Source organism: Motiliproteus sediminis (assembly GCF_017912535.1).
In the GTDB taxonomy this organism is placed as follows: Bacteria; Pseudomonadota; Gammaproteobacteria; order Pseudomonadales; family Balneatricaceae; genus Motiliproteus; species Motiliproteus sediminis.
This window is the reverse complement of sequence record NZ_JAERQK010000002.1, coordinates 1-221942: the sequence shown is the minus strand read 5'-3', so window position 1 is coordinate 221942 and position 221942 is coordinate 1. Positions and strand designations below refer to the sequence as shown.

The following is a 221942-nucleotide window of genomic DNA, read 5'->3' as shown; positions in this document are numbered from 1 at the left end:
AGCACCTCCAGTGTTTGCCCGCCAATACTCAGTTGGACGCGTTGCGGGGCGGAAACGGTGGCTGTTGACGGCGTTGCGGTGGTCCCGTTGGCGGGACTTGGTGCTGGAGACGGCTGGGATGCAGCGTTTGGGCGAATCGGTGCGGCTGTTGCGGGCGCAGTTGGTTGTGGTCGCAGCGGGGGTTGCGCGGGCTGGGCCGGTGCTGATGCAACGGCTGGCGATGTCGGCGCTGCAGGTGTCGAAGCCGCGGATGATGGCGGCTGGGGCATGTTGCCGGACGTCGTGAGCGGTAAATTCTGAATCACCCGAGCGGTTACAGCCTGATCGATCTTGGGTAACAGGGCAGCCAGCTGCTGTAGTTGCGCCGCCTGCAGGCTGCTGGTTTGCACCCGGCTGGCTTGGCCACTGTCGCCGGCAACGGGCCGGGCGGCGCCGGTGTCGGTTGCAGCTTGGCGCTGCGGGCCGGGGTCCGTGCGAGTGGGCGCCGCTGCTGTGTTGCTTACCGTGCTGTTTGAGGGGCTGGTTGCCGGCGCGCGCGCGCCCGGCGGGGGAGTGCTCGGTGCAGCTGGCGGCGCGGTTCCTGCCGGAGTGGATGGCGCAGGGGCAGGATTGGCGGCATTCTGGGGGCTTTGAGCCGGTTGTGATTGCGCTTGGATCACCAGATTCTGGGCCCCGGTACGGGTCAGCTGTACCTGGGTTCCTGCGGGCAACGGCTTGGCCGACACCAGATCCAGTATTTGCCCTTGCAGCTGTACCCGAATGCGGTAAGCGGTGGCGGCTGCCTGACTCTGAGGGCTGGCCGCGGCACGATTCTCGGCGACGCCCGTACGGGTGTTTTCGCTGCTGGCGCTGGCCGCATTGGGCGTCTGGGCAGCCTGGTTTGAGTTGGCTGCCGGAGTCTGCGCGCGCACCGGCTGCGAAACCACACTCACGACCTGTGCGCTGCGGCTTTCGCCGATCTGCATCAACGCTTGCAGCCGATCGAAGCCGGTGGTCAGCTCGGCGCTCAGTTTTTGTACATTGGTGACGTTCAGTTGCTCGATCAAGAGGCCACTCCGGTGACCTGAAAGGCGGCGCGACCTGCCGGTTTCAGGGTTCTGTCACGGTCCAATTCCCCGTATAATGCGCTGATTTGCGGCACGAAGAAAGCGTAGCCATCTCCATTTGCGAATGCGAACAAGGGCCCCCGGTTTTGTCGACACCCCTGTTAGAGGCGAACAACCTGTTCTGCGAGCGAGACGAACGGGTGTTGTTCGAGCAGCTCAGCTTTACCTTGAATGCCGGTGAAATACTGCAGGTCGAAGGACCTAACGGCAGCGGCAAGACCACTTTGCTTCGGATTCTGGCGGGGCTCTCCACCGCATTTGAAGGGGAGTTGAGCTGGAAGGGCGAGCCGATGAGTGATGTGCGCGACGACTTCCGTGCGTCCATGCTCTACTTCGGTCACTTGCCGGGGGTCAAGGCAACGCTCACCGCCGAAGAGAACCTGCGCTGGTACTGCGCGGTGCATCCATTGACCCGGATCGAAGGTGTTCACGAAGCCCTCGCCAAGGTGGGGCTGCGTGGTTATGAGGATGTTCCCTGCCACTCGTTGTCTGCGGGCCAGAATCGCCGGGTCAGCTTGGCACGGTTGTACTTCAGTGAAGCGCCCCTGTGGGTGCTGGATGAACCCTTTACTGCCATTGACAAGCGCGGCGTCGCTGAAAAAGAAGCGTTGATCGCGGCGCATGCCGCCAAGGGCGGCAGTGTGATTCTCACCACTCACCACGAGCTCGCTATTCGGGATAACGTGCGCCAGCTCGCTCTGGGCGGGGAGATACCTAGATGAGCGAACCCAGCGTGGATATCTCCCTTACCCGAGTGTTCTGGATTACCCTCAGGCGCGACCTGCTGCTGGCTTACCGGCGCCGCAACGATCTGATCAGTCCGTTGATGTTTTTCCTGATGGTGGCGACGCTGTTCCCGTTGGGGGTCAGTCCCGAGCCTGAATTTCTGTCGCAAGTGGCAGCCGGAGTGGTCTGGGTGGCGGCCCTGTTGGCGACGTTGCTGTCGATGGATAGCCTGTTTCGTTCCGATTTTGATGATGGTTCGCTGGAGCAGATGTTACTCAGCCCACAGCCACTGGCGTTGCTGGTGCTGGCCAAGGTTGTCGCTCACTGGACTGTCAGCGGGTTGCCGTTGACGATTTTGGCGCCGCTGTTGGGAGTAATGTTGTATCTGCCGGGCGAAGGGATGTCGGCGCTGATTTTCAGTCTGCTGCTGGGAACTCCGACTCTCAGCCTCATCGGAGCCATTGGCGCCGCACTGACGGTCGGGTTGCGTAAGGGCGGGGTGTTGATCACCTTGCTGGTGCTGCCGCTCTATATCCCGGTGCTTATTTTTGGAACCGGGGCGGTACAGGCGGCGTCTACAGGTTTGCCCATCGGCGGCTATCTGGCGATACTCGGCGCTATACTGGCCTTGGGTGTGGTGTTAACCCCGTTGGCGGTGGCTGCGGGTCTTCGAATCAGTGTGAGCAATTAAGAGCGAATTCATGGCGAAATCTTGGAAAATGCCCAAGTGGTTCTATCAGCTGGGATCTCCCCGCTGGTGCTACGAGATAACCGGTAAACTGCTACCCGGTTTTGCGATTGTGGCCGCGCTGCTGCTGGTTGTCGGTGCCGTCTGGGGACTGGCGTTTGCGCCTGAAGACTATCAGCAAGGTAATAGTTTCCGCATCATCTACGTCCATGTGCCGTCGGCGGTACTGGCCCAGTCCTGCTACATGCTGATGGCGGTAGCGGGAGCGATCAGCCTGATCTGGAAGATGAAGGTGGCGGATATGGTGGCCAAAAGCTGCGCTCCGCTGGGCGCAACGCTGGCGGTTCTGGCACTGGCCACCGGCGCTATCTGGGGCAAGCCGACCTGGGGGACCTGGTGGGTATGGGATGCGCGCCTGACGTCGATGTTGATCCTGTTGTTCCTGTTTATTGGCGTCTATTCGCTGCATCATGCCATCGACAACGAGATCAACGCCGGTAAAGCCGGGGCGGTGCTATCGCTGGTCGGGGTGGTTAATATTCCCATCATCAAGTACTCGGTGGAGTGGTGGAACACCCTGCACCAGACGTCGACCTTCAAGGTTACTGAAAAGCCGGCGATGCCAGCGGATATGTGGATACCGCTGCTGATAATGGTGATCGGGTTCTACTGTTTCTTTGCGGTCAGTTTGATGTTGCGCACTCGGGCGGAGATTTTGGAGCGCGAAAAGCGCAGTGGTTGGGTCCGTGATCTGGTGGAGGCGCGCTGATGTATTTCGACAGTTTCTCTGACTTTATCGCCATGGGCGGCCATGGGCTCTATGTCTGGCTCTGCTACGGTATTGCCATCACAATTTTAAGTTTCAACATTATCAGCCCACTGCTGAAATCCCGGAACTTCTTCAATCAACAAGGTCGGCGCCTGCGTCGTGAACGGCAGATGGCCGAACAGGAGGGATCTCGCCCATGAAACAGCGTGTCAACCTGGTGCTGCAGACGCTGCTTCTGCTGACCCTCGGGCTGGGGTCAACGGTGGCGTCAGCGGCGATTGAAGCGTATGAGTTTCGTGACGAGGCGATGCGCGAACAGTTCAAGGTGCTGACAGCGGAGCTGCGCTGCCCCAAGTGTCAGAACCAGAATCTGGCTGATTCCAATGCGCCCATTGCCAAAGATATGCGGGAAAAGATCTACGAAATGGTCCAGCAGGGCGAATCGACTGAAAGCGTGGTCGAATTCATGGTGGCCCGCTATGGCGATTTTGTTAACTACCGTCCGCGCAATGACAGCAGCACCGCGTTGTTGTGGTACGGTCCGGTGGCGCTGCTGGTGATTGGTGGTCTGGTGGTGGTAGCGGTTAGCCGTAGCCGTAGTCGATCCAAATCCGGCGCGGTCAACAAAAGCGCCGTAGACCGCGAGCGGCTGCAAAAACTGTTGCACGACAACGACAAAGCTTAACCGCGCCGGCGAGCGGGCGCTGACTGATGGACGAAACGTGGCGGGTTAATTATGGAATGGCGTGATTGGCTGATCGTAGTCGGGATTTTGGTACTGATCGGTGTCGGCGCCGACGCTTTCCGTCGCATTCGTAACCGTAATCGTCTGCAACTCAAGATCGACGATAAGTTCAAGGATCTGCCCGAATACGGTAGCGACGATATCGGTGAGGTGCGGGTGGTGAAGGCCGACAGCGGTCTCGCACCGAAGGAGCACCGTGAGCCATCATTCAATGACGATGACCTGCTGGGCGCAGTCAATGCGTCTGCCGACCGCGCAGAGCCATCGCTCCATGAACCCCGGAGCGCCGCCACCGCGGAGGACGATGTCGATATTCTGCTGTCGGGAAGCCTGCAAGGCGTGGGTGAAGGCGCCGGCGCCTATCTGGGTGACGCGCGCAGTCGTGCCGCCGCAAGTGATGCGACCGGGCCCACTGCGCCGCGGGATGAGCCCGAGTCTGACCCTGTCAGTCCGGGGACGGCTACCGCTGCGGATCAGGCTCGCCCTCTGTCGGAAATCGCCCATGAAGCTGACGATTTCGGTGATGATGACGGCGTTCTGGGGCCTGCCCGCGTCATCAGCGCTGATGACGACTCCCGGCATCAGCCGTGCGCTGACGATGCCGTTGCTGACCTTGAGCTCGCCCCGGAGGCGTTAGCCTCGTCGGTCCCAACCTCTGCCGATGCCGAGACCTGCGCCGAGGCTTCTTCTGCTGGCGCTGATCGTTCGGTTATAGCTGCCGATTCCGCTCTCGACGAATCGCAGTCGACCCTGGCTGATGATTCGTGCCGCAACCCTGACGGGTCTGCGACAGCGGAGCGTGAACCGGGCAGTGACGAGAGTACCAGCACCGCTGACGCGCCGGCTGTGCGGGCCGTGGTTCCGGCCGCGGACGGGGGGTTGGACCTGAACCGTCCTATCCCTGAACTACTGGCCGAGCAGGCGCGAAAGTTGGCCGCTGATGCTTCGGCTGAGGATACTGGGGCGGATGCGACGGACACTCTGTCTGTCGATACGGAGCTGGCGGCTGCCGAAATGCTGCCGGATGGCGATCTGGGGCCGGCGGTGGAGGTGGTTACGCCAGCGCCCTCCATACCGGGTGCCGAGGCAGACGCTGAGGCCGGAGCCAAGGCCGATCCTGGCGCTACCCCGCCAGTCAGCAAGCAATCCAAGCGCGAGCGCCGCCGTCGTCCGCGCCCTGAGGTGCAGACCAACTTCTTCGAACAGTTCCCGGATCTGGCTCCGGAGCCCCCGGCTGCCAGCGCTTCGACGCGCAAGAGCGGGGCGACGCGCACCGACAAGAGCAAGCCTAAGCGTGAGCCGGCGCCAGCACCGGATGAGGTATTGGTGATCACGGTAATGGCACGCTATGAGCCGTTCAGTGGCGCCATGTTGTTCAAGCTGGTGGAGGCCTGCGGGCTGACCTTCGGCAAGATGAGCATTTTCCACCGTCACGAGCAGGACAACGGCGAGGGCCCGGTCCAGTTCAGCATGGTAAATGCAGTCCACCCCGGCACTTTTGAACCTGACGTGGCGAAGGACTTTACCACCCCCGGCGTGACCTTCTTCCTGACCATGTCAGAGCCCAGCAAGCTGATGGAAGCGTTTGATTGCATGCTCGCCACCGCCCAGTGCGTGGCGGATAATCTGGAGGGTGATCTGCGCGACGAACACCGCAGTAGTCTGCGTACCCAGACGATCGAGCATTATCGTCACAAAATCCGCGATTTCGAACGACGTCGTCTGGCCCGCCGGGCCTGAATCGACCCCATCCTAAGGACGCTTTCATGACCGAGCCGGCCCTTCGCCAGCAGATCGTGACCCTGCGCGAGCAGATAGACGAGCATAACTACCGCTACTACGTGCTGGATGAGCCCAGCGTACCGGATGCCGAATATGATCGCCTGATGGCGCAATTACGCCGGTTGGAACAGGCCCACCCGGAGCTGGTCAGTGCCGATTCTCCTACCCAGCGGGTGGGTGCGACCCCGTTGGCCGCGTTCGATTCGGTGGCGCACGAAGTGCCGATGCTGTCGCTGGACAACGCTTTCGATGCCGCTGATCTGCGTGATTTTGATCGCCGGGTGCATGAGCGTCTGGGGCTGGCTGCGGAGCAGCCCGTGATTTACGCCTGTGAACCCAAACTGGATGGCTCGGCGGTCAGTTTGCTTTACGAACAGGGTGTACTGGTGCGCGGTGCCACCCGCGGGGATGGCAGCACCGGTGAGGATATCACCCAAAACGTGCGCACCATCGACTCGATACCGCTCAAGCTGCGTGGCGGCGGTTGGCCGCAACGTCTGGAGGTCCGCGGCGAAATCTACATGCCCAAGGCCAGCTTCGAGGCGCTTAACGAGCGTGCTCGCGCCGAGGGCAGCAAAACCTTCGTCAACCCCCGTAATGCGGCGGCCGGCAGCTTGCGGCAATTGGATGCCCGGATTACCGCGTCGCGCAAGCTGGAGATGTGCGCCTACAGCGTGGGTCTGGCTGAGGGAGGAGGATTACCGCCAACCCATAGCGAAATTCTCTATCAACTGCAGCAGTGGGGCCTGCGGATCAACGCCGAAATGGCGGTGGTTGAGGGGGTTGAAGCCTGCCTTGATTACTACCAACGGCTCGGTGCAAAGCGCAATGAGTTGCCTTACGAGATTGACGGTATCGTGTTCAAGGTGGATGAGCTGGCGTTGCAGCAACGGCTGGGGTTTGTCTCCCGTGCGCCGCGCTGGGCGATTGCGCACAAGTTCCCGGCACAGGAGGAGATGACTGAACTGCTGGGAGTGGAGTTTCAGGTGGGCCGCACCGGTGCGGTGACCCCGGTTGCGCGGCTGAAGCCGGTGTTTGTCGGCGGCGTTACCGTCAGTAATGCCACCCTGCACAACATGGATGAGGTCGAACGCCTGGGCGTGATGATCGGCGACACCGTGATTATTCGCCGCGCCGGAGACGTTATCCCCCAGGTGGTCAGCGTGGTCGAGGCACGCCGTCCGGCGGATGCCTGTCCGGTTGAGCTGCCGCGCTCCTGCCCGGTGTGCGGCGCGGCGGTTGAACGGGCCGAAGGGGAAGCCGCAGCGCGCTGCAGTGGCGGGGTCAGCTGTGGCGCGCAGCGCAAGGAGGCTATCAAGCATTTCGCCTCGCGCAAGGCGCTGGATATTGACGGTCTGGGTGACCGGCTGGTAGAGCTGCTGGTGGATAAGGGGCTGGTGCAGAACCTGCCTGACCTGTTCTCGCTGCAGCACCCGCAGGTGGCGGGGCTGGAGCGGATGGGCGACAAGTCCGCAGACAATTTGCTGGCGGCGATCGAGGCCAGCAAAGCGACCACCTTGCCGCGCTTCCTCTACGCTTTGGGGATTCGCGAAGTCGGCGAGGCAACGGCACGCACGCTGGCGCAGCACTTCGGCGAGCTGGAGGCGATTCAGACGGCCGATGAGGGCGCGTTATTGGCGGTGCCCGATGTGGGGCCGGTGGTGGCACAGCACATCGCCGTGTTTTTCCAGCAGCCTCATAATCTGGAAGTGATCGCCGCGCTGAGAGCCGCTGGGGTACATTGGCCCGCCATCGAGGCGCCTGGCGCCGACACCCAGCCGCTGGCCGGCAAAACCTATGTGCTGACCGGAACGCTGGAGGTGATGAGCCGCAACGACGCCAAAGCGCGGTTACAGGAGTTGGGTGCCAAGGTAGCCGGCAGTGTCTCGGCCAAGACGGATTGCGTGGTGGCTGGTCCGGGCGCCGGCTCCAAGTTGAAAAAAGCCGAAGAGCTAGGCATTCCGGTGCTCGACGAGGCCGGGTTGTTGGCGCTGCTGGAGGGCTGATCATGGAGATTCCCTGGCGTGAGCTCAGTCCCGAGGCGCTCGATGGGCTGATTGAGGAGTTCGTTACCCGCGAAGGTACCGACTACGGCCACCAGGACTACAGCCTTGACGACAAGGTGGCCCAGGTGCGGCGGCAGCTGGAATGCGGTGAGGCGGTAATCCTGTTCGACAGTTATCTGCAGAGCTGCACCCTGGAGCGTCGCTCCGGATAGCCTCTGGGCACTTTCCCGACCCTCCGGGTTCGAAGTCTATAATCCCTTCATCATTGGCCTGCGGTCGCGCTGCGCTCCAGTCGCCCGTTATCGCTCCCCTGCAGGAGTCGCACCATGGAACATCTTGATCAGATTATCGCCACCATTGCGCTGACCATGGGGGTCGGTTGGGCTAGTGGCATCAACCTCTATGCCTGTCTGCTCACTCTGGGAGTGCTCTCCAACATGGGGCATATCCAGTTGCCACCGGGGCTGGAGGTGGTGGGCGACCCGCTGGTGATCATGGCGGCGGGGCTGATGTACGCGGTGGAGTTTTTTGCCGACAAGGTACCGGGAGTGGATACCGGTTGGGACACCTTGCACACTTTTGTGCGGATACCCGCCGGCGCAGCGCTGGCTGCGGGTGCGGTTGGCGACGTCAATATGGCGGTAGAGGTGGCCGCGGCACTGGTGGGTGGTAGCTTGGCAGCGGGTTCACATGCGCTCAAGGCGGGGGGGCGGGTGATGATCAACACCTCGCCGGAACCGGTTACTAACTGGACCGCATCAGTGAGTGAAGATGTGGCGGTATTTGCCGGTGTCTGGGCTGCGCTGAATCACCCCTACTGGTTTCTGGCGGCGTTGGTGCTCTTCCTGATACTGCTGGCGTGGCTGTTGCCCAAGGTGCTGCGTGGTATCAAGCGGGTGTTTGGCTTTCTGTGGCGCTTGTTTGGTGGTGATAAAGAGGCTGCGCAGTCAGCGCCCCGGCAGCTTCCTCCCGGCAGTTAGGCCCAGTTTTCGAAGTCTGGATCGTTGCCGATCAGGTGGAGCAGGTCGCTGCGGGTGACGATGCCGACCAGCTCTCCGGCATCCGATAGAACCGGCACCGCGTTGGTGTGTTTTTCCAGCAGCACCAGAGCCACCAGCCGTGCTTCGGTGTCCGGTGTGGCCACGATCAGCTGGGTCTGGTAACAGCCCTCAATGTCGGCTGCGTTGGAGACCGGCCCGGTTTGCGCCAGTGGGCTGGTGCGGGTCAGCAGGTCCCGGTCTGACAGTAACCCGAACAGCATGCCGTCGTCGTTGACCACCGCCAGTTGGTGTACCCGGTGCTCCTGCATCTGTGCCCAGGCCTCGTCGAGGCTCACCCCTTGCTTGATGGTGTAAACCGGGGCGGTCATCACCTTGGCGACGGTAATTCGCCGGCGGGTCTGGCCTGGTTCGGTCAGTTTGGCGGTCTGGTTGTAGGCCTGGCGAGCCTGGCGAGCGACGGGAGTCTCATGGCCGCTGGGGCGGTTGTCGTAATCCGGCGCGTTTACCCGGCGGTCATTGGGTGGCAGGGTGCGTGCGCGCTGCAGCTGCGTCATACCCTCGACACCGCGGCGAGAAAATTTCACCGGCGTCTGAATCCGATAACCGTGGTCGACTATGACGAGCGCCATGCTGTATGTCCCGATAACCTGTTGCTTAAGTGGTTATCCCCTATATCGCCCGTCTTTTCAAATCCTTGATCAGAAAACGGGCCGGGTGCAGGTAGGGGATGAGCTCCTGTTCCAGGGGTAGAGGTGTTGCGGTGATCTGTGCGGCGACCAGCTCGCCGCACAGCGGGGCGGTCACCAGCCCTTTAGATCCATGGCCCAGGTTGACATAGAGCCCCTCCAGTAGCGGAGGGGCTTGCTCCGGTTCAGATTTGGCGTCGTGCCGCAGGGCAGCGTAAGCGGCGGTAAAAGCGTCGGTGGCAGCGACCGGACCGGCCAGCGGCAAGTAGTCGGGGGTGGCGCAGCGAAAGCCGGTACGCCCCTCCAGGCGGGTTTGTTGGCGCAGTGCCATGCCCAGCGCAGGACTGAGTTCACTCAAGTGATCGAGGTTGTGCTGGTGGTCGGCTTCCAGCAGCTCGGGAGTCTGCTGGTGCAGGGTGAAGGTGGCACCAAAACAGTAGCGACCTTGGTGGGGCGGGCTGACGTAGCCCTTGCCGCACAGCACCGTGTTCAGCGGGGGGGCGTTGGTGCTGTCACCAAAACTGACCTGACCGCGTATCGACTTCAAGGGCAGGCCTGACAGCGGGGTGAAGGCGCGGCTGCTGGCCGCGCAGGCGACTACTACGGCGGTTGCGCTGGTCAGCAACCCATGGTTGCGGTCGTACAGCTGCCACGTCGCATCGGCGCGCTCAAGGTGGGTTACTTCGGCGTTGAAGCAGGAGCTGATTCGTGGGTGTTCCAGCAGTCTGGCGCAGAGCTTGGCTGGCGCGATCCAGCCGCCGCTCGGAAACCATAACCCGCCGTGGTTCAGCTCGACGCCGGCCAACGCCGAGGCTTCCGCCTGGCCGACCCCGCGAACCAGCTGCTCGGGATAGTGACCGCTGTTAAGCAGCGTCTGCTGACGCTGCTGTTCGCGTTGCTCGGGCGGCAGCTGCAGTACCCCGCAAGGTTGCCAAATCTCCGGGTCAAGATGAAGAGATTGCAGGATCGACAGGGTAGCGGCATAGCCGGTGAGGTGAATGCGGCTCTGTGGTGTGGGCGCCGCCGGGAGTTTGACGTAGAGCACACCTTGCGGATTCCCAGAGCCCTCACTGCCGGGTGCGGGGCCGCGGTCAATCACCTCCACCGCGATGCCGCGCTCGGCCAGCGCTCGTGCGGTGCTGGCACCGGCGATACCAGCACCGATCACCACCACGCGTTGCGGCGGGATAACCGCAGGGGGCTGATACCAGCGGGCTTTGCGCGGTTGCGGCGGGGCGATGAATTCACCGTGAAGCATGTGGCGCTTGGGGCCAAACCCGGCCGCAATACGGGTTTCAAAGCCTGTGTTCTGTAGCTGCTTGCGGATACTGGATGCGGCGGTGAAGGTAGCCACCGTGGTGCCAGGCCGGCTGAGCCGACCCACCGCTGCGAACAGCTCCGGGGTCCAGATGTCAGGATTTCTGGTCGGTGTGAAACCATCCAGAAACCAGGCGTCGACCTGGCTGTCCTGCTGTTGGAAGTGGTGTTCGGCGTCACCAATCATCAGGGTAAGGACGACCCGGCCCTGATCAAAACTGAGACGATGATAGCCTGCGGTCGGCAGCGGGTAGGCGGTCAGTAGCTGTTGGCTTAGCTCATTCAGCGGCGGCCACAGGGCGAGGGCGCGTGCCAGGTCTCGCGGCGCCAGCGGGTACTTTTCCACCGACAGGTAGTCGAGTCGGGCGGCGGGTGGCGCGTGTTGGCGCCATTGCTGCCAGGTCGCGAGAAAGTTGAGCCCGGTACCGAAACCGGTTTCGGCAACGGTGAAGTGGCGCAGTCCGGGGTCGTGCCAGCGTTGTGGCAGGTTATTGTGTTGCAGGTAAACGTAGCGGGTTTCTTCCAGGCCGTCGCCGGGGGAGAAATATACATCGTCAAAGGTGCGCGAGCGCGGCAGTCCATCCGCGCTCCAGTCCAGTTCAGCGACGCGAGGAGGAGAATAGTGCGGTGTCATTCAGGCGATAACCACCCGGTCGCGACCACCTCCCTTGGCGGCGTACAGCGCGTCATCGACCCGTTTTAGCATCTGTTCGATGCTTTCGTCCTGGTTCAGTTCGGCCACGCCAATACTGGTAGTGAACTGCAGTGCTTCGCCGGCCGGTATTATCACCCGTTGTTGATGGCAGGCGCTGCGCAGGCGTTCGGCAATCTGGTGCGCCCCGCTCTTGGGGGTGCCGCTGAGGATCATCAGAAACTCTTCACCACCATAACGCCCGACCAGGTCCTCTTCACGGGACTGTGATACCAGCAGGCTGGCGAAGGTTTTGAGAACCTCGTCGCCAGCGGCATGGCCGTGGGTATCATTGATGCGTTTGAACTTGTCCAGATCCAGCAGCATCAGGCTAAGCGCAACGTCATGCTCCCTGCTATGCAGTACCTCCCGCTCCAGATAGGCGACAATCGAACGGCGGTTGGCAAGCCCGGTGAGAGGGTCGCGATGGGCCTGGCGGTAAAGACGCATCATCATGGTGAGCTGGGTCAGCGCGGCCCAGCCGGTGATCAGGGCCAGCAGCACCAGCAGCCAGATATCGTTGAGAGTCTGCAGTGTGGTCAGCTCTCCCTCGTAGGCTGCGGTGCCCAGATGGGTGGCGGTGATGAACAGTGCCAGCCACCCACCCTCCATGATCGTCAGCGGGAAGATAGCCCCCAGAGTTATGATCATGAAGGGGAAGAAGTGGTAACCCGGAGGGATGCCCGTGCCGCTGGCATTGAGATAAAGGTGGGCAACGGTGTGGAACAGCGAAGAGATCAGCACCAGCGCCGCCAGTTTAACCCGTGACAGGTGCAAGCTGTGACTCTCGCTTCGCCAGAAGGCCAGTCCCAGCAGGGCACCACCGGTGGCCAGGCGCAGCAGGGAGATAAAGAATAGCTCGCTGCCGCTCAGGTATAGGGTATCGATGGTTATCCAGGCGGGGATCAGCACGCCTAGCAGGAAGGCCAGGGTGCGCACGCGGTTGCTGATGGTCTGCGCCCGGGTGTGGCGAAAATGGCGAGAGTGGGAACGAGCCCGCAGGATGTCGTAGAAATACTCCTGCTTCAGCTGCTGCAGAAAGGCAGTTTTGTTACTGCTGGCGCGGTGTTGGCGTCGTCGCTCTCCGGTGTTGTCGACAGCAGTCACGACCACAGCGTCACCGCCGGGTGCTGGGCTCTGTGCTTCGCCGCTGTGGGCCTCACTCTGAATGTTCAAACTATGCGCTCGCCAATGGGGCGTTGCCTGTAGCAACAGCTGGAATTGTTATTGATCTTGTTTGGCGGGTAATTTTGCAGCAACTGGCGGCGATAAGCCAGCGCCATGAAGCGAACGTCTTGGAAAAATAAACCGAAGCGCGCGTGGCGCTTCGGTTTAGTGGCTTAAGTGCGGAACTGGGCAACCAGCTGTTGCAACCGTGACGATGCATGGTTGAGTTCGCTGGACGCCCCGGACATCTGGATGCAGCCGGCAGCCAGCTCGATCGCCGCATCCTTGACCGAGTCAATGCTGCGGTTGATCTCCTCGGCCACGGCGCTTTGCTCCTCCGCGGCGCTGGCGATCTGGGTGTTGGCCAGCGAAATTTCGTCGGTCGAGCCTTTGATGGCATGCAGGGCATCACCGGCACGATGGATCTGATCCACGCTGGCCTGGGCTTGCTCGGAGCTGCTGTTCATCACCGTTACCGCGGCACGTGTTCCCTGCTGCAAGCGCTCGATCATGGCCTGGATCTCCTGGGTCGAAGCTTGGGTGCGGGCTGCAAGATTGCGCACCTCGTCTGCGACCACGGCAAATCCGCGCCCTTGTTCGCCGGCACGGGCGGCTTCAATCGCCGCGTTCAGTGCCAGTAGGTTGGTCTGTTCGGCAATGCCGCGAATGACATCCAGAATGGAGCTGATATTCTCTACGTCACCGGCCAGTTCGCCGATGGAGGACGAAGCCCGGGATACCTCGTCGGCCAAGGCGCTGACCATTTGCATCGAGGCTTCGACCACGGCCACGCCTTCGTCAGCCACCTGTTGCGTGCGGTGCGCGGCGCTGTCGGCGCTCTGCGCGCTCTGGGCTACGTCGGCCGAAGCTGTTGTCATCTCGTTGATGGCGGTCGCAGACTGCTCCATCTCCTGTTTTTGCAGGTCGGAATGGTTGCGGGTCTGTTCCGATACCGTGGAGATATGCTGGCTCGACAGGGCTACCTCCTTGGCGCTGGCGTCGATCTGCAGAACCTGTTCGCGCAGTTTTATCACCAGGTTTTGCAGTGCCGTAGCCATGGCGCGGGTGTCACGCAGGCCTTCGGCGGCGACGTCGCGGGTCAGGTCACCGTTGGCGCAGTGCTGCATCTCCGCTTCGATGTGGGCCATCGGGCGGAATACCTGTCGCTGCAGCAGCAGTATCGCCAGAGAGACCGAAACGATGATAATGGCGAGCATGATGCCGATACCCATCAGCTCGTTACTGCGAGCTGTGGCCATAAACGCGGCGTTATTTTCCAGCGCGGCCAGATGAATGCCATTGGCGCCGTTGTCGCCCACCAGTTCGTAGGTCACTTCAAAGGATTCACCCGCTGCCAGAATGCTGTCCCAGGCTTCGCTGCGGAAGCGTTCCTCGCCGGACTGGGTGGTCAGGCGGATCGGCGCATGCATCAGCTCTTCAACCTTGGCGAGGTTGTGATCAGGCTTGAGGACAACCTCGACATAGCCAGCCAGGCGCAGTCCGCCGGTGGGGACCAGGGCGCTGTAGTAGCTGTCGCCGTTCTGTGCCCAGTGGTGCAGAATCAGTTTCATCCGATCACCGCCTTCGCGGCTACTGAGTTCGCTGGCCATCTGCGGCGGCAGTGCTTTTGCCAGCCCCTGCTCCCCTTCGCTGGACTGGCCAATAAAACGGCCCTGTTTGTCGTAAGCGCGGACTTTGGCCAGCTCGACCACGCTGCCAGTGACGTAATGCTGGGCGTAGTAGTTGTCCAGCAGGGCAGGCAGTGCGCTGGAGTCGCCTTTTTTAACCGCGTTGCGAACATCTTTGTTCTTGGCGATAACAGCGCCCATCTCTTGGGCCAGTTCGCTCACCTGCAGCATCACCTCTTCGGCGGCAACTTTCAGCACGCGCGACAGGGTGTTTTGTTGTGATTCCACCGCGGCATCGAAGGAGCGTTGGCCGAGGTATACCGAGGTCGCCATCGACAGCAGGCCGACAACGCACAAAAGTCCGATGGTGACGGACTTGATGGAGAAGTTCTTTAATTGCATATCAACCACCCGGCGTTATACGCGTTGAGGGTGTGCCTCCCTGCAGCCATCCGTGAAGAAGGGGCCGTGCCTGGCCCCTGTGAAGCATGAGAACGATGGGTCTGAGTTACATCTCGACCGGGTAGCCTTTCTCCTGCCACTCGGCGATGCCGCCACGGAACCAGAACAGGTTAGTGTAGCCGGCGGCTTTGGCTTTGCTCGCTGCGTCGGCACTGCGGCCGCACTTGACGCCGTTGCAGTAGAATACGACCGGGGTGTTCTTGCTGGGTACGGCGGCTGCCAGGGAGTCAGCGGTCACGTCGTCATTCTTGATTCGAACAACGTCCGGGATGTGGCCCTTGTCGTAATCACCCTGGCCGCGGGCATCGATGATTACCAGATCGTCCAGCTGGTCTACCAGATCCAGCAGCTCTTCTGCACTGATGGTTTTGGCCGCGTCGATAGTTTCCGGTTGCAGTTCGGCCGCTTGGGCGGTTGCGAAGGTGAACAGGGCTACAAGGGCAAAGAGGGGGGAGAACAGCTTCTTCATGATACATCGCTCCTGATGTTTATTTGATCAATAGCGATGCATTCTATGCGGAATAGCGAAATAAGAATTTGACCTAAGACAATAGTTGTCCTTTTTGTCCGGTCTTTAAATAAGTGGGCGGTGGTGGCGTGGGTGTCGGCAATGGCTTACCGGCAGAGGCAAGAAGATGGCCGAGGGGGCGGAGCCCCCGGCGGGAGTTAGCGCTGCATCAGTGCGCGTGGCGAAAGAGGTCGCTGTGATCGAAGCGGATGATGCGAAGCTTGAACAGGCGCTTGGTCGCACGCCCCAATTGGGCAACAAGTTCACGCATCGCTTCGGCGCGGGCCAGTTCGCCTTGGCGCTGGTAGAAGGCCAGATCGATAGTGCCGGCTTCGGTCAGTTTCAGTTGTTCGATAGACATGATTTGCTCCTAATTTTTCTCAACGGTTAGTCGGCAGTTGGCTCAGGCTTTAATACTGTTGCTCAAACTGTCGATTGCTGTTGCGCCCTTGTTGGCGCTGTTTCGTTGTTGTTGGAGGGCATGTTAGGATCTGCAATGGATTCAAGCAAACGATGCTTTTTCAGTCGAATGATTAGAAAAACTCAACAAAGAGGGTTTTATGCGCCGCCTACCTCCGCTGAACGCCCTGCGCGCATTTGAAGTGGCTGCCCGTCACGGTAGTTTTAATGCGGCGGCGGAAGAACTGTTCGTTACGCCATCGGCGATCAGTCACCAGATCAAATCGCTGGAGCAGTTTCTGGATCTCAAGCTGTTTCGGCGCAACAAGCGCCGGGTGGAACTGACTCCCAGTGGGGAAAAGTATCTCGCGCCGATTCAGCATGCGCTGGACGAGATCGATGCGGCCACCCGTCGCCTGCTTGCCAACCCCAACGCCGGTGCGGTCACCTTGAGTGTGGCGCCGGCGTTCCTGACCCGCTGGCTGATGCCGCGTCTGGGGCAGTTTCAGGAGCAGTTTCCCGACGTCGAACTGCGTCTGAGCGCGTCGATGGGGAACGTTGACTTCAACAGCAGCGATATCGACCTGGCGGTACGCTTCGGTCGCGGTGACTGGCCTGGTCTGGAGGCCCATTTTCTTCTCGGGATGTCGGTGGTGCCGGTGTGCAGTCCGCGGCTGCAGAACGGCAAGAACCCGCTGCGCAAGCCCGCCGATATGCGCAGCCATACCCTGATTCATGTCAGCACCCGCATGGATGAGTGGCGTGCCTGGCTGCGGTCTGCCGGCATCGATGAGGCCGGCTTTGGCAAGGATCTGCGCTTTTCCAGCACCTCGCTGGCCACCGGTGCCGCGGTCGAGGGGCTGGGGATCGCGCTGGCTGACCGCCACTTGGTCACTAAAGAGTTGAAGCAGGGCGAGTTGGTGGTGCCCTTTGATATATCCCTTGATACCCATTCCGCCTTCTATCTGGTATGGCCTGAAGATCAACCGCTTAGCTACAGTGCTACGGTTTTTCGGGACTGGATCATTGACGCTCTGCAGCAGGCTGACGAACGGGTATAGCGCCTTGCCAGATGTCGTTGACCGCTGATTGATGGTTGCCAGCGGGAACTGACGCGCCATAATGAACTCTATTGTGCGTTGCACAAATGCGAGGTCTGTGGCGATGAGAAAGACTCCGATTTCCCTTGCGCTGCAAGGCGGTGGTGCCCATGGGGCCTTTACCTGGGGGGTGCTGGATCGTCTGCTGGACGAGCCCGGTTTTGATCCGTGTGCGATCAGCGGCTGCAGTGCCGGGGCGATGAACGCGGTGGTGCTGGCGCATGGCTGGCAACAGGGAGGCGCCAGTGCGGCGCAGCTGGCTCTGCGGCAGTTCTGGGAGGCGGTGTCGCAGGAGTCGCCGCTGGCCTGGCTTGCCGTGCCCGGCTCTTCAGCCTTGGCCGACAAAGTCAGTTTCTCCTGGCATCAGATGCTGGCGCAAACGCTGTCGCGGACCGCGGTAGCCGATCTCAGCCCACTGGACGTCAACCCCCTGCGTCAACTATTACAGCAGCAGATCGATTTTGACCGCCTTCGGGCTCCGGACGCGTTGCGGCTTTTTATCTCCGCGACTGACGTTGCCAGTGGCCAATTGCGAGTGTTCCGGAACGCGGATCTCAGTCTCGACGCACTGCTCGCCTCGGCCTGTTTGCCGACCTTGCATCGCACCGTTGAGGTTGATGGACGCGCGTACTGGGACGGTGGCTTCTCCGCCAATCCAGCCATCCACCCGCTGGTCTACGAGGCCGCGCCGGCCGATATCCTGCTGGTGTTGCTGCAGCCGTCGGAACGTCATCCGTTGCCCCGCAGCGCCAGCGAGATTGCCGACCGAACCGCGGAGCTGGGTTTTGGCAGTAACCTGTTGCGCGAACTGCGTGCCATTACGCTGGCGCGTCAGTATGCCGGCCGCTGGCGCTGGTGGGGTGGTCGGCTGGAGCGGCGGTTAAAGCGGTTGCGCTTCCACCTGCTCGAACCCGATGAGTTGCTGGCCGAGTTGCCACGTGCGAGCAAGTACGACACCCGCTCCGCGTTCTTGCAGCGCCTGTTTCAGGCGGGGCGGGAGCAAGCCGGGCAGTGGCTGGAGGCCAACGGCAACGCCGTGGGGCGGCGGGCCAGTGTCGATCTGGAGCGCCTCTATGGTGAGCCGTTAGAGCTGGTCGAAGGTTGACGCGGCCAGTTGTACCCGGGCGTCGATATCGGGGTTGGGTTGCAGCGCTTCGACGTGACGCAGACGTGGTAGCAGGCCGCGTTGGTTGGCGATCTGGATCGCCAGCCCCGGGCGGGCGTTAAGCTCCAGAATTAGCGGTCCCAGCTGGCTGTCGAGCACCACGTCACAACCGATATAGCCCAACCCGGTCAGCTCGTAGCAGCGTGCCGTCAGTTGCAAGATGGTTTCCCAATGGGGGATCTGCAGATCACCAAATGGTTCGTTGGTGTCGGGGTGTAGTGATACCAGATCGCCATTTTGCACCGCGCTACGGGCTTTGCCGTCGCGGACCGCCAGGCCGACGCCGACCGCGCCTTGGTGCAGGTTGGCCTTGCCGTCGGATTCGGCGGTAGAACAGCGCAGCATCGCCATCACTGGGTAACCCTGGAATACGATCACGCGGATGTCCGGTACCCCCTGATAGCTGTAGCGCGCCAGTCCCGGATCGAACTGAATCAACGACTCGATCAGGGCTACGTCCGGCTTGCCCCCCAGGCTGTAAAGCCCACTGAGGATGTTGCTGATGTCGCGCTTGAGGTCCTGCAGGCTCAGCTTGCTGCCGCTGGCCTTGTAAAAATCGTTACCCTCGCGCCGGGTGATCACCAGAATCCCTTTGCCTGCGCTGCCGCGTGCCGGCTTGATCACGAACTTTGTCCGCTCGCCCAGTATCTGCTCCAGCTGGTTTACTTCGAACGGTGTTTTGACTGATCCGATCAGCTCCGGCACTGCGATGTCGGCGGCCAGGGCTGCCTGCTTGGTCAGGAGCTTGTTGTCCACCAGTGGATAGAGGCGACGTTTGTTGTAGCGGCTGATGAACTCTAGGTTGCGACAGTTCATGCTCAGCAAGCCAAAGTTATCGAGCTGGACTTTGCTTGCGAATCCAATCATCCGCTGCGCCCCATAAAGCGGAACCGATAGAACTCACTAAGGCGGTAGCCGCTGTACTGACCGAGCAGCAGAATCAGGCCGGCTTCAATCAGCAGGATCTCGGGGAAGTTAAACGTCAGATGGGTCACGTAGCTGTTGGTCATCGCCAGATAGGCCACCATCGCTACCAGCAGGCTGCCGCCCCCCTGTATAAGCACCTCTTTGGCGCCGTCTTCCTCCCACAGGATCGACATCCGCTCGATGGTCCAGGCAATGATGATCATCGGGAAGAACGTGATCGCCAACACCTCGTCGAGACCCAGTTTGTAACTGATCACGCTGAAGCTGGCCATCAGAATGATCACCATGATCACTACCACCGAGATCCGCGCCACCAGCAGCAGGTTGATGCGGCTGAGATAAGAGCGCAGCCATAGGCCGACGCCGACGATGGTCAGAAAGGTGATCAGCCCGGTGGCGAGGTTGGTTTCGATGAACGCCAGCGCGATCAGCACCGGCATAAAGGTGCCGGAGGTGCGCAGCCCCACCAGAATACGAAAGATCGCTACCAGCAGAATGCCGATCGGCACCAGCAGGATCGATTTGAACGCGTTCTGTTTTTCCACCGGCAGGGTGAAAATGCTGAAATCCAGTAGCGGCGCGTGCAGGCGGTTGGGGCTCTGCATCGCCACCGCTTTGGCAGAGAGGCGATTACTATTCATGGAGAAGCGGACCAGCGAGTTGCTACCGCCGCTGACCTCGAACAGTGAACTATCGCCGCGTTGCCACACCAGAAAGTTGCGCGGGTAGCCTTGGTTGGCGGTGGTGGGATCAAACGCGACCCAGCGGTCCTCGCTCCAGACCTCAAGCATGGTGTCGGGTGACAGGTTGCGACGGTCATCTTCGAGCATGATGCCACGGGTCAGGCGTGCGTGCTGTCCGGCGTGCGCCAGCAGCTGCTGCGCCAGTTGTGCGTTGCTGCTGTGTTGATAAGCGCGCCGGAGAAAGTCGGCATCGACATCATCGGAGTTGAGTAGCAGCAGTATTTGCCGGGCCAGACTGGCGGGGTCGGCGGAGAGTTCGGTGGCACGACGGACCAGATTGCTGGCCACATCACGCTCGGCGTGCAGCCATTCCGGCAGATAGATGTCGTCCCCCTGTGGCGGCAGGTGGGGCAGCTCCAGCGGCTGGATCGCCGCGATCTGCAAGCGGTAATAGAGCTGCTGCTCACCGTTGCCCTGACGCTTGGTCCACAACGCGCGGCGCTGATCGGTGGCCGTGCCGACGATATCGAAGCCGAAGCCGGAGGAGCTGAATGACTCCGACAGCAGTTCATAACCGGCGGCGATGTCGGGCAGCCCCAGGCTGGCCTTGATGCTGCGATCGCCGTCGGCGTCGAAGCTTACTTCTGCTTCAATGGTCCAGACGGTATCGAGCTGCCCCGGGGTCAGGGGAAAACCCAGCACCTGCTGCTTGTAAACAGTCAGGCTCGCTCCCAGCAGAATAAAGATGAATGCAAACAGATAAACCTGGGCGCGGGAGTTCATCGCTCAGACTCGTCTGACTGGTGGTAGCGGTAACTGACATCAACCGCGTAGGTGTCACGCAACAGGTTGCGCCCTATCAGCAGGTTGTATTCGAACTCGGAACGATCTGTCAGGCTGACCTCTACCGCCCGGGTAATGCCGGCCAGCGATAGCTGCAGCTTGACCACAAAGCGCTGCTGGCTTTCATCGCCGTGGCGTTTGATCAAGACGGTGCGCTCCAGACGGCGCTCCAGGGCATGGCTCCGCTGCTGATCATCCAGCAGTTCAAAGCGTACCCATTTGCGGCCGTCACGTTCAAACGGCTCGATGTTGACGGCGTTGATGCTGGTGGTGGTGGCGCCGGTATCGATGCGGGCGTTGAGGGTGATGCCGGGGGGTGAAACCTCAACCCGTTCGATCTCGCCGATCACCGGTTTGTTGTGCTGCCCGGCAGGCGGTGGCGGGCAGGTGGGGGGATCGATCGCCGGGCACGCGGCAGAGCTGGTTGTATCGGGCAAAGAGTGGGCCCGGGGTGATTGCGCGCCGTCGTCCGTCGCTGTCGAGCCAGTGTTTGGTTGGGTGGCGAAGCTACTGCAGCCGTTCAGGGAGGCGACAATAATCAGCCCGAGCAGCTGCCGTGTGATGGGGAGCATGGCAAAGAGGTCCTAGATGATGTGAGCAGGAGCGTATTGGCTGGGTAATTGAAACGTATCGTCGCGGATAGTTCCCTTTGTCCTGAACCGAATTGTCCGGACCCTCGTCATCGCTGCACAAACGCGCTATTCTTTCCGGCCCGCTGGCGCGTGCAGCGGCGCGCTTTACCGCGATAACGACAGCTCTGACAAGCAGGACCGTAGCCCATGCTACTGATGATCGATAACTACGATTCCTTCACCTATAACGTGGTGCAGTATTTCGGTGAACTGGGCGCCGAGGTTAAGGTGGTGCGCAACGACGAGATCACTATCGACCAGATCGAAACGCTCAAACCGGACCATCTGGTGATCTCCCCCGGTCCCTGTACCCCCAACGAAGCCGGCGTGTCGGTGGCAGCGATCGAACATTTTGCCGGCAAACTGCCGATTCTGGGTATCTGTCTGGGCCATCAGAGCATCGGCCAGGCCTTTGGTGGCAAGATCGTGCGCGCCGGCCAGGTGATGCACGGCAAGGTCTCCAAGGTGTACCACCATAATCGTGGCGTCTTCGCCGGGCTGGCCAATCCGCTCGAAGCGACCCGCTATCATTCGCTGGTGATCGAGCAGGCCAGCCTGCCGGATTGTCTCGAAGTGACTGCCTGGACCGAGACCGCCGATGGTACGATCGAAGAGATCATGGGTGTCCGCCATAAAACGCTGGAGATCGAGGGGGTGCAGTTTCACCCCGAGTCGATCCTGACCCAGCAGGGCCACGAGTTGCTGGCCAATTTCCTTAAGCGCTAGGGAGCAGACGATGACGATTCAGCAAGCGATTGCCAAAGTGGTTGAGCGACTGGACCTCAGCCGTGACGAGATGGCCGATGTGATGCGGCAGATCATGACCGGGCAGTGCACCGACGCCCAGATCGCCGCGATGCTGATTGCGCTGCGGATGAAGAGCGAATCGGTGGACGAGATTGCCGGTGCCGCTGAAGTGATGCGCGAACTGGCCACTCCGGTCAGCGTCAACTGCGCACCGCTGGTGGATATCGTTGGTACCGGCGGCGACGGTGCCAACCTGTTCAACGTCTCCAGCGCCGCGACCTTTGTTACCGCCGCCGCCGGTGCCCATGTGGCCAAGCACGGTAATCGTGCGGTCTCTTCCAGCAGCGGCAGCGCCGACCTGTTGGAAAAGGCCGGCATCAATCTGATGCTGACTGCCGAGCAGGTGGCGCGCTGTATCGAGGAGGTCGGCGTCGGCTTTATGTTTGCCCCCTCCCATCACAGCGCCATGAAACACGCTATCGGTCCACGCAAGGAGTTGGGGCTGCGCACGATCTTTAACATCCTCGGGCCGATGACTAATCCGGCCGGGGTCAAGCGTCAGGTGATCGGGGTGTTCAATCAAGCGCTTTGCCGCCCGATCGCCGAGGTGCTCAACAAGCTCGGCTCCGAACACATTATGGTGGTGCACGCTGCCGATGGCCTGGACGAGATAAGTCTGGCGTCACCGACCCACGTAGCTGAGCTGAAAAACGGTGAAGTCAGTGAATACCAACTGACCCCGGAGCAGGTTGGTATCGAAAGCCAGAGCCTGAGTGGGCTGACGGTCGAGGGTTCGGAGCAGTCGCTGGCGCTGATCAAGGCCGCCTTTGCCGGCAGCGATGAACCGGCGGCGCGCAAGGCTGCGGATATGATCGCCCTTAACGCCGGTGCGGCGATCTATGTGGCCGGTGTTACCGATACGTTGGAAGCCGGTGTCGCCAAAGCCCAAGCGGCGCTGGCCGATGGTTCTGCCGCGGCCAAACTGGACGCGCTGGCCAGCTTCTCCCAAACCTTCAGCGCCTGAATCGAGTTAGGAAGTTTGTCATGAGTACACCGACGGTACTGAACACCATTGTCGAGCGGAAACGCGAAGAGGTGGCCGAACGCCGCGGTCGCGTATCGATCCATAGTCTCAAGGAGCAGATCGATGCCAACCGCTACAACGAGATGGCCCCGCGCGGTTTCACCGCGGCGATCCAGCGCAGCATCGCCGAAGGGCGCGCCGCGGTCATCGCCGAGGCCAAGAAGGCCTCACCCAGCAAGGGGGTGATTCGGGAGGACTTTGATCCCGCCGCGATTGCTGCCAGCTACGAACAGGGCGGTGCCAGTTGCTTGTCGGTGCTTACTGATATCGACTTTTTCCAGGGCAGTGACGCTTATCTGCAGCAGGCGCGCGCCGCTTGTTCGCTGCCGGTGATCCGCAAGGATTTCATCATCGATCCTTACCAGATCTACGAAGCACGGGCGCTGGGTGCGGACTGCGTGCTGCTGATCGCGGCGGTGCTCAAGGATGAAATGATGCATGAGCTGCACGATCTGGCGCGCAACCTGCGGATGGACGTGCTGGTGGAGGTCCACGACCGGGCCGAGCTGGAGCGGGCGTTGACCCTGACCACACCGCTGATCGGTATCAATAACCGTAATCTGCACACCTTTGAGGTCAGCCTCGATCACACCTATCAGCTACTGGAACTGATTCCCGCTGACCGGATCGTGGTTACCGAAAGTGGCATTCAGACCCGTGACGACGTGGCCGCCATGCGCGCTCGTAACGTCAACACCTTCCTGGTGGGTGAGGCCTTCATGCGCGCCGAGGAGCCGGGCCAGCAACTCCGGGCGCTGTTCGAATAGCACCGCGGGAACGGCCCCGCGTTATCCTTACTGATTGAATCGTAGCGAGAAGCAGCATCATGGAAGTCAAAGTACAGTGGGGCGGAAACGCCAAGTTTGTCGGTACCAGTGGCAGCGGTCATGAGGTGGTAATGGACGGCCCGCCCGATCACGGCGGTGAAAACCTGGGGCCGCGGCCGATGGAGATGCTGTTGCTGGGCTTGGGCGGCTGCACCAGCTTTGACGTCATGAGTATTCTCAAGAAAACCCGTCAGGATGTGACCGACTGCGAGGCCCGCATCAGTGCCGAGCGCGCCGATGCGGTACCCGCGGTGTTTACCAAGATCCATGTTCACTTCGTGGTCAGCGGTCGTAACCTCAAGGAAGCCCATGTGAAACGGGCTGTGGCTTTATCGGCGGAGCAGTACTGTTCGGCGTCGATCATGCTGGAAAAAGGGGGCGTCGAAGTCACCCACGATTATGAGATCGTCGAGGTCGCGTAAGCTCTTCCCCAAGGCAGGCGCTGCAAGTGGGCTGTATCCTGCCGCCGCAGCGCAGCAACCAGCCGCTGCTGTTGCGCCGCGCGTGCCCTGTCTGCATCCTGCTGCTGTTCAATGGCTGCCAGTCGCTGCTGGTAATCGGTGTCGAAGCCGAGCGCTTCCCCTCCCGCCCGCATCAGTGCCAGATACCAGTCAAAGGGCCTCAGGTCGGCATCGATGAGATGCGTCTCTGCGCGATAGGTGATGGCATCCATCGGGGGCTGGCGGGCGAGTTCGACCCGCAGAAACGCACGTCGATAACCCCCTTCGAATTGGTCCAACTGCTGTAACTGTTCGCTGCTGAGCTGATACAGCGCGGCGTAGGCGTGGATGGTCGGGTCGGCCTCGATCAGATCGCACTTGGCGGAATTGTCGCGGCCACGCTTGTGAAAGCAGATGGTAAAACCCTCCAGGCGCAGCCGCGCCAGAGGGATAACCGCTCCCAGGCGGTGTTGCAGACGCAGGGGGTGCAGATTGGAACCGTAGGCAATGTAGTAGGGCATGCCTCAGCGTGACTGATCATGGTAGTGACGGTAGTAACCGCGCATCAACCAACCGCCAAGACCCGCGCCAAAGAACATGATCGCCGCGGCCAGTGTCAGCGGCAGTGCCTGTTCGCCGTCATAGCGCAGATAGAGCATCAGGCAGGCTAAACCGGCAAACAGATAGAGAAACGGGGCTGCTTCGTAGAGCGGGCGCGGCAGTCGCCGGCGAGCCTTGGGGCGACGCTGCAGACGGGCGCGGTATTGGGCGCGCAGAATCCAGACATGGGCGCCGGCGATGAACAGCAGGATACCGGGAATCCACGCCAGCTTTGACTCGAGCAAAACGATCACCGCGCAGCCCGCGATGATGTAGGCGTAGGGCAAGCTTTCGTAGATCGGCCGGCTTAACATGGTGTGTGCTCCCTGAGCGTCGGGCGGCACTCCATGTGCCGCTCTTCACTAACCTGAATAGTAGCACTGCCGTTGGCGGGATATAAAAAAGGCCGCGAATCGCGGCCTTGTCGGTCAGACTGAATGTGGGGTTCAGCAGGCGACCAAACGGGGAGTCAGACGGTGAAAATCGCGGCGGATGATGCGCATCATCCAACTGCTCAGACCGGCGAACAGGAACATGGCGCTGGCAGCCAGGGTCATGGGCTGCAGCTGGGCTACCTCTACGTGGCTGTAGATCTGGCCGCAAACCAGACCTGCCAGCAGGTAAACAAAGGGGGCTGCTTCATACCAGGCGGACGGCAGACTAACGCGCTTGCGGGTAGTGGCGCGAGCGCAACGGGCGTTGGAGCGCATCAGCCATACCCGGGCCCCCCAGTAGTAGAGTGCGATACCGATCATCCAGGCAGGGGCGGCGTCTTGAGTAACCAACAGCAGACTGGCCAGAACAATGTAGGCGTAGGGCAGGGCTTCGTAAACGGTGCGATTCAGCATGATGGCTCCTTGCTCAACTCAGTATTGTTTCGTCTGGGTTAACTGAATGTTTGATGAAGCCTACAAGTAAAAGTGACAAAACGCACTAAGAAAAATGCGTATGTTTTGCTCGCTCGTCCAAAGATTGATCAAAGTCATTATTTGCGAGTCGGCTCGCTGTGCTACAGAGGGCTGTCTATCGGAGCGGCTGACTCTGGCGAGGCTGGCATTGGCCGGGCGGCCGATATGCGACGCATCCGGGCGTCGATCTGCCCGCCCGCCGCATTAGCAGCTCAACGCTGGAAGGGGTAGACGCTGCCCAGTTGCAAGATGCGGGTCAGCTCGTCGAGGGCGGTGCGGGACTCCATCAACAGCTGCGGATCGGCCAGCTCGTCCTCGTGCAGGCTGTCGCGGTAGTGGCGTTCGATCCACTGCTCGAGAGTGGCGTAAAGAGTGTCGTCCATCAGCGTGGCCTGATTGGTTGCCGCCAGCTCTTGCGGGTTCAGGACCACGCGCAGGCGCAGGCAAGCGGGGCCGCCGCCGTTGCTCATGCTCTGTTTGAGATCCAACACTTTGAGTTCACTGATCGGCGTGTCTGCCGCCAGCAGCTCGTTGAGGTAGCTCCACACCCGCTGATTTTGGCGGCACTCCTCCGGAAGCAGCAACATCATCCGCTGCTCATCAAGACTGATTAGCTGGCTGTTGAACAGATAACTGCTGACGGCGTCATCCACGCTGACCAAGCTGTCCGGTACCTCAATAAAATGAAAGTCACCGTCAAAGGCGTGTCGCAGGCGCCGTTCGACCCCGGCCTGATCAAGGAAGGCAAGCTGGTGGCAGAACTGGACGTTGCGGTTTCCGACCGCGATGACATCGTTGTGGAATACGCCCTGATCGATCACCGCCGGATTCTGCTGGGCGTAAATCACCTGCTCGCTGTTGAGTTTGTGGTTGCGTGCGATCGCCTGCGAGGCTTCCAGCGTTTGGCGAGCGGGGTAACGCTGTGGGCACGGTTTGCGATCATCGAAGGCGTGGCGCCCGTAGACGAACAGTTCCACGCCGGACTCTCCGTAATCGCGGCAGAAGCGGGTATGGTTGGCGGCACCTTCGTCACCGAAGTGTTCCACCCCCGGCAGCGCGCCGTGGTGAACAAAGTGGCGCGGATCCCTGAATACCGCTTGTAGTATTCGCCCGGTGGTTTCGTGCTCAATGGCGCGATGGAACTTGTTGGTCAGATTGGCCGGAGTGAAATGGACCCTGCGATCCAGCGTGTCGGCGCTGGGGGATACGGTAGCCGCGTTAGCGGTCCACATGCTGGAGGCGGAACAGCAGGCTGCCAACACCCGCGGTGCTTGCTGTCTGGCTTGTGCCAGTACCTGGGCGTCAGTGCCGGAGAATCCCAGTCGGCGCAGGGTATGAATATCCGGCCGCTCCTGTGGCGCGAGCACGCCCTGCACCAGTCCCATCTCATGCAGCGCCTTCATCTTCTGCAGCCCCTGTTTGGCCGCAAGGCGCGGATTGGAAGGCGCCGCCTGGTTGCGCTGGGAGGCAACGTTGCCGAATGAAAGCCCCGCATAGTTATGGGTTGGGCCGACCAGTCCGTCAAAGTTGGCTTCAAAGGCTTGCATGAAGGTTCTGCCTCGTGGAGCCGGATGCTGCCTTAGGGGCTGGCCTCCGGTTAGTGTTTTGCTGTCAGGTTAGTTGCAATTAAACCAGAACCTGCGCGCAGCAACTGTCGCCGATGCGACCCGGATTTTTGTGGCAGAGAGCGAGGACAAGCGGGGAGAGCGGTTTTAGCCGCGTTGCTGCGCCAGCGGCAGTGCGACGGGGGGGCAGAGCTGCCCCCCCGTCGCCGCGGGGATCAATCGAGCAGCTCTTTGGCCAGATCGGCGGGCTCTACCTCCAGGCCAGCCAGCTCTTCATTCCAGTTCGGCCCGGCGAGCACGTCATCTTTCACCATGCCGGTCAGCCAGCGGTCGGCAAAGACATCCAGTGTAATGCTCTGGGGTTCAAACTCGGCCCATTCGCCACTGCAGTGGGCACGCGCGTCGGCTTCGCTGGACCAGAACGGAATCACGTCGGTCTCTTCATACTCTTCCGAATCGCAAACCACCCAGCCTTCGCTGGTGGAGATGCCCCAGACCAGGCCTGAGGCCTTGATCTCGTCAATAAACAGGCGGTAGTTCGCTTGCGGGTCGTCAGTCAGATGACTCATGGGAATACTCTCATAAAGGGGGGAGGGGGGGCACAGGAAGCGGATGCCAGAGCCGGGTTACATTGCCGGCTACAGTAACAGATTCGCCTCCCAGTGATAAGCGGTAGCCCCTCACGGATGTTCGACTAAAGGCGAGTGCTTTGGGGCGGGCAAATCAGCGAACTTTTGATGCGGCGCAACATTTGGTGAGGCGGCCGGCGCCAGTGTGTTTGCGTTTGGGCAGAAGGGGGTTATATTGGCGCGCAAGTAAGGGTAAACCCTTATTTTTCTCTTATGTAATAGACCTCCAGCGAGGGTAGGCTGATGTATATCGAATGCAAACAGAATGATGGCTTTGAAGACCAACTGACGGAACAAGCGGTATATCGTATCAAGGAGCTGGGAGAAAACTCCTATCTGGTTGAAAATGATAGGCAGCAGGAGTGCTGGTACGGCCGTCAGCACTTTTCGCTCAGGCTCGACCAGGTTTGAGTTGGCGCCTGCCGGATCCGCGTCGGGGGAACGGACCTTTTCTGTTCCCCTCATCCATGCCCCCTTCATCTAGCCAACTTCGGCCTGTCTCTATCTACTGCCATAGCCAAGCGCGGTGATCGTCTCTTTGCTCCGCGGCCCCGGGCTGTCTGGGTTTTCTGTATATTAGAATATTTGTATTTAAAGGTTGATGCAGGTCAATTGACCGGCGCGCAGATCTGCTTGAATATCATTTTCTGATTTCCTCCTACCCGAAAGCGGCTTGCCGGGCGGGAAGAGGGGGAATGGTTACGCGGGGTTGTCATGTAGTAGGGACGCAGCCAGCGTGTTGTTTAACGTTGACGCAAGGAAGTTAACCATGTTGCAGAATATCAAGCTTAGAACTCTGCTGAGCCTTGGCTTTGGCGTTGTGGTGCTGATGCTACTGATCGTTTCGGGGTCGGCATTGAACGGCTTGAATACCGCCGATGAAGGCTTTACCGACTATCGGGGGTTGGCCCGTGACACCAACCTGGCAGGCGGCCTGCAAGCCAACCTGTTGATGGTGCGAATGAACGTAAAGGATTACTTGATCACCAAGAGTGAAAAAGATATCCAGCAGTATCAGGAGTACATGGACAGCACGAAAACCCTGATGGCGAACGCCAAAGAGGAGATCAGAAGTCCGGAGCGCGCAGCAAAGGTAGCTGAAGCTGATCGCCTGCTGCAGGAATATGACGCAGCGTTTCCCAAGGTGGTCGACCTGGTCAACAAGCGCAATGCCCAGGTCGAGACCGTTCTGAACGTTAAGGGTGTTGATGCGCGCAAGGCGCTGAGCCGTATTATCGACAGTGCGTACCAGGCCAAAGATCCGGAGGCCGTTTACTATGCCGGTAAAGCGCAGCAGCAGCTGCTGCTGGGCCGCCTCTACGTGGTCAAATACCTGCAAAGCAATGACCCGGCGGACTACGAGCGCGCGATGACCGAGCTTACCGCCAACCTGCAGCGTGATGTCGACGCGCTGGATGCCAATCTGCAAAATCCCCAGCGTCGCGCTTTTCTCGCGGATATGAAGCAGGCACGGGATCAGTACGTGCAGTCGCTCAGCCGGGTGTTCGAACTGATCAGCCAGCGCAACGAAGTGATTGACAATGTACTGGATGCCAAAGGCCCGCTGATCGCCGAGGCGCTTGAAGAGGTAAAACTGTCGGTCAAGGCCGAGCAGGATCTGCTGGGTCCCCGGGTTCAGCAAAGTAACGACAATACCCTTGCCGTGGTGATCTGGATATCCGTGGCGGCGGTGCTGGTGGCCATCGCTATCGTCGTGGTTATCGTTCGTGATGTGTTGCGAAAAGTTGGCGGTGAGCCCACCGAAATAGAAGCGATCGCCAAGTCCGTGGCGGCCGGCAATCTGGAAATCAACACCGACGGTCGCGACAAAACCGGCATTCTGGCCGCGTTGATTACCATGGTCGACCAACTGCGCAGTATCGTGGCCGACGTGCGTACCAACGCCGATGCCCTCGCCAGTGCCAGCGAAGAGGTCAGCGCAACCGCACAAAGCCTGAGCCAATCATCCAGCGAGCAGGCCGCCAGCGTAGAGGAAACCAGCGCCTCGGTTGAGCAGATCTCCAGTTCCATCAGCCAGAACGCGGAGAATGCGCGTCTGACGGACGATATGGCGACAAAATCAGCGGTTCAGGGCAAGGATGGCGGTGCAGCGGTGTCTGAAACGGTGCTGGCGATGCGCAACATCGCCGAGAAAATCGGCATCATTGAAGACATCGCTTACCAGACCAATCTGCTGGCGCTTAATGCCGCGATCGAGGCGGCGCGCGCCGGTGAACACGGTAAGGGCTTTGCGGTGGTTGCCGCAGAGGTGCGCAAGCTCGCAGAGCGCAGCCAGAAGTCGTCGCAAGAGATCAGTGAGCTGGCCAGCAGCAGCGTTCAGGTTGCCGAGCGCGCCGGTGCGCTGCTGGAAGAGATCGTACCCAGCATTACCAAAACGGCCGATCTGGTACAGGAGATCGCTGCCGCGTCTAACGAGCAAGCCGGTGGTGCGGGCCAGATCAGCAGTGCGATGACACAGATGGACCAGGTGACCCAGCAAACCGCTTCGGCTTCGGAGGAGCTCGCCGCCACCGCCGAAGAGATGAGTGGGCAGGCGCAACAGCTGCAGCAATTGATGGAGTACTTCAAGCTGAACAGCGGCCAGGCTGCCGCCGGCTCCAAGCCGAAAGCGGCGACGCTGAAAAAGCCCGTAGTCACCGCCGTGTCCAGCGGCAGTGATCTTGATCTCAAAGAGTTCGAGCGCTTCTAGGGAGTCGGTTATGGGAGAGTTAGCCAGTAGCCGTGCCCTTAGCGTCGAGCCGTCGCAGGGGGAGTGCGGGCAGTACCTGACCTTCTATCTTCAGGATGAGATGTTCGGTCTTAACATCACGCCGATTCGTGAAATATCGGAGTACGGCAAGGTCACCCCCGTTCCAATGGTGCCCAACTATGTGCGTGGGGTGGTTAATCTGCGCGGCAACGTAGTGCCGGTGATCGATCTGCCGGCCCGATTTGGCTGGCCGTCATCACCGCTCAACAAGCGCAGCTGCATCGTGATCGTTGAGCTCAGCACCGCGGATCGTGGGGCGATTGAACTCGGCATCGTCATCGATAGCGTGAGTGAAGTGCTCGACATTCCGGCGGAAAATATCGGCTCAGCACCCAGCTTCGGCGCCAAGGTCCGTACCGACTTTATTAGCGGTATGGGCAAGGTTGGAGACGACTTTATCGTGCTGTTGAACGCCGAAAAAGTGCTGTCTCTGGATGAGCTGTCGCAGCTGGAGCAAGTCGCCAAAACGGCCCCTTAGCCAGCGCTATCCCTGGGGCCGCTGTGTTCAGCGGCGCCCCGGGTTCCTTCTGTACCCCAGCGTCTATTGCCCGGATGCAACGGAGTAATCGCATATGGAATGCACGCTTCACGCCCAAACGACAGGCAACCTGCAACGGTTTGCCCTTAAAGGTGGCCTCACCATTTATGGTGCCGCCGATATTAAACAGGCTTTTATGAGGCAGTATGACCACCGTTGTCAGGTTCAGGTGTCACTGCGTGAGATCGATGAGATCGATAGTGCCGGATTGCAACTGCTGTACGCGTTTAAAGCCTTTGCCGCGACTAAAAACACCGACTTTTCCCTGACGGATCATAGCAGCGCCGTACTGGAGGCGATGGAATTGCTGGGCATGACCGCCTTGTTTGGTGATCCGGTGCTGATGCCGGCGCGGGCCGATCTGGCAGAAGGAGGGGAGGCATGAGCGACATTCTGGATCAGGCACATGACACCTTTATCAGCGAGTGCTTTGACCTGCTGGCGGAGATGGAGACAAACCTGCAGCAGCTGCAGGTCGAACCGGAAAACCCGGAACTGGTTCATGCCGTGTTTCGGGTTGCCCATACCATCAAAGGCTCAGCCGGACTCTTTGGCCAGGATGAGATCGTCAGCTTTACCCATGGAGTTGAGAACGCACTGGATCGGGTGCGCGACGGCCTGCTGACGATCAACGGCCGCATGATTGATCTGTTACTGGAGTGCCGGGATCACCTCGAACGCCTGATCGAGGGGATAAACCAGCCGCCGGATAGAGCGCTCGTAGACGATTCCCGGCGGCTGCTGGATCAGCTCAAACAGCTGTGCAGCAATGTGGATAAAGCGCAGCAGTCGCCCGCGGACGACCCAACGGCAGCCATCAGTGCTAAGCCGCCGGCGGAGTATACCGCCGACGTAGACCGTGAACAGGACCTCCGTGTGTCCAATTGCAACTGGCACATATCGCTGCATTTCGGTGTTGACGTCTTTCGCAATGGTATGGAACCGCTGTCGTTTATCCGCTATCTGGGCCAGTTGGGGCGGATAACCAGCATTCAGCCGGTCGTTGACCGGATCCCCTGTCTCGAACAGCTTGATCCGGAAAGCTGCTTCATCGGCTTTGAGATCGATTTTGATAGCGATACCGACAAACAGACGATCATGGACGTGTTCGAGTTTGTTGCCGATGACTCGCGCATCAGCATCCTACCCCCGCACAGCAAGCTGGCTGACTATGCCGAGTTGATCACACAGCTCAAACTGGAAAATGCCAACTACCGTATCGGCGAGCTGCTAACCAAGTCCGGCGCGCTCACCGAACGTGAATTGAATCAGGCGTTGGCGCAGCAGCAGTCTAAGGTCGCCAGCGAGGCACACCTTCCCCTGGGGCAAATTCTGGTGGAACAGGGCTCGATTGATCGCAGTACCCTGGGTGTGGCTCTCGCCAAACAGAAACGGGAAAAAGAGCGCCATCACCACGAAAGCAAATCGATTCGTGTTGATGCCGAGCGCCTGGATCAGTTGATCAATCTGGTCGGCGAACTGGTAATTGCCGGTGCGGGTACCCAACTGAAAGCTGAGCAGTTGGGCGATGAGGGCCTGCAGGAATCGGTATCGGTGGTGTCGCGTCTGGTTGAAGAGATCAGAGATCGTTCCCTCCGCCTGCGCATGGTGCATATTGGTGAAACCTTCAACCGGTTTAACCGGGTGGTGCGTGATGTGTCCCGTGAACTTGGCAAGACCATTCGCCTGGAGATCCAGGGCGGTGACACCGAACTGGACAAGAGCGTGGTGGAGAAAATCGGCGATCCGCTGACCCATCTGGTCCGCAACGCCATCGACCACGGCATCGAAAGCAGTGAGGAGCGCACCCGGGCGGGTAAGCCCGCGCAAGGCACCGTAACCCTGAAGTCCTATCACGACTCCGGCAATATCGTGATCGAAGTAGCCGATGACGGCGGCGGGATCGATGCCGACAAGGTCTATCGTAAAGCCGTCGAGCGGGGCCTGGTAAGTGAAGCGCAGCCCCTCAGCGAGGCGGAGAAGCTGCGCCTGATCCTCGAAGCCGGCCTCAGCACCAAAGACGCGGTCAGTGATCTTTCCGGGCGCGGTGTCGGCATGGATGTGGTGAAGAAAAACGTCGAGGCGCTGCGCGGAACCATCGAGGTCGAGAGTCAACTGGGGCAGGGCAGCACCCTGCGCATTCGACTGCCCCTGACCCTGTCGATCATTGATGGTTTTCTGGTCGGTGTTGGCGACTCGTCCTACGTCATTCAACTCGACAGCGTGGTGGAGTGCATCGAGTTCGCCAAGCTGGAAACCGTGCGCCAGCATGGCGGCCACTACATCAACCTGCGTGGTGAAGTTCTGCCCTATCTCAATCTGCGCGCCCTGTTCGGGGATCAGGACGGCCACGCCGAACGGGAGAATATTGTTGTAGTCCGCAGCGGTGGTCAGAAGGCGGGGCTGATCGTCGACCAGCTCTTGGGTGAGTATCAGACGGTGATCAAACCCCTCAGCCAGATCTTCGCCCGTCTCAGTGGGATCAGCGGATCTACGATCCTGGGATCCGGCGATGTGGCCATGATTCTCGATATCGAAGCATTGGTGAAAGAAGCGGAACGGGGCGGTCACGCCAGCGCCTAGATCGCCGCGCTTTTTTGCGGTTACCGCGACCGGGGATGTCAAATGAACGGCGGCCCCGGTCGGGCAGGATGCTGGCGAGCGCCGGATAAGCGAACGCGCCTTGCCCGGGATCAGGCGGTGGGGCACTAAGTCCGCCATATCAGACGGTGTTTATATCGTGCTATAACACCCATTCCACAGGCGCTACGGAGAGCCGCATTCTATGTTCCATGAAGAGCTTCCACCTGAGCACGCGGATCCGTTAATCGGCTTTCTTCACCGCGCCATCAGAAGTGCGGTCAAAGTACTGGCAGTGCTGATGGTACTGGTTATTTTCTGGAGCATCGCCGATGTGGTCTATGTGCTTTATGACCGGCTGAGCTCGCCTCCTTTTTTGCTCTTGGATCTGGATGACATTCTCCAGACGTTCGGTGCTTTTATGGCGGTTCTCATCGCCATTGAGATTTTCATCAACATCAGGCTGTATCTGGGCAGTAACGTCATACCGGTACAGTTGGTCCTGGCGACGGCGCTAATGGCGGTCGCCCGAAAGGTGATCGTTCTGGATTTGAAGTTGGTGTCAGCGGAACAGATCATTGGCCTTGCGCTGGTTACCATCGCGCTTGGTGTGTCGTATTGGCTAACGTTCAAGCAAGGCGGCAAGCTGCGCTCGGATCCCAAAAAGCCACTGTCAGCGGATCCCTAGTCCCACACCCAACCGCGGTAAACCCCTTGCCGGAATAGTCCATACCCTAACCGAAGAACGGCATCTGGCTTGGCTGCTCATGCTCTGGGAGTAGTTCGCCTGCGGGGTGAGTGCCCATAGCGTAAGTAGCATCTGTCTGTTATTGGCGGCTCGATGTGGTAGCCGGTATGTGGCTACCAGAACGGATTTTGCTAGATTCGGAATGGACCGGAAATCGGGGAGCAGGTCATAGTGAATCATACTTGCCTGCGTTTCGGTATAGACCCGGAAAGCCACGCTTGTCGGTACCCTGTATTCTAGCTGCGAAGGCCTGAACTCGAACAAGCTAATAGCATGCTTAGTCCCCATGTTGCCTAACAGTATTTATTCTTCGGCATGTTCGTTCTGATGTATTGATATTCTGCGAATCGGCCAACGTTTTGCACTGAGGCAAATTGCCGCTTCTTCAGTTTGAGAAAAAGGCGAATGGCATTGAACGTGAACTGAAGAACGTCCACCTTCTGGATGTTGCGGCCAGGCTATAGGTGTCACGGCGAGCGAAAGGTCATGTCGGGTAAGTCGCAACTGCCTCCGTCCCACTGAATTCATACTGTGACTCCATTCATCAGAAAAGGAGTCACGTCATGAACCGTTCAATCAACCATCAGAACCACACCGAGCCTTGGAATAAGGGCAAATTGGTTGGCCAAAAACGTCCTCTGAAACTCAACGAGATTTGGGCGATCAGAATCAGATTACAAATCAATAATGACCTTAGAGAACTGGCGCTCTTCAACCTAGCGATTGATAGCAAGCTACGGGGATGCGACTTGGTCAGCCTGCGGGTCCGAGATATAGCCAGAGGTGGTGACGTTGCCACTAGAGCAATCATCACTCAGCATAAAACGGGCAATCCGGTGCAATTTGAAATCACGGAACAAACCAGGGAATCCTTGACGGAGTGGATCGCTGCGCGGCAGCTTAGCCCAACCGACTATATATTCCCGAGTAGAAAAGTTGCCGGAGCACACCTATCTACAAGGCAATACGCACGAATCGTCAATGGCTGGGTAAAAGACATTGGCCTCGATTCCTGTTTGTACGGCACTCATTCGATGAGAAGGACTAAGGCCTCGCTCATTTACAAGCGGACAAAAAACATCAGGGCTGTTCAACTTCTCTTGGGACACTCGAAACTTGAAAGCACCGTGCGTTATCTTGGTATAGACGTAGACGATGCTTTAGAGTTGGCCGAACATACAGAGGTATGATTGCTAAGCGCCCGCTAATGACGGGCGCTCTTAAGATCCATCGAAGAAATAACTTCGTTATCAGACAGTTGGGGCAATGTGGCCAAACTATGGTTACAATCGATGGCCACACTATGGTTACAACAACACAATCCACCCCAAGAAGCCCCCGCAATCAGACTTCCGCTACACATTACGCTACACAAATTTTATTTCCGAGCAGCTTTCCCGGCACACTCCCCTCTTCGACGGCTGATGCCCGTATAGGGCCTTCCGTCGTCACGATCAACTGGCTCGAAACTAGGTTCCCTTTTCTAGGCATTTCCAGGTTGAGATTATTCGGAAAAGCAAACCGCGCTCGCTATATAGCACGGGGGCATCAGGGATGATGACGACCATCGAACCGGTCAAAGCATTAAAAGAGGCTAGAGTAAAAAGACTCGGATACCGACGACTACTGCTAGCCGGAAGATTTGCGTCTAGCAATAGCTACCCGATGACGGCAGCTTCTGCGACTAAGCAGTCATTTGTTCGCAGCGCTAAAGCTCGCTGATAACCGATACCACCAAGTTATCGGCTTACCAGACGCCCCCTCTTAAAAAAACTCGGTGGTGTCCTAGGGAATGTCCTCGGCCAATTGTTGCGGTCTATTTGAACCCACGGTGAAACGCTTGATGCAGGTAGGCCAGCACCTCCCAGCGTTGCTGCTCGCTGAGGCTGTGTTTAAACGCCGGCATGGCAGAGTCCTGTGAGATAAAAGGTTCCACCGTACCGCCCTCGGTCACCCGCCAGAACAGGTATTGATCACCCTTGCCCGGCGCTTCATGAAAGTGGTTGGTGAGGTCGGCCGGCGGATGTTTTAACTTGGATGCCAGCGGTCCGCTGCCACGACCATCAAGGCCATGACAACTGGCGCAGTTATCGCGGTAAACCGCCATGCCGGCCTTGGCGCGTTCAAAGTTGTCCCACTGATCGTACACCGCATCGGCAAACTCGGCCGGTGGCTCAACCCAGGAGTCATGGGCGTGACCGCCGTGCATGCTATGACCACCATGCATACTGTGAGCATCCAGCATGCCAGGGCCTGTTGGCGCATCGCCCGGCTTGACCGGCAGTTTTTTCATCTGGCTCATATCCATGTTGTCCATGCTCATGGAACCCATATCCATGTTGCTATCGGACATACCATGGCCGCCGCTGTGCTGCCCAGCGCCACTGGCCAGCAGCGAAGCGCTTGCCAGCAAGGTGCCGGCGATCAGTGTCAGCTGTTTCTTCATCGCTCGCTTCTCCTTGTTATTGTTCTGTGGGCAGGAGTCGCCCCCTGCCCTAACTGCTTATTCGCCGTAATAGACACCACCAAAGTGCTTCTTGCCGTCCGGGGTCATAAACAACACCATCAGCTGGTGCTTACCGCCCGGCTTGAGGTCGTATCCGGCCATAAACCAGTCACCCATCTTCATCAGCGGCTTGCTCTCGTCGGCGCCATCAGGGTAGATCACCTTGGAGTTGGCTTTAAGATCACCGATAACGTTGGCGCCCTGCTCCACTTTAACCATCAGGTTATGGGAGCCACCGTGTTGCATCCCTGCGTTAGCCTCCATCACGTGAAAGCTAACGGTGTAGCCGTCGATATCTCGCTTTTCGAGAAACATCTTGCTGGCGCCGTGGCCCATGCTGTCGTGGTTCATCGTGTCATGATTCATCTCTGCGGCTTTAGCTTGGCCGTGATTGGCGTGACCATGGCTGTGGCCGTCATCTTTCCCCGGAGCCGCTTGCAATGAGGTGCTGGCCATCAGCGCGGAAACAGAAGAAGCGATCAACAGTTGCTTGAGTTTCATGGTTTTGATTCCTTTGTTGTTTGCTTAATCAAAATGTTAATTGAGTTGCGGCTGTTCTTGCGCCGCTTCCTTGACCGGGTGATGCTGTTTGCGCAAGCGTTCTTTCACTTGCAGCACCAGACCGTAGATCACCGGCAGGACCACCAGGCAGAGCAGGGTGACGCTGACCATACCGCCCACCATCGGCGCGGCGATCCGCTGCATTACCTCGGAGCCGGTACCGTCGCTCCACATGATCGGCAGCAGACCAGCGATAATCGTCACCGCGGTCATGGCGATAGGGCGCACCCGCTCAGACGTACCTTTCAATACGGCCTGGTAGATCTCTTCGCGCGTCAGCTTGCGTGGTATCACCAGCGCCTGACGCTTGGCCGCTACCGCCTGGTCGATAAAGGTCAGTACCAGCACCCCGATCTCGGCAGCAACTCCAGCCAGAGCGATAAAGCCCACCGCTACCGCCACCGACAGGTTGAAACCCAGTCCGTGGATCAGCCAGATGCCGCCCACTAGGCCGAACGGGATCGACAGCATCACCACCAGTGGCGCGCTGATATTGCGAAAGTTGAAGTAGAGCAGCAGGAAGATGATCAGCAGCGTCGCCGGAATGACGATCTTGAGCCTCTCAGCGGCACGCTCCATGTACTCAAACTGACCCGACCAACTGATGGTGTAGCCCGCCGGCACATCGATCTTTTCAGCCACCGCCTGCTGCGCGGCACGCACATAGCCGCCGATATCAGAGACATAGATATCAACATAGATCCAGGAGGTCAGCCGGGCATCCTCGCTCTTAATTCCAGGAGGCCCCCGGCGCAGCTCCAGATCGGCCAACTGCGCCAGCGGAATCTGGGCACCGCCGGGCGTCGGCACCAGCACCCGCCGTAACGACTCCAGGTCGTCGCGAAGTTCTCGCGGATAGCGGATATTGACCGGATAACGCTCCAGCCCTTCGACCGTTCGGGTGACGTTCATGCCGCCGATGGCGGTCTGGATCACATCCTGCACATCGCCGGTGGTCAGGCCGTAACGGGCGGCCTGCTCGCGGTCGATCTCAAAGTCGAGGTAATAACCACCCACGGCGCGATCACCGAACGCGGTCAGCGTGCCCGACACCTCCCGAACCACGCCCTCTATCTCCAACACCAGTTCTTCCAGTTTGGCCAGGCTGGGGCCGCTGACCTTGATCCCCACCGGGGTCTTGATCCCGGTAGAAAGCATGTCGATGCGGGTCTTGATCGGCATGGTCCAGGCATTGGCAAGACCGGGGAACTTGATCGCCTGATCCATCTCGTTCATCAGCTCTTGAGTGGTCTTAGTCGGGTCAGGCCACTGATCCTTGGGCTTCAACTTGACCGTGGTTTCCAGCATCCCCAGCGGCGCCGGATCGGTGGCGGTGTCGGCACGGCCGGCCTTGCCAAATACCCGTTCCACCTCGGGGAAGCTGGCAAGGATTTTGTCGGTCTGCTGCAGCAGCTCCTTCGCCTTGGTGATCGATACCCCCGGGTAGGTGGTGGGCATATAGAGGATGTCGCCCTCGTCCAGCGGCGGCATAAACTCGCTGCCCAGTTTTGACACCGGGTACCAGGTGGCGGCCACCGCGACCAGAGCCAACAACAAAGTCAGCCAACGCACTTTTAGCGCCAGCCCCAGCACCGGCGCATGCAGCCAGTGCAGCAGGCGATTCACCGGATTCTTAGCCTCGGGCAGGATCTTGCCGCGAATAAAGTAGCCCATCAGCACCGGCACCAGGGTGATCGCTAGCAGCGCCGCTGCCGCCATGGCGTAGGTCTTGGTAAAGGCCAGCGGGCTGAACAGCCGCCCCTCTTGCGCCTGCAGGGTAAACACCGGCAGGAACGAGACGGTAATAATCAGCAGTGAGAAGAACAGCGCCGGCCCCACCTCGCGTGCGGCATCGGCGACCGCCCGCCAGCGTTCACCACTGGTCAGCTCCCGTTTAAGCCGATCGTGGGCCAGCTCCAGGTGTTTGTGGGCGTTTTCTATCATCACGATGGCGCCATCCACCATCGCCCCGATAGCGATGGCGATCCCGCCGAGGGACATGATATTGGCGTTGATCCCCTGCCACTGCATCACAATAAACGCCATCAGAATGCCGATCGGCAGGGTAACAATCGCTACCAGCGCCGAGCGTGCGTGCAGCAGGAACAGTACGCACACCACCGCCACCACGATCGACTCTTCCACCAGCTTGACCACCAGGTTGTCGACCGCCCGTTCGATCAGATCGCTACGGTCATAAACCGGAATGATCTCGACGCCATCGGGCAGGCCGGGCTTGAGCTGCTCCAGCCGCTCCTTGACCGCCTCGATAGTAGCCTGGGCGTTTTCGCCGTAACGCATCACCACAATACCGCCCACGGTTTCGCCCTCGCCGTCCAGTTCGGCGATGCCGCGGCGCAGTTCCGGCCCCAGTTGCACGTGGGCGATATCCTTGAGCCGCAGCGGGGTACCGTCAACCGCGGCACCGACCGGAATGTTCTCCAGGTCGCTCGGGGTGCGGATATACCCCAGCCCGCGCACCATGTACTCGGTCTCGGCCATCTCTACCAGTCGGCCACCGACATCGTTATTGGAGCGTTTGATCGCCTGTTTGACCCGAGACAGCGGCACGTTGTAGCGCGCCATCAGGTTGGGATCTACCTCGACCTGATACTGCTTGACGTGGCCGCCCACGCTGGCGACCTCAGACACCCCGGGCACGGTTTGCAGTTGGTAACGCAGGTACCAGTCCTGAATAGAGCGCAGCTGGGCCAGGTCGTGGCGACCGCTGCGATCCACCAGCGCGTACTCATACACCCAACCCACCCCGGTGGCGTCGGGCCCCAGCACCGGCTGCACTCCGTCGGGCAGCCGGCTGGCGGCGTAGTTGAGCTGCTCCAGCACCCGCGAGCGGGCCCAGTACATATCGGTGCCATCTTCGAAGATGATGTAGACGAAGGAGTAACCAAAGAACGAGAACCCGCGCACCACTTTAGCGTAGGGCACCCCGAGCATGGCGGTGGTCAGCGGATAGGTCACCTGATCCTCGACCACCTGCGGTGCCTGCCCCGGAAACTCGGTAAACACGATTACCTGCACATCAGACAGATCCGGAATCGCATCGAGCGGGGTCTTCTTGACCGCCCAGATACCGGCCGCCACCAGCAGCGCGGTGGCGATCAGCACCAGAAAGCGGTTGCGCAGCGAGCTGTTGATGGTGGCGTTAATCATCCGCTTTGGCCTCCCCCTGGCTGAGGCTCATGGACTCCATGGAAAGCTGATCCGACGCCGCCTGATCCATCGACATGCCGTCCATGCTCATGCTGTCCATTTGCATGCCGTCCATCGACAGCCCGCCCATATCCATGCCACTCATATCCATATCGCCCATATCGAGGGACGCATCGCCAGCCGGAGCCTGGCTGGCTTCCATCATCTTGGCGGTGGCCTCGCGCAGCTTGGATTCAGAGTCGATCAGGAACAGCGCCGAATTCACTACCCGATCACCCAATTTAAGCCCGGAGCGCACCTCAACCAGGCCATCGCTGCTGTAACCCAGCTCCACTTCACGCGGCTCGTATTTGCCTTCGCCACGCACCACAAACACCTGCTCACGGGACCCAGAGCGCACCACCGCCTCGCTCGGTATCACCAGCGCCTGCTGGCGCTCGGCGGCGCCGATGCGGACCTGGGCAAACATGTCGGGTTTCAGTTCGCCGTCAGGGTTATCGAACTCCAGCCGCACTTTGACCGTGCGGGTTCTGGCTTCAGCGTAGGGGTAGATGTAGGACACCGTGCCGGTAAACCGACGGTCACCAAGACCGGTAATCCGGGCCGTGGCTTGATCGCCGACCCGAACCCAGGGCAGTTCATACTCGTACACATCTGCCAGCAACCACACTTTGGAAAGGTCGGCGAGCATGTAGAGTTCGGTGTTAGGCATAATAAACTGCCCTTCACGGGCGCCAATGCTGAGCACCACCCCATCCACCGGTGATTCGATGCTGACCTGCCGGCTCACTTTGCCGCGGCGGCGCAATTCAGCAATCTCATGTTCGGGCATATCCAGCAACCGCAGCCGTTGGTAGGCACTGTCCACCAACTCTCGAGCGCCATTACGGATATCCGCGTAATCACTGCCCTCAAGGGCCTTGAGGTTCTCCAGCGCCAGCAGGTACTCCTGCTGCGAGTTCACCAGCTGCGGCGAATAAACCTGCAGCAGCTCATCGCCGCGCATAACGCTGTCACCGATGCGCGCCACCCGCTGCTGCTCAACCCAGCCTTCGGTGCGCGGATGCAAGCGCGCCATCCGGCTTTCATCAACGGTGATCCGACCGCTGGCGCGGACGGTTTTGGCCATATCGCGCTGTTCAACCGCTACGGTGCGCACGCCGATATTCTGCACCACCACCGGATCGATCTTGACCGTGCCGGCCGGTTCGTCACTGCCACCGTCGTCGTCGGCATAAACCGGAATGTAATCCATCCCCATCTCATCCTGCGCCGGCACCGGCGAGGTGATCGCCGGGTTCATGGGGTTGCGGTAGAACAGCGGTTTCTTCTCGGCCTTGGGTTTATCGGCATAGACCGGAATGTAGTCCATTCCCATCTCATCTTTGGCCGGTACCGGTGAGGTGATCGCCGGGTTCATCGGATTGCGGTAGAACAGCGGTTTATTGCCAGCCTCATCGCTCGAAGAAGACGCGGTCGCTGCAGCGTCGCCAGCACCATTCATCATGGGCAAGTAGTAGCTCAGCCCCAAGCCGCCGCCGATACCCAACAGCAGCGTCACTGCCATACCGAATACTGATTTATTCATCTATCTCGCCCCCCACCGCGGCGACCAGTCGGGCGCGCGCCTGCTGCGCATCGCGCAGAGCGGCCCAGTACTGCAACTGAACTCGATTGACTTGAAGTTGCGCTCGCACCAGCGCGGTGAAATCCACCTTGCCCACCTGATAGCCGGACAACATGGAGGCGACGGTCTGCCGCGCCTGAGGAATAATCCCTTGCTGCAGCAGCTCGGTCTGCTCCCGCGCGCGCTGGTAATCTGCGATGGACTGCTCCACCTCAGCGCGCATCGCCAATTGCGACTCCCGCAGTGCCTGCTGCTCGGCAATCAGCTCTGCTCCGCGCTGGTCGATCGCTCGATGCTGCTTGCGGTCGGCGTACAGGGGCAATTTGATCCCCAGCGTCACCGAAAGCAGGTCGGCCCGGGAGCTACCGTTGGGCGCATCCTGGCGATAGCCGTAGGCTGCGCCAAGGCTCAGGTCCGGGTAGCGATCGCGTTCCGCCAGCGCGCGCCGCTCACCAGCCGCATCGACCAGTCGCTGCTGGCGTCGGATGGCTGGGCGCTGCGTAAGCCCGCGCTCCACCAATTGCCCGGAATCGGGCAGCGGCTGCAAGGTCACCGATGGCGGCTCCTGCAGCGTGATCGGGATATCACCGGCACGCCCCAGCAGTGCATTGAGTTGCGCCACCACCTGGCGCCGCTCACCACCCAGGCGGATCTGCTGCTCCAACTGGGTCGAGAGCTCCAGCTGCGCCTGCAGCGCATCCTGCTGCAGCCCCTTGCCTACTCGATAGCGGCTTTGGGCGATACGGTTAAATTCGCGCAGCCGGTCAAGGTTGGCGTCGACCACCGCCAGCGCGTGGTCGAGGTAAAACAACGCCCACCAGCCACGGGCCACGTCCCGCGCCAACAATACTCGCGCTTCGGCCAACTCTTCGGCGGCAGCGTCGGCATCCCGCTGGGCAGCGGCCTCGGCCAGTTCCAACTTGCCGAACCAGGGGATCGGCTGATTGATCCCAACCTGCAACTGGGTCATCGGCTCCTGGTCGAGGTTAAAGGTATCGGTGGGGAGACTAATAATCCCCAGATTGAGGGTCGGGTCCGGTAACGCACCGACCTGTGACGGCCGGGTCAAAGCTGCCTCGTAGCGAGCTTCGATCTGTGCCAGACGAGGATTATCCGCTAACGCCTGTTGTTGGGCCGCGGCGAGGCTCAGTCGTTCCTCGGCCCAACCATGCGGGGCCACGCTCAGCCCCAGAATCAGACCTGCCACCAAGGCAGGTGCTGCCAAAATACGCATCCAGTTGACTCCTGTCGCAGCGATCGGGCCATGCGCCGCAAAAAGGGCATACCGATCACCAGATCACATCAAAACTTGTGGAGATTCAGCGCCATCAACGGCGCGATGCGCAGGGCTTATAGCCGCAGAACACAGAGCGTGGTGAAGAGAGGGGGGGAGAGAAACTCAGCAGAATGAAGTTCAGTCGCGGAACCACAAGGGCCGGCGCGCGCAAGCGGCAATGTCACTGACGGGGCTAATAGCAGATCCGGAGTATCCAGGCCCTGCTTGCTCAGTTTGTGGGACTGCGTCTGCAAGGGGGTCAAAGAATCGGGGCAATGATCGTCCAGACAGAGCCCATCGCCATTATCGGCATCAAGGCTGAGCGTCTCGCCGCAATGGTGCTCCATCGCAGCATGAGAGGATACGTCGGGCCGCTCCAGCTCGGACATGCTCACCTGCGCCATCGCCACCGAACAGTGACTGCCGACCACAAACAGGGTCAGTACCAGCACCAAAATGTTCATGCGGCTGGTGTGGCGGAGTTTCTGCTGTCCAAAAATCAGGCTCACGGGCGTTCCTGCCAGTTTCGCGGTGGTACAAGCTGCTCAGAGCCTGTTGGAGGCAGATAGTTCCATTGTCGGCGCTGATGCGCAAGTGATTTAGTCACAAAGGAGGATCAGTAATTGGTTTGGTTGGAGTTTAAGTGCTAGGTCCATACCGAATACGGCAACTATGTGCCCTTTTCGGTCACTTTCTGCGGCAGTGCTTATGACCGCTCTTAGGTGCTTGAGAGTTGGTTCTGGCTATCCAATGTAGGACTGTAATCGGAGTAGGTGATATGCCTGATGTTCTGTGGTTTGTTGCTGGTTGGTGCGCCATTGGTGCGCCATAGGGGAGTGGTGGTGGGCCCAGCAGGACTTGAACCTGCGACCAATGGATTATGAGTCCACTGCTCTAACCAACTGAGCTATAGGCCCTGGAAAGGAGCGGCGATTATAGCGACTTGGGGTCGGTGCGCCAAGGGACGTGGCGGCATGGGGGCGGTTTTTTCGCCGCACGCTGATGCGCGGTTGAAAAACCGGTGAGTTACCAAGAAAACGGCGGAGCCAGGCTCCGCCGTTTTGCGTTGCTCCGCCTAGATATGCTTGAAGATGGCGTCAACGCTTTCGCGCGCGTCGCCAAACAGCATGCGGGTGTTGTCCTTGTAGAACAACGGGTTTTCAACCCCGGAGTAGCCGGTGGCCATGGAGCGTTTGAACACCACTACGGTGTTGGCCTTCCACACCTCGATCACCGGCATCCCGGCGATGGGGCTGCCCGGATCTTCGGCGGCGGCGGGGTTGACGGTGTCGTTGGCGCCGATCACCAGTACCACATCGGTTTCGCCCAGGTCGTCGTTGATCTCGTCCATCTCCAGTACCAGGTCATAGGGGACCTTGGCTTCTGCCAGCAGCACGTTCATGTGGCCGGGCATACGACCGGCGACGGGGTGGATGGCAAAGCGTACTTCAACCCCCTTGGCGCGCAGGGTCTTGGTGATCTCGGAGATCGGGTGCTGGGCATGGGCCACCGCCATACCGTAGCCGGGTACGATCACCACGCTGTTGGCGTTGGTGAGCATTTCGGCCACCTCTTCGGCGCTGGTGGGGGATACTTCACCCTGCTCCTCATCGCTGCCGGCGCTGCTGCTGGTGGCGCTGCCGAAGCCGCCCAGAATCACGCTGACAAACTTGCGGTTCATCGCCCGGCACATGATGTAGCTGAGGATGGCGCCGCTGGAGCCGACCAGCGCACCGACTACGATCAGCAGGTCGTTGGAAAGCATAAAGCCCGCCGCTGCTGCGGCCCAGCCGGAGTAGCTGTTGAGCATCGACACCACTACCGGCATATCAGCGCCGCCGATCGCCATTACCATGTGGACGCCGAACGCCAGCGCGATCAGGGTCATCAGCATCAGCGGCAGCAGGGCGCTGTCATGGCTGCCGATGAAGCTGTTGCCGAGCAGGATGGCCAGCACCAGTGCCGCCAGATTAAGGTAATGGCGACCGGGCAGGTGCAGCGGTTTGCTCATCACGATGCCGCGCAGCTTGCCAAAGGCGACCAGTGAGCCGGAAAAGGTGGCGGCACCGATCAGAATGCCGAGGTAGATCTCGGTGTCGTGGATGGTCTTTTCCACCCCGATGACATGGTTGGCGGGATCCAGGTAGCTGGCAAAACCGACCATGACCGCCGCCAGTCCGACAAAGCTGTGCATCATGGCGACCAGCTCAGGCATCTGGGTCATCTGCACCTTGATGGCAAAGTAGATGCCGATGGCACCGCCGATCAGCATGGCGATGATGATCCAGCCAAGGCCGGACACCTGGTCGCTGATCAGGGTGGCGATGATCGCCAGCGCCATGCCGACGATGCCGTAGAGGTTGCCGCGACGGGCGCTCTCCTGGTGGCTGAGACCTCCAAGGCTGAGAATAAAGAGTACGCTGGCGCCGATGTACGCCGCTGTGGTTAAACCGCCCATGATCAATCCTCTCGTACGAACATTTTCAGCATGCGCTGGGTGACGTAGAAACCACCGGCGATGTTGATGCTGGCAATCAGGATGGCGAGGAACGCCAGCACCGAAACCACGTTACTGCCGGAGCCTGCCTGCAGCAGGGCGCCGACGATGATGATGCCGCTGATGGCGTTGGTCACACTCATCAAGGGTGTATGCAGCGAGGGCGACACCGCCCACACCACCTGCCAGCCGACGAAGCAGGCCAGCACGAAGACGATAAAGTGCGACATGAATGCGGCAGGCGCCACGCTGCCAAGCATCAGTAGCAGAACCAGTGCGGCGCCCATGGCTCCGAGGGTGATGGCGCTGCGTTTGCCTGCCGATATCGGCTCCGGTTCCGGTGCCGGTTCTGCCTTGGGTTTGGGCGGGGCCACGGAGAGCTGGGGCGGCGGTGCCGGCCAGATGATTTCGCCATCGTGAATGACGGTGGTACCGCGGACGATGGTGTCGTCCATGTTGAAGTGCAGCGCGCCGTCCTTTTGCGGGCAAAGCTCGGACAGCACGTTGCGGACGTTGGTGGCGTACAGCTGGCTGGCCTGGGTGGGCAGGCGGCTGGGCAGGTCGGTGTAGCCGACGATAGAGACGCCGTGGCGGACCACTACCTCGCCCGGGACGGTCAGCTCGCAGTTGCCACCCTGTTCCGCGGCCAGATCAACGATTACGCTGCCGTCGGCCATCAGTTCGACCATATCCTCAAGGATCAGCTTGGGGGCCGGTTTGCCGGGGATCAGCGCGGTGGTGATGATGATATCCACCTCTTTGGCCTGTTCGCGGAACAGTGCCATTTCGGCGTCGATGAACTCCTGCGACATCTGCTTGGCATAGCCGCCGCTGCCGCTGCCGTCCTCGTCGATCTCGACGGTGAGGAACTCGGCGTCCATGCTTTCGACCTGCTCCTTGACCTCGGGGCGGGTGTCGAAGGCGCGGATGATGGCGCCCATGCGGCCGGCAGTGCCGAGGGCAGCCAGGCCGGCGACGCCGGCACCGATCACCAGCACTTTGGCGGGTTTGACCCGGCCGGCCGCGGTGATCTGACCGTTAAGGAAGCGGCCAAACAGGTTGGAGGCTTCGATCACCGCCTTGTAGCCGGAGATGTTGGCCATGGAACTCAAGGCATCGCAGCGTTGCGAGCGGCTGATGCGCGGGACCGAATCCATCGCCAGCACGTTGACGCGGCGCGAGGAGAGGCGCTCCATCAGTTCCGGGTTCTGGGCTGGCCACAGAAAACAGACCAGCGTTGCGCCTTCCTTGAGCAGGTCGGCTTCATGTCGACCCAGCTGCGGGTGCTCCTCCGGCGGTCGGACTTTGAGCACGATATCGCTGTTGGCCCAAAGTGCGTCGGCCCCCTCGATAATCTCGGCGCCCGCGTCACGGTAGGCTTCGTCGGCGAATTCAGCACCGGTACCGGCGCCGGATTCAATCGCGACCTCAAACCCCATCTTCTGCAGCTGGGTTACCAGCGCTGGTGTGGTGGCCACCCGTTTCTCGTTGGCGTGGACTTCCTTGGGAACCCCTATTTTCATCACTCTATCTCCCGGAGGCGCTACGCCCCTGCGCCCTGTGGTGAGGGCGGCTGTGTAGGTCAAAGTTGATTCAGGCTGGTTGTTATATGTCAATTATGGTCGAGTGACTAATTCTTTTGTCTAATGCTGGCCATTAATTAAACATATGGCTCAGGAATGGCGCGGGCTGGCGGCGGGTTTTCGGCCCCGGACAGGGATGAAAAAAGTAAATAAAGCGCAGAAATCGGGGAGTCACCCCTATGCACGGCGGGAGATCAGCTTCGGCCGGGCGGATGCGACTCAGGGGACGGGTCGGCGGTTTCCTTGGTGGGGGCGGGCGGCAGATCGTCGCTGCTGCCGGCGACAATGTAGAGCGGCCTGCCCTGCACCTGGGTGTAAATTTTGCCGATATATTCGCCGATGACGCCGAGGAAGATCAGTTGAATCCCCCCCAGCAGGAAGATCCCGGAGGTGGCCAGGGCGTAGCCGGGAACGGCGAGGTCGAAAAACAGCCGCTGGAAAATTATGGTGCCGGCGATCAGGAAGCTGAACAGGGTGATGGCCAGGCCAAAGGCCATGCAGGCCCGCAGCGGCGCCGCGCTGAACGAGGTCAGTGCATCCAGTGACAGCCATAACAGTTTGCTGTAGTTGTACTTGGTAACCCCGCGCTGGCGGCGTTGGCGATCGAACTCCACCACGGTCTGGCGAAAGCCCAGCCAGGAAAACATGCCGCGAACGAAGCGGTTGCGTTCGGGCAGGGCGTTGAAGTGATCCACCACTCGCCGGTCTACCAGGCGAAAGTCACCGACATCAGCCGGTATGGCGCGCTCCACCATGCGATTGAAGCCGCGATAGAACAGGTAGGCGCTGGCGCGTTTGAGCCAGGTTTCGCCGTGGCGTTGGCGGCGACGGGCGTGAACCACCTCGTAACCCTCGCGCCAGCGCTGGTGCAGTTCAAGGATCACCTCGGGAGGGTCCTGCAGGTCGGCGTCGATCAGCACCACCGCCTGCCCCCGGGCCAGCCGAAACCCACAGCTGGAGGCGGCTTCATGACCGAAGTTGCGACTGAAGCGGGCGTAGCGGACTCGCGGGTCAGCGGCGACCAGCAGGGCGATCTCGGCGTCGGTGCCGTCACGGGAGCCATCATCGATAAACAGCAGCTCGAAACTGATCCCGGCCGGCTCCAGCACCTTGAGCACGGCCTCATAGAGCGGACGGATATTGGGCGCTTCATTGTACGCGGGTGCAATCAGGGTCAGTTCCGGGCCGGCCATGGGCTTCTCCGTGGGTGCCGTATCAGTGTCGTCGGTAAAGATAGCCTTCCGCGTTGCGGGCGGCTATCTGCCAGCGCGGCTGACGCGCCAAGTGTTGATGCAGGGCATAGCTTTCACCGCCGGGGCTGCGGGCCGGCAGTATGATCCAGTCAAACTGGCCCTGTTCCAGCCACTGCACGCCTTGCGGAGTAGCCCAGAGGATGTGGGTGTACGGCACCAGGCGGTCGTCGTTGAGCATGCGGCCGTCGATAAAAGGGGTCAGCTGCGGGGTGTGCCACAGCAGGTAGCCACCCCAGCGCATCCAGTTGAAAGTGCGCCCACCGTTGCGGGCGGGCTGCAAAGTCGCCGCTGCGGTGAGAGCTGTAGTCAGTTGTCGGGGGTAGCGGTCGGGGTTGATGCCGCTGCGCGGCCCCGGTTGGTAGAGCGTCAGGGCCAGAATCAGGGTGAGTGCCAGCGGCAGCAGGCTCCAGCCCGGCTGTTGGCAACGCTGGAAACCGGCTGCGGCGCGCTGCTGCCAGTACCCGCCGAGTGCACCGCTCAGGTAAGGCAATGCCACTACCAGCAGGAACACAAAGTAACGGAAGGACTCCAGGCTGAGCAAGATGAGTCCGGCGGTGAGCGCTGCCTTGCGCGCATCCTGACGGACCAGTAGCGGCAATGCCAATAGCGCGCAGAACAGGATCAGTAAGGCCCACAGCTGCAAGCCGTAGTGGCCCTGCTGGAACAGCAGCAAAGAGCTGACGTACTCGGAGGTGCGAGCCTGCAGCTCGCTGCCCTGCAGGTTAAGCAGGTAGCGGTAGGTGTCAACGCCGTTGGGTGTACACAGGGTCGTTGCCGCGAACGCGGCGGATGCCAGTGTGTAGTGCCAGCGCAGCCGCGGGGCGGTGCAGGGGAGCGGCAGCCGCGGCAGCCACCAGATCAGACCATAACCGCTGACAATGACAACGCCAAGAATGACCCCGCCATGGCTGTTGGCCCAGGTCAGGCCGATCAATGGCAGCAGCAGGTAATAGCGGGCGTCGGCGCGTGTTTCGGCGCGTTCAATACTCCAGGCCAATAACGCTGCGTAAAGAATCGAATAGAGTTGCGGCCGGTCACCGGTGTAGGCCAGCAGACAGAATCCGGCGGCGCTGATCAGCAGCAGATTCAGCAGGGATGAGCCCCGCTGGCGCATGCGCTGCCACAGCAGCCACAGAGTGAGCAGCAGCAGCGCGACCCGTGCGCCCACCACGGCATCGGCGCCGCCGCTCTGGAACAGGCCGTAGAGTATCAGTTGCCCCAGCCACTGACCCTGGAGCACGGTGGACAGGCGGATCGGATTGCCGTCGCCGAAAACCTTGAACGGATCGCTTCCGGGTAGCGCCTGCTGTTCCCAGATCCAGCGGCCCGAGGCGATGTGCCACCAGAAGTCGGCATCCCAGATGGGTTCCGCCAGCAGCACGGCGAAGATTGCCAGCAGCAGGCCCGGAACCCAGCCGGAGGCGCGGGAGAGCAGGAGGTGGTTCAACGGCTGCCTCGTGAATAAACGAATTGGGTTGCGGCCGTTGGAAAACGTGCGGGACGCTGCAACAATGGCCGTAAGTGGATTATTCCACAGCGGTTTCTTGGCCACCACCGATAGAGGGGCGGATAGCAGCGAATGGATGAGTCGGTATATCGGCGGATGGCGGCGCTGGAGCGTCGCCACTGGTGGTTCGTTGCCCGGCGGCAGATCGTACAAGCCCTGCTGCGTCACTTTGGTCTGGGGGACGGTAGCGCCGGGCGTCGGGTGCTGGAGGTGGGCAGCGGCACCGGGGGTAATCTGCCCTGGCTGAGTCGCTTTGGCCTGGTCAGTGCGCTGGAACCGGAGCCGCTGGCGCGCGCGCTCTGCGCCGAGGCGACCGCTGTTGTGCCGCTGGAGGGGCGTTTGCCGGGGCCGTTGCCCTTTGCCCGCGAGCAGTTTGGGCTGATCTGTGCGCTAGATGTGATCGAGCATGTGGAAGATGACGCTGCTGCGGTCGCGGCACTGGCTGAACTGCTGACGCCGGAAGGCTGGTTGCTGCTGACGGTGCCGGCGTTGCCGGGGCTTTGGAGTCATCACGACCACAGTCACCACCACCATCGTCGTTATCAGCGCGGCCGCCTGCTCGATCTGCTGCAACAGGCGGGACTCGAGGTGCGGTACTGTAGCTACTATAACTGTTGGCTGCTGCCGTTAATCGCTGCGGCGCGGGCGCTGGGACGCTGGCGCGGTGGTGAAACGACCGACGAACGCTTGCCCCCTGGCTGGCTGAATGGCTGTTTGCGCGCCGTGTTTGCCAGCGAACGCTGGGTTCTGGGGTGGGGGCGGTTGCCGTTGGGGGTAAGCCTGGTGGCGCTGGCAAAGCGGCGCCATCAACCACAAGGGGGCAAGAATGGGATTTGATATCGACGGACGCCTGGTGATCGGTCTGGCATCCAGTGCGCTGTTTGATCTGGACGAGTCCGACAAGGTGTTCCGTGTTAAAGGTGAGCGTGCCTATCGGGTTTACCAGCGTGAGCACCAGCATCAGCCGTTACGCCCCGGGGTCGCCTACCCCTTTGTGCGCCGGTTGCTGGCGCTTAATGCACTGGCGCCGGACAACCCGCCGGTGGAGGTGGTGTTGCTGTCGCACAACGACCCCGACACCGGCTTGCGGGTGTTCAAGTCGATCGAACATTACGGGCTTGGGATGACGCGGGCGGTGTTTCTGCAGGGGCGCTCGCCCCACGACTATATTCCGGCGTTCAATATCAGCCTGTTTCTCAGCGCCAATGAGGCAGATGTTCGCGAGGCGGTAGCCAAGGGGTTCCCGGCCGGGCTGGTGCTGCGCTCCTATGCGGCTGACGATGCCGAGGATGACGAGCTGCGCCTGGCGTTCGACTTTGATGGGGTGCTGGCGGACGATGAGGCTGAAGCCGTTTATCAGAGCGGCGACCTGGACCAGTTTAAACAGTATGAGCGTGAGCGGGTTGACCAACCCCACAGTCCGGGGCCGTTGCAGGGATTTCTGAGCAAGATCGCACAGATCCAGCAGCTGGAACAGGCGCGCGCCGAGTCTGATCCCGGTTATCAGCCACGGCTACGGGTAGCGATAGTGACCGCCCGCAACGCGCCGGCCCACGAACGGGTGATCAATACCATGCGTAGCTGGGAAATCATGGTCAACGACGCCTTTTTTCTCGGAGGGGTGGAGAAACGGCGGGTGCTGGAGGTGTTAAAACCACACATCTTCTTCGACGATCAGCGCTTGCATCTGGATGCCGCGGCGGAGATCTCGCCGGCGGTTCACATCCCGTTCGGGATCGCCAATCGCCAGCCCTGATTCGGGCGTTTTAACGCGTTCATAAACCACCCGTAATCCGCTAACATGGGGCGGTTTGAGTTCTGTTGCTGGCCCGGAGGCGGCCTTCGATCATGGATAACATCATTACTCTGGTTCTGATCTGCGCCGGCGTGTCGCTGCTGCTGAACGTGTTGCTGAAGAAGTTTCACGTCGAGTCGGTGATCGGGTACATCCTCACCGGCATGGCGGTGGGGTTCGCTTTCGACCTGCAGCATAGTGACAGTCTTGAGGTGATCGCCGAGTTTGGGATCGTGTTTCTGATGTTTACCATCGGGCTGGAGTTTTCGCCGGAAAAGCTGCGGCTGATGAAAAAAGAGGTGTTCGTTTACGGTCCGCTGCAGATGGCGATCACCGCGTCGATCTTCTTTGCCATCGGGCATTGGGTCTTGGGTATAGCGCCCACGGTCAATCTTATCGTCAGCCTGGCGCTGTCGCTGTCGTCCACGGCTATAGTCCTTAACCTGCTGACCAAAAGCCGCAAGATCAGTCGCCGCTATGGGCGCAATTCCGTCGGCGTGCTGCTGTTCCAGGATATCGCGGTGATCCCGATTCTGTTGATGGTTTCGATCTTCTCCAGCAGTCAGGACAGCATCTCGCAGCTGATGCTGGATGTGGTGATGGATGGCGGTATCGTATTTCTGCTGCTGTTCCTCGGTGGGCGGATCATGACTCCGCACGTGATGGAGCACGTCATCGGTACCCGCTCCAACGAGCTGTTTGTGGGCGCGATTCTGTTGTTTGTGGTTGGTGCCGCGCAGCTCGCCCATGGGCTTGGTTTCTCCTACTCGTTGGGTGCTTTTCTGGCCGGTATGGTGTTGTCTGAAACCCAGTACAAGCATCAGGTTGAAGCCGACCTGACCCCGTTCCGCGATCTGCTGCTGGGGGTGTTCTTTATTACCGTGGGGATGCAGGTCAACCCGCTATTCGTGGTTGCCAACCTGCCGATGATTCTGCTGGTGATGGTGACCTTGCTGGCGGTCAAGAGTCTGGTGCTGTTCGCCTTTTTGCGCTTCTTCAATGGTACCCACACCTCCTTGAAAACTGCGCTCTTGTTGGCACAGAGCGGTGAATTTTCATTCGTGGTGTTTGAAACCGCGCAAGCCAACAACCTGTTTATGGATCCGGAGCTGGGGCAGGTGCTGGTGATGGCTATCGTGTTGACCATGATGCTGACGCCGTTCGTGTTTCAGTATCTGGACCGGATTACCCAGATGCTGGCACGAGAGCCGGAGCAGAAGGCCGGCCACAGCGTCGACGAGATTGAAGAGGAAGTGGACGAGCAGCATGTGGTGATCTGCGGCTATGGTGTGTTGGGGCAGCGGATCGGTGCGCAGCTGGATGAGGCGGGAGTGCCTTTCGTCGGGGTTGAGCACGATGGTACTTCGTTCCGGGCGTCGAAAGAGAAGGGGGCACCGGTCTATTTCGGTAATGCCGGTAACCGCCAGTTTCTTGAGAAGATCAAGATCGACCACGCCCGCGCGGTGGTGATCGCGATGAGCAACGAACCGCGTATCCTGTTGGTGGCCCAGTCGGTACGCAGCGTAGCACCCGATGTGCCGATCATGGTGTGTGCAACCAACCGGCAGCTGAAAGAGGAGCTCGACGCGGTGGGTGTGAGCGAGCCGATCGATAGTCTGGATCAGACCGCCGATGCCTTGGCGCGGCAGGTGATTGAGCTGGAACTGGTGCAGGAGAGTGGCGGTTGAGCTGGCCTGCTTGGCGGTCAACCCTCCCGCTTCCACGGGATCACAACCCCAAGTTTGGCGGCAAGGGAATAATCGCCCGGGGTACGCTTATCACTTGATTGCATAACACCTCCCGATTCATTCATCGAAAAGTGGTAACGCTATTCAGGACGGGACAGACAGCATAAAAAAGCCGCTCAATGAGCGGCTTTTTTGCTTGCGGCGGCGTTTACTCGTCGATAAAGCCGCGCAGGTGTTCGGAGCGTGAGGGGTGGCGCAGTTTGCGCAACGCCTTGGCTTCGATCTGACGGATCCGCTCGCGGGTGACGTCGAACTGCTTGCCCACCTCTTCCAGGGTGTGGTCGGTGTTCATGTCGATACCGAAGCGCATCCGCAGCACCTTGGCTTCACGGGCGGTCAGTCCGGCCAACACGCCGCGGGTGGCTTCGCGCAGGCCTTCGCTGGTGGCGGAATCGATCGGCGAGTTGGCCGCGGTATCTTCGATAAAGTCACCGAGGCTGGAGTCTTCGTCGTCACCGATGGGGGTTTCCATCGAGATCGGTTCCTTGGCGATCTTGAGCACCTTGCGAACCTTGTCTTCCGGCATCTCCATCCGCTCGGCCAGCTCCTCGGGGGTGGCTTCGCGTCCCATCTCCTGCAGCATCTGGCGGGAGATGCGGTTGAGCTTATTGATGGTTTCGATCATATGCACCGGAATACGGATGGTGCGCGCCTGGTCGGCGATGGAGCGGGTGATCGCCTGACGAATCCACCAGGTGGCGTAGGTGGAGAACTTGTAGCCGCGGCGGTACTCGAACTTGTCGACCGCTTTCATCAGACCGATGTTGCCTTCCTGAATCAGGTCGAGGAACTGCAGGCCGCGGTTGGTGTATTTCTTGGCGATAGAGATAACCAGGCGCAGGTTGGCCTCGACCATCTCTTTTTTGGCGCGGCGGGCGCGGGCTTCGCCGATGGACATCCGGCGGTTGACCTCTTTGACCTCGACCAGCGTCAGGCCGGTGGTGTTCTCCACTTCCTGCAACTTGCGCTGGGCGCGAACCAGTTCAACCTTGAACGGTGCCAGTTTGGCGGCAAAGGGGCTGCCCTTGGCGCACAGTTTTTCCACCCACTCGGGATTGAGTTCGTTGCCCGGGAACTCCTTCACGAACTGTTTGCGGGTCATGCCGCCACGGCGCGTGCACAGCTGCATCATGATCCGCTCCTGCGCGCGGACCTGTTCCACGGCGTCACGCACGGTCTGGACCAGTGCGTCGTACAGGCGGGGTACCAGTTTGATCGGGGCGAAGGTGGCGGCCATTTCAGCCAGCGCTTTTTCCGCCTGCTTGCTGGCGCGGCCGTGCTTTTCGATTGCGGTCATCACCTGCTTGTAGTTCTCGATCAGCTCACCGAAGCGGCGCTTGACCTCCTCCGGGTCCGGGCCGCCTTCGTTGGCGTCGTCATCATCGTCATTCTCGTCATCATCGTCGCTGCTCTTCTGGGCCGCCGGCGGTGTGATCTCGTCATCGGGGTCGATAAAGCCGTTGAGCAGGTCGGTCAGACGGCCCTCTTCGCTGAGTGCCTGGTCGTAGGCTTCGAGCACCAGCGGAATGGAACCGGGGTAGTAGGCGATGGCGGACATGACGTCGCGCAGGCCCTCTTCGATCCGCTTCGCCAGCAGAATCTCGCCTTCGCGGGTCAGCAGCTCAACCGTACCCATCTCGCGCATGTACATGCGAACCGGGTCGGTGGTGCGGCCTGCTTCGGATTCGACTGCCGCCAATGCGGCCGCGGCCTCTTCTACTGCGCTTTCGTCGGTGGAATCGCCGCCTTCGATGATCAGGTTGTCCTGGTCCGGTGCTTCTTCCGAGACCTGGATGCCCATGTCATTGATCATGCGGATGATATCTTCGACCTGATCGGGGTCGGAGATATCCTCGGGCAAGTGGTCGTTAACTTCAGCAAAGGTCAGGTAGCCCTGCTCCTTTCCCCGTGCGATCAGTTCTTTGAGACGAGACTGCTGCTGAGAAGTATTCGACATAGATGCCCTTTGCCCTGCGTCCAAGGATGATGAAAAAATAGCCGCATATTGTACATGCGTTCGCTTAATTTATAAATAGGATAGACCCCATTGGCCGTTGCGGGTTCGGGCGCTCGGGGGATTCGTCAGCGCCGTCTGGCGCGGCTGACCAACAGTTTAGTCAGTAATTGGCGTTCCTGGTCACTCAATTGGGACGGTTTGCGGGTTTTCAACTCATCCAGGCGCGCTTCTTCGCGTTTTTTTACCAGCTGTTGCAGGCAGTCAAGAAACTCCTGACGCAGTTGCTCGGGGTCAGGAATCAGCTGTTCGCGTTCCGCCAGTTGCTTGAGCAGGTCGAAGTGAGGGGTGTCACGCCATTTGGCGACCAGTAGAGCGGCTGGCATGTTGGGTTGGCGTCGCGCCTGGTCGATCAGTGCGGCGAGCAGTGACAGTTCCGGTTCGTTTAGTTGCTCCAGCGCTTCGCTGGTTTCAAAGTCGACGTTGGCCGCCAGTTTTGGGTGGCGCAGCAGTCGGGTCAGGGCGCGGGCGGCGAGCGACGACGGACGCAGCAGTGGCGTGCGGGGGAGGTCGTTACCGTACGGGTTGCGTTTGTCCTGGCGCCACTTGTGGTTCGGGCGACGTTCTTTCTGGGGGTAGGCCGGTGCGCCGAAACTGTCGTGAAGCTCCGCAGTTGGCGGGTAGTCGCCGTAGTCATAATCGTCGTAGTTGGCCAGCGGGGGCTCGCTGGGGTGGTGGTCGGGGCTGGTTGCAGCGGGGGTGCCTGTGCTGCTGAAAAAACTGGCGTCAAGGCCGGTCAGCTCGCCCAGGCGCTGACGCATCAATTGCTGCAGGGTTTTGCCGGGAATACGGTCGATCAGTGGCATGGCCAATGAGCTGAGGCGGGCGCGCCCTTCGCCGCTGGAGAGGTCAATGTCGGTGGCGAGGGTGTCGAACATGAACGCCGATAGTGGTTGGGCATCACCGACACGGCGATTGAAGGCTTCGCTGCCTTCGGCGCGGACCATGCTGTCCGGATCTTCGCCGTCGGGCAGAAACAGGAAGCGGGCCTGGCGGCCGTCCTGCATCTGCGGCAGGGCGGTCTCCAGTGCACGGCGTGCAGCCTGGCGGCCAGCCTGGTCGCCGTCGAAGCAGAACACAACCTCGGGCACCAGCTTGAAGATCCGGGTCAGGTGGTGCTCGCTGGTAGCCGTGCCAAGAGTGGCTACGGCGTTGCTGATGCCGAACTGGGCCAGCGCGACCACGTCCATGTAGCCTTCGACGATCACCAGTCGTTCCAGTGAACGATTGGCTTTGCGTGCCTGATAGAGGCCGTAGAGTTCGCGGTTCTTGTGAAAAACGTCGGTTTCCGGCGAGTTGAGGTACTTGGGTTTGTTGTCACCCAGCACCCGGCCGCCAAAGGCGATTACGCGGCCGCGCATGTCGATAATCGGGAACATGATCCGATCGCGGAAGCGGTCATAGCACTTCTGCTCGTCCGGCTTGAGGATCACCAGACCGGCGGCGTCCAGTTGTTGTCGCTGTTTGTTGTCGTCGCCCATGTGCTGGAGCAGGTTGTCCCAGCCCGGCGGGGCGTAGCCGATACCGAACTGCTGGGCGATCTGGCCACTGAGTCCGCGATTTTTGAGGTAGTCCACCGCGCGCGCGCGTTCGGGATGTTGGCGCAGCTGCTGGCGATAAAACTGGTCGGCCCGTTCGAGCAGGGCGTAGGTGCCCTTGAGTGCGCTCTCGCGTTCGCGCTGCTGGTGTTCGTTGGCGGCTTGCGGAATGTCGAGGCCCTGGCGGCGGGCGAGCATTTCAACCGCCTGAGGAAAGTCGATCCGTTCGTACTCCATCACGAAGCCGAGGGCGTTGCCGCCGGCGCCGCAGCCGAAGCAATAGTAGAACTGTTTGTCCGGGTCGACGCTGAACGAAGGGGTTTTCTCTTTGTGGAACGGGCAGAGGCCGGAGTAGTTGCGACCAGTGCGTTTCAGCTGCACGCGCTCGTCCACCACATCGACAATGTCGGTGCGGTTGAGCAGGTCGTCGATAAAATCCTGAGGAATGCGTCCGGCCATGAACGGTCTGTTGCTCCAGCTGAGGGGGCTAGCTTAACAGGATCTGGCGATCAGGAAAGTGCGCGTAGCGGGGTTTATCCCAGGCGGGCTTTGATCCGTTTGCTGACGGCGGCTATGTCGGCCCGGCCCTGCAGCTGCGGCTTGAGTTGTGCCATCAACGGGCCCATATCCTTCATCGTGCTGGCGCCGGTGGCGGCGATCGCAGCATCGATCAGTTGGTCGATCTCTTCGTCGGTTAACTGGGCAGGAAGAAAGGTTTTGATCACCTCCAGTTCGTTCTTCTCCACCTCAGCGAGATCATCACGTCCGGCGGCTTCGAACTGGCTGATGGAATCGCGGCGCTGTTTCTGCATCTTGTCCAGAATAACCAGCACGCGTTCATCGTCCAGTTCGATCCGCTCGTCCACCTCGACCCGTTTGAGTTCTGCAAGCATACCCCGCAGCGTAGTCAGGCGCGGTTTGTCTTTGGCGCGCATCGCTGCTTTCTGCGCATCTTTCAGCGCTTGCTTGATGGGGCAGTCACTCATGATCTGTCTCTGGCCAAGGCTCGAGGCTCGTGATACCGGATTAGTACAGGCGAACCTGACGACGGGTCTCGCGCGCAACCTTCTTGGCGTGGCGCTTGACGGCAGCAGCGGCCTGACGCTTGCGCACGGAAGTCGGCTTCTCGTAGTGCTCGCGGCGACGAACTTCGGCCAGAATGCCGGCTTTTTCGCATGAGCGCTTGAAGCGACGCAGTGCTACGTCAAAAGGCTCGGTGTCACGTACTTTAACGCTTGGCATCGTATTACCTTAATTAAGCTTTTGGTTACTCCCGTGGGCCTTTCCAGCGGGAACGCATCAAAATCCTGCAGTTGCAGGGCCGCATATTCTAGTCCCGGCGGCGTGCGAAAGCAAACCCCTGTACGCATATTCTGTTCCTGCCGTAGCGGCGCTGCTAGAATGCGCCGGTCCGGTGTGTCCGGTACCCTTGTTTAGCCACGATGAAACGGAGTCCGCATGCGCGTTCTGGGGATCGAAACCTCCTGTGATGAAACCGGCGTTGCCCTGTATGACAGCGATCAGGGGTTGTTGGCCGATGCGCTCTACAGCCAGATCGATATGCATGCCGAGTACGGTGGTGTGGTGCCGGAGCTGGCGTCCCGTGATCATATTCGCAAGCTGGTGCCGCTGATTCGCGAGGTGATGAGCGCGGCGGGTGTCGAGCGTGCCGATGCCATCGCCTATACCGCTGGTCCCGGTTTGATCGGTGCCCTGATGGTGGGGGCGTCGCTGGCGCGTGCGCTGGGCTTTGCCTGGCAGGTGCCGGTCCTCGGCGTTCATCATATGGAAGGCCACCTGCTGGCACCGATGCTGGAGGATAATCCGCCGGAGTTTCCGTTCGTGGCGCTGCTGGTGAGCGGCGGCCACACCCAACTGGTGCGGGTTGACGGTATCGGTCGCTACGAGCTGCTGGGTGAATCTCTGGACGATGCCGCCGGCGAAGCGTTCGACAAGGCCGCCAAGATGCTGGGGCTGGATTACCCCGGCGGGCCGATGATCGCCAAACTCGCCGCCGATGGCGAGGCGGGGCGGTTTCGTTTTCCGCGGCCGATGACCGATCGGCCCGGGCTGGAGTTCAGCTTCAGCGGCCTTAAGACCTTTACCCTCAATACCGCTGAGAAGCTTAAGGTTGACGGTGAATTGGCGGACCAGGATAAAGCCGACATCGCCCGCGCCTTTGAAGAGGCGGTGGTGGATACCCTGGCCATTAAATGCAAGCGCGCGCTGGAGCAGACCGGGCTCAAACGGCTGGTGATCGCCGGCGGGGTCAGCGCCAACCGCAAACTGCGCGCGGGGCTGGAGGCGATGGTGGCCAAGCGTGGTGCCGCGCTGTTTTATGCCCGGCCCGAATTCTGTACCGACAACGGCGCCATGATCGCCTACGCCGGTTGCCAGCGATTGCTGGCTGGCCAACAGGATGAGCTGGTGATTCAGGCCCGCCCGCGCTGGCCGATGAGTGAACTGCCGCCGATCGGCTGAGGCGGAGGTTAAAAGCGGCTTTCCAGCCCCTGGCGCAGCTTCAGGATGTTACTGCGGTGGCGCAGGATCATCAGCGCACAGAGAATGCCGACCAGGGTGAGGTAGTCGGGCGCCAGCATCAGACAGAGCGGCGGCGACAGAATCGCCATCAACAGCGCGGCCAGCGATGAGATGCGGAACCACTTGGCCAGTACCAGCCAGATCGCAATCTGCGCCAGTCCCAGTAGCGGATGGATCGCCAGGCAGACCCCCAGGGTGGTCGCCACGCCCTTGCCACCGCGAAAGCCGAAATATACCGGCCACAAGTGACCGAGCACCGCGGCCAGAGCGGTCAGGCTGACTACCTCGCTGGGTTGTTCCAGAGCGCGGGCGATAGCCACCGGCAGCACTCCTTTGAGCAGATCGCCACAAAGGGTGAGGGTTCCTGCCGCACGATGGCCGTTGCGGAAAACGTTGGTAGCGCCGGGGTTGCCGGAGCCGCTGTTGCGGGGATCGGGCAGGCCGTAGAGTCGGCACGCCAGCACCGCGCAAGATACCGAGCCCAGCAGATAGGCCAGCAGGATCAGGGCGACGGCGGTTGACGTGACGGTGGCGCTCATGGGAGGCTGCCCGGCGTTGAGGAAACGCCTCTTTTTTAGCAGATGCAGCAAAACGAGTAAACCAAGGAGCCGGACCATGGATATCGTTTACATTCACGGCCTGGAAGTAGATACCGTCATCGGGATCTACGACTGGGAGCGCAAGATCCGGCAGACCGTCAATCTGGATCTGGAGATGGGTACCGATATCCGCCAGGCGGCTGCCAGCGAAGATATCGATAAAACCCTCAACTACAAGAGCGTTTCCAAGCGGCTGATCGAGTTTATCGGCGCCAGCGAATTTCTGTTGGTGGAAACTATGGCAGAAGAGATCGCTACGCTGGTGATGCAGGAGTTTCCGGTACCCTGGTTGAAACTGCGTCTGGGTAAGCCCGGCGCGGTGCGCGGCGCGCGTGATGTGGGGGTGATTATCGAGCGCGGCGAGCGGTTCTGATGGCTCGCGTCTATCTTAGTCTCGGCAGTAATATTCGCCGCGAGCACTACATCAGCAGTTGTCTCGATGGCCTGGCCCACCGCTTTGGCGAGCTTGATATCTCCAGTGTCTACGAAAGTGAGGCGGTAGGGTTCGACGGCGATCCTTTTTTCAATCTGGTGGTGGGGCTTGAGACCGAGCTGGCTCTGGATCCGCTGTTCGAATTTCTGCGAGAGACCGAGCACGCGCATGACCGCTGCCGTAAGGCGGCTAAATTCAGCGCCCGCACGCTGGATATCGACATTCTTACCTATGACGATTACGTGGGCCCGTTTGCCGGCGGCGAATTGCCGCGTGAAGAGATCACCCGCAATGCGTTCGTGCTCTGGCCGCTGGCTGAGATCGCCGCGGATCTCCGCCACCCGGGGCTGGGGATCCGCTACGGTCAGTTGTGGGCGAATTACGATAAAAGCCGGCAGGCGCTGTGGCCGGTCAGCTTTGTTTGGCAGGGGCGGGAGCTTCTGCGCTACACTGCCTGAACGCCCCGGATTGCAGCTCGTGAGTTGGCATGATTGACTACCTGATTCTTCCTGAGCATCGTCTGATCGTTGTGACCAACCGGGATCTGGTTTCCATCGACGACATCACCCGAATGCGCCAGCGTTTGCACGCCGACTCCAATTACTCGCCAAGTTATGACGTGCTGAATGACTCCAGTCGCCTGAACAGCCAGTACTCTGCAGATGAAATTTTCGAATTTGATGCCAGTGAGCTGCCACCGATCAAGGTGGCCATTGTGGCACCCTCAGACCTGAACTTTGGCGTGGCAAGAATGTGGCAGCAGCTGACGGAGGATCACCGCAAGGCGCAGGTTGGCGTATTTCGCAGTTCGGGTGAGGCGTTGGTCTGGCTGGGTCGCCCCGTAAGTCTCGCCGTGATGCTCAACAAGCAATACGGGTGTCAAGACTAGCGGGGCGTCCGGCTAGATTTTGAACTGCTCCACTACGGCACGCAGTTGGCGCGAGGCTTGGCGCATCTCCTGCGACGCACCGCTCATCTGTTCACAGCCGGCAGCCAGTTCGGTCGCGGTTTGGTTCACCGCGATGATACTGCGATTGATCTCGTTGGCCACCGCGCTTTGTTCTTCGGCAGCGCTGGCAATCTGGGTGTTGGATAGTGATATACGGTCCGATGCAGCCCTGATCTCGGTAAGTGCCTGACCCGTTTCCTCAATCTGGGCTTTGCAGGTTTCCGTTTGCGCCAGGCTCTGATTCATAACCGCGGCCGACTGCTGCGCCCCCTGTTGCAGCTGCTCGATCATCCCCTGGATCTCTTCGGTCGCGCTTTGGGTTCTGCCGGCCAGGCTACGCACCTCATCGGCAACCACGGCGAAGCCCCGACCCTGTTCACCAGCGCGCGCCGCTTCGATGGCGGCATTCAGGGCCAATAGGTTGGTCTGTTCGGCGATGCCGCGGATGGTGTTGGTGATGGTGCCGATCTGATCGACATTGTTAACCAGCTGCGTCATTGAGTCGGCGGCGTTGGTGACCCCGGTCGCCAGCTCCGTCACCCGCTGAATGGACTGGTTGGCCAAGTGATCACCCTGGCGCGCGGCCTGCTGGGTCTGGGTCGCGTCGTTCTCCGCTTTTTGGGCGCTGGCGGCAACATCGTCGGCGGTGGAGGTCATTTCGTCTACCGAGCGTGCCGACTGTTCCATTTCGCTTTTCTGCAGTTCGGAGTGGTGGCGGGTGAGCTCGGCAACTTCAGTGATGTGGGAGCTGGCTGTTTCCACCTGTTGGGCGCAATTATCAATCTGTTGCACCTGTTGGCGCAGGTTGGCGACCAAGTGCATCAAGGTTGCTGCCATCTGCTGCGAGTCGATCAAGCCAAGCGGTTCTATCTGACGGCTGAGGTCACCTTTGGCGCAGTACTCCATCTCACGGCGAATGTAGGCCATGGGGCGGAACACTTTGGTGGTTAACAGTGCCACTGCGACGATGGTGATAAGCATCACGGCCACCAGCATGGAACTAATGCCGATTAGCTTTTGCCGGTCCATGTCGGACATGAACGCGCTGCTGTCTTCTAACGCGGTGATGATGATGCCCGCGTTGCCGGCATCATCGATCAGGGGGTGGCTAATGGCGAAAAAGCCACCATGCCCCATGGTTTCTTGCCAGCGTTCGCTTTGAAACACGGTGTGGCCATCGGCGCGTGTAACTTGAATGGGCGCTTTGATCTGGTCAACAACCTGGCGCAGGTTGTGTGCCGTTTTCAGCACCACTTCAACGTAACCCCGCAGGCGCAGTCCACCCGCGGGTACAACCACGGAGATGTAGCTGTCGCCGTTGCTGTTCCATGCCTGTTGAACAATTTTCAGCCGTTCGGCGCCGCTGCGGTTCTTCAACACTGGTGCCAGTACGCTGGGCAGGACCTGCTCCAGCGATTCGCCTTTGCGGCTGGCCGCAAGGAAATTGAGGTCGCTATCGTAGGCGCGCAGTTTGGCCAGCTCCACGTAGCCTTCACTGACCAGTAGTTGGTTAAAGGCATCATCCATTACCCGCACCAGGTCGCCGCGCTCAGCCCCTTTCAGCGCGCTCTTGAACGCTTTGCCTGCGGTCAGATCCAAGCCGATCTTCTGCCCCAGCTCGCCGGTATCCTGCAGCGTTTGATTAACCGCGACGCCGAGAATGCGCGTGAGGGTGTTTTTTTGGTGGTATATGGCTGTCTGCTCGGCGCGTTCGCTGAGGGCGTAGCTGATACCCACACACACCACCGCGACCAGACAGAAAAGCCCGATAGCCAGTTGCTTGATTGAGAACCGGTTGATAAACGACATCATGGTGAAACCTGGGTTGCGGGGAGGCCGGCAGGGTGCCGGCCTGAGGAGAAAGCGGTGTTACTGTTCGATGGGGTAGCCTTTCTCGGTCCATTCGGCGATGCCGCCGCGGAGCCAGTAAACGCGGCTGTATCCTGCCTCAACGGCGATCTGTGCTGCTTCACCGCTGCGTGCACACTTGGGACCGTTGCAATAGAAGCATACCGGTGTGTCCTTGCTGGCAAGAATCTTGGCCAGCGAATCGGCATTGGTCTCGGTATTGATCAGGTAAGCCACGTCCGGGATATGGCCTTTGTCGTAATCGCCGCGGGTACGGGAGTCAACGATTACCAGATTGTCTTCACTATCAACCAGGTCCAGCAGCTCCTCGGCCGTGACGGTGGTCACGTTGGGGAAGCTCATGGGCTGAATATCGCCGGCGGCGGCGGTGACAGCGAACAGGGCGGCGGTGAGAAAAGTCAGGATTGAGCGGATGTACTTCATGGAAACCTCCAGATATTAGAATTACTTAATAGTAATGTGGCTAATACAAGGGGCGTGCTGATCTGGATCATGAATCGTAAAATATGACCATATCTCATTTTTGTGGACTTGGGCTGACGCGGGCTGATCGTCTTTGTGATCTATAAGTTATTGTATTTTTTAGATATATTCTTGGTTTTGATGTGGTCTTTTATGAGGGCGGTCTGACATCCTGTGTGGGCGTAAATGAAAAATGGTTCATGCAAGGTTGCCAAGGCGGGACGGCTGGAGGCCGAATCGGTGTCGGGGTAGCGGCGAATATGGCAACAGGCTGTGATAAGGCGGGGTAGCTATCACAGCCCGTTGGAAGCGTCTTCTAGCGCAGCTGGCGCGGATCGGTGAACGCTTTGATCGTTCCCAGCGAGCCTTCCAGTTCCAGCGCACCGTTAGGGGTGATGTCGAAACGCTGCATGTTCTCCAGCAGTCCGAACAGCAGTTGTTCCTGGTTGGCCAGTCGTGGCCGGCATGCCATCTTCGATGCCTGGATCTTGCCGATCAGCAGCTGGCCATTTTCCAGCTTCCACTGGGATGAGAAGCGATTGCAGGCGCTGTAGCCGGTGAGTCGGCCATCGGCTTCAAAACGGAAGTTGATCGGTGCCCGGCTCACCGGTGGTACATCACCGAGTCTATTGACTTGCCAGTAGCGTTCGGTCAGCAGGGCATGCGGTTCACCACCGCAGCCCTCGAAGTGGTCGTCGGTGGTGATGACATCGACTGCATAGGGGTAGGGCAACGGGCTGTCTGAGCCCCGACATAGTTGCGCCTGGAACCGGGCCACGATCGGGGCGAAGTTCTCTGCGCCCAGGTAGCGCAGGGCTTCACCGCCGCCGTGGTCGCCGAGATTAGCGGCACTCAGGCGCTGGTTGCTGCCCAGTTGCTCGAACTGCAGCAGTTGAGATGAGAGATGCAGATACCAGTCCGGGCCCTGCCCGCGTGCGCTTTGCGGGAGTGACAACCCCTGGCGGGGCAAGCATTCCGGCAGGCGTTGATCGGCCAGGGCGACCAGCAACCGCTCGCCATTGTCCACCAGTTGGGTGGTGTCCTGATCCAGTGACCAGTAGCGCTGGCCGGCGTCACTGCTGCCGCGGGCCTGCAGTCGGTGGAGCATGCCGCGGGCCAGCAACTGCGGGTGTCCGCCCAGATTGCCGTACACGATCTGCTGGTCGCCGCACTGGTAGGTTTGGCCGAAACGGACCTCGTCGGCGGTTTTCAGCAGCAACTGACCGGCGGGAACCGGGTCGAGGGTGACTTTCAGCGGGATGGGGTCTGAGGCAAGTTCCAGCCGCTGGCCGCGGGTTACCACCACCCGCATCTCGTCGAGCGAGGCCGGATCTCTGGGCGCCGGAACCGAAATGGCAAATTCGAGCGATGAGGAAACGTGGGTTGGCCGGATCGGAATATCGGCGACCAGTTCGTTGCCGTCGCGGCTGTAGCGACGTACCTGCATGTGCATTTCATGACCGGGGTCCAGGGCGCTGTAGCCCTGGGTGTAGACCTCCCCTACCACGGTCAGGGTGCTGAGGGTGCGCGGGTCCACCACGCGGGAAGCGGGGCCGGCACAGCCGTAAAGGGTCAGCGCGATCAGCAGGGGGGGTAACAATCCTTTCAGCATGATGTTCGTCCTTGGGGTTAAAGCGGTGTACGAGTTGGTGTGTCGCCTCACCAACCGCTTAAGGATACAGATTTTTGCCGCCGTCTACCGCAATGATTTGACCGGTGACGTAGCTCTGGCGAGCCAGAAACAGCGCGGTGGCGGCGATATCCGCGGGCGCTCCGAAACGCCCCAGCAGGGTGCTGTCGAGCACCAGCTGCTGCGACTCCGGATCCCGTGCGGCCGGGCCCTCCGGCGGTAGAATCGGTCCGGGGGAGATGCCGTTGACCCGCACCTTGGGTGCCAGCTCCTTGGCCAGCACTTTGGTCATCATCGCGGTGCCTGCCTTGGCGATACTGTAGGCGGCGTAGCCCTTGAGACCGCGCTCGCTGTGAACATCAACCAGATTGATGATCGCTCCCTGGCGGCGCGTCAGTTCATCGGCCAGCGCCTGACAGAGAAAGAAGGGGCCGCTGAGGTTGGAGCCGATCAGTGCCTGCCACTGGCTGCGATCGGTGCTGCCAAAGGGGGTAGGAAAGAAACTGGAGGCATTGTTGATCAGCAGGTCCAGGCGTTGCCAGACCGCTACCGCCTCCTTGGCAAGCCGCTCCGGCTCACCCTCATTGGCCAGGTCTGCCTGCAGGATATTAGCGCTGCCCGGGAGCTCTTGGTTCAGTGCCCCGGCTAGTGCGGCGGCTTCGGTAGCAGAGCCGCGATAATGCAGCAGCACCCGGTAACCGGCGGCGTGAAAGTGACGCGCCAGGGAGGCGCCAATACGTCGTGCGGCACCGGTGATGAGCACCACGGGTGGCTCATTGCTGGAAATCAGGTCGGGCTCAGACATGGGCGGATTCCGCGATTTTGGCCAGGCGGCGCCGGCGCAGCTCCTGGCCGAGAGCCGGGCCCTTGAACCCCTCCTTGACCAACGTGGCGGGGGCAATGGACTCCACCTGCTGACAGAGGCGAGCCAGTGCATCGGTATCGGTGGCCGGATCGAGTGCCTGGCTGCCGGCGACAAAGGAAGTCAGTCGTTCCGGCCGGCGGGCGAGGTCGAGGCACTCGTACAGCGCCAGCTGCTGCTCCGGCGTTAGGCGTTGCAGCGCCGCCATATCGGCGCTGTGTTGCGTCAGCAGGCGTGTTTGTTCGCGCACCGCCTTGGGGGCCTTCAGGCGCTCCAGCAGGGCTTCACCGGAGCCGCTTCCCGCCAGCGAGGCCAGCAGCACCGCCAGCCGCGTCGCTGGCGAACCGGTCTGGGCGCCGATGCGTTCGAGCGCCGCCGGTGCAGGGGCACCGGGGGGGCACAGCGGGCGCAGTTCGGGCAGCCAGTGATCGAGCCCGCCGCAGGCTGACAGGGTGGTGAAGAACGTCCAGGGGCTGCGCTCGCCAAGGGCGCGTTCCAGCTCTTTCCATACCCGCTCGGCACTGAGATCAGCCAGTTCGCCGTTGGCGGTGAGACGGTTCATCAACTGCAGCGTCTCCGGCGCGACGCGAAATCCGAGGTGATCGAAGCGGGCGGCGAATCGCGCTACCCGCAGCACCCGCAGCGGGTCCTCGGCGAACGCTGGTGATACATGGCGGAGTAGTCGCCCTTGCAGGTCGGCCTGGCCGCCGTAGGGGTCGATCACGCGCCCCTGCTCATCCTCCGCCATGGCGTTGATGGTCAGGTCGCGCCGCTGCAGGTCCTGTTCCAGCGTCACCTCGGGGGAGGTGTGAAACTCGAATCCCTGATAGCCGCGCCCCGCTTTACGTTCGGTGCGCGCCAGTGCGTACTCTTCGTGGGTTTCAGGGTGGAGAAAGACCGGAAAGTCCTTGCCCACCGGCTGGTAGCCCAGCGCTTGCATCGCTTCGGGGGTGGCTCCGACCACCACCCAGTCGCGGTCATAGACTGGCAGGCCGAGCAGTCGGTCCCGCACCGCGCCGCCGACCAGATAGATCTGCATGGTCACGGGCGCTCGCAACGATCTGGAAACTGCGCCTGCCAGGCTTCGTAACCACCGTCGATGCTGTAGACCTGCTCAAAGCCGCGCTCGGCCAGAAAGGCCGCCGCCGACTGGCTGGAGTTGCCGTGGTAGCAACATACCAGCAGTGGCGTGTCGAGGTCGTTCTCTTCGATAAACTGCTGCAGGTTGTGGTTGCTGAGGTAGCGGGCATCGGTAATATGGCCGCGTTCGAAGCTGGCTTCGTCACGAATATCGGCGACGACGGCGCCCTCTTCGATCAGCGTCAGAGCCTGGTGGCAATCGATCCGTTTGAAGGGCAGGTCGGTCATCGGGAATCTCCTGTGAACGGGTGCTGACGGCGATTAAGCATAGCCGCTGCTGGGAACCGCAAAGCGGGTGCCGTCTTGCAGCCGCAGCGCGGTCAAGCTGCCGCCCCAGACGCAGCCGGTATCCAGCGCGAAGCAGTTGGGGGTGGCGCAGTGTCCCTCGAGCGAGGCCCAGTGGCCGAAGATCAGTCGCTTGTTGGGGCTTTTGCGCCCGGGATGCTCAAACCAGGCGCGGTAGCCGACGGGAGGCTGATCGGCATTGGTCTTGGTTTTCAGTTCCAGGGTGCCGTCGGCGCGGCAGAAGCGCATGCGGGTGAGGTAGTTGGTGATCAGACGCAGACGGTCGAAACCGGCAAGGTCGTCACTCCAGCAGGCGGGCGTATTGCCGTACATGGCGGTATAAAATGCCGGCGCCTGTTCGGAGCGGATCACGGTCTCTACCTCGCGGGCATGGCGCTCGGCATGCTTGAGCTTCCAGGTGGGCGGAATGCCGGCATGGACCATGGCGTACCCCAGCTCCCGATCGCGGTGCAGCAGCGGCTGCTGCGCCAGCCAGTGAAGCAGTTCGTCACGGTCGGGCGCATGGAGTATTTCGTCGAGGGTGTCCTTGCTGCCGGCACGTTGGCCGTGGGCCACGGCCAGCAGGTGCAGGTCATGGTTGCCGAGTACGGTGACCGCACGTGCCCCCAGCTCGCGCACGAAACGCAGGGTATAGAGCGAGTCGGGACCGCGATTAACCAGATCGCCGGTCAGCCAGAGTTGGTCCTGATCGCCGAAACCGATCTGGTCCAGCAACTGGCACAGTTCGCGATAGCACCCCTGGATATCGCCGATTGCGTAAGTAGCCATCAGTGCAGGGCGCGGGGGACAGCCAGGGTGAAGGCGGGAATCGGCGCCTTGAAGTGTTCGCCGTCGTCGGTGCGCATGTCGTAGTGGCCCTCCATGCTGCCCACCTCAGTGCCGATTACGGTGCCGCTGGCATAACTGTAACTGCCGCCGGGGGCGATACGGGGCTTCTCACCCACCACGCCTTCGCCCTGAACCTCTTGCAGGCTGCCGTCGCCGTCGGTAATCCGCCAGTAGCGACTGAGCAGCTGCACCGGTTCCATCAGGCCGTTGGTGATGGTGATGTGGTAGGAAAACACGTAGCGCTGGTTATCCGGGTCGGATTGTTCATCGATGTACTGGGTTTCCACATCCACGCGAATGGGCGGATAGAGCGGGTCGTCGCTGATCATGAGGGGTCGGTCTCCTCCGCCTTGACGGCGGTATAGCGATCGGCGAGAGCGATAAATTCGGCCAGCGTCAGGCGTTCGGGGCGAATGCCCGGGTCGATGCCGGCCGCTTCGATCTGCTCGGCGTCGATCAGCGGCTTGAGGTTGTTGCGCAAGGTCTTGCGACGCTGGCCAAAGGCGGTGCGGACCAGCGTCGCCAGGTCGTCGTCGTCGGCTGCCCTGAGCGGCAGCTCGGCGTAGGGCTGCAGGCGGACGATGGCGGAATCGACCTTGGGGCGCGGGTCGAAGGCTTCCGGCGGCACCAGAAACAGGTTGTCCACCCGGCAGCGGTACTGGGCCATGATGCCGAGGCGGCCGTAGGCGCTTTCGCCCGGTTGCGCCGCCAGCCGCTCAACCACTTCTTTTTGCAGCATAAAATGCATGTCGCTGATCAGATTGGAATAGCTCAGCAGGTGGAAGATCAGCGGGGTGGAGATGTTGTAGGGCAGGTTGCCCACCACTCGCAGCGGGCGTTGGTCATGCTTGAGGCTGCCAAAGTCAAACTGCAGGGCGTCGGCATGGTGAATGCGCAGGTTGTCCTCGTAGCGAAAGAACTGGGTGCGCAGAATCGGAATCAGGTCACGGTCGAGCTCCACCACGTCCAGCTCGCCCGCACCCTCCAGCAGCGGTTCGGTGAGCGCGCCGAGGCCGGGGCCGATCTCGACCAGACGCTCGCCGGGCTTGGGGGCGATGCTGCGCACGATCCGAGCGATGACGCCCGGGTCCTGCAGAAAATTCTGGCCGAAGCGCTTGCGCGCCTGATGGCCGGCGGGTTTTTTAGCCATGAGTTACCTGATTGTGGTGTCCGCACCGGCCATTTCGGCGGCGCAGGCGATAGCGGTTTGCAGGCTGCCCAGCTCACCTCGGCCGCTGCCGGCAAGGTCGAGGGCGGTGCCGTGATCGACTGAGGTGCGGATGATCGGCATCCCCAGGGTGATATTGACGGCGGCACCGAAGCCTTTGTGTTTGAGCACCGGCAGCCCCTGATCATGATACATCGCCAGCACCGCATCAGCACCCTGCAGACTGTGGGGAGTAAACAGGGTGTCGGCGGGCAGCGGGCCTACCAGATCGAGGCCTTCGCTGCGCAGTTGTGCCAGTGTCGGCTCGATCACGTCGATCTCTTCGCGTCCCAGGTGTCCACCCTCGCCGGCGTGGGGGTTGAGGCCGCAGACCAGAATGCGCGGCGCTGCCAGCCCAAAGCGCTGGCGCAGGTCGCGGGCGAGGATACGGGTGACGCGGCTGATCCGCTCCGGGGTGATGGCCGCCGGCACCGCAGACAGCGGCAGGTGAGTGGTGACCAACGCTACCCGGAGTCCCTCGGTGGCCAGCATCATCACCACCTCGTCGACCCCGGTGAGCTGCTGCAAAAACTCGGTATGGCCGCTGAAGGGGATGCCGGCGTCGTTGATCACCCCCTTGTGCACCGGGGCGGTGACCAGCGCATCATAGCGGCCGTCGAGGCAGCCGTTGGCGGCCAGAGTCAGGGTGTCGAGCACGTAGCGGGCGTTGGCCGGGTCGAGTTGGCCGCAGATGACCTCTGCGCGCAGCGGAATCGGGTCGATCCACAGCTCGCCAGCAGCGCTGGGGTGAGCCGGTTGGGAGGGATCGTAAGGTCGCAGTTCAAGCGGCAGCCCGAGTTGCTTGGCGCGCTCCAGCAGCAGCGCCGGATCAGCGACGGCGATCAGCTGGTGCGGTTGCGGCTGCTGTGCCAGACGCACGCAGAGATCGGGGCCGATTCCGGCCGGTTCCCCTGGCGTCAGTGCCAGGCGGGTGACGGCGGGCATCAGAGTTTGGACTCGATGTAGGCCTGTGACCGTAGCTCTCGCATCCAGTTGGAGGTTTCTTCTGCGAATTTGCGCTTACGGATGGTTTCGCGGGCCTGGTTGGCCAGAATCCGGTCGCCGAAGTCCTGCGAGCGGCGCTCCAGTACCTCAAGAATATGCCAGCCAAAGCGGCTCTGGAACGGGGCGCTGAGTTCGCCTACCGCGGTCTGGTTCATTGCGCCTTCGAAAGCCGGCACCATCTGCCCCGGTGAGGCCCAGCCCAGCATGCCGCCCTCGCTGCCGCTGCCGGGATCATCGCTGTAGCGGCGCGCCAGCTCGTCAAAGGGTTCGCCGTTGCTGATCCGCTGGTGAATCTCATTGATCAGCGATTCGGCCTGCTGTTCGTTGCGGATCTCGCTGGTCTTGATCAGGATATGGCGCACTCGGGTCTGGTCGATCATCTGCACGCTGCCGCCACGTTGCTCGATGATCTTGAGCAGGTGAAAGCCGCCGCCAAGCCGAAAGGGGCGGGTGATGTCGCCGGGGGATTTGTCAGCCAACTGCTCACCGAGTTTCTCCGGCAACTCGCTGAGGTTGCGCCAACCGATGTCACCGCCTTCCAGCGCACTCTGACCCTTGGAGTGAGCCACAGCGAGACGGGCAAAGTCGGCTCCCTGCTGCAGTTCGCGGTAGAGTTTATCGGCCTTGTCGCTGGCAGCCGTGAGCTCAGCCGCGGTGCCCGGTTCAGCAATGGGGATCATGATGTGCTGCAGGTGCAGGTCGGGTTCGGCGCTGCGCTGCCCCTGCTCCGAGGCGAGAAAGTTCTCCACCTCCTGGTCACTGATCTGGATCCGTTGGTTCACCAGTCGCTCGCGCACCTGAGTAATCAGCATCTCACTGCGGATCTGCTCGCGGACTTCGCGATAATCCTGACCTTCCGCCTCCAGCTGGTTCTTGAACTGCTCCAGGCTGAGGTTGTTGCTGGCGGCGATGCGTTCTACGGTGCGGTTGAGGTCGGGGTCGGTAACCTTGAAACCGTTCTGCTCCGCCTGCTGCATCTGCAGTTCGTCGGAGATCATCTTCTCCAGTACCTGCTGTAAAAATTCCTTGCGCGCAGGGATCGGGGTGTTGCGTTCCTGCAGCTGTTGTTCGATCACCGCGGCGCGGCGTTCGAGTTCGGTTTGCATGATCACGTTGCTGTTGACGATAGCGACCACCTGGTCGAGCAACTGCTCCTGTGCCTGGGCGGCGCCACCGGTCAATAACGTAGTCAGCAGCAGGGTGCGGCTGAGGGCGGAGAAACGGCTTGTCATAAATCCTCTCGTTCTTCGAATCCGGTAATGTCTTTGAGGAAGCTCTTGGCACTGCCGCCGCTGTCACCGGCAGCTTGCGCACCCAGGCTGCCAAGGCCTTTGAGCACAATCTGGAAAAAGATACCTTCGTTTTCCCGCTGCACGCTATTGTCGTTGATCCAGTAGCGGTACAGGGTGCGGACCTGCCAGCAGCAGTTCTCATATTCCAGACCTGCGATCTGGTCCAGAGGTTCACTGTTTTCCAGATCCTGCAGCCAGCGGCCGACCACGCTCCAGCGGCTGTTGAGCGGCCAGATCAGTGACAGGTCGAGCTGTTCCAGTTCGTCGTCAGTGAAGCGGTAGTTGGTGTGGAACTGATGGTCAAGATCGCTGCGGTAACCGAGCTTGAAGTTGCGGACCCTGTTGTGGCTGAAGTCCTCGGTCCACAGCGCGTCGGCACTCAGGGTCAGGGCGTCGCTGGCGCGCCAGGAGGCTTCGGCGGCGAACTCCGAACGCTCCTCTTCCAGTGCCGGCGCGCCGCCGTCCAGGCGCACCTCGCGATCTTCAAAATAGAAAATCTGGCCACCGCTTAGGGCGAAACGTTCGCGGCCGCTGCTTTCGAGAAAGCGGCTGGTTACGCCGATCGTGGCCTGTCGGGTGTCGCCGGTACGATCGCGGCCGCTGAAGCGGTCCTTGCGGAACAGTTGGCCGAAGCCGAAGGTGAGTTCACCGCTATCGAAGTTGGGCAGCTCGCTCTGATCCCTGAAGGGTGCCTCCACCAGAAACAGCCGCGGTTCCAGCGTTTGAATGTAAGCATCTTCGCCCAGACTCACCGGGCGTTCAAAGAACAAGCCGGTATCGAGGCTGAAGCGCGGCTGGGTACGCGAGGGCGCATCGTCTGTGCCCGCAGGCTGGTTTTCCAGCGCGTAGCGGGTATGGCTCAACTCAATGCTGGGGCGAATGAAAGCCCAGGGCCAGTTAAAGGGGGTGCCGATGCTTGCCTCGACATAGGCGCGATCACCCGTGGTACGGGCGCTGCCGGTGAAGTCCTCGGGGTTGCGGTCGAAACGGGTGACCTCCGCCAGGTATTTGAGCTGCAGCCGGTCGCTGTTCCAGGCTGCGGGCGAACCCCAGAAGGTGGCTTGCGGTAGTTTGGCGTAGGGGTCGGTGGTGGCCAGGTCGATCACCTGATAATCCTGCGCCACCAGTGAAAAATTGTGGCTGCTGCCGCTGTAGTTGACGCTGCCCAGTTGCTGCAGATGGGTGTCCCGGTTGATATCCAGATGGGTGCCCAGATCGTCAAAGTAGGTTTCATCGCTGACCCGGGTAAAGTCGATCTGGGAGCGCCAGCCGCGGGCGGGACTGCCGCTGTGGTCGAAGCCGAACAGCCAGCGGTCGTCGCCCTGAATCTTGTCGCTGCCGAGCCAGGAGGTACTGAGCGCAAACAGCCCCACCGGGTGCAGATAGCGGAACTCGTTCTCCAGCTGGGTGCCGCGTTTTTCTATCTGCCGGATGGTCAGGGTGTCATCGTAGTGGGGAGCGAGATTAAAGTAATAGGGAACGGTGATATCAACGCCGTTGGTTTTATCCACCGACAGGCGCGGCGGCAGGAATCCCGACATGCGACGGTCATCGATGGGGAAGTACATATAGGGGACGTAGAGTACCGGCACATCTCCCAGCCTCAGGGTAGCGTGGGAGACCGATCCCAGTCCGGTGTCGGGGCGGAGTACGATCTCACTGCCGTTGATGGTCCAGGAGTCGTTGCCGGGCTGGCAACGGGTGTAGCGGCCGTCGTGAATCACCACATGGCCGTTTTCAAGCCGCTCAATGGAGTCGGCGTCGCCGCGTAATTCGCTGGCATGGATCACGAATTCGGCGTCGCGCACCGTAGCGCCCCCTTTGCCAAAGTCGATCTCCGCGCGCTCGCCCAGCAGCAGCAGGTTGGGCTCTCGTATCTGTACCAGCCCGTCCAGTTGGGCCTGTTCGGCCTGGTGTTCGATGGAGGCTTGCTGGCTGCGGATCTGGCGATCGCCCTTGCGCAGGTAAACATTCCCCTCGAGTCGGGTCAGGCGGTTGCCTTCAGTATTGCTGCTGTCGGCGCTGGCGAAAATGGGCTGCTGGTCATCCGGGAGCCTGCCGTCGTCGAAGCGCAGTCGAGGGGTCAGGTAGCCGCCTTCGCAGTGGGTTTGCGGCGAGACTCCGTCAGGGTGCGGGTACCAGTCCAGGTAGGCGAACGGGTTGCCACTGAAGGGGTCGGCATAGGCGTCGGGGTAGGCAACCAGGAACCCGCTAGCCCTGGCCGTGGTCAACCGAGCGCTCTGTTCGGGGACGGCGCTGGCGGTGGCTGCTGTTGCCGGGGTGGCCGGGCCGTTGCAGTTCCAGCCATCGTCAGTGGCACTGCAGTCCCAACCGCCGCCGGCTGCTGCGGTCGCCGTTGCCGGGAGCTGGCTGAGAACCAGAGCGAGCGACAGGGCAGCAAGGCGTGAACAGGGTTGCAGGGACATGAGGGGGTGCTGGCTCCCGGGGCAGCGTGCCGGACGGGAATGCCCTGTCCGATCATGATGGTTTTCTTGTTACTATGCGCGTTTCCACAGCAACCGCGAATGATAAAGCATCGGGGAGAAGGGGGAAATCCCTGTGCACCCCCTGGAGTCGGAGAATTAGATGGATAAGCGGCGTGAACAGTTGCGTACCTGGATTGCAGCGACCTTTGAACGTCTGGGTATAGACCTGACACCGGACTGGTCGCTGGACACTGTCTCTGGCGACGCCAGTTTTCGGCGCTATTTTCGCGTGCGCAGCCACAACCTGAGCTGGATCGCCGTTGATGCGCCGCCTGATAAAGAGGACAGCGCGCCTTTTGTCGCGATCGCCCGCGCCTGGGAACCGCTGGAGATCCATGCACCAAAGGTGCATGAGGCCGACCTGACGCAGGGGTTCATGTTGCTGTCAGATCTGGGAGATGAGCTGTATCTGCCCCATCTCAACGCGCACAATGCTGATCAGCTCTACCACAAGGCGATGCTGACCCTGACCCACATCCAACAGTGCCGCTCAATCCTCGGCAAGCCGCTACCGCCTTACGATGAGGCGCTGCTCAAACGTGAGATGGCGCTGTTTGGCGACTGGTTTGTCACCCAGCTGCTGGGCCAGCAGCTGGGCAATAAAGAGCAAAATATGCTGGCGGCGGTAGAGCAGCGTCTGGTGGATTCGGCGCTGGATCAACCGCAGGTCTGCGTCCACCGCGACTATCACAGCCGCAATCTGATGGTCACCGCGGAGGCGACGCCGGGTGTGATCGACTTTCAGGACGCCGTACTGGGGCCGGTGACCTACGATCTGGTATCGCTGTTGCGTGATTGCTATATCCAGTGGCCCGAGGAACAGGTGGAAAGCTGGGCTCTGAGGTATCAGCGGATGGCAGAAGAGGCCACCATCATGGCGGTAGTACCGGCAGCGCAATTCTTGCGTTGGTTCGACCTGATGGGGATGCAGCGTCATCTTAAAGTGTTGGGCATCTTTGCCCGCCTGATGCTACGAGATGGCAAAGTCGGCTATCTAAAGGATATTCCGCTGACCTTTCATTACCTGCTCAGCGTTGGGGAGCGCTACCCGGAGTTTGCCGGCCTTTCCCTGTTGCTACGCGAGCGGTTGCTGCCGGCGATGGCGCAGAGTGGTTACTTTGACGCCAAGGCGCTGGAGGCGATCGGGTGAAAGCGATGATTCTTGCCGCCGGGCTTGGAACCCGGATGCGGCCGCTGACCGACCACTGCCCTAAACCGTTGTTACAGGCGGGTGGGAAAGCGCTGATCGTGCACCATATCGAGCAGCTGGCCGCGGCCGGTTTCCGCCAACTGGTGATCAATACCGCTTATTGCGGCGAGCAGATCGAAGCGGCACTGGGCGACGGTGAACCCTGGGGTGTGCAGATCGCTTATTCGCGCGAGGGCGAACCTCTGGAAACTGGCGGCGGTATTTACCGTGCGCTGGCGCTGCTGGGTGATCAGCCGTTTCTGTTGGTTAACGGCGATATCAGTTGCGACCTCAATTTTGGCACGTTGCCGACGCTGGGTGATGATCTTGCCCATCTGGTACTGGTCGATAATCCGACGCACAACCCCGGCGGGGATTTTGTCCTCGATGATGCCGGTCGGGTGAGCAGTGACGGTGCCGGACAGCGCCTGACCTTCAGCGGTGTCAGTCTGCTCTCGCCGGCACTGTTTAACGGCCAGAGCGATGGTGCGTTTCCCTTGGCGCCGCTGTTGCGCCGGGCGATGGCGGCGGGGCGTGTTGGCGGACAGTATCATTCGGGGTTCTGGCTCGACGTGGGAACACCGGCGCGGCTGCAACAGCTGGATCAGCATTTTCGGAGCAAGGAGCAGGAGTTATGAAAGCGGAGCAGTTCGGCAGTCTGGTGTACAACAATCGCACCGGCATTCTGATTGGCGCGCTGCTGGGGCTGTTCAGCGGTGGCTTCATCGGTCTGCTGTTTGGTGCAGCTGTAGGCTACGGTCTGCAAAACGCTTTCAACGGCTTCAAGCTCAGTACGCTCAATCCGCAGCAGGCGTTCTTCGAGGCTACCTTTGCGGTAATGGGTAAGCTGGCCAAGGCCGACGGTCGGGTATCCGAGAACGAGATCCAGTTTGCCCGCGATGTGATGGCGCGGATGAATCTGTCCGTAGATAAACGCCAGCAGGCGATCGAGCTGTTTACCCGCGGCAAACAGTCCGACTTTGATATCAATGAGGTGATGGTGCCGCTGGCGCGCCTGATACGTCACCGCCGCTCGGTCAAGCAGATGTTTGTCGAAATCCAGCTGCAGGCGGCGTTTGCTGATGGTGACGTCAGCCCGCAAGAACTCAGCGTGATACAGGCGATCTGCACCCAGCTGCAGATCAGCTACGCCGACCTGGAGCAGATCCTGTTTCGCTGCCGCGCCGAGCAGGCTTTTCACGGGCAGGCCTATCGCTCGCACCAGCAGGGTGAGGCCAGCGGCGAGCGACTGGCCGATGCCTACGGAGTGCTTGGAGTAAGCGAAAGCGCCACTGATGCCGAGGTTAAGCGCGCCTATCGCAAGCTGATGAGCCAGCATCACCCCGATAAGCTGATCGCCAAGGGGTTGCCGGAAGAGATGATGCAGCTGGCTAAAGAGAAAACTCAGGAGATTCAGGCCGCCTACGACCGGGTGCGCAAGGCACGTGGACAGCGCTAGACAAGCGCCATGCTGTGCCGGACTTCAGGCCGTGGGTGTGGGGCACAGGATCTAGCCTCGACGCCCCGGGCGCTGCTGGCCACGGGCCGGCTCCGGTTCCGGCTGGGGCTGGGGTTGCGAAGCGGCCTCGAGTCGCTTGTCGATCATACCGCTGATCAGGGACAGCAGGCGTGGGTCGGTCTGACGCCAATCGTCGGCTTGCGGTGGCATGCGGACGCTGAAATAGCTTGAGTGGCCGGCGCGGCGCGCGGCATCGGCGCGCAGCTTGGCGGCGCGCGCTGCGGCAGTCTGGCCCAGACCATCGCCGTGGTAGAGGTCCAGGGCCGGCATCGACAGGGCATCGGTCAGTTGGTGCAGCGGCTGCACCGCGGTGTTGGGTTCACTGGCATCGATCAGAATCGGGTAGAGTTGCTCCCCCAGGTGTTCGCTGACGTAGCGGTTGGTCCAGTAGCCACCGCTGCCTTCACCGATCAGGTAGATCTTGGTGGCGCCGCGTTCGCGCAGAGCGGCCAGCGCGGTCTCTATCCGTTGGCTGATGCGCAGGTAGTGGTCCTGCAATGGTGACTCTTCGTTGCTGGTTGCGGCATCGCTGGCACTCTCAAAGCGCGGCAGCAGTGGCAGCGGTTCGTCCGGCAGGGCGATGGCCAGGGTGTGCCAGCCTTTATCCGGTAGTCCGCGGCGCAGTGTTTGCATCGCCCCGGGCCAGTCGGGGCTGGTACGGTCGTGGGGCAGCAACAGAACTCCGCCCCGGGGCTGGGGGCGGTTGGCGGGCTGGTACAGGGCCAGATAGGATTCGTGCTGGGTTTCCAGCCACAATGGAGTGGTGCTGGCGGGCTGACTGGCGGCCAGCGCGATCATCCGCTCCTGCTCCTTGTCAGGCAGCAGCCGCTCGCTGTCGCCTGCGGGCGGGGTAGCGTCGGCTGCTGGGTCGGCGGCCAGCGCCGCGCCCGCCAGCAGCGACAGGCCAAGGGCTAAAAAACAGGTACGCCAGAGGGGAGTATGCATGGCGGCGATTATACGCAGCTTCAGTACTGAAACCTACCACGCCGGAGTGAGTTCCGGTTGTAGTGGCGTGCGGCCCATGCTGGGAGGGATGCTGCTGTTGTTCTCTCTGCTGGGACAAAGCGCGGTGGCTGATTGTGCGGCCCCTTCGACAGTACAGGGTCGGGAACACTGGGTAGGCAACCTGTATTTTGAAAATGACCTGTTCGAGGAGACTGATCAGAACTACACCAATGGCATTCGGGTGTCGCTGATCTCACCTGTTCTCGCCAGTTTCACCGATGACCCACAGCTGGCGCCCTGGATCATCGCGCTCAACAAGGCGATGCGGGGGGTGTTGCCCGGCGACGAGGGTAACTGTCTGCAGGAGCGGCGGTTGGTATTCAGTATTGGCCAATCAATTTATACCCCCGAGGATATCAACGCCACCGAGGTGGTGTCGGACCAGCGCCCCTACGCAGGCTGGCTCTACACCGGAGTGGCTTATAATCTGCGCCGTGATAACCGGCTCGATACCCTTGGCCTCAATCTTGGTATGGTGGGACCGGCGGCGCTGGGGCAGGAAACGCAGGACTTTATTCATGAACTGCGCGGATTTGCCAAGTTTCAGGGCTGGGATAACCAGCTCGATAATGAACCGGGGCTGCAACTGATCTGGGAGCAGAAACGCAAGTGGGGAAATACGCGGGCATTCGGTGGCTGGGGGAGCGATCTTATCCTCCATGGGGGCGGCAGTCTGGGTAATGTGGCCACCTACCTGAATGCCGGCGGCGAAGTGCGCCTGGGCTGGAATATCCCCGACGACTTCGGCACCTCGGCGCTGCGGCCCGGAGGTGACAACAGCGCCCCCGGGGCTGATTATCACCCCTCGCCGCTGGACGCGGCCCGGCTGGACAAACTGCGCCGCGGAGTGCACCTGTTCGCATCGCTGGACGGGCGTTGGGTGCTGCGGGATATCTTCCTTGACGGCAACAGCTTCAGCGACAGTCATAGTGTTGACAAGGAGCCGCTGGTGGCGGACCTGGCCTACGGCGTGGCGCTGGTGCTGGGTGATCTGGAGATCTCTTACGCCCGTATCTTGCGAACCAAGGAGTTCACCACTCAGCCCAGCAGCCACGATTACGGTTCCTTGTCGCTCAGCTGGACACGGCTGTTCTGAGCTGGCCGCGGTTGGGGTAGAATAGCGGCCGAATTCAGCGACCAGCCGTCCGGGGACTCCATGACCGATTTTCAGATTGCACCTTCGATTCTTTCCGCCGACTTCGCCCGCCTGGGTGAAGAGGTCGACAACGTGCTGGCGGCCGGGGCCGACATCGTCCATTTCGACGTGATGGACAACCACTACGTGCCCAACCTCACCATCGGCCCGATGGTGTGCAAGGCGCTGCGTAACCACGGCATTCAGGCACCGATCGACGTTCACCTGATGGTCAAGCCGGTGGACCGGATTATTGGCGACTTTATCGAGGCTGGCGCCACCTATATCACCTTCCACCCGGAAGCGAGCGAGCATATCGACCGCAGTCTGCAGCTGATCCGCGATGGTGGTTGCAAGGCGGGACTGGTGTTCAATCCCGCCACCCCGCTGCACTGTCTTGAGCACGTGATGGACAAACTCGACATGGTGCTGCTGATGTCGGTCAACCCCGGGTTCGGCGGGCAGAAGTTTATTCCCCATACCCTCAACAAGCTGGCCGAAGCGCGCCAGCTGATCGACGCCAGTGGTCGTGATATTCGCCTGGAAATCGACGGTGGCGTGGGGGTCGGCAATATTGCCGAGATCGCCCGCGCGGGGGCCGATACCTTTGTCGCTGGTTCTGCCATCTTCAATACCGACGATTACGCCGCCACCATCGCCGCCATGCGCGCCGAACTGGCCAGGGTCTGATCGATGTCGCCTTTTTCCACCCTGCCGCCGGAGGCGGTACTGTTTGATCTCGACGGTACCCTGGTAGACAGCGTACCCAGCCTGGCTGCCGCGGTGGACCGTACTCTGGCCGCGCTGGGGCGACCGCAAGCAGGTGTCGACAAGGTGCGCGACTGGGTAGGCAACGGTGCGCAGAAGCTGGTCGAGCGCGCGCTGGCGGGCAACCGTGAGGCGCTTCCCGCACCCGCTGCCGATCAGGTTGAGGACGCATTAGCACTGTTTCTGGAGTTTTATGGCGAACAACCGGAAGTGGGCACCCGGCTCTATCCCGGCGTCAGCGAATGCCTGCAACAACTGAGTGCGCGTCAGGTGCCGATGGCGGTGGTGACCAACAAGCCGGAGCGCTTTGTGCCGCCGCTGCTGGACAGCTTTGGGATCGACGGCCACTTCGCGCTGGTGTTGGGCGGCGACAGCCTGGCAACCAAAAAGCCCCATCCGGCACCGTTGCAGCATGCGGCCGAGCATTTCGGCGTGGCGCCCGAGCGTTGCCTGATGGTGGGTGATTCGATGACCGATGTGCGCGCCGCCCGCGCCGCAGGGATGCCGGTGGCCTGTGTCAGCTATGGCTATAACCACGGTACTCCCATCAGTGAGGCGGGGGCCGATTGGACGGTTGATTCACTGACCGAGCTGCTATAAGGTTTTTTGCCTTGATTTACCCATTACCTAACGTCTGACTAAGGGTCTACCGATGGCCGATATGCGCCCCACAGCAATCGCGCGCAGCCAACGATGGCGAGGCTGAGAACATACTGTCGCCTCGTTGTTGTTGATCTTTGTTGAATGGATAGACCCATGACCCCTGAACGTTTTGCCGAACTGGCCGCCGCCAACTACAACCGTATTCCCGTCAGCCGTGAAGTACTGGCTGATCTCGACACCCCGCTGAGCACCTACCTGAAACTGGCCGATGGCCCTTACAGCTACTTGCTGGAATCGGTGCAGGGCGGAGAAAAGTGGGGGCGCTACTCCATCATCGGCCTGCCCTGTCGTACCGTGCTCAAGGTGCACGACCACGAGGTCAGCGTCACCACGGACGGTGAGGTGGTAGAGCAGCAGCACAGCGATGACCCGCTGGCCTTTGTCGAGAGCTTTCACCAGCGCTACCGGGTACCCCATATCGATGGTCTGCCGCGGTTCAACGGCGGGCTGGTGGGGTACTTTGGCTACGACACCGTGCGCTATATCGAACCCAAGCTCAGCAATATTCCGCCGGATGCACTGGGAACCCCCGATATTCTGCTGATGGTGTCTGACGAGCTGGTGGTGTTCGATAACCTGAGCGGCAAGCTGATCCTGATCGTGCACGCCGATCCGGCTGAAGAGGGCGCCTTTGAGCAGGCCGGGCTGCGTCTGGATGAGCTGGTGGCGAGGCTGCGCTTTGCCGTGCCGGGCGCGGTGGAGCCGCCTGCAGCAACCGGACGGGTGAACGAAGACGACTTCGTGCCCGGCTTTGAGCAGGACGCGTTCGAAGCGGCGGTAGACAAGATCAAAGAGTACATCCTGGCCGGTGACGTGATGCAGACGGTGATCGCCCAGCGTATGTCGATTCCGTTCAGCGCCCGGCCGCTGGATCTTTACCGTGCGCTGCGCTGCCTCAATCCCTCGCCCTACATGTACGCTCTTAATCTGGGTGATTTTCATGTGGTGGGCTCGTCGCCGGAGATCCTCGCGCGGCTTGAAGACGGTGAGGTCACCGTGCGTCCTATTGCCGGTACCCGCAAGCGCGGGGCCACTCCCGAGCAGGACAAGGCGATGGAGGAGGAGCTGCTGGCTGATCCCAAGGAGATCGCCGAGCACCTGATGCTGATCGATCTTGGCCGTAACGACGTCGGTCGGGTGGCAGAGATCGGCACGGTCGAGCTGACCGACAAGATGGTGATCGAGCGGTACTCCCACGTGATGCATATTGTTTCCAACGTCACCGGTAAGCTCAAACCGGGCAAGAGCGCCATCGATGTGCTGCGCGCCACCCATCCTGCCGGTACTTTGAGTGGTGCGCCCAAGATCCGGGCGATGGAGATCATCGACGAGCTGGAACCGGTCAAACGCGGCGTCTACGGCGGCGCGGTGGGGTACCTGTCCTGGAACGGCAACATGGATACCGCCATCGCCATTCGTACTGCAGTGATCAAGGATGGCACGCTGCATATTCAGGCCGGTGCCGGGGTGGTGGCCGACTCCATCCCGCGGCTGGAGTGGAAAGAAACCATGAACAAGGGGCGGGCGGTGTTCCGCGCCGTCGCGATGGCGACCCGCGGGTTGGACAATATCAGCGAATAAACCCGTCAGTGATGCAACCGACATGGCGGCGGACGTTCGTTCGTCGCCGGTGAGACCCTGCCCATGAATACCTCAGAACTTCAGGCTACCTTCGACCGAATCCGCAGCAACAAAGCGTTCGAGCTGTTTGTGGTGGCGGTGATAATCGCCTCAGCGCTGCTGGTGGGGGTGAAAACCTACGAACTGCCGCCGACGCCGCAGCGGTTGCTGGGTTGGCTCGACCACCTGATCACCGCCTTCTTTCTGACCGAGATCACCATCCGTTTCCTCGGTGAAGCCAATCGGCGCGATTTTTTCAAGAATCCCTGGAACCTGTTCGATACCCTGATCGTGCTGATCAGTCTGATCCCGATCGATAACAGCGATATGGCGCTGGTGGCGCGTCTGGTGCGGGTGTTTCGGGTGCTGCGGATGGTCTCCATCGTGCCGGAGCTGCGGATGCTGCTCAACTCACTGATCAAGGCGCTGCCACAGCTGGGTTACGTGCTGCTGCTGATGTTTATCATCTTCTACATCTACGCCGCCATCGGTGCCACCTTGTTCGAAACCATCAACCCGGAGCTCTGGGGTGATATCGCTATCTCAATGCTGACGTTGTTCCGGGTGATGACCTTTGAGGACTGGACCGACGTCATGTACGAAACCATGGCGGTTTATCCCCTGAGTTGGTTCTACTACCTCAGCTTTATCTTTTTTACCGCCTTTGCCTTTCTCAATATGGTGATCGGTATCGTGGTCAACGTGATGAACGACGAGCATGAAAAATTGCTCAAGCAGCAGGCGCTGGAAGCGCACGAGCCGACCATCGCTGACCTCTACGCCAAGCTGGAACAGCTCGAACAGCAGCTGGCCGAGCGGGAGCGGCGCTGACAGACCCGAAAAAAAACCGGGCTTGGCCCGGTTTTGCTGATCCTGTGCGGCTATTGATACTGACTCACGATCGCCGCCCATTTTTCGTCCGTGGGCATCTCCGCCACCACCTGACTCAAAAAGGCTTTGACCTCAGGCAGTGCTTTCATCACCAGGAAACGGCGGTTGTACTGCGTATGCGGTGTGCTGGAGAAGTGGATCTTGCTGCTCAGTCCCATCTCGGCAACCAGATAGCGCGAGGCTGAATCTGCAGCGGAGGAAAAGTCGATGCGACCAGCGGCCAGCTTTCTGAGGTTGGCATCGATATCCTGGGCGTCCTGGCGACTGATGTTGCCAGCCTCGACTGCAGCGTCGATGTCCTGATACTTGTGGCCGCGCACGCCACCAAACTTCAGCCCGTGAAGCGAGGTGATCTCGCCGTTGTACTCAATCTTGGCGCTGGCGGGCGAGAGCAGAGCGTTGCCGTCCGGGAAAAAGCCCTGAGTCCACAGATAGCTGGTTTCCTCTTTGTCCTGGAACCATGCCGGCATCACCCAGGGCACCACGCCCGCGTCATCGCTCTTGATCACTTCGTTGAGGCGTTTGCGTGGTAGTTCCTGGACCTGAAACTGGTATTTACCCGCTGATTTCTCGCTCAAATAGGTGGCAAGGTCGTAAGTCAGCCCCGCGCCTTTACCAGATACAAAGGGCGGTGACAGGTGATAGGTATACAGATTGACGGTTTGTGCCCAAGCCGTGCCGGATACTCCCAACAGCAGGATTGCTGCAAGCCGCATCAGGTTTTTTGCCATTTTCATAGTTGTGCTCTCATTGCAGAGCGGCAGCTGGTCCATGTCGCCGCATCCGTAGTACAGATTCTTTGCCGTCCCTGCAAAGAAAACTGAATTGACTAGATCTTGAATACGCCCACCAGCTGTTGCAGTCGGGCCGATAGCTGGGCCTGTTCGTCGCTGGCCTGGGCCGCATCCGTTGCCCGGCTTACGGATTGATCGACGATGTCGGCGATCTGGGTGACGCTGGCATTGATCTCCTCGCTAACGGCGCTTTGCTCCTCGGCGGCGCTGGCGATCTGCAGGTTCATGTCGTTAATCAATGTCACCGCTTCGCGAATCGACAGTAAGGCTTCACCGGCACGACCAGCATTGGTGACGCACTCGTCGGTACGGGTGCGGCTCCGCTCCATTACTGATACGGCGTCGCCAGCCCCTTTGCGCAGACGCTCGATCATCTCCTGGATTTCGTGGGTTGCGGCGGAGGTGCGTTGTGCCAGATTACGAACCTCGTCGGCGACGACAGCGAATCCTCGGCCCATTTCACCTGCACGGGCCGCCTCTATCGCTGCATTCAGGGCCAGCAGGTTGGTTTGCTCGGAGATGCCGTTGATCACCTCCAGAATCGAGCCGATATTTTCACTGTCTGCTGCCAGGGTGCGGATCACGCTGGTTGTGTTCTCCAGCTCCGAGGCCAACTGGTTGATAGAAGCGATCGTATCTTCGGCAATCTTGTGCCCGTCGCCGGTTTTGGCGTTGGCTTGCTGGGCGGCACCGGCGGCATCGTTACTATGGCGAGCCACCTCTTTGATCGTGGCCGCCATCTCAGTGGTTGCTGTGGCGACCTGCGTCATCTCCTGCTGTTGAATTCTGAGCCCGTCACTGGAGTCCTGGGTGATTCTGGCGGTGGTCTGGGCGCTGGTGGACAGTTGCTCGGACACACCGATGATGTTTCCGGTCAGTTCGCGTAACTTGCCGGTGAAACGGTTGAAGCTGCTGGCAAGCAAGCCAAACTCGTCCTTACGCGAGGCATTGAGGGATTGGGTGAGGTCGCCCTCGCCGTCGGCAATGTCCTCGACAGTGCGGATGACCGAATGCAGCGGTTCGATGATAAGGCGGCGCATGATGAGCGCGATCAGTGCGAATAGAATGATGTCCAGCAGCAGGGTTTGCACTGCCAGCTTTACCAGTTCGCGTAACAGGGCAGCATCGACGAAGCGTTGGTCGAGATAAAGCGTGACTTTGCCAGCTATCTGGCTTTCATCACCGTCTTGAAACAGCACATCCTGATTCAGTTCAAAACTGCTGGCCCTTGGAGGAGCTTCGATGGCAACGGCCTGCCAACCTTGATCACGCCCCATCGCTGCGCGTTTGTCGCCTTCGCTTTCTACCCATATTGCGGCGATGCCGTCCGCACTCATTTCTGATTCGACGATGCGATTGAGCAACGAGTCGTTAAAGTTCCACAAAGGTTCACCCAGTGATATGGACAGCCGGTTGAGGCTGGACTCTGCCGCAGTGCGCAGCTGGGCAAGCTGAGCATCACGCTGGTCCAGATAGTTGTAACTGCCGAAAGCTACCAGTACCAGAGTTACTAGGGTTACTAGTAAGAGGTTGATTTTGAAGCTTAGGCTTTGGATGGCGTTCGAAGAAGTGGGCATTGATTACTCCGGTGCGAAAATGCCGCCCCGCTCGGTGCGAACAAGAAAGATCGGGGCTCTGTTTAGGCGGCGAGTATAGGGGCCTGTATGTGTTGTAACCTTGACTAAAGTCAATAACCGACCGAATGGTCAGAAAAGAGTATGGCCTTGCTGGTGACGGGAAGCCGGGGCGTAGTTATCGCCCATTCAGCGTGGAAAACGACCCGCTCACTGCCGTAGCCGCTTGGTCAGCGCCGCTACCTGTCCGTTGGCGGTTTTGTGGCTGGTGCGATTGATCTGCTCGGTGATGGCACGAGTCAGATTCGATAGCCGTGCGGGCTGTTGACGGCCACACCCGGATGGCACCGTCGACGCCTCCGGATGTGGCCGGCTAGCCCCTGTATCGAGGGTATCAGTGGGCATGGTGCGCTGATCTCTCGCTCCGTGGCTTGCCAGCGCGATGCGGTCCGTCCGTGGCAAACCGGGAATGCTGATGAACGAATCGCTTACCCCGAGCTGGGCTTGTCGCGGGTCAACAGTGAGGTTTAGGCATCGTCCGGCAGGCAGCAGGCTTCGCTGCGATTGCGGCCGCTGTGTTTGGCGCGGTAGAGGGCGCCGTCGGCGGCCTCTACCAACTGTGCCGAGGAGTGTCCCGCTTGGGGTAACAGGGTGCAGTAGCCGATACTGGCGGTGATGTGACTGGCGATGGGGCTGTTGAGGTGGGGTATGTTGAGTGCCTCGATGGCGGCTCCGAGTCGGTCTATCTGCGCTTCTGCGCCCGCGGTGTTGGGCAGTATCAGGGCGAACTCTTCGCCCCCGTAGCGGGCGGCAACATCCGCAGGGCGCTGACAAAAGTACTCGAGCGCCGAGGCGACCTGTTGCAGGCAGTGGTCGCCTTGCTGATGGCCGTAATGGTCGTTGTAAAGCTTGAAGTAGTCGATATCGACCATCACCAGCGTCAGCGGTGTCTGTTCTCGCTGGGCCCGCTGCCATTCGGCTGCGAGCTGCTGATCGAAGTAACGCCGGTTGGGAATGCCTGTCAGCCCGTCGGTGAGGCTGAGGCGATCCAGTAACTGATTAGTCCGGTAGATGGTGCGTAGGTGACGCACCCTCTGGCGTTCATATCGGTAGAGGGTCAGCAGCAGCAAACCGGCCAGCAGCACGCAACCTGCAATCAGACTGAACTGCAGCTGGCGAAAACGGTTCAGCTCGGCGTTGACCTGTTTTTTTAGCTCCGTGGCGACGCCGTCCGCCTGGGTTGAAAACTGTCTGAAGGTGGTGTCGAACTGGCGGTCGATGGGTGAGCCGGGGGCGTCGCTTCCCAGTGCCTGGTAGCGCTGCCGGGTGATCGCTTCGATGCGACCCAGTGAGCTTTGCAGGTTCTCGACCTGCCGGCGCAGAAGCGGGTCGCTGAGGGGCAGATAGAGGCCGTCACGATACTCACCCCCCTGCAGCATCAGCTTGGCATAGGTGCGCGCTGCATGCAGGTGCCCTTCAACGGTAGCGAACTCTTCACTGTCATCACCGCTCAGTATCTCTTCGAGCCACAGGTGGGCGAGAGTGGTTTCTATGCGCAGGCTTTGGGCCGCGCCGATCAGGGGCGCATACTGCGCAGTCATATGGTGACCCAGACGAAAGCTGTATCCGATCACCAGCAGCAGTACCACGGTGGCTACTCCGACCAGCGAAAAAATACGCCAGGGGAAGCGCACCCGCTCTGGCGGCTGAGAAGGGGGTTGCCGATAGGACTGGTTATCCATGAGGAACTGAGTTCCTTGCCGCCGGGCGGCGGGAGTTGTGGGTAAAAATATGTTGCCACATGGCAGAAACGGCTCGCTGATCTGTTATCGAGACAGAGGTTCCGACAGTATAGTGCCCATGCCTCCATCTGGTCGGCGCGCTAAAGGTTTGCCCCGGATCATGTTTTGGCAGTTTTAACCGCAGTGCGGGGGTGGGCAGCAGAGCACGGCGGGGGTACTCTTGGCCAAGGCGGTCACTCTGGCTCGGGACGCGCTACCAGGGTGGAGCCCTGCTTTTCAGGACAGCGATAAAGGATATGACGATGAAACTGAAGAATTGGCTAGGCATCAGCGCACTGGCTACCTTGGGTGTGGCGGCGCCGGTTCAGGCGGACACGGTGTTGGGACTGACCGCCGGCGCGCAGGTGTGGGACATGGACGGTAAAGGTGGTATCGGTACGGCCGGACAACCGCAGAGCGGCGATCTCGATTTTGCCAAGGATAAACAGAATGTTTATTACGTGGCGCTGGAGCATCCGATTCCGCTGATTCCCAATATCAAGCTTAAGCACACCGATCTCGAAAGTCGCGGCACGGGTAGCGTTAACTTTACCTTCGAGGGCTCGACCTTTACCGGTGATGTGACCACTGATGTCGATTTTAGCCACAACGATATTATTCTTTACTACGAACTGTTGGATAACGTGGTCAGTCTGGATCTGGGACTGAACGTGATGCAGATGGACGGCTTCGTGACCGTGACTGAAGATGCCAACCCCGCCAATAGAGAGCGGGTAGACTTTGATGGCTATCTGCCGACGCTCTACATAGCCGCACAGGCAGAGCTGCCGTTAACGGGACTCAGTATTGGCGGTGAGTTCAGTGGTCTGGCAGTTGGCGACAGCAGCTTCTACGATTACCAGGTACAGATTCAGTACAATGTGATCGATAATATGGCCATCGACGTGGGTATCCAGTTGGGCTACCGGGAGACGCGGCTTGAACTGGATGATGTCGATAACCTAGATACCGACCTGACCTTTTCAGGTCCTTATGCAGGCCTACAGGTGCACTTTTGAAAACCTATCTTATTGCTCTGACCGCCGCGCTCAGCTTCACTGCTGAGGCGGCTTCACTGACGGTGAAAACCACGGACGCTCAGGTGGCAGAGGGCGCAACGTTCGCCTTTGGCTGTTTTCGAGGGGCCGATCTCCATCTGCGCTTCGAAAAGGTACCCCATGAGCATCAGATTCCGGAGCGTGCCGAGCTGGAAGTCAGCGCCGGCAACCAGTCGCAACTGCTGCCGGTGACCTTGCGTGCTTTCAAGCTCGGACCGGTGCAGGATGTGGGGGTAACCCTGTCGGCAACACCGGTGCTGGACCTGATTCGCACCTCGCAAGATGGTGTCTCTGTGCGTTTGCCCGGGTTGGCAGTGCCGGTATCCGCTCACTTTGATGTCGATGCTACCGCGCGTTTGCGGACGGCGGCGCAGCGCTGTAAATAGCCGCTAGGGCAAACGGCCACTGCGACGCAAGCGGCGGCGCACCATGCTGTGATAGAGGCTGGCAAGCAGCGGGCGCAGCAGCGGCAGGCTGATCAGCCACGCCAGCGGGCGCAGGCGCGGGACGCGTCGCATCAACAGAATGTAGGCGTTCAGCTCGGCGTGAATGTGGCCGTTGGCATCCATCAGGTGCAGCTCCGTCAGCGCCCGTTGCGGGTCGATGCCGTGCTGGCGTAGCCATTGCTCCTGGCCGGTAATATCGAACCACTCCACCTCTCGCCCGGCTTCGCCGGCCCAGGCTTGATAGCGTTTGCGATCGCGGCGGCAGCCGGGGCAGGCACCGTCGTAGAAGACGGTCAGCTTTCCCGGCACTGCGGGCGAACCCGACGTCTGCGGCATGATCGTTTCCCGTTTCCCGTTTCAGCTGTTTGCCGGCGTGCCGCCGCGGCGATGCACGACCGGTGCCGTGGTTTGTCTGGAACTTGTGACTCAGGCCCGACAGGCGCCGTCAAACAGAGCCCGGGTGGCGGCGTTGCGTTGATCGCCGATGCCGCGCCGGCTGCATTCAGCGGCACAGGTCTGCCAGTCCTGCTGCTTGGCCGCACGCATCAGCTTGGGGAATTTCCGCGTTAGCCCGCCGACACCCAAATTGAAGGCCATATCCAGCAGCGCCTGCTGTGCCCCTTCCGGAAACTGCTCAAAACCGGGAAGATGACGGCTGAGGCCGGCCATGAATTCATCAACTCGCTGGTCGAGCACCTTGTCGATTTCGTCGTCCGGCAGTATCAGCTCGGTGGCGGATCGGTAACGCGAGGCCACCATCGCCGGGGGTTCCGCCATGACGCGCGCATACTCGGCATCGATCTCTTCGCCTGACGCGGGCTGGCGGTTATCGCGGTGAACCAGCGGCAGGGTGCGGGCATAGGCGGCATCAGGTACCAGTTGCCCTACGCCGATGGTGGCGTTGCCGCGGGTGTCCTGGTAGAGATGATTGATCACCCCTTCATGGGTGCGAATATCCTGTTTAAGCTGTTCCCGGTTCATAATGGCCTCCCAGAGGTCTCCTGTCCGGTTTGAGTGTAGTGTCAGCGGGGTGCCCTCGGCAGGCAAAGGCCAAACGGGCGTTGGGCTTGAGTGGGTGCCGCTGCGGCGCTGAGCGCAGCGATCTGGCGGCGTGATCCGGTTTTTCATAAGGGGATATAGACAATGTCGGTGACCATCGTGAATGCGGATTACGAGCGGCCGGATCACGCTGATGCCATCGTGGCTCTGCTTGATGCCTACGCCCTGGATCCAATGGGCGGCGGCAAAGCGTTGTCGCAAAGGGTGCGGGATAGAGTAGTAGCTGCGCTGGCGCAGCAGCCGGGGGCGTTCAGCCTGCTGGCTTATGTTGACCAGCAGCCGGCAGGACTGGCGAACTGCTTTCAGGGATTCTCCACCTTTGCCTGCCAGCCGCTGATCAACCTGCATGACCTGGCGGTTCTGCCCGCTTATCGCCGACGAGGGCTCGCGCAGGCGCTGTTGCAGCAGGTCGAGGAAATCGCCCGGCAACGGGGGTGCTGCAAGGTAACGCTGGAGGTGCTGTCCGGCAACCAGGCGGCGCGGCAGGCTTATGCTGAAGCCGGATTTGCCGCCTATGAGCTGGATCCGCTCATGGGGCAGGCGCTGTTTCTGGAGAAGCCGTTGTAGGCAGCTCGCCCAGATATCGTTGCCGTTTGTGCGCTTTTACCCGCTCCAGATCCACCAGCACCAGGCCGTCAACGCAGAAGCCGAAGTCGGCATCGACACCGAAATCAAGAAAACGAACGCCGCCCTCTTCGCACAGTTCGCTGTACTGTTTGTAGAGGGTCGGCACTGCGACGCCCAGATGGTGCAGCTGCTGGCGCAGGGTTTTGAAATCGGCTTCATAATCGTCACCGCTAAACAGCGGTATGATCAGTTCCAGATTGGCGTCATCGTGCTGGTAAGGCGTGAAGGAGCGCGCCAACCGCTCGCGGTCGGGAAAGTAAAGCCGGTAAAAATAGACCAGCAGGTCACGGGCCAGCTGCGGGTATTGGGCCGACAGGCTGACCGGGCCAAACATGTAGCGCACCTGGGGGTTGGCGCGTAGATAGGCGCCGATGCCGTACCACAGGTAGTCCAGACTGCGGCGGCCCCAGTAGCGGGGTTGCACGAAACTGCGGCCGAGTTCGATCCCCTGTTCAAAAAAGGGGACCATGTCGCGACTGTAATCGAACAGCTCTGCGCTGTAGAGCCAGCGTTTGTTGGGGCCGTCCAGCAGTTGCCAGGATTCGCCGATGCGGTAGGCGCCGGCAATCTCCAGATCCTCGTCGTCCCAGAGGATCAGATGGCGGTAGTGGCGGTCGTAACGATCCAGGTCGCTTTTCTGCCCGGTCCCTTCACCCACCTGGCGGAACGCCTCCTCTCGCAATCGCCCCAGTTCGCGCATTACTGCGGAGTCTTCGCGGTAGTCAAACAACAGAATCTGCTTGCCGTCGCTGGTTTCTCCCAAGCGCTGGGCCAGCTTCAGCTCAGCCCGCAACCGTTGGCGGTTTTGCGGGTGGGCAATGGTTTTTTCGGTCTTTATCAGTGGTTTTTTGCCACGGGCGATGCGGTAGAGATGACGCCGCACCAGCTTGTTCTTCTCTTTAGTTCCCAGCGGCATCCGGTCAAGTTCGCTGACCGCAATGGGTTGTCCGACTCGGATCGGAATCTGGCGGTTGCGCTGGCTGAACATTTCGTGGGCCAGCAGCAGCGACGCCAGCGGGCGGTAGAGGGTCGAACTGGTGTAAAACAGCCAGGAGTTGCGGCCACCCACGTGAATCGGCAGCAACGGCGAATTGTTCTTGTGGGCAATTTTCAGATAGCTGCTGTTCCAGGCCCGGTCGCGGATACCGGCTGGTGACAGTCGCGACACTTCTCCAGCCGGAAAGATAATCACCGCTTCTTCACGCTGCAGACAGGCGCTGATCGCTTTCAGCTGCGCACGCGGTGTGCGCCGTTTGAGGTTGTCGACCGGCAGAAACAGATTCTGCAACTGATCAAACCCCATCAACAGCTCGTTGGCAACGATCCGCACATCCGCGCGAATCTCGCCGATCAGACGCAGCAACGCCAGACCGTCGAGCGCTCCCAGCGGGTGGTTGGCGATGATCAGCACGCGGCCGGTGGCGGGAATGTTACGCCGGTCGACCTGACTGGCCTGATAGGTGAAATTGAAATGCTCCAGCACCCGGTCAATGAAATCGAAGCCGTGACAGTCCTCGTGCTGGCGCAGGAACCGATTGACCTCCCGCTCATGAAACAGCTTTCGCAGCAGCCCCAGCGTCGGGCGGGTAATCAACGGACTGCGGGCCATGAAATCCGGGGCTTTGTCAGCCACCATCTGCTCAACCTGAATCACGCTTAAACTCCAGCGGTTGCTTGGCAATCGCGCCCAGATTAAGGAGTTTTGATGACGGTTTGGTGCCAGCAAGATGGCAATACGGTGACGGCGGTCGGCGGGATTGGTAGTTTACGTTTACGTAAAGGTGCGGTATAACATCCGCTGCTCTACCGGGCAGCAACTATATTAACAGTGCGCCTCCACAAGAGGCATCAGCACAACATTCTAATAAAAAGAATGAGGTAGCTATGAGTACCGCAACAAGAGAGCGGGCTGTGCATCAGCTCGAGTTCATGCGTGGCGACGAGCTTCAGATTCCCACCTACAAGGTGGTAAAGCAGGACGGCACCCCGTACAAGGGCGCCCAAGTGCCGGATCTGGATCAGGCGCTCGCGCTGAAAATCTACCGTTCCATGGCCCGTACCCGTGTGCTCGATGAGCGCATGCTGGCAGCGCAGCGTCAGGGACGCCTCAGTTTCTACATGCAGTCAACCGGTGAAGAAGCGACCACCGTCGGTTTTGCTGCCGCCCTTGAAGACGACGACATGATCATGGCGCAGTACCGTGAGCAGGGTGCGCTGGTGTTCCGTGGTTTCACCCTCGACGAGTTCATGAATCAGCTGTTCAGTAACGAACAGGATTACGGCAAGGGTCGGCAGATGCCGATTCACTACGGCTCCCGCCAGCTGCATTACATGACTATTTCGTCCCCCTTGGCGACCCAGATCCCCCAAGCGACCGGCTACGCCTACGGCCAGAAACTGGCCGGCGACAAGCGCTGCACCGTGACTGTGTTTGGTGAGGGCGCGGCATCTGAAGGCGATTTTCATGCCGCCCTCAACATGGCGTCGGTGCTCAAGGTTCCGGTTATTTTTCTCTGTCGCAACAATGGCTATGCCATCTCCACCCCGTCGAGCGAACAGTTTGCCGCTGATGGCATCGCGCCGCGGGCGCTGGGCTATCGCATGCACGCGATTCGGGTTGACGGCAATGACGTGCTGGCGGTGTACGCTGCCATGCAAGAGGCGCGGCGCCTGGCAGTCGAAGAGAACGAGCCGGTGTTGATCGAGGCGATGAGCTATCGGCTGGCCGCGCATTCGTCGTCCGATGACCCTTCGGGTTATCGCAGCAAGAAAGAGGAGGAAAAGTGGCGCGAAAAGGACCCGTTAGTGCGTTTCAAGAACTGGCTGCTGAAGAGAAAGTGGTGGAGCGAGGAGGAAGATAGCGCCCTGTTTGAGCGCGAGCGCCAAGCGGTGCTGGAGGCGCTGAAGGCCGCCGAGCATCGTCCGGCACCGATGGTGGACGAGATGATCACCGACGTCTATGACCAGCCGACAGCCCATCTGACCGAGCAGTTGGAACAACTCAAAGCGCATATCCGTCGTTACCCGGATGCCTACCCCAAGACATCAGGGAGGATCGACCATGGCTAAAATGAATCTACTTCAAGCGGTCAACAACGCCCTTGATATCGCCATGGCGGCAGACGACAAAGTGATCTGCTTTGGCGAGGATGTGGGCAGCTTTGGCGGGGTGTTTCGTGCCACCAGTCACCTGCAGGAGAAATACGGTCGTGATCGCTGTTTCAACACCCCGCTGGTGGAGCAGGGGATTATCGGCTTTGCCAATGGCCTGGCGGCTCAGGGCTCCAGGGCGGTAGCGGAGATTCAGTTTGCCGACTACATATTTCCTGCCTTTGACCAGATCGTGAACGAGTCGGCCAAGTTCCGTTATCGCTCCGGGAACCTGTTCGATGTCGGTGGCCTGACGATTCGAACCCCCTACGGTGGCGGTATCGCCGGTGGTCATTACCATTCCCAGTCGCCGGAAGCCTATTTTGCCCATACTCCGGGGCTCAAGGTGGTGGTGCCGCGCAATCCCCATCAGGCCAAGGGGTTGCTGCTGGCGTCGATCCGTGACCCCAACCCGGTGGTGTTCTTTGAACCCAAGCGGATCTACCGCGCCTCCGTTGGTGAGGTACCGGAAGAGGATTACCAGCTGCCGCTGGGGGAAGCCGAGGTGACCCGTGAAGGCAGCGACATCACTCTGCTGGCCTGGGGTGCGCAGATGGAGATCATCGAAAAAGCCGCGGAGATGGCGGACAAGGATGGCGTTTCCTGCGAGCTGATCGACCTGCGTACCATTCTGCCCTGGGACGTGGATACGGTGGCTGCGTCGGTGCAGAAGACCGGTCGCCTGCTGATCTCTCACGAAGCACCGTTAACCGGTGGCTTTGCCGGTGAAATCGCCGCGGCCATTCAGGAGCGTTGTTTCCTCTATCTGGAATCGCCCATTGCCCGGGTGTGCGGCCTTGATACTCCCTATCCGCTTGCGCTGGAGAAGGAGTACATGGCTGACCACCTCAAGGTTTACGAAGCGATTAAAGCCAGTGTGCAGTTTTAGGGGGACGCAACGATGATCAGAGATTTTATTCTGCCGGATATTGGCGAAGGGATCGTCGAGTGCGAGCTGGTCGAATGGCTGATCGCTGAGGGCGAGCAGATTGACGAAGACCAGCCGGTTGCTGACGTAATGACCGACAAGGCGCTGGTGCAGATACCCGCGCCGTTCGCAGGCAGGGTCACCAAGCTTTATTACCGGCAGGGTGACACCGCTAAGGTGCATGCTCCGCTGTTTGCGGTGGAAACCGATGCGGCAGGCGCTGACGAGCCGACGCACAGACCGGACACCGACCGCAGAGTCACGGCCGCAGAGACGCCGCAAGCTGAGCCTGTGGCGACCGCGGCGACAGGGCACGCGGATGAGGATTTTATTCTGCCGGATATTGGCGAAGGGATCGTCGAGTGCGAGGTGGTCGAGTGGCTGGTCGCTGAGGGCGATCGCATCAGCGAGGATCAGCCGCTGGTGGAGCTGATGACCGATAAGGCGGTGGTGCAGATCCCGGCGCATAATAACGGCGTTATCACCAAGCTGTATCACGCCCAGGGCGAGATCGCCAAGGTGCATGCGCCGCTGTTTGCGCTGCGCCCCGATGACGCTGCGGCAACCGCCCCGCAGGCCACTCCGGCTGCGGCCAAGGCCACTCCCGCGGCGAGTTCCGGTGTGTGTTCGGCAACGGTTACCAGCGGTCGCAACGGCAAGGCGCTGGCCAGTCCCGCGGTGCGTCGCATTGCCCGTGAACACCAGATCGATATCGCTGCGGTGCCTGGTTCCGGTCGCGACGGTCGGGTGCTGAAGGAGGATATTCTGCGCTTTGTCGGTGAGCTGCCGGGCAAAGAGGAGAGCGCGGCAACGGTGCCGGCGCAATCGGCTGCTAGCAAACCAGCCGCGGCAGATGCTGAGATTCGGGTGGAGCCGATTAAGGGGATCAAGGCGGCGATGGCCCGGCAGATGGTGCTGTCTACCTCTACCATTCCGCACTTTACCTACGGTGACGAGGTGGACGTAACCGCGTTACTGGCCCTACGGCAGCAGCTGAAACCCAAAGCGGAAGCGCAAGGGGTGCGGTTGACCCTGATGCCGTTCATCATGAAGGCGCTGGCGTTGGCGGTGCAGCAGTTCCCGATTCTTAATAGTCGGGTCAACGACGATTGCACCGAGATCCATTACCTGCCTCACTGCAACATCGGCATGGCGGTGGACAGCAAGATCGGTCTGTTGGTGCCTAACATCAAGCGGGTGGAGACCCTCAGCGTGCTGGAGATAGCGGCAGAAGTGCAGCGTATCACCGAAGCGGCGCGCAGCGGGCGGGTGGCGCAGGAGGATCTGAGCGGTGGAACCATCAGTATCTCTAACATCGGTGCGCTGGGTGGCACCTACTCGGTGCCGGTAATCAATGCACCGGAGGTGGCGATCGTGGCGTTGGGTAAAACCCAGCAGCTGCCGCGCTTTGATGAAAGTGGCCAGGTGGTGGCGCGCTCGATCATGAATATCAGTTGGTCGGGCGATCACCGGGTGATCGATGGCGGTACCATCGCACGCTTCAGTGGCCTGTGGCAGTCCTATCTGGAGGACCCGGCATCCATGCTGCTGGATCTGGCCTGATGAGGTAGCATCGTCAGCGAGGGCTTCGGCCCTCGTTCCCCTTTGTTGGTGCTGAGGTGTTGATGGACAAGCCTAACCTGCAGCAGTTTTACATTCCCGAAGAGCAGTCGATCTACCTGCTCAGCCATGACGACGCCCAGAAGCTGAAGAACTGGGTCTGTCTATGCCAGGAGCAGCTGGAGCAGCTCGGGTATTCTCGCATCGAGATGATCGGCAAGGGGGCGTTCGGATTCGTGTTCGGCGGTGTCAGTCCGGGCGGCCGCGAGTATGTGTTCAAGTTCTCCCGTATCACCCTGCCGCAGCATGTGCAGGATCGCCTGGAAGAGGAGGCGTTCATGCTGGGGCAGGTGGATCACGCCCGGGTGCCGCGGTTGGTGCAGTTTCAGCGTATTCGGCGGCAGGCCATTCTGGTGATGGAGCGCGCGCGCGGGCTGGATCTTGAGCTGCTGTCGCTGCGAGAGGGGCCGTTGTCGCCACGGTCGATTGTGCATATTGCCGATCAGCTGGCAACGATTCTGCGGGCGTTGCGCGGGGACAGCGTCAAAGCGCGCCGGCCGCTGGTGCACGGTGATATCAAACCCTCCAATGTGGTGTTTGACCCCGCCAGTGAAGAGATTGCGTTGATCGACTGGGGTTCGTCGGTATTCGCGCAGCTCGATGAAAACGGCCAGCCTATCGCCAGCAGCGTGATGGAGCTGATGTCCGGTGACCTGCAGAACACCAACGCCCGTCTGGGCGACGTCTATTTTATCGGTCAGGAACAGCTTAATGGCGCCCTGTCGTCTCCACGCTTTGACGAGCAGGGTGCGGCGGGAACCCTCTACGCCTTGGCTTCTGGCCAGTCCTGCCGCTTTGGCTACCGGGCTATTCCGCCTACCTCGTTGGGATTGCCGCAGGAGTTCGCCCGCGTGCTTGCGGGTATGCTTGACCCGGAACCGGAAACCCGGGCACGGGCCGGCGATTATTTCCTGCGCAATATGCCGCTGATGGCCCGCACCCTGATGATCGACCTGCCCCGCCAGCCAGCCACCGGGCTGATACCGGCCTGGGTGCACAAGCGTGATCGCGAGATCGACACCGTGGTCTACAGCTCGCGCAAGGCGTTCCTCAAGGAGGAGGGGGTGGCCGAGGTGATGCAGGATATCGATGATGTGCAGTTCGACCGTTACTACAAGAATTTCTTGCAGGGCATGGGCGACACCGAGAAAGCATTTCTGGCGGCCGTGGGGCGTCTCGGCAAGTACCCCGTGGTGGGTGGGCTGGCGGTGCGCTGGGAGCAGGAGGGGGTGTCGATCGACTCCTGCCTGAACCTGCACGACGAGCGTTACCGTGAGTCCTTTGTGCAGGCCATCAACAATATGGTCAACCTGGCCCGGGCGATCTACCGTCAGGGGGTATTCAAGAGCTGTTTGTTCGATGCCCGGCGCACACTGCATATCGAACGTCGCGATGTCAGTCAGCCCTTTGTACCCGGGAGTGAGCTGGCGATTCCCTACGAGGTGGTGGCTGTACCGGAGCTGGAGGATGGTAGCCGGGTGCACTCCTACTTTGAGGATGGGCGTGACCCGGAGGAAAATCTGGAGCTACCGCCATCGATCATGGGCTTGATCGAACAGCTCAACGGCATCTACCACACCGGGCTGATCATCTTCGAAAGCCTGGAAACCCACTTGAAAATCCATAGCTACTTCAAACTACTCGACCCTTCGCAGGAGGCAGAGTTCAGGCGCTGCCTGCAGGGGGTGCTGGCAGCGGTGCCGGAGATTAACGGTCTTGGTATCTCCGGCTTCATGAAAATGCCTTACAAGGACACCCGCCGGTTCAGTCATATCGACCAGTTGCCGGAACGGTTTTATCCTCGCGATCCGCGCCGGCAGGCGACTGCGGAAACAGCCTGAGCCGCCGGCCGCAGTTTCTGCATCGCGCAGGCTAGCGGAAGACTGCCAGCTGTTGATGGAGCTGGCTGGCGAGCTGTGAGAGCTGCTCGGCATCCCGTTCCGATTGCTCCGAGTTGGCCAGTGTGTCATCCGCTTTGTGGCGCACGGTGGTGAGGGTCTGGGCCACTTCGCTGGCCACCGCGGATTGCTGTTCGGCGGCGGTGGCGATGCGGGTCGACATATCGGCGATGCCGGATACGCTGTCGGTGATGGACTGCAGGGATTGCCCCGCCTGCCCGACCTTCTCGACCGTCACCTTGACCTTCTCCCGGCTCTGCTGCATTCGGGTGACCGCAGTATGGGTGCTGTTGCCCAGACGCACGACGGTGTTTTCGATCTCCTGAGTGGATTTCTGGGTGCGCTGCGCCAGTTGACGAACCTCGTCGGCGACCACGGCAAAGCCACGCCCCTGGTCACCGGCGCGAGCGGCTTCGATGGCCGCGTTGAGCGCCAGCAGATTGGTTTGTTCGGCAATATCGTTGATCACCTTGATCACCGACTGGATCGACTCACTGTCGCTGTTGACCGCTTCGATCGCATCGGCAGATTCAAGAATCTGGGCGTTCAGGGTTTCGATTTCGGCGATCACCTCTTCCACCAGGCGGGCGCCGTTGCGGGTATCCTGATCCACCGAGGCGGCGTTGCCGGCGGCTTCCTGGGCGCTGCGCGCCACCTCCTCGACGGTGGCCGACATCTCTTCGATGGCGGTGGCGATCTGATCGGTATGCGCCTGCAGATCCCTGGCGGCGCTACCACTTGACGAGGCGGAGTCGTGCATCCGCTCGGTGGCCTGATCCAGTTCTGCCACTGAGGCCCGGAAGCGGTCGATCAGTTGGCGGATGTTGGCAGCCATATCCTGCACTCCGGCCGCCATCTGGTGGACCTCGTTGGCTGAATCGGCCTCGGCATGGTCAACCCTGATGCTGATTTCGCCGTCACCGACCCGATTGAGCTGGCCTACCAGCGTCTTCAGCGGCGACAGGGTGCGTTTGAGCAACAAGCCCAATAGCACCGCGGTGGCCAGGGCACCCAGCGCGGAGATGGCACTGATCAGCATCACCACGTCGCTGGATTCCTTCTGATATTCGCGTATGAAGGAGCCCCCTGCGATCACCATGTTCCACTGTGGGGCTCGGTGGAAGAACACGTTCTTCAGTGCCGGCTTGCCGTTGGCATCGTTCCAAAGGTAGGTAAAGCGACCATCATCGTTAGCCAGCAGCTGGGCGAATGGCTGCTCACCGTCGGGGGTGCTGATCTCCAGGATGTTGACCTCCTGTCCCAGGGTAGGGTGATAGAAGAACTGCCCTTTATTGCCGCTGTCGGCACGCACCACGTAGAGGTAGCCGGTATCGCCAAAACTGATGTCAGCCAGCCCGTCCAGTAGCAGCCCCATGGCGTCGGTAATGTCGAAACCGACAAACAGTGCGCCGATAATCTCGCCCTTGTGCTCGATCGGGTCATAGACGGTCATGTAGTAGCGACCAAACAGCCGAGCCCAGCCAGTGTATGATTCGCCGTTCATCAGTTTTTCATAGCCGGGGTGTTGCTGGCCGAGGAAGGTGCCGAAGGCGCGCGAGCCATCATCTTTGGTCAGGCTGGTGCTGATACGCAAAAAGTCATCATCGACGCGAGCAAATACCGTTGCTACCGCACCGGTACGGCTTTTGAACACGTCAGGGATGCTGAAGTTGCTGTTGAGGTGGGCACCCAGAGTCGACAGAATCGGTGTCTGGTGACCATTGACCTCGACCGTACGGCTCTGTTTCTGAATGCCGTTGGGGAACATCTTGGCAAAGGACTCAGCCAGTGATTTGGCCTGGACCGCGTAAGCGTTGAACTGCTGCTCCATCAGGTCCCTGATGATCAGCACTTGCTTGTCCACTTCTGTTTCCGCTTTGTCGAGCAAGATGGTGGACATCTGCCGGTAGGTGGCGACACCGGTGGCGGTGAACACCAGCAGGATAAGAACGAGCGACACCAGACTGATCTGGCGCACGATGCTGATGGTGCGAATGCGCATCTGACAACCCCTTTGATTTTATTGTTGGTTTTGGGTGGTACGTGGGTGTAGACGGTCAATGTATACCGACTAAAGTATGACGCCAAGAGGCACTATCCTGAGGCTGACGACTTTTCGTGGTCCGGCTGACCTATATCATGATCCGGGCTCGTGGTGACTGAGTGCCGGGTGTGGGCAATCATCGGCTCAGGGCGCTTTTTGCTGTTCAGTGGAACTCGCTCTGATCTAAGCTTACCAACGTCTAATCAAAGGTATCGGAGCACATCAGTTGAACGGGTGGCCGCAACGCAGTATTGATCGAACTTCCTCTTGTCAGGTGCAGCACGGCGCTGGTCTGCTGCGCGGATTGGTGGCGCTGGCCGCGGTCGGCATGGTCGCCGCTGTAGGTTACCTGTTGCTACAGCCGGGGGCTCTACCGTCTGGACTTACACTCTCACCGACGCCCGTGAACTCCGATCCCCTGCCTGCAGACTCGCCTCCGGCTGCTGACCCTGTGCTGACGCAGGAGCGATTACAGCTGGTAGCCCCGCCGGAGCAGGTTGAGTCGCCGCCCGATGCTCTGGACAGTCCGCCTCTGGCGGATGAGCGTGCGACCGAGGCTGCCGTCGTGGCACCCAAGCCGTCCCTGCCTACGCTCGACGACAGCGATGCGCTGTTTCGTGACGGGCTGTTGGGCCTAGATCCCAGTAACGCGCTGGCCGACCTGCTGATCGACGCAGAATTGATCCGTAAGTTTGTGGTGGTCGTGGACAACATGGCGGAGGGGCGGATTCCGCGTAAACACAGCCTGTTGCGTGGGCCTAAAGAGGGCTTCAAGGCCTCGGAAACCGCTAGCGGACTGTGGCTCGATGGCTATAACTTCGGGCGCTACAGTCTGTACGTGGGACTGGTTGAAGGCCTGCCGACGGATGCGGCGGTAGGGTTGTATCAGCGCTACTATCCGCTGATGCAACAGGCTTACGCAGAGCTCGGATACCCGCGCCGGTCGTTCCACCAGCGCCTGTTGCAGGCGCTGGATCATCTGCTCGACAGTCCCTTGAAATCGCGGGCGCTGGCGCTGGAGCAGCCGTCAGTGATGTACAAGTTTGCTGACCCGGAACTGGAACGTCTTTCTGCGGTGCACAAGCAGATGCTGCGGCTGGGGCCGGCCAATGCAGAGCTTGTTCTGGCTAGAGTGACACTATTAAGAACGGCGCTAGGTCGTTTGGATCTATAGAAAAATGCTGCGATTGCACAAATTTATTGGCAAAGGGCTTTGTCAGGGGTTAGGCTTTTCCCATCGTAACACCTAAAAACAACAACAAGAGGTGCTGCCATGGACGCTCGCGTTCCGTTCAGCGTATTCCACTGTCGGGTACTGCCGGAGTGGATCGACTACAACGGCCATATGAATGTGGCCCATTATGTGGCGGCATTTGATCAGGCCACCGATCTTTTTCTCGACAACCTCACCATCGGTGCAGAGTATGCGCGCGCTAGCTCTCATTCGGCCTTTGTGGTCGATATGAACGTTGGCTACCGACGTGAGTTGCTGGAACACGCCCCTCTCTATGTCACCACCCAACTGCTGGGATTCGATAGCAAGAAGATGCGGATCTTCCACCAGATGTTTCATCGTGACGAGGGCTATCTCGCCGCGACCAACGAGCTGTTGCTGATTCATGTCAGCATGGAAACTCGGCGCAGTAGTCCCTTCCCACCGCAGGCGCTGGCGCAGCTGAAAGAGATGGCGCGCCAGCATCGCAGCCTGGCAATGCCGGAGGGGGCGGGGCGGGTTCTCGGCCTGTGAATGCAGTTCATGACGTTTTACTTTGAGCGACTATACGTTATCGTATAGTCGCTCACCGTCCCGGACTCCGTTCATGAACATCAAATTACTGCCTGAAGACTGGATCAACGAAGCGTTCGCGATGCTGGCCGAAGGCGGCGTCGACAGCATCAAGATCGAAGTGCTGGCCAAGCGGCTGAACGTCACCAAAGGCGGATTCTACTGGCATTTCAAAAATCGCGGCGATCTGCTTGAGCGCATGCTGGAGCATTGGTGCCAGCGCCGTATCGAGACCATTCGCGGTCAGGTTGCGCGCGAGACTGATCCTGTGGCGACGCTGAACTACCTGCTGGGGCTGTACACTGATCAGACCAACCCCCGCGGCAATGCCATTGAACTGGCAGTGCGCAGCTGGGCGCGGCAGTCGGAGGCGGCCGCAGCGACCATCGCGGTTGTTGACCGTGAGCGCCTGGCGGCGGTGGCGGGGCTGTTTCGCTCGCTCGGGTGCGCAGATGCTGAGGCGGAAGCCCGGGCCTACCTTTTTTACAGCTACTGCTTTGGTCAAAGTCTTCTGGCCGTTGGCCATCAGGATGAACTGGACCAGATTCGTCTGCTCTGTGGTCGCTTGCTGGTCACCGACAGCGCTCATAAATAGCGTCGGTATTCGACCAGCGTGACCTCGCATAATCCCGGCTCGAAGCGGTAGATGTCGGTCGCTGGCTGTCCGGCAGGCCCGGCTCTGATTACATAGCTGTCGCCCTCCCGAATGGGGACGGCGATGCGCTGGTGGTATTGAGTCAGAGCGCGTCCCTGCTGAATCGCAGCGTGTCGCTGTAACGCTTCGGCTTCGTCGAGCTCGGTGTCCAGCCTGACCTCGCCATCCTTGATTTCGGTGTAGCGCAGCGGGTAGCGGATATGCTGACGCGCGTAGCCCGGTTCCTGCATAAACCGGTCGAGTTCGGTCAGCTCGTTGTAAAGCGGCGAGCAGGGGTTGGTGGCGCATCCCGTCAGCAGCGCAAGGGCGACAAGGGGGGCAATGGTTATGGTGCTCTTCATGATGTCTTCCTGAAACGGCTATGCAGAGTATAGATGCCTGTCGGTGGGTGATGCCGGCTGCGAAAGCGCCTACAATAATCCCCTTGTTTTTGAGGAGAGCTCTGATGACGGCGCTAAGTGTCAATCTCAATAAAGTTGCCTTGATGCGCAACTCCCGCCTGTCCGGTATTCCCAGCGTTACCGAGGCTGCCCGCGTGGCATTGGCGCACGGTGCCGACGGGATCACGGTTCATCCCCGTCCGGACCTCCGCCACATCCGCCCTGACGATGTGCGCGAACTGGCAGCGATGCTTGAGGTGGAGTTCAACATCGAGGGTAATCCGTTTGAGGGTGCTGTGGGAGATTATCCCGGCTTTTTGGCGCTGGTAACCGAGGTGAAACCGCAGCAGTGCACCCTGGTGCCAGATGCCCAGGACCAACTGACCTCGGATCACGGTTGGGATCTGGCCGTCGATGGCGAGCACCTGCGGCCGATTATTGCCCAGCTCAAGCAGCAGGGAATCCGGGTCAGCCTGTTTATGGATGCCGACTCACCCGATATTGAACGTGCTGCGGCTCTGGGCGCTGACCGCATTGAGCTGTACACCGAATCCTATGCCGATGATTACGGCACGACGGCGCAGGCAAGCACTTTCCAGCGCTTTGTCGATGCGGCGGCACGGGCACGGGCTGTCGGCCTGGGAGTCAACGCCGGCCATGATCTTAATCTGGACAACCTTGGACTGATGGCCACCATCGATGGGTTGGAAGAGGTGTCGATCGGCCACGCCTTGATCGCTGATGCCCTGATGATGGGTCTGGGGCCGGCAGTGGCGGCTTACAAGCAGATTCTGCGGCAGGCTCAGGGCTGAGATGACCGATATCGATGCCCAGATCCAGCTGGGCTACCAGCATCATAGCCGCCTGAGCGAGTTCGACCGACTGGTATATCCGGTGGTGTCGCGTCGCTCCCGCGGGCTGTCGCTGGGGATCAACATGAACCCGGACAAACGTTGCAACTTCGACTGTGTCTACTGCCAGGTGGAGCGAGAGGGTCGCCTTCCGCCACGGGCGCCTGATCTGACTCAGTTGGAGCAGGAACTGCGTTTCTGGCTCGAGCGCATTGCCGGCGAGGGGTTTCGCGGTTATCCGTTGCGAGATATTGCGCTAGCGGGTGATGGCGAGCCCAGCGTGGTCCGGGAGTTGCCTGCAGTGTTGTCTCTGCTGCGGCGGCTCAAGCAGGAGTTTCGTCTGCAGGGGGTGCGGCTGGTACTGTTCACCAACGGCTCAGGGTTGGAGCGTGCGGACCTGGTGGCAGAGTGGGATGGCTTCTACGCCGCCGATGGTGAGGTCTGGTTCAAGCTCGATTACTGGGATCAGGCTTCGCTGGAGGCGCTGAATCGCACCCGCTTGCGCTGCGACCGGTTGTTGGCAACACTCGACCGTTTTGCGGCTCGTTATCCGGTTACGCTGCAATCCTGTTTCTTCAACTGGGGAGATATCCCGTTTCGGGTGGAAGACTACGCCGGTTACCGGGACTGTGTGAAAGAGCGATTGAAACAGGGGTGTCGGATCACCAAAATTCAGGCTTATACGCTGGCGCGCCAGCCGACCGAAAGTGCGGCCAAAGCCTGGGGTGACGAGGAGATGCGCTGTCTGGGTGCGTTTCTGCGCCAGCAGCTGCCGGTGCCGCTGGAGCTTTATTTTGAGCGCGGAGAGGCGGCAGAAAATTAGTTTGTTGCAGTGCAACAAAAGTGTTGACAGCCGCTACTGGCATCGCTATATTCCGAACCTAGCTGTTATTGCAGTGCAACAATCAGATTACATAGAGGTGAAAGCCAATGTACGACAAAATCTTTGACGACATGAAGTCCCGCATGCAGCCGGTTCTGGATCTGGCTGAAACCAACAAGAAAGCCATGGAAAAGCTGGCTGCTGTGCAGAAAGATTCCATGACTGAAATGGTTAACGCCAGCCTGGAACAGTTCAAGGCGCTGTCTCAGGTAAAAGAGCCGCAAGCGGCCCTGGACCTGCAGATGAAGTACTACAAGGACCTTGAGTCCAAGATGGCCAACAGTGCTGAACAGAGCATTGCCGCTATCACCGAGGCGAAGGAAGCTTTCGTTGCTGCGGTTGAAGAAGCTGCCAAGAAAGCAACCGCTGAGGTTGAAGGCGCGGTAAAGAAAGCGACTGGCAAGTAACTCCCAGTTAGCGATCAGAGAATCCCCCGTGGTAGCGACCCGGGGGATTTTTTTTGCCCTGCGAACGGGCAGTAACAAGGGTCTCTATGTGTTTTGTGCGGCGCACAAAAAAAGTATTGACATGTGTCTTGGCAGTGCTATAGTGGATTCCATGCTGCAACGCAGCAAAAAGTACTTAACCCTTACCGCCCGAGGTATACACCATGTACGACAAAATGTTTGAAGATATGAAAGCGCGCCTGCAGCCTGTTATGGATCTGGCCGAGACCAACAAGAAGGTTCTGGAAACTCTGGCTAACGTCCAGAAAGACAGCTTCACTGAAGTTGTTAACGCCAGCCTGGAGCAGTTTCAAGCGCTGTCTCAGTGCAAAGACCCCAAGTCCGCTCTGGACCTGCAGGTTTCTTACTACAAGGCGCTGGAAGCCAAAATGGCACAGACCGCTGAGAAGAGCATCGCAGCTATCACCGAAGCTAAAGAAGCTTTCGTTGCTGTAGTTGAAGACTCTGCCAAGAAAACTGCTGCTGAAGTTGAAGCAGCGGTTAAGAAAGCGGCCAAGCAAGCAGCCTAAGGCTCTCGCTTAACGCATCTCGAAACCCCCGCCGGCCTGTGGTCGGCGGGGGTTTTCTTTTTTATACTGGTGCGGTTAGGACGAGGCCAAGGAGCACGGTATTGCGATTTCACGTATTGATGCTGTCACTGGTGCTGGGTGCTGCCACCGTGCAGGCTGAAGAGCTGGTGATTTGGAAGTGTGAAGACCTGCAGAAGCTGAAGGAGTTTAGCTCCATTCAATGTGCCCCTGATGCCGAGATTTACGTGCCTTCCCGCACCAACGCCGGTCAGGTCGGCATCAGTCCTGAGGCTGATCGCCGCTATATCGAGTTTCTCAATCGTCATACTCTCAAAGGCACCAGCCCGCCCGCCGGGCAGGCTGCTGAACCGGCTTCCCCCGCCGAAGCGCAGCCCAGCCGCGAAAGCCGTAATCTCGATCGTTTCAAAACCTACAGCATCCAGCGCTGATAAAAAAGTTGATCCAACCCATAGCCTTAGCGATCAAAACCGGCTAATCCTATAGGCAGGCTGGCAACGTTGCCGGCTCCCGATATCTGGGAGATGAACTATGACCATTCGAGTCGCGATTAATGGCTTTGGCCGTATCGGTCGCAATGTTTTACGCGCGCTGTATGAGGAAGGCTATCGCCGCTCCATCGAAATCGTCGCGATCAACGATATGGGCGACGTCCATATCAACGCACACCTGCTGAAGTACGATAGCATCCATGGCCGCTTCGAGGCTGACGTGCAGGAGCAGGCCGGCACCATTGTCGTGAACGGTGATCCTATCCGTTTCCTCTCTGAGACCGATCCCGCCAAACTGCCATGGGATGAGCTCAAGGTGGACTTCGTGCTGGAGTGTACCGGCAAGTTTCGTTCACGGAAAACCGCCGATGCCCACCTGACTGCAGGTGCGGGGCGGGTGCTGATCTCGGCCCCGGGCGAAGAGGTTGATGCCACCATTGTGTACGGTGTCAACGATCATCAGCTGTCGGCGGAGCAGCAAATCATCTCCAACGCATCCTGCACCACTAACTGCCTGGCGCCGGTGGTTAAGGTACTGAACGATGCCTTCGGCATTGAAAGCGGTTTGATGACCACCATTCATGCGTATACCAATGATCAGGCGCTGACCGATGTGCATGCCAAGGACCTCTACCGGGCGCGGTCGGCGACTCAGTCGATGATTCCTACCAAGACCGGGGCTGCTACCGCCTTGGGGCAGGTGTTGCCGGAGCTGAACGGCTGTCTGGATGGCATGGCGGTGCGGGTGCCAACGGTTAATGTGTCACTGGTGGACTTGAGTCTGGTGATGAAGCGGGCGGTGACAGTCGATGAGGTTAATCACGCCATGTTGATCGCGGCGGGCGAATCGGAGGTGCTGCGGTACAACGATATCGAACTGGTGTCGATCGACTACAACCACAATCCAGCCTCATCAATCTTCGATGCACGCCAGACCCGAGTTCAGGGGCGCTTGCTGAAAGTTATGGCCTGGTACGACAACGAATGGGGCTTCTCCAACCGGATGCTGGATACCGTTATTGCCTGGCAGCGGGTGCTCGCCTGAGCGGATTCCGAAGCGCAGCATAAACGCTGTTGCAACTCGCTTGTGTCGCGGTATGGCGTAGCGGGATATCCTGATCCAGGGGGGCAGGCGGCGGTTCGAAGGGGCGATAGCCTGGATCGGGTGCAACGCGTCATGCCGTTGCTGCGGTTTGGAACTCAGCATAACGCTGATCTGGTCCGGGTTAGACTGGCGATCACCGCCGTAGGCTGGTAGCTTGGGCTGGATGTTGCTGGAGACCCTATGCCCCGCCCCAACCCTCTGATCAATCCCATCATCGATTGCCTTGCCCAACACCCGCAAGGTATATCCGAGTATCTGCTGCTTGATTGGTTGCGACGTAATAACGTGGAGCTGCCTGCGGTGCAGGGGGACGCCGATCAGGCCTTGTTTCAGCGTCACTTTGTGGTTATGAATGCGCTTTATCGACTGCAACCCCACTATGCCGAGCAAGGGCTGCGCTTGCTCATATCCCCCCTGAAAATAGAGCTGGTCCCTTTGTGTGATAGCAACGGAAGCGCTGTTGCCGCCGATCCGGCCGAGCCTAAGTTGCGTGCCTACTATCTTGATATGTCGGTACTGGACAAGACCGATGGCGATGGGGTGCGGGCGATGTTGGACCGTTTCTGGCAACGGTTGTGGGCGGGTGACGAAGTTCAGGGAGCGTTGCAGCAGTTGCAGCTGGACGCCGAAGCATCCTGGACTCAGATTCGTTGTCGCTTCCGTGATCTGGCCGCCCGCCATCACCCTGATCGCGGAGGCGATCCGGCCCGTTTCGTGGCTGTGCGCGAAGCCTATGAAGTGTTACGCCGGCTACACCGATAGCCTTGTCCGTGCGATCAACGGCAGACCCGATTACGACCCTGACGTTTGGCGCGATAGAGAGCCTTGTCGGCAGCGCCAATGGGGTTGTCGCTATGGCTGTCGCTGACGCCGATACTGATGGTGACCGCGACCTGTTTATTGCCGGAGTTGCTCTTCCCCCGCTGTGTTTTGCCCTGTCGGGTTGAACGGGGGCGCTCGGGGCTGCGCAGTTGCAGCCGTGCCTGCTCGATATCGACCCGAACCTGCTCCAGTGCTTCGAGTGCGCCTTGGCTATCACGGCCGGAAAACAGAATGCTGAACTCTTCACCCCCATACCGGTAAGCTTTTCCCGCCCTGACCCGTGCCAGTTTGGATGCGACCAGTTTGAGTACCTGATCGCCGACTTCATGGCCGTAGCGGTCGTTAAAGCGCTTGAAGTGATCAACGTCCAACATCGCCACGGCATAGCGGCGCCCCTGTCGGAGTAGCGCATCGTTGAGGGCCCGGCGGCCGGGCAGGCCGGTTAGCTCGTCGTGATAGGCTAAACCGTGACCATGGCCAAGCAGTGCCAGAGTCCACAAGCCGAGTCCGAGCACCAGGAGAATCTGGCGTTCAAGACCTGGCAGTGATGCCAGCTGCAGCCAGGCCCCAATCACCAGCGTTGCCAGCAGGCTCGCCTCTACCCGCTGCTGGCGTTGCACTGTCAGTACCAGTAGCCAGATGCTGCACAGGCACAGGCTCGCTACGACGGGTAACGGCGGCATATACGCAGGCAGCCAGGTTGGGTGAAAGGCGGCCAGCGCTACTAGGTCAGGAAGATGCTGAGCGCCGGCCCACACTAGTGCGGCCTGAATGAGGATCACTGCAAGCCGAAGGAGCCCCCAGCGGTTGAGTGTTCCGCGTTCGCGGTAAAGGCTGATCAGTGCCAGGTTGCAGGCGAACAGTGGCAGGGTGGCTGCTGCCGGCAGTGTTGGCGGGGCGGCGTACAGGAGGGCGAGTAGCAGAGTTCCGAGAAGTGCCCGACTGCTGTTGAAGTAGCCGGCCAGCAGCAGAAGCAGCAGTGTCAGCAGGGGCGGAAGAAGTGTCAGGGTAGTATCCCAGGGAGACAGCAGGCGCCCGAACCATGGCCCGGATATAGCGAAGGTGCTCAGCAACAGCACTGGCAGCATCAGGTGGCGGAGCGGAGGTAAATACGGATGCACGGTGGTTCCCTTTCTGAAGAGGGCTAGCTTAAGCCGCTGCCGCAGGGCAGGCAAGTGGACGCTGGTCCGGCGGAGGCGTGCGTGATAGCGTTAAGCTTTTGCTTAGCGGAGAGCGCCATATGGCGATTTGGCATCGCCCCCCATCCCTCGACCAACTCAATGGGTCGTCCTCTGACACGCTGATGGCTCACCTTGACATTCGCTATAGCGAAGTGGGTGACGATTATCTGGTTGCGACCATGCCGGTAGACGCCAGAACCCACCAGCCCTTTGGTATGCTACATGGCGGCGCCTCGGTGGTGCTGGCGGAAACCTTGGGTAGCGTAGCCGGTAACTATTGCGTTGATCCCGAGCGCTACTGCTGCCTCGGGATGGAGGTCAACGCCAATCACCTGCGTCCGGTGAGGCGCGGGCGGGTTACCGGTACGGCGAGGCCGGTGATGCTGGGAGCAACGAGTCAGGTCTGGGAGATTCGCATCACCAGCGAACGTGGAGATCTGGTGTGCCTGTCGCGCTTGACCCTGGCTGTGCGCAAGCGTGTGCGGCGTGACACTGATTAGGATTTTTTCCTATTCTCCCTGCCATTGGTAAGGGCAATAATGGCTTTCGAGCACCGGGGTAGCAGATGGATCTGACTGCTATGACGGAAGATAGCCTACCCTCTGCTCACCAGAGAGACTTGTGAAACCGTGGACAGGATGTCCGCGGTTTTTCATTTTTGGGGTCAGCTGGCGGGATTTTTTACCAGCTCATCGATACGTCCCTGAAAGCGGTTCTCTGCCTGCTCCAGCGACATGCTGGCGGTGCCGTCCTGGCGTTCGCTATCGAGCAGTTCCCGTCCCACTTCTATCAGCGCAGCGGTGGACGCGAGCAGTTTCGTGCTCGGGTCTTTGCGTGCTACATCCGCCTGCACTTCACACAACATGGTGCTGATGTCACTTTTCTTGCCGCTACTGTCGAGGTCTGACAGGCAAGCGTTGTACTGGCGGTCGTAGGCGCGCATCGCATCTTTGCGCAGGGTCAGAATGGTATCCAGCTTGTCGGTATAGAACCGCGCCACCAGGGCGACCTGATCGGCCGCGCCGTTCAGCTGGGTATAGCTGTCAAGGTGGACCAGCAGCTCCTTGTGCAGCCTATCGATCTCGGCCGCATCGAAGGTGGTCGACTGCAGGTAATTATTGGCGCGCCGGGCGAGGGTGAATATCTTGTGGCGCACTTCGTTATCGGCTGCGCGCAGCTTGCGCTGGGTTTCCGCCAGCTGCTGCTTGAGGCTGGCAATCTCCGCCTGTGCTGCTTTGTACTCCTCTTCGAACGAAGGCGCACAGCCGGCGAGGAGAGTGGTAATAAGGAGTAGAGATAGCGCGTTGGCGTGCATGCCGGACCCTTAATAGCTGCTTAGTGAACCGGCGCTGGTGCCGGTTCACTAAGCATAGATGATCTGGTGGCTAGCGGACGTTATTTTTCAACCAGTTGTCGGTGGCTTCCAGCGTTTCTTCGATATGGTCAAAGGGCAACATGTGGCCCGCGTCGGCGATCTCGATTAGGGTGAAGGGCTGCTTCGATGCCCCCGCCAGGCTGCGAAGGTAGTCCGGTGGCAGAACATGGTCCTTTTCGCCAAACAGCAACAGCGCGGGAATCCCCAGTGGTTGCTGCAGAATCCGGCTGGGATGGGAATAGGCGCTGTTAAGCGTGCGCAGGGGGTACTCCCACACCAGCAGCGAGTCCTGACTGGCAAACTGTCCCATGGGGTTGTGCTCCAGTAGTGCGTTGACATCAACGAACTGGCGGAAATCGGTCTTTAATTGCGGCATCCACATCGCATTCATCGACAGCCAACTCCAGCCCAGCATATGCCAGAGGTCCGGTGGCCGCTCGTTAAGAAAAAGAGTGTGACAGATCAGCGCGTCGAGGCGTGAATCCGCTTCCGCAAATGCCAACCCCAGACGGGCGCCGATGGAGCAGCCGAACAGCACCAGCGGCCCGTCAAAGTGCTGACGTGCGTAGTCGATGACCTGGCCAAGATCACGGATAACCTCTTCCACTGAATAGTCACCTCGGGGGCCGCCGGAGTACCCGTGGCCGCGAAGGTCTATGCTCAGCAGGTTGTATCCGCGTTGGGAAAAGCGATACAGAAACTCGGTGTATATCTCGCTGTAGGTACCTATACCCGGGATGAAAATCACCAAGGGGTCATGCGGGTCGGCCGGATAGAGTTCGCAGTGCAGGGGCAGTTCGCCCAGCTCCCAGCAGGTGCGATGCGTCAGGTACCGATCCAGCCCTAACTGTTTGAGGATGCGCTGGCGGTTGACGCTATGATTGGGATCAGAGGGTTGCATGAGGTACTCCAGAGGAAGCTACATGATATAGGCGGCCCGCTTTGACAGCAATGCGGATCGAACCTGTGCGTCAGCGCTCTGTCACAGCTAACAAGGAGGGGGTATGCGTTTATACAGTCTGTGGTTGATCGTGCCGGTTCTCGCCGTCATTCTGGTGGCTCGGGATGATGACGGCTGGCGCACGGCCAGTCGCGAACCGGCAGGAATCGCCCCGGACCCGATGGTAACGGATGAGGCGGTGCTGCAGGTCTACGGGGCTTCGGCCTATGGTTGGCGCGGCTGGTTCGGTATTCATACCTGGATCGCGGTCAAGCCGGAGGGCGCCAGCCGCTATACCGTCTATGACGTTGTAGGTTGGCGTGTGAATCATGGCCAGCCAGCGCTGCGGGTTTATCAGGATTATCCGGACCGTTACTGGTTTGGGAGCCGGCCGCAGCTGCTGTTGGATCGTCGGGGCGCGGGAGTAGAACAATTGATCGAGGCGGTGGATCAGGCTGCCAAACGCTATCCCTGGGCGAATGAATACCGTCTTTTCCCCGGCCCCAACAGCAATACCTTTCCTGCCTGGATAGGTTTGCAAGTACCTGAATTGGGTCTGGAACTCCCGGTCAGCGCTATCGGGCGCGATTACGCCGATACGGCTCGCTGACTTTGTCGCGGGTTGCAGTGATCGTCAAAGGCGTTATGCTGACCCTACATTCACTCCAACAGATGGGATCATCATGCAGATTGCCGACAACAAAGTAGCCAGCTTTCATTACACCCTGCGCGACGACGCGGGCGAGGTGCTCGACAGTTCCGAGGGTGGCACTCCGCTGGCCTACCTCCACGGTGTGGGAAACATCATTCCCGGTCTGGAGGCTGCGCTGGTCGGCAAAACCAATGGCGACAGCCTCAGTGTCCGGGTTGAGCCCGAAGAGGGCTATGGCCCGGTGCGCGACGAGCTGGTTCAGACCGTGCCGATGGAAGCTTTTAGTGGCGTTGATAACGTTGCCGAGGGCATGCGCTTTGAGGCCAGCACCGCGAGCGGTCCGGTGTCCGTGGTGGTAACCAAGGTGGCGGGTGAGGAAGTCACCGTCGATGGCAACCACCCGCTGGCGGGTAAAGTGCTTAACTTTGAAGTGGAAGTGGTTGAAGTGCGCGACGCAACCGAGGAAGAAAAAGCCCACGGTCACGTGCACGATGGCAGCTGCGGTCACTAACCGACTGGGTGGCGGGCGGTGCTGAGGTGCCGCCGAGTTCTATCGCGGGCTAGTTACTCCGGACGGCCCGCTTTGTTTTTCTCCATTTTCTTTTCCATTCGACGTTCCGCGCCGGAGCTGTCGTCATCGTCTCCTCGCTTCTCCGCTTTGGCTTGCTCGCGCTCTGTGTCGCGCTCGCTTTTCCGTTCCTCGATCATGGCGTGGCGTTCTTTCTTTACGCTTTGACCGTAGTTGTCCTCTTTGGCCATAGCCGGCTGTATCATCAGGGTCGTTAACAGCGCGGCGCTCAGGATAGGCAAAGTCTTCATCATTGAATCACTCCAGAGTAACGGGTTTGGGAAAGTATAGTCGCGCCTAAAGTTCCGGGTTACGGTGCGGTGGCAGCTCTATCCGCTGAACGCGTCGCCCCAACAGCAGGGTTTCGCCGCTATACCGCTCGTCGCCGGTCGCGGAAAACTCGAAACTATATCGCCGGCGCAGCCGCGGCCAGCCGCCCGGGTCGCGGCCAAGGCGAATGGAGCGCAGCACCAGGGATTCGTCCAGCAGTTGCAGGTCCAGTTCATCGCAGTGGCGACGGGTGGCGCGCAGGGCGGCATCCTTGATGCCGCGTCCGTGCCACCAGACCAGTACCAGTGCGCCGAAGCCGACGCACCAGGCAATGTCGCTCAGGGCGAGATACACAAGGATCTACTCAGTCGAAGTAGGAGCAGCAGTAGTCAACCACACTGGTGATCCTGAGATCGAACTTGGCGTTGGCCGGCACTTCAAATGACTGCCCGCCGCTGATGCTTTGCCAGCTGTTGCTGCCCGGCAGCAACACTTCCAGCTCGCCTTGCTGAATCTCCATCAGCTCGCGCTGCTCCGTGCCGAATTGATACTCGCCGGGAAGCATGATGCCCAGGGTTTTGCGGCTGCCGTCGGCAAACAGCACGACCCGGCTGCTAACCTTGCCGTCAAAATAGATGTTGGCCTTTTTGACCACGCTGACCTTGTCGAATTGAGACATGGGGAATCCTCGTAACAAAGGGGGAGTACTGAAAAAGGGTCTCATCATAGCCGGTTGCCTGAGGAGCGTCAGCAGCTATCTGCCGGGTTCGTCTGTGCGCCTCTTCCGTATTCTTTGCATAGCTGCAGCCAGCGCTCGAGACCGGCACTACGGTATTTGTGGCGATGATGGATGAGGTAAAAGTGACGTTGCAGATCGCGGCCCGGTGTTAGCAACGGTATCAGTGTACGGTGGCGGAAGGCTTCCTGCAGGGCAATCCGTGACAAGCAGCCCACGCCCAGGCCAGCTTCGACCGCGCGTTTGATCGCTTCGGTATGTTGCAGCTCCAGCGCCACGTCCAGTTGGGGCAACAATCCGCGCATGGCGCGATCGAACGTTTGGCGAGTGCCTGAGCCGGGCTCACGGAGAATCCAGCGCGCGCTGGTCAGGGCGTCGTCATCCAGCGCCTTCAAACTGGCCAGCGGGTGGCCGGGGGCGCAAAAAACCACCAGCTCGTCGTCGCGCCAGATCTGGCTGTGAAGCTCCTTGTGGTGGAGTTCGCCCTCAATCAGCCCCAGATCCAGTTCGAAAGCGGCTACCTGCTCGACGATGGTGCGTGTGTTGGCCACCTCCAGTGTCACTGCGGCGCCAGCCATCTCCATATAGCGAGCCATCATCGGTACCATCAGATAGTTGCCGATGGTCAGGGTGGCCCCCAGCTTGAGGGCGCCGGCATCGGCATGCTGGTCCATGTCCCGCTGCAGCGCTCGTGCTTGCTCCATCAGCGCTTGCGCCCGCGGCTGCAACAGTCGCCCGAGTTCGTTCAGTTGCAAGCGCTTGCCCACCCGGTCGAATAGCTGGATATCGAACTGCTGCTCCAGCTCTTTCAGGGCGCTGCTGGCGGCACTTTGCGACATCGACAGAGCCGCGGCTGCGCGGGTGATATTTTGCTGATGGGCGGTCTCGAGAAAGACCTCGAGCTGGCGCAGGCTGTATCTCATAATCGAAATAATCGATAAGGTAAATTTAAACTATTTGTTTTACCGATAGATTACGGGCGGTCTATCTTGTGTTCAAGGTTTAACGTGGCCTGTTTTTATCTGATTTGGTTATATAAATAGAGGCGAACAATGAGCGGTTTTTTGCGTGAGGAAGTGACCAGTGTCCATCACTGGAACGATACCCTGTTCAGTTTCAAGACCAGCCGTTCTGCTGGGTTTCGCTTCAAGAACGGACATTTCACCATGATCGGGCTGGAGCATGAGGGGCGCCCGCTGATGCGTGCGTACAGTATCGCCAGTGCCAATTACGAAGATGAGCTGGAGTTTTTCAGTATCAAGGTGCCTGATGGACCGTTGACATCAAAGCTGCAGCAGGTGCAGGTGGGCGATCAGATATTGGTGAGTCGCAAGCCGACCGGCACCTTGATCATGGACCATCTGCTACCCGGGCGTAATCTGTATCTGATCAGTACCGGGACCGGGTTGGCTCCCTTTATGAGCATCATCAAGGATCCAGAGGTGTATGAACAGTACGACCGGGTGATTCTGACCCACGGGGTGCGTTACGTGTCGGAGCTGGCCTATCGTGACCAGATCACTGACGAGCTGCCCAGTAACGAGTATTTTGGTGACCTGGTGCGGGGCAAGCTGCTTTACTATCCAACCGTCACTCGCGAGCCCTTCCACAATCAGGGGCGCCTGACCGACCTGATACAAAGCGGCCAATTATGTCGCGATCTGGGGCTGCCGGAGTTCAGTTTGGAAAACGACCGCTTCATGATCTGTGGCAGCCCTTCGATGCTGAAGGATACTTGCGCTATCCTCGACCAAATGGGATTTACCGAAGCCCGCCATGGCGACCTCGGCCATTATGTGATCGAAAGGGCATTCGTCGAGCGTTGAGTTCGGCATGCGATTCCCCCCTTAAAGGCCCCTCCGCGGGGTCTTTTTTTGTATTGGCTGTCGGAACGCCCTAGACTGCGGCCTGCGTTATCAAACCCGTTTCCTTTGTGTCCGGAGGCCATGTGGCTGCAGCCGCTATTTCATCCCAGACCCGTGCATACGTCTTTGGCTTGGCCGCGGTACTGTGCTGGTCCACCGTAGCGACGGCCTTCAAACTGAGCCTAGCCCATCTGTCGCCGGCGCAGTTGCTGCTGGGGGCGGCGCTGGTTTCCTGGGCTGTGCTCGGTGGGTATCTGCTGCTTAACGGACGCTGGCGCCAGATTGCCCACAGTAGTCGGCGAGAGTGGGGGGGCTCGTTTTTGCTCGGGGCACTTAACCCCGCGTTGTACTACCTGGTGTTGTTTCAGGCTTACGACCTGTTGCCGGCACAAGAAGCGCAAGCGATCAATTACACTTGGGCGCTGACCATGAGCCTGCTGGCGGTGCCTCTGCTGGGGCATCGGCTGCGGCTGGGGGAAGGGCTGGCGGCGTTGGTCTGTTATGGCGGGGTGTTGGTCATCGCCACCCGCGGACAACCCTGGGCACTTGAATTCGGCAGCCTGAGCGGGGTGTTGTTGGCATTGTTAAGTACCTTGTTGTGGGCGCTGTACTGGATCTTCAATACCCGCGATAGCCGTGACCCGGTGGTGGCGCTGTTTCTCAACTTCAGCTGTGGGGTGCCGATGATTGCACTCTACTGCCTGGCAACGGGCGAGCTGCATACGATTAACTGGGCCGGTCTGCCGGGGGCCGCCTATGTGGGGGTGTTCGAGATGGGGCTGACCTTTGTGCTCTGGCTACACGCGATGAAATATACCCGCAGCACGGCGCGTATATCCAACCTGATATTTATATCCCCCTTTCTGTCGCTGCTGTTTATCTCGCTGTTTCTGGGGGAGCCCATTCTGCCATCAACCCTGGCTGGTCTGGCGCTGATTATGGCCGGCCTGATTGGTCAGCAGTGGAGCCAAAAGGTTGCTAAATAGGCCTCTTTCCTAGAGAAAAAAATGGCGCGCTGACGAATACTAACCATGACGCAGTAAGTTAAGCCTCCAGCAGGGAGACTGCCATCATGGAAGGTAAGAAAATCAACGAAAGACTTCGGTTCGACGTTAAATTTTTGCTCTGGCGGGCTGAAGTTTACGCCCTCTCACCTCAGGACATTGAAGTTCGCTTCGACGAACTGCGCCGCGAGTATGCGCAGCTGGCGGAGGGGCCCTATGAGTTGCGGCTGGTTGAGCAGCAGCTGCGCGATTGGCATCCGATCATTACCGCGCTGGCCAGCACCGCAAAGTCAGCCTGAATCAGGCTCCGGGTCCGCGCTGTCGCAGTGCGTCATAGCTGAACACTGCCAGTGCGGTCCATACACAGACAAAGCTTATCAATTGATCCACTGCGAAAGGTTCCTCAAATAACATCACCGCGGTGAGAAACTGCAGCGTGGGGTTGAGGTACATCATAAAGCCGATGGCCATCAGTGACAGCCGCTTGGCCGCTGCTGCGAATGCGAGTAGCGGCAGTGCGGTAACCACACCGGATGTCATCATCAACAGGGTTAGGTCCATTTGTTCCAGGAACTGACTGTTCCCCTGCACGCTTAACCACAGCCAGTAAACCAGCGCGACTGGCAGCAGCAGTGCTGTTTCCAACAGCAGACCCGATAGTGTGTCGATTGGTGTTTGCTTACGCACCAATCCGTAGATGCCGAAGGTTAGCGCCAGACTGATCGGAATCCAGGGTAAGGCACCTAGCTGGATAACCTGCCAAACGATTGCGGCAAGCGCCAGACCGATCGCGATCAAGCGCAACCGGTTCAGATGCTCGCCCAGAAACAGTACCGCCAATGCTGCGCTAACCAGCGGGGTCATAAAGTATCCCAGGCTGGTGGCGAGCACCTTTTGTTGCCCGACGGCGTAGATAAAAATAAGCCAGTTGGCTGCGATCAGCAGCGAGGAGGCGCCCAGCGCGCGCCATAGTTTAGCGTTGCGCAGATGGGGGCCGAGTTTTGTCCAGCCACGGCGCAGGGTGATCAGCAAGGCCACAAACAGGCAGGACCAGATCACCCTGTGCAGCAGTACCTGGGTCGGCTGAATGCTGGTCAGCAGGCTAAAAAATAGCGGAAACAGTCCCCAGATGCCGTAGGCGGCGAGGCCTAAAACAAATCCTTGTGTCTGTTCCTGATTGCGCATCAAGCGTTGGCTCATTATGAGGAGGGGCGGTCATGCTACTCGCTTGGCGCTGCGCTGAACAGGGCAAAAAGGGGCCGCGGCATATTGGGGGGAAGGCTTTGGTGCTATAGTGCGCGGCTTACGCGGAGGCAGCATGCAGATTATCTTTGTTCTTGTTGAACCCCAAGTGCCTGAGAACGTCGGTGCCGCGGCACGAGCATTGAAAACCATGGGCTTTTCCAAGATGCGCGTGGTCAGCTCTGATGCCCATCGGCAGCCGCCCGCGCGCTGGCTGGCTCATGGTGCCGGGGATATCATCGATCGCATTGAGACCTTTTCCAGCCTGGATGCGGCGGTGGCCGACTGCGCCTTGGTGGTGGGCACCAGTGCCAAGCTGCGCAGCGGTCACCGCCAGCTCTATACCCCCGAGCAGTTGGCCGCGAAATTGCCGCAGGCGGGAGCAGCGTCAGTGGCGCTGGTATTTGGGCGCGAAGACCGCGGGCTATCGAACCGGGAGCTGGAGTCTTGCGAGCTGTTAACCTCTATCCCTCTGGCTGTGAGCTATCCCTCTCTTAATCTGGGGCAGGCAGTGATGCTTTATGCCTATGCGCTCTCGGGGGTGGAAGCGGAGACTCGACATATCAAGCCAGCTAAAAACGCGAACGCCCAGCGGGAGGCGCTGAAACAACGGCTGGCCGCACAACTGGATAGCCTTAATTACGACGCCGATTCCAAACTGCAACAGTGGGCACTGGAACGTGTCGCCGGCGCTACGGCCGAGGACGTTCGCTTCCTGCACAGCCTCTGTGCAGCGCTGGAATCGCGCGTCGGCGAGCGTTGAGAGGGGCGTGCGCAGATGACGATTTTGCTTAATGTGGTGTTTCCCGTATTCGCGATTATTCTGGCGGGCTACCTCTGTGGCCGAAGGCGTTTGCTGGGAGAGGGGGCCGGCGAGGGGCTGAACAAGTTCGTTTACTGGGTGGCGCTGCCGGCGTTGTTGTTCCGCGCCATGGCAGCGGTAGATATTGAGCAGTTACTTAACTGGGACTTTATTGGTGCCTATGTTGGCGGGCAGGCGCTCACCATGGTGTTGGGTATTGCCATCGGTTGCTGGTTTTTCCGCAATACCCTGGCCGAAGGCGCGCTGAACGGCATGAACGTTATTTACGGCAATACCGGATTTCTCGGGATTCCGTTGGCGCTGGCCGCTTTTGGTAGCGCCGCGACCGTGCCCACCATTATCACGGTGGTGGTCAACTCGGCGCTGGTGGTGGGGGTTGCAACGGTGTTGGTGGAGCTTTCCCTCAATCGTGCCTCCGGCGCGGCCGAGCTGGTTAAGGATGTCGTCCTGGCGCTGGCCAAAAACCCCATGTTGGTGGCGCCTGTTGCCGGCATTCTTTGGGCGCTGGCAGGTTGGCCCCTGCCTCCGGCGCTGGACAAGTTCTGCGAACTATTGGGGGCGGCGGCGGGCCCCTGTGCGCTGTTTGCCATCGGACTGTTTCTGGTGGGCAAGCCGGTATCCAGCGGCTTGGGGGAGGTGAGCGTGGCGCTGGTGATCAAATTGCTGGTCCAGCCGGCGGTAACCTGGTGGCTGGCTGTGTCGGTGTTCGACATGTCACCGTTATGGGCGGCGGTGGCGGTGGTGATGGCCGCGACACCGACCGGGGCGGGTAGTTTCGTGATGGCGCAGCAATACGGTGTCTATGTGCAGCGCACCTCGTCGGTGATTCTGTTATCGACGGTTTTTTCCGTATTGACCCTGTTCGCTCTGCTCTATGGCTACGACCATCTTTTGATCTGATTGCTGCCGCGCGCGCCCTAAAGTCGCCGTAAGGGCGCGTCGGAGTTCAGGCTGTGGCCAGAAAATGACTTTGGCGTTCGCTACCGAGTGCCAGCTCGGTCCGCTGCTGCAACCGGGCGGCTGGCAGCGGAAGGGGCACAGTGGGTTGCTGGCTCTGCTGCAGAAGAGCGGCGGTTAGGGTGCCGCTAAGCTGGCTAGTGCCGGTCTCGATGCCCGATGCACTGGCGTAGGTATCCAGCAGCCGCTGCTGATGGCGTTGATGGTTCAACTGCAGGGCGAAGTTCCATAACTCCTGTTTCGAGGTGCTTCCGTCGGGTGATGCAGGTGCTGCCGTTTGCGCTCTTCCCGTCGGCTGCCGACTTGGCTGTTCCGGCAGTGATTCCGGTTCTAACTCGCGCAGGGTAGGCGGTACGTGAAGGTGTGCTGCAGCTGGGCTGGTGAGGATGTTCATCGGCATTACTCCCGAGTGGATCGATAAGAAGGAATATCGATACTTTATCCACCGCGGCTGGCGGTGTCTTATCGCTTCAGGGAATGGTGACTATAAGCGTTAGTAGTGTGAGCGCAGCCGATCAGGCCGCACTCGGGGTTTCCTCCTTGGGCGGGCAGTGCCAGGTTTTTATCACCTCATCATGACGAACCGATTCGAGGTGAACATCGAAGCCCCATAGCCGACGAACATGCTTGAGCATTTCGTCGGTACTGTCGCCCAGCGGGCGACTGTTGTGCTGGAAGTGACGTAAAGTCAGCGCGCGATCGCCACGGACATTGACGTTGTAGACCTGTATGTTTGGTTCGCGGGTGCCGAGGTTGTACTGTTCCGCCAGTTCCCGGCGCAGCTCGGTGTAGCCGCTTTCGTTGTGAATCGCACCAACCAACAGGTGGTTCTTGCTGTCGTCGTCGACCACGCTGAAAAGGTGCAGATCACGCATCAGTTTCGGTGACAGAAACTGCTGGATAAAGCTTTCGTCCTTGTAGTTGCGCATGGCCCCGTCCATGACCTCCAGCCAATCCTTGCCGGCTATCTCCGGGAACCACTCCCGATCTTCGTCGCTTGGGTGTTCACAGATTCGCCGCAGGTCCTGCATCATATGGTAGCCAAGGGTGTAGGGGTTGATGCCGGAAAAGTGGGGGCTGTCGTAGGGGGGCTGGTAGATGACGCTGGAGTGGGAGTGCAGAAACTCCATCATAAATCCGTCCGTGACCAGGCCCTTGTCGTACAGGCTGTGCAGCAGGGTATAGTGCCAGAAGCAGGCCCAGCCTTCATTCATGACCTGAGTCTGCTTCTGGGGGTAGAAGTACTGGGATACCTTGCGTACGATGCGGATAATCTCGCGCTGCCAGGGCTCCAGTAGCGGTGCGTTTTTCTCCAGAAAATAGAGTAGATTTTCCTCTGGCTCGCGCGGGAAGCGCGGTTGTTCCCGCTCATGTTCTTCGGTTTGGGGCTTGGGAATCGTGTTCCACAGTTCGTTGACCTGCTGCTGCAGAATCTCTGACCGGGTTTGCTGGCGTTTCTGCTCCTCTTCGGTGCTGATCGGTGAAGGGCGTTTGTACCGATTGACGCCGTAGTTCATCAACGCATGGCAGGAGTCCAGCAGCGCTTCCACTTCGTCGATGCCATGACGCTCTTCGCACTTGGCGATGTAGTGCTTGGCGAACAACAGGTAGTCGATAATCGATGTGGCATTGGTCCAGGTGCGGAACAGGTAGTTGCCCTTAAAGAAGGAGTTGTGGCCGTAACAGGCGTGGGCGATAACCAGCGCCTGCATCGTCATGGTGTTTTCCTCCATCAGGTAGGCGATGCAGGGGGAGGAATTGATGACGATTTCGTAGGCCAGCCCCATGTGGCCACGGCGGTAGTTCTGATGGGTGGAAACAAACTGTTTGCCGAATGACCAGTGATTGTAATTGAGCGGCATACCGACTGACGAGTAGGCATCCATCATCTGCTCGGAGGTGATTACCTCAATCTGATTGGGGTACGTGTCGAGCTGGAAGTGCGCCGCCTCCTTGGCGATTGCGGTGTCGTACTTTTCCAGCAGCTCGAAGGTCCATTCCGAACCGGTTGACAGAGGTTTTCTTTTGCTCATAAACCACTCCTAAACCCGTTATTCGGGGCAGGCGCCTTGATCGAAACCCAACACCTCGGTGTCGCCGCAGGCGCTGCAGCCATTGGCATAGGTCTGACGGACGTTGTCCTCACGCTGGCCGCATACCGGCTGGTAATCCATGGTGCAGACCATCGGTCGCGGTTCGCTGCAATGCACCGCAGTAACAATCATCGGTTCGCTGGCGCAGCCGACAAGCAGCAGGGCAAAGAAGGGCAGGCCAATACATCGCATGCTCATGCCTCCTTGCGCGAGAACAGCTCGCGAAAGACCGGGTAGATATCGCCGGGCGACTCGATCTTCTGCATCGCAAAACTGTCCGGGAAAGCACTGCGTACCTTCTCATATTCGAACCACAGGTTCTGGTGTTCGCCGGTGGTGATCTCGACGTAGGCGTAGTACTGCACGAAGGGCATTACCCGCTCGAACAGCAGTTGCCGGCACGCGTCTGAATCGCCGTCCCAATTATCGCCGTCGGATGCCTGGGCAACGTAGATGTTCCATTGCGAAGGCGGGTAGCGTTCGGCAATTACCTCACCCGTCAAGGCGACCGCGCTGGAAACGATGGTGCCGCCGGTTTCGCGACTGTAGAAGAACTCTTCTTCATCAACTTCTTTGGCTTGGGTGTGATGGCGGATAAACACCACATCAATGCGTTTGTAAGCGCGTTGTAAAAACAGATAGAGCAGTAAAAAGAAGCGCTTGGCGGTGTCCTTGATTGATTGGGTCATGGAGCCCGAGACGTCCATCACGCAGAACATCACGGCCTTGGAGCTGGGAACCGGCGTGCGGATCAGGTTGTTGTAGCGCAGATCGAACGTATCGAGAAAGGGTAAGCGACTGACCTTGCTGCGCAGCTCGATCAGCCGCAGTTCGATCTCGCCCAGACGTTGGTTCTGCTGCTCGGTTAATTCGGCCAGCGCCATCAGCTCTTGCTGTTCCTGCTCCAGCATGCGGATCTCGCGGCGAGTGCTGCCCGACAGCGCGATCCGGCGGGCGTGGGCGCTGCGCAGGGAGCGGATGATGTTGAGTCGCTCGGGATTGCCCTGACTGGTGAAGCCGGCTTGGGTGAGCTTGTAGTCGCCGCTGTCCTGCAACTGTTTTTTGACCATGTGTGGCAGTTCGAGATCCTCGAACAGGAACTCCAGAAACTCGTCGCGGTTTATCTGGAAAACAAAGTCGTCTTCGCCCTCGCCAGAGTCGCTGGCCTTGCCGCCACCTCCCCCGCCACCACCACCCTCAGGGCGCGGAATGCGGTCGCCGGTGACGAACTCCTTGTTACCGGGAAATACCCGGTGGTTGATACCTCCCTTACCGTGATGGAACAGCGGCTCGGAGATGTCGCGGTTGGGAATGGTGACTTCCGAGCCGCTATCGAGGTCGGTAATGGAACGCTGTTTAATCGCGTCCGCGACGGCCCGCTTGATGTGCTGGCGATAGCGGCGCATAAAGCGTTGGCGGTTTACCGAGCTCTTGTTCTTTCCGTTCAGGCGCCGGTCGATGATATAGCTCATGCAACCTCCCTATCGGCCGGGTGAGTGGACAGCCCCGTTACTGGGACTTGCGGACCCGGATATACCACTCGGACAGCAACCGTACCTGTTTCTCGGTATAGCCGCGTTCGATCATCCGTTTGACGAACTCGGCGTGTTTCTTCTGCTCGTCGGAGGAGGCTTTGGCGTTGAAGGAGATCACCGGCAGCAGATCCTCGGTATTGGAGAACATCTTCTTCTCGATCACCGAGCGCATCTTTTCGTAGCTGAGCCAGGCCGGATTGTTGCCGTTGTTATTGGCTCGTGCGCGCAGCACAAAGTTGACGATCTCGTGGCGGAAATCCTTGGGGTTGCTGATGCCGGCCGGCTTCTCGATCTTCTCCAGCTCTTCGTTAATCGCCGCGCGGTCAAGGATATCGCCAGTCTCGGGGTCGCGATATTCCTGGTCCTGGATCCAGAAGTCGGCGTAGGTGACGTAGCGGTCGAAGATGTTCTGGCCGTACTCGCTATAGGACTCGAGGTACGCGGTCTGAATCTCCTTGCCCAGCGATTCGATATATTTAGGGGCCAGGAACTCTTTGATATAACGGATGTATTTCTCCTGGGTCTCCTGCGGGAACTGCTGCTGTTCGACCTCTTTTTCCAACACATAAAGCAGGTGCACCGGGTTGGCGGCGACCTCGGCCGGATCGAAGTTGAACACTTTGGACAGAATCTTGAACGCGAAGCGGGTCGAGAGGCCATCCATTCCCTCGTTGACGCCGGCGTTGTCCTTGTATTCCTGCAGCGACTTGGCCTTGGGGTCGGTGTCTTTGAGGTTTTCGCCGTCATAGACCCGCATCTTGGAGTAGATGCTGGAGTTTTCCGGATCGATGATGCGCGACAGGGTGGTGAACTGGGCCAGCATTTTGAGGGTGTCCGGCGCGCAGGGGGCGGCACGCAGGGAACTGTTTTCCAAAAGCTTTTCGTAGATGTGGATCTCTTCGCTGACGCGGGTGCAGTAGGGCACCTTGACGATGTAGACCCGGTCGATGAACGCTTCGTTGGTCTTGTTGTTCTTGAAAGTCTGCCATTCAGACTCGTTGGAGTGCGCCAGAATGATCCCTTCGAACGGAATCGAGCCCATCCCTTCGGTACTGTTGTAGTTGCCCTCCTGGGTGGCGGTCAGCAGCGGGTGCAGTACCTTGATCGGGGCCTTGAACATCTCGACAAACTCCAACACCCCCTGGTTGGCTTTGCACAGGCCGCCAGAGAAACTGTAGGCGTCAGGGTCGTGCTGGGCGTACTCCTCCAGCATGCGGATATCCACTTTGCCCACCAGGCTGGAGATATCCTGGTTGTTTTCGTCGCCGGGTTCGGTTTTGGCAATGGCGATCTGGTCGGGAATCGAGGGGAACAGCTTGACCACCCGGAACTGCGACAGGTCACCTTTGAATTCGTGCATTCGCTTGACTGCCCAAGGGGACATGATCCCCTTGAGATAGCGCTTGGGAATGCCGTACTCCTCTTCGAGGATGGTTGCGTCCTCGGCGGGGTTGAACAGGTTCAGCGGCGATTCGTTGATCGGGGATCCCTTGATGGCGTAGAAGGGGATGCGTTGCATCAGCTCCTTCAGGCGCTCCGCCAACGAGGATTTACCGCCACCGACCGGACCCAGCAGGTAGAGAATCTGTTTGCGCTCCTCCAGCCCCTGTGCAGCATGCTTGAAATAGGACACGATCTGCTCGATCGCCTCCTCCATGCCGTAAAACTCGGTGAAGGTGGGATAGCGTTTGATCAGCTTGTTGGAGAAGATGCGGCTGAGTCGCGGGTCGCGAGCGGTATCGACCAGCTCCGGCTCGCCGATAGCCTGGAGCATTCGCTCGGACGACGAGGCATAGACACTGGGGTCTTGCTTACAGAGTTCGAGGAACTCCTGCAGGCTCATCTCTTCCTGCAGGGTGGCATCGTAACGGGTCTTATAGTTACTGAAAATATTCATAGCCAGTCACCTTCTGCACAGACAACTTGTCGTCAATTCAGCCCATGTTCTTCCCTGCGGGGTATTGCTTCTCCGGATTCTTGTATTGTTTCAGTGTAGCTGCGTTTCTTTTTTTAAATCCGCTACTTATAAGGAGGATATTGCGATTCACAAGGTTTGACAGCGGTGCAGTGCCGATGGTTGCTGGGTTTGCGGGTTTTACAACTATTTTACACGGACGGTGGTTCTAGCCGGCTTGGGTTTCCTCCACCAGCCAGTCCACCACCGCGTTGAGTGCTTGCTGGGCGCTGGCACCCTCAGACCGCGAGGCGGCATACAGGTTACGCTGCTGATCAGCGCTGGTACCGCGGTCAAGGATGGCACGGGCGGCGTTGATAGCGGTTTTGCAGTCCAGTTCTGTGGCGGCTTCGTCGAGCAGTTCAATCCACTCCTCCAGCAGTTCGTCGAACGGGACTTTCAGGCTCTGTCCAAAGTCGATCATGCCGGCCTCGGTACCATAACGCTGGGCGCGCCAGCGGTTCTCATGCACCAGCATGGGGGAGTACTGACGCCAGCGCTGGTTACGGCTGCGCAGGTTGTAGAGCATGCGCAGGGTGGCTTGAAACAGCGCCGCGATGGCGATAGCGTCATCAAGTCGGGTACAGACGTCGGTTATCCGCATCTCCAGAGTGGGGAAGCGGCAGGAAGGGCGCAGGTCCCACCACAGCATGCTGGCATCCTTGATCAGTCCGGTGGCGGTCAGAACATCTACGTGGCGCTGATACTCCGCATGGCTGCTGAAGTGATCGGGCAGACCGGTACGGGGTAACTCGTTGAAGACCGATAGTCGATAGGACTTGAGACCGGTGTCGTCACCGCCCCAAAAGGGCGATGAGGTACTGAGGGCGAGCAGGTGGGGCAGAAAATAGACGCACTGATTCATCAGATCGATGCGCAGGTCGTCGTCATGGATGCCAACATGAACGTGCATGCCACAGGTGACCAGGCGGCGAACCACTCCCTGCAGGTCTTCTGCCAGCAGGTCGTAGCGGGCCTGGGGGGTGTGCTGCTGATCGCTCCAGAAGGCGAACGGGTGGGTTGATGCGGCGATGATACCGAGGCCAAAGTGGCGAGCCACATCGGCCACCTGGTGGCGGAGGGAAAAGAGGCTGTCGCGGGCTTCCTTGACGCTGTTGCAGACCGGTGTGCCTATCTCAATCTGCGAGCGCAGAAATTCATGGGTCACCATGTTGGGTAAACGCTTGGCGCATGCCCGGAAGAGCGCCTCCGGCGGGTCGCCTGCCAGCTGCCGGGTTTCCAAGTCTACCAGCAGGTACTCCTCTTCTATTCCCAGGGTGAAATCTGTTGTCGACAGGTTCATGGTGGCACTCCCTGGATGGTAACGGCCGGCGTCAGTCGAACACCCTGACCTGATGCAGGTCGGGTTGCTGCAGCGTTTGCTGCAGTGCCTCGCTGAGCCAGTCAGCCCAGCGTTGGGTATCTTCGTAGCTTTGCAGCAGGTCCTGGCGGATTTCGATGGCGCAGTTGGGAAAGCCACGAAAGTGCCCGTGACGATCAATGGTGTGGGCGATCTCACGACCGGAATAGGGCTGGTTGTCGCCAATCACCAGGTGGTCGTGTTGACGCAGATGCTGCATCAGCGGGCGGGCAATGCGCGGATCCCGGTTCCACAGCATGCCTGCATGCCAGGGGCGAGGCTCGGAAGAGCCCTTCAGTGCCGGGGTGAAGGTGTGAATTGAAAACAGCGCGGGAGCGTCTACCAGATGCTGGAGCTCTTCCAGGCGGCCGCTGATCTCGTGATGGTAAGGCTGGTGGAGCTGATCAATTCGCTGCTGGCGCTGGGCGCGACTCAGGGCCTGATTGCCGGGTATCACCCTGCCGTCACTCTGCTCCGGAATGAGCGAAGGGTCATCGACTGTCGGGTCGCGATTGACATCGATCAGCAGGCGGGAATAGTTGGCCAGCACCGCCGGGCAGTTGAGCCTGAGTGCCAGTTGCAGGGTCAGGTCTGCGGCACCGATATCCCAAGCGATGTGATCGTGGAGCGCCTCCTGATTGAGACCGAGGCTATTGAGGTGCCGGGGGATGTAATTGGACGCGTGATCACACACCAGTAGCAGCGGCGTTGAGCCGGCACCGTTTTCGACCCGCACCGGCGGTGGATCGTTGCTGTCGATAAGACTGGGTAGCTGACCTAAAGTCATGGTACGGAGTCCTTGCGAGCTAAACCTTGGATAATTGCCGTTGATATCTGCTCACCACAGCCAGAGTGTAGCTATCTTTTTTAAGGCTTCATGAATTTAACGTTTGTTCAATAATTTAGTGCAAGGTGTTTGATATAGCGCAACTCATGATTGTGCGATTTGGTTACTATGAGCGCTCTCGGAAGGAACCGGATGCTCTTTTACTTACACAGGTTCTGACAACTCATGAAATCTCTTGCTTCTTATTTTAAAAGTCGCCTGCTGCTGCCCGTTATCGTGGCGGTATTGGTAATATCCGCGTTGCAGGTTGGGGTGGCGCTGCTGATGGCGCGTACCAGCGTTAATCAACTGGCCGATAATGTGGTCGCCAGCGGTGAGCAAGGTGGCGCTCGGCTATCGCAGCAGTTGCAACAGGCCAATGCTACTGTCGGTGGAGCGATGCAGCGGCTGGAGGAGGGCGTCAGCCGGTCGCTGGCACAGACGCTCCAGGAGCGTTTGGGTAGCGAGCAGCAACAGGTGCGCCAGACACTGGTTGATGCTGTGCACGGCAGTGCCGAAGCGCTGGCGCAGATGATGGCGCTGGTGGCGCCGGAGGCTATCTGGGACGGCGATTCACCCCGCCTGACAGAGTTTGTGCGCAACCTGCATCGTGATCCCCAGGTGGTTTTTGCCGGCTACTACGACGCCGATGGCAGTCCGCTGACCCGGTATCTCGACCGTACCAATGAGCAGGTCAAGACCTTTATCAAAACCGGTCAGGGCGCCAAGTCGCTCGATAAGGTGGTGGATGCGGCCAAGCGCGACCCCTCGGTATTTGTGGTGGATATGCCGATCAACCCCAAGGGGGCGGTAATCGGCCGTTTTGTACTGGGCGTTTCCGAAGCGGCGGCCTTTGCGGAAGCCGACGCGCTGAATCAACGCTTTGCGCAGTTGATCCAGCAAACCGGCCAGGGGGTGGCTGCCATTATCGCCGCAGAGGCTGATCAAGCGGGGGCTGAGCTACAACAGAGCCTGGCTCAGGCGGCGGAGGTTAACCGCGCCACCGGTGAAGATCTGCAGCAGGTGATTAACGCCGAATCCGCAGGGCTGATGGGGCGGCTGACCAGCGGACAGATTGTAATGGCGCTGCTGCTGGTGGTGGCGTTGGTGATGGTGATGAGCTGGCGCATCACGTCCAAGATCCGCACTTTAACTCTGGCGCTGGAAGATCTGGCCGCCGGTGATGGCGACCTGACCCATCGTATAACCATCGATAGTCGTGACGAAATTGCCGATATGGCTGCGGCGGTTAATCAGTTTGTGGCCAAGACTCAAGGCATAGTGCAGTCAGCCAACAAGGCCGCAGACGATACGGTGGCCCATATTCACACTATGGATGAGGTTTCTCAGCAGGCCAGTGAGGCGGCCCAGCGCCAGCATCAGCAGGTCGGCCAAGTCTCCCAGGCGATGGGTGAGATGGTCTCCACTATTCATCAGGTGGCCGAGCGGATCCAGCAAAACCTCGGTCACGTGGATCAGATTCGTACCGCCAGCGGTGAAGCCAGCTCTATCTCCAGCGAGGTGAAACGCAGTATTCAGGAGCTGGTGGACGAGGTTAAGCATGCCGCATCGGTGGTCAACAGTGTCGAGGCGCATAGCGGCAAGATCGAGGAGGTGCTTAACATGATCACCGCCATTGCCGACCAGACCAATCTGCTGGCGCTGAATGCCGCCATCGAAGCCGCGCGCGCCGGCGACCTGGGGCGTGGATTTGCGGTGGTGGCGGATGAGGTGCGAGCGTTAGCGAGCAAGACTCAAGAGAGTACCGCGGATATCCGTGCGCGAATCGATGAGCTGCAGCAGGCCTCCAAGGAGGCGGTTACGGTGATCGACAAGGCGTCGGTTCAGGCGCAGTCCGGAATTACCGCGATAGAAGCCTCTGACGAACGGATGCACGCGGTGTCCGAGTCGGTACAGGGTCTGTTTGACCTTACCAACGATATCGCGGCGATGGCGGAGGAGCAGTCCCAGGTTAGCAGTGACGTCAATGCCAGCGTTGACCAGATCCGCATCGATGGTGATACCACGGCCGAGGCTGTCAGGCAGAATCGCACCGCTACCGATGAGCTGGGGGCGTTGTCTCGCTCACTCAAGCAGACGCTGTCACAGTTCAAGGTCTGACCTGATCGCGGCTGGCTGTTTTAAGGCAGCTCGTCGCGCACCGTTTTTACGATTCGACGGTCGAGTTCAAGCAGGGAGTGGTCTTTGCCGCTGTATTCGAACTGGCTGAGCAGGTAGCGGATACAGTTGATTCGTGCACGTTTCTTGTCATCTGACTTGATGATGATCCAGGGTGACTCGGGAATGGAGGTGTAAAAGAACATGTCCTCCTTCGCGCGTGAGTAATCGTCCCATTTGTCTTGGGACTCTTTGTCGATGGGGCTCAGCTTCCATTGCTTCAGCGGATCGGTTTCGCGTTTTTTAAACCGGCGTTGCTGCTCGGACTTGCTCACCGAGAACCAGAACTTCAGCAGGTGAATGCCGGAACTGAGCAGCAGTTTTTCAAAGTCCGGTGTGGCGTGAAGGTGAGCGATGACCTGCGCCTGAGTAGCGAAGTTCATCACCCGCTCGACCCCCGCGCGGTTGTACCAACTGCGGTCAAACAACACGATCTCTCCCCCCGCCGGCAGGTGGCTGACATAGCGCTGGAAGTACCATTGTGTTTGTTCGCGTTCGCTCGGTTTTTCCAATGCAACGACCCGACAGCCGCGAGGGTTGAGGTGCTCGATAACCCGTTTGATGGTGCCACCCTTGCCAGCAGCGTCGCGACCTTCGAACAGACAGCATACCTTGATGTTGTTTTCCTTGACCCAGTTCTGCAGCTTCAATAGCTCCACGTGAAGTGGTGCGATCAGCTCAAGGTATTCGCTGTTTTTTAGCTTTGGTAGCGATTTGCGGCGGTCTTTGCCCTCTTCAGGGTGGTCTCCGCGCTCTTCGAACTTGCTGTGTTTGCGGATGCTGATGCTACCCACTTCAGTTTTGGGCTGCATCGACTCGATGGCGATCTCCTCTTGTTCCAGCAGTGTGCTGTCACTCGTACGTGCTTTACTCATGAGAGGCCCTTCTAAGCTTTTGTTATTGTTTTCGATAGGCTAGATGGAGCAGTGACACAATGCAATTGGTTGTGCTTCACGTGAAAAAACCGGCGCTCGCCCAGGGGGCGACGCGCCGGTCAGCTGCCGGGGCAGGCTTAGAACTTGTAACCCACCGACAGGGTGGAGACGAACGGGTCGATATCGACATCGACGTGGCTATTCTGGCCACCCAGTTTGAAGTCGGCCGTGGTGTCGATATCGATGTAGCGGATCGAACCGTTCACCATCCAGTGTTCGTTGAGCATGTAGTCGGCACCGATTTGCACTGCCAGGCCAAAGGAGTCATCCAGCTTCAGGTCGCTGAAGCCTTGGGACTTACGGCTTGCCTCGAAATCCTCTTCAAAGAAGGTGGTGTAGTTCAGGCCCACTCCTACATAGGGTTGCAATGCTGCATCGGCCTGAGCGAAGTAGTAAAGCACGCTCAGGGTTGGCGGCAGATGCTTGGTTGAACCCAGGGCGCCATTCCCGAGCGACAGATTGTCGTTTTGCAGGTTGATATCGTGGCTGAAGGGTGTTGCTGCCAGCAATTCAACCGCGATTTTGGGGCTGTAAAAGTAAACCAGGTTGATACCCAATTGGGTATCGCTGCTGACGCCCACTTCAAGCTGGGTAGTGCCCAGGCTGCCGAACTCCGTATAAACCTTGCCACTATCATCATTTGGCGCGACATGGGTCAGGCCGCCGCGCAGAACGATGTCACCGCTTTCAAAAGCCATCGCTGCCGGACTGGACAGGGCGATCGCGGTTGCCGCACACCAGATTGCTTTTTTCATCATCGTCTCCTTGATGTTGCATAAGCGAAAATATTAACCATGGCTAAATTGTGTATTTATGACAAAGGTCAGCGCAAGTGCGGAGTGATAAAATAGGAAATATTCCTAGCATGCTGATTTAAAAGGATTAATGATATTGATAGTGGTATTGACCTGGGCGACAAAAGTGACAAATGGTAATTATAGCGATGCTGAAGGAGATGTTGCGCTGCCGTTCGTGGAGGAGTTCAGCCGCGCTGGTTGGCCTTGTCCAGATACATTCGCCGGTCAGCGATGGCGAACAGTGATTCGGCGTTGTCGCCATCATCAGGATAAAGTGCCGCCCCGGCGCTGAGGCTAACGCTGACCGGGCCTACGCTGAGGTTAAACGGTGTTTCAAAGGCGGCTTTGAGCTTGCTGATCGTGTAGTCGGCGCCGGCACTGCTGCATACCGAAGGGAGGAGCACGACAAACTCATCGCCGTGAATCCGCGATACCGTGTCACCGCTGCGCAGTGCTCTCAACAGGCGCTGGCTCGCCTGAATCAACAACTCGTCACCGGTATCGTGGCCGAAGGTGTCGTTGATCGTTTTAAAGTTGTCGAAGTCCACGTAGCAGATGGCGGCCTGCTTGTGTTCCCGTTGGCACTGGATCAGGCTGCGTTCGACCCGGTCCATCAGCAGGTTGATGTTGGGTAGACCGGTCAGTGTGTCGTAGTGAGCCTGACCGATCACCTCCTGGATAAAGCCCAACTCCGAGCGCATCTGGATGACGCTGCGCCGCATTAGGTAGATAAAGATGCCGGTGAGCAGCAGGATGCAGAGTAATACGGTGCTGATGAGCCGGATATTCAGTACGCTCCAGGGGGGCATGTACTGGACCTTCATGGACAAGGGCTGGGAACTGCTGCTGAGCCGGTGGTGCAGGGTGAGTGCGGGAAGCAGACTTGCGGACAGGCGCTCAGGCTGGTGAGGGTGCAACAGGTTGTCTATCTCTATTCCACCATCGCTTGCCGGGTGGGTGATGGTGATCGTCCAGTCGGCCTGCTCTCTTATTGAAGGGGTGATGAGATCTATCAGGCGGATGGCGGCGATGGCGATAAAGGGTGTAGGGCTGGATGCCCCTTTTCCGCCAACGTCGAAGGGTCGATAGAGCAGGTAGCCAAGCTCGCCTTCGAGAAAATGGAACAGCTCCGAGGCGTCCTGCTTGCCGCTGCGTATGGCGCGGTAGAGGCCCTGTTGATGCACCGGGCTGGTGCTGGTCAGATCGAGCCCCAGCACATCTGTAACCCCCGGCAGGTGGGGGGCGATAAAAGTGATGGGGTAGTAGCTGTCGCGGTCAGTTATCGGTAAAACGGTGCGGGAGCTGGCGTAATCAAAACGGTGTATGGCGAACTCGGCGCCTGTCCTGCGGCGCATCTTACGCTCGAACGACTGCCGTTCGAAGGCGGGTACATACTCGGCAAGCTCTAGCATGTAGAGCTCCGGATAGTGTTCAAGAATCGTATTAGCGAAGCGACGGGCTTTGTCGTAATCAAGGCTTGGGTGGGTTTGCAGGTGTTGGGCAAAGCCCTCGAGACAGATTTCGAACGTTTTTGCTTTAAGATCCGCTTCGCGGAACAGCTCCTTGGCATCCCTGACGAACTCGTCACGGATTCGTTCGACCTCGGCGGTGGCAGTTACAAAGAGTATGACCGCGACCAGGGTGGCGTAGAGCAGCAAAAGAGGTAACAGGCGCTTCAGCACGCTTGGGTATTGGTGGGCGCCAGAATCCATGGCTATGTGTACTCCGATTCACCTTGCGGCAAGCTATCGATTTTACCGGAGCGGAGCGATCTGGAGGCTAGGATAATCTCCTAATTTGGATGATCTTGTGATAAATATCACCAAGCCCCGTCATGCGGGGCTTGGTGATATTGGCTAGCCGTTTTCGCGGGCGATGGCGCGGTAGGCGATATCGTTGCGGTAGTAAACGCCGTTCCAGTCGATCTGCTTCACCAGCTCGTAAGCGCGCTGCTGAGCATCGGTAACGCTGTTGCCCATGGCGGTGGCGCAGAGCACACGGCCACCGGCGGTGACCACCTGGCCATCCTTGTCGGCGGTGCCGGCGTGAAACACCTTGCTGCCTTCGGCTTCGCTGGTGGGCAGGCTGATGACATCCCCCTTGGGGTAATCACCGGGGTAGCCTTTGGCGGCCAGTACCACGCCGACGGCGGGACGCGGGTCCCACTCGGCGCTGGTTTGATCCAGGCGCCGGGCCAGCGCGGCTTGGCAGAGTTCCACCAGGCTGCTCTTGAGGCGCAGCATGATCGGCTGGGTTTCCGGATCACCGAAACGGCAGTTGTACTCGATCACCTTGGGGGTGCCGTCAGCCATGATCATCAGGCCGGCATAGAGGAAACCGGTGTAGGGGTTGCCTTCGGCAGCCATGCCGCGCACGGTGGGCATGATCACCTCGTTCATGATGCGGGCGTCGATCTCCGCGGTCACCACTGGAGCGGGTGAGTAGGCGCCCATGCCGCCGGTGTTGGGACCGGAATCGCCATCGCCGACACGCTTGTGGTCCTGGCTGGTGGCCATCGGCAGCACGTTGTCACCGTCCACCATCACGATGTAGCTGGCTTCTTCGCCGTCGAGGAACTCTTCGATCACCACGCGGCAGCCGGCGTCGCCAAAGGCGTTACCGGAGAGCATGTCGGTCACCGCCGCTTCCGCTTCATCCAGCGTCATCGCCACGATCACGCCCTTGCCAGCAGCGAGACCGTCGGCCTTGACCACGATCGGTGCGCCTTTCTCGCGCAGGTACGCGAGTGCGGGTTCGACTTCGGTAAAGTTCTGGTACTCGGCAGTCGGGATCTGCTGGCGGGCGAGGAAGTCCTTGGTAAAGGCCTTGGAACCTTCCAGCTGCGCGGCTCCCGCTGAAGGGCCGAAGCAGGCCAGGCCCGCGGCTTCGAACTTGTCGACCACGCCGGCCACCAGCGGTGCTTCCGGACCGACGATGGTCAGGCCAACGCGGTTATCCTGGGCGAAGGCAACCAGTTGGTCCAGCGCCATCACGTCGATGGCGACATTCTCGAGCTTCGGTTCGCGCGCAGTGCCGGCGTTACCCGGTGCCACGTAAACGGTTTCAACGCGTGGATCTTTGGCGGCCTGCCAGGCCAGGGCGTGTTCACGACCACCGCTACCGATAACCAGAACTTTCATCTTTTTTCCTCGCAAAATCTGACCAGTAAATTAATCGGGAGTCTGGGCTTCGCGAGCCAAGGTCAGGCTAGGCGAAAGCCGGTGAAGAAGCGCAGCCTACTGAAGTAGGTGAGCATTCTGAACCGGCTTTCAACGATGCATGGCCGAGCGCAGTAGCCCAGAAATCGATTAATGGCGGAAGTGGCGCATCCCGGTAAACACCATGGCGATTCCGGCTTCGTTCGCCGCCGCAATCACCTCTTCATCGCGCATGGAGCCGCCCGGCTGGATCACCGCGGTGATACCGGCTGCGGCGGCGGCGTCGATGCCGTCGCGGAAGGGGAAGAAGGCGTCGGAGGCCATGACTGAGCCGGGGACTTCCAGGCCTTCGTCGGCGGCCTTGATGCCGGCGATCTTGGCGCTGTAGACGCGGCTCATCTGGCCGGCGCCGACGCCGATGGTCTGGCCGTTCTTGGCGTAGACGATGGCGTTGGATTTAACGTACTTGGCCACCTGCCAGGCAAACAGCAGGTCGCGCAACTCCTGTTCGGTGGGTTCGCGCTCGGAAACCACTTTCAGTTCGCTGGCATCGACCATGCCGAGGTCGTTGTCCTGCACCAACAGGCCGCCGTTGACCCGCTTGTAATCGAAGGAGGTGGGGCGCTCGGCATCCCACTGGCCGCACTCCAATAGGCGCACATTGGGCTTGGCAGCCACCACGTCGGAGGCTTCCTGAGTGACGGTCGGGGCGATGATCACTTCAACGAATTGACGCTCGATGATGGCGCGGGCGGTGGCGCCATCCAGCTCACGGTTGAAGGCGATGATGCCGCCAAACGCGGAGGTGGGGTCGGTCGCGTAGGCCAGGTCATAAGCCTCCAGAATGTTGTCGCCGATGGCCACGCCACAGGGATTGGCGTGCTTGACGATCACACAGGCGGGCTCACGGAACGGCTTGACGCATTCCAGTGCCGCGTCGGTATCAGCCACGTTGTTGTAGGACAGCTCCTTGCCCTGCAACTGGTGGGCGGTGGAGACGCTCGGTTCCGCCGGATTCTGCTCGACGTAAAAAGCCGCACGTTGGTGCGGGTTTTCGCCGTAGCGCATCTCCTGCGCCTTGATGAACTGGGTGTTGAAAGTGCGCGGGAAGGTGTTGGGAGCGTCTTCACCCACGCGGCAGCCGAGGTAGTTGGCGATGGCACCGTCGTAGGCTGCGGTGTGCTCGAACGCCTGTACGGCGAGGTCAAAGCGGGTGGCTTGAGACAGGGCGCCGCCGTTGGCTTTCATCTCATTCAGCACCACGTCGTAGCTGTCGGCGTTGACGACGATGGCAACGAAGGCGTTGTTCTTGGCCGCGGAGCGCACCATGGTCGGGCCGCCGATGTCGATGTTTTCGATCGCCAGCGGCAGGGTGCAGTCCTCACGGGCGATGGTCTGTTCGAACGGATAGAGGTTGACCACTACCATGTCGATGGGATTGATGCCGTGCTCGCTCATCACCGCATCGTCCTGACCGCGACGGCCGAGGATGCCACCGTGTACTTTGGGGTGCAGGGTCTTGACCCGGCCATCCATCATCTCGGGGAAGCCGGTGTAATCGGACACTTCCACGGCATCAACGCCGCTATCACGCAGCAGTTTGTAAGTGCCGCCAGTGGAGAGGATCTCGACGCCCTGAGCCGCCAGGGCCTGAGCAAACTCGACGATGCCGGTTTTATCGGAAACGCTGATCAGCGCGCGTCGTACGGGGATGAGGGATTGGGTCATGTGTCGGTGCCGGTTTGGGTTTGCAAAAGTAAATTCTGAAAGTGCAAAAGGCCGCGGGCGTGCGCCGGCGACCAAATTTGGTGGTGGTTACAGCATGTCGTACTGTTTGAGCTTCTTGCGCAGGGTGCCGCGGTTAAGGCCCAGTAGCTCGGAGGCCTTGGTCTGGTTATCGCGGGTGTAGCGCATTACTGCTTCCAGCAGCGGCGCCTCGATCTCCGCCAGCACCATCTGATAAACCTCGGTAGCAGGCTGGCCGTCCAGTTGCTGGAAGTAGTGCTGCATCGCCTCGGCAACGCTGTCACGCAGGCGCTTGGGTTGCTGGGTAGGCTCGTTGGCCGCGGTTTCTGCCAGTTGAATCGGCTGTTCCTGAAGAGAATCGTTCACGTTTTGTAAGTTACCTAGTGCCATTGTCGTCATGCCGCTTGTGTATCCTGAGACTGCAGACCGGCGAAGAATGCGCCGATAGCCTGAAGTTGTTCGTCTTTCGATTCCAGTGCGACAAACCGCTGTCTGAATGCTTTGGCTGACTCGCCTGCAACGGCGGTCAGATACCAACCCAGGTGCTTGCGCGCAATGCGTACACCCAGATAGTCACCGTAGAACTGGTGCAGTGCCTGAATATGCCCCACCAGCAGCGTTTCTATCTCTGCGTGATCTGGGGCTGGCAGGCGTTCGCCGGTGGCCAGATAGTGGTTTATCTCCCGGAAGATCCAGGGTTGCCCTTGTGCTGCCCGACCAATCATTACTGCATCGGCACCGGTGTAAGCCAGTACTTCGGCCGCCTTTTCCGGTGAGGTGATGTCACCATTGGCGAACACCGGCAGTGAGGTCGCTGCCTTGATCGCCGCGATGGTGTCGTACTCCGCTTCGCCCCGGTAGCCGCAGGCGCGGGTGCGCCCGTGGACCGCCAGTGCCTGGATGCCGCACTGCTCGGCGATACGCGCGATGCGCAGGCCGTTGCGATTGTCGGTATCCCAGCCGGTACGAATCTTCAGGGTCACCGGCACCTCAACGGCAGCTACCACCGTTTCGAGAATATCGGCCACCAGAGCCTCGTCGCGAAGCAGGGCTGAGCCCGCTGCCTTGTTGCACACCTTTTTTGCCGGGCATCCCATGTTGATATCAACGATCTGGGCGCCCTGTTCGACATTCAGGCGTGCCGCCTCGGCCAGCATGGCCGGATCTCCGCCGGCGATCTGGACGATGCGTGGTGCGGCTTCCCCCTCGTGGTTGAGTCGAAAGCGAGACTTGCGACTGTTCCAGAGGCGTTTGTCGGCCGTCACCATTTCGGACACCGCCAACCCCGCACCCAGTTGGCGGCAGAGCTGACGGAAAGGTCGGTCCGTCACGCCGGCCATGGGCGCGAGAATAGTGCGGCTGTCGATACGATAAGGACCGATGCTGTACACGTGGGCTCGAATTCAGGCTGAAAAATTGGATCGGGTCAGGTGGTACGGTTGCCCGTACACAGAACCGCCAATGATACCCTCTGGGGCGGTCGTGGAAAAGGAAAAAGACCCCTTTTAACCTTCGCTCAGGTGAGCCGGAACCAGTTCCAGCTGGTAGCCGGGGCTGGGCGTCGCCGGTGCGGCGAGTTCCAGATGTAGTTGCACGGTTTTATTGCGGGGCATCAACGACTCGCTATTAAAGTCGCTGCGCAGGTAGTCGCGCGGATGGATGATACGCGCCTCCGTAGGGCGGCCATCCAGAGTCTGGAATACCAGCTTAAGTGCCGGGAAGGGTTGCTCGAATCTGGCGCGGTTCTCCAGTAGCAGGTCGATGGCCAGCGCGCCGTCGCGGCGGGGGTGGTCGCGCACTATCAGACGATGGCTGACGATGGCTGCGATATCAGTGGCCGGGCGAAGATTACAGCTTATCCGCTGGCACAGTAGCTGGTAGAGAGGGGCCAGACGCGGATCGGCCGCGAGGCGGTCCCGCTCGAACCAGGCGTACTGGGCCAGGGCGAAAAGGAGGCCGGTGAGCGTGGTCAGGGTCCAGAATGCAGCTACCCAGGGTGATCGTTTGCGCGGCAATGCCATCAACAGCACGGGTTCTGCGTCAAGGGCGTCAATCGGGGAGGCGGCGGGTCGGCCGTGTCTTTCAGGCAACTCGGGAATAGAGGTTTCGAGGTGGCTGGTGGCGGAAAAGATGGCCTCGCACTTGCCGCAACGGGCGAGGCCATCAGCGGTATGCAGCTGTTCCAGTGTGATCTGGAAGCGGGTGAAGCAGCAGGGGCATTGGGTGATCAGGCGCTGGTGCATGAGGCCGGCAAGTCCGTTTAACGACGCGTGCCGCTGATTCTAACCCACTCGTCACGAGTTACCACCGGTTCCAGTTCGAACCAGGGGCTGTAAGCTTCGACCACGGCTGCCGCCTGGGTGTCGAGGATGCCGGAAAGCGCCAGTCGGCCGCCCGGTTTGACCAGTGCCTTGAGAGTCGGTGCAAGTTCCTGCAGTGGACCGGCGAGAATATTCGCTACCAGCAGGTCCGCCGGCGCGCAGGCTAGCTTGTCCGGGTAATCCAGCTTGATGCTGTCGGCATCGATGCCGTTGCGACTGGCGTTGTCGCGGGTGGCTTGCAATGCTTGTGGATCGATATCGGTGGCGTTCAGCTCGGCGGCGCCCAGCAGCAGCGCGGCGATACCGAGAATACCGGAGCCGCAACCGTAATCGATCACCGACTTGCCGTTGAGGTCTTCCGCTTCCAGCCATTCGAGGCAGAGGGCGGTGGTCGGGTGGGTACCGGTACCGAATGCCAGGCCCGGGTCCAGCATCAGGTTGGCGGCATCGGGGTCCGGAACCTCCTTCCAGCTGGGGCAGACCCACAGTCGTTGACCGAAACGCATGGGGTGAAAACTGTCCATCCACTCGCGTTCCCAGTCCTTGTCTTCGAGGATCTCAAACTTGGCCCGGGTTAGCGACAGCTCTGGCGCCAGTCGGCTGTGGGCGGCAGCGATCTCCAGCTGGATGGTGGTGACGTCACTCTCGGCATCGAACAGGCCGATAATGCGGGTGGCATCCCACAGCGGGGTGGTGCCCAGCTGCGGCTCAAACAGCGGCTGGTCGGCGGCGTCTTCCAGCGTGACGGCGCAGGCGCCAGCCTCCAGCAGCAGGTCTTCATAGTCGCTGGCCAGTGCCGGCGGGATGTCCATTTTCATCTGTAACCAGGGCATGGTCGGGTCGCTCTCGGTCAAAAGTCATGCGGATAAAACAACAAAGCCTCTTTGCCGTCGCGCGGCAAAGAGGCTTGGGGAGTGCTCAGTCCGGCATCACAGGCCGAGCTTCTTCTCCAGATAGTGAATGTTCACCCCACCCTTGCCAAAGTTGGCGTCGCGGCAGATCTCCTGCTGCAACGGGATATTGGTGCGGATGCCATCAATTACCATCTCTTCCAGCGCGCATTCCATGCGGGTCAGCGCTGTTTCACGGTCCGAACCGTGGGTGATCAGTTTGGCAATCAGCGAATCGTAATAGGGGGGTACGGTATAGCCGCTATAGAGGTGCGAGTCGACGCGTACTCCCAGACCGCCGGGGGCGTGGAAGTAGTTGACCTTGCCCGGGCTCGGCAGGAAGGTCTTGGGGTCTTCGGCGTTGATGCGGCATTCGAACGCATGACCGTTGAGCTTGACGTCCTCCTGCTTGATGCTCAGGGGGTGGCCGCTGGCGATCTTCAGCTGCTCCTTGACGATGTCGACCCCGGTAACCATTTCCGTCACCGGGTGCTCCACCTGAACACGGGTGTTCATCTCGATGAAGTAGAATCCGCCGTCTTCGTACAGGAACTCAAAGGTGCCGGCACCGCGATAACCGATCTCGATACAGGCATCGACACAGCTCTTGAGTACGCGTGCGCGAGCCGCTTCATCGATGTGGGGCGCGGGGGCTTCCTCAACCACTTTCTGGTGACGGCGCTGCATGGAGCAGTCGCGATCAAACAGATGGATGGCGTTGCCCTGGCCGTCTGCCAGTACCTGTACCTCAACGTGGCGCGGGTTTTCCAGATACTTTTCGAGGTAAACGGTGTCGTCACCAAAGGCGGCCTTCGCCTCATTCTGGGTGACATGCATGGAGCTGATCAGCGACGCCTCGGTATGGACTACGCGCATACCGCGACCACCACCACCGGCGGCGGCCTTGATGATGACCGGATAGCCGATTTCACGGGCAATACGCATGGTGCGCTGGTTGTCGTCGGTCAACGGGCCATCGGAGCCGGGAACGGTAGGGACGCCGGCCTTCTTCATCGCCTCGATGGCGGACACCTTGTCGCCCATCAGGCGGATAGTGTCGGCCCTGGGGCCGATAAAGACAAAGCCGCTGTTCTCGACCTGTTCGGCGAAATCGGCGTTTTCAGCCAGAAACCCGTAGCCCGGGTGGATCGCCACCGCATCGGTCACTTCGCCGGCTGAGATCAGGCTGGGAATGTTGAGGTAACTGTCTTTTGACGCGTTGGGGCCGATGCAGACCGCTTCGTCGGCGAGACGAACGTGCAGCAGGTCCCGGTCAACCTGCGAATGAACCGCAACGGTCTTGATGCCCAGCTCGCGGCAGGCCCTCAGGATTCGTAGTGCGATTTCACCCCGGTTGGCAATGATAACTTTATCTAGCATAGCGATGCCTTTTGGCTGAGAACCTGAATTAACCGATGGTGACCAGCGGCTGGTCGTATTCGACCGGCTCACCGTCGTCCGCCAGAATGGCCAGGATAGTGCCTGACTTGTCGGCTTCGATCTGGTTCATCATTTTCATCGCTTCAACGATGCAGATAGGGTCGCCCGCTTTGACCTGTTTGCCCACTTCAACGAAGGCCGCCGCACCCGGAGACGGGGAGCGGTAGAAGGTGCCGACCATCGGTGAACGAACAACGTGTCCTTCCAGAGCCGGCTCGGCCGGCGCGGCTGCCGGCGCAGCGGGAGCGGCGACAGGTGCAGGGGCGGCAACGGCAACCGGAGCCGGCGCAGCCGCAACGGGAGCGGGAACAACGCTGGAGGTGCGGCTGATGCGTACCGACTCCTCGCCTTCCTTGATCTCGATTTCGTTGATGTCGCTTTCTTCCAGCAGTTCGATCAATTTTTTGACTTTACGGATGTCCATGATGCTTCTCTAAAACGAACGGTTGTAACGATTAGTGATCTGCCAGCCGGCTGATGGCCGCCTGCAGTGCGAATTCGTACCCCTGCGTACCCAGGCCGCAAATGACTCCTTCCGCAATATCGGAAAAGTAGGAGTGGTGACGGAAAGGTTCGCGTCGGTGCACATTGGAAAGATGGATTTCAATAAACGGAATCGCCACGCCGGCCAGAGCGTCGCGCAGGGCAACGCTGGTGTGGGTGAACGCTGCCGGGTTGATCAGGATGAAGGCCACCTGATCCTGTTGTGCCTGATGTACGCGCTCCACCAGCTGATGCTCGGCGTTGCTTTGGTAGCAATCGAGCTGATGGCCGGCCCCTTCTGCCTGCCGGGTGACGGAACGCTCGATATCTGCCAGGGTGGTTGCCCCGTAGATTTCAGGTTCGCGGGTGCCCAGTAGGTTCAGGTTGGGTCCGTTGATCAACAGGATGCGGGCCATTAAATCGCCTTGAATGGGTTGCGTGACACGTCGAGCGGGCTAGTTTGCCAGCATTGCAAAGGGCTGTCCAGACAGCTAAACGTTTTTGATCTTTTCACGGTAGTTAGCGTCACAATGGCTGCATTTTAGTCGGTTTTTTTTGACTTGGCGCAGGGTTTTTGAGGCTGTTTGGTGGGCTTGCTGCCGTGTTAGCATGAGCGCTCGGTCGTGGGGAGATTTATATGCGCAGATTTTTGGCTTCGGTGGTGGTGCTCGGGGCGGTTTTCCTGCTGGGCGGGTGTGCCTCGTCACCGCCGTCGGAACCGCTGGTGGTGGAGGCGTCTGTCGGTGCGTCAGCGCGCGGCGATAGGGCGCGTGCCGCCGCCGCTGCGCTATCTGCTGAGCAGATCCAGCGGGTGCTGATGCTGCTGGATCGGGCGGAGCAGTCGATGAAAGCCCGCCGTTATACCTCGCCCCTGGGGAACAATGCCTGGGAAGACTATCGCGAGGTGATAGCGCTGTTGCCGGAGCATGAAGAGGCCATTACGGGGCTGAGAAAAATCGCTGACAGCTATGTGGATTGGGGTTATGCTGCGTTGCGAGAAGGGCAGTACGAGTCGGCTCGCAGCTACCTGAGCAGGGCGACCATGGTGATGCCGGATCACCCGGCGATCGCGGGGTTGAAGGCGGCTATTCCCAAGCGTCAGCCAAGCGTCGCCAAGGTCCGTCAACCGGTGGTTGCAGCGCCTCCGGCTCAATCTGCGAAACCGGCCCCGGCGGCACCTGAGCCCGCGGTGGCTGAGCCTCCTGTTGTCGCCATTCCCGTTGAGGATAGTGCGCAGTCACAACTGGCGATCAACCGGCGCGAACTTCGCCGCCGCAGTGGTGATTTGAAGGCGCAACTGGCGGGTTTTGCCGATCTGATCGAAGCGCGTAACTCACGGGTCACCATAGAGGCGCCGACGGATGCTGACGGTCGCTGGCTCTATCAGCGCCTCAATGACCGCCGGGAAGAGTACCGAATCCGGGCTAATTTCCGGATTAGCGAGCAGCCGCGTATTCGGTTGCTGGACTGATAGTCGAGACAACAGCCCTCAGCGGGCGCGATCAAGGGATGGGAGAGTGTTCGATGCGTAGAGTGGTCTTCAACCAGAAGGGTGGAGTGGGTAAATCCAGCATCGCGGCTAATCTGGCTGCCATCAGTGCCAGTCGCGGTAAGCGTACTCTGCTCGTGGATCTCGACCCCCAGTGCAACGCCAGTCAGTACCTGCTCGGTGAAGGGGTGAATCATGTTGAACATGATGTGATGGGCTTTTTCGAGCAGAGCCTCACCTTTCGCCTTAACGGCAGCGGCTTTGAGGCCTATGTCACCGCAACGCCATTCGAAAACCTGCATCTGGTGGCTTCCAACCCGGCGCTCGGAGATCTCCACGCCAAGCTTGAAGCCAAGCACAAGATCTACAAACTACGCGAAGCATTGGACAGCCTGGAAGGCTACGATGCTGTCTATATTGATACCCCGCCGGCGTTTAACTTTTATACCTTGTCGGCACTGGTGGCGGCCAAGGGGTGTTTGATTCCGTTTGACTGCGATGAGTTCTCTCGCCAGGCGCTTTATGCCTTGTTGGAAAACGTGCAGGAAACTCAGTTGGACCATAACCCTGAGCTGCATGTCGAGGGTATCGTGGTCAACCAGTTCCAGCCGCGGGCATCGTTGCCGCAGCGAATCGTTGACGGGCTGCGCGAAGACAACCTGCCTGTGCTTGATACCTATATCTCCAGCTCCGTGAAGATGAAGGAATCCCACAACGAAAGCGTACCGCTGATCCATTACGCGCCCAAGCACAAGCTGACGCAGGAGTTTGTGGCGCTGTTCGAGGCGTTGGAGCGCTGACCAACTATAATCGGGCGATGCTTAAACCCGATTATCACCGCTCGATCGTCAATCTGATCTCCGCGCTTGCTGGTACCCATGCGCCAGCAGCGGAGCTTTATCCCCCGCTTGCAAGCCTTGCTGATGCCCGTCTAGACCAGCGTCCGGTAGTGCTGCTGGTTATCGACGGTCTTGGCGACCGTTGGTTGCAGCAGTATCCGGGCAGCTTTCTCGCCCGTCACCGCAGAGAGCGTTTGACGTCGGTGTTTCCCACTACCACTGCTGCCGCCGTAACCGCGCTGGCGTTGGGCGTACCTGCACAGCAGCATGGTATCCCCGGCTGGTTTACCTATCTGCGCGAGTTGGGAGGGGTGGTGATGCCGCTGCCTTTCATGCCGCGGGGCGGGTCAACGAGCTTTGCCGAGCAGGGCGTCAGGGCGGAAAGCATGCTCGGCTGTCAGCCGCTGCTGCCGCGACTGTGGCGCTCGGTCAGCGTGGCTCAGCCGGCTTATATCGCTGATTCGCCCTACTCGGTGGCGCTGTTCGGCGACGTGCCGCGGCGGCCGCACCGGTCGCTGGCGCAGTTCTTTCAGCAGCTGCAAAGTGCCGCTCGCGAGGACTCAGGGGTTTGGGTTTGGGGTTACTGGACCGAGCTGGACGCTTTGGGGCATCAGTTTGGCATCAACAGCCCTGAAGTAGCCGCCCATTTTGCCGAACTCGATAGCGGGATTCGGCGCCTTGCCGAGGATCTGGCGGGGACGGATACGCTACTGTTGGTTACCGCTGATCATGGCTTGGTCGATACGTCGCCGGCCGAGACAGTGATGCTCAGCCGGCATCCGCAGCTCCAGGATCTGCTTGCTTTGCCGCTGTGTGGTGAACCGCGCGCCGCTTTTTGTTATCTGCGTGAAGGTTGTGGCGATGCTTTCGATGATTATCTGCGCAGCGAGCTACCGGCAATCGATAATTACTCCAGCGAGCAGTTAATGGATCAAGGGCTGTTTGGGCTGGGAGTGCCGATGGCCGAGCTGGGACGCCGCATCGGTGATCGTATTCTGTTGCCCCGGGAGCGCTGGGTGGTGCGGGATACGCTGCTCCAAGAGCATTTCCACCCCATGATCGGGGTGCACGGCGGGCTCAGCGAAGATGAACTATATGTACCGCTGATCCGTTGCGAGCCTTGAGTCGCAGGTATAACACTGATCTTGGTGAGGAGGTGTCGTGGCCAGACGAGGTAAGGCAGGTTGCTATGGGGTGTTGGCGGTCTTTGCTCTGGGGGGCGCCGTTGATGTTCATGCCGCTGCCGAAACGGTGGCTTGGCAATGGGAGTTTGATCCCAATGATCAACCCTACCCCGCCTATGTGGCGGATCCGCGTCGGCCTCGAATGCAGGTGGCCGCCGGCTTGATCGATAGCACGATTGCTGAAACGTCAGCCGCGCGGATCGTACTCGATGCCGGCACCCGCTACACTTTATTCCGGGCTATTGATCCGTCAGGGAACGAATGGTCTATCGACATGGAAGGCGGGCTGTTTACCCAGTTTGATGCCGGTAATTCGTTGGATGCGGTTGGTTGGGACGGAGTGTATGGCCTGTTCGGTGTTTATGACTGGCACGACACCATCGCACTGCGTGTCGGCTACAAGCATTTGTCGGCGCATCTCGGTGATGAATACATCGAATCTACCGGGCGCAAGCGAGTTGGGTATACCCGTGATGCACTCGCGGTCGGTGTTGCATGGACCTGGAAGCAAAACTGGCAAAGTTACGTCGAGCCGAGCTGGGCGTTTGGTATGGGCAATGAAAAGCGTCAGCAACGCGCGGCGCTGGAAGGCGGTGTCCAGTATCAGGGCGGTTTTGAGCATTGGGGCAGAAGGGCTGCTTTCTATGGCGGCCTCCATGTGAGGAGTTTTGCTGAAACCGACTGGGAGCCCGGCGTGAGCCTGCAGCTAGGATACCTGGTCAAACGCGATGCCAGCAGCACCGATGTGCGTCTGAGTCTCGAGTTATAGAGCGGGCGGGCTATTCTGGGGGAGTTCGCGCTGGATAGTGACGATAATTACGTTATTTTGGGCGCGACTTTTGACTTTTATTGAGCAAATAAAAAGCCCGGCTGATCGGCCGGGCTTGTGGCGGATGGCTGTTTATTTCCCCGCTTCGTAGGTTTTAACGCCTGCTTCGATGGCCGCACGCGCGGCGGCGGCATCGGACCAGCCTTCAACCTTGACCCACTTGCCCGGTTCCAGCGTCTTGTAGTTTTCGAAGAAGTGCTTGATCTGGTCACGCAACAGTTGCGGAATATCCTCGACATCCTGCATGTGACCGTACTCCTTGCACAGTTTTTCGTGCGGCACGGCCACCAGCTTGGCGTCTTCGCCGGCTTCGTCGGTCATGTTGAGAATGCCCACCGGACGGCAACGGATCACCGAGCCGGTCAGTACCGGGTGCGGAGCGATAACCAGCACGTCAACCGGGTCGCCGTCGTCGGCCAGGGTGTTGTTGATATAGCCGTAGTTGGCTGGGTAGAACATCGGAGCGGTCATGAAACGGTCGACCATGACGCAATCGCAGTCCTTGTCGATCTCGTATTTGACCGGTACAGCGGCGTTGGCCGGAATCTCGACGATAACGTAGATATCGTTCGGCAGGTCTTTGCCCGCGGGGACTTTCTGGAAGCTCATCTGTGCCTATTCCTTGAACGTGAATGATTGGGGATGTCACGCATTATAGAAGAGGCGTGACATTAACCCAATAAGACCAAGGAAGGTAGTCGGAATTAGTTGGCGTCGGCTTCCTCGTGGTAACGCTGTACCACATCCACCTCTTCACGCGAGCCCAGCACCACGGATACCCGCTGGTGAATCTGGGTCGGCTGCACCTCCATAATCCGCTGGCGGGTATTGATGCTGCGACCGCCGGCCTGTTCAATCAGCATGCTCATGGGGTTGCCCTCGTACATCAACCGCAGCTTGCCCGGCTTGTGGGGCTCGCGGTTGTCCCAGGGGTACATGAACACGCCGCCGCGGGTAAGGATGCGATGCACTTCCGCCACCATGGAGGCGATCCAACGCATGTTGTAACGTTTGCCGCGCGGGCCCTCTTCGCCCTGAAGCAGGTCGGCAATATAACGCTGCACCGGCGCTTCCCAGAAGCGCTGATTGGACATGTTGATGGCGAACTCTTTGGTGGTTTCCGGCACCCGCACGTTTTCACGGGTCAGATAGAATTCACCGTTGTGGCCCAGGGTGAACATGTGGACGCCCTTACCGGTGGTGATGGCCAGGATGCAGGAGGGGCCGTAAAGCACATAGCCGGCGGCAACCTGCTTGTCGCCCGGCTGCAGGAAGGCTTCTTCCTCGTCGCCGTGGCAGTCAGCCGGGGCTTCCAGAATGGAGAAAATGGTGCCCACGGTGACATTGATGTCGATGTTGGATGAGCCATCCAGCGGATCGAAGGCAACCAGAAAACGGCCGTCAGGATTGCAGGCGACCGGCAGGTCTTCCTCTTCAGATGCCAGGCCACGCACCAGATGGCATTCGTCCAGGTCATGCTTGAGCAGGTCGTTGGCGAGTACGTCCAGCTTCTTCTGCGTTTCGCCCTGAACATTTTCCTGCTCGGTCTCGCCAAGGACACCGGCCAGTGCACCGTCGTGCAATTTGGCGTTGACCTCTTTGCAGGCGGACATCATCAGGTTGATCAGTTCGACCAGTTCGGTGTCGGTGTTGTATTGCTTCAGAAATTGGGTAAGCCGGAGCATTGATTTGCCTTTGATTGAGCGGGTGTTTCGGAGTGAAAACTCGAGTCGATCGCGACGGTGCGTTGCGGGTCAAAAAATGAGCTGTGCATGATACGTGAAGCTCGTCGCCATTGCATATGAAATTCGGTAATTTATGACACAAATCGGGCAATTTGAACTTAGCCTAGCAGAGCGTTTCTGATCCTGTTCAACCGGCATTGCGCGAGCTGGTATTATTGCTCCCCTTAACCACAGGCTTCAGGTTGTTCATGCATCTTCATATTCTTGGTATCTGCGGTACTTTTATGGGCAGTCTGGCGCTGCTGGCCAAAGAGTTGGGTCATCGTGTCAGCGGCTGTGACGCCAACGTCTACCCCCCCATGAGCACTCAACTCGAACAGCAGGGGATCGAACTATTGCCGGGCTATCTGCCCGAGCACCTCGATCCGCAACCGGACCTCGTCATTGTGGGCAATGCGCTGTCGCGAGGTAATCCCTGCGTCGAATACGTACTGGATCAGAATATTCCTTACACCTCTGGCCCTGAGTGGCTGGCCCGTGAAGTGCTGCAGCAGCGCTGGGTGCTGGCAGTAGCCGGTACCCACGGCAAGACCACCACCAGCAGCATGCTGGCCTGGATTCTGGAGCATGCCGGCATGGCCCCCGGGTTTCTGATCGGCGGAGTGCCCGGCAACTTCGGCCTTTCGGCGCGCCTGGGGGATACGCCGTTTTTCGTGGTCGAAGCAGATGAATACGACACTGCCTTTTTCGACAAGCGCTCCAAGTTCGTTCACTACCGCCCGCGCACCGCGATTCTGAATAACCTCGAATTCGACCACGCCGACATTTTTGACAATCTGGCGGCGATCGAGCGGCAGTTCCACCATCTGGTGCGTACCGTGCCGGCGTCCGGGCAGTTGGTAGTTGCCGGTGCCGATCCCAATCTGGCGCGGGTGCTGGAGCAGGGCTGCTGGACGCCGGTGGTGCGCTTTGGCAGTGACCGGCAGTCGGACTGGCAGGCGCGCCTGCTGCAGGATGACGGCAGCCGCTTCGAGGCGTGGTTGAACGGCGAGCGGGTGGCGACGGTCGACTGGGACCAGAGTGGTCAGCATTCGGTGATGAACGGGCTGGCTGCCATGGCGGCGGCGCGCCACGTCGGTGTAGTGCCGGCGCTGGCCGCTGACGCATTGTCTTGCTTTCAGGGGGTCAAGCGGCGAATGGAAAAGGTTGGTGAAGCGGCCGGCTTGACCGTTTACGACGATTTTGCCCACCATCCAACGGCCATCGCCACCACTCTGGCGGGCGCTCGCGCACGGTTGGGGGGCGCGCCGCTGCTGGCGGTGATCGAACCACGCTCCAATACCATGCGCCTGGGTACCCATCGTGACCTGTTGGCACCCAGCGTGGCCAGCGCCGACCGCGTATTCTGGTATCAGCCGCCGGGGCTGGACTGGGCGCTGCAACCAGTGGTGGATGACAGTCCGGTGCCGGCGGCGGTCTACGATTCCGTCGATGCTATCATTGAGGCTGTGAAGGCCTATCGGCACAGCGGGGGGCACGTGGTGATCATGAGTAATGGCGGTTTTGACGGTATCCACGCCAAGCTGATGGCGGCGCTGGAGGCGGCGCCATGAGCGCGCCCACTCAAGTGACCGTGGCTCTGACCGGCGCGTCCGGCGCGCAGTACGGGCTGCGTCTGATCCAGTGCCTGGTCGCGGCCGATGTCGGCGTCTACGTGATGGTGTCCAAGGCGGCGCAGGTGGTGGTCGCCACTGAAACCGAGCTGTCGCTGCCGGCTGACAGCACCAAGGCGGAAGCCTATCTGAGCGAGCTGTACGGAGCCGGTCCCGGACAGATACGGGTGTTTTCCCGCGAGCAGTGGATGGCGCCGGTGGCCTCCGGTTCCGGATCGCCCTCGGCCACGGTGGTCTGCCCCTGCAGCACGGGGAGTCTGTCGGCGTTTGCTACGGGTGCCAGCAATAACCTGATCGAACGCGCCGTGGACGTGGCGCTGAAAGAGCGCCGACAGTTGATCCTGGTGCCGCGTGAAGCACCTTACTCGGAGATTCATCTGGAAAACATGCTGCGCCTGACCCGCATGGGTGCGGTGATCCTGCCCGCCAGTCCCGGTTTCTACCAGAAACCGCAAAGCGTCGAGGCAATGATCGATTTTGTGGTGGCGCGGATTCTCGATCATCTCGGCGTGGCGCAAACCTTGCTGCCGCGCTGGGGTGAACCGTCAGCATGATTCGCCTCTGATGGAGTGCCGCCGCGGCTGTGCTGCCTGCTGTATCGCACCTGCCATATCCAGCGCCATCCCCGGTATGCCCGAGGGTAAACCGGCCGGTGTCGCCTGCGTACAGTTAACTGAAAATCTCGACTGCAAGCTGTTTGGGCTGCCGCAGCGGCCGGTTGTTTGCGGGCGCTTTCAACCCCACCCGGAGCATTGCGGAGAGAGCCGTGAGCAGGCGCTCACCATACTGACTCGCTGGGAACAGGACACGGCTGCTGATTAAGCGCGCTCCTCGGGGTAGAATGGCGCCTTTTCTTTTCGACCTTGAATCCGGACCCCGTGCGCCATGAGCCGAATCCTCGCCCTTGATACCTCCTCGGAGGCCTGTTCCGCCGCCCTGTGGCTGGATGGTCGCTGCCTCGAACTGTATGAGCAGGCGCCGCGTCAGCATACCAAGCTGTTGTTGCCGATGGTCGAACGACTGCTGATCGATGCCAGCCTGGTGCTCACGGATCTGGATGCGATCGCTTTTGGGCGCGGTCCCGGCTCGTTCACCGGCTTGCGTATTAGCGCCGGCGTGGCGCAAGGGCTGGCGTTGGGAGCGAATCTGCCGCTGCTGCCGATCTCGACTCTGGCCGCATTGGCCGATGCGCGTCTGCAGGAGCAGCCGGGTGAGGGTGTACTGGCCGCCATTGATGCGCGCATGAACGAAGTCTACTGGGGTTTTTATCGCCGCGCCGGTGGCAGCGTGACGCTGGTGGGTGCGGAGCATGTGGGGGCGGCTGCGCGAATTGCGGTGCCAGACGACTTGGATCTGGGCCAGCACTGGCTTGGCGCGGGCACCGGCTGGCAGTTTGCGGCCGAGATGCCGGCGGCGGTAACAGGCAGCATTCACGCGATAGACCCGGAACTGCAACCTGCCGCAGGGGCCATGGCCCGGTTGGCGGCTGTGGCGTTTAAACGTGGCGAGGCGATGGCGCCAGAAGCGGCGCAGCCGCTCTACCTGCGTGATGATGTGGCCCACAAGAAGGGGGGCGCGCGCTGATGCCGCTGTTCCATATCGTGGTATTGGCGCTGATTCAGGGACTGACCGAATTCCTGCCAGTTTCCAGTTCGGCGCACTTGGTATTGCCCAGTGAGCTGCTCAATTGGCCGGATCAGGGATTGGCGTTCGATGTCGCTGTCCATGTCGGGACCCTGGCCGCGGTGCTGCTCTATTTTCGCCGCGACTTCATGTTGTTGATCTACGGCTGGTTGCGTCAGGTCAGCGGCGGTGGCACCAGTTACCATGCCCGCCTGGGGTGGATGCTGATTGTGGGCACTGTGCCTGCGGTAGCGGCGGGGTTGCTGTTCAATGATTTTATCGAGCAACACCTACGCTCGATGCTGGTGATCGGGATCGCCACGGTGGTCTTTGGCGTGCTGTTGGGCTGGGCGGATCATGCCCGAACCGAGCGGCGTATCTCCCGTGACATGCGCTTTAGCGACGTGATGATCATTGGTTGCGCCCAGGCATTGGCGCTGATCCCGGGTACGTCACGTTCGGGGATCACTATTACCGCGGGCCTGATGCTGGGACTGCGGCGTAAAGCGGCGGCCCGGTTCTCGTTTTACCTGTCGGCGCCGCTGATCCTGGCCGCCGGTAGCTACAAGACACTGGAGCTGATCCAGATGGGCGAACGCGCCCCCTGGCTCGATATCAGCCTCGGTGCCGGATTATCCGCGGTGAGTGCTTATGCCTGTATTCACGTGTTTCTGGTGTTGCTGAACCGCATCGGTATGTGGCCATTCGTGCTCTATCGGTTGCTGCTGGGGACCGCCCTGGTCGGTGTCTGGATGATGTTGCCGGCCTGACGCTAGCGCATTGGTTTGCTGGCGAGAGTCGGCTACAATGCCAGCAATCACTGCTGCCGGCTAAGGACATCACTGCATGCGGATTGGCGCCGCCTCCAACTTACCTCCTTTTCTGCCCAAACCATCGGCCCGTCAGGCGCCTGTTGCGGTCGGCGAGCAGGATGAGGGTGGCGGCAAGCAACGCTCGGCGGCGCCGCTCGAGCGCGCTGACGCTGCCCGACAAAGTGACAACAGCCGTTTCTACTCCACTGATCGCACCCTGCCGTTCTCCGGGCGGGAAGCGATCTCTCTCTATCTGACCAACGCCAGCCTTAACTGGCAGCCCGGTGAAAGCGAGCTGCTGGGTATCGACCTGTACGCCTGAATTGATGAGTTCACCTCTGACTCCGCCGTTGCAGGTGGTTGCTGCAACTGAAACTGAACAATCCCGTGCTCGACTCCTTGCCGACCAGTTGCAGGTACCGCTGCTGCCGGTGCTGACAGATCTGCGTCAAGTCGAAGAGGGGGGCGTGGTTCTGGTGGTCGCTGCTGATGGTCTGGCCGCACAGGAAACCGGGCGCAAGGCACCGGGGCCGGTGCGCGTCGATTTTCTCGGCGGCGCGGTCGCTCACCGGCGCCAGTTTGGCGGCGGAAGTGGTCAGCAGATCGCCAAAGCGGTCGGCATTCGGAGTGGCGTTCGCCCCCGGATCGCGGACCTGACCGCCGGTCTCGGGCGTGATGCCTTCGTACTGGCGTCGCTGGGCTGCGAACTAACGCTGTGCGAACGAGCCCCGGTGGTTGCCTTGCTGCTGGATGATGGGCTGCGGCGGGCAGCGGATGACCCTGAGGTGGGTGAGATCGTTGCCCGAATGACGTTCCAGCCAGGTTCTGCTCATGACTGGTTACGGTCACGGCTTGGCGCGCCGGAGTCGTCGCGCCCCGAGGTGGTCTACCTCGATCCCATGTTTCCCCACAGTAACAAAAGCGCACAAGTGAAGAAGGAGATGCGCCTGTTTCGCGATCTGGTCGGCGCTGACGAGGATGCCGGCGAACTGTTGCCTATGGCCCTCGATGTGGCATTGGCACGGGTGGTGGTTAAGCGGCCGCGCAAGGCACCTTACCTGGCTGATCACCGCCCCAGTCACAGTCTGGAGGGCAAGTCCGGGCGTTTTGATATCTACGCACTGAAGGCTTTGCAGCGATCTCAGTAATGGGGTGGTGGCGGTTCGTCCGCAGCATTGCTGCCAGGGTTGTTTTGCACCGCTTTCAGCTGTTGGTGCAATAGTTTAACTGCTTCGCGCAGCTCTTCTATTTCCCGCTGTTGATGGGCCAGCGCATCACTCAGCTGTTCCAGCGCGTCATCACCAAACGCCTGTTTGGTTTCGAGTTCGATCAGGCGTGCTTCCAGATCCATGTTGCTGTCCCTCGCCGGCTGCTGTTGCCGGATTAAGCTGTTGAATTTTTTGGTGGCAATCGTTATATAGTGGGGCTGTTCCGCACGTTCAGGAAGGATCGCGCTCGACCAAGGCAACGGTTGGCGAGACCTTTCAGGCTGTAAACGGCGTGGAACGAATCTAACTATGTTGCCAGTTTTCGGGGGTGTTTAGAGTGGGTCCCCGAGATATTTGTTTAAATTCTTCATGTTGTGAGAAGTTTATAATGAAAACAAAGTCAATGTTACAAAGTGTTGTATATAGCGCCATTGCGGCGGTGGTCGCACCGTTTGTGCTGCAAGCGGTGGCGGGATTACCTGAGGGACAATTGGTGGCAGCCGGCGGCACGGTGTTCGTGCTCTGTCTGCTCAGTAGTTTGTTGTCCGCGTCAGGCGGTTCTGCTGTCGTGTCCGGTAATGATGGCGTCGAGTATGTCAACGACGCTAACGACAATCGCGAGGCCGGCACGGTGAAATGGTTCAACGTGACCAAGGGGTTTGGTTTTATTACCCGGGATCAGGGTGACGACGTATTTGTCCATTTTCGTTCCATCCGTGGCACGGGGCACCGTTCTTTGACCGAAGGTCAGCGTGTACGCTTTGATGTTGTTCAGAGCGATAAAGGGTTGCAGGCTGAAGACGTATCGGTGGTTCGCAGCTAAGCTGTCCGGTGCGGCGGCGTCGCCGTCGCACCTCTCTTCTCTTTTCTTCTTTTTTTCCGGTTTTCATTCTCTCAGCAGACCACGTCTGCGCAAGGCCTGCTCTAGCTCGGCCCGGGCGCAATAGCCGCTGATCACCGGTATCGCTTGCTGCTCGTGCCAGTAAACCAACGCCGGATAACCCTGTACCAGCAGTCGATCACGCCAACGCAGGTGCTCGGTCAGCCGAATCGTGACCGCTTCAGAGGCGAGCAGGTCGGCAAAGGGTGCGGACGGCAGTCCTGTCTCCTCCGCCAGTTGCACTAAAACCGAGGTTTCGGAGGGGTTGAGTGCGCGCAGGTAATAACCCCGCTGGATGGCATCAATCATCGCTGCGAATGCGCCGGCAGCAAGAGCCTCTGCCGCAATGACGGCACGGCAGGCTGCAAAGGTGGCTCGGCGAGGGTTGTTTTGCTGCCAGAAAGCATGGTTGAAACGGGCCCCGGTGAGCGCTTCAATGTGCTGCCATATCCGCGCGATCTGCTGTTGCATGGCGGGCGACATAGGATCGTCTGTGTCCGCCGCCAGTCCGCCCATCACATAGACCAGCGGCTGGTTCAAGCGGTCGTCATCCACCACCGACTGGAGCGCTGGGGCGAAGGCCCAGCACCAGCTACACATCGGGTCCATGACGTAATACAACGCATCTTCAGAGGTCGCGTTATGGAAAAGTCGTAAATCTTTCATAAATCCGCTTGACGAACCTCCAACCGATCAATAATATGCGCTCCACGTTGATGCGGGGTGGAGCAGCCTGGTAGCTCGTCGGGCTCATAACCCGAAGGTCGTCAGTTCAAATCTGGCCCCCGCTACCAATTTTCGGAAGGCAGATCAGTTACTTACTGATCTGCCTTTTCCGTTTCTGGGGTCAGCAAATGGCCATGTGACAAAATGTGACAGATTCTGTGGCACGGGCTTCAAGTTGCTCACAGCGGTGCCCGGAAAAACGACCTTAAGTCTGAATACGTCACACCGGGATTACTGCCCCAGTCCTTCATGCTCATCGGGTGTCGATGGAAATTCCAGCGCTTTGGTGTTGAGCAATGGCGCTACCCTCAGAGAATAGCTACCGAAGTTCCAGAATAGTCGTCTAACTAGGCTTTAAGCCAAGGCGGGCCACATCATGAACAGCGGACAGGTACAGCAAGCCTGTATTGGTCAAGGTTCAGTGTACCTGTATACGCCCCGATCACCATGATTTAAAAACAGGATGATATGAACTACTATTTGGTTCATATGGGTTTTATGTTGGTTTATTGATCGCACAATCACTGGACACCATCACATGCTGGAAGGGCTACTTGGTAACATCAATAAAGAGCGGGTGCTGGTTTACTTAGTTGCCCGGGGTGAAGGCTATCCGCGGGAAATTGCTGCCTTCTTTGATGCACCGCTAACGCCCATCCAGGCGCAAGCTGAAAAGCTTGAGACTGCGGGCGTCTTGTGCAGCCGTTTTGTAGGCCGCACGCGGGTATTCAGTTTGAATCCCCGCTGTGTTTATCGTGACGAATTAAGAGCATTGATCGAGCGAATCATTGAGTTCTATCCAGAGACGCTGCGAGAGTCGTTGCTGGAAAATCGTCGACGGCCACGCAAACCGGATAAACCACTTCAACGGCGGAACAGCGCATGAGTGAGATTGACTATTCCACCATTAGCGCCCGAGACCTGGCCGGGCTGATTGGTTCCCATCTATCAAACGAGGGCATTGATGTCACTCTGGTCGGCGGCACTTGCGTATCGATCTATTCTGATAACCTCTATCAGTCAGACGATCTCGACTTTGTCGATCGCTCTTACACTCCGAGCAAACACTTAAAAGCAGCGATGGCGAAACTCGGATTTTACCCGATTGGTCGCTACTACGAACATCCCTGTTGCCCCTTTTTAGTGGAGTTCCCGCCAGGACCTCTCTCCGTAGGTGATCAACCGATTCGTCAGTGGGCTACGTTGACCACACCGCTCGGCACGTTTTCGCTGATCACTGCTGAAGACTGCATTAAGGACCGCTTAGCGGCGTTTTTTCACTGGAGAGATCGGCAGGCTTTTCAGCAAGCGCTTTGGGTCGCAAAAGACCAACGAGGGGAGTACGACCTGAATGCGATTAGAGCTTGGTCTGAGCATGAAGGCGAGCTGGCCAAGTTCGATGAATTTATATCCTTGCTGGAACGGGATTAATCACCTTGCGACATGAATCACAGCAGCGGTATTTTACAGCGGCTAACCGAGATAGAGTATGCGCTCCAGCAGCGGGATCACGAGCGTCATCTGCTTGAGCAGGAAAAGCCGCTTTACTCGTCCAGTAGTCATCAACAGCCAATAGCCTCATAGCTATGTTGCTGCCGTGTTCGCTTGGATATACCGATATAGCCACTATCGCTGGGTGTTTGTTACAGACTATTTAGCTCCTTGCAGCTGTTTTGGCGCGTTCCCTTTGATCGTGCGGAATGCCACGCGCCGCGCGCCTTGTGCCGGCTGGGGGCTTCCGGTAGTCTTCTGGCCGTATTTGATGCTCGACTATGGGTCTTTATCCGCAGGGAGATACGGCGTGTCGATAGAGCTCGATCTGCGCGGGCTGGTCTGCCCTCTGCCGCTTATTCGCCTGACCGCCCGCCTTGAGGAACTCGACGGAGGCTGTCGCTGTCTGGTGTTGGCTGACGACCCGGGTTTTGTTGATGATCTGCCCGACTGGTGTGCCGCAACCGGCCATCGACTGGTGACTCTGGATCTGGTGGAGGGTGTTTGCCGGGCTGAAGTGGAAAAACTGGCTGCGACCTGACACACCACCTTTTATATTTTTAGGACTACTCATGCGCCCCTGGCTGATTCTGCTTAACAACTTCTGTCACGACCTGTTTACCGGCCTCTGGTTTGGCAGTTTCGTTACCATCTTCGTGCTGCGCGAAAAAGCGTTCGAACTGGGCGCGCCGGGCCCCTGGCTGGCGGAGCTGAACAGCTTCTTTTTCACCTTCTGCTGGGTATCACTGCTGCTGGTGTGTCTGACCGGGCTATTCCGTTTTCTGTTCGATCGCAAGGGTGACGGCGGTATCAGCAAAGACAATTGGCAGGTGAAGAAGCAGATGTTGATCGTCAAGCACGCGGTGCTGGGAACCGCTTTTGTCGGCGGTAGCTGGCTCAGCTATATCTGGACCCACTGACAATGCGAAGCCGGGAGCAGTTGGGCGCCGCCGTCCACCAATTGATTGCCGCCGGTGTGGCCGGCGATCCCGCTGATTTCGAACCACTGGCGCTGGAGCTCTTCGCCTACCAGTACCAAGCCAATGAGCCCTACCGCCAGTTCTGCGACGCCCGCGGCGTCACGCCTGAATCAGTGAGCCGCTGGGATGAGATCCCGGCGTTTCCTACCGATGCCTTCAAGCGTGAACTGGTGACCTCCTTTCCAGCCGAAGAGGCGGTTATGGCGCAATTGACCAGCGGCACCACCGCCAACCGTCGCGGCCAGATCTACCGCGATTCTCTGGGCAAAGAACTGGTGTTTGCCGCCAACCGGGTGATGACCGCTGCTTACCTGTTTCCCGATTTCGAAGCCCGAGAAGCCGCCGGTCTGCCGCGCTGTCGGGTGCTGATTCTGGCGCCCAGCCCGCAGATGGCGCCCTCCATGGGCATGGCGATGGGGATGGAAGAGACCCGGGTGCGCTTCGGTGCCGACAACAGCCAGTTCTTGCTCGCGCGCAGCGGTATCGATATCGACGCCATGGTTGCTGCGCTGGAAGAAGCTGAAGCCAGTGGCCAGCCGGTGGCCTTTATCGGCGGCACCGGCGCCTTTGTTTATTTTCTCAAGGCCTGCCAGAAACGCGGGCTGCGGTTCCAGCTGCCGACGGGGAGCCGTATCGGCGACGGTGGTGGCTATCGTGGTCGCTTCGGCGAACTGGACCGGCAGCAGTATTACGACTTGGTGCAAGGGGTGCTTGGTATCGATGCGGACCACTGCGTCAACGTGCTCGGCATGGCAGAGAGCGCTACCAACTTCTTCGAGAACACGTTGCGTGAGCGGACCCTGAACGAACAGGGGCAGGGCGCGCCGCGCACCGAGCGCCGGCTGATACCACCGCCCTGGACTCGCACCCAGGTGGTTGATCCGATGACCCTGCAACCCCTGGCCGCCGGGGAGCCCGGCCTGCTGCGCCACTATGATCTGGCCAATCTTCCCACAGTGCTGGGAGTGCAAAGCGATAATCTTGGGGTCATGCTCGAGGATGGCAGCTTTCGTATTCTGGGCCGCGCCCAAGTGATTGATGGTCAGGTTTCCCTGCTGCCCGCCGAGCGCACGGTTGGCCCGATGGGCGACAACAAGATCTTCCGCTTTCTCGAAACCTACGTGAACTTTTCCATTCGCTTCAAGATGGGGTTGAGCCGCCGCAAGGCGCGCCAGCCGAATCCGTTGTCGATGGGGGCGGACTGCCCCTGTGGCGAAGGGATCGAACAGTTGGTGGAGCAGGGCGATAAGGACAACCACAAGCGGTGAACTCTGTGAGATAATTGCGCTTTGTCATTTGTGTCGGCTCGTCCGGCTGGTTGGATTAATCGGATTTCTAAAGATTTAGCATGAAAAAACTACTGTTTATCGCGCCTCCCTATCACTGTTGGGGCGTTCAGGTGATCGGCACCTGGCCACCGCTGCAGTTGGCGTATCTGGCTGGCGTGGCGGTCAAGGCGGGCTTTGAGTGCCGTATTTTCGATGCGATGAACAAGTACAAAACCTTTGACGAGGTGCGCGCCGAGATCGAAGCCTATCAGCCCGACGCGGTGATTTCCCTCGACTACCTGCCAGTGTCCGGTGCCATCAGTACCGCCACGGTGCCGGCCGCGCTGGAAGCGCTGGCGATCGCCAAGCAGGTTAATCCGGCCACGGTCACCCTGATCGGTGGCCCGCACCCGACGTTCATGTACAAAGAGATTTTGACCGAGGGGGATCATCCTCCGGACTTTGTGCTGCGCGGCGAGAACGAAGCGACCTTCGACGAGTTTCTGCGCCTGTGGGGCGACGACAGTCAGCTGGCGGTGAACTGGCGTGATGTGAAGGGTCTGGCGTTTGCCGACGGCGACGAGGTGGTGAACACGGGCTTGCGCACCCATATTGATACACTGGACGATTACCTGCCCGCCTATCACCTGCTGGACTGGGAAGATTACCACTACAACATCGAGCCTTGGGGGCGGATGGGTTCCATCATGACCACCCGCGGCTGCATGATGGACTGTTCCTTCTGCTCGCACCGGGTGTTCTGGCGCGGCGACTGGCGGGTGCGTGATCCCGAGAAAGTGATCGACGAGATCCGGCTGCTGGTGGAGCAGTATCAGGTGGAGTTCATCACCCTGATCGACCCTTACCCGACCAAGGACGCCGAGCGCTGGGAGCGCCAGCTTGACCTGCTGATCGAGGCGCAGATTCCGGTGAAACTGCTTATGGAAACGCGGGTGGAGGATATTATCCGTGACCGCGACATCCTGCCCAAGTACCGCGACGCCGGTATTATCCACATGTACCTGGGCGCCGAGAGCAGCGACGACGACACCCTCAACAGTCTCAACAAGGGCACCAGCGTCGAGACCAACAAGCTGGCGCTGGACCTGCTGCGCGAGGTCGACATCATGACCGAAGCCTCGTTCATGATCGGCTTTCCCGAGGACACCCCGGAGAAGATCACCGCCACCATCGACGAGGCGATCCGCCTTAACCCCGATATCGCGGTGTTTCCGCTGATCACGCCGATGCCCTTCACGCCGCTGTACAAGCAGATGAAGTCGCGTATCCGCGTCCACGACTGGTCCAAGTACAACCTGATGACGCCGATCATCGAGCCGGACAACATGACTCTGGACCAGGTCAAACGCGAGCTGGCGCGTTGCTACATGACCTTCTACGGCAACAAGATGAAAGAGGTGATGGCGCTGCCGGACGGCTTCAAGCGCCGTTACATGATGAGCGCGTTCAAGGCGATGATGAAGGACTTCCGCACCCACTTCGACTTCGGCGATATGGAGGTTCCCCACGATATGCCGGGGCTCAAGGATCTGGCCAAGGCGATCTATTGATCGCGTGCTGACGACAGGAGGTTGACGGTGGGCGAACTGCTGGCAGCACTGGGGGGTTTTCTGCTCAGCCATATGATTCCGATGCGGCCGCGTTTTCGCCGACCGCTGGAAGCGCGTCTGGGCACCCCCGGTTTTCTGATCGGTTACAGCATTCTGTCGCTGGCGATCATCTATTGGCTGGCTCATGCCTTCAAGGCCGCTCCCTTTATCCAGCTTTGGCCCTGGGTCGAGTGGGCTGCCTGGTTGCCGGTACTGCTGATGCCGCTGGCCTGCGTGCTGATCGTGGCCGGTGCCAGCACCAGGAATCCCTTCTCGCTGGGTCCCGGCGGCGCAGGCTATGATCCGGCCAGTCCCGGCATCGTGTCGGTGACCCGCCACCCGCTGATGTGGGGGCTGGCGCTCTGGGCCGGCAGTCATATTCCCGCCAACGGCGATGTGGCCGGCCTGCTGCTGTTCGGCTTGCTGCTGCTGCTGAGTCTGGCTGGCACCTGGACCCTGGAGCGGGCGCGCAGGCGCCGCTACAGTGAGGACGACTGGCAACGCTTGCACAGGGGGACCGTTAACCTGCCGTTTGCCGCTTTTACCCGTATCGACTGGCGCGGTATCGGCTGGTGGCGCGTATTGGCTGGGCTGCTGCTGTATGGGCTGCTGCTGTTTGCCCACCAGGCGATCATTGGGATCGCGCCGCCGATTTTTTATTAGCAAATTGCGATTCGGCTTGAGCCGGTGTCCCGGTTGGATGGGAGGCCTTTCCGGTTCTGGCCCCAAAGCGGACTGTAAGCGCTTTCTAATACGAAGTTCGCCAGTGGCAGATTCCGCCCCAACGCGTTGTCTGTGGAAGACTACTGCTCGACCACTGAGGCCGCCAATAGGAGACATGCAAGCAAGCAACTTGTATCTTATCCCTCTGGCCACTAAGTAGTCATTTCATTAGGTGCCGATAAGAACGAGAGCGGCTTGAAAAGAGGTCAACTAGATACTGCCAATAATCTTTATTATCAAATTTGCTATAGATAGACTTGGGCGATGGAATCCCTTACGTGTGCTTTAACCAATCTAAGAAATGGACTTTCTGTATGATACACAAACAACTGACCCAATTTATAGCAATGTTAGCCATGATTTTTTTATCAGGCTGTGGGACAGTTTACAAACTAGATAAGGATAAAGAGCTAGAGCGATTAAACCAGAACTACTTCCATGCAACTAGTCGTGACTTTGAGCTATTAAAAGCAACAACGATGAACAGTTGGTTTGGTCCTGTTGCTTGGATTGGCATTCCTTTCGTAATCATTGATATACCAGTTTCTTTTGTGGCCGACTTAGTTTTTCTTCCAAGCGATATCAAAAGAGCAAAGCGTTATAACGTCGAGCGCATATTCTGGCGCGATGTCCATAGTAACAAAAAATTAAGTTTGTCTAACGCAGAATACGACGAGCATATCGGACTTGCTGCATCACAAACGATATACGAAAACTTATTAAAAAGTGATGATGCAAGTGGCGAGTTAGACCTGCTATATCTGAAAATGGTGTCTTTCAGGTCAATGCCAGATCCAGCTGGAAAAATCGAAAAGCATATTCTCAGTAGGATTAATAAAGATGAGGAGCTTGCGCGACTGGTCTGTGAGTTGGCGACAATAAGCGAAAACAATGACACTAAAATCAATCCACTCGCCCATAGTTTACTTGATCGGCAGAGTCAAATTCTAATTGGGCAATGCTTAAGAGATATAGTCACAAGTGGGGTGCCATGCACTAATTTGTTGGAGTATAGAGAACTGGAACCAGAATATATCGTCGGATGTTACGATGAAAGTAATCCACGAATCATTCTATCTATATCAAATCATCCTCATACACCACCATATTTACAACTTAGGGCAGCCAAGTTCGCATTCTCTGAATTTTCTAAAAACCGCAACGTCAATATGAACATGGATATATTAAGATCAATATCTAGGGAAACTAATAATTCCAATGTTGTGGAGTTTTTAGCATCATGTGCACTAAGCGAAGTAGATGAGTATATTGTTAGAAAAAAGTCTCTGTCGTCAAGCGCCAGAAAAAATATTGAAAAAAGAGCTTACGACTATATTGTAAAAAGTGTTAAGTCGGATTGGCTATCGCCATATGCCTTTAGACATAGTGCTCGATATGTTATTGAAACAACAAAAAACATAGATTACATAGAGTCATTCATAAGCATGGGGTTTGAATACTTGATCTTCGATAATCTTGAAAGAAACATCAATACCAGCATTCAGCAGAAAATTAGAATCAATAAATGGAGTTCACTTCACAATAGTCGTGACAAGGATGAACTTCTTAAAAAAAGAATGGAATTTATCGGGAATACAACAACCTCTGGAGTATGACCAGCATGGTGTATTTACTGCGATCTAGTTCTGCACGGAAATTTTCGCTTTATGGTTAAGGACAAGTTTATTTTCATTATATAAGTAGTTTCTAACGGTCCGTTTTGTTCGCAATGCGGACACTATTCCTAACCAACTGACATAGAGAGCGACGCCTCGTAGTCTTTCTGCCTGTATCTGCACGCAACGGAAATAAGAGCCCAGCCAGCCTCAGTGGTCGTTGCCAGCCTTGGCGTGCAAGTAACCGATTTATACGTTCTCGTTAACGGCAGCCCGTTGAATCGCAGCGACTTTTGTCGCAGTCTGTGGCGGTGACCGCTCGTTGTTGATACCAAGGATTCCCCATGCCCCGCCTGCTGACCACCGATGACGCCGAACAGCTCTCCATACAGGAGTTGTGGGGGCTGTATCGCGATTACGTCAATCCCGGCCAGATCGCCATGATCTCCAGCTTCAGCTTTGGCCAGGAGCGGGCGGTGCGTGCCGAGGGTTGCTGGATAGAGACCGACAGCGGTCGGCGGGTGCTGGACTTTACCGGCGGTATGGGGGTGCTCAACCATGGCCATAACCACCCCCGCATCCTCGCTGCCCGGGCACGCTATCAGCAGGCGCAGCGGCTGGAGGTGCACAAAAACTACCTCTGTCCGCACTTGGCCGCGCTCAGCCACAATATCGCCCAGCTGCTGCCGGGCGATCTGGATATCAGCTACTTCCCCAACTCCGGTGCCGAGGCGGTGGAGGGGGCACTCAAACTGGCCTACAAGGCCCATCAGGGCAAACGTAGTCAGGTGCTCTACAGCAACCTGTCGTACCACGGTAAGTTGCTGGGCTCGGCCTCGGTATCCGGCTCGGCGGAACTGCACTTCCGTTATCCGGAGATCCCCGGTTGCCAGCCCTTTGTCTACAACGATCTGGACTCGGTTAAGGTGCTGTTTGAACAGTGCCGCAAAGCGGATGGCAGCAGTGATCTTTACGCGCTGATTGTCGAGCCCTTCAGCGCCAGCACCCTGACCGCCTGCAGCGAGGCGTTTCTGCGCGGGGTGCGTGAACTCTGCGATCAAGAGGGGGTGATACTGATCTTTGACGAGGTGTTCAGCGGCTGGGGCAAGACCGGCACCCTGTTCCACTTTATGCGCTACGACGGCTTGTTGCCGGATATCGTTGTCACCTCCAAGTCGCTGGGTGGCGGCAAGGCCTCCATCGCTGGCTTTGTGGCCCGTGCCCCGGTGTTCAAACAGGCTTACGGCAACCTCAACGATGCGCTGCTGCACAGTACCACCTATAACGGCTTCGGCGAGGAGTGCGCCACCGCGCTGGAAGCGGTCAACGTGCTGGTGGACGAAGGTCTGGTGGAGCGCAGTGCAGCGTTGGGCACTCAATTGCAACAGGGGCTGAACGCTCTGCAGCAACGCTTCCCGGAACGGGTGTTGGAGGTGCGCGGCAGTGGCGCGCTGTGGGGGCTCAAGCTTGCTACCGGTTCAACGCTTCTGGAAAAACTCACCGGACTGATACCACTGCCACTGCTGCAGAACGAGCGCTTTCTGCAAAAGTTGGTGACTGCTGCGGTGATTAACGAGTGCTACCGTGGCGAGGATCTGCTGCTGTACCACGCCGAAAATCGAGAGGTGCTGCTGGTGCTGTCGCCGCCGCTAGTGGCGGGCGAGGCTGACGTTGAGCAGGCGTTAATGTCGCTGGAGCACGTTCTGGCGCAGGGGGTGATTGCGCTGTGTGTGAAGTTTGTGCGCAGTAAGCTGTTTGCCAAGTTTATGGAGCTGGCGGGCTGAGCTGGCAGAGATAGCGGATACTCGGCCGGGTGAGAGCGTGAACCAGAGCCCCGCTAACGCGCGAGGCCCTGGTATCACGGCGTTTAGATCTCGATGCCGAACACGAAGCTGGCCAGCAGCGTGAACAGGCCGAAGGCGACCGCGATGGCCACCAGATTAAGCAGGAAGCCGGCGCGTACCATGTCGCGCAACTCCATTTTCTCGTACGAGAACACGATCGCGTTCGGCGGCGTGGCCACCGGCATCATAAAGGCCATCGACGCGCCCAGCGCCACCGGCACGCAGAGGATGATCGGATCCAGATCAAGGCCCACTGCCACCGCTGCGAGAATCGGCAGGAAGGTCGCAGTCGATGCGGTGTTGGAGGTGATCTCGGTCAGGTAGACAATGGCGATGGTCACCAGCAGTACCAGCGCCAGGGTGCTGATCTCGACCCCGGCAACGCCGTTACCGATCCATTCCGCCAGCCCGGTCTGCTTGAAGCCGCCTGCCAGCGCCAGGCCACCACCAAACAGCAGCAATACCCCCCAGGGCACATTACGCGCCGCCTCCCAGTCGAGGGCAAATTCGCCCTTGGCGCGGGACACCGGCACGGTGAACAGAATCATCGCTGCCAGCAGCGCGATGATGGTGTCGTTCAGCGGCAGACCGGTCAGATCGACCAGTAGCTTGCGAAAGATCCATCCCATGGCGGCGCCGACGAACACGATAGCGACCAGCTTTTCGCCTCGCGACATCGCTCCCAGAGCGCCCAGCTCCCGTTTAACCACGCTGGAAGGGTCGTTGATGGCGATTTGGTGTGACGGGAACAGCAAACGGGTCAGCAGCAGCCAGGTGATGGGCAGCATTACCGCGACCACCGGAATGCCCAGCAGCATCCAGTTAAAGAAGCTGATTTCGATGTTGTAGGTGTTTTGCAGGAAGCTGGCCAGCAGCGCGTTGGGCGGCGTGCCGATCAGGGTGCCAACCCCGCCGATCGAGGCGCTGTAGGCGATGGCCAGCATCAATGCTACGCCGAAGTTACGCACCACGCGCTGGTCGTCTGTTTGCCGCGAGATAAAGTCGATCACCGATAGGCCAACCGCGAACATCATGATGGTGGTGGCGGTGTTGGAGATCCACATGGACAGGAACGCGGTAGCCAGCATGAACCCCAGAATAATCCGCGACGGTGAGGTTCCGATCCGGGTAACGATCTGTAGCGCGATTCGGCGGTGCAGCCCCACGCGTTGCATGGCCGCAGCCAGCAGGAAACCGCCGAGAAACAGAAAGATCAGCGGATGGGCATAGTTGGCGGCGACCGGCTTGATCTTGTCGATGCTCAGCAGCGGCATCACGATGATCGGCAGCAGCGCGGTAGCGGGAATCGGCACGGCTTCGCTCAACCACCAGATCACCATCCAACTGGCCATAGCCACCAGATGCCAGGCTGCCAGCGGCATATCGGCGGGCGCGGGCGCCAGTAGCAGCAGTGCCGCTACCAGCGGCCCACCCACCAGACCGGCCAAGCGCAGGTTGCTTATCGGTGTTGCTGACGGCTCGGGGCGGTTTTTGTAATCGGGATCCCGTCGGTCGCCCGGTGCCAGATAATCTTCGTCGTGGGCGTGAACGCCCTGCTTGTCGGTTGCCACTACAGACCTATCCTCATTCAAATAACGCTGTTGGTGTCGCACGTCTTTCCCTGCAAGCGGCTCGATCCGCGCAGAGATTGCGGATCGGCGCAGCGGCACGGCAAAGTGGCTGCGGGCCGGTGAAAGGGACGTGGTTTCGAAGTCTCTTGCGATCTTCGAACGTCGCTATTTAGCAAGCAGCGAGCCAGTTTTTAATTCTGGTCAAAATTCAATCAAAGCTGCGCCGAAACAGGGTTGAAAAGGGGTGTTTTTTGACTTTTGTAAATGCTCGTTAACGCTCGCCATCGGCTTGGTTTTACGGGGCGACAGCGGGGTGGTGCGTTTGGGTGGTTATTCGCCGTTTTTTCTGCGCACTATGGGTGGAATGATCCCCATTCCTGCCCGGCCGCCGCTGGTGTTGGTGTGCTTCCAGCGGAGGCTGCGGCTGTGGTACAACAAGCGCGTTCATGCTGCCGATTGCAGTCTGAGCTCTGTTGCAGGAGGCCGCGATAACCATGACCCGGGAGCAGTTCAACGATTTCTGCCGCGCACTGCCGGCCACCACGTGGGTGGTGCAGTGGGGCGGTTGTGATGTGTGGAAGATAGGCGGCAAAGTATTCGCCATTGGCAGCACCGGTAAAACGGGCAACCCCGCGTACAGTTTTAAAACCTCGGAGCTGAATTTTCATTTCCTGTCCGCCAAGGAGGGGTACCAGCCGGCGCCCTATCTGGCGTCCCGCGGCTTCAGCTGGATCCAGCAATATAATGCCCCGCAGGCCGATGATGATCTGTGCTATTACCTGCGCGAGTCCTACCGGATCGTATCCTTGGGGTTAACCAAAAAATTACAACGGCAGCTGGGGCTGAACCAGCAGCCCCATCTGCGCGCAGGCAAGGGGTAAGTGGAGGATGACCCGAACAACCAAAGCGGTATTGATGTCGTTGCTGCTGTTCCCGGGCAGCGGCCTGTTTCTGTTGCAACGCTATGTTTCGGCGGTGGCGCTCAGTGGTGCAGCGGCAGTGGCGCTTTACATGCTGCTGCGCGCGGCGCTGGTTATGGCCGAGGCGATCAGCGAAAAGATCCTGAGCGGAACCGTTCCGCTGGAGCCCATCGCGATACTGAACGCGGTTCACAGTGTCGCCGCAGCCAGTGGTCCACAAGCCAATCTGGCATCGCTGGTGTTTATGGGCTGCTGGGTGGTTGGAGTGGTGCTCAGTTGGCGAGCCGGGGATGCTAACGACCATACGCCGTAGCGCTGTCGAGCTTGGCTTTGCAGCTTGCAATAAAGCTTGGTAGTTGCGTTCGGTGAAAGGGCCGGATTCGGCGCGGAGCGGTCATGTTAGGTGGCCGACTAAATCTGCGTTTCAAGCTCCTTGTCGTGCCTACCGATACGTCCTGTTGCGCCCACCCGGGCGCATTCATTTTCTTTGAACGCTCAAAGAAAACGAATCAAAAGAAAACCGCCCCCGCTTACTTGTCGGCTACGCCGATTCCCTGCGCAGGGCACGAACAATCCGGGGATCGTCAGAATGGCCGTCCCTGGCCATACTGCCGCCGCTTCGCGCATCCAGCGCTCGCCCCTGCGGGCCTTAATCGGATTGTTCGCACCCTGCTCCGGCTGCGTAAAAGGGGGAAGATGGAGCTGCCGGAAAGTTTGGGATTTATATCCAGCGAATAAAGGGACTTAGGTTACATAGGTGACATAGGTGCGGCTGGCACCCAGGGCCCGTTAGAAAGTCGACGAGCACTGGTGTCACTTGAGGGTTTCAGCCCTTCAGGGGCAAGGCCGGGATGGCCGCAGCCGCAACAGTATGGCCAGGGAGGGCCATTCTGTTGTGCCCCTCAAGTGGCGTCAGCGCGCAGGTCCCGCAGGGCGACTTTCGTGGGCGAGTGCTTTTTGGTTACTTTTTGTCACGACTGATAAAAAGTAACCCGCCCGGGTGGGCGGAACAGAGGCTGGCATGCAACGCGGAAAAGAGCTTTGAACACTTCGCCAAGCGAGCCAAGTCAATGACCGCTCCGCGCCGATTCAAGTCATCCCCGCTACCCTTCCAAAAAACAAAAAAAAGCCCCGCTCACATCAGTAAGCGGGGCAACGGACTCGGTTGAGTCTGAGGAAAACTAGTACGCGATCAGCATGCCGCGATCACCGAAATTTCAACTTTCAGTTCCGGGCTGGCCATGGCCGCTTCGACACAGGCTCGCGCCGGAGCATGGCCCTCCGGCACCCAGGCGTCCCACACCGCGTTCATGGCGGTAAAATCATCCATGGACTTGAGGTAGAGGGTGGCGCTCAGCAGTTTGTCGCGACCGCTGCCGACCTCGGCCAACAGCTGATCCACCTTGGCCAGCATGGTACGGGTCTGCTCGGTTATATCGGCGCTGCGGTCTTCGGCTACCTGGCCGCAAAGGTAAACGGTATGGTTGTGGACCACGATCTTGCTCATGCGAGCACTGGTTTGATAACGATCAATAGACATCGGTTTCACTCGGTTTGAAAGCGTAAATTCGGTTGTTGTAGCGCACAGCGTCAGCCTTTCTGGGCGGACTTTCGCGCTGCCTTGACGGGGTTTGTGGGGGCTGCCATCGCTGCCAGTTCCCCCAGGGTGATCGGTTTGATAGGTGAGCGGATGCGGTAATACCCCACCTCGCTGACCGGAACTTCGCGGGCTTCCGCCATCAACTGGGATACGGTCAACCCGCACAGGCGCCCCTGGCATGGCCCCATGCCGGCGCGGCTGAAGGCTTTGGCCTGGTTGGGGCCGGCGCAGCCTTCGCGGGCTATGCGCCGAATCTCGCCCGCGGTCACCTCCTCGCAGCGACAGACCAGGGTTTCGTCGGCGGGGCGCAGAAATGCCGGTGCCGGCCGATAGAGACGATCGAGAAAAGGACGGATCGCCAGTTGCCGTTCAAGCTCGCGCTGAAGGGGCGCGGCACGCGCATCACGCTCGGAGTCGCTGAGCTGCTTCCGCTGCGCGGCGATGGCCAGCGCGGCGATCCGCCCCTGCAGTTCAGCCACCAGGGCACCGCCGATACCGCCGCCATCGCCAGCCATGAATATATTGGCGGTGCTGCTGGCACCCCAACGATCAATACCGGGCCGCCAGCATTGCTGCAGCTCGTCCCAATGGTGATCAATGCCGAGGGCGCGGCTCAGTTGTACGTTCGGAACTACACCCTGGTGGACCAGCAGGGTGCGGCAGGCCAGCTGATGTTCACGTCCGCGATGGTGATAGCTGATGCGATCCAGTTTGCCTTGGTTGTCGGCCAGTGCCCGTAGGTTGGTGATGCCGCTCCTGCGGTTGACGCCGCCACGCTTAAGTTCGGCCATCAGACGTGCGCCTTTGAGCAGGTAACGCCAGCCGCTGACGGCACCTGCCAGCGCTTTGAGGGCATCGCGATAGTTTGCTGCAGGCGTGGTTTCCAGCAATGCCTCGATGCGAATGCCGGCACGTAGCAGCTGGCATGCAACCAGCAACAATAGCGGACCACTACCAGCGATCACGACTGGTTCGGCCGGTGCGAGACCGCTGCTTTTGAGCATGATCTGGGCCGCACCACAGGTCATGACTCCAGGGGTGGTCCAGCCGGGGAAGGGAACAGGGCGTTCCTGCGCGCCGGTGGCCAGCAGCAGTGTTTTGAAGTGCAACTGGTGGCTGCGTCCGTCGCGGGTGAGGCAGAGATGGTTGGCACTTGCCTCCCAGACACTGGCGTTACCGATTCGCTCGATCGCAGCGGTGCTGAACTGTTTTACCAGCGACTCGCCATAGTAATAGTCGGGCCCCAGCACGCTGCGATCCTGCAACGCGGGCTGGCTTACCTGACGGTAGATCTGTCCGCCCGGCAGGGGTTGTTCGTCAATCACTGCAACGCGTAGGCCCAGCTCAGCGGCATCGATGGCAGCGGCCATGCCGGCCGGGCCGCTGCCGATGATGGCCAGATCAACGTAGTCGGTGGAGGTGTTCGAATCAGCTCGGGTCATGAGGCGTTCTCCAACGGTTCACGGGCACCCTGTTGAAAGCGCACCTGCATCCCCTCGGACACCTGGGTCATGCAGCCTTGGCTATTGGGCTGGCCGTCTATCTCCATCAAACACTCGAAACACACGCCCATCATGCAGTAGGGCGCCCGCGGTGCCGCCGATACCGGGGTGGTGCGGGTGGGGCCGAGGCCCGCCGCGAGTACCGCCGCGGCAACGCTTTCGCCGGCGCGGGCGGTTATCGGTTGTCCCTCCACCCAAATATTGACCACGGCGGCGGGATTAGCCGGCAGGCGTTTAAACGCTGAATCGCTGGCCATGAAAGGTCTCCAGTGCAAAGTCGTCAGGATGCTGTCCGCTATCGATCCAGGCAGCGATCGGTCCGGCATGGGCCGCCGCCAGAGTGACGCCGCTATGGCAGGTCACCAGATAAGCGCCGGGATACTGCTCGGATTGTTGGTAGATGGGGTAACCGTCCGGCGTCATCACGCGCAGCGCTCCCCAGGAACGTACCAGCCGCACCTGTTCCAGCAACGGGAACATCCGTACCGCGCGGGCAGCGATGGTGGCCAACACATCGGTGGTGGTGCCGCAATCAAAGCCGACATCTTCCTTTGAGTCGCCACATTGGATGGTGCCTTCGCCGGTTTGACGAACGTGACCGGTGGGATAGTCGAGAAAGTGGCGTACCCGCTCGGCGATCAACACCTGGCCACGGTTGGGTTGCAGTGGCGCAGACAGTCCTACCTGGGGGGCCAGCGTTTTGTTGCCAAGCCCTGCTGCGAGGACCACCTTGGTGCTCTCGTTCCACTGCTTGCCGGCATGAACGCGAAAGCCGCCGGTTATCGGTTCGATGCGTGTTACCGGGCCGCAGGTGAGCAGTTGCCCCTGACGTTGCAGAAAGCGTTCGACCATCGCCCGCAGCAACAGCAGTGGGTTGACGTGGCCATCCTCCGGCCCCCAGGTTGCCCCCGCGACGGTAGGACCGATCGCCGGCACCTTGGCTTTGAGGGCGGTGTGATCGAGCAGCTCGAACGGATAGTCGTCGTTATGCTCTAGGCGCATGCTGGCCAGCATCTGCTGGCGCTGTTGCAGCTCGTCGTCACTGAGGCAGATGTACAGGCCACCGATTTGCGACAACTGGATGTCGATGCCGGTGGCGTCGGTCAGATCGTCGGCGAAGGCACGCCACTGGCGCGCGGATAGTCGGGTCAGGCGGGCGTAATCGGCGCAGGTATCGCCTTTGCCCTGGACCCACACCAGACCGAAATTACCGCGGGAAGCACGCAGAGCGATGTCGCCTTCATCGACGATGACGACACGACGGCCCTGGTCCTGCAACCCCAGCGCTATCGCCAGGCCAACCAACCCGCCGCCGACGACGGTTGCGTCGACATCCGAGTGGCCAGGCGTCAATGCTGCGCTCATCGTTTTCTCTCCATTGGGTCGGCCCTGTACTCGGGCCGGATGGCCGGTCACACATGGGGTGACCGGCGCTTTGGTTTACTCGGCGGGGGATCAGTTTGCTGCCTGATCGAGAATGCTCTGGCCCCAGTCGACACCCACGTCTTCGAGGATCTGCGGCCAAACGTCGGCACGGACCTTCTTCGCCGCGGCTGCTAGCTCGGCGTCGCTCAGGCGGACGATGGTGGCGCCGTTATCGGCCAGTTTCTGCTCGTACGCGGCCTGGTCAGACTTGGCCCGCTCCCAGCGCTTGGCTTCGAACGCTTTTGCCGCTTGTTGGAGGGCGTTGCGCTCGTCGCTATCGAGGTCTGCCAGGGTTCCGGAGTTGATGATCATGTACCACACCTCAAAGTGGGTGTTGATCGGGATGTAGGATTTGGTGACGTCGCGGAAGGAGGCGTAGTAGCCTTCAGCACCGGACCCGATCACCCCGTCGACCACGCCGGTTTGCACCGCGGTAAAGGCTTCAGAGAAGGGGATCGGCGAGCTGATGTAACCGAGCGCATCGCCGGTCAGCTGGAAGCTCTTGATGCCCGGCACCCGCACCTTGATCCCTTTGGCGGCGTCGACATCGCCGGGTGAGACCGCGTCACGGTTGAGGGCGATGCCGCCGAAGTAGACCGGGTAAGCGGCCAGCATGGTGATGTCCTGCTTGGCGTAGAGCTCTTTCATGGTGTCGTAGATGGCGCCGTCCGGGCCGTAGATCTTGCGCGCCTGCTCCCAGTTTTCAGCGATATAGGGGAACGAGCTGATCTGCATCTTGCGGTCCACCGCAGCGGCGGCCGGTTGCACCGCCATGTCGATGGCGCCTACCGAGATACGTTCCTGCACGGAGGTATAGTCCCCGAGAGAACTGGCGGCGTAGATCTTGACCTTGAGGCCACCGTCAGTCGCCTGCTTGACCTGGTCGGCAAACTCCTTGATCTCCTGGTCAATGATCGCACCTTGGGGGCGAACATGGCTGATCTTCAGGGTGGCGGCCTCGGCGGCAGCCATGGCGCCCAGCGATAGCGACAGCGTCAGGGCCAGCTTCTTGGTTAGCGTATTACGCATGGTGTTCTCCTTTATTTTTTTAGGTTTCCCGAAGGAAAATCGTCAGTGCATTTAGTACCCCAGCATCTGGGGGATGAATTCGGACAGCTCAGGCCAGATCAGCACCAGCGCCACCACCGGCAGGTAGCCGAACAGCAGCAGCAGCATCGCTGGCTTGATAATCTCGGTGAATTTGACGTTGCCGATACGGGCACCCAGATAGAGGATGCTGGCGTAAGGTGGGGTAACGCCGCCCATGGCAGTGGTCACACCCATGATGGCGGCGAACTGAATCGGGCTGACGCCCAGCGCCTCCATCAACGGCATCAAAAGCGGTGCGGTGAGGATGATGGCGGTGATGTCGTTAACCACCATGCCGATCAGGAACAGAAACAGAGTCACCAGCAGCAACAGCGTGGTCTTGTCAGAGGTGATCTCGAAGATCGCCTCCACCAATGCCTGGGGAATATCCTCCATCACGAAGATCTGACTCAGCATCAGGCTGAACAGGATCATGATCAGAATGGCGCCGACGGCGGTTGCCGACTCTTTGCCCGCTTCCAGGAACGAGCGCCAGCTGAGCCCCTTGTAGACCATGAAGCCAACCGGCAGCGCGTAGATAACCGCCACTGCAGCCGCTTCCGTCGGGGTCATGACGCCGCCATAGATGCCGCCGAGGATGATCACCGGCATCAACAGCGCAGGAATGGCATGCACGGTGTTGCGTCCGGCCTGCTTCATCAACTCGCCGAATTCGAGCTGCTGATCCAGTATCAGCGGGAACTTGCGGGCCATGATCAGGTTGACGATGGCAAAGTTGAGCATGATCAGCAGACCCGGGCCAAGAGTGGCGAGAAAGCTGGCCAGAATCGAGGTTTCGGTAACCCAGCCGTAAACGATCATGGTGACGCTCGGCGGAATCAGCAGCCCCAGCACGGAGGAGTTGGCGATCAGTGCGGTGGCATAGGCACGGGGGTAGCCCTTGCGCTCCATCTCCGGAATCAGCAGCGGGCCGATAGCGGCAATGCCGGTGAGGCCGGAGCCGGAGATGGCGCCGATAATGGCGCAACTGACCGAGGCGACCACACCCAGACCGCCACGGATACGGCCGACAAAGACGTTAACGAATTTCAGCAGACTGGCGGCGATACCGCTGACGCTCATGATGGTGCCGGCGAATACGAACAGTGGAATCGCCAGCAGCACCGGGTTGGTCAGTTGGCTGAAGCCCCACAGCATCATCCCTTTCATGGTGGCGTCGCCTACCAGGGTCATCACCATCAGGCCGGCACCAAAGCAATAGGGCAGCGGCACGCCCAGGCTGAGCAGAAATACCAGCACCAGAAAAGCGAGTAGGGCTATCTCAACCATGGTTCTTGTCCTCGGTGCGCTCAAGCAACTGGAACTCGTCCAGTTCGCTGGTATGGGGGTGTTCGTGATCAATCGGGGCGTTGAGCTCGGTGCCGCCCTTGAGCAGCTTGCGCAGGTGACCAAACAGGTGCCAGGCGGTGTAAAGCGTCATTGCGGCGAGCCCGAGAAAGAGCGCTGATTCGTAGATGATCGTTGGCAGATAGAGGGTGGGTGTTTCCTTGCTCACCCGCAGGGCGTAGCGGAAGTAATCCCAAGCCCAGCTGGTCAGCCAGACCGAGATCACCAAGCTACAGGTTTCCGATACCAGCAACAGAATACGGCGCGCGCGTTCGGTGCTTAAAAAGATCTCCAGCACGTTGGCACGAATCTGAGTGTCTTCGCGGGAGGCGTTAACGGCACCCAGAATGTAGAGCCAGAGGGTAGGGATCACCGCTACCTCTTCCAGCCCCATCACTGGGGTTTCAAACACATAACGCGTGATCACCTGGACGAACTGGAATCCGGCCACGGTGCTGATCAACAGCGCTAGCGTATAGCGAAAGAGCTTCTCCATTTTTTTATCTCTTTATTGGAGGCTTCACGAGGCGTTCTGAGTGTAGAAAGCCTCACTTCGGTATGGGATTAGTTTGGTGATCTGTACAAATAACATCAAATCGTTTGTTTTGCGTAGTTGATAATATGGTGTTATATGGTCTGAGCCCTCGGGGCAATGACACTCAGCGCATAACCTAGGGAGGACCGCCGATGGCGCGGATCAGTTTCAGGCAAGTGGAGGCGTTCCGCGCGGTGATGATCGCAGGCACCACCACCGGCGCGGCAGAGATCTTGTATGTATCCCAACCAGCGGTCAGCCGTTTGCTCAGTGATTTTGAGCAGAGTGTCGGGGTGCAACTGTTTGAACGGCAGAAAAAGCGGCTGGTGCCGACACCGGAAGCGATGATCCTGTTCGAAGAGGTGGAAAAGTCTTTCGTCGGGATAGAAAAGCTGGCGCGTACCGCAGAGGAGTTGAAGGTGTTTCACCGCGGTACGCTGCGGATCGTCTGCATGCCGGCGCTGGCGCAGGACTTTCTGCCGCAGGTAGTGAGCGAATTTATGGCACGCCACGACGGCGTTGCCGTGACCCTGCAGGTGCGCAGCTCGCAGCAGGTGGCGGATTGGATCGCCAACCAGCACTTTGATATCGGCATCTCTGCGATCAAAGTCTCTGATCCCGCCATCGAGGTCCGCGAACTGGCCAGCAGCGCCTTGCTCTGTGCACTGCCGCCGGGGCACCGGTTGGCCACCAAAGCGGTGATCGTGCCCGCGGATCTTGAGGGCGAGCAGTTTGTCTCGCTGGGCACTGAGCAGAGTGTGCGCTACCAGGTCGACGAGGTGTTTGAAAAAGCCGGGGTACAGCGCAAGTTACTGTTTGATACTCAGGTCTCCCATGTGGCGTGCGCCTATGTGCTCGCCGGTGGCGGAGTCTCGCTGGTCGATCCGGCTACCGCCATCAACTACGCAGCGCGTGGGCTGGTGGTCAAGCCGTTTGAGCCGATGATTCCGTTCAATTACAACATTCTTTACCCGGTTACCCGCTCGCAGTCACAACTGGGCAAGGAATTCATAGCGCTGTTGCGGCAGCGGTTGCAGCAGCTGGCAGCAGCAAGTGGTGGGTTGATGGTGGTTTAACTGGTTGCGCCGATGAATCGGCAGGTAGCCGGCGAGATCAGTCTGGCTGTTTATCACTTTGGATACTTTTCTCTTGCCCGGCCAATTGGTTATCGTTGCACAAAAGATTCTACCGGCGAACGCAACATGACGAACCTCGAACCGCTGTCTTGGGAACCGGCACTTGAGTTGGGTATTGCCGCCATCGATGCCCAGCATCAGGCGTTATTCGCTGAATACAACGCCATGTGTGATGCCTTCATCGCTGAGGCCGGCGCTGAACAACTAAACCGAATGTTCATCGGCTTGGTGGACCATATCGAAACCCACTTTCGGGATGAAGAGGCGCTGATGCGGCAGCTGCGTCACCCCGAATTTGGCTCACACAGGGCTGAACACCAGCGCCTGCTAGAACAGGTGCGTGAGGTACGAGACCGCGCCAAACAGGGGCAGGTGGTGCTCACTCTGCAGATGCTTAGCTTTCTGCGGGGCTGGGTTCGCGACCATATCCTCAACGAAGACAGCAAGATTCTGACTAAGCAGCATTGATCTCAGGCTTCAATTCTTTTAACTGCTCGACGGTGCCGCACCCGACCATTCGCAGTTCGGCTCTGGTGAGCACAACAGCAACCGATACCACGGATCGCCGCCCCGGAGTGGGTTAATTAGCGGTAGAGCGGTTGCAGTGTGTCAGCCTTGGTTGCAGCGGTTGCTCGTGGTGTTAGTTTGAGCAGCTGTTGCAGCAACGCCTCGTAGTTCACAGCAGGTGCCGCATCCGGTGCATACAGTGCCTGATCCAGCCGCTCCAGTTGCGTTCGCAGTTCGCCGGCAGCCAATGCCATGAGTGCCGTTAGCGTGACCGGTGCCGGAACCAGTCTGGTGGCTTGGGCATAGGCCCGAATCGCTTGCCGGACGGCAGCGGGATCTTGTGCGCTGCAGGCTGCGCGCAGTTGCTGTTCGGTGGCGTGGCTGTCGGCTTGGGGGCTGGTTTCCGCCGAGGGCTGAGGGGAGGGTAGCGGTTGCCGTTGCCGGGCGCGCCACCAGCCCCAGCCGAGAACGCCACAGAGCAGAGCCCAGATTAGCTGGCTCCAAAGCCACCAGCCGGCTTGCGAAGATTGTTGCTGCGGAGGGGAACTGGTGGTGCTGACGGGGGCCGCTGCAGGTGCGGTTTTGGTCATCTGAGCCACCTCGGCCACCGAAGTTGCTGGCGCTCGGCTTGGTGCGACGGGCGCAGTGGCGTTGTTCGCTTGTCCGGTTCCCGGCTGAACCTCTAGCTCCAGCGCCAGTGACTCGGCGGTTTCGAACTGCTGTCGCTGGCTGTTCCACCAGCGTTGGCGCAGGGCTGGCAGGGTGAGTGTGCCGGGTTGGGTTGGCACCAGCGCGAAGCGCTGGCTGCGCACGGTGATCACGCCGTTGGCGCTGAGTTGCTGGTCATCTTCGGCGGGTTCCGGGTAGACCTTGACGTTGGCCAGGTCGGGTGGGGTCAGCAGCGGTAGCCGGGCCGGATCGGCACCTTCGGCGACCAGTTTGAGTTGCAGAGTTACCGGTTCGCCCACCCGGGCTGTGCCGTTACCGATCACACTTTGTTCGAGACGTAGCGCCTCGGCAGGTAGCCAGTCGGAACTAACCGGCGCGGGCTGTATCTCGATGGTTTGTGGTTGCTGGTGCAACCGCACCCGTTGGCCAGGGTTGCGGTCGAACAGCGAGCGGCTGGCACCTTTAACAGCGGTCAGCGCCTGTGCCGGCAGGGTCAACGGGCCTTCCTGCTGCGGAAACAGGGCGTAGTTCTTTTCGTACACCAGATAGGGACGGCCGTTAACGCTGCGCTGGTACTGACGATCCTCCAGCTGCAGCAGCTTGGCGCCGTCTACCTCTAGCGGTGTCAGCTGCAGATCCGATAAGCCAACGGCGGTGTTTAGCCGAATCCGTACGCGCAGCTGTTGGCCCGGGTAGGCGGATTCCGGCTCGACGATCCGCTCCATAAAGGTGTCACCGCCGGCCCGGTTGGGGCTGACCGCCGGAGCCCTCACCTGCACCTCAAAGGGTTGGCTGCGAGCACCGCCGAGCTCAAATGCAGGCACCAGAATGCGCCCCTCCATTTTTGGTGCCAGGCTGATCTGCCACTGGGTGAAGGATTCGCTCTGGCCGTTGATGATGCGCAGTTGGCGACTTTGGCTTTGGCCAAGGATGTCGAAGAAAGGCTCCAGAGGGCTGAGGTCGGGCTGGCCGCTGATATCGCGCGAATCATAGCGCAGGGTCAGGGTGAGGGTTTCGTCCAGCGCCAGTTGGTTGCGATCAACGCTGGCGCTGAGGCTGGCAGCCTGTGCCGTGACTGCGACCAGCGTATTCAGCAGGATCAACAGCGCAGGCAGCAGCCAGTCTCTGACGGGTTGAAGGGCGGTTACCATCGTGTCTCCTCCGGCGGCGTCCAGCGGCCCTGACGGTAGGCCTCCAGTTTTTGCCGGTATTCATACTCGAATTTACGTTTTAGCAGCCCACCGGGGTCATCCGGCAGCTGTCTGAGCCAGCGCTCCAGCTCCTCGGGGCGCGGCGATTCGCCAGCTGGTTGCGCCGTGGTATCTGCACTCGGGGAATCACTGTCTTTGGCCTCAGAGGAAGATGGTGACTCCTGGTGCTGGTTGCGTTCAGGTGACTGCTCCTGCGTGTGCTCCTCGACGGGCGGCTCCTCCGGGTTGCGCTCGCCATCGGTCGACTCATCTGGCTGATGGCTGCCCTGCTGCTGTTGCTGATCGTCGTTGTTGTCGCTGGGTGGCGTTGGCGGGTTGTTTTGGTTACGAGCGCCGCTAGCCTTGTCCTGCTGATCCTGCTGATCCTGCTGATCCTGCTGATCCTGCTGATCCTGCTGATCCTGCTGATCCTGCTGATCCTGCTGATCCTGCTGATCCTGCTGATCCTGCTGATCCTGTTCGTTCTGTTGTTTTAAAAGCTCCTCCACCAGTGCGCGGTTTGCTTGGGCGTCGGCATGCTCGGGCTGCTGTTGCAACGCCTGCTCGTAGGCGTCCAGCGCGGCCTGCATGTCGCCGCTACGGGCCAGGGCGTTGCCCAGATTGTAGTGACTGTCAGCACTGGGGGCGGCCTCAAGGGCGCGGCGATAGGCGTCGGCCGCGGCGGCATAGTCACCATCGCGGTAATAGGCGCTACCCTGCCAGGCGGGTTGCCGGAACAGTTCGGCGGCGGGGCCGTACTGTTGTTGGCTGAAGCGTTCCCGGGCCAGTTGATCATCGGTTCGCCATAACTGTTGCCACCAGCCGGGTGGCGGCGGAGCCGTTGCTGAGTCGTTGTTATCAGCGGCCAGGGCGGTGGGCGGAGCGGCGAGCGGCAGGGTGACCAACAGTGCCAAGCCCAGCAGCCAGCCACGACGGAATCCGAGCGCCGCCAGCGGTAGCAGCGCCAGTAGTAACCAGGGCCCGGTCTCTTGCCACTGATCGAACGTGTGGTCCTGCTTCTGCGGTTGCAACGCGTTCTGGCTGCTCAGTCGTGGCGCGAACTGGGTGGCAAAATCGGCCAGTTCAGTGGCTGCGGGCGTCAACGTCCGGTAGATGCCACCATTAGCGGCGGCCAGCTCCGCCAGCGGGGCACTGTCGAGCCGGGCCAATACAGTGTTGCCGGCACGATCGGTGGCGAAACTGCCGTTATTCAGCGGCACCGGGGCTCCGCTCGGGGTGCCGACACCCAGGATCGACAGCCGGTAGGGGCTGTCGTTGAGCAGGTTATGGATGACGGCGCTGGCGCTGGCGGCAACGCCATCGGTGATCAGTAGCAGGTCGCCCTCATTATGGCCACTGCGTTGCAGCAGTTGCAGTGCGCGTTCCACTGCGGCTTCCACCTGGCTACCGCGCAGCGGCATGATTTCTGGCGATAGCGTCGGCACCAGCGCCAACAGGGTCTGGCGGTCGCTGCTCAGCGGGGTGACTACGTGAGCGTCACCGGCGTAGACGACCAGCGCGGTCTGGCCCTCGCGGCGCTCACGCAGCAGGTCGATCAACCGCAGCCTGGCCTGTACCACCCGCGACGGTTTGAGATCGGCGGCGTTCATTGAAGGGGAGAGATCAAACAATATTACCAGTGCTGCTTGCGGCTGATAGCTTGGTTGGGGCAAGCGCTCCCAAGTAGGCCCCGCCAGAGCCAGGATTGCCAGCAGCCAGCCGGCACCGAGCAATAGCAGTGGCGTGCGCCGCGGCGCACCGGAGCGCTCTAACAGTGGACGTAGCAGCGCGGCCGGGATCAGCCGCTGCCAGCCGTTACCCCGCGCCTGCTGGCGCCAAAGCGCAATCCACAGCGCCAGCGCCGGTAGTACTAGTAGCAGCCATTCGGGGCGTAGCAGGTGGAACTCGCTCATGTGGCTTCCTCCCGGTGGGGGTGGCCGTGACGTGGCTGGAGCTGCCGCGCATAACGTATACCTGTCCAGGCGAGCGTGAGCAGCAGCGCGATCGCCAACGGCCAGTGAAACAGCGCTTGCCGGGGGCGTAGCAGTTGCGCCTCTTGTTGGGTCGGTTCCAGCCGGTCCAGCTCGGTATAAACCTCGGCCAACTGGGCCGGGTCACGGGCGCGGAAATAGCGGCCACCGGTGCGGGTAGCGATCTCCGCTAGCAGCGCTTCGTCCAGATCGGCCGAGGGATTGACCCGGCGGGTGCCAAAGAAGCTGCGGACCAGCATCTCGTCGGCGCCTATACCCAGGGTGTGGATGCGCACCTTGGCGTCGGCGGCTACTCTGGCGGCGTCCAGCGGTTCTACCTGACCGGCGGTGTTCGCCCCATCGGTCAGCAGAATCAGCACCCGGCTCTGTTGTGGCCGTTCGGTCAGGCGCTTGACTGCGAGGCCGATGGCATCTCCGATGGCGGTGCGGTCGCCGGCAAACCCCACTTGGGCTTCATTCAGCAGTTGGGCGAAGGTGGTGCTGTCGAAGGTCAATGGCACCTGGGTGTAGGCGCGGCTACCAAACAGAATCAGCCCCAGCCGGTCACCGTTGCGGCGCTGGACGAACTCCGCCAGCACCTGCTTGACGATCCTTAGCCGGTCCACCAGCTCGTCATCCAAAGGCATGTCTTCGGTCGCCATGCTGCCGGAGATATCCACCGCCAGCAGCAGGTCGCGACCGGAGGGAGCCAGCGGCAGTGGCTCGCCGACCCACTGCGGGCGTGCGGCGGCGAGCAGCAGTAACAGCCAGACCGGCACCAGCAACAGCAGCCGGTTGCGCAGCCGGCGACGCGGCAGGGCGGCGGTGGCCGATGCTACGCCGACAAGGTGCCCCGGTAGTGGCATGCGCAGTGCTGACTGATCCTGTCGGGCGCGCGGCAACCAGTGATAAACCAGCCAGGGCAGCGGTGCCAGCAGCAGCACCAGCGGCCAGGCAAAACTCAGCATGATGGCCTCCGGTGCGCTTTTATCCAGCGCTCGGTGAGATGGAGCAGGGCATTCGCATCGCAGTGGTCAGTGCCCTTGGGTTGCGGTTGGTAGGGGCCGCGGATCAGGGCCTCGCCAACCGAAGTGTCGAATTCGGCGAGGCCGCTGTGCTGGCGCAGAAAGTCGCGCCAGTCGTTGCCGGTCAGTCCGGCCACTTGCGCGGCGGGATAGGCGCTGAGGGCAGTGCGCCGCAGCAGCGCCGACAGCGCCGCCAGCAGAGCTGGCAGATCGTGGTCGCGCTCAAATCGATGCCGGTACTCAGCCAGCAGTCGCAGCGCTTCACGGCGGTACCGCCGCTGTTGGTAGCGCCGCCATCCCCACCAACAGCCTGCGGCCAGGGCGGCCAGGGCGATCAGGGCGAGCAACCACCAGCCGGGTGCCGGCGGCCAGTAGCCGATCGCCGGCGGCAGATGGATGTCGCGCAGTTGCTCCAGTGAGGTCGAGGCCGGATTCATGCCCTGCCTCCGGTACGCGGGTTGCGGGTGCGTCCATAGAGTTGCTGCACGCGGGCCACCGGGGAGTCATCGGTAGCGATCGAATGCAGCGGCAGCCCGAGGCGCTGGCACAGTTGGCGCAGGGCGTCATCCCGTTGCTGTTGCTGCTGTAGCAGGGGGGGCAGGTCTTGCAGGTTGACGCGGCGCTGACCATCACTGACCCAGAGGGAACGATCCTGTGGCAGGTTCATCTCCAGCGGGTCGCGCACTTGAATCAGAGTGAGATCGTTGTGACGGGCGAGCTGGAACAGCCGTTGTTCGCAGCGTTGATCCAGATCGTGAAAGTCGCTGAGAATAAACAGCGCGGCGCCGGTGTGCGCGGTCGGCAGCAGTTTGTCGAGCAGTTGGCTGAGCGGCGCTGCCGGTGTGATCGGGCAGGGCGTGGTCAGCCGGCTGGCGAACTGCTGTAGCTGCTGAATCAACGCCAATACGCTGTGGCGGCTGCGTTGGGGGCGGATGTCATAGTGCTGGTCGTCGCCAAAGACCACCCCGCCCACTCGGTCACGGCCGGCCAGCGCGATCCAGCTCAAGAGGGTGGCCACTGCGCAGGCTTGTACTGACTTGTAACAGACCCGGCTGCCGAAGAACATCGGTGAGCGCAGGTCGGCCGCCAGCAGCACCGGACGCTCGCGCTCCTCGCGGTAAAGTTTGGTATGCGGGGCTTGGCGCCGTGCGGTGACGCGCCAGTCGATGGCGCGGATGTCGTCACCGGCCTGGTAGGCGCGTACCTGGTCAAAATCGATGCCACGGCCGCGCTGGTGGGTGCGCCACTCGCCGGCCAGCGGGCTGTGGCTGACTCGGCGCGCCGCCAGCGAACAGCGCCCGGCAAAGCGGTGTAGCGCCACCAGCTCATCCAGTGCGGGATAGATCCCGTGCAGACGGTGCTGGTCGAACGGATCGGCGAGGGCGTGCCGGCTCATGGGGCGCCCCTTAACTGACCGGAACCTGTTCCAGCAGACGCTGAATCACCGCGTCGCTGTTCTGGCCATTGGCTTGGGCCTCAAAGCTGAGCAGCAGGCGGTGACGCAACACATCGTGGGCCACCGCCTGCACGTTGTCGGGACTGACGTAATCCTGACCGTGGAGCCAGGCATGGGCGCGGGCGCAGCGCTCCAGAGCGATGGTAGCCCGGGGGCTGGCGCCGTACTCGATCCAGCGTGCCAGTTCCGGGGCGTAACGGCCGGGGTCGCGGCTGGCAAGAATCAGCTCCACCATGTAGCGCTCCACCGGTTCGGCCAGGTAGAGCCCCTGGACTGCGGCTCGCGCGGCGGTAATGTCGTCGCTGCTAAGACGCAGCGGTGGTGTGGCACGCTGCTGGTTGCGGTCCTCCTGGCGTGCCAGCCGCAGAATAGCCAGTTCGGCGTCGCGGTTCGGATAGGCGACGTTCACCTGCATTAAAAAGCGGTCCAACTGAGCCTCCGGCAGCGGGTAGGTGCCCTCCTGCTCGATCGGATTCTGGGTCGCCATTACCAGGAATAGAGACGGCAGCGGGTAACTTTGCTTACCAATGCTGATCTGCCGCTCCGCCATCGCCTCCAGCAGTGCCGACTGGACCTTGGCTGGCGCGCGGTTGATCTCGTCGGCGAGAATCAGGTTGTGGAATAGCGGCCCGGGCTGAAACTCGAAACTGTGGGTCTCGGGGCGGTAGATGTCGCTGCCGGTGATATCGGCGGGCAGCAGGTCGGGGGTGAACTGCACCCGGTGGAAGTCCCCCTCAATCGCCATGGCCAAGGTTTTAATCGCCTTGGTTTTGGCCAGCCCCGGCGCGCCCTCTACCAGCAGGTGTCCGTCCGCTAGCAGGGCGATCAGCAGACGATCGGTGAGCGCCTGCTGGCCAATAATCTGGGTTTGGAGCCATTCGCGCAAAGCCTGAAACTGTTGCTGGTTGGTCATCCTTAAATCGCCATCAAGTAGGGTTAGTGGGTAACCGCGACATTTGCTGCCAGCCATCAGGGGGTCTGTGGATGAGCCTGGCAGCGCGGAGCAACGGTCTCCGCTGTATATGTAAGTGCTGTGCAGTGGGTTTCAAGGGGCTGTGTTGCCAGACTCCCTGATCCGCCGGGCGCTTCCCAGCGTGGGCACCGGTAGCGTAGATATCTCCTGTCCAGTGCCGCTCCCGGTCGCCCCGCCTGAATGTGCGGGTAGAGAAAGAACGCAGCTCGATAGGATGATACCCTATCGCCCGACCATTGGCGGGGCGTGTGGGCGGCGCTGGCGATAAGCGCAGTCAAGCGGTTGTTATTCATTCAGTTTGGAACGATGGTAATGGCCCGCGAGTGGGAGTTCAATCAACACCATGACTCATTTTTCGCGGTCTGCCGGCAAAGGTTGGACCGGCCTGTGGTCGAGAGCATTTTTATCATGTTGAACCGGTCATGCTGAAGCCGTTCTTGCTTCGCCTGTGTCGATGTTATGCCGTTTCATATCGCGGTGACGAACGGTTGCCTGATGACCATGCGTCAGCCGAGTTCATCGACCAGCAATTGCAACGTCAGCCATGGTGGCGCGCTACCGGGCTGAGATTGTTGTTAAGCGTTTGGGGGCTCTGGTGCGCGGTGCGTTACCCCGGTGATGCAGCGCTCCGGGCACACCTCGGCAGGGCTCGCCGCGGACGGGTGTTCCCTCTGAGGTTGTTGGCCAAGTTTATTCAAAGCCTGGTGCTGCTGCGCTTGTTTGCGGGACAGGAACCGGCCGCGGCGCCGCTCGCCCGCAGACCTGCCCGGGTGCCGAGCAGGGCTGAGGTGGTGGTGGTGGGCTCTGGGCCCGCCGGGGCGGTGGTGGCGACCTATCTTGCTGAGCGTGGCATCAACACGGTGCTACTGGAAGAGGGGGGCTGGCAGAGCGACCGACTGGCTTACGGCTGGCGTGAAATGCTGGAGGGGATGCGCTGGGGCGGGATCGACCTGATTCCCGGCCGCCCGCCGTTGGTTACCCTCGAGGGGTGCGCTGTCGGTGGCGCCAGCGAGGTCAACAGCGCACTCTATTTGCGCGCGCCAGCATCGATCCTGGCCGGTTGGCAGCAGACCCTGGGTTGCGGCTTGGGGCTGACCGAGCACTATGCGGCACTTGAGACCGAGCTGGGACTCGACCTTGCGGCCGCTGACGGCAGTCCGCTGTCGACTCGACTGGCACAGGGCGCGAGCCGGCTGGGCTGGCAGTGGCAGACGCTGGGGCGTCTTCAGCGTAGTGCGGTGCCTCTTTCATTGCGCTCCGACTATCGTTCGATGGCAACAACATTGCTGCCGCGGTTCGAGGCAGCCGGTGGTGTGCTGTGCAGCGCGGCCCGGGTCGAGAACATTCGGCGCTGGGATGATCGGTGGTTGGTCAGTTGTGATGGCGCCGAGGGTGAGAGTCTTTCAGCGGCCGCGGTGGTGCTGGCCGCAGGCGCCTACCAGACACCGCGATTGTTGCGCCGTAGCAAGTTGGGTGGCCCCCATGTCGGGCGTGGACTGCACAGCTCGGTGGTGCTCAAGATTGTGGCGGAGTTTGAGCAACCGGTTAACGACACGGGAGGGGCGATCGGTGCGGTTCAGGTGCGTGAGTTTGCCCCCCGCCTGACTCTGGGTTGCGCCGTCAGTCATCGGGCCCAGTTGGCGCAGGCGTTGGCTGTTTACCCCGGCCCGCAAGCCCTGCTTGATCGTTGGCGCCATATGGGGGTTTTCAGCGTGATCCTGTCGCCGCAATCCCGTGGTGAGGTGACCGCTGGCAGTGTGCGTTATCCGCTGGCCGAGAGCGACTGGCAGGCACTTGCCGAGGGAGTTAACGCGCTGGCGCGACTGCTGGCTGCCAGTGGTGCCAGAGCGCTTTATCCCGTTGCAGAGTTGGCCCCGATGCTGGCTCCCACACACCTGCCCATTGTCAGCGGGCAGGAACTGCGGCAGTGGCAGCCGCAGCTGTTGATGTTGCATCCGACCGCCAGTTGTCACATGGCCGCCTCCGCCGCCGAGGGCGTGGTCGATAGCCAGGGGCGGGTTTTTACGGCGCCGGATCTATGGGTGTGCGACGCTTCCAGCTTGCCGGGCTACCCCGGAGCCAACCCTCAGGCAACAGTGATGGCGATGGCCCGGCGGCAGGCTGCGGGTATCTTGCACCAGTTACGCGGTTAGCCTTCGCGCTCGTCAAGCACTGCCGCCAACTGGCGATAGTCGATTTTGCCGTGCCGGGTAAGAGGGAGTTGAGGCAGATAGCGGACCTGGATAGGCAGCAGCGCGCCCTGAAGGCAGGGTTTGAGCGAACGTATCAGTTTTCGGCGTGCTTCTACTTCGGGTTGTAGAGGAACGGGGGTAACAAACGCCGCGACGCCGACGCATAGCTGCTGCTCGTAAAGCGGCAGAATAGCCGCCGTATCGGCCCCCGAGTGCTGCTGCACGAGCTGCTCTATCGCCTCGGTTTCGGTGCGAATTCCGCGAATTTTGAGCTGCCGGTCGACTCGACCCAGAAAACGCCAGTCTCCGTCGTCGCCCAACCGGGCCAAGTCGCCGGTGCGATACCAGCGGTGTGCGCCAAGCTGTGGGTGTTTACGAACTGTAAATCGATGCTGGGTTTCCTCCTCCCGGGCCCAGTAGCCATCAACTACCTGCGGTCCTGATATCAGCAGCTCCCCCCCAATCTCTGGCGGCGTCCACTGCTCCTGTTCGCCAATGGTCGCCAGCAGTGTGCCATCAAGTGGCTGCCCGATGGTCATTTCATAGTCAGGGCAGTGGAGATCGTAAAGTCGTTTGGCGGTACAGGCGATAGTCGCTTCTGCCGGCCCGTAAAGGTTATCCATCTGTGCATCAGGGGCCGCGTCTTGCCAGCGACGAGCCAGCTCTAGCGGCAGCGCTTCGCCGCAAAACAGAGACCAGCGTAAGGTCGCCAGATTGTCGGGTTTCAGCTGTCCCAGCCGGTGCATGAATGCAATGACCGAGGGTACTGAAAACCACAGCGTTAGTTGCTGTTGGCGAATGAATGGTCCCGGAGCCAGGCGCTGCCGCGCTGGAATAACATGGAGGGAGGCTCCCTGCTGCCAGGCCATGAAAAGATCGAACATTGACAGGTCAAAGGTTAGCGGGAAACTCTGTGACAGACGATCATCGCGTTTGATCACGTAGCGGCGCTGAAAACACTCCAAGGCATGAGTCAGTTGACGGGCACTCACTGGTACCCCTTTGGGGTGGCCTGTAGTCCCGGAGGTGAAGACCACATACACTGCGCTATCGGTATCGAATCCGGCTACCGGCGGTGCGAGTGCCGGGTCACCGGTTGGGTCCAGCTCGATGGACAGATGCCGGGGCCGTTTACCAGGCAGATCCAAGCGATGCCATAAAGCAGCTCCGGACGGATCGGTCAGCAGCAGATCCGGCGCCACGTCGGTCAGCATATCGCGGAGCTGCGGCAGCGGCGTATCGGTGGCCAATGGAATATAGGTGGCGCCCATCCAGAGAGCAGCCAGCGCTCCGCAGTAAGCTTCAGCTCCGCCGGCGCAGAGAACGGCAACGCGGGATGGCGCAGTTGACAGTTGATTTATCCTGGCGGCCTGGGCTGCGGTCAATGCCGTCAGCTGGCGGTAGGTGTAATATTGTCCATCGACGAACAGCGCCAGGGCGTCGGGTGTTTTGCTGGCGTGGTCGAGAATCGGCGATATGGGGTTAATAGCCGTCACCGTTGTGATCGAGTGTTAAAGGTTAATAGTAACCACTCCTCCAATAATTGGGTATGTGGGTGGTTGTCGGAGCAGTATGTTGATCAGAAGTATTGAGGCGCAGTGGATGTCGGTTAGTCGTTATCGCTTCTACCTCCGGCTGCTGTTGCGCTGGTTGCCACACGCGCGTTGGCGACAGGTGTGGAATCTGATCCTGTTTCGGCTGTGGGTAGGGACTCGGCGAGATTGCCTGCCTTGCGGGCCGATAAATGTGCTGGTCTGGGCCAGTCGCCGCTGCAACAAGCGTTGCAACTTTTGTCACTATCACGGCGAACTTGCTGCCCCCTCTGCGGAGGGGCAGGACCTGTCGGTTTCAACGTTCCTCGCGATGCTTGAACATCCCGATCTGAAACGTAGCCTGCGGCTGTCGTTTTATGGTGGCGAGCCGTTACTCAATCCGGATCTGCCGGCGATGATTCAACTGGCCCGTCACCGTGGGCACTTGGTGTCAATCAATACCAACGGGCGTCTGCTGGCCAAGCGTGCTGCGGAACTGATCGCGGTGATGCCGGACCTGCTCTGTGTCAGTGCTTATCCTGAGGATATAGACGCTTTGCGGCACAGTCTGCCGCGACTGACCCCCGTGGTGCCGGTGAAACTCGGTGTGCTGTTTGAGGCCGGCCAGGAGTCAGTAGTTGAGCGTACATTGCAGTTGGCTGCCGATACCGGCGTGCAGGCCGTATTCGTCGAGTATGTCTGTGGCAATGGGGTAGTGGCCGGGGCGGATGGCCGCGACTTGATCAATACGGAGTTTCGCCGGCGTTGCGAACGACGCTTCGGGCGGCAGCTGTTCATCGTCTGGCCCGCGCCGCGGGCCACAGAACCACGCTGCGCCGAATTGTGGTCAACCATGGTCGTAACGCTGGATGGGCAGGTCGGGCCGTGCTGTGTGACTCCTCTGGCTACCTACCATGGCTCACTGTTTGCATCCGAGGGCGGCTGGAACGCTCCCTGGCGTCAGCATCTGCGGCGAGATTTTCGCCAGGGGCGTTTGCCAGATTACTGCGTGAACTGCCGGTTTGCTTACTCTGATCCGTTAGAGTTGGGTTGACCCTTTGCCCGATGCTGGTCTGCAGTGCTGAACCAAGCGGGCAACCTCATCCCGGGCACTCAGCATAGCCACGTCCTGATTGTCGTACTTGTGCCGCCCGTTACGGCCGATCAGTGAGAGGTTTTCGATTCCTGTTAAATAGTCGAACAGGCCCTGCGTGTGACGGTAATTGCCGGTGTAGGCCGGATAGGCTTTCGGAACCCTGATCGGATAGCTCGCTGCCAACGCTGAACCATTGAACAGGTTGATCTGCTCGGCCTCACGGATCGCCAGGCGACGCAGTTCCGCATCGCTCTGTTCCCAGAGATCATCGCCTTGAGCGCAGAAATACTCGAAGCCGAGCCATAAATGACGGTCGGCATCGGCAACCAGATGGGGGCTCCAGTTGTGGAACAGTTGCACCCTGCCCAGCCGTAGCCCCGGTTCTTGGATATAGATCCAATGGTCCTCTGCCGTGGCGACCAGACAGTTGGCATCAAGCAGCTTTTTGTCCAGCAGTAGCCCGATGGTGATGAAGTCCCGATAAGGCAGCGCTTTGGCTTGCTGGCGAATGCTTTCAGGCGGGTGCGCTTCCAGCGCCCCGACAAGGTGGGAAATCGGCATCGAACTGAATACCGCCGTGCAGGTAAGACTCTGACGCCCCCGAGGGGTTTCCATTTCGGCTGCGACGATACGCTGGCCTCGCAACGTCAGCCGCGCCAGTCGGTGATTGAGCCGTATCTGTCCACCGCTATCGGTGATCGCGTCGGCGACCCGCGACCATAGTTGCCCCGGTCCTCGAGGCGGGTACCAGAACTCTCGCGTCAGGCTGGGCTCGTCGGAACGGGGAATGATGCTATCGAGCAAGGCCCGGCTGATCGAAATTCCTTTGACGCGCTCAGCTCCCCAGTCGGCAGCGATCTGGCTACAAGGCACTCCCCAGACTTTTTCGGTGTAGTCAGCGAAAAAAGTCCGATATAGCCGTTCGCCGAAGCGGTTGATAAAAAAGTCTTCCAGATGGCGCTCCGGCAATCTCGGTCGGCAGCATGCGTGCAGGTAGCTGAACAGGAATCCTACGGCACGTGTCCAGCCCAGTTGGCTAAGGGTGGCCGGGGTCGGAGACAGCGGGTAATCGAACAACCGGCCGGCATACAAAATACGTGATTTTCGCTGCTGCACGAGCATGTGATCGAGAGGTTGATCAGTTGCCGCCGCGTGGATGGGAATGAACTGCTGCCACCAGTTGCGTACCCACGCTGAGTTGCTATGAAAGCGATGGCCGCCGATATCCAGACGATTGCCGTCACGCTCCTCCGTCCGTGACAGGCCGCCGATCTGGGATGAAGCTTCGACTACCAGCGGTGTTAACGATGTTTGTTTGGCAATCTCATAGGCGGCCGTCAGCCCCGCGGGACCTGCTCCGATAATCAGTACTGTCGATGAAGGCACGGTAGTGGGGTCGCTGGTTACTGGGGGGAACGAGGGGGCAGACTAAAGTAATTCGGCACCGGAATAAAGGCTAACGAAATTGACTTGTTAGCCGGTTAAACCCTAGTATTCGTGCGAATTTTCAATCGCCTCACTTTCGTCAGGCGGACGGGCGTAACACCTATGCAACTAACCTTGGTGCCGGCTATTGAGCGCTCGCCGCGCCTGTTGACAGCGGCTCAGACCCTTGTCGGGCGGTTGGTCCTTATCGCCATCGCCTGGCTGCTACTGGTTCTGCTCAATTATCAATGGCCACTACCAACCGTGGCGGCTCTGGCTCTGTTCATATTATGGCCCCAGTATCGAAGAGAGTGGCTATCGCTGGCGACGGTTGGGTTCTGGCTTTTTGGTTTTCAATGGTTTGGCGAACAGGCGATTGCTGAACAACTGCAGTTATTTGCGTTGGGTCCGGCTGCGTCGGCCGTTGCGCCGCTAATCAGCCTGGCGCTGGCAGTGCTGCTTATCGGTGGTATTCACGCGCTCCTGTTCCAGTTGCCGCGCTGGAACATTCGTCCGCTGGCCGGGGCCATAATTCTTTACGCCGTACTCGCTATTTTGGCTTCGTATGCGCCGTTAGCGGAACCCTGGCGCGCGGTATTGTGGCTGTTTCTGATCTACTGGAGTCGCTTCTTCTGGTTCGGTGCTTATACGCTGCATGACTGGAACAGACCGCTCCCCGGTCGGTGGCGACAACTCAGTCACGCCCTGCCTTTTTGGTCGCCGAGTGATATCCCCTATCCCAAAGCCGCCGCTTATCTGCAACGGATCGAAGCGAAAGATGCCGAGGCGGCCGCGGTGAGCCAATTGAAGGGGGTTAAACTACTTTACTGGGCCCTTTGGCTGGTTCTGTTTACCGCGTTGTTCAAGGCGACTTTTTACGGTTACGGCGAGTTGTTCGGAGGCTATGTCCGCCTGGTCCGTGACCAGGGGGAGTTGCTGCTGGGGGCAGATTCATGGGCGGTGGCAACGGGAATTGTGATTCCCCAGTGGCTGCATGTCGATGACTACTTCCGGACCTTTGACTACTGCGCAGTAACTGCATGCGATGATAGCTGGCGCAACTGGAAGGCAATCGGGGCACGCTTTATCGAGGATCTGTTGTGGACTGCGGTGATGGGACATGTGGCGATCGGAATCGTGCGACTGGCGGGCTACAACGCGCTGCGTAATACTGTTAATCCGGTTGCTTCGCGCAGCATTGCGGACTTCTGGAATCGATACAATTACTACTTTAAAGAGCTATTGGTAAACCTGTTTTATTTCCCAGCGTTTCTGTCCCTGCGGTTCTGCCCACCGTGGCTGCGAATGTATCTGGCGGTTATATTCGCGGTCTGCTTCGGCAACTTTTTGTTTCATCTGGTCAGAGGAATTGATAGCACCATTCGCTATGGTGTCTGGGACGCCGTGTGGGAGTTCCGGACATTCTTTCTCTACACCCTGATACTGGCCCACGGTATTTTCCTGTCCCAGTACATTAATGAACGCCGGCGTGGTCGTAAAAGCTGGCTTGAGAGACGTATAGCGACACCAGTAATTGTCCTTGGTTTCTTCTGTTTGGCCACTGTATTTGTGGATCACCGCCGAGGGACCAGTATCGAATCGCAGCTGAAGTTCATATTGTCTCTGTTTGGGCTGAACTAACGTGGATATCCGGTCTTCACTCAGGCAGTTTATTGAGCAGCGGCTGTTGGAATATGGCGATACCCCGGACTTTGACGGTGACGAATCGTTAATCCTCAGCGCACGGCTCGACTCGCTTGCGGTGCTGTTTATCGTCATGCACATTGAGCAGGAGTTTGGCGTGTATTTCGATGAGTTATCGTTCGAACTGGAGGATTTCGATACCTTGGATCAGATGGTCGTGCTGGTGGAAAACGGGCTGAATGATGGCCGATGATGGCAACCTGAATCTATGTTCCAACCTATACCGACATGCGCTGAAGCACCCCGAAGCGGTCGCTTTATCGATCGCTGGGTGCCAGTTCAGCTATGGCGAGTTGGCGACTGCCGTTTGCGACCAGGTGCGCACGTTGACGGATCGGGTCGAAACCGGCAGTCGCGTAGTGGTTGTGGGTCGCCGGTCTGTCTCGGCCTATGTCGGCACATTGGCGGTAGCGTGGCTTGGCGGGACCTATATTCCTCTGCTGAGCCGTTATCCTGACGCATATATTGCGCCTCTCCTGGAGCGCTTGCAGCCGACTCTGATCCTTGCCGACAGCGCCGCCGAGTGTTCGCGTCTGGCAGGACTGACCTCACGACCGGTGCGACAGATCGCTGAACCTGCGCAGGTCTATACCCCCGCAGAGGGGTTAATGCCTCCCGCAGCGGTCGCACCTGATGGGCTGGCCTACATGGTGTTTACGTCTGGCACCACCGGCCTGCCTAAAGTCGTGGCGCCAACCTATTCCAACGTGACTCATTTCTGCCGGGGAATGCAGCAGCGTTTTCAGTTCACGGCGTCTGACCGTTTCGGACAGTACGTCGAACTGGACTTTGACCCCTCGGTCATCAATCTTTTTTGTGCGTTTGCGGTGGGCGCCAGCTGCTGGGTTATGAGTGAAACCGAGGTATTGCTGCCCTGGTCATATTTGACCCGAAATGAGGTGACGGTACTCTACTGTATGCCGTCCTTGGCGGCCCTGGCTATGCGCGATGGCATCGCTTTGCCGGCCTTGAAGCATACCCTGTTTGGCGGCGAAACACTGACACCAACGATCGCTGAACGCTGGCGTACCGTTGCTCCGCAAAGCTCTGTTCATAACTACTTCGGGCCAACGGAAACTCTGGTGGCGTGCTCCTCGTTTCACTATCAGGAACCGACAGCGGTCACACCGGAGCGGAACTCGGTACCGGTGGGGTTTCCTCTGCCAGGTGTTGTAATGCGAGTGGTTGATTCTGCCTTGCAACCCTGCAATGACGGTGAATCGGGCGAAATTCTGGTGAGCGGCCCCCAGGTTATCAGCGGTTACTGGCGGGATGAGGAACGTTCTCGCGATGCGTTCGTCTGCTTGGATGACAGCGACCTGCGTTGGTATCGCAGTGGTGATCTTGGATACCGCGATCGTAGCGGGTGTTTTCATTTTCTCGGCCGAATCGACAACCAGATTCAGCTGCGGGGCATGCGGGTGGAGATTGACCATATTGAAGCGGTTGCGCGGCGCTGCAGCGGTTGCGAACAGGTTGCGGTGATTCCCTGGCCTGTCGTTGACTCAAGGGTGGAGGGACTGGCGCTGTTCCTGGAGGGCGAGCCTGCCCCGCGCGCGGCGTTGATAACGGCATTAACCGAAGAACTGCCGAGGGCGCAGATCCCCTCTGTCATTCGATGGCTGTCGCCCCTGCCCAAAAGTCGCACGGGCAAAGTGGATCGCAAGCAACTGGCCAGCCACCTGGCCGCACCCCGTCCAACTGACTCCTGAGGTTTGGCCCCATGCCTGGTCGAGAAGACAGTCTGATAACCCTACGCGATTGGCGCCCCGCCGATTATCTGACCTTGTTTGAACTAGCCGATGAACTTGAGGCTGACTACCGTGCTAGCGGCCAGCTTGAGTTATTGCGTCATAAAACTCTGGTGACAGCTTTCTACCAGCCCAGCACTCGTACCCGGCTGGCCAGCGAAGCCGCCATGTGGCAAAGCGGCGGGCGCGTGCTCGGCTTTGCCGATCACCGGATGACCCGCGCAGGTGATTTTTATCAGGAATCCCTCAAGGATACGGCCCGGATGTTGGAAAACTACGGTGACCTGATTGCGTTGCGCCACTTTCAGGAGGGGGCCGCAGCGGAGATGGCGCGCTGGGTGCGCGTTCCGGTGATTAACTGCGGTGATGGCTGGGGCGACCACCCAACTCAGGTGTTGACCGACCTGTACACCATCTGGAAGCGCCTTGGCAGTTTACAAGGTCTCTCGTTTCTTCTGGTTGGTGATATGCGAATGCGGACCATGCACTCAATGCTGCACGCGCTGGCCCGGTTTGACTGCGACGTCACCTTGGTCCATCCCGATGAGATGGAGGCAGATCAGGCCCGCTTGCTCGATGCCCGGGCGATGGGGCTGCGCTGGCGGCGTGCGGAGTCGGTGTCGGCGGCACTGGGTGGTACCGATGTGATTTACATGGAACCAGTGGTGCAGCCCGATTACACCCACAGCCGCGAAGCAGCTCCTGAAAGCTACGGCCAAACCGCTCCTGCTTTCCGGCTGGATCTTGAGGCGTATGAGCGTCTGGCCCCGCAAGCGCTGATTGTTCACTCTTTCGCGCGGATGGATGAACTGCCGACTGCATTTGATGAGCATCCTCATGCCTGTTACTGGCAGCAGTCGGCCAATGGCGTGGTAGTGCGCAGGGCGATTTTTGCTCAACTGCTCGGTGCAGCATAAAGCCGGGTCGGGCCCCTACTCGGGTATGACGCGGTATAGCAGATAATCGCGTTGTAGTGAAAGCGGCAACTCAACCGGCGTCAACCACGGAGGAGGAGTGCCCGCGGCAAGCAGACTGATGGTTGACTGCGGCGACTGCTCCAGCAGCGGAAGATAGCGCGCGAGATAGTTGTAGCAGTAGGCGAAGTATTCCACCTGATGTTGACGAGCCAGCAGTTCGGTTTGCGGGCTGATGCCCTTGTCCCACTGAAGCTTAAAGCCTGTCTCGATACCTGCTGCGTTGCGATGGTAGGGTGCGCCGATAATGGAAAAATCGCTGTAGTACAGGAATTTGGGGCCGTCGTACAGCCAGGTAACGATGGCGCCGCGGTCAGCGTTCATGCTGCTGGCGTTCCGCTGCAGATGTTGGGCAAGGTCGTACATGCGGCAATAGCCCTCGCGCTCCAACCCCCATGTCGGTGGATGACGGGGTACCAGGGACAACCCTGAAATACTGGCAAGGAGCAATGGTGTGGCCGCAATCAGACCGCTGGATACCGCCCGGCTGGCACCGTGACGGTACTGAGTGCCAAGCCACAGTACGGCCTCGGTCCAAGGCAGGAGGCAGGCCAACTGCATCATGGCCAGACCACGAAACCGCAGCAGTGCGTAGATGGCTGTCACCGTGGCGAACACCAGATAGAGAGCGGCCCTGCGGCGGCTTGCAGCATTGTTGGTGTGCAGTAATCCCCATGAAAAAACCAGTGCTACGGCCAGCGGGAAGAAGTCGATCAATCCGCCAAGCAGGGTTCCGCTTGCCAAATAAGAGCGTTCGTCCTGACTGCTTTCATCCATCAGGAACTGTACCAGCGGAGATAACTCGGGGTGGGGGCCCTGCAGGTAGCCCGGATAAACAGCCAGTAGTGCAGCCACCAGGGTCAGGGTGATGGTGGCGGCAACGGCCGCTTTGCTGCGTGCTCGGTGGTGATCGACTCGTTCAAGCAGTAGCGCGCCCAGCCAGATCGCTGCGCCCAGCCAAAGCTGTGCGATAGACACCTGGTCGTAAAGTGGTTCGAACCAGCCTTCGACGGGATGTTGTGCCATAACGGCAATCCCTAAGGTCAGGCAGAGCGCAGTTGCGTAGCGAGCCAGGTCAGAGATAGCGTGGCGCGATCCATTCAGCCACCAGCAGAACAAGGAAAGGCTGCAGGCCGCTACCAGCACTAAGGATTCGATCGAGATCCAGACGACGAACCCGCTGGTGACCCCGCAGTAGTATGCAAGTAGGCCTGCCCGCGGCTCTTTGGCCAGGCGGCGCAGCATCAACAACGTCGCCAGGAATCCAATCAGCAGCAGTGCATGATGATCCGCTTGCCCTAATGCTGTTTGGTGATAAACCCCTCGCAGTGTGGCGAACAGGGTCAGGAGCAGGGCCAGGTGAGCCACTTTCCAGGTGCGGCAAGCGAAAATCAGCAGCAGCATCAGCACCCACTGCAGCAGGGGGGCGTTGATCATGCCCCAGATGTGCAGCGCCTGGGAAAAGTCAGTGAACCAGTTGCCGATTGTTGCGCCAGCGAGCAAAAGCATCGCGTAAGGGAGGCTCCAGTGGATCGAGCTGCCGTCAGGAGGGTTGATGCGGGGCTGAGCTTGGGCGGGTAGGGTGCCTGATTCCCAGGCATCTCTAACCCAGCTCAGCCACAGATAACTGTCAGAATCCCACAGCAGCTGCCATCCCGTTGCCGGTCCTGTTTGACTGACGTTCAGGATCAGAGCCAGCCCTTGAACTGAGATACACAGCAGCAGCGCATACAGGGCCAGCAGAGCAAAGGTGGTGCGGGTCACGGCTGGCCCTCGTCAGTGGGTGGTTGCGCCGCCACGTCAAAATCGACGCTGCCAAGATACTGCCCGTGTTCCCATACTTCCACCCGCCAACGGCCGTGCTCAAGAGTGTTGGGCGGAGTTAGTTGTTTGTAGTACGTGTTCCAGCCTGGCGCGAGTCGGGCGTCAAAGGCGTGGGCCTGAAGTGAAGGAGAGACTAGTACCAGGGTAAATAGGCGCTCCCGATCAAGCCGGTGCCAGCGTGTTTCTATGGTGAACCTGTGCTGGTCAGACAATCGGTTGTAGCCGAGAAACTCTTCTGTTTTCAGCGCAAGATAGCCAACCCGGACCGATTGCAGGAAGTTGAGAATTCCGGCGTTGGCGGAGGGCTGGGTATAGCTGACTTCAAAGGTGGTTGTTGCCTGCTGCTCGTCGCCACTCACGCGCAAAGTCCAGCGGCCCGATTCCAGCGGTGCAGAGGCGGGTAGTTGCATTGTCAGCAGGTTGGCGTCGGGTGTGACCTGTGTTTGTTGTCTGAACTGCTGCCCACTGGGGGAGAGCCAACTGATCTCGACGGACTGTTCTGTCCGCGGACGTATCCAGCGGCTGCGGGCATAGATCGGATCTCTGGTCGAGAATACCGGCGCAATGTCAAACCGAGGAGGCATCTGGGGCACGGTTTGGCGCAGGTGGCCGGTTACGGGGGGCGTCGGCCCCTGGCGTGGCATGGGTGTCCCTGTCTCTTCGAACCCCTCGAGCTGTGCCAAAAAGGCCTGATTTTGTCTTTGGTACCAGTTGCTTAGTAGACGCTCATAGACTGTCATGCGGGACTTTAGCGTCTCGTCATCCAGCACCGACTCCTGCTTGCTGAGGTGAATGAGTGCTGGCGATTGGATGCCGTGGTTGGCAACGTAAAGCCAGGAGCCGTCTCTGAGGCCCCAGTGGCCAGGCTGGTTGCCGTCATGGAAGTAGACGATGCGTTGCTTAAATTGGGCGGATAACAGGTTCTGGCCGGGTAGTGGTGGAATCACGGGCAGGCGCCCGAAAGACAACAGAGTCGGCATGAGATCAGCGTGAGTAATTACCCGCCGGCTGCGCAGTGGCTGCGGACTGTAGCTGGCATACAGCATCAGCCATCCGCGCACGGCATCGTTATGCAGCTGATTGCGTGCTAGCGGGTGATCTCCGGTAACCAGGATGATGGTGTCCCGCTCCCGTCGCTTGAGCGCCGTGACCAGTTTGCCAATCTGGGCATCGATGAACCTTAATGCGCGCAGGTAGCGCTGCTTTTCGCTAACGCCTGGATTGTCGTTGACTGTCAAGTCCTGTGGCAGGCTGTACGGATGGTGCGGGGCGTTGCTGAGGTAGTGGAGAAAAACCGGTTCTTGCTGCGCAGCCTGATCGAGCCAGTTGATGGCGCTGTCGATAAAGTGGCGGTCGTCGCCCCCCCAGCTGTTGAGACGCAGGATGTCTTGGCTGCTGGGCGATAATTGACTGAAGTCGTAACGAGTTTGATAACCAGCCTGATCAAAGAAGTGATCCATATGGCGAAACCGCAGGTCCGCTGCGCTGAAAAGGCCGGTACGATAGCCCTGCTGTCGCAGCTGCTGCGCCAGGAACGGGCCCTGATAGCGGTAGGTGGTGAGTTCCTGCGGTTGGTTGTAGGTGGGCTGATGGCCGCCGGTGACCATGGCCATATTCTGGTGTTCGCTGCTGCTGACCGTTACATAAAGCTGGTCGAACAGCAAAGCGCGTTTGCCCAGCGCTGCGAGTTGCGGGGTAAGTTCGGCTGACAGCTCTCCATCTGCGCTCAATAGCTCGCTGGCACCGACAGACTCCAGCGTGATCAGAACCAGGTCAGGTGCTTCAGGGCGCAGAGACGCTGCATCGAGAATGGCTTGCAGTTCATCAGTTGAGTGGTCTGCGGCGGGGTTGCCAAAACGTAGGGAGTACAGCTCAAGGTCGTAATCGACCTCTTCTGTCAGGAGAGTGCGTTGCTGTTCCTGAAGTGCCCAATAGACGAGCAGGCTCGGGTATTTGGTGCCGTGGGCCACCAGCATCACGGCAACCAGTATGACTACGCAGGTCACCGCCATCAAAGGGGAGCCCGGGGGGCGGGACGGAAACAGCCGATTCAGTAGAGGTGCTGCGGGGGGCGTTATCAGAAGGGATATGAGCAGAGAGAACAGAATCGCCAGCGCGGTAGTGAATGACAGATAGTCGCTTAGGGAGCTGGCCAGAAATGGCAGATTTTTAAGGTCAGCCAGCCGTGCCCAGGGCAGGTGATGGTGAAAAAAACTGATTGCGACCAGGTCTGCGCAAAATAGCATGCCCAGAACCAGCATCAGCGCCGGTGCCACCCAGCGAGTGACGGGGATGCGGGCAACCATTGCAACCATGCCACCCCAGAGCAGCAGGGCGGTCAGGTTGGCCAGCGCAATAGCCAGGCCGTCGGACTGCGCCGCCGGATTGGCGCTGCTAGCGACCTGTTCCAGTTGCACTGCGCCGAGCGCGGAAAGGAGGGCGTATCCGCCGGAGGCGGTGATAGCCACCCAGAGCCAATGCCGGGGATGGTTGCATTCGGCGCAGCTAGTCACGGAGCGGCCTGCGGTTGAGTCGGGTCGCTAGCGGGCACACACCGGGGGTGGGCAAGGTACGGATCAGACCACGCCCTTATGCAACGCAACGGATACAAAGGGAATGCCAAAGAAAGTAAAGAACGCGATTACAAAGGTTGCGATGACCAACCAGGCGTTGGTCGCGGGAGAGGTCTTGAACTGTGACCTTACATGCAGGGTCAACCCGATTGACAGCCAGGTGATCAGTGACCAGACCTCCAATGGATCCCAAGACCAGTAGTGTCCCCAGGCATCGTTGGCCCAGATAGCGCCGGCGACGATACCCAAGGTGTCAAAAATCAGGGCCAACGCCATGCAGCGGTGAATGGCATCGTCGAGGGTGGCGTTCGGCGGTAGACGGGCGAAGCGCTTCTCGCCCCAGTGGGTGCGGCGCAACAGCACGATACCGCCGATCCCCAGCGCTACAAAGGCAGCCCCAAGGAACAGTTTGATGAAACCTATATGAACAAACAGCCAGATGGTGTGATAGGTCGGCGGGAGCGACGAATCGGTCATGGGTACCATCAGCATCCAGGCCATGACGATCAACACTATCGGTAGTAGCAGCGCAGCGAAAATCCGTACACGTGGCAGTAACCAGTATCCAAGCACGACTGCGGCCATCAGCCCCCAGATGTTGGCGGAGAGCATCTCGAACATGTTGATAAACGGAAGATGACCGATTCGCTCCCAGCGCAGCCCGATGGCAATGCTGTGCGCCAGCCAGGATGCTGCCATCAAGGCCAGTAGCGTGCGCTCGGTTCGTTTTTGCAGCACGGCGGTAAAAATTGCGATCACCGTTGCCAAGGTATAGCCCACTAAAGAGGCCCAAAAAGCGATCAGTTCCAGTTGCAACAGATTCATGGTTTAAACAGTCCCGGAGTGCGGTCGGAATGGCGAATTTCAAACTCCATACTGCCATCGGATTGTTGGGTGTCCCATTTGGGCATCATGGTCGCGGTACCGAGACCATCTCTTCGAATCTGGCTGGGCTCCAATCCCGGTGGAACGCCTTGGGTTGGTCCCCAGGGGCCTTTGCCAAGCTTGGCCTCCCACTCCCATAGCGCCGAGCGGGCTTGGGCTACGTGGATCTGGTTGGGATCTGGCTCATCGACCAGATGTAAAAAACTGCGCATGCCACTCATCGCGGCTTGCAGATCCCCTAAACCTTCGTAAGCGATGGCAGCACCGAAGTAAGCGTTGGCCTGTCCCGGGTTAAGGTCGATGGCGTCGAGAAAAAAGTCCAGCGCCATGCTTGGGTCGCCGGTCCTCAGCAGGGCAAATCCCATGTTGACATAGGCTTCCGGCCGGCGGGGATCGAGCTCAATCACCCGGTGCAGGGCAACCTTGGCCTCCTCGAAACGCTCTGCATGCAACATGGCGAGGGCCTGATTGAAGCGCAGCGCTACCTCAGCTTGCTTGGCTTCTCGCTGGTGCTGCAGGGGTTCCTCGCGCGGATCGGCGGTCGGTAGGAACGGTTGCACAGGCTGCACCAGATTGCGGTTAAATTCACCATCCGGTACGACATCGCGCGGGCTGTGAGGTGACTCGGATACACTGCGGGAGTCGCTCAAAGGCTGGGCGACTTGCGGCGAGGTAAAGTTATCCATCAGTCGTCCTGCAACCGCAACCACCAGCATAACGCCGATCAGTGCGGGGATGCGGTAGTCGCGGCGCCGGCGCGCTGCTGGGGCGGGGCTATGGTCGCTCATGTCAAGGTACCACTATTTCCGCTGTGCCTTGCTCCAGGTGGGCCATCACCTGATCCGTGTCGATAGCAAAACGGGCACCAAAGCACACAAAGCTGTAGTCCGGGTGATGACGGGCGCGGGAAAAGACGTTCAGGCCATCAGCATTGGAGGCCCAGCGGCCGCCCTTCAGCACTTTGGATGGGTCCTCGTCATCCACCGTCGGATAGCCCTCTTTGTCGGAGACCGGGTTGCGGTCGCCATCCTTGAGCGCCAGATCGTGGGGCAGGTTGAACCAATCTTGCACATACTCGTAGACGTTCCCGGCCATATTGTAGGCGCCGTAAGGCGACTGTCCCTTTTGGTAAGCGGTGACAGGGACTGAGTTACAGCCGGAGCTGGTGCCGAAACCGGCGAAGGTGTCGTCCGGGAAGGTGTTCCCCCAGGGGTACATGCGTTTGTCAGTGCCACGTGCCGCTTTGACCCATTCGGTCTCCGTGGGCAGACGGAAGCCCATCCAGTCTGCGAATTCGGTAGCCAGATTCCAGCTCAGGTGAGTAACAGGCAGGTCGCGTTGCTCGTCAACCAGAACATATTCGCCATCGGGACTGCGCCGGACGCCACAGCCCTCAGTTTCACCTTTGATGTACTGATCTCTGTGGGTAACCGCATCTTGCTGCATAAAATTACGGAAATGACGTGCGCGCGCTTCGTACTTGGCGATGTAGTAGCTGTCTTGCCAGATCTTAACCTCTTTGTACCAATGGTCTTTGCCATCTTTAGGGTCCAGCTCCGGCGGCAGGGAGCCGAGTTCGGTGGCATACCAGAACCAGCCTTCCGGCACGTACACAAACTCAACACCGTTGATGATCACCTCACGGGGAGGGACTGGGGTGTCGGCGACAGCGGGCAGGCCTTGCACCATAAGCAAGGCCGCAGCGGCGTGTACGAGTTGTTTCACGGTGGTCATGATTCTTTCTCCGTGCGTACCAGACGCAGCCCAAAGGTGGGTAGCTCCTCTCGGGAGGGGGCGTAACTACGCCGTTGGCACCCCATCTGGTCGTAATTAGTGCGGTAACTGCCGCCGCGAAGTGAGTGCGGTTCGTCGGGCGCAGTGGGGGCGTAGCTGATATGGCCTACTTCACGATAGGGGCGGTAGGGGGAGGCTGTCCATTCCCATACGTTGCCTAACATATCATGAAGGCCGTAGCCATTGGGTTGCAGCATGCCGCTGGTTTGCGGCCCATCCTGCTCATAGCGTGCCACTTGGTGCAAAGGCACCCCCTCTGCCGGGTGTTGGCTGCCGCCGAGGCAGGCATACTCCCACTCAGCTTCGGTTGGCAGGCGAAAATGATACGGCCCCTGATGGCGCTTGTTCAGATGCTTGGTAAACTCCTCTGCCATCACCCAGCTGACCCCGCGCACGGGCTGCTCTGGGCTGCTGTTCCCCGGGGGAAGCGGCATTAGCGTTTGCCATTGTTCAACCGATACTTCATAGGTGGCGATCCAAAAACTCTCAAGGCAAACATTGTGGCGTGGAATGGCATCTTCGCCGATGGCCAGGTTGTAGCCCAGGCGGCCGATAATCGAGAGATTCTTGGGGGGCACAGCGGCGTCAATGCCCATTTCAAAGCAGCCCTTGGGAACGGCGGTAAAAAGGATGCCGGTCGAAGGCTCGCTCCAGTGTGCAAGCGGGGCTGCAAGTGAGTGACTGGCTAGCGCCGCCATCAGCAGCAGCGACAAGTCAGGACGCAAGCGAGGCATGGTGCAGTTCTTTGCCTTGACGAAGGGGACGGAAAAGAATCCGCCCGTAGAGCCATAGCAGCGACAAGATGCCAGTGGCGACGGTGGCGATAATCCACGGAGTCATTGGTTCGTAGACGATCTGGTAGCCCATCCAGGTGTTGAGGTGGTGGTAAGTGAGGGTGGCTCCACCCAGTTGCAGCGATTCTCCGGGGCGGATCCGGATGCGCTGGTCGTCGGTGCGGACGATCAACGAGTGAGCCAGTGTGCGGGTGTCGATCTGGCCGCCGAGCAGAGCCGGTGCCGGCGCGTTCTCGTCGCGTTCCAGCATAAACCACAACTCTTGGCTGTTGGGAGCCGTCCAGGCCGCCGCATGGGCAAAGCCGGTGCCTTCGCGGTTGCCCAGTTGGATGGTGCCCAACACCGCAGGCTGGGCATCGGTTTGCCACGAAAAGACCGGCGAGTAGCCCGAGAAGCCGGTGGCGAAGATACGGTAGCCATCGACGATAACCGGGCGGTCGTTGCCGATTACGCTGACCTGTGGCCGCCCATCAGCGTTCCACCAGCGCACGCGATTATAAGTGCGGTTGTCGTTCTCGCCTTGCTTCAGAGCATCGGTGAAGCCTTCGTTGCGGAAGCGCAAATTGCGGTAATCACGGGGGTGCAGCGGGCCACTGTTTTCGACCTGCAACTCGCCCTCAAAGGCGGTGTTCTCCGAGAGGATAAAGCCCCCTTTGAAATAGACTAGCCGTGCGGCCAAAAACAGAGCCACCAGTGCCAGCAGGGCCAGGTGAAAAACCAGTAGTGGCAGGTCCGCGCGAAAGCGCGGCAGGGTGACGATGGCTGCCAGCAGGTTCAGGATCAGCAGGGTAAACGGCAGCAGCATCGCGGTGGTCGCCAGTACGCCGTACTGAGCCACGGCCAAGGCACCGATCGCCGAGGTGACAAAAAACAGCGCCGTCAGCCTGGGGGACGCCAGTCGTTGCAACCCGATTGAGATCCGATAAGCCATCACGCTGCACCTCAGTTGATCGGACCAGAGCCGACGTTACAGGCTGCTTCCATCCAGTCACGACCGCTGTAGGAGAGGGTTGAGCCGCAGTTGGATTCGCGCCAGTCACCACTGCGCTTCCAGGTACGAATGCGTAACAGAGCGTTGTTATAGTAGGGCTCGCGAGCCAGCTTCTCATGCCCGTTGGAACCGACCGTGGTGCAGTTATTGGTTCGCCCGCCTTCCGGGCCGACGCACTCCAGGTTGGCAAGAAACGCCTTGTTACGCCAACCGTGAGGGATGGCTACGTGGCACCACATGCAAGGTCGGGTGCGTTTTTCCGAAAAGTTATGGCTGGCGTCGGTATCGCCTGAGAATCCGCTGGTGGATTTGGGGTCGTGACAGCGCCCGCACAGGGTGCCGGCGCTGTTATTGTTGTCGCTGGCAGCATTCGGCGTGACGCCAAGATCCCAGTCCCCCTTGAGAATAAACGGTCGGTTGGAGCCGTGGGGGCCCTGCACCTGTGAGCTGTTGGGGCCGCTGCCCTGCGACCAGGAGACCTCGGAACCGTGGCAGTCGGAGCAGTACATGGTCTGGGTGCCAACGTTGTTGGTGAACGGCGGTCGAATATTGGCGAACCCGGTGTTGCCCCGCTCTGCCGGGGTGCGCCCGGTGGGCCAGACAACCGGGTGCCAGGAGCGGTGGTTGACGGCACTCGGGTTGATACCGCTGCCGTTGACCTCGCCTTGATCTTTGTTGCTGGTCGCGGGTGTGGTTGCCTTGACTGACAGGAACTCGGCAGCCACGTTGGTGTAGTAGGTCAGTCCATTGGTGCCGGAGTTGGTGGAGCCCCCCTGGTTGCCTGAACCAAGCTGGATGTCGGTCTGGAAGGTGGTGTTGTTACGCATGTCCTGACTGTAGGCCGAATGACACTTGAAGCAGAGTTGGTACTCGCGGGTCAGGTTGTTGTTGGTGTCAGCCTGGGCCACCGTGCGCGTGCCCGGGTCGCCTGAGCGGACTTCAAAGTCGAACTCGTCCATGTCCTGTGGCCAGGTGGAGGTCAGGGCCTGGCCGAGGAAGGTGTCGGAGGGTTCTACGCCCCAGACGCCGCGCAGTACACCTGAGGCCACATTACCTTCACGACCATCATTGGCGCCATCGCTGCTTTGTGACAGACCAGCAATGTGGGTACGCAGATTGGAAGCGGTCTGTCCATCGTCTACGCCATCCTTGTTAAAGCGGCTATTGCGCTGCATGCGGTGCGGGTTGTGGCAGTCGGTGCACTCAGCGTGACGGTTCAACAGCATTCCTTTGCCGAGATTCTGGCCGGTCTCAGAGAAGTCGGCGTCTCTGACGTCGTGTACCTCTTCGTTGGTGCCGCCGGATTTGCCGTTGCGCTGGTCACTGGTCACGATCGGCATATGGTAGGTCCGGCTTTCGAATTCATACCTGATGTTCGGGATACCTCCATCAAAGCCGGTACCGATGCCGCTGCCCCCAGTACCGCCAAAGGTCACACTGAGAGTGCTGGGATTGGAGTGACACTGGTAACAGGTCTCCTCCAATGCCGCTTTGCCACCGGATTTGGCACCGTCGTTGTTGGTACTACCATCGGTGCCTTCACGCAGCAAACGGCGCGAACCAGAAACCGAGTGGGTATCATGGCAATTGAGGCAGGACGCCTGCCAAACCTTGATGCCGCGCGGAAACTGACGCAAATCCGCCGCCTCGTTGGTATAGACCTCGTCGGCAACGGTGTCATCTGCATGCACCGAGGTGGACCAGACCTGATTGTCCAGCTCGCGGTTGTGGCAGGCGAGGCAGACGATATCGCCACTCTGGGCGTTGCCGGTGCTCGGATCAAACACCCCCTGCTGGAAGTTGATCCCCGAGGGGACCGACATCTGAAAACGCGGGCCGCGCAGGAACTTGCTGTTGCTCTCTGAGAGGTTGGCGGTACCAGTAGGGTCATCGATCCCCTTGACGTGCGGGTCGTGGCAGGTGGTGCACTGCATGTTGTCGCCGGTCAGCGGGTAGATCGGCCGCACGCCCGCTGATCGGGTGCCGATATGGCTCTCGCTGTCGGGATCGCGCAGCTCGCCATCGGCTTCCGCCAGTTCGGTGGTGTAGGGGAACGAGATCGGGTGGTCGTTGCTGAGGTCTACGCCGAGGTTACGGGTGAACCCGCTGAGGCTATCGACGCTGGGTGATCCGGTATCCGTGTCGACGTTGGGGACATCGGCCATGGTGCCCACGGTGGTGTTCGGTGTGGGGCCGCTGTCATGGCGCATGCGGATGCGCACATCGTAGGTGCCGGAGGCGGATGTGTCCGAATAGGTCTGCCCTTTGCCGCTGCCCGGCGCATTGCCGATGGCGCCAATGGCGAGGGTGCCATCGTGACAGGAGAGACACAGCTTGCTCTGCTCGGTGGGCTGGGTAATGCCGGGTACCGCCCCGGAGCCGGCGTTCAACGAACTTGATTCGTAGACGTCGTAGTTGGTTTCAGCGCTGTCGGAGCGGTTCCATAGCGGCTGGCCCGGACTAGTACTAGCGCCATGCGGGGTATGGCAGAACACGCATACCTCTTCGGTGCCGCCATTGCTTTCGGTGCGGGAACGCACATCCTGACCGCCGCTGTTACTGAGGTTGTGCTTGGTGCTGCGGATATCGCTGGCGCGGCGCTCGGCTGCACCCAGTGGCAGGCTGGCCAGATAGGCGACCGCCAGCAGCCCCGCGAGGGCAGCAGACAGAGTGGAAAAGGAGCCTGTTCTGTTCATCAAACGCATGTACCGTGCAGCAGCTAGTCAGCTCGAATCATCCCGCCATTGTCGCAGTGGTTACGCGCTGTCCGCATGACCTGCGTCAATGTCAGGGGGTGATTTTCGGGCGTCGTCCTTGAATCCGGCATTCTATCGATAAAATCCATTTGATACGAGTGGATCGGGTTCTGTATAAATGTCACCTTGACCGCGTTAACTGTATGGTGATGGACGATCAACTGACCGCTCAATCGGTGGTCGGTTCCGTCGAGGGGGGTGGAAAGTGTTTCGGCTTTGGGTTGTGCTGGGGGTGTTGTCGATCTTGGCCGGTTGCTCCGCGAGTCAACATGTATCGGAGGATGGTGCGCCGCTTTATGAACAGCGCTTTGTGATTGGCAGTCACCAGATCCCGCTGCCGGAAGGGCAGTGGCGCCTGGTGGCGCACAACGTGTATCAGAACCGCAATGGTGAGGCCTACGCTGACGTGCAGTTGGTTCAGATAGACGAAGGGGAGCGGGTGCTGACGCGTGGCGTTCTGATCAGTGCCAACCTCGAGTCGGCCGCTCGGACCGAGGAGCCCAAGGCCGCATTCTGCGAGCGTGACGTGGTTTACCACAAGCAAGTGGTCCGCAACGAGGTAGGGCGTGATCAGGATTGTTGGGTCACCAGTTATTTCCGCGCGGCAGTAGGGCGGGATACGGATAAGGTGTCGGCGCAAACTCTGTCCTATCTGCATCGTAACCGTATTCAGGTGCCCAACTTCGCGGTATATACGGCATACCGGTTGATGTCCGACACCGATAACCTGACCGTTCAGTATTACTTCAATCCGGAGTACGGCACCCGCATCGCGCCGGCGCCGCGGGTGGGCTGGGCGCAGTCGCCCTGGCATCGTGATAACCTCCATCGTGATCCGCTCAAGCAGGCCTACGTCGAGCAGGTAAAGATGTGGAGCGGGGAGTGGTATGAGCAGGTGAAGCTGGGCTTTGCCATGAACTAAGTGGAGCTTCCGGGCTGTCCGGGCGCAGAATGTGCGGCCGGGGTTGGGTTTGTGCGCGGCGCCAGCGGGGCCCGCAAGTCTGAAGGATGTACAGCGCGGTAATTAATCGGGCTGATAACAAAGGGATTTTAGCTTGGGCTTGCAGCATCATATCGGCTACAAAATTCTCGCCGGCGTCGTGGTTTGCGTGTTGTTGGCGATGACAGCGCTGGCGGTGATCGCTACGCAGCAGCAGCAGCGTAGCGTGCTGGAACAGCATGAGCGCACCATTCATAGTTTGACCGAGTCTACCGCCCAGAGCGTTAAGACCATCATGCTGGCGGGTTATGCTGATATTGCCCAGTCGCTGGCTGATAACCTCAAATCCTTGCCCAGTGTGGTGGACTTTCGCATCGTTCATCGCGACGGTTACGAGGCCTTCCGCAAGAACAACACCATCGATGAAGTCAACCGGCGTATCGGTGATGAGGAGTTTTTCCCTCGCGATCAAGAGCAGCATGTTCCCTTGCTCAACCCTGACGAAGGCCCGCTGCGGCGACTGCTGGATCAGCTGGACGCGGTGCATTACTACGAAACCAGCGCCAGCGGCGAAGAGCTGCTGACCTTTCTGGCACCGATTCCCAATCAGAAGGATTGTCACCGCTGTCACGGGTCGGATCACGAGGTGCGCGGCGTGGTTAAGCTGTCTACGTCGCTGGAGCCGGTGTATGCCGAGGTCCGGCAAAGCTGGGTCGCATTGCTGGTCGCCATCGGTCTGGTGACCCTGCTGGTGACGTTGGCTATCGGCCTGCTGGTAAGACGTATCTCAATGCCGATTCTGGCCGTCGCTGACGAGATGCACGAGATCGCCAGCGGGCGCGGCGATCTGACGGCCAAGCTGCCGGTGCGCACCCAGGATGAAGTGGGCCGGTTGTCGGCCGGATTCAATGATTTTGTCGGTCAGATCAATCACACCGTGGCCGAGGTGGCGCAATCAACGGTGAGCCTGCGCGCGGTGGCGCAGCAGGTGGATGAGATCTCTTCCCAGACCCGCGGCGCGGTTGAAGCGCAGGAACAGGCGACGGACCGGGTGCGTGAGGCGGTGCAGGGCATCGCGGTAACCATCGAGTCGGTCAGTACCAACACCGACGAAGCACGGGTGCAGTCGGCGGAGGTCGATCAACTGGCGACCCATGGCCGCAGCGAGGTCGATAAGACCGCCAGTGAACTGCGCAGCCTTATGGAACGTATTCAGGGTGCAGAGGCTTCGTTGACCACGCTGACCGCGGGGGTCGAAGAGATTGCCACGGTGGTAAATTTGATCGAGAGCATAGCGGATCAAACTAATCTGCTGGCATTGAATGCAAGTATTGAAGCGGCGCGAGCAGGTGAGTATGGTCGAGGTTTCGCGGTGGTGGCCGATGAGGTGAGAAATCTGGCGCATCGGACGCGGGAGTCGACCGGTGATATTCGCGGATTTGTCGAACGGTTGCAGCAGGGCAGTGGCGGCGTTCAGGCGATGATTCACGCCAGCTTGAAGCAGGCGGACGTAAGCCTTGAACAGGCTGACCGGTCCGGTGCGTTACTGGCGCAGATCACCGAGGCGGCGCACCGCATCGTTGAGATCAATACCGCGATCGCCGGTGCCATGAGCGAGAATGCGGCCGCGATCGAACGTATCGACGAGTCGGTCAGCGGCATCGCAGAGCAGTCCCACCGGACGACGGAGCATGCCGGCGCGGCGTCGCGTCAGAGCAGTGAATTGGCGGAACAGGTCGAGCGACTGGAACGGTTGGTCGGTCGGTTTCATCTGTAAGCGATTATCGCTGGCCGGGCCAGTGAAGGATTACGACATTAACCGAGGAGTATCGGAATGAAAAAAATGGTTACGGGTTTGGTAGGTGCGTTGGCGCTGGGTGCGGTAGCAGCGGCTTCAGCAGCGGACTACGTAGAGAACTACCAGGAGATCGTCAAGCAAGCGGACTGGAAAGCGATGGAGACAGTGACCATCCAAATGGACGAGTTCAGCTACGATGGCAAGCTGACGTTCGAAAGCGGCAAGGCGTACAAGATCGAGCTGAAAAACGTGGGTGAGAAGAAGCACTACTTCACCGCACCGGAGTTCTTCAAGAAGATTGCTACCCGCAAGGCACAGGTTAATGACCAGGCTGAAATCAAGGCAGACTACTTTACTGCCATTGAGGTTCTGCCCGGCGGCCAGTTGGATCTGTACTTTGTCGCCCATGAAAAAGGTGAATTCCCGGTCTACTGCACCATCGACGATCACCGCGATGAGGGCATGGAAGAGATCATTACCGTTAAGTAACGGATAGGCCTATGAAACTGCCGAAACATGCGCGCTATGGCGTGATGGTGGCGGCACTGGGGTTGGCCAGCTCGGCAGTTGCCGAGATGGCCGCACCACGTGATCTGGTGGTCCAGAAGATGACCACTGCGCCAGTAATCGATGGTAACCTGTCGGAATGGGGCTCCGCGTGGGAGTTGATCCCGGTCGATGAAGCCATTGAGGGTGACAATAAAAACCGCCTTGGTAAGGTCGATGTGGAGCTTCAGGTTGCCGTTGCCGGTGACGAGATCTTTGTTGCTGCGCGCTGGCCTGATAAGTCCGAGAGCCGCGCCTACAAACCCTGGAGCTGGAAGAAAGCGCGCAAACGCTACAGCCGGGGTAAAGACCGTGACGATATGTTTGCGCTGCGGTTCGACATGGGTGGCGATTTTCGCACCTGCATGATCGAAAAAGCCAACTATGACGTCGATGTATGGTTGTGGTCGGCAGGACGCAGTGATCAGGTCAACTATGCCACTGACGGTTGGCACCGGATCAGCTTTGAGCTGCAGATGGACGCAGCTGAGTATGAGATGGACGATGGTACGGTCATCTACATCAAGAAGCAGTCCGATGAGGGCCAGGCCGGCTTCGAGAACAACAAGCCCAAACGCAAGGAGTTCGAGGGCGATGAGCTCCCCGGTGTTGAACTGGTGGGCGAGCCGCGTGGCAGCATCGGAGATGTGGCCGCCAAAGGGGTGTGGAAGGATGGCTACTGGCATCTGGAGATGAAACGTAAGCTGGACACCGGTCACTCTGACGATGTCAGCTTGGCAGGCATCGATTCCATCCGCTCTCAGATCGGCGTGTTCGATCAGGGCTTTGCCGAACACAAAAGCGTGTCCGGCGAGTTGCGACTGGATTTTACCCAGGCGCGTTAATCCCCCTCTCTTGCTCAGCACAAATTTTTCTGGCGCGACCCGGTGTCGCGCTGGATCCTGTTGTAACCGCCTCGCTTTTTAGCCTTATGTCATGCTGCTGATCTGCTACGATTGATGGGTTTTAGGGCGCGATTTGGCACAAATTTCCCCTCCGGGTGTGCAATATTCCGCAAACCTGTGCAAAATATCGCACTTCTCTATTTACCCTGCTAACTCAAGCGAGAGATAAAAACGATGAAAAAACTGCTTGTTGCTGTTGCAATGCTGGTGGGTGCCAACATGGCGTCCGCGTCTGATATCAGCCTGTGGGAGAAGTCCACGCTCAATGAAATCCTGACCCGTGGCGAACTGCAAGTCTGCCTGGAAGCAGGCTACATGCCGTTCGAAATGCGCAACAAAAAGGGCCGCATCGTTGGTTTTGACGTCGATGTTGCCAAGGAGATGGCCAAGGCCATGGGCGTGAAGCTGGACCTGCGTAACACCGCTTGGGACGGCATCATTCCGGCGTTGTTGACCGCCAAGTGCGACATCATCATGTCGGGCATGACGGTCACCGCAGAGCGTAACCTGAAGGTTAACTTTGCTGATCCCTATATTGTCGTTGGCCAGACCATTCTGCTGCGCCCGGGCCTTGAAGGCAAAGTGAGCAGCTACAAGGATCTGAACGATCCCCAGTACAAGGTGACCGCCAAGCTGGGTACCACCTCTGACTTTGCCACCAAGAAGTATCTGGGTAAGGCCACTATCAACCTGTTCGAAACCGAGTCCGAAGGCGCGCTGGAAGTGATCAACGGCAACGCCGATGCGTTCGTTTACGACCTGCCGTTCAACGCCATCTACTCCTCCCAGAACAAGGGCAAGGTGGTGCACCTGGACCAGTCGTTTACCTATGAGCCGCTGGGCTGGGCGATTCGTAAGGGCGATCCGGACTTCCTCAACTTCCTCAACAACTTCCTGGCCCAGATCAAGGGTGATGGTACCTACGACAAGTACTACCAGAAGTGGTTTGGTAGCGACGACTGGATCGGCGACGTTCAGTAACTAGCCGCGTTAACTGTGGGGAACCTTTTGGCCGATGCAAAAGCAATATAACCCGCTTTTATGGAACGCCATTTTTGCCGTGATCCTGCTCGGTCTGGGTTACGGCATCTATGCGGCCAGTAAAAGCATCGACTATACCTGGCGCTGGGAAAGGATCCCCCAGTATCTGATCAGTACCGATCCGACGGAGATCCGTTCGCCGTTTGACGGCACCGTGGTGGTCGAGCAGGGCGGTAAGCGTGTCCTGGTTGACCCCGACAGCGGTGATGAGCCCTTTGTGGTGGAAAAGTTCGACCTGTTGCTGGCGGATGATGGCGACATCGTATTCGAAGGCGACGCGGTTGCCGGTATCGAAGAGTGGCGTCTGGGGCCGATCGGCTGGGGTCTGCTGACGACCCTCAAGTTGTCGGTGGTGTCGCTGGTGTTCGCGATGGTGATTGGCCTGTTTACCGGACTGGCGCGGATCTCGGATAACCCGGCATTGCGTAATCTGGCGATTACTTACATCGAACTGATCCGCGGCACGCCGCTGCTGGTACAGATCTTTATCTTCTACTTCTTTATCGGCACGGTGCTGGATCTTGATCGCTTCACCGCCGGGGTGGCAGCGCTGGCGGTCTTTACCGGCGCCTATATTGCGGAAATTGTGCGCTCGGGGATTCAGTCGATTCCGCCGGGGCAGATGGAAGCGGCGCGCAGTCTGGGGATGAATTACGTTCAGGCGATGACCAACGTTATCCTGCCGCAGGCGTTCAAGCGCACCCTGCCGCCGATGGCGGGCCAGTTCATCAACCTGATCAAGGACTCGTCGCTGGTGTCGGTCATTGCGATTACCGACCTGACCAAGGCCGGGCGCGAGGTGGTGAGTTCCACCTTTGCGCCGTTTGAGGTCTGGTTCACCGTCGCCCTGTTGTACCTGGTGTTGACCGGGGCCCTGTCCTGGGCGGTACAGCGTTTGGAAAAGAGGTTGGCTGCCAGTGACTGAACATTTCGACCCCAGTATTATCGTCGCCCGCGACGTCGACAAGATCTATCCCAATGGCTGCCATGCGCTCAAGCGGGTGTCGCTGGAGATCAATCGTGGTGAGGTGGTGGTTATTATCGGGCCCAGCGGCTCCGGTAAATCCACCTTTTTGCGCACCCTGAACCAGTTGGAAACCATCTCCGACGGTGATATTCGCATCGACGGCATCAGCTTGACCGACAAACGTACCGACATCAACAAGGTGCGTGAAGAGGTGGGCATGGTGTTTCAGTCGTTCAATCTTTTTCCGCACAAAACAGCGCTGCAGAACGTGATGTTGGCACCGATGAAGGTACTGAAAAAATCACGCGAGCAAGCTGAAAAGAAAGGCCGCGAGTTGCTGTATAAAGTGGGTCTGTCTGAGCGGATGCACAGCTACCCCTCGCAACTCTCCGGTGGTCAGCAACAGCGGGTGGCAATCGCCCGGGCGCTGGCGATGATGCCCAAGATCATGCTGTTTGACGAGCCCACCAGTGCGCTCGATCCGGAAATGGTTGGTGAAGTGCTCGACGTCATGAAGAGTCTGGCATCCGACGGTATGACCATGGTGGTGGTGACCCACGAGATGGGCTTTGCCCGTGAAGTGGCTGATCGTGTGGTGTTTATGGAAGAGGGCGAGCTGGTGTTTGAAGAACGCCCAGAGCGGTTCTTCGAATCCACCAGCAACGAACGTCTGCAGCGGTTTTTGGGTCAGGTTCTGTAATCAGACCCCTTGTTAGTGCAAGCCGGCCTTGGGCCGGCTTTTTTATGGTCGTTGCGTGGAGCGGAGAGCGGGTTGGTTCGCTGCGCGCGTGTGGTAACCACGCTGTGCGAACACCGAAACCCGAACCGCAGTAACCCGCCTGTCTGATACTGGATGCGGTCAGAACCCGCACATGGCGCCGCCACCGCAGCAGCCGCCACCGCTGGCGCATGGCGGTGCCTCGGGGTTTTTCAGTGACGAACTTTTAACCACCTGGCCACCGGTAGCGAGCTTTTCCACCGGCGTATCAGCCGCGGTGGCTCCCGGCTCAATTCCGGCCAGCGCGCACAGTTCCGCCCAGGTACTGATCGATTCGCTGATGCGGTGACGCACCTCAAACACATCGCCGGTGGCGGTGCAGCGGTAATCGTAAGTTGGCATGGACAAGGCCTCTTCAGGGTTGCGGTAACGGCGCTATTCTACTGCATCTGCCGGCCGGACGGGATACTCCCGCGACCAACGACGTATCCGCTCTAGTTCATTATCATCGACGCCCAGTCCCAGCAGGAACTGCCGGTGCCCGTCCGGTTCGCGTCGTTCGAACGCGGCGTGCCAGCGCCACATGCCATCGTCGTCCATGCCGCTGGCGCGCATCAATGCGCTCCAGGCGTTTTTATCCATGGCTCCCGCCGGGCGTTCGCGACACCCCTGCAGCAACTCCACTATCTGCTGCTGTTGCCGGCGCGCCTGGGCGATCTCGGTTCCCAACTGGTCGAACCGTTGGCGCAGGGCCGCTTCTACACCGCTGCCGCTATCGTCCAGCAACGGTGCGATCTGTGTCAGCGACAGACCCAGAGAACGCAGTTCGCGAATGCGTAACAGGCGCAACCGGTCCGCCTCGCTATAGCGGCGGTAGTTCGCCTGGGAACGCGCTGGCGGCCGCAGCAGGCCCTGTCGCTCGTAGTGCAGCAGTGTCGTGCGCGAGATGCCGCAGGCACGGGCCAGTTCACCCACGCGATAGTCAGCCATCGGTCTGCTCCGCGCAGGTTCGGCGCAGGGCCTGTACCTCGTTGTTGTTCAGTCCCAGCCAGCTCAGAAAGCGGCCGTGATCCTGCGGATGATGGCGCTCAAACAGCTGATGCCAGCGCCGCATCTCTGCCTCGCTAAGACCCAGTTCGGTAAACAGAGCACTCCACTGCTTTTTTCCGAAGTCATTGTTCATCGTCGTTTTACTCCCGTTATAGGTGTTGGAGGTGATCATCCTGAGCCTGTCTATGGTAGACAGGTCAAGCGGCGGCGGCAGACTGGCCAAGCCGACTCACGCTGGCTATGATGCGCCATACCCGTTTGCAAGGAGACGCTTATGAGTTGCCTGTTCTGCAAGATCGTCGACAAGGAGATTCCTGCCGACATCGTCTACGAAGATGACGCCGTGCTCGCATTCCGCGACATCAACCCGCAGGCCCCGAACCACCTGCTGGTGATCCCCAAACAGCACATCGCCACCCTCAACGACCTCAGCGATGCGGATGCTGCCACCGTGGGGCTGCTGTCGGTAACGGCGGCCAAGCTGGCCCGCGAGCTCGGCTTTGCTGACAGTGGTTACCGCACGGTGATGAACTGCAACGAGCATGGCGGCCAGACGGTGTACCATATTCACCTTCATCTGCTGGGTGGCAAGGCGATGGGCTGGCCACCCTACAGCTCAACCCTGAAAACGGCCATTGGCTGATCTTCCGCACCGCCGGTGACCGCCGGCGGTGCGCTGCCCCGCGCGAACCTTGATCCTGCTCAAGCTCTGCTACGCTTAACGTTGCGCTGCAACATTCCCTTGTTATGATCCGCTCATCCGTACGCACCGGCGTACACCCGATTTACCGACCGTTACAGGTGTCATCATGGTTATCAACACGCCCCCGCCGGCCCACAACCAGCTGGAGTTTTTTATCGAGCAAGCCACCAAGACCCCGAGGATCCGCACCGCGGTGATCCACCCGGTGGACAAAAACAGTCTGCTGGGTGCGGTTGAGGCGGCGCATCACAACATTATCGAACCGGTGCTGGTCGGCCCCGCCGCCAAGATTCACGCCGCCGCCGATGAGGCGCAGCTGGATATCAGCGCGTTCGAAATTATCGATACCGCCCACAGTCATGAGTCCGCCGAAAAAGCGGTGGATCTGGCGCGTCTGTGCGAGGTCGACATCCTGATGAAAGGCGGAATCTCTACCGACGAGATGCTCTCTGCGGTGGTGCACAAAACCAAGGGAGTGCGCACCGAACGCCGCCTGAGCCATATGTTTATGCTCGACGTGCCCAACTATCACAAGCCGCTGATGATCACCGATGCCGCGATCAATATCGTGCCTGACCTCAGCGTCAAACGGGATATCGTCCAGAACGCTATCTACTTCGCCCATGCCATCGGCATCGCAGCCCCCAAAGTGGCTATTCTGGCGGCGGTGGAAAAAGTGAAGCCCAGCATGATGAGCACCATCGACGCCGCCGCACTGTGTAAAATGGCTGACCGTGGTCAGATTGAAGGGGGCATTCTCGATGGCCCGCTGGCGTTTGACAACGCCATCTCACTGGAAGCGGCGCAAGACAAACATATCAACTCGCCGGTGTCCGGTGATGCCGACATCCTGCTGGCCCCCGATCTGGAAGCGGCCAACATGATCGCCAAGCAGCTGATCTACCTTGCCGACGCCAAATCCGCCGGGGTGGTACTGGGCGCACGGGTGCCGATCGTACTGACCAGCCGGGCGGAAAAAACCCTGGGTCGGCTGGCGTCCTGCGCGCTGGCCGCGTTGCAAGTCGCCCACAATCCGAAGAAGGGTCTGTAATGAGCAGTATTCTCACCGTTAACGGCGGCTCCTCCAGCCTTAAGTGTGCCTTGTTTACCCTCAGCAACGGCGATGCCCGGCTGCGTTACAGCTTCAAGCTGGCCAATATCCTGGGTGAGGCGCGCGCCAAAATCAGTGATGCCAGCGGCCAACTGTTGGCCGAACTGACCCCGGACTTTGCGGCCATTCCGCGCGAAGGGCGTCATCAGGCTTGTCTGGATCTGGTATTCAGCTGGCTGCGGCAGCAGCCCGACGCGCCCGATATCAGTGGCATCAGCCACCGGGTGGTGCATGGCGGCGAGCAGTTCAGCGACCCCATCGTCATCAACGACGACTTGCTGGAGCAGCTGCGCGCTTTTGTGCCGCTGGCTCCGCTGCACCAGCCCTACAATCTCTGTCTGATCGAAGCCTGCCACAACCTGCTGCCGGAGGTGCCGCAAGTTGCCTGCTTTGACACCATGTTCCACGTCGGGCAGCCAAAAGAGGCACAGCAGTTTGCCCTGCCGCGCAAATACACCGATGAGGGCGTGCGCCGCTATGGCTTCCACGGGCTTTCCTACGAGTTTATCCAGCGCCAGCTGGATAAAGAGCACGCGGGCCAGTGTCGTACTATCGTTGCCCATCTGGGCGCCGGCGCCAGCATGTGTGCCATCAATCATGGCAAGAGTGTCACCTCGACCATGGGCTTTACTGCCGTTGAAGGTCTGCCCATGGGCAGCCGCACCGGTTCCATCGATCCCGGCGTGCTGCTCTACCTGATGCGCCACCACGGTATGGATGCCGACCAGTTGGAAACCCTGCTCTACAAGGAGAGTGGCTGGCTGGGCGTATCCGGTATCAGCAGTGACATGCAGGAGCTGCTGTCAAGCGACAAGCCGGAGGCCAAGGAAGCGGTGGACCTGTTCACCTACCGCGCTGCGCGCGAGATCGGCAGTCTGTCAGCCGCGTTGCAGGGGCTGGATCAGATCGTGTTTACCGGTGGTGTGGGTGAGAACAGCGCGGCGATTCGTGCCGCCATCTGCGCCCGCAGTGCCTGGCTGGGGGTTGAGATTGACGCCGAGGCCAATGCCGCCAACGCCGCCATTATCAGCACTCCGGGCAGTCGCATCAGGGTACGTGTGATCCCGACCGATGAAGAGGCGATGCTGGCCCTGCACGGCCGCGAAATGCTCGCCTAGTCCTGCTGCAAGGCGATAAAAAGCCCCGCCGGCTCTGCCCGCGGGGCTTTTTGGTATTGCTTTGCGGCCAATGAGTCAGCCTGCGTGTATTACACCGATCAACAGCAGCAGTCCGCTGATCTTTACCTCCACGCGGTCACCGGGGCTGAACTGTGGCATCTGTTCCGGGGTGGGGGCCGAGTGATCAAAGCGTACCTCACCCCGCGTCACCGGCAGCTGGGCTAGTTCACGCCCGGCCACAGTAATCACCGTGTGCGCCTCGCCCACCACGGCCAGTCCCGTCAGCTGGATCTCCAGTCGCTGTCGGCCATCGCTGTAGCCCTTGCTCTCCAGCTTGCCGCGGCCTCCGTTATCCGCCGCCCCGGCCGGAGGCCGTAACTCCGCTTTCAGTGAACGTGCCAGCTGGCGCGGAGGCATGCTTCAGCGCGCTCCCGCGGCAATCCAGCGCTTGATGGTAGTGATCTCCTGCGGTGTCAGCTGCACCGGGCCCGGCGGCATTTTACTGGGGTTACCGCCCTGCGGCTGGATCATGTTTACCAGCCAGCCTTTTTCGGGCTTGCCCGGTATCACCGCCCGCCCTTGTTTGCCGCCTTCAAGGATGTTCTCGCGTGTATCCAGGCGCAGGCCGCTTTTCGGGAACCAGCCGGAATGGCATGACACGCAGTGCTTCTCCATGATCGGCTTGATCGCGTTGTCAAACGTCGGCGCTTGTCCCGCATGGGCCGCCGGCATCAGCAGGGTAGCCACCGTCAGTAACAGGTATCGCATGTTCTTTCTCCGTTAAACCGGCCCTCAGTGTAAGCCAGACCGGCTCGCTACAACCAGTCTCTGCACCAACGTTGTGCAAAGCGGCACCCAGCCCCGCTGAAATTGACCTTAAGCAACAAAGGTTGCACTTATCGTTGCGTTGCAACATTTGGTTGCTATGATCCGCACATCGCCGTCATGCGGCACCATGCTTTAGTCTATGAGTTACAGGACCCTGTTTATGACTACCCCATTGATGCAAGGCAAAAAGATTCTGATCGTCGGTATCGCCAACGAACATAGCATCGCTTATGGCTGCGCCAAGCAACTGAAAGCGCAAGGTGCCGAACTGTGCATCACCTATCTGAACGAGAAGGCCAAGCGCTTTGTCGAGCCGCTGGCCAAGGAGCTGGACGCCGAACTGCTGCTGCCCCTCGACGTCAGCCAGCCGGGCGAACTGGCCGCAGTGTTTTCCACCATCAAGGAAACCTGGGGTGTGCTTCACGGCATGGTTCACTCCATCGCCTTTTGCCCGCTGGAAGACCTGCATGCGCCGATCTCCCAGTGTTCCCGTGAAGGCTTCCTGCAGGCGATGGATGTATCCTGCTACTCCTTCATCGAAATGGCCGGCCTTGCGCGCCCGCTGATGAGCGAGGGCGGCAGCCTGATCAACTTCTCCTACCTGGGCAGCGCCATGGCGGTGGAAGACTACAACGTAATGGGGGTTGCCAAAGCGGCACTGGAAGCCTCGACCCGTTATCTGGCCCGCGACCTGGGACCGGACCATATCCGCGTCAACTGCATCTCACCGGGGACTATTCCTACCCGTGCCGCCAGCGGCATCAAGGACTTTGACGCCATGCTCAAGCACAACGAAGAGGTCTCCTGTGACGGCCGGCTACCGACCATTGACGAGGTTGGCGGCGCGGCGCTGTACTACCTCAGCGACCTGTCCCGCGGCGTTACCGGCACCGTGCATTACGTTGACCACGGGGTCTGCATCTCCGGTTAATCTCGGCCACCCGCGCGAGCTAAGCAGCCCTCGGTCCGAATAGGACCGGGGGCTTTTTTATGCACGCTTTGAATGGCGTCGCGGTACTCAACTCTCCGCTGTTCGAACCACCATGCTTGAGCACCAGATACCACCGATAACGAACAGCACCAGAAAGAGATAAAAACCGTCACCAATCAAGGCCGCCACCCGACTTGGAACATCCAGGCTGTTGTCCTGCAAAAGCTTCACCGCCGCTGATACTTCAACACCTTCCTGCTGGGGGTGTTTCGATGTGAGCTGAATGTTGGTCTTTAGCTCATTTAACAGGTTGTTAGTCGACGTGATCGCATGATGATTGCCGATCACCAGGGCCAGATAGATTACCGTCGCTGATGCTTTGGCCAGCAGGCTCTCGCGCACTTGGCTGCTGCCATAGAAAAAGCCGACGATGCCGATACTGGCGGTAAAGAAAAAAACCCACAGCGAGTAGTAGGTATCCAATTGGCTGTTATGAAACGACAGCGCTTCGGCAAGGGTCAGGTACATCAACAGAGCTCCGGTGTGATACCGACAACAGCCGTTGGCGGTCACGCTCAGGATAGTTCAACCTCCTTGTGGAGGCCTTTTTGGCTCTCACCCGCCGCATCTGCCCTTTGCCAAATCCTGTGAACTGATAACTGTCCGCCTGCGTAGTCAAAGAAATAGCCAAACAACAGCACAACCGGGAGCAGGGGTTTCAACATGAACGCAAAGGTTTATTCACTTCTGAAGCTGTTCGAAATTATCACGCGTCACGGTCAGCCAACGTCCGAGGGGAAAGCCCTGCAGGGGATTACGGTCAGCAGTGATGCTGACGGTTATCAGCTGGAGTTTCGTTCAAACGGAGTCCGTATTTCGATCGGATTCCACAACACCTATCTGGAAACGGGCGAGAGCAAACAGGCGTTGTCGCAGTTTTTCAAAAAAGCGGACCGATTGCTCAAGAGCTATGAGCAGCAGCGGGTCGTCGGTTGAGCTGAAACCGCCGCCACGAGCCTAGAAGCCACGGGCCCATTCCGGGCGCAAGCGACTTCCATCCGGGTCATTGATGGCGGCCTCCACCTGGGCCAGCAAACGCTCCTTGTCGCGCCCGAGCATGCCTTTCAGCACCAGATAGTTGGACGCGTGATCGCTCCGAAATACGGTCCTGTCGAGCTCCAGATGACGCAGAAACAGCGCCATCTCCGCCAGCAGCCCCGCCTGATCGGGCAGCTTAAACTCACCACCGTAACCCTCTCGTAGCCGGGCATCGCCGTTTGGCAGCGACAGTACCAGCGTCGACAGATAGTCCGGCTGGGCCGCTGAGCAGAGTCTGGCCGAGTTGATCGCGTGCTGCTGCCAGAAACGGGTGCCCCCCAAACCGGTCAGCACCATGACTGATGTCTTGATCCCGGCGGCCTTCAACTTCTGTAACGCCTCCAGCGAGCTTTGGTAGGTCTCACCCTTGCGCACCCCGGCCAGCACGGTGTCGTCGCCCGACTCAATCCCCACATAGACGATACCCAGGCCCAGCTCGCGCAGCCGGGTCAGCTCCTCAACACTCTTCTTGCTCACGTTGCGTGGCAAACAATAGGCCGATACCCGGCGCACCGCGGGCAGCTTTTGGTGGATGGCCGTAAGGGTCTGTTCCAGCCGCCGCACCGACAGCGCCATGGCATCACCATCAGCGAGAAACACCCGCTCCACGCCCGGAATCAGCCCCGCTACCCGATCAATATCGGCCTCTATCTCCGCCGCTGCCTTGGCCCGAAACTTCTTCTGCGGCGCGGTGTACATATCGCAAAAGGTGCAGGCGTTGTAGCTGCAACCGTTGGTTACCTGCAGGATCAGTGAGCGCGCTTCGCTCGGCGGCCGGAACACCGGCTCGATATAGTTGAGGGGTAAATAGTGCATGGTCGGCTCCGCGGGTCTGGTAGGCAGATTATTGGCAGCGAGTCACCGCTCTGGCAAGCGGACATAAACAGGCTGGAGCGTCTGTGGTTTTGCGCTTGTTACTTCGATCCATGGCAGCGGAGCCTATAGCTGACCTCGCCGACAGGATTTGACGCTGTCGAATCAATATGTCCCCTTAATCATTGACCAAAGAATGGCCATGCCCTGTCGAGGGTCGGACCTGACCGCATCGGTGATGATATGGTCGTCAGGACCGGCATCGGGGTTGAGGCGCACAGACCAGATGCCATCTGCCCGGTTAGGCACCATAGAGTAACGTACGTCGATGATCCACAAAGGATCATAGGGGGTGATCGCAAGGAAGCCGTTACTGAACTTGCTGAACCGAGCCAGATCTTTGGCTTGTTGGCTATCAGTATCCAACCAAGTCGGAATCGAATCAGGGGTCAACCGTCGTGCAGAGTTCCCCTCGTAGACCATCACGTTCAATCCCGTACGCACGGCGTCAACATAATAGGCGTCCCTCGTTTCATAAATCGTTTTCCAGACAAGCTGATTTCCGAAAGTCGGTTTCGCGATCATCCGCAAAGGTTGATGGCCCCGTTCATCGGCGAGATCCATTGCCACACTCAGCGCCCGTTGCTGCTGTATCGCGCCGACGGATAGATAGACAGCAACCCATACCAGCCCTAAACGCGCAAAGACTGGTTGCCGGCGCCATAAACCAACCGCCACCAAGATAACCAACGGCACCGTAACCAGGGGGTCAAATACAGAGACAAAACTGAAGGCGAAACGATGATCAGAAAAGGGCCAGAGCAATAGTGTTCCGTAGGAGGTCATTGCATCCAGCAGGCCGTGCGTACCATAACCAAGCGCACACAACAGCACCAAGCGCCCAAAGCCGATAGTCCACCACCGCCGCCCTAGCAGCCACAACAGGCTGGCAACGATCAACCCGCCCAGCGGTATAAAAATCAGGGAATGCGTGAACTGTCGATGATACTCAAAATATAACAGCGGGTCGGTGGCGGACCGAATGAAGACATCCAGATCCGGAGCCATGCCGGCCAAAAAGCCGCCGGCTGTCGCGATCACTACCTCTCGCCTCGGGGCTACCGATTGAGGCAGCGCTGCGCCGAGCGCGCCTTGTGTCAGTGGATCCATTAAGCTCTCGCTGCCTTGTCACCCAACCTATCCAAATCGACGACCGAAGCGCGCTATCAATCGCTACCCGACCAACCCCTAGATTTCCAGCCCAGCCTGAATCAGTAAAGTCCGCTTTTGCAGAGGAATACGCACAAGAAAAGCGGTAAGGCAGAGTGACCTGCTCCCCGATTTTCGGTCCATTCCGAATCTAGTAAAGTCCGCTTTAGCAGAGGAAAGCGGATATGAAAAAGCGGTTCACTGACGAACAGATCATCAACATCCTGAAAGAAGGTGATGCCGGGATTCCGGTAAAGGAGATT

Annotated in this window: 222 protein-coding genes and 2 tRNA genes (1 of these 224 running past the window's edge); 107 read left to right on the top strand and 117 right to left on the bottom strand. The window is 59.7% G+C overall.

Annotation, left to right across the window (positions count from 1 at the left end; translation table 11 throughout):
* On the bottom strand, window positions 1-1046 hold the 5' portion of the coding sequence (fliK, locus tag JJQ76_RS05465) for a flagellar hook-length control protein FliK (protein WP_210395710.1). Its footprint begins 916 nt before the window's first position; 1046 of the gene's 1962 nt are visible here — the first part of the coding sequence; it begins with the start codon at window positions 1044-1046; its stop codon lies beyond the left edge, outside the window.
* Window positions 1047-1192: 146 nt separating this feature from the next.
* Here fliK and ccmA point away from each other — a divergent pair, with 146 nt between their 5' ends.
* The 9 genes from ccmA to JJQ76_RS05420 all read left to right on the top strand — a co-directional run bounded on the left by ccmA (window position 1193) and on the right by JJQ76_RS05420 (window position 8802).
* Window positions 1193-1828, top strand: a complete 636-nt coding sequence (gene ccmA, locus JJQ76_RS05460) for a cytochrome c biogenesis heme-transporting ATPase CcmA (RefSeq protein WP_210395709.1) — start codon at window positions 1193-1195, stop codon at window positions 1826-1828.
* Window positions 1825-2523, top strand: coding sequence for a heme exporter protein CcmB (gene ccmB / locus JJQ76_RS05455; protein ID WP_210395708.1), 699 nt, complete (start codon window positions 1825-1827; stop codon window positions 2521-2523). The genes ccmA and ccmB overlap by 4 nt, the downstream gene beginning before the upstream one ends.
* A 10-nt stretch (window positions 2524-2533) precedes the next feature.
* Window positions 2534-3289 (top strand): heme ABC transporter permease, encoded by a 756-nt coding sequence (locus JJQ76_RS05450; RefSeq protein ID WP_281411956.1) that lies wholly within the window; start codon window positions 2534-2536, stop codon window positions 3287-3289.
* Complete coding sequence (gene ccmD / locus JJQ76_RS05445; RefSeq protein WP_210395707.1) at window positions 3289-3489, top strand: heme exporter protein CcmD; 201 nt, start codon at window positions 3289-3291, stop codon at window positions 3487-3489. Before JJQ76_RS05450 ends, ccmD begins: the two co-directional genes overlap by 1 nt.
* Entirely contained in the window at window positions 3486-3974 is a 489-nt protein-coding gene (locus tag JJQ76_RS05440; RefSeq protein WP_281411955.1) for a cytochrome c-type biogenesis protein, read from the top strand. Before ccmD ends, JJQ76_RS05440 begins: the two co-directional genes overlap by 4 nt.
* Before the next feature lie 51 nt (window positions 3975-4025).
* Entirely contained in the window at window positions 4026-5774 is a 1749-nt protein-coding gene (gene zipA / locus JJQ76_RS05435; protein ID WP_210395706.1) for a cell division protein ZipA, read from the top strand.
* Window positions 5775-5800: 26 nt separating this feature from the next.
* Window positions 5801-7822: an NAD-dependent DNA ligase LigA gene (gene ligA, locus JJQ76_RS05430; protein ID WP_210395705.1), complete on the top strand. Its 2022-nt coding sequence runs from the start codon at window positions 5801-5803 to the stop codon at window positions 7820-7822.
* Window positions 7823-7824: 2 nt separating this feature from the next.
* Window positions 7825-8034 (top strand): YheU family protein, encoded by a 210-nt coding sequence (locus JJQ76_RS05425; RefSeq protein ID WP_210395704.1) that lies wholly within the window; start codon window positions 7825-7827, stop codon window positions 8032-8034.
* Between the two features lie 114 nt (window positions 8035-8148).
* On the top strand, window positions 8149-8802 hold the full coding sequence (locus JJQ76_RS05420) for a DUF4126 domain-containing protein (protein WP_210395703.1): 654 nt from the start codon (window positions 8149-8151) through the stop codon (window positions 8800-8802).
* Here JJQ76_RS05420 and JJQ76_RS05415 read toward each other — a convergent pair.
* The 6 genes from JJQ76_RS05415 to JJQ76_RS05390 form a co-directional block, all read right to left on the bottom strand.
* Window positions 8799-9452 carry a CBS domain-containing protein gene (locus JJQ76_RS05415; protein ID WP_210395702.1) on the bottom strand — a complete coding sequence of 218 codons (654 nt, stop codon included), beginning with the start codon at window positions 9450-9452 and terminating at the stop codon, window positions 8799-8801. The genes JJQ76_RS05420 and JJQ76_RS05415 overlap by 4 nt on opposite strands.
* A 40-nt stretch (window positions 9453-9492) precedes the next feature.
* On the bottom strand, window positions 9493-11460 hold the full coding sequence (gene mnmC / locus JJQ76_RS05410; protein ID WP_210395701.1) for a bifunctional tRNA (5-methylaminomethyl-2-thiouridine)(34)-methyltransferase MnmC2/FAD-dependent 5-carboxymethylaminomethyl-2-thiouridine(34) oxidoreductase MnmC1: 1968 nt from the start codon (window positions 11458-11460) through the stop codon (window positions 9493-9495).
* The gene (locus JJQ76_RS05405; protein ID WP_210395700.1) at window positions 11461-12693 is read right to left on the bottom strand and encodes a GGDEF domain-containing protein; all 1233 of its coding nucleotides are present in this window, start codon (window positions 12691-12693) and stop codon (window positions 11461-11463) included. It lies immediately after the preceding gene.
* A gap of 164 nt (window positions 12694-12857) precedes the next feature.
* Window positions 12858-14714 (bottom strand): methyl-accepting chemotaxis protein, encoded by a 1857-nt coding sequence (locus JJQ76_RS05400; protein ID WP_210395699.1) that lies wholly within the window; start codon window positions 14712-14714, stop codon window positions 12858-12860.
* A 106-nt stretch (window positions 14715-14820) separates the two neighbouring features.
* Window positions 14821-15243, bottom strand: coding sequence for a rhodanese-like domain-containing protein (locus JJQ76_RS05395; protein WP_210395698.1), 423 nt, complete (start codon window positions 15241-15243; stop codon window positions 14821-14823).
* Between the two features lie 208 nt (window positions 15244-15451).
* Window positions 15452-15643 carry a hypothetical protein gene (locus tag JJQ76_RS05390; RefSeq protein ID WP_210395697.1) on the bottom strand — a complete coding sequence of 64 codons (192 nt, stop codon included), beginning with the start codon at window positions 15641-15643 and terminating at the stop codon, window positions 15452-15454.
* A gap of 199 nt (window positions 15644-15842) precedes the next feature.
* Here JJQ76_RS05390 and gcvA point away from each other — a divergent pair, with 199 nt between their 5' ends.
* A complete protein-coding gene (gcvA, locus tag JJQ76_RS05385; RefSeq protein WP_210395696.1) occupies window positions 15843-16742 on the top strand; it encodes a transcriptional regulator GcvA in 900 nt (299 codons plus the stop codon).
* A gap of 103 nt (window positions 16743-16845) precedes the next feature.
* On the top strand, window positions 16846-17886 hold the full coding sequence (locus tag JJQ76_RS05380) for a patatin-like phospholipase family protein (protein ID WP_210395695.1): 1041 nt from the start codon (window positions 16846-16848) through the stop codon (window positions 17884-17886).
* Here the strand turns inward: JJQ76_RS05380 and JJQ76_RS05375 are convergent.
* Genes JJQ76_RS05375 through JJQ76_RS05365 form a run of 3 tightly spaced genes read right to left on the bottom strand, consistent with a single transcriptional unit; the run spans window position 17866 to window position 20971 of the window.
* Complete coding sequence (locus JJQ76_RS05375; protein ID WP_210395694.1) at window positions 17866-18813, bottom strand: alpha-L-glutamate ligase-like protein; 948 nt, start codon at window positions 18811-18813, stop codon at window positions 17866-17868. The genes JJQ76_RS05380 and JJQ76_RS05375 overlap by 21 nt on opposite strands.
* A complete protein-coding gene (locus JJQ76_RS05370) occupies window positions 18810-20339 on the bottom strand; it encodes a UUP1 family membrane protein (protein ID WP_210395693.1) in 1530 nt (509 codons plus the stop codon). The genes JJQ76_RS05375 and JJQ76_RS05370 overlap by 4 nt, the downstream gene beginning before the upstream one ends.
* Window positions 20336-20971: an ATP-dependent zinc protease family protein gene (locus tag JJQ76_RS05365; protein ID WP_210395692.1), complete on the bottom strand. Its 636-nt coding sequence runs from the start codon at window positions 20969-20971 to the stop codon at window positions 20336-20338. Before JJQ76_RS05365 ends, JJQ76_RS05370 begins: the two co-directional genes overlap by 4 nt.
* A gap of 207 nt (window positions 20972-21178) precedes the next feature.
* Between JJQ76_RS05365 and JJQ76_RS05360 the strand changes: the two genes are divergently transcribed.
* From JJQ76_RS05360 to JJQ76_RS05345, 4 genes are read left to right on the top strand one after another with little or no spacing between them, the layout of a single operon-like run.
* A complete protein-coding gene (locus JJQ76_RS05360; protein ID WP_210395691.1) occupies window positions 21179-21757 on the top strand; it encodes an aminodeoxychorismate/anthranilate synthase component II in 579 nt (192 codons plus the stop codon).
* Between the two features lie 10 nt (window positions 21758-21767).
* Window positions 21768-22802, top strand: a complete 1035-nt coding sequence (gene trpD, locus JJQ76_RS05355; protein ID WP_210395690.1) for an anthranilate phosphoribosyltransferase — start codon at window positions 21768-21770, stop codon at window positions 22800-22802.
* A 20-nt stretch (window positions 22803-22822) separates the two neighbouring features.
* Window positions 22823-23629 carry an indole-3-glycerol phosphate synthase TrpC gene (trpC, locus tag JJQ76_RS05350; RefSeq protein WP_210395689.1) on the top strand — a complete coding sequence of 269 codons (807 nt, stop codon included), beginning with the start codon at window positions 22823-22825 and terminating at the stop codon, window positions 23627-23629.
* A gap of 59 nt (window positions 23630-23688) precedes the next feature.
* On the top strand, window positions 23689-24111 hold the full coding sequence (locus JJQ76_RS05345; RefSeq protein ID WP_210395688.1) for an OsmC family protein: 423 nt from the start codon (window positions 23689-23691) through the stop codon (window positions 24109-24111).
* On the opposite strand, the gene JJQ76_RS05340 is transcribed toward JJQ76_RS05345, so the two are convergent.
* From JJQ76_RS05340 to JJQ76_RS05320, 5 genes are all read right to left on the bottom strand, one after another.
* Window positions 24087-24650 (bottom strand): gamma-glutamylcyclotransferase family protein, encoded by a 564-nt coding sequence (locus JJQ76_RS05340; protein WP_210395687.1) that lies wholly within the window; start codon window positions 24648-24650, stop codon window positions 24087-24089. The two genes, JJQ76_RS05345 and JJQ76_RS05340, sit on opposite strands and share 25 nt — an antisense overlap.
* Before the next feature lie 3 nt (window positions 24651-24653).
* Window positions 24654-25043 carry a hypothetical protein gene (locus tag JJQ76_RS05335; protein WP_210395686.1) on the bottom strand — a complete coding sequence of 130 codons (390 nt, stop codon included), beginning with the start codon at window positions 25041-25043 and terminating at the stop codon, window positions 24654-24656.
* Between the two features lie 132 nt (window positions 25044-25175).
* Window positions 25176-25577, bottom strand: a complete 402-nt coding sequence (locus JJQ76_RS05330; protein WP_210395685.1) for a hypothetical protein — start codon at window positions 25575-25577, stop codon at window positions 25176-25178.
* 272 nt (window positions 25578-25849) lie between these two features.
* Complete coding sequence (gene astB / locus JJQ76_RS05325) at window positions 25850-27184, bottom strand: N-succinylarginine dihydrolase (protein WP_210395684.1); 1335 nt, start codon at window positions 27182-27184, stop codon at window positions 25850-25852.
* A 233-nt stretch (window positions 27185-27417) separates the two neighbouring features.
* Window positions 27418-27771 carry a DUF2750 domain-containing protein gene (locus JJQ76_RS05320; protein ID WP_210395683.1) on the bottom strand — a complete coding sequence of 118 codons (354 nt, stop codon included), beginning with the start codon at window positions 27769-27771 and terminating at the stop codon, window positions 27418-27420.
* A gap of 303 nt (window positions 27772-28074) precedes the next feature.
* Between JJQ76_RS05320 and JJQ76_RS05315 the strand changes: the two genes are divergently transcribed.
* The 7 genes from JJQ76_RS05315 to JJQ76_RS05285 all read left to right on the top strand — a co-directional run bounded on the left by JJQ76_RS05315 (window position 28075) and on the right by JJQ76_RS05285 (window position 35657).
* On the top strand, window positions 28075-28242 hold the full coding sequence (locus JJQ76_RS05315; protein ID WP_210395682.1) for a hypothetical protein: 168 nt from the start codon (window positions 28075-28077) through the stop codon (window positions 28240-28242).
* Window positions 28243-28600: 358 nt separating this feature from the next.
* Complete coding sequence (locus tag JJQ76_RS17880; protein ID WP_246480321.1) at window positions 28601-30541, top strand: HAMP domain-containing methyl-accepting chemotaxis protein; 1941 nt, start codon at window positions 28601-28603, stop codon at window positions 30539-30541.
* 10 nt (window positions 30542-30551) lie between these two features.
* Window positions 30552-31079, top strand: coding sequence for a chemotaxis protein CheW (locus tag JJQ76_RS05305; protein WP_210395681.1), 528 nt, complete (start codon window positions 30552-30554; stop codon window positions 31077-31079).
* 94 nt (window positions 31080-31173) lie between these two features.
* Complete coding sequence (locus JJQ76_RS05300) at window positions 31174-31524, top strand: STAS domain-containing protein (RefSeq protein WP_210395680.1); 351 nt, start codon at window positions 31174-31176, stop codon at window positions 31522-31524.
* Window positions 31521-33722, top strand: a complete 2202-nt coding sequence (locus tag JJQ76_RS05295; RefSeq protein ID WP_210395679.1) for a chemotaxis protein CheA — start codon at window positions 31521-31523, stop codon at window positions 33720-33722. Before JJQ76_RS05300 ends, JJQ76_RS05295 begins: the two co-directional genes overlap by 4 nt.
* A gap of 202 nt (window positions 33723-33924) precedes the next feature.
* Entirely contained in the window at window positions 33925-34407 is a 483-nt protein-coding gene (locus JJQ76_RS05290; RefSeq protein WP_210395678.1) for a phosphate-starvation-inducible PsiE family protein, read from the top strand.
* Between the two features lie 623 nt (window positions 34408-35030).
* Window positions 35031-35657 carry a tyrosine-type recombinase/integrase gene (locus JJQ76_RS05285; RefSeq protein WP_210395677.1) on the top strand — a complete coding sequence of 209 codons (627 nt, stop codon included), beginning with the start codon at window positions 35031-35033 and terminating at the stop codon, window positions 35655-35657.
* 626 nt (window positions 35658-36283) lie between these two features.
* Here the strand turns inward: JJQ76_RS05285 and JJQ76_RS05280 are convergent.
* From JJQ76_RS05280 to JJQ76_RS05230, 11 genes are all read right to left on the bottom strand, one after another.
* A complete protein-coding gene (locus JJQ76_RS05280; protein ID WP_210395676.1) occupies window positions 36284-36913 on the bottom strand; it encodes a c-type cytochrome in 630 nt (209 codons plus the stop codon).
* A 57-nt stretch (window positions 36914-36970) separates the two neighbouring features.
* Window positions 36971-37474: a hypothetical protein gene (locus tag JJQ76_RS05275; protein ID WP_210395675.1), complete on the bottom strand. Its 504-nt coding sequence runs from the start codon at window positions 37472-37474 to the stop codon at window positions 36971-36973.
* A 36-nt stretch (window positions 37475-37510) separates the two neighbouring features.
* A complete protein-coding gene (locus JJQ76_RS05270; RefSeq protein WP_210395674.1) occupies window positions 37511-40705 on the bottom strand; it encodes an efflux RND transporter permease subunit in 3195 nt (1064 codons plus the stop codon).
* On the bottom strand, window positions 40698-42293 hold the full coding sequence (locus tag JJQ76_RS05265) for an efflux RND transporter periplasmic adaptor subunit (RefSeq protein ID WP_210395673.1): 1596 nt from the start codon (window positions 42291-42293) through the stop codon (window positions 40698-40700). Before JJQ76_RS05265 ends, JJQ76_RS05270 begins: the two co-directional genes overlap by 8 nt.
* Window positions 42286-43566 carry a TolC family protein gene (locus JJQ76_RS05260; RefSeq protein ID WP_210395672.1) on the bottom strand — a complete coding sequence of 427 codons (1281 nt, stop codon included), beginning with the start codon at window positions 43564-43566 and terminating at the stop codon, window positions 42286-42288. The genes JJQ76_RS05265 and JJQ76_RS05260 overlap by 8 nt, the downstream gene beginning before the upstream one ends.
* Before the next feature lie 116 nt (window positions 43567-43682).
* Window positions 43683-44117, bottom strand: a complete 435-nt coding sequence (locus JJQ76_RS05255) for a hypothetical protein (protein WP_210395671.1) — start codon at window positions 44115-44117, stop codon at window positions 43683-43685.
* A 331-nt stretch (window positions 44118-44448) separates the two neighbouring features.
* Window positions 44449-44525, bottom strand: a tRNA-Ile gene (locus JJQ76_RS05250).
* A gap of 158 nt (window positions 44526-44683) precedes the next feature.
* Window positions 44684-46066 carry a Re/Si-specific NAD(P)(+) transhydrogenase subunit beta gene (gene pntB / locus JJQ76_RS05245; protein ID WP_210395670.1) on the bottom strand — a complete coding sequence of 461 codons (1383 nt, stop codon included), beginning with the start codon at window positions 46064-46066 and terminating at the stop codon, window positions 44684-44686.
* A gap of 2 nt (window positions 46067-46068) precedes the next feature.
* Window positions 46069-47628 (bottom strand): Re/Si-specific NAD(P)(+) transhydrogenase subunit alpha, encoded by a 1560-nt coding sequence (locus JJQ76_RS05240; protein WP_210395669.1) that lies wholly within the window; start codon window positions 47626-47628, stop codon window positions 46069-46071.
* A gap of 254 nt (window positions 47629-47882) precedes the next feature.
* On the bottom strand, window positions 47883-48881 hold the full coding sequence (locus tag JJQ76_RS05235) for a glycosyltransferase family 2 protein (protein WP_210395668.1): 999 nt from the start codon (window positions 48879-48881) through the stop codon (window positions 47883-47885).
* Window positions 48882-48903: 22 nt separating this feature from the next.
* Window positions 48904-50388, bottom strand: a complete 1485-nt coding sequence (locus tag JJQ76_RS05230) for a hypothetical protein (protein WP_210395667.1) — start codon at window positions 50386-50388, stop codon at window positions 48904-48906.
* A 132-nt stretch (window positions 50389-50520) separates the two neighbouring features.
* Here JJQ76_RS05230 and JJQ76_RS05225 point away from each other — a divergent pair, with 132 nt between their 5' ends.
* From JJQ76_RS05225 to JJQ76_RS05215, 3 genes are all read left to right on the top strand, one after another.
* Window positions 50521-51285, top strand: a complete 765-nt coding sequence (locus JJQ76_RS05225) for a class I SAM-dependent methyltransferase (RefSeq protein ID WP_210395666.1) — start codon at window positions 50521-50523, stop codon at window positions 51283-51285.
* Window positions 51275-52204 (top strand): 5'-nucleotidase, encoded by a 930-nt coding sequence (locus JJQ76_RS05220; RefSeq protein WP_210395665.1) that lies wholly within the window; start codon window positions 51275-51277, stop codon window positions 52202-52204. Before JJQ76_RS05225 ends, JJQ76_RS05220 begins: the two co-directional genes overlap by 11 nt.
* A 92-nt stretch (window positions 52205-52296) precedes the next feature.
* Entirely contained in the window at window positions 52297-53931 is a 1635-nt protein-coding gene (locus JJQ76_RS05215; RefSeq protein WP_210395664.1) for a cation:proton antiporter, read from the top strand.
* Between the two features lie 208 nt (window positions 53932-54139).
* Here JJQ76_RS05215 and rpoD read toward each other — a convergent pair whose 3' ends face one another.
* The 4 genes from rpoD to rpsU all read right to left on the bottom strand — a co-directional run bounded on the left by rpoD (window position 54140) and on the right by rpsU (window position 58785).
* Window positions 54140-55948 (bottom strand): RNA polymerase sigma factor RpoD, encoded by a 1809-nt coding sequence (gene rpoD, locus JJQ76_RS05210; RefSeq protein ID WP_210395663.1) that lies wholly within the window; start codon window positions 55946-55948, stop codon window positions 54140-54142.
* A 125-nt stretch (window positions 55949-56073) separates the two neighbouring features.
* Complete coding sequence (dnaG, locus tag JJQ76_RS05205; protein WP_210395662.1) at window positions 56074-58002, bottom strand: DNA primase; 1929 nt, start codon at window positions 58000-58002, stop codon at window positions 56074-56076.
* 74 nt (window positions 58003-58076) lie between these two features.
* Entirely contained in the window at window positions 58077-58529 is a 453-nt protein-coding gene (locus tag JJQ76_RS05200; RefSeq protein WP_210395661.1) for a GatB/YqeY domain-containing protein, read from the bottom strand.
* Between the two features lie 40 nt (window positions 58530-58569).
* Window positions 58570-58785, bottom strand: coding sequence for a 30S ribosomal protein S21 (rpsU, locus tag JJQ76_RS05195; protein ID WP_210395660.1), 216 nt, complete (start codon window positions 58783-58785; stop codon window positions 58570-58572).
* A gap of 216 nt (window positions 58786-59001) precedes the next feature.
* Here rpsU and tsaD point away from each other — a divergent pair, with 216 nt between their 5' ends.
* Window positions 59002-60024: a tRNA (adenosine(37)-N6)-threonylcarbamoyltransferase complex transferase subunit TsaD gene (tsaD, locus tag JJQ76_RS05190; protein ID WP_210395659.1), complete on the top strand. Its 1023-nt coding sequence runs from the start codon at window positions 59002-59004 to the stop codon at window positions 60022-60024.
* A gap of 8 nt (window positions 60025-60032) precedes the next feature.
* Here tsaD and plsY read toward each other — a convergent pair whose 3' ends face one another.
* Window positions 60033-60623: a glycerol-3-phosphate 1-O-acyltransferase PlsY gene (gene plsY, locus JJQ76_RS05185; protein WP_210395658.1), complete on the bottom strand. Its 591-nt coding sequence runs from the start codon at window positions 60621-60623 to the stop codon at window positions 60033-60035.
* 76 nt (window positions 60624-60699) lie between these two features.
* On the opposite strand from plsY, the gene folB reads away from it, so the two are divergent.
* The 3 genes from folB to JJQ76_RS05170 are packed head-to-tail and all read left to right on the top strand — an operon-like array spanning window position 60700 to window position 62005.
* Window positions 60700-61056 (top strand): dihydroneopterin aldolase, encoded by a 357-nt coding sequence (gene folB, locus JJQ76_RS05180; RefSeq protein WP_210395657.1) that lies wholly within the window; start codon window positions 60700-60702, stop codon window positions 61054-61056.
* Window positions 61056-61574 carry a 2-amino-4-hydroxy-6-hydroxymethyldihydropteridine diphosphokinase gene (gene folK, locus JJQ76_RS05175; RefSeq protein ID WP_210395656.1) on the top strand — a complete coding sequence of 173 codons (519 nt, stop codon included), beginning with the start codon at window positions 61056-61058 and terminating at the stop codon, window positions 61572-61574. Before folB ends, folK begins: the two co-directional genes overlap by 1 nt.
* Before the next feature lie 29 nt (window positions 61575-61603).
* The gene (locus JJQ76_RS05170; RefSeq protein WP_210395655.1) at window positions 61604-62005 is read left to right on the top strand and encodes a hypothetical protein; all 402 of its coding nucleotides are present in this window, start codon (window positions 61604-61606) and stop codon (window positions 62003-62005) included.
* A gap of 12 nt (window positions 62006-62017) precedes the next feature.
* Here the strand turns inward: JJQ76_RS05170 and JJQ76_RS05165 are convergent, their stop codons facing one another.
* From JJQ76_RS05165 to JJQ76_RS05110, 12 genes are all read right to left on the bottom strand, one after another.
* Window positions 62018-63877 (bottom strand): methyl-accepting chemotaxis protein, encoded by a 1860-nt coding sequence (locus JJQ76_RS05165; RefSeq protein WP_210395654.1) that lies wholly within the window; start codon window positions 63875-63877, stop codon window positions 62018-62020.
* A 57-nt stretch (window positions 63878-63934) separates the two neighbouring features.
* A complete protein-coding gene (locus JJQ76_RS05160; protein ID WP_210395653.1) occupies window positions 63935-64357 on the bottom strand; it encodes a rhodanese-like domain-containing protein in 423 nt (140 codons plus the stop codon).
* Between the two features lie 355 nt (window positions 64358-64712).
* On the bottom strand, window positions 64713-66008 hold the full coding sequence (locus JJQ76_RS05155) for an META domain-containing protein (protein ID WP_210395652.1): 1296 nt from the start codon (window positions 66006-66008) through the stop codon (window positions 64713-64715).
* 58 nt (window positions 66009-66066) lie between these two features.
* Window positions 66067-66831: a pteridine reductase gene (locus tag JJQ76_RS05150; RefSeq protein WP_210395651.1), complete on the bottom strand. Its 765-nt coding sequence runs from the start codon at window positions 66829-66831 to the stop codon at window positions 66067-66069.
* On the bottom strand, window positions 66824-67927 hold the full coding sequence (locus JJQ76_RS05145; protein ID WP_210395975.1) for a tRNA nucleotidyltransferase/poly(A) polymerase-related protein: 1104 nt from the start codon (window positions 67925-67927) through the stop codon (window positions 66824-66826). The genes JJQ76_RS05150 and JJQ76_RS05145 overlap by 8 nt, the downstream gene beginning before the upstream one ends.
* Window positions 67928-67929: 2 nt before the next feature.
* Window positions 67930-68256 (bottom strand): thiosulfate sulfurtransferase GlpE, encoded by a 327-nt coding sequence (glpE, locus tag JJQ76_RS05140; RefSeq protein WP_210395650.1) that lies wholly within the window; start codon window positions 68254-68256, stop codon window positions 67930-67932.
* A 33-nt stretch (window positions 68257-68289) separates the two neighbouring features.
* Entirely contained in the window at window positions 68290-69102 is an 813-nt protein-coding gene (locus JJQ76_RS05135; RefSeq protein ID WP_210395649.1) for a symmetrical bis(5'-nucleosyl)-tetraphosphatase, read from the bottom strand.
* Window positions 69102-69491 (bottom strand): Co2+/Mg2+ efflux protein ApaG, encoded by a 390-nt coding sequence (gene apaG / locus JJQ76_RS05130; RefSeq protein ID WP_210395648.1) that lies wholly within the window; start codon window positions 69489-69491, stop codon window positions 69102-69104. The genes JJQ76_RS05135 and apaG overlap by 1 nt, the downstream gene beginning before the upstream one ends.
* Window positions 69488-70312 carry a 16S rRNA (adenine(1518)-N(6)/adenine(1519)-N(6))-dimethyltransferase RsmA gene (rsmA, locus tag JJQ76_RS05125; RefSeq protein ID WP_210395647.1) on the bottom strand — a complete coding sequence of 275 codons (825 nt, stop codon included), beginning with the start codon at window positions 70310-70312 and terminating at the stop codon, window positions 69488-69490. The genes apaG and rsmA overlap by 4 nt, the downstream gene beginning before the upstream one ends.
* Window positions 70313-70315: 3 nt before the next feature.
* The gene (gene pdxA, locus JJQ76_RS05120) at window positions 70316-71314 is read right to left on the bottom strand and encodes a 4-hydroxythreonine-4-phosphate dehydrogenase PdxA (protein WP_210395646.1); all 999 of its coding nucleotides are present in this window, start codon (window positions 71312-71314) and stop codon (window positions 70316-70318) included.
* A complete protein-coding gene (locus JJQ76_RS05115; RefSeq protein ID WP_210395645.1) occupies window positions 71314-72606 on the bottom strand; it encodes a peptidylprolyl isomerase in 1293 nt (430 codons plus the stop codon). Before JJQ76_RS05115 ends, pdxA begins: the two co-directional genes overlap by 1 nt.
* Complete coding sequence (locus tag JJQ76_RS05110; protein WP_210395644.1) at window positions 72603-75092, bottom strand: LPS-assembly protein LptD; 2490 nt, start codon at window positions 75090-75092, stop codon at window positions 72603-72605. The genes JJQ76_RS05115 and JJQ76_RS05110 overlap by 4 nt, the downstream gene beginning before the upstream one ends.
* Window positions 75093-75252: 160 nt before the next feature.
* On the opposite strand from JJQ76_RS05110, the gene JJQ76_RS05105 reads away from it, so the two are divergent.
* From JJQ76_RS05105 to djlA, 3 genes are read left to right on the top strand one after another with little or no spacing between them, the layout of a single operon-like run.
* Window positions 75253-76302 carry an aminoglycoside phosphotransferase family protein gene (locus JJQ76_RS05105; protein ID WP_210395643.1) on the top strand — a complete coding sequence of 350 codons (1050 nt, stop codon included), beginning with the start codon at window positions 75253-75255 and terminating at the stop codon, window positions 76300-76302.
* Window positions 76299-76979: an N-acetylmuramate alpha-1-phosphate uridylyltransferase MurU gene (murU, locus tag JJQ76_RS05100; protein WP_210395642.1), complete on the top strand. Its 681-nt coding sequence runs from the start codon at window positions 76299-76301 to the stop codon at window positions 76977-76979. The genes JJQ76_RS05105 and murU overlap by 4 nt, the downstream gene beginning before the upstream one ends.
* Window positions 76976-77800 carry a co-chaperone DjlA gene (gene djlA / locus JJQ76_RS05095; protein WP_210395641.1) on the top strand — a complete coding sequence of 275 codons (825 nt, stop codon included), beginning with the start codon at window positions 76976-76978 and terminating at the stop codon, window positions 77798-77800. The genes murU and djlA overlap by 4 nt, the downstream gene beginning before the upstream one ends.
* A 51-nt stretch (window positions 77801-77851) precedes the next feature.
* On the opposite strand, the gene JJQ76_RS05090 is transcribed toward djlA, so the two are convergent.
* Window positions 77852-78805: a DUF3530 family protein gene (locus JJQ76_RS05090; RefSeq protein WP_210395640.1), complete on the bottom strand. Its 954-nt coding sequence runs from the start codon at window positions 78803-78805 to the stop codon at window positions 77852-77854.
* Here JJQ76_RS05090 and JJQ76_RS05085 point away from each other — a divergent pair.
* The 5 genes from JJQ76_RS05085 (at window position 78804) to JJQ76_RS05065 (ending at window position 83882) form a co-directional block, all read left to right on the top strand.
* Window positions 78804-79961 (top strand): lipid A deacylase LpxR family protein, encoded by a 1158-nt coding sequence (locus JJQ76_RS05085; protein WP_246480313.1) that lies wholly within the window; start codon window positions 78804-78806, stop codon window positions 79959-79961. The genes JJQ76_RS05090 and JJQ76_RS05085 overlap by 2 nt on opposite strands.
* 60 nt (window positions 79962-80021) lie before the next feature.
* Window positions 80022-80690 (top strand): ribulose-phosphate 3-epimerase, encoded by a 669-nt coding sequence (rpe, locus tag JJQ76_RS05080; RefSeq protein WP_210395639.1) that lies wholly within the window; start codon window positions 80022-80024, stop codon window positions 80688-80690.
* Between the two features lie 3 nt (window positions 80691-80693).
* Window positions 80694-81368: a phosphoglycolate phosphatase gene (locus tag JJQ76_RS05075; protein ID WP_210395638.1), complete on the top strand. Its 675-nt coding sequence runs from the start codon at window positions 80694-80696 to the stop codon at window positions 81366-81368.
* 156 nt (window positions 81369-81524) lie between these two features.
* A complete protein-coding gene (trpE, locus tag JJQ76_RS05070) occupies window positions 81525-83012 on the top strand; it encodes an anthranilate synthase component I (protein WP_210395637.1) in 1488 nt (495 codons plus the stop codon).
* 63 nt (window positions 83013-83075) lie between these two features.
* Complete coding sequence (locus tag JJQ76_RS05065; protein ID WP_210395636.1) at window positions 83076-83882, top strand: ion transporter; 807 nt, start codon at window positions 83076-83078, stop codon at window positions 83880-83882.
* A 50-nt stretch (window positions 83883-83932) separates the two neighbouring features.
* Here JJQ76_RS05065 and JJQ76_RS05060 read toward each other — a convergent pair whose 3' ends face one another.
* The 4 genes from JJQ76_RS05060 to JJQ76_RS05045 all read right to left on the bottom strand — a co-directional run bounded on the left by JJQ76_RS05060 (window position 83933) and on the right by JJQ76_RS05045 (window position 88052).
* On the bottom strand, window positions 83933-84679 hold the full coding sequence (locus JJQ76_RS05060) for a substrate-binding periplasmic protein (protein ID WP_210395635.1): 747 nt from the start codon (window positions 84677-84679) through the stop codon (window positions 83933-83935).
* A gap of 92 nt (window positions 84680-84771) precedes the next feature.
* Complete coding sequence (locus tag JJQ76_RS05055; protein ID WP_210395634.1) at window positions 84772-86313, bottom strand: methyl-accepting chemotaxis protein; 1542 nt, start codon at window positions 86311-86313, stop codon at window positions 84772-84774.
* Window positions 86314-86520: 207 nt separating this feature from the next.
* Window positions 86521-86715, bottom strand: coding sequence for a hypothetical protein (locus tag JJQ76_RS05050; RefSeq protein WP_210395633.1), 195 nt, complete (start codon window positions 86713-86715; stop codon window positions 86521-86523).
* A gap of 122 nt (window positions 86716-86837) precedes the next feature.
* Window positions 86838-88052: a GGDEF domain-containing protein gene (locus JJQ76_RS05045; protein ID WP_210395632.1), complete on the bottom strand. Its 1215-nt coding sequence runs from the start codon at window positions 88050-88052 to the stop codon at window positions 86838-86840.
* Window positions 88053-88354: 302 nt separating this feature from the next.
* Here JJQ76_RS05045 and JJQ76_RS05040 point away from each other — a divergent pair, with 302 nt between their 5' ends.
* Both JJQ76_RS05040 and JJQ76_RS05035 read left to right on the top strand, forming a co-directional pair.
* A complete protein-coding gene (locus JJQ76_RS05040; RefSeq protein ID WP_210395631.1) occupies window positions 88355-89110 on the top strand; it encodes a TIGR04219 family outer membrane beta-barrel protein in 756 nt (251 codons plus the stop codon).
* Window positions 89107-89535 carry a hypothetical protein gene (locus JJQ76_RS05035; protein ID WP_210395630.1) on the top strand — a complete coding sequence of 143 codons (429 nt, stop codon included), beginning with the start codon at window positions 89107-89109 and terminating at the stop codon, window positions 89533-89535. The genes JJQ76_RS05040 and JJQ76_RS05035 overlap by 4 nt, the downstream gene beginning before the upstream one ends.
* 3 nt (window positions 89536-89538) lie before the next feature.
* Here JJQ76_RS05035 and JJQ76_RS05030 read toward each other — a convergent pair whose 3' ends face one another.
* On the bottom strand, window positions 89539-89931 hold the full coding sequence (locus tag JJQ76_RS05030; protein WP_210395629.1) for a thiol-disulfide oxidoreductase DCC family protein: 393 nt from the start codon (window positions 89929-89931) through the stop codon (window positions 89539-89541).
* 90 nt (window positions 89932-90021) lie between these two features.
* Window positions 90022-90576 carry a glycoside hydrolase family protein gene (locus JJQ76_RS05025; protein WP_210395628.1) on the bottom strand — a complete coding sequence of 185 codons (555 nt, stop codon included), beginning with the start codon at window positions 90574-90576 and terminating at the stop codon, window positions 90022-90024.
* Between the two features lie 162 nt (window positions 90577-90738).
* On the opposite strand from JJQ76_RS05025, the gene JJQ76_RS05020 reads away from it, so the two are divergent.
* Complete coding sequence (locus tag JJQ76_RS05020) at window positions 90739-91221, top strand: GNAT family N-acetyltransferase (protein ID WP_210395627.1); 483 nt, start codon at window positions 90739-90741, stop codon at window positions 91219-91221.
* On the opposite strand, the gene olsF is transcribed toward JJQ76_RS05020, so the two are convergent.
* Window positions 91184-92935: a bifunctional ornithine lipid synthase OlsF gene (gene olsF, locus JJQ76_RS05015; RefSeq protein ID WP_343232484.1), complete on the bottom strand. Its 1752-nt coding sequence runs from the start codon at window positions 92933-92935 to the stop codon at window positions 91184-91186. The genes JJQ76_RS05020 and olsF overlap by 38 nt on opposite strands.
* Before the next feature lie 230 nt (window positions 92936-93165).
* On the opposite strand from olsF, the gene JJQ76_RS05010 reads away from it, so the two are divergent.
* From JJQ76_RS05010 to JJQ76_RS04995, 4 genes are all read left to right on the top strand, one after another.
* Window positions 93166-94350 (top strand): thiamine pyrophosphate-dependent dehydrogenase E1 component subunit alpha, encoded by a 1185-nt coding sequence (locus JJQ76_RS05010; RefSeq protein WP_246480310.1) that lies wholly within the window; start codon window positions 93166-93168, stop codon window positions 94348-94350.
* Window positions 94343-95320 carry an alpha-ketoacid dehydrogenase subunit beta gene (locus JJQ76_RS05005; protein ID WP_210395626.1) on the top strand — a complete coding sequence of 326 codons (978 nt, stop codon included), beginning with the start codon at window positions 94343-94345 and terminating at the stop codon, window positions 95318-95320. The genes JJQ76_RS05010 and JJQ76_RS05005 overlap by 8 nt, the downstream gene beginning before the upstream one ends.
* Before the next feature lie 12 nt (window positions 95321-95332).
* Window positions 95333-96922 (top strand): dihydrolipoyllysine-residue acetyltransferase, encoded by a 1590-nt coding sequence (locus JJQ76_RS05000; RefSeq protein ID WP_246480308.1) that lies wholly within the window; start codon window positions 95333-95335, stop codon window positions 96920-96922.
* 62 nt (window positions 96923-96984) lie between these two features.
* Complete coding sequence (locus tag JJQ76_RS04995) at window positions 96985-98820, top strand: protein kinase domain-containing protein (RefSeq protein WP_210395625.1); 1836 nt, start codon at window positions 96985-96987, stop codon at window positions 98818-98820.
* Window positions 98821-98851: 31 nt separating this feature from the next.
* Here JJQ76_RS04995 and JJQ76_RS04990 read toward each other — a convergent pair whose 3' ends face one another.
* Entirely contained in the window at window positions 98852-100879 is a 2028-nt protein-coding gene (locus tag JJQ76_RS04990; protein ID WP_210395624.1) for a methyl-accepting chemotaxis protein, read from the bottom strand.
* Between the two features lie 268 nt (window positions 100880-101147).
* Between JJQ76_RS04990 and JJQ76_RS04985 the strand changes: the two genes are divergently transcribed.
* From JJQ76_RS04985 to JJQ76_RS04975, 3 genes are all read left to right on the top strand, one after another.
* Window positions 101148-102095 (top strand): DUF3014 domain-containing protein, encoded by a 948-nt coding sequence (locus JJQ76_RS04985; protein ID WP_210395623.1) that lies wholly within the window; start codon window positions 101148-101150, stop codon window positions 102093-102095.
* 99 nt (window positions 102096-102194) lie between these two features.
* A complete protein-coding gene (locus JJQ76_RS04980; protein ID WP_210395622.1) occupies window positions 102195-102668 on the top strand; it encodes a thioesterase family protein in 474 nt (157 codons plus the stop codon).
* Between the two features lie 73 nt (window positions 102669-102741).
* Window positions 102742-103302 carry a TetR/AcrR family transcriptional regulator gene (locus JJQ76_RS04975; RefSeq protein WP_210395621.1) on the top strand — a complete coding sequence of 187 codons (561 nt, stop codon included), beginning with the start codon at window positions 102742-102744 and terminating at the stop codon, window positions 103300-103302.
* On the opposite strand, the gene JJQ76_RS04970 is transcribed toward JJQ76_RS04975, so the two are convergent.
* The gene (locus tag JJQ76_RS04970) at window positions 103293-103703 is read right to left on the bottom strand and encodes a hypothetical protein (protein WP_210395620.1); all 411 of its coding nucleotides are present in this window, start codon (window positions 103701-103703) and stop codon (window positions 103293-103295) included. The two genes, JJQ76_RS04975 and JJQ76_RS04970, sit on opposite strands and share 10 nt — an antisense overlap.
* A 104-nt stretch (window positions 103704-103807) precedes the next feature.
* Here JJQ76_RS04970 and JJQ76_RS04965 point away from each other — a divergent pair, with 104 nt between their 5' ends.
* The 7 genes from JJQ76_RS04965 to JJQ76_RS04935 all read left to right on the top strand — a co-directional run bounded on the left by JJQ76_RS04965 (window position 103808) and on the right by JJQ76_RS04935 (window position 108828).
* Complete coding sequence (locus JJQ76_RS04965; RefSeq protein ID WP_210395619.1) at window positions 103808-104554, top strand: pyridoxine 5'-phosphate synthase; 747 nt, start codon at window positions 103808-103810, stop codon at window positions 104552-104554.
* A gap of 1 nt (window position 104555) precedes the next feature.
* Window positions 104556-105416 carry a radical SAM protein gene (locus JJQ76_RS04960; RefSeq protein ID WP_210395618.1) on the top strand — a complete coding sequence of 287 codons (861 nt, stop codon included), beginning with the start codon at window positions 104556-104558 and terminating at the stop codon, window positions 105414-105416.
* Between the two features lie 107 nt (window positions 105417-105523).
* Window positions 105524-105883, top strand: coding sequence for a phasin family protein (locus JJQ76_RS04955; RefSeq protein ID WP_210395617.1), 360 nt, complete (start codon window positions 105524-105526; stop codon window positions 105881-105883).
* A gap of 203 nt (window positions 105884-106086) precedes the next feature.
* Window positions 106087-106452: a phasin family protein gene (locus JJQ76_RS04950; RefSeq protein WP_210395616.1), complete on the top strand. Its 366-nt coding sequence runs from the start codon at window positions 106087-106089 to the stop codon at window positions 106450-106452.
* A 101-nt stretch (window positions 106453-106553) separates the two neighbouring features.
* Entirely contained in the window at window positions 106554-106901 is a 348-nt protein-coding gene (locus JJQ76_RS04945; RefSeq protein WP_210395615.1) for a hypothetical protein, read from the top strand.
* 100 nt (window positions 106902-107001) lie between these two features.
* A complete protein-coding gene (gene gap / locus JJQ76_RS04940) occupies window positions 107002-108006 on the top strand; it encodes a type I glyceraldehyde-3-phosphate dehydrogenase (RefSeq protein ID WP_210395614.1) in 1005 nt (334 codons plus the stop codon).
* Window positions 108007-108246: 240 nt separating this feature from the next.
* Entirely contained in the window at window positions 108247-108828 is a 582-nt protein-coding gene (locus tag JJQ76_RS04935; RefSeq protein WP_210395613.1) for a DNA-J related domain-containing protein, read from the top strand.
* 14 nt (window positions 108829-108842) lie between these two features.
* Here JJQ76_RS04935 and JJQ76_RS18205 read toward each other — a convergent pair whose 3' ends face one another.
* A complete protein-coding gene (locus JJQ76_RS18205; protein ID WP_210395612.1) occupies window positions 108843-110009 on the bottom strand; it encodes a GGDEF domain-containing protein in 1167 nt (388 codons plus the stop codon).
* 119 nt (window positions 110010-110128) lie between these two features.
* Between JJQ76_RS18205 and JJQ76_RS04925 the strand changes: the two genes are divergently transcribed.
* Complete coding sequence (locus JJQ76_RS04925; RefSeq protein ID WP_210395611.1) at window positions 110129-110569, top strand: hotdog fold thioesterase; 441 nt, start codon at window positions 110129-110131, stop codon at window positions 110567-110569.
* A gap of 164 nt (window positions 110570-110733) precedes the next feature.
* On the opposite strand, the gene JJQ76_RS04920 is transcribed toward JJQ76_RS04925, so the two are convergent.
* Both JJQ76_RS04920 and JJQ76_RS04915 read right to left on the bottom strand, forming a co-directional pair.
* Complete coding sequence (locus tag JJQ76_RS04920; protein WP_210395610.1) at window positions 110734-111384, bottom strand: hypothetical protein; 651 nt, start codon at window positions 111382-111384, stop codon at window positions 110734-110736.
* Between the two features lie 70 nt (window positions 111385-111454).
* Window positions 111455-112345, bottom strand: coding sequence for an alpha/beta hydrolase (locus JJQ76_RS04915; RefSeq protein ID WP_210395609.1), 891 nt, complete (start codon window positions 112343-112345; stop codon window positions 111455-111457).
* Between the two features lie 103 nt (window positions 112346-112448).
* Between JJQ76_RS04915 and JJQ76_RS04910 the strand changes: the two genes are divergently transcribed.
* Together JJQ76_RS04910 and JJQ76_RS04905 are read left to right on the top strand one after the other, a co-directional pair.
* Window positions 112449-112994 (top strand): DUF3750 domain-containing protein, encoded by a 546-nt coding sequence (locus JJQ76_RS04910; protein ID WP_210395608.1) that lies wholly within the window; start codon window positions 112449-112451, stop codon window positions 112992-112994.
* Window positions 112995-113067: 73 nt separating this feature from the next.
* Window positions 113068-113547 (top strand): FKBP-type peptidyl-prolyl cis-trans isomerase, encoded by a 480-nt coding sequence (locus tag JJQ76_RS04905; protein WP_210395607.1) that lies wholly within the window; start codon window positions 113068-113070, stop codon window positions 113545-113547.
* A gap of 53 nt (window positions 113548-113600) precedes the next feature.
* On the opposite strand, the gene JJQ76_RS04900 is transcribed toward JJQ76_RS04905, so the two are convergent.
* The 4 genes from JJQ76_RS04900 to JJQ76_RS04885 form a co-directional block, all read right to left on the bottom strand.
* Window positions 113601-113858, bottom strand: coding sequence for a hypothetical protein (locus tag JJQ76_RS04900; RefSeq protein ID WP_210395606.1), 258 nt, complete (start codon window positions 113856-113858; stop codon window positions 113601-113603).
* A gap of 43 nt (window positions 113859-113901) precedes the next feature.
* Entirely contained in the window at window positions 113902-114228 is a 327-nt protein-coding gene (locus JJQ76_RS04895; protein ID WP_210395605.1) for a DUF3301 domain-containing protein, read from the bottom strand.
* 10 nt (window positions 114229-114238) lie between these two features.
* Window positions 114239-114553: a pyrimidine/purine nucleoside phosphorylase gene (gene ppnP, locus JJQ76_RS04890; RefSeq protein WP_210395604.1), complete on the bottom strand. Its 315-nt coding sequence runs from the start codon at window positions 114551-114553 to the stop codon at window positions 114239-114241.
* Between the two features lie 68 nt (window positions 114554-114621).
* Complete coding sequence (locus tag JJQ76_RS04885; RefSeq protein WP_210395603.1) at window positions 114622-115533, bottom strand: LysR family transcriptional regulator; 912 nt, start codon at window positions 115531-115533, stop codon at window positions 114622-114624.
* Window positions 115534-115662: 129 nt separating this feature from the next.
* On the opposite strand from JJQ76_RS04885, the gene JJQ76_RS04880 reads away from it, so the two are divergent.
* From JJQ76_RS04880 to JJQ76_RS04870, 3 genes are all read left to right on the top strand, one after another.
* A complete protein-coding gene (locus tag JJQ76_RS04880; RefSeq protein WP_210395602.1) occupies window positions 115663-116436 on the top strand; it encodes a ferredoxin--NADP reductase in 774 nt (257 codons plus the stop codon).
* 122 nt (window positions 116437-116558) lie between these two features.
* Window positions 116559-117461, top strand: coding sequence for a DMT family transporter (locus tag JJQ76_RS04875; RefSeq protein ID WP_343232483.1), 903 nt, complete (start codon window positions 116559-116561; stop codon window positions 117459-117461).
* An 86-nt stretch (window positions 117462-117547) separates the two neighbouring features.
* Window positions 117548-117778: a hypothetical protein gene (locus tag JJQ76_RS04870; RefSeq protein WP_210395601.1), complete on the top strand. Its 231-nt coding sequence runs from the start codon at window positions 117548-117550 to the stop codon at window positions 117776-117778.
* Between the two features lies 1 nt (window position 117779).
* Here the strand turns inward: JJQ76_RS04870 and rarD are convergent, their stop codons facing one another.
* The gene (gene rarD / locus JJQ76_RS04865) at window positions 117780-118664 is read right to left on the bottom strand and encodes an EamA family transporter RarD (protein WP_246480299.1); all 885 of its coding nucleotides are present in this window, start codon (window positions 118662-118664) and stop codon (window positions 117780-117782) included.
* 133 nt (window positions 118665-118797) lie between these two features.
* On the opposite strand from rarD, the gene JJQ76_RS04860 reads away from it, so the two are divergent.
* The gene (locus JJQ76_RS04860) at window positions 118798-119484 is read left to right on the top strand and encodes a tRNA/rRNA methyltransferase (RefSeq protein WP_210395599.1); all 687 of its coding nucleotides are present in this window, start codon (window positions 118798-118800) and stop codon (window positions 119482-119484) included.
* Window positions 119485-119499: 15 nt separating this feature from the next.
* On the top strand, window positions 119500-120444 hold the full coding sequence (locus JJQ76_RS04855) for an AEC family transporter (RefSeq protein WP_210395598.1): 945 nt from the start codon (window positions 119500-119502) through the stop codon (window positions 120442-120444).
* A gap of 46 nt (window positions 120445-120490) precedes the next feature.
* Here JJQ76_RS04855 and JJQ76_RS04850 read toward each other — a convergent pair whose 3' ends face one another.
* The 7 genes from JJQ76_RS04850 to JJQ76_RS04820 all read right to left on the bottom strand — a co-directional run bounded on the left by JJQ76_RS04850 (window position 120491) and on the right by JJQ76_RS04820 (window position 128230).
* Window positions 120491-120895, bottom strand: a complete 405-nt coding sequence (locus tag JJQ76_RS04850) for a hypothetical protein (protein WP_210395597.1) — start codon at window positions 120893-120895, stop codon at window positions 120491-120493.
* Between the two features lie 121 nt (window positions 120896-121016).
* Window positions 121017-122534, bottom strand: a complete 1518-nt coding sequence (locus JJQ76_RS04845) for a SpoVR family protein (protein ID WP_210395596.1) — start codon at window positions 122532-122534, stop codon at window positions 121017-121019.
* An 18-nt stretch (window positions 122535-122552) separates the two neighbouring features.
* Window positions 122553-122786: a Kazal-type serine protease inhibitor family protein gene (locus JJQ76_RS04840; RefSeq protein ID WP_210395595.1), complete on the bottom strand. Its 234-nt coding sequence runs from the start codon at window positions 122784-122786 to the stop codon at window positions 122553-122555.
* A gap of 2 nt (window positions 122787-122788) precedes the next feature.
* A complete protein-coding gene (locus tag JJQ76_RS04835; protein ID WP_210395594.1) occupies window positions 122789-124066 on the bottom strand; it encodes a YeaH/YhbH family protein in 1278 nt (425 codons plus the stop codon).
* A 37-nt stretch (window positions 124067-124103) separates the two neighbouring features.
* Window positions 124104-126026, bottom strand: coding sequence for a PrkA family serine protein kinase (locus JJQ76_RS04830; protein WP_210395593.1), 1923 nt, complete (start codon window positions 126024-126026; stop codon window positions 124104-124106).
* 226 nt (window positions 126027-126252) lie between these two features.
* The gene (locus tag JJQ76_RS04825) at window positions 126253-127386 is read right to left on the bottom strand and encodes a carboxylate-amine ligase (RefSeq protein WP_210395592.1); all 1134 of its coding nucleotides are present in this window, start codon (window positions 127384-127386) and stop codon (window positions 126253-126255) included.
* A 31-nt stretch (window positions 127387-127417) separates the two neighbouring features.
* Complete coding sequence (locus JJQ76_RS04820; RefSeq protein WP_210395591.1) at window positions 127418-128230, bottom strand: N-formylglutamate amidohydrolase; 813 nt, start codon at window positions 128228-128230, stop codon at window positions 127418-127420.
* 225 nt (window positions 128231-128455) lie between these two features.
* Between JJQ76_RS04820 and JJQ76_RS04815 the strand changes: the two genes are divergently transcribed.
* Window positions 128456-130390, top strand: a complete 1935-nt coding sequence (locus tag JJQ76_RS04815; protein WP_210395590.1) for a methyl-accepting chemotaxis protein — start codon at window positions 128456-128458, stop codon at window positions 130388-130390.
* Between the two features lie 20 nt (window positions 130391-130410).
* Here JJQ76_RS04815 and ppk2 read toward each other — a convergent pair whose 3' ends face one another.
* The 12 genes from ppk2 to aroQ all read right to left on the bottom strand — a co-directional run bounded on the left by ppk2 (window position 130411) and on the right by aroQ (window position 142633).
* Complete coding sequence (gene ppk2, locus JJQ76_RS04810; protein WP_246480297.1) at window positions 130411-131322, bottom strand: polyphosphate kinase 2; 912 nt, start codon at window positions 131320-131322, stop codon at window positions 130411-130413.
* 137 nt (window positions 131323-131459) lie between these two features.
* Window positions 131460-132137 carry an OmpW/AlkL family protein gene (locus tag JJQ76_RS04805; protein WP_246480288.1) on the bottom strand — a complete coding sequence of 226 codons (678 nt, stop codon included), beginning with the start codon at window positions 132135-132137 and terminating at the stop codon, window positions 131460-131462.
* Between the two features lie 227 nt (window positions 132138-132364).
* Entirely contained in the window at window positions 132365-133891 is a 1527-nt protein-coding gene (locus JJQ76_RS04800) for a GGDEF domain-containing protein (RefSeq protein WP_210395588.1), read from the bottom strand.
* Window positions 133892-134035: 144 nt separating this feature from the next.
* On the bottom strand, window positions 134036-135319 hold the full coding sequence (gene purD / locus JJQ76_RS04795; RefSeq protein WP_210395587.1) for a phosphoribosylamine--glycine ligase: 1284 nt from the start codon (window positions 135317-135319) through the stop codon (window positions 134036-134038).
* Window positions 135320-135487: 168 nt separating this feature from the next.
* The gene (gene purH / locus JJQ76_RS04790; protein ID WP_210395586.1) at window positions 135488-137065 is read right to left on the bottom strand and encodes a bifunctional phosphoribosylaminoimidazolecarboxamide formyltransferase/IMP cyclohydrolase; all 1578 of its coding nucleotides are present in this window, start codon (window positions 137063-137065) and stop codon (window positions 135488-135490) included.
* An 87-nt stretch (window positions 137066-137152) separates the two neighbouring features.
* Window positions 137153-137422 (bottom strand): DNA-binding transcriptional regulator Fis, encoded by a 270-nt coding sequence (gene fis / locus JJQ76_RS04785; protein ID WP_425515226.1) that lies wholly within the window; start codon window positions 137420-137422, stop codon window positions 137153-137155.
* Window positions 137423-137478: 56 nt separating this feature from the next.
* A complete protein-coding gene (dusB, locus tag JJQ76_RS04780; protein WP_210395584.1) occupies window positions 137479-138474 on the bottom strand; it encodes a tRNA dihydrouridine synthase DusB in 996 nt (331 codons plus the stop codon).
* A gap of 114 nt (window positions 138475-138588) precedes the next feature.
* The gene (locus JJQ76_RS04775; RefSeq protein ID WP_210395583.1) at window positions 138589-139326 is read right to left on the bottom strand and encodes a zinc-ribbon and DUF3426 domain-containing protein; all 738 of its coding nucleotides are present in this window, start codon (window positions 139324-139326) and stop codon (window positions 138589-138591) included.
* A 17-nt stretch (window positions 139327-139343) separates the two neighbouring features.
* Window positions 139344-140237, bottom strand: a complete 894-nt coding sequence (prmA, locus tag JJQ76_RS04770) for a 50S ribosomal protein L11 methyltransferase (RefSeq protein ID WP_210395582.1) — start codon at window positions 140235-140237, stop codon at window positions 139344-139346.
* Window positions 140238-140333: 96 nt separating this feature from the next.
* A complete protein-coding gene (gene accC, locus JJQ76_RS04765; RefSeq protein ID WP_210395581.1) occupies window positions 140334-141674 on the bottom strand; it encodes an acetyl-CoA carboxylase biotin carboxylase subunit in 1341 nt (446 codons plus the stop codon).
* Between the two features lie 28 nt (window positions 141675-141702).
* Window positions 141703-142158: an acetyl-CoA carboxylase biotin carboxyl carrier protein gene (gene accB, locus JJQ76_RS04760; protein WP_210395580.1), complete on the bottom strand. Its 456-nt coding sequence runs from the start codon at window positions 142156-142158 to the stop codon at window positions 141703-141705.
* A 31-nt stretch (window positions 142159-142189) separates the two neighbouring features.
* Window positions 142190-142633 carry a type II 3-dehydroquinate dehydratase gene (gene aroQ, locus JJQ76_RS04755; protein ID WP_210395579.1) on the bottom strand — a complete coding sequence of 148 codons (444 nt, stop codon included), beginning with the start codon at window positions 142631-142633 and terminating at the stop codon, window positions 142190-142192.
* Window positions 142634-142854: 221 nt separating this feature from the next.
* Here aroQ and JJQ76_RS04750 point away from each other — a divergent pair, with 221 nt between their 5' ends.
* The 4 genes from JJQ76_RS04750 to JJQ76_RS04735 are packed head-to-tail and all read left to right on the top strand — an operon-like array spanning window position 142855 to window position 146498.
* A complete protein-coding gene (locus tag JJQ76_RS04750) occupies window positions 142855-143688 on the top strand; it encodes a hypothetical protein (RefSeq protein WP_210395578.1) in 834 nt (277 codons plus the stop codon).
* Between the two features lie 53 nt (window positions 143689-143741).
* On the top strand, window positions 143742-144506 hold the full coding sequence (locus JJQ76_RS04745; RefSeq protein WP_210395577.1) for a ParA family protein: 765 nt from the start codon (window positions 143742-143744) through the stop codon (window positions 144504-144506).
* A gap of 17 nt (window positions 144507-144523) precedes the next feature.
* Window positions 144524-145669 (top strand): alkaline phosphatase family protein, encoded by a 1146-nt coding sequence (locus JJQ76_RS04740; RefSeq protein ID WP_210395576.1) that lies wholly within the window; start codon window positions 144524-144526, stop codon window positions 145667-145669.
* A gap of 37 nt (window positions 145670-145706) precedes the next feature.
* Window positions 145707-146498 (top strand): DUF1207 domain-containing protein, encoded by a 792-nt coding sequence (locus tag JJQ76_RS04735; protein WP_210395575.1) that lies wholly within the window; start codon window positions 145707-145709, stop codon window positions 146496-146498.
* A 132-nt stretch (window positions 146499-146630) separates the two neighbouring features.
* Here JJQ76_RS04735 and ppa read toward each other — a convergent pair whose 3' ends face one another.
* Together ppa and JJQ76_RS04725 are read right to left on the bottom strand one after the other, a co-directional pair.
* Window positions 146631-147167 (bottom strand): inorganic diphosphatase, encoded by a 537-nt coding sequence (ppa, locus tag JJQ76_RS04730; RefSeq protein ID WP_210395574.1) that lies wholly within the window; start codon window positions 147165-147167, stop codon window positions 146631-146633.
* Between the two features lie 95 nt (window positions 147168-147262).
* Entirely contained in the window at window positions 147263-148243 is a 981-nt protein-coding gene (locus JJQ76_RS04725) for a class 1 fructose-bisphosphatase (protein ID WP_210395573.1), read from the bottom strand.
* 248 nt (window positions 148244-148491) lie between these two features.
* On the opposite strand from JJQ76_RS04725, the gene mpl reads away from it, so the two are divergent.
* The 7 genes from mpl (at window position 148492) to JJQ76_RS04690 (ending at window position 153499) form a co-directional block, all read left to right on the top strand.
* A complete protein-coding gene (gene mpl / locus JJQ76_RS04720) occupies window positions 148492-149856 on the top strand; it encodes a UDP-N-acetylmuramate:L-alanyl-gamma-D-glutamyl-meso-diaminopimelate ligase (protein WP_210395572.1) in 1365 nt (454 codons plus the stop codon).
* Complete coding sequence (locus JJQ76_RS04715) at window positions 149853-150470, top strand: flavin prenyltransferase UbiX (protein WP_210395571.1); 618 nt, start codon at window positions 149853-149855, stop codon at window positions 150468-150470. Before mpl ends, JJQ76_RS04715 begins: the two co-directional genes overlap by 4 nt.
* 10 nt (window positions 150471-150480) lie before the next feature.
* On the top strand, window positions 150481-150738 hold the full coding sequence (locus JJQ76_RS04710; RefSeq protein ID WP_210395570.1) for a YkgJ family cysteine cluster protein: 258 nt from the start codon (window positions 150481-150483) through the stop codon (window positions 150736-150738).
* Window positions 150739-150801: 63 nt separating this feature from the next.
* Window positions 150802-151500: a tRNA (adenosine(37)-N6)-threonylcarbamoyltransferase complex dimerization subunit type 1 TsaB gene (gene tsaB, locus JJQ76_RS04705; RefSeq protein WP_210395569.1), complete on the top strand. Its 699-nt coding sequence runs from the start codon at window positions 150802-150804 to the stop codon at window positions 151498-151500.
* Window positions 151500-152309 carry an undecaprenyl-diphosphate phosphatase gene (locus JJQ76_RS04700; RefSeq protein ID WP_210395568.1) on the top strand — a complete coding sequence of 270 codons (810 nt, stop codon included), beginning with the start codon at window positions 151500-151502 and terminating at the stop codon, window positions 152307-152309. Before tsaB ends, JJQ76_RS04700 begins: the two co-directional genes overlap by 1 nt.
* Before the next feature lie 76 nt (window positions 152310-152385).
* On the top strand, window positions 152386-152673 hold the full coding sequence (locus JJQ76_RS04695; RefSeq protein WP_210395567.1) for a hypothetical protein: 288 nt from the start codon (window positions 152386-152388) through the stop codon (window positions 152671-152673).
* Window positions 152674-152677: 4 nt separating this feature from the next.
* Entirely contained in the window at window positions 152678-153499 is an 822-nt protein-coding gene (locus JJQ76_RS04690; RefSeq protein ID WP_210395566.1) for a class I SAM-dependent methyltransferase, read from the top strand.
* Here the strand turns inward: JJQ76_RS04690 and JJQ76_RS04685 are convergent.
* Window positions 153493-153702 carry a SlyX family protein gene (locus JJQ76_RS04685; RefSeq protein ID WP_210395565.1) on the bottom strand — a complete coding sequence of 70 codons (210 nt, stop codon included), beginning with the start codon at window positions 153700-153702 and terminating at the stop codon, window positions 153493-153495. The two genes, JJQ76_RS04690 and JJQ76_RS04685, sit on opposite strands and share 7 nt — an antisense overlap.
* A 260-nt stretch (window positions 153703-153962) precedes the next feature.
* On the opposite strand from JJQ76_RS04685, the gene JJQ76_RS18115 reads away from it, so the two are divergent.
* Entirely contained in the window at window positions 153963-154382 is a 420-nt protein-coding gene (locus JJQ76_RS18115) for a cold-shock protein (protein WP_281411953.1), read from the top strand.
* Window positions 154383-154445: 63 nt separating this feature from the next.
* Here the strand turns inward: JJQ76_RS18115 and JJQ76_RS04675 are convergent, their stop codons facing one another.
* A complete protein-coding gene (locus JJQ76_RS04675) occupies window positions 154446-155105 on the bottom strand; it encodes a DsbA family protein (RefSeq protein WP_210395563.1) in 660 nt (219 codons plus the stop codon).
* A gap of 51 nt (window positions 155106-155156) precedes the next feature.
* Between JJQ76_RS04675 and JJQ76_RS04670 the strand changes: the two genes are divergently transcribed.
* From JJQ76_RS04670 to JJQ76_RS04625, 10 genes are all read left to right on the top strand, one after another.
* A tRNA-Met gene (locus tag JJQ76_RS04670) sits at window positions 155157-155233 on the top strand.
* A 470-nt stretch (window positions 155234-155703) separates the two neighbouring features.
* Window positions 155704-156051, top strand: coding sequence for a winged helix-turn-helix domain-containing protein (locus JJQ76_RS04665; RefSeq protein WP_210395562.1), 348 nt, complete (start codon window positions 155704-155706; stop codon window positions 156049-156051).
* Window positions 156048-156596 (top strand): hypothetical protein, encoded by a 549-nt coding sequence (locus JJQ76_RS04660; protein WP_210395561.1) that lies wholly within the window; start codon window positions 156048-156050, stop codon window positions 156594-156596. The genes JJQ76_RS04665 and JJQ76_RS04660 overlap by 4 nt, the downstream gene beginning before the upstream one ends.
* Before the next feature lie 370 nt (window positions 156597-156966).
* On the top strand, window positions 156967-157197 hold the full coding sequence (locus JJQ76_RS04655) for a sulfurtransferase TusA family protein (RefSeq protein ID WP_210395560.1): 231 nt from the start codon (window positions 156967-156969) through the stop codon (window positions 157195-157197).
* A gap of 31 nt (window positions 157198-157228) precedes the next feature.
* The gene (locus JJQ76_RS04650) at window positions 157229-157576 is read left to right on the top strand and encodes a hypothetical protein (RefSeq protein ID WP_210395559.1); all 348 of its coding nucleotides are present in this window, start codon (window positions 157229-157231) and stop codon (window positions 157574-157576) included.
* 2 nt (window positions 157577-157578) lie between these two features.
* Window positions 157579-158904, top strand: a complete 1326-nt coding sequence (locus tag JJQ76_RS04645) for a LuxE/PaaK family acyltransferase (RefSeq protein ID WP_210395558.1) — start codon at window positions 157579-157581, stop codon at window positions 158902-158904.
* An 80-nt stretch (window positions 158905-158984) separates the two neighbouring features.
* Window positions 158985-160475: a B12-binding domain-containing radical SAM protein gene (locus tag JJQ76_RS04640; protein WP_210395557.1), complete on the top strand. Its 1491-nt coding sequence runs from the start codon at window positions 158985-158987 to the stop codon at window positions 160473-160475.
* Between the two features lie 27 nt (window positions 160476-160502).
* On the top strand, window positions 160503-161177 hold the full coding sequence (locus tag JJQ76_RS04635) for an NnrU family protein (RefSeq protein ID WP_210395556.1): 675 nt from the start codon (window positions 160503-160505) through the stop codon (window positions 161175-161177).
* A gap of 374 nt (window positions 161178-161551) precedes the next feature.
* On the top strand, window positions 161552-162853 hold the full coding sequence (locus JJQ76_RS04630) for a YceK/YidQ family lipoprotein (RefSeq protein ID WP_210395555.1): 1302 nt from the start codon (window positions 161552-161554) through the stop codon (window positions 162851-162853).
* A 344-nt stretch (window positions 162854-163197) separates the two neighbouring features.
* Window positions 163198-164637, top strand: a complete 1440-nt coding sequence (locus JJQ76_RS04625) for an aspartate aminotransferase family protein (protein ID WP_210395554.1) — start codon at window positions 163198-163200, stop codon at window positions 164635-164637.
* Between the two features lie 83 nt (window positions 164638-164720).
* Here JJQ76_RS04625 and JJQ76_RS04620 read toward each other — a convergent pair whose 3' ends face one another.
* Window positions 164721-166268, bottom strand: coding sequence for an SLC13 family permease (locus tag JJQ76_RS04620; protein ID WP_343232481.1), 1548 nt, complete (start codon window positions 166266-166268; stop codon window positions 164721-164723).
* A gap of 494 nt (window positions 166269-166762) precedes the next feature.
* Here JJQ76_RS04620 and JJQ76_RS04615 point away from each other — a divergent pair, with 494 nt between their 5' ends.
* Together JJQ76_RS04615 and JJQ76_RS04610 are read left to right on the top strand one after the other, a co-directional pair.
* Window positions 166763-167149: an MmcQ/YjbR family DNA-binding protein gene (locus JJQ76_RS04615; RefSeq protein ID WP_210395553.1), complete on the top strand. Its 387-nt coding sequence runs from the start codon at window positions 166763-166765 to the stop codon at window positions 167147-167149.
* A gap of 7 nt (window positions 167150-167156) precedes the next feature.
* Entirely contained in the window at window positions 167157-167501 is a 345-nt protein-coding gene (locus JJQ76_RS04610; protein WP_210395552.1) for a hypothetical protein, read from the top strand.
* An 879-nt stretch (window positions 167502-168380) separates the two neighbouring features.
* Here JJQ76_RS04610 and JJQ76_RS04605 read toward each other — a convergent pair.
* From JJQ76_RS04605 to JJQ76_RS04575, 7 genes are all read right to left on the bottom strand, one after another.
* Complete coding sequence (locus tag JJQ76_RS04605; protein WP_210395551.1) at window positions 168381-168728, bottom strand: RidA family protein; 348 nt, start codon at window positions 168726-168728, stop codon at window positions 168381-168383.
* A gap of 50 nt (window positions 168729-168778) precedes the next feature.
* A complete protein-coding gene (locus tag JJQ76_RS04600) occupies window positions 168779-170230 on the bottom strand; it encodes an FAD/NAD(P)-dependent oxidoreductase (protein WP_210395550.1) in 1452 nt (483 codons plus the stop codon).
* Window positions 170227-170547: a (2Fe-2S)-binding protein gene (locus JJQ76_RS04595; RefSeq protein WP_210395549.1), complete on the bottom strand. Its 321-nt coding sequence runs from the start codon at window positions 170545-170547 to the stop codon at window positions 170227-170229. The genes JJQ76_RS04600 and JJQ76_RS04595 overlap by 4 nt, the downstream gene beginning before the upstream one ends.
* A complete protein-coding gene (locus tag JJQ76_RS04590; RefSeq protein ID WP_210395548.1) occupies window positions 170525-171655 on the bottom strand; it encodes an NAD(P)/FAD-dependent oxidoreductase in 1131 nt (376 codons plus the stop codon). The genes JJQ76_RS04595 and JJQ76_RS04590 overlap by 23 nt, the downstream gene beginning before the upstream one ends.
* 90 nt (window positions 171656-171745) lie before the next feature.
* Window positions 171746-172744 carry a TRAP transporter substrate-binding protein DctP gene (dctP, locus tag JJQ76_RS04585; RefSeq protein ID WP_210395547.1) on the bottom strand — a complete coding sequence of 333 codons (999 nt, stop codon included), beginning with the start codon at window positions 172742-172744 and terminating at the stop codon, window positions 171746-171748.
* A gap of 51 nt (window positions 172745-172795) precedes the next feature.
* Window positions 172796-174094 carry a TRAP transporter large permease gene (locus JJQ76_RS04580; protein ID WP_210395546.1) on the bottom strand — a complete coding sequence of 433 codons (1299 nt, stop codon included), beginning with the start codon at window positions 174092-174094 and terminating at the stop codon, window positions 172796-172798.
* Window positions 174087-174647 (bottom strand): TRAP transporter small permease, encoded by a 561-nt coding sequence (locus JJQ76_RS04575; protein WP_210395545.1) that lies wholly within the window; start codon window positions 174645-174647, stop codon window positions 174087-174089. Before JJQ76_RS04575 ends, JJQ76_RS04580 begins: the two co-directional genes overlap by 8 nt.
* 191 nt (window positions 174648-174838) lie before the next feature.
* Here JJQ76_RS04575 and JJQ76_RS04570 point away from each other — a divergent pair, with 191 nt between their 5' ends.
* Entirely contained in the window at window positions 174839-175762 is a 924-nt protein-coding gene (locus JJQ76_RS04570; RefSeq protein ID WP_210395544.1) for a LysR substrate-binding domain-containing protein, read from the top strand.
* 126 nt (window positions 175763-175888) lie between these two features.
* Entirely contained in the window at window positions 175889-176290 is a 402-nt protein-coding gene (locus JJQ76_RS04565) for a bacteriohemerythrin (protein ID WP_210395543.1), read from the top strand.
* Between the two features lie 116 nt (window positions 176291-176406).
* Here JJQ76_RS04565 and JJQ76_RS04560 read toward each other — a convergent pair whose 3' ends face one another.
* The 6 genes from JJQ76_RS04560 to JJQ76_RS04535 are packed head-to-tail and all read right to left on the bottom strand — an operon-like array spanning window position 176407 to window position 183552.
* Window positions 176407-178149 carry a BatD family protein gene (locus tag JJQ76_RS04560; protein ID WP_210395542.1) on the bottom strand — a complete coding sequence of 581 codons (1743 nt, stop codon included), beginning with the start codon at window positions 178147-178149 and terminating at the stop codon, window positions 176407-176409.
* Complete coding sequence (locus JJQ76_RS04555) at window positions 178143-180101, bottom strand: vWA domain-containing protein (RefSeq protein WP_210395541.1); 1959 nt, start codon at window positions 180099-180101, stop codon at window positions 178143-178145. The genes JJQ76_RS04560 and JJQ76_RS04555 overlap by 7 nt, the downstream gene beginning before the upstream one ends.
* Entirely contained in the window at window positions 180098-181126 is a 1029-nt protein-coding gene (locus JJQ76_RS04550) for a vWA domain-containing protein (RefSeq protein ID WP_210395540.1), read from the bottom strand. Before JJQ76_RS04550 ends, JJQ76_RS04555 begins: the two co-directional genes overlap by 4 nt.
* The gene (locus JJQ76_RS04545) at window positions 181120-181620 is read right to left on the bottom strand and encodes a DUF4381 domain-containing protein (protein ID WP_210395539.1); all 501 of its coding nucleotides are present in this window, start codon (window positions 181618-181620) and stop codon (window positions 181120-181122) included. The genes JJQ76_RS04550 and JJQ76_RS04545 overlap by 7 nt, the downstream gene beginning before the upstream one ends.
* Window positions 181617-182579 (bottom strand): DUF58 domain-containing protein, encoded by a 963-nt coding sequence (locus JJQ76_RS04540; RefSeq protein WP_210395538.1) that lies wholly within the window; start codon window positions 182577-182579, stop codon window positions 181617-181619. The genes JJQ76_RS04545 and JJQ76_RS04540 overlap by 4 nt, the downstream gene beginning before the upstream one ends.
* A gap of 10 nt (window positions 182580-182589) precedes the next feature.
* Window positions 182590-183552, bottom strand: coding sequence for an AAA family ATPase (locus JJQ76_RS04535; protein ID WP_210395537.1), 963 nt, complete (start codon window positions 183550-183552; stop codon window positions 182590-182592).
* 482 nt (window positions 183553-184034) lie between these two features.
* Between JJQ76_RS04535 and JJQ76_RS04530 the strand changes: the two genes are divergently transcribed.
* On the top strand, window positions 184035-185765 hold the full coding sequence (locus JJQ76_RS04530; protein WP_210395536.1) for an FAD-dependent oxidoreductase: 1731 nt from the start codon (window positions 184035-184037) through the stop codon (window positions 185763-185765).
* Here JJQ76_RS04530 and JJQ76_RS04525 read toward each other — a convergent pair.
* Complete coding sequence (locus tag JJQ76_RS04525; protein WP_210395535.1) at window positions 185762-187300, bottom strand: amino acid adenylation domain-containing protein; 1539 nt, start codon at window positions 187298-187300, stop codon at window positions 185762-185764. The genes JJQ76_RS04530 and JJQ76_RS04525 overlap by 4 nt on opposite strands.
* Window positions 187301-187376: 76 nt before the next feature.
* Here JJQ76_RS04525 and JJQ76_RS04520 point away from each other — a divergent pair, with 76 nt between their 5' ends.
* Complete coding sequence (locus JJQ76_RS04520) at window positions 187377-188390, top strand: radical SAM protein (protein WP_210395534.1); 1014 nt, start codon at window positions 187377-187379, stop codon at window positions 188388-188390.
* On the opposite strand, the gene JJQ76_RS04515 is transcribed toward JJQ76_RS04520, so the two are convergent.
* The gene (locus tag JJQ76_RS04515) at window positions 188376-189818 is read right to left on the bottom strand and encodes an FAD-dependent oxidoreductase (RefSeq protein ID WP_210395533.1); all 1443 of its coding nucleotides are present in this window, start codon (window positions 189816-189818) and stop codon (window positions 188376-188378) included. The genes JJQ76_RS04520 and JJQ76_RS04515 overlap by 15 nt on opposite strands.
* A gap of 162 nt (window positions 189819-189980) precedes the next feature.
* On the opposite strand from JJQ76_RS04515, the gene JJQ76_RS04510 reads away from it, so the two are divergent.
* From JJQ76_RS04510 to JJQ76_RS04495, 4 genes are read left to right on the top strand one after another with little or no spacing between them, the layout of a single operon-like run.
* Complete coding sequence (locus tag JJQ76_RS04510) at window positions 189981-191498, top strand: hypothetical protein (RefSeq protein ID WP_210395532.1); 1518 nt, start codon at window positions 189981-189983, stop codon at window positions 191496-191498.
* 1 nt (window position 191499) lies between these two features.
* Window positions 191500-191754, top strand: a complete 255-nt coding sequence (locus JJQ76_RS04505; RefSeq protein WP_210395531.1) for a phosphopantetheine-binding protein — start codon at window positions 191500-191502, stop codon at window positions 191752-191754.
* On the top strand, window positions 191741-193273 hold the full coding sequence (locus JJQ76_RS04500; protein WP_210395530.1) for an AMP-binding protein: 1533 nt from the start codon (window positions 191741-191743) through the stop codon (window positions 193271-193273). Before JJQ76_RS04505 ends, JJQ76_RS04500 begins: the two co-directional genes overlap by 14 nt.
* Window positions 193274-193284: 11 nt before the next feature.
* Window positions 193285-194229, top strand: coding sequence for an aspartate/ornithine carbamoyltransferase family protein (locus JJQ76_RS04495; RefSeq protein WP_210395529.1), 945 nt, complete (start codon window positions 193285-193287; stop codon window positions 194227-194229).
* 15 nt (window positions 194230-194244) lie between these two features.
* Here JJQ76_RS04495 and JJQ76_RS04490 read toward each other — a convergent pair whose 3' ends face one another.
* The 8 genes from JJQ76_RS04490 to JJQ76_RS04455 form a co-directional block, all read right to left on the bottom strand.
* Window positions 194245-196050, bottom strand: coding sequence for a hypothetical protein (locus tag JJQ76_RS04490; RefSeq protein WP_210395528.1), 1806 nt, complete (start codon window positions 196048-196050; stop codon window positions 194245-194247).
* Window positions 196047-198623, bottom strand: a complete 2577-nt coding sequence (locus tag JJQ76_RS04485; RefSeq protein ID WP_210395527.1) for a sulfatase-like hydrolase/transferase — start codon at window positions 198621-198623, stop codon at window positions 196047-196049. The genes JJQ76_RS04490 and JJQ76_RS04485 overlap by 4 nt, the downstream gene beginning before the upstream one ends.
* A gap of 63 nt (window positions 198624-198686) precedes the next feature.
* Window positions 198687-199508, bottom strand: a complete 822-nt coding sequence (gene ccsA / locus JJQ76_RS04480; protein WP_210395526.1) for a cytochrome c biogenesis protein CcsA — start codon at window positions 199506-199508, stop codon at window positions 198687-198689.
* On the bottom strand, window positions 199505-200356 hold the full coding sequence (locus JJQ76_RS04475) for a tetratricopeptide repeat protein (protein WP_210395525.1): 852 nt from the start codon (window positions 200354-200356) through the stop codon (window positions 199505-199507). The genes ccsA and JJQ76_RS04475 overlap by 4 nt, the downstream gene beginning before the upstream one ends.
* 1 nt (window position 200357) lies before the next feature.
* On the bottom strand, window positions 200358-201302 hold the full coding sequence (locus tag JJQ76_RS04470) for a formylglycine-generating enzyme family protein (protein WP_210395524.1): 945 nt from the start codon (window positions 201300-201302) through the stop codon (window positions 200358-200360).
* Window positions 201299-202096, bottom strand: coding sequence for a formylglycine-generating enzyme family protein (locus JJQ76_RS04465; RefSeq protein WP_210395523.1), 798 nt, complete (start codon window positions 202094-202096; stop codon window positions 201299-201301). The genes JJQ76_RS04470 and JJQ76_RS04465 overlap by 4 nt, the downstream gene beginning before the upstream one ends.
* Window positions 202077-203087, bottom strand: coding sequence for a hypothetical protein (locus tag JJQ76_RS04460; RefSeq protein WP_210395522.1), 1011 nt, complete (start codon window positions 203085-203087; stop codon window positions 202077-202079). Before JJQ76_RS04460 ends, JJQ76_RS04465 begins: the two co-directional genes overlap by 20 nt.
* An 11-nt stretch (window positions 203088-203098) precedes the next feature.
* A complete protein-coding gene (locus JJQ76_RS04455) occupies window positions 203099-205843 on the bottom strand; it encodes a cytochrome c3 family protein (RefSeq protein ID WP_210395521.1) in 2745 nt (914 codons plus the stop codon).
* Window positions 205844-206108: 265 nt separating this feature from the next.
* Between JJQ76_RS04455 and JJQ76_RS04450 the strand changes: the two genes are divergently transcribed.
* From JJQ76_RS04450 to JJQ76_RS04420, 7 genes are all read left to right on the top strand, one after another.
* Window positions 206109-206825: a hypothetical protein gene (locus JJQ76_RS04450; protein WP_210395520.1), complete on the top strand. Its 717-nt coding sequence runs from the start codon at window positions 206109-206111 to the stop codon at window positions 206823-206825.
* Window positions 206826-206958: 133 nt separating this feature from the next.
* On the top strand, window positions 206959-208620 hold the full coding sequence (locus JJQ76_RS04445; protein WP_210395519.1) for a methyl-accepting chemotaxis protein: 1662 nt from the start codon (window positions 206959-206961) through the stop codon (window positions 208618-208620).
* A 57-nt stretch (window positions 208621-208677) separates the two neighbouring features.
* Window positions 208678-209130 (top strand): cupredoxin domain-containing protein, encoded by a 453-nt coding sequence (locus JJQ76_RS04440; protein WP_210395518.1) that lies wholly within the window; start codon window positions 208678-208680, stop codon window positions 209128-209130.
* Between the two features lie 11 nt (window positions 209131-209141).
* A complete protein-coding gene (locus JJQ76_RS04435) occupies window positions 209142-210032 on the top strand; it encodes an ethylbenzene dehydrogenase-related protein (RefSeq protein WP_210395517.1) in 891 nt (296 codons plus the stop codon).
* Window positions 210033-210266: 234 nt separating this feature from the next.
* On the top strand, window positions 210267-211073 hold the full coding sequence (locus JJQ76_RS04430; protein ID WP_210395516.1) for a transporter substrate-binding domain-containing protein: 807 nt from the start codon (window positions 210267-210269) through the stop codon (window positions 211071-211073).
* A gap of 34 nt (window positions 211074-211107) precedes the next feature.
* On the top strand, window positions 211108-212058 hold the full coding sequence (locus tag JJQ76_RS04425) for an amino acid ABC transporter permease (protein ID WP_210395515.1): 951 nt from the start codon (window positions 211108-211110) through the stop codon (window positions 212056-212058).
* On the top strand, window positions 212051-212800 hold the full coding sequence (locus JJQ76_RS04420; protein WP_425515222.1) for an amino acid ABC transporter ATP-binding protein: 750 nt from the start codon (window positions 212051-212053) through the stop codon (window positions 212798-212800). Before JJQ76_RS04425 ends, JJQ76_RS04420 begins: the two co-directional genes overlap by 8 nt.
* A 159-nt stretch (window positions 212801-212959) precedes the next feature.
* On the opposite strand, the gene JJQ76_RS04415 is transcribed toward JJQ76_RS04420, so the two are convergent.
* From JJQ76_RS04415 to JJQ76_RS04405, 3 genes are read right to left on the bottom strand one after another with little or no spacing between them, the layout of a single operon-like run.
* Window positions 212960-213220: an FmdB family zinc ribbon protein gene (locus tag JJQ76_RS04415; RefSeq protein ID WP_210395514.1), complete on the bottom strand. Its 261-nt coding sequence runs from the start codon at window positions 213218-213220 to the stop codon at window positions 212960-212962.
* A 33-nt stretch (window positions 213221-213253) separates the two neighbouring features.
* On the bottom strand, window positions 213254-213808 hold the full coding sequence (locus JJQ76_RS04410; RefSeq protein ID WP_210395513.1) for a MerR family transcriptional regulator: 555 nt from the start codon (window positions 213806-213808) through the stop codon (window positions 213254-213256).
* Complete coding sequence (locus JJQ76_RS04405) at window positions 213801-214001, bottom strand: MerR family transcriptional regulator (protein ID WP_210395512.1); 201 nt, start codon at window positions 213999-214001, stop codon at window positions 213801-213803. The genes JJQ76_RS04410 and JJQ76_RS04405 overlap by 8 nt, the downstream gene beginning before the upstream one ends.
* 141 nt (window positions 214002-214142) lie before the next feature.
* Between JJQ76_RS04405 and JJQ76_RS04400 the strand changes: the two genes are divergently transcribed.
* The 3 genes from JJQ76_RS04400 (at window position 214143) to JJQ76_RS04390 (ending at window position 216800) form a co-directional block, all read left to right on the top strand.
* Complete coding sequence (locus tag JJQ76_RS04400; protein ID WP_210395511.1) at window positions 214143-214511, top strand: histidine triad nucleotide-binding protein; 369 nt, start codon at window positions 214143-214145, stop codon at window positions 214509-214511.
* Window positions 214512-214677: 166 nt separating this feature from the next.
* On the top strand, window positions 214678-215622 hold the full coding sequence (locus JJQ76_RS04395) for a bifunctional enoyl-CoA hydratase/phosphate acetyltransferase (protein WP_210395510.1): 945 nt from the start codon (window positions 214678-214680) through the stop codon (window positions 215620-215622).
* The gene (locus JJQ76_RS04390) at window positions 215622-216800 is read left to right on the top strand and encodes an acetate/propionate family kinase (protein ID WP_210395509.1); all 1179 of its coding nucleotides are present in this window, start codon (window positions 215622-215624) and stop codon (window positions 216798-216800) included. The genes JJQ76_RS04395 and JJQ76_RS04390 overlap by 1 nt, the downstream gene beginning before the upstream one ends.
* Before the next feature lie 75 nt (window positions 216801-216875).
* Here the strand turns inward: JJQ76_RS04390 and JJQ76_RS04385 are convergent, their stop codons facing one another.
* Entirely contained in the window at window positions 216876-217217 is a 342-nt protein-coding gene (locus tag JJQ76_RS04385) for a hypothetical protein (protein WP_210395508.1), read from the bottom strand.
* Between the two features lie 3 nt (window positions 217218-217220).
* Window positions 217221-217568: a c-type cytochrome domain-containing protein gene (locus JJQ76_RS04380; RefSeq protein ID WP_210395507.1), complete on the bottom strand. Its 348-nt coding sequence runs from the start codon at window positions 217566-217568 to the stop codon at window positions 217221-217223.
* Between the two features lie 220 nt (window positions 217569-217788).
* Between JJQ76_RS04380 and fabI the strand changes: the two genes are divergently transcribed.
* Window positions 217789-218559, top strand: coding sequence for an enoyl-ACP reductase FabI (gene fabI / locus JJQ76_RS04375; protein WP_210395506.1), 771 nt, complete (start codon window positions 217789-217791; stop codon window positions 218557-218559).
* Between the two features lie 87 nt (window positions 218560-218646).
* Here the strand turns inward: fabI and JJQ76_RS04370 are convergent, their stop codons facing one another.
* Window positions 218647-219087, bottom strand: a complete 441-nt coding sequence (locus JJQ76_RS04370) for a hypothetical protein (protein ID WP_210395505.1) — start codon at window positions 219085-219087, stop codon at window positions 218647-218649.
* 195 nt (window positions 219088-219282) lie between these two features.
* On the opposite strand from JJQ76_RS04370, the gene JJQ76_RS04365 reads away from it, so the two are divergent.
* Window positions 219283-219555: a DUF3081 family protein gene (locus JJQ76_RS04365; protein WP_210395504.1), complete on the top strand. Its 273-nt coding sequence runs from the start codon at window positions 219283-219285 to the stop codon at window positions 219553-219555.
* A gap of 21 nt (window positions 219556-219576) precedes the next feature.
* Here the strand turns inward: JJQ76_RS04365 and JJQ76_RS04360 are convergent, their stop codons facing one another.
* The 3 genes from JJQ76_RS04360 to JJQ76_RS04350 all read right to left on the bottom strand — a co-directional run.
* Complete coding sequence (locus JJQ76_RS04360; protein WP_210395503.1) at window positions 219577-220473, bottom strand: radical SAM protein; 897 nt, start codon at window positions 220471-220473, stop codon at window positions 219577-219579.
* Window positions 220474-220635: 162 nt separating this feature from the next.
* Window positions 220636-221640 (bottom strand): metal-dependent hydrolase, encoded by a 1005-nt coding sequence (locus tag JJQ76_RS04355; RefSeq protein WP_246480277.1) that lies wholly within the window; start codon window positions 221638-221640, stop codon window positions 220636-220638.
* Window positions 221641-221741: 101 nt separating this feature from the next.
* Window positions 221742-221942, bottom strand: a 201-nt coding sequence (locus tag JJQ76_RS04350) for a hypothetical protein (protein WP_210395502.1), incomplete at its 5' end; no start/stop codon positions are given.

What these genes read in the sequence shown, in the direction of transcription:
- ccsA (WP_210395526.1), bottom strand. Translation starts at nt 199,508, where the DNA reads ATGAATCTGTTGCAACTGGAACTGATCGCTTTTTGGGCCTCTTTAGTG.
- pntB (WP_210395670.1), bottom strand. Translation starts at nt 46,066, where the DNA reads ATGGGCGGTTTAACCACAGCGGCGTACATCGGCGCCAGCGTACTCTTT.
- JJQ76_RS04570 (WP_210395544.1), top strand. Translation starts at nt 174,839, where the DNA reads ATGGCGCGGATCAGTTTCAGGCAAGTGGAGGCGTTCCGCGCGGTGATG.
- JJQ76_RS04850 (WP_210395597.1), bottom strand. Translation starts at nt 120,895, where the DNA reads ATGAACATCCTCACCAGCCCAGCTGCAGCACACCTTCACGTACCGCCT.
- JJQ76_RS05025 (WP_210395628.1), bottom strand. Translation starts at nt 90,576, where the DNA reads ATGAACCGGGAACAGCTTAAACAGGATATTCGCACCCATGAAGGGGTG.
- JJQ76_RS04820 (WP_210395591.1), bottom strand. Translation starts at nt 128,230, where the DNA reads ATGACTTTAGGTCAGCTACCCAGTCTTATCGACAGCAACGATCCACCG.
- JJQ76_RS04510 (WP_210395532.1), top strand. Translation starts at nt 189,981, where the DNA reads ATGCAACTAACCTTGGTGCCGGCTATTGAGCGCTCGCCGCGCCTGTTG.
- JJQ76_RS05200 (WP_210395661.1), bottom strand. Translation starts at nt 58,529, where the DNA reads ATGAGTGACTGCCCCATCAAGCAAGCGCTGAAAGATGCGCAGAAAGCA.
- JJQ76_RS05400 (WP_210395699.1), bottom strand. Translation starts at nt 14,714, where the DNA reads ATGCAATTAAAGAACTTCTCCATCAAGTCCGTCACCATCGGACTTTTG.
- JJQ76_RS17880 (WP_246480321.1), top strand. Translation starts at nt 28,601, where the DNA reads ATGTTGCAGAATATCAAGCTTAGAACTCTGCTGAGCCTTGGCTTTGGC.
- ligA (WP_210395705.1), top strand. Translation starts at nt 5,801, where the DNA reads ATGACCGAGCCGGCCCTTCGCCAGCAGATCGTGACCCTGCGCGAGCAG.
- JJQ76_RS04565 (WP_210395543.1), top strand. Translation starts at nt 175,889, where the DNA reads ATGACGAACCTCGAACCGCTGTCTTGGGAACCGGCACTTGAGTTGGGT.
- JJQ76_RS04815 (WP_210395590.1), top strand. Translation starts at nt 128,456, where the DNA reads ATGAAATCTCTTGCTTCTTATTTTAAAAGTCGCCTGCTGCTGCCCGTT.
- glpE (WP_210395650.1), bottom strand. Translation starts at nt 68,256, where the DNA reads ATGACCGACCTGCCCTTCAAACGGATCGATTGCCACCAGGCTCTGACG.
- JJQ76_RS04405 (WP_210395512.1), bottom strand. Translation starts at nt 214,001, where the DNA reads ATGAACAATGACTTCGGAAAAAAGCAGTGGAGTGCTCTGTTTACCGAA.
- JJQ76_RS05335 (WP_210395686.1), bottom strand. Translation starts at nt 25,043, where the DNA reads ATGTTAAGCCGGCCGATCTACGAAAGCTTGCCCTACGCCTACATCATC.
- folB (WP_210395657.1), top strand. Translation starts at nt 60,700, where the DNA reads ATGGATATCGTTTACATTCACGGCCTGGAAGTAGATACCGTCATCGGG.
- rpsU (WP_210395660.1), bottom strand. Translation starts at nt 58,785, where the DNA reads ATGCCAAGCGTTAAAGTACGTGACACCGAGCCTTTTGACGTAGCACTG.
- aroQ (WP_210395579.1), bottom strand. Translation starts at nt 142,633, where the DNA reads ATGGCCCGCATCCTGTTGATCAACGGACCCAACCTGAACCTACTGGGC.
- JJQ76_RS04710 (WP_210395570.1), top strand. Translation starts at nt 150,481, where the DNA reads ATGGAGTGCCGCCGCGGCTGTGCTGCCTGCTGTATCGCACCTGCCATA.
- JJQ76_RS04560 (WP_210395542.1), bottom strand. Translation starts at nt 178,149, where the DNA reads ATGGTAACCGCCCTTCAACCCGTCAGAGACTGGCTGCTGCCTGCGCTG.
- JJQ76_RS04950 (WP_210395616.1), top strand. Translation starts at nt 106,087, where the DNA reads ATGTACGACAAAATGTTTGAAGATATGAAAGCGCGCCTGCAGCCTGTT.
- JJQ76_RS04695 (WP_210395567.1), top strand. Translation starts at nt 152,386, where the DNA reads ATGCGGATTGGCGCCGCCTCCAACTTACCTCCTTTTCTGCCCAAACCA.
- JJQ76_RS04740 (WP_210395576.1), top strand. Translation starts at nt 144,524, where the DNA reads ATGCTTAAACCCGATTATCACCGCTCGATCGTCAATCTGATCTCCGCG.
- JJQ76_RS05320 (WP_210395683.1), bottom strand. Translation starts at nt 27,771, where the DNA reads ATGAGTCATCTGACTGACGACCCGCAAGCGAACTACCGCCTGTTTATT.
- JJQ76_RS05285 (WP_210395677.1), top strand. Translation starts at nt 35,031, where the DNA reads ATGAACCGTTCAATCAACCATCAGAACCACACCGAGCCTTGGAATAAG.
- JJQ76_RS04395 (WP_210395510.1), top strand. Translation starts at nt 214,678, where the DNA reads ATGGTTATCAACACGCCCCCGCCGGCCCACAACCAGCTGGAGTTTTTT.
- JJQ76_RS04965 (WP_210395619.1), top strand. Translation starts at nt 103,808, where the DNA reads ATGACGGCGCTAAGTGTCAATCTCAATAAAGTTGCCTTGATGCGCAAC.
- JJQ76_RS04650 (WP_210395559.1), top strand. Translation starts at nt 157,229, where the DNA reads ATGCGCCCCTGGCTGATTCTGCTTAACAACTTCTGTCACGACCTGTTT.
- ccmD (WP_210395707.1), top strand. Translation starts at nt 3,289, where the DNA reads ATGTATTTCGACAGTTTCTCTGACTTTATCGCCATGGGCGGCCATGGG.
- JJQ76_RS04990 (WP_210395624.1), bottom strand. Translation starts at nt 100,879, where the DNA reads ATGCGCATTCGCACCATCAGCATCGTGCGCCAGATCAGTCTGGTGTCG.
- JJQ76_RS05115 (WP_210395645.1), bottom strand. Translation starts at nt 72,606, where the DNA reads ATGACAAGCCGTTTCTCCGCCCTCAGCCGCACCCTGCTGCTGACTACG.
- JJQ76_RS04805 (WP_246480288.1), bottom strand. Translation starts at nt 132,137, where the DNA reads ATGAAAAAAGCAATCTGGTGTGCGGCAACCGCGATCGCCCTGTCCAGT.
- JJQ76_RS04600 (WP_210395550.1), bottom strand. Translation starts at nt 170,230, where the DNA reads ATGACCCGAGCTGATTCGAACACCTCCACCGACTACGTTGATCTGGCC.
- JJQ76_RS05315 (WP_210395682.1), top strand. Translation starts at nt 28,075, where the DNA reads ATGTATATCGAATGCAAACAGAATGATGGCTTTGAAGACCAACTGACG.
- JJQ76_RS04775 (WP_210395583.1), bottom strand. Translation starts at nt 139,326, where the DNA reads ATGCACCAGCGCCTGATCACCCAATGCCCCTGCTGCTTCACCCGCTTC.
- JJQ76_RS04610 (WP_210395552.1), top strand. Translation starts at nt 167,157, where the DNA reads ATGACCCGAACAACCAAAGCGGTATTGATGTCGTTGCTGCTGTTCCCG.
- JJQ76_RS04605 (WP_210395551.1), bottom strand. Translation starts at nt 168,728, where the DNA reads ATGTCTATTGATCGTTATCAAACCAGTGCTCGCATGAGCAAGATCGTG.
- JJQ76_RS18115 (WP_281411953.1), top strand. Translation starts at nt 153,963, where the DNA reads ATGTTACAAAGTGTTGTATATAGCGCCATTGCGGCGGTGGTCGCACCG.
- JJQ76_RS04675 (WP_210395563.1), bottom strand. Translation starts at nt 155,105, where the DNA reads ATGAAAGATTTACGACTTTTCCATAACGCGACCTCTGAAGATGCGTTG.
- JJQ76_RS05240 (WP_210395669.1), bottom strand. Translation starts at nt 47,628, where the DNA reads ATGAAAATAGGGGTTCCCAAGGAAGTCCACGCCAACGAGAAACGGGTG.
- JJQ76_RS04595 (WP_210395549.1), bottom strand. Translation starts at nt 170,547, where the DNA reads ATGGCCAGCGATTCAGCGTTTAAACGCCTGCCGGCTAATCCCGCCGCC.
- JJQ76_RS04625 (WP_210395554.1), top strand. Translation starts at nt 163,198, where the DNA reads ATGCCCCGCCTGCTGACCACCGATGACGCCGAACAGCTCTCCATACAG.
- JJQ76_RS04415 (WP_210395514.1), bottom strand. Translation starts at nt 213,220, where the DNA reads ATGCCAACTTACGATTACCGCTGCACCGCCACCGGCGATGTGTTTGAG.
- JJQ76_RS05275 (WP_210395675.1), bottom strand. Translation starts at nt 37,474, where the DNA reads ATGAAACTCAAGCAACTGTTGATCGCTTCTTCTGTTTCCGCGCTGATG.
- plsY (WP_210395658.1), bottom strand. Translation starts at nt 60,623, where the DNA reads ATGAGCGCCACCGTCACGTCAACCGCCGTCGCCCTGATCCTGCTGGCC.
- accB (WP_210395580.1), bottom strand. Translation starts at nt 142,158, where the DNA reads ATGGACATCCGTAAAGTCAAAAAATTGATCGAACTGCTGGAAGAAAGC.
- JJQ76_RS05365 (WP_210395692.1), bottom strand. Translation starts at nt 20,971, where the DNA reads ATGCTCCCCATCACACGGCAGCTGCTCGGGCTGATTATTGTCGCCTCC.
- JJQ76_RS05160 (WP_210395653.1), bottom strand. Translation starts at nt 64,357, where the DNA reads ATGAAGTACATCCGCTCAATCCTGACTTTTCTCACCGCCGCCCTGTTC.
- JJQ76_RS04630 (WP_210395555.1), top strand. Translation starts at nt 161,552, where the DNA reads ATGATACACAAACAACTGACCCAATTTATAGCAATGTTAGCCATGATT.
- ppk2 (WP_246480297.1), bottom strand. Translation starts at nt 131,322, where the DNA reads ATGAGTAAAGCACGTACGAGTGACAGCACACTGCTGGAACAAGAGGAG.
- JJQ76_RS04840 (WP_210395595.1), bottom strand. Translation starts at nt 122,786, where the DNA reads ATGCGATGTATTGGCCTGCCCTTCTTTGCCCTGCTGCTTGTCGGCTGC.
- JJQ76_RS04955 (WP_210395617.1), top strand. Translation starts at nt 105,524, where the DNA reads ATGTACGACAAAATCTTTGACGACATGAAGTCCCGCATGCAGCCGGTT.
- JJQ76_RS04725 (WP_210395573.1), bottom strand. Translation starts at nt 148,243, where the DNA reads ATGCTCCGGCTTACCCAATTTCTGAAGCAATACAACACCGACACCGAA.
- purH (WP_210395586.1), bottom strand. Translation starts at nt 137,065, where the DNA reads ATGACCCAATCCCTCATCCCCGTACGACGCGCGCTGATCAGCGTTTCC.
- JJQ76_RS05060 (WP_210395635.1), bottom strand. Translation starts at nt 84,679, where the DNA reads ATGAAAATGGCAAAAAACCTGATGCGGCTTGCAGCAATCCTGCTGTTG.
- JJQ76_RS04685 (WP_210395565.1), bottom strand. Translation starts at nt 153,702, where the DNA reads ATGGATCTGGAAGCACGCCTGATCGAACTCGAAACCAAACAGGCGTTT.
- JJQ76_RS04430 (WP_210395516.1), top strand. Translation starts at nt 210,267, where the DNA reads ATGAAAAAACTGCTTGTTGCTGTTGCAATGCTGGTGGGTGCCAACATG.
- JJQ76_RS05300 (WP_210395680.1), top strand. Translation starts at nt 31,174, where the DNA reads ATGGAATGCACGCTTCACGCCCAAACGACAGGCAACCTGCAACGGTTT.
- JJQ76_RS05450 (WP_281411956.1), top strand. Translation starts at nt 2,534, where the DNA reads ATGGCGAAATCTTGGAAAATGCCCAAGTGGTTCTATCAGCTGGGATCT.
- JJQ76_RS04835 (WP_210395594.1), bottom strand. Translation starts at nt 124,066, where the DNA reads ATGAGCTATATCATCGACCGGCGCCTGAACGGAAAGAACAAGAGCTCG.
- JJQ76_RS04410 (WP_210395513.1), bottom strand. Translation starts at nt 213,808, where the DNA reads ATGGCTGACTATCGCGTGGGTGAACTGGCCCGTGCCTGCGGCATCTCG.
- JJQ76_RS05055 (WP_210395634.1), bottom strand. Translation starts at nt 86,313, where the DNA reads ATGCCCACTTCTTCGAACGCCATCCAAAGCCTAAGCTTCAAAATCAAC.
- JJQ76_RS04575 (WP_210395545.1), bottom strand. Translation starts at nt 174,647, where the DNA reads ATGGAGAAGCTCTTTCGCTATACGCTAGCGCTGTTGATCAGCACCGTG.
- JJQ76_RS04900 (WP_210395606.1), bottom strand. Translation starts at nt 113,858, where the DNA reads ATGATGAAGACTTTGCCTATCCTGAGCGCCGCGCTGTTAACGACCCTG.
- JJQ76_RS05290 (WP_210395678.1), top strand. Translation starts at nt 33,925, where the DNA reads ATGTTCCATGAAGAGCTTCCACCTGAGCACGCGGATCCGTTAATCGGC.
- tsaD (WP_210395659.1), top strand. Translation starts at nt 59,002, where the DNA reads ATGCGCGTTCTGGGGATCGAAACCTCCTGTGATGAAACCGGCGTTGCC.
- JJQ76_RS05415 (WP_210395702.1), bottom strand. Translation starts at nt 9,452, where the DNA reads ATGGCGCTCGTCATAGTCGACCACGGTTATCGGATTCAGACGCCGGTG.
- JJQ76_RS05045 (WP_210395632.1), bottom strand. Translation starts at nt 88,052, where the DNA reads ATGGATAACCAGTCCTATCGGCAACCCCCTTCTCAGCCGCCAGAGCGG.
- JJQ76_RS05075 (WP_210395638.1), top strand. Translation starts at nt 80,694, where the DNA reads ATGTCGCCTTTTTCCACCCTGCCGCCGGAGGCGGTACTGTTTGATCTC.
- JJQ76_RS05360 (WP_210395691.1), top strand. Translation starts at nt 21,179, where the DNA reads ATGCTACTGATGATCGATAACTACGATTCCTTCACCTATAACGTGGTG.
- JJQ76_RS05260 (WP_210395672.1), bottom strand. Translation starts at nt 43,566, where the DNA reads ATGCGTATTTTGGCAGCACCTGCCTTGGTGGCAGGTCTGATTCTGGGG.
- rsmA (WP_210395647.1), bottom strand. Translation starts at nt 70,312, where the DNA reads ATGGCTAAAAAACCCGCCGGCCATCAGGCGCGCAAGCGCTTCGGCCAG.
- JJQ76_RS05020 (WP_210395627.1), top strand. Translation starts at nt 90,739, where the DNA reads ATGTCGGTGACCATCGTGAATGCGGATTACGAGCGGCCGGATCACGCT.
- JJQ76_RS04925 (WP_210395611.1), top strand. Translation starts at nt 110,129, where the DNA reads ATGGCGATTTGGCATCGCCCCCCATCCCTCGACCAACTCAATGGGTCG.
- JJQ76_RS04690 (WP_210395566.1), top strand. Translation starts at nt 152,678, where the DNA reads ATGAGTTCACCTCTGACTCCGCCGTTGCAGGTGGTTGCTGCAACTGAA.
- JJQ76_RS05420 (WP_210395703.1), top strand. Translation starts at nt 8,149, where the DNA reads ATGGAACATCTTGATCAGATTATCGCCACCATTGCGCTGACCATGGGG.
- JJQ76_RS04885 (WP_210395603.1), bottom strand. Translation starts at nt 115,533, where the DNA reads ATGAGATACAGCCTGCGCCAGCTCGAGGTCTTTCTCGAGACCGCCCAT.
- JJQ76_RS04550 (WP_210395540.1), bottom strand. Translation starts at nt 181,126, where the DNA reads ATGCTGAGTTTTGCCTGGCCGCTGGTGCTGCTGCTGGCACCGCTGCCC.
- JJQ76_RS04960 (WP_210395618.1), top strand. Translation starts at nt 104,556, where the DNA reads ATGACCGATATCGATGCCCAGATCCAGCTGGGCTACCAGCATCATAGC.
- JJQ76_RS05050 (WP_210395633.1), bottom strand. Translation starts at nt 86,715, where the DNA reads ATGCCCACTGATACCCTCGATACAGGGGCTAGCCGGCCACATCCGGAG.
- JJQ76_RS05155 (WP_210395652.1), bottom strand. Translation starts at nt 66,008, where the DNA reads ATGCTGAAAGGATTGTTACCCCCCCTGCTGATCGCGCTGACCCTTTAC.
- astB (WP_210395684.1), bottom strand. Translation starts at nt 27,184, where the DNA reads ATGCAAGCCTTTGAAGCCAACTTTGACGGACTGGTCGGCCCAACCCAT.
- JJQ76_RS05345 (WP_210395688.1), top strand. Translation starts at nt 23,689, where the DNA reads ATGGAAGTCAAAGTACAGTGGGGCGGAAACGCCAAGTTTGTCGGTACC.
- JJQ76_RS04355 (WP_246480277.1), bottom strand. Translation starts at nt 221,640, where the DNA reads ATGGATCCACTGACACAAGGCGCGCTCGGCGCAGCGCTGCCTCAATCG.
- JJQ76_RS04830 (WP_210395593.1), bottom strand. Translation starts at nt 126,026, where the DNA reads ATGAATATTTTCAGTAACTATAAGACCCGTTACGATGCCACCCTGCAG.
- JJQ76_RS05270 (WP_210395674.1), bottom strand. Translation starts at nt 40,705, where the DNA reads ATGATTAACGCCACCATCAACAGCTCGCTGCGCAACCGCTTTCTGGTG.
- rpoD (WP_210395663.1), bottom strand. Translation starts at nt 55,948, where the DNA reads ATGTCGAATACTTCTCAGCAGCAGTCTCGTCTCAAAGAACTGATCGCA.
- accC (WP_210395581.1), bottom strand. Translation starts at nt 141,674, where the DNA reads ATGCTAGATAAAGTTATCATTGCCAACCGGGGTGAAATCGCACTACGA.
- JJQ76_RS04580 (WP_210395546.1), bottom strand. Translation starts at nt 174,094, where the DNA reads ATGGTTGAGATAGCCCTACTCGCTTTTCTGGTGCTGGTATTTCTGCTC.
- JJQ76_RS05085 (WP_246480313.1), top strand. Translation starts at nt 78,804, where the DNA reads ATGGCGGCGATTATACGCAGCTTCAGTACTGAAACCTACCACGCCGGA.
- JJQ76_RS04970 (WP_210395620.1), bottom strand. Translation starts at nt 103,703, where the DNA reads ATGAAGAGCACCATAACCATTGCCCCCCTTGTCGCCCTTGCGCTGCTG.
- JJQ76_RS05340 (WP_210395687.1), bottom strand. Translation starts at nt 24,650, where the DNA reads ATGCCCTACTACATTGCCTACGGTTCCAATCTGCACCCCCTGCGTCTG.
- JJQ76_RS04980 (WP_210395622.1), top strand. Translation starts at nt 102,195, where the DNA reads ATGGACGCTCGCGTTCCGTTCAGCGTATTCCACTGTCGGGTACTGCCG.
- JJQ76_RS04660 (WP_210395561.1), top strand. Translation starts at nt 156,048, where the DNA reads ATGAGTGAGATTGACTATTCCACCATTAGCGCCCGAGACCTGGCCGGG.
- rpe (WP_210395639.1), top strand. Translation starts at nt 80,022, where the DNA reads ATGACCGATTTTCAGATTGCACCTTCGATTCTTTCCGCCGACTTCGCC.
- JJQ76_RS04390 (WP_210395509.1), top strand. Translation starts at nt 215,622, where the DNA reads ATGAGCAGTATTCTCACCGTTAACGGCGGCTCCTCCAGCCTTAAGTGT.
- JJQ76_RS04455 (WP_210395521.1), bottom strand. Translation starts at nt 205,843, where the DNA reads ATGAACAGAACAGGCTCCTTTTCCACTCTGTCTGCTGCCCTCGCGGGG.
- JJQ76_RS04360 (WP_210395503.1), bottom strand. Translation starts at nt 220,473, where the DNA reads ATGCACTATTTACCCCTCAACTATATCGAGCCGGTGTTCCGGCCGCCG.
- JJQ76_RS05380 (WP_210395695.1), top strand. Translation starts at nt 16,846, where the DNA reads ATGAGAAAGACTCCGATTTCCCTTGCGCTGCAAGGCGGTGGTGCCCAT.
- ccmB (WP_210395708.1), top strand. Translation starts at nt 1,825, where the DNA reads ATGAGCGAACCCAGCGTGGATATCTCCCTTACCCGAGTGTTCTGGATT.
- JJQ76_RS05265 (WP_210395673.1), bottom strand. Translation starts at nt 42,293, where the DNA reads ATGAATAAATCAGTATTCGGTATGGCAGTGACGCTGCTGTTGGGTATC.
- JJQ76_RS04860 (WP_210395599.1), top strand. Translation starts at nt 118,798, where the DNA reads ATGCAGATTATCTTTGTTCTTGTTGAACCCCAAGTGCCTGAGAACGTC.
- tsaB (WP_210395569.1), top strand. Translation starts at nt 150,802, where the DNA reads ATGAGCCGAATCCTCGCCCTTGATACCTCCTCGGAGGCCTGTTCCGCC.
- JJQ76_RS04825 (WP_210395592.1), bottom strand. Translation starts at nt 127,386, where the DNA reads ATGAACCTGTCGACAACAGATTTCACCCTGGGAATAGAAGAGGAGTAC.
- gap (WP_210395614.1), top strand. Translation starts at nt 107,002, where the DNA reads ATGACCATTCGAGTCGCGATTAATGGCTTTGGCCGTATCGGTCGCAAT.
- JJQ76_RS04715 (WP_210395571.1), top strand. Translation starts at nt 149,853, where the DNA reads ATGAGCGCGCCCACTCAAGTGACCGTGGCTCTGACCGGCGCGTCCGGC.
- mnmC (WP_210395701.1), bottom strand. Translation starts at nt 11,460, where the DNA reads ATGACACCGCACTATTCTCCTCCTCGCGTCGCTGAACTGGACTGGAGC.
- JJQ76_RS04905 (WP_210395607.1), top strand. Translation starts at nt 113,068, where the DNA reads ATGCAGATTGCCGACAACAAAGTAGCCAGCTTTCATTACACCCTGCGC.
- purD (WP_210395587.1), bottom strand. Translation starts at nt 135,319, where the DNA reads ATGAAAGTTCTGGTTATCGGTAGCGGTGGTCGTGAACACGCCCTGGCC.
- JJQ76_RS04470 (WP_210395524.1), bottom strand. Translation starts at nt 201,302, where the DNA reads ATGACCACCGTGAAACAACTCGTACACGCCGCTGCGGCCTTGCTTATG.
- djlA (WP_210395641.1), top strand. Translation starts at nt 76,976, where the DNA reads ATGAAAGCGGAGCAGTTCGGCAGTCTGGTGTACAACAATCGCACCGGC.
- JJQ76_RS04745 (WP_210395577.1), top strand. Translation starts at nt 143,742, where the DNA reads ATGCGTAGAGTGGTCTTCAACCAGAAGGGTGGAGTGGGTAAATCCAGC.
- JJQ76_RS04370 (WP_210395505.1), bottom strand. Translation starts at nt 219,087, where the DNA reads ATGTACCTGACCCTTGCCGAAGCGCTGTCGTTTCATAACAGCCAATTG.
- JJQ76_RS05220 (WP_210395665.1), top strand. Translation starts at nt 51,275, where the DNA reads ATGGGATTTGATATCGACGGACGCCTGGTGATCGGTCTGGCATCCAGT.
- JJQ76_RS05030 (WP_210395629.1), bottom strand. Translation starts at nt 89,931, where the DNA reads ATGCCGCAGACGTCGGGTTCGCCCGCAGTGCCGGGAAAGCTGACCGTC.
- JJQ76_RS04880 (WP_210395602.1), top strand. Translation starts at nt 115,663, where the DNA reads ATGAGCGGTTTTTTGCGTGAGGAAGTGACCAGTGTCCATCACTGGAAC.
- JJQ76_RS05170 (WP_210395655.1), top strand. Translation starts at nt 61,604, where the DNA reads ATGATTGACTACCTGATTCTTCCTGAGCATCGTCTGATCGTTGTGACC.
- JJQ76_RS05005 (WP_210395626.1), top strand. Translation starts at nt 94,343, where the DNA reads ATGGCTAAAATGAATCTACTTCAAGCGGTCAACAACGCCCTTGATATC.
- JJQ76_RS04750 (WP_210395578.1), top strand. Translation starts at nt 142,855, where the DNA reads ATGCGCAGATTTTTGGCTTCGGTGGTGGTGCTCGGGGCGGTTTTCCTG.
- JJQ76_RS04800 (WP_210395588.1), bottom strand. Translation starts at nt 133,891, where the DNA reads ATGGATTCTGGCGCCCACCAATACCCAAGCGTGCTGAAGCGCCTGTTA.
- JJQ76_RS04385 (WP_210395508.1), bottom strand. Translation starts at nt 217,217, where the DNA reads ATGCCTCCGCGCCAGCTGGCACGTTCACTGAAAGCGGAGTTACGGCCT.
- zipA (WP_210395706.1), top strand. Translation starts at nt 4,026, where the DNA reads ATGGAATGGCGTGATTGGCTGATCGTAGTCGGGATTTTGGTACTGATC.
- prmA (WP_210395582.1), bottom strand. Translation starts at nt 140,237, where the DNA reads ATGCCCTGGTTACAGATGAAAATGGACATCCCGCCGGCACTGGCCAGC.
- JJQ76_RS04535 (WP_210395537.1), bottom strand. Translation starts at nt 183,552, where the DNA reads ATGACCAACCAGCAACAGTTTCAGGCTTTGCGCGAATGGCTCCAAACC.
- JJQ76_RS04855 (WP_210395598.1), top strand. Translation starts at nt 119,500, where the DNA reads ATGACGATTTTGCTTAATGTGGTGTTTCCCGTATTCGCGATTATTCTG.
- JJQ76_RS05330 (WP_210395685.1), bottom strand. Translation starts at nt 25,577, where the DNA reads ATGCTGAATCGCACCGTTTACGAAGCCCTGCCCTACGCCTACATTGTT.
- JJQ76_RS04935 (WP_210395613.1), top strand. Translation starts at nt 108,247, where the DNA reads ATGCCCCGCCCCAACCCTCTGATCAATCCCATCATCGATTGCCTTGCC.
- JJQ76_RS04465 (WP_210395523.1), bottom strand. Translation starts at nt 202,096, where the DNA reads ATGCCTCGCTTGCGTCCTGACTTGTCGCTGCTGCTGATGGCGGCGCTA.
- JJQ76_RS04460 (WP_210395522.1), bottom strand. Translation starts at nt 203,087, where the DNA reads ATGGCTTATCGGATCTCAATCGGGTTGCAACGACTGGCGTCCCCCAGG.
- JJQ76_RS05090 (WP_210395640.1), bottom strand. Translation starts at nt 78,805, where the DNA reads ATGCATACTCCCCTCTGGCGTACCTGTTTTTTAGCCCTTGGCCTGTCG.
- JJQ76_RS05000 (WP_246480308.1), top strand. Translation starts at nt 95,333, where the DNA reads ATGATCAGAGATTTTATTCTGCCGGATATTGGCGAAGGGATCGTCGAG.
- JJQ76_RS04400 (WP_210395511.1), top strand. Translation starts at nt 214,143, where the DNA reads ATGAGTTGCCTGTTCTGCAAGATCGTCGACAAGGAGATTCCTGCCGAC.
- gcvA (WP_210395696.1), top strand. Translation starts at nt 15,843, where the DNA reads ATGCGCCGCCTACCTCCGCTGAACGCCCTGCGCGCATTTGAAGTGGCT.
- JJQ76_RS04590 (WP_210395548.1), bottom strand. Translation starts at nt 171,655, where the DNA reads ATGAGCGCAGCATTGACGCCTGGCCACTCGGATGTCGACGCAACCGTC.
- JJQ76_RS04475 (WP_210395525.1), bottom strand. Translation starts at nt 200,356, where the DNA reads ATGAGCGACCATAGCCCCGCCCCAGCAGCGCGCCGGCGCCGCGACTAC.
- trpE (WP_210395637.1), top strand. Translation starts at nt 81,525, where the DNA reads ATGACCCCTGAACGTTTTGCCGAACTGGCCGCCGCCAACTACAACCGT.
- JJQ76_RS04920 (WP_210395610.1), bottom strand. Translation starts at nt 111,384, where the DNA reads ATGCACGCCAACGCGCTATCTCTACTCCTTATTACCACTCTCCTCGCC.
- JJQ76_RS05370 (WP_210395693.1), bottom strand. Translation starts at nt 20,339, where the DNA reads ATGAACTCCCGCGCCCAGGTTTATCTGTTTGCATTCATCTTTATTCTG.
- rarD (WP_246480299.1), bottom strand. Translation starts at nt 118,664, where the DNA reads ATGCGCAATCAGGAACAGACACAAGGATTTGTTTTAGGCCTCGCCGCC.
- JJQ76_RS05295 (WP_210395679.1), top strand. Translation starts at nt 31,521, where the DNA reads ATGAGCGACATTCTGGATCAGGCACATGACACCTTTATCAGCGAGTGC.
- JJQ76_RS05105 (WP_210395643.1), top strand. Translation starts at nt 75,253, where the DNA reads ATGGATAAGCGGCGTGAACAGTTGCGTACCTGGATTGCAGCGACCTTT.
- apaG (WP_210395648.1), bottom strand. Translation starts at nt 69,491, where the DNA reads ATGATCAGCGACGACCCGCTCTATCCGCCCATTCGCGTGGATGTGGAA.
- dctP (WP_210395547.1), bottom strand. Translation starts at nt 172,744, where the DNA reads ATGCGTAATACGCTAACCAAGAAGCTGGCCCTGACGCTGTCGCTATCG.
- JJQ76_RS05065 (WP_210395636.1), top strand. Translation starts at nt 83,076, where the DNA reads ATGAATACCTCAGAACTTCAGGCTACCTTCGACCGAATCCGCAGCAAC.
- JJQ76_RS05440 (WP_281411955.1), top strand. Translation starts at nt 3,486, where the DNA reads ATGAAACAGCGTGTCAACCTGGTGCTGCAGACGCTGCTTCTGCTGACC.
- JJQ76_RS05040 (WP_210395631.1), top strand. Translation starts at nt 88,355, where the DNA reads ATGAAACTGAAGAATTGGCTAGGCATCAGCGCACTGGCTACCTTGGGT.
- JJQ76_RS04640 (WP_210395557.1), top strand. Translation starts at nt 158,985, where the DNA reads ATGAAAAAACTACTGTTTATCGCGCCTCCCTATCACTGTTGGGGCGTT.
- JJQ76_RS04700 (WP_210395568.1), top strand. Translation starts at nt 151,500, where the DNA reads ATGCCGCTGTTCCATATCGTGGTATTGGCGCTGATTCAGGGACTGACC.
- JJQ76_RS04365 (WP_210395504.1), top strand. Translation starts at nt 219,283, where the DNA reads ATGAACGCAAAGGTTTATTCACTTCTGAAGCTGTTCGAAATTATCACG.
- pdxA (WP_210395646.1), bottom strand. Translation starts at nt 71,314, where the DNA reads ATGCCCGCCGTCACCCGCCTGGCACTGACGCCAGGGGAACCGGCCGGA.
- JJQ76_RS05425 (WP_210395704.1), top strand. Translation starts at nt 7,825, where the DNA reads ATGGAGATTCCCTGGCGTGAGCTCAGTCCCGAGGCGCTCGATGGGCTG.
- JJQ76_RS04380 (WP_210395507.1), bottom strand. Translation starts at nt 217,568, where the DNA reads ATGCGATACCTGTTACTGACGGTGGCTACCCTGCTGATGCCGGCGGCC.
- JJQ76_RS05280 (WP_210395676.1), bottom strand. Translation starts at nt 36,913, where the DNA reads ATGAAGAAACAGCTGACACTGATCGCCGGCACCTTGCTGGCAAGCGCT.
- JJQ76_RS04845 (WP_210395596.1), bottom strand. Translation starts at nt 122,534, where the DNA reads ATGAGCAAAAGAAAACCTCTGTCAACCGGTTCGGAATGGACCTTCGAG.
- ppnP (WP_210395604.1), bottom strand. Translation starts at nt 114,553, where the DNA reads ATGTCTCAATTCGACAAGGTCAGCGTGGTCAAAAAGGCCAACATCTAT.
- JJQ76_RS05110 (WP_210395644.1), bottom strand. Translation starts at nt 75,092, where the DNA reads ATGTCCCTGCAACCCTGTTCACGCCTTGCTGCCCTGTCGCTCGCTCTG.
- folK (WP_210395656.1), top strand. Translation starts at nt 61,056, where the DNA reads ATGGCTCGCGTCTATCTTAGTCTCGGCAGTAATATTCGCCGCGAGCAC.
- JJQ76_RS04425 (WP_210395515.1), top strand. Translation starts at nt 211,108, where the DNA reads ATGCAAAAGCAATATAACCCGCTTTTATGGAACGCCATTTTTGCCGTG.
- dnaG (WP_210395662.1), bottom strand. Translation starts at nt 58,002, where the DNA reads ATGGCCGGACGCATTCCTCAGGATTTTATCGACGACCTGCTCAACCGC.
- trpC (WP_210395689.1), top strand. Translation starts at nt 22,823, where the DNA reads ATGAGTACACCGACGGTACTGAACACCATTGTCGAGCGGAAACGCGAA.
- JJQ76_RS04545 (WP_210395539.1), bottom strand. Translation starts at nt 181,620, where the DNA reads ATGAATCCGGCCTCGACCTCACTGGAGCAACTGCGCGACATCCATCTG.
- JJQ76_RS05145 (WP_210395975.1), bottom strand. Translation starts at nt 67,927, where the DNA reads ATGCAGATCTATCTGGTCGGCGGCGCGGTGCGGGACCGACTGCTCGGC.
- JJQ76_RS05010 (WP_246480310.1), top strand. Translation starts at nt 93,166, where the DNA reads ATGAGTACCGCAACAAGAGAGCGGGCTGTGCATCAGCTCGAGTTCATG.
- JJQ76_RS05375 (WP_210395694.1), bottom strand. Translation starts at nt 18,813, where the DNA reads ATGATTGGATTCGCAAGCAAAGTCCAGCTCGATAACTTTGGCTTGCTG.
- JJQ76_RS04530 (WP_210395536.1), top strand. Translation starts at nt 184,035, where the DNA reads ATGCTGAAGCCGTTCTTGCTTCGCCTGTGTCGATGTTATGCCGTTTCA.
- JJQ76_RS05165 (WP_210395654.1), bottom strand. Translation starts at nt 63,877, where the DNA reads ATGATGTCGTTTATCAACCGGTTCTCAATCAAGCAACTGGCTATCGGG.
- JJQ76_RS04440 (WP_210395518.1), top strand. Translation starts at nt 208,678, where the DNA reads ATGAAAAAAATGGTTACGGGTTTGGTAGGTGCGTTGGCGCTGGGTGCG.
- JJQ76_RS04645 (WP_210395558.1), top strand. Translation starts at nt 157,579, where the DNA reads ATGCGAAGCCGGGAGCAGTTGGGCGCCGCCGTCCACCAATTGATTGCC.
- JJQ76_RS05135 (WP_210395649.1), bottom strand. Translation starts at nt 69,102, where the DNA reads ATGGCTACTTACGCAATCGGCGATATCCAGGGGTGCTATCGCGAACTG.
- JJQ76_RS05390 (WP_210395697.1), bottom strand. Translation starts at nt 15,643, where the DNA reads ATGTCTATCGAACAACTGAAACTGACCGAAGCCGGCACTATCGATCTG.
- JJQ76_RS04995 (WP_210395625.1), top strand. Translation starts at nt 96,985, where the DNA reads ATGGACAAGCCTAACCTGCAGCAGTTTTACATTCCCGAAGAGCAGTCG.
- JJQ76_RS04915 (WP_210395609.1), bottom strand. Translation starts at nt 112,345, where the DNA reads ATGCAACCCTCTGATCCCAATCATAGCGTCAACCGCCAGCGCATCCTC.
- JJQ76_RS05235 (WP_210395668.1), bottom strand. Translation starts at nt 48,881, where the DNA reads ATGGCCGGCCCGGAACTGACCCTGATTGCACCCGCGTACAATGAAGCG.
- JJQ76_RS05395 (WP_210395698.1), bottom strand. Translation starts at nt 15,243, where the DNA reads ATGAAGAAGCTGTTCTCCCCCCTCTTTGCCCTTGTAGCCCTGTTCACC.
- JJQ76_RS04870 (WP_210395601.1), top strand. Translation starts at nt 117,548, where the DNA reads ATGGAAGGTAAGAAAATCAACGAAAGACTTCGGTTCGACGTTAAATTT.
- JJQ76_RS04910 (WP_210395608.1), top strand. Translation starts at nt 112,449, where the DNA reads ATGCGTTTATACAGTCTGTGGTTGATCGTGCCGGTTCTCGCCGTCATT.
- JJQ76_RS05305 (WP_210395681.1), top strand. Translation starts at nt 30,552, where the DNA reads ATGGGAGAGTTAGCCAGTAGCCGTGCCCTTAGCGTCGAGCCGTCGCAG.
- JJQ76_RS05150 (WP_210395651.1), bottom strand. Translation starts at nt 66,831, where the DNA reads ATGTCTGAGCCCGACCTGATTTCCAGCAATGAGCCACCCGTGGTGCTC.
- JJQ76_RS05225 (WP_210395666.1), top strand. Translation starts at nt 50,521, where the DNA reads ATGGATGAGTCGGTATATCGGCGGATGGCGGCGCTGGAGCGTCGCCAC.
- mpl (WP_210395572.1), top strand. Translation starts at nt 148,492, where the DNA reads ATGCATCTTCATATTCTTGGTATCTGCGGTACTTTTATGGGCAGTCTG.
- ppa (WP_210395574.1), bottom strand. Translation starts at nt 147,167, where the DNA reads ATGAGCTTCCAGAAAGTCCCCGCGGGCAAAGACCTGCCGAACGATATC.
- fabI (WP_210395506.1), top strand. Translation starts at nt 217,789, where the DNA reads ATGACTACCCCATTGATGCAAGGCAAAAAGATTCTGATCGTCGGTATC.
- JJQ76_RS05215 (WP_210395664.1), top strand. Translation starts at nt 52,297, where the DNA reads ATGGATAACATCATTACTCTGGTTCTGATCTGCGCCGGCGTGTCGCTG.
- JJQ76_RS04540 (WP_210395538.1), bottom strand. Translation starts at nt 182,579, where the DNA reads ATGAGCCGGCACGCCCTCGCCGATCCGTTCGACCAGCACCGTCTGCAC.
- trpD (WP_210395690.1), top strand. Translation starts at nt 21,768, where the DNA reads ATGACGATTCAGCAAGCGATTGCCAAAGTGGTTGAGCGACTGGACCTC.
- JJQ76_RS04975 (WP_210395621.1), top strand. Translation starts at nt 102,742, where the DNA reads ATGAACATCAAATTACTGCCTGAAGACTGGATCAACGAAGCGTTCGCG.
- JJQ76_RS04555 (WP_210395541.1), bottom strand. Translation starts at nt 180,101, where the DNA reads ATGAGCGAGTTCCACCTGCTACGCCCCGAATGGCTGCTACTAGTACTA.
- JJQ76_RS04435 (WP_210395517.1), top strand. Translation starts at nt 209,142, where the DNA reads ATGAAACTGCCGAAACATGCGCGCTATGGCGTGATGGTGGCGGCACTG.
- JJQ76_RS04495 (WP_210395529.1), top strand. Translation starts at nt 193,285, where the DNA reads ATGCCTGGTCGAGAAGACAGTCTGATAACCCTACGCGATTGGCGCCCC.
- JJQ76_RS04665 (WP_210395562.1), top strand. Translation starts at nt 155,704, where the DNA reads ATGCTGGAAGGGCTACTTGGTAACATCAATAAAGAGCGGGTGCTGGTT.
- JJQ76_RS04500 (WP_210395530.1), top strand. Translation starts at nt 191,741, where the DNA reads ATGATGGCCGATGATGGCAACCTGAATCTATGTTCCAACCTATACCGA.
- JJQ76_RS04615 (WP_210395553.1), top strand. Translation starts at nt 166,763, where the DNA reads ATGACCCGGGAGCAGTTCAACGATTTCTGCCGCGCACTGCCGGCCACC.
- JJQ76_RS04520 (WP_210395534.1), top strand. Translation starts at nt 187,377, where the DNA reads ATGTTGATCAGAAGTATTGAGGCGCAGTGGATGTCGGTTAGTCGTTAT.